This window comes from Ancylobacter sp., assembly GCF_965249975.1.
In the GTDB taxonomy this organism is placed as follows: Bacteria; Pseudomonadota; Alphaproteobacteria; order Rhizobiales; family Xanthobacteraceae; genus Ancylobacter.
The window spans coordinates 1-230686 of sequence record NZ_CBDFNE010000018.1 but is presented as its reverse complement, the minus strand read 5'-3'; the positions used below and the strand labels follow the sequence as shown (position 1 = coordinate 230686).

Below are 230686 nucleotides of genomic sequence, written 5' to 3'. Positions count from 1 at the left end.
GGGAACCCTTGGCGCCGTCGGCACTTGTCTCGGCGGGAAGGGCGTGCCGCCCTGGAACGCGCGAGGTCAGGCATGCATCGACGAAACCTGTTGCTGGGACTGGGGCTCCTGGCGATGGCGCCGGTGCCGTTCACCCGCCTTGGCATCAGCGAGGCGTTGTCGGATGAGGAGGATCAGGTCGCTCCGTTCGACGCGCAGACCGTCCGCCAACTGGCGCGCGAGATGGCGGCCAAGCCTTACCAGCCCGCCGACGGGCGCATGCCGCGAGCGCTCGATAATCTCGGCTATGATGACTACCGCAACATCCGCTTCAATGCTGAGCGGACGCTGTGGCGCACGGAGGGGACGGGATTTCAGGCCCAGCTCTTTCACCGGGGCTTCCTGTTCCGCGACCGTGTGGATGTGTACCAGGTGGCCGAGGGGAAGGCGCATCGCATCCCCTACGACCCGGGCATGTTCCGCTTCGAGCATGGCGTGCCGCAGCCGCCGGACCGGACGGATCTCGGCTTTTCCGGCTTCCGCCTGCATGGGCCGATCAACCGCCCGGATTATTTCGACGAGATCGCCGCCTTTCAAGGCGCGAGCTATTTCCGTGCCGTCGGCAAGGGGCAGGGCTACGGCTCCTCGGCGCGCGGGCTGGCGGTGAAGACCGGCGATGCCGGCGGCGAGGAATTTCCCGCGTTCCGCGCCTTCTGGCTGGAAAGGCCCCGCCCCGGCGTCGACTCGCTGGTGGTTCATGCCCTGCTCGACAGCCCAAGCGCGACCGCCGCGCACCGCTTCACCATCCGCCCCGGCGACGAAACGCTGATGTCCGTGGAGATGACGGTCTATCCGCGCGTCGACATCGATCAGGTCGGCATTGGCGCGCTCACCAGCATGTTCATGTTCGGCCCCAATGACCGGGCCGGCGTCGACGATTTCCGCCCCATGGTGTGCGACGCCAACGGCCTCTCCATTGTCACCGGCAGCGGCGAGCGGCTCTGGCGGCCGCTCTCCAATCCGCAGCGGCTGCAGATTTCCTCCTTCGCCGTATCCGATCTCCGGGGCTTCGGCCTTATGCAGCGCCAGCGCTCCTTCTTCGACTATCAGGACCTTGAAGCGCGCTATGAGCGCCGGCCGAGCGTCTGGGTCGAACCGATCGGCGACTGGGGCGACGGCTCGGTGATACTGATCGAAATTCCCACACCTGAAGAGGTGCACGACAACATCGTCGCCTTCTGGCGCCCGCGCGAGCCGCTGCGCAAGGGGCGGGAATACAGCACCACCTACCGCCTGCACTGGGGCTGGTCCGGCCCGGACCGTTCGGATGTCGGCCGGTTTGTTGCCACCCGCGTCGGCGGCAATGGCGACCGGCGGCTGTTTGTGCTCGACGTGGTCGGCGACAAGGTGAAGGACCTGCCGAAGGAGAATCTCGCCGCGCGTGTCACCGCCGGCAGCGGCGAGATCCGCGATGTGGTGTTGCAGCCCAATCCCGAGACCGGCGGCTGGCGCATCTCCTTCGTGCTGGAACCGCGCGGAGCCACATTGGCCGAACTGCGCGCTGATCTGCTGCGCGGCGAGGAACGTTTGGCCGAAACCTGGGTCTATCGGTGGACGGCGTGAGCCGGCCCGCCCCGCGCGCGATGACGTGTGCTGCCGGCGTTGATACAGCGCGGGCATTGCCCACCGAAACGCCGCTGGCCATGCCCGTGCAGCCGCTCGGCCGGGTGCCGCGCTCCCCGGCGCCCGGGCCGCGCACGCTGGGGCTGTTTCTCCGCCGCGCCTTTGTCATCGGCGGCACAGCGGCACTGACCGTGCTGGCGGCGCATGAGATGTATCTTGTGCTGGATGTCGGCGGCGTCACCCTGCTCGAGTATCTCGTGCTCTGCCTGTTCGTGCTGCTGTTCGCCTGGATCGGCTTTGCCTTCACCAATGCGGTGCTTGGCCTCGCCAGCCTCCTGCGTCGCGCGGACGGGTATCTTGGCATCGCCGCGGAGGGGCCGTTGCCAGCGCTGAGCGTGCGCCATGCGCTGCTGCTGCCGATCTATAATGAGGACCCCGGCCGCGTGTTGGCCGGGCTGGAAGCGACCTGTGAGTCGCTCGACACCACAGGCGCCGGAGCGCAATTCGATGTGTTCATCCTCAGCGACACCACCGATCCCGATGTCTGGGTCGCCGAGGAAGCGGGCTTTCTGGCGCTACGTACACGGTGGGGCCGCGCCGGCGGCCTGTTCTATCGCCGCCGCCCGCGCAACACCGGGCGCAAGGCGGGGAATATCGCGGAATGGGTGACCCGCTTCGGCGGCGCCTATGAGAGCTTCCTTATTCTCGACGCCGACAGCGTGATGACCGGCGCGTGCATTGTGCGCCTCGCCGCCGCGATAGAGACCAATCCGCGCGCGGGGCTGATCCAGACCCTGCCGGTCATCGTCGGCGGACGAACCCTGTTCGCCCGGCTGCAGCAATTCGCCGGGAGGCTGTACGGCCCGCTCATCGCCCATGGTCTCGCCAGCTGGAGCGGGCCGGAGAGCAATTACTGGGGCCATAACGCCATGATCCGCACCCGCGCCTTCGCCGAGGGTGCGGGGCTGCCGGAACTGTGGGGTCCCAAGCCTTTCGGCGGCCATATCCTCAGCCATGATTTCATCGAGGCGGCGCTGATGCGCCGGCGGGGCTGGGGCATGCACATGGTTCCCTGGCTGGAGGGCTCCTATGAAGAGGGACCGCCGACGCTGACCGATCTCGCGGTGCGCGACCGGCGCTGGTGCCAGGGCAATCTCCAGCACATAGCCGTTCTGCCGGCGCGGGGGCTGCATCCGGTGAGCCGGCTGCATCTTCTCACCGGCATCGGCTCCTATCTCACCGCGCCGCTTTGGCTAGTGATGCTCCTGGCGGGGCTGGCGACGGCCCTGCAGGCGCGCTTCGTCACGCCCGACTATTTCCCTTCCGGCTTTTCGCTGTTTCCGGCGTGGCCGGCGCAGGATCCGGTGCGGGCCGTTCAGGTGTTCATCGGTACCATGGCGGTGCTGCTGCTGCCGAAACTGTTCGCCTATGGCGCTCTCATCGTTTCCCGCACCGAGCGGCGCGGCTTCGGCGGCGGGGCGCTCACTTTGGCCAGCCTCCTGATGGAGACGCTGATCTCCGGCCTGCTCGCTCCCGTGACGATGTTCACCCAGTCCATGGCGGTGATGGGCATATTGGCCGGGCGCGATGGCGGCTGGCAGCCGCAGCGCCGCGACGATGACCGCATCGACACCGGCTCGGTGGTGCGGTTCTTCCTGCCTCACACCTTGGCGGGATGGCTGCTGGGCGCCGCCGCGCTCAGCATTTCGCTGCCGCTGTTTCTCTGGATGACCCCCGTCGTGGTCGGCCTCGCCCTCGCCATTCCGCTGGTACTGTGGACCGGCGGCGCGCGGGCCTCCCTGGCGGCCTTGTTCCGCACGCCCGAGGAGCGCGCGCCGCCGGCGGTGCTGCGGCGCGCGCAAGAATTGCGGCGAGCCGGCACGCTCGCCGCTCCCACGGAAGCCGTTGCCCGTCTCGCGGCCGCGCCGCAGCTTCTCGCCTTCCACCGCGCCCAGTTGACCGATGGCGAGAGGCGGCGCGGCGACTATGCGCCGGAACGGCTCATCGCCGTGGCAAAGATCGCGGATGCAGAGAGTCTCGAAGTCGCGCTGGCTGTGCTCACGCCGCGCGAGAAAGCCGCCGCGCTCGCCGATTTCCAGGCACTCGACGCCTTGCTCGCACGTTCGCGCGGCCCGGCCGGGCGCGAGATGGCCTCCTCCTAAAGCGGGCTCTTGCGGTCGACCTTCTCCTCGGGAAGCTCGATATCCTTCGCCTGCCGGCGCCGCTTGGACTGGTTCATTGCGTAGGCGAGGGCGCCGAGCAGCAGCAACACGCCGATTCCGAACATGATCTCCATTGCCAGACCTTTCCGTTGAGGTGAGGCGCGCCCGCACCCCGCCGTCGCGCCGCTCTGTCAGCCCTCAGCCGGCGCCGGCCGGCCCGTGTCCTCGACGCCGAGCATGCTGTCCCCCGCGCCCGGCACCGTGATGGTGACGTCGTAGCCGTCGCGAATGGCGTTCGAGGCGGCTACGACCGCCGCTTCGAAGGCGGCTTCCTTGCTGGCATAGGCCATTCCCGCCTCGCCGTCGGTCTCGACCCGCCACGCGCCTTCGCTGCCGCGCAAGACATAGGTGGCGGAGCCGGTGGAACCCTGCGTTTGCATCGCGCTGTTCTCCGTGAATGTGGGTCAGATCATCGGCGCGCCGCCGGTCACCGCGATGGTGGCGCCGGAGACGTAGCTGGACAGCGGATCGGCCAGCATCACATAGGCGGTGGCGAGTTCCGCCGGCTGGCCCGGGCGCTTCATCGGCACCTGCTTGCCAAACGCCGCCACCTTCTCCGCCGGCATGGTGGCGGGGATGAGCGGGGTCCAGATCGGACCCGGTGCCACCGCATTGGCGCGGATGCCCTTCTCCGCCAGCAACTGCGCGAGGCCGGCGGTGAAGTTCTGGATCGCCCCCTTGGTGGTGGCATAGGCGAGCAGGCTGGGGTTCGGCTTGTCGGAATTGATCGAGGCGGTGTTGATGATGGCGCTGCCGGGCTTCATATGCGGCACCGCCGCCTTGGTAAGATAGAACATCGCGTGGATGTTGACCTTGAAGGTCAGGTCCCATTCCTCATCGGGAATGTCAGCGATGTCGTCGAAGGTCGCCTGATGGGCGGCGTTGTTCACGAGGATGTCGATACGGCCGAACGCCTCAACCGCCTTGTCCACCAACGCGCGGCAATGCTGGGCATGCTGGATGTCGCCGGGCACCAGCACCGCCTGCCGGCCCGCCTCACGCACCAGCGCGGCGGTGGCCTCCGCGTCCTCGTGCTCATCGAGATAGGAGATCAGCACGTCGGCACCTTCGCGGGCATAGGCGAGGGCGACGGCGCGACCGATGCCGCTGTCGGCGCCGGTGATGAGCGCCTTCATCCCCTCCAGCCGGCCCGAGCCCTTATAGCTCTCCTCGCCATGGTCGGGGCGCGGCGACATCGCCTCGGTCCGGCTAGGCATAGGCTGCTGCTGTTCCTTGAACGGCGGGCGCGGGTGATCGAGCATGGATGGCTCCTGTCGCTGTTATCGGTGATGAGTGGTTTGAGGGCCAACGAAGGCGGCGCGGGTTGGTTCCGGGCCGAAGGGGGGAACCGGGGGCGTGGCCAGGGGCTTGGCAGGGGACGAAACAAACCTTTGCGAGCGTAGGCCCATGTCCGAGACACGCGCCCCCGGAGAGCCCAGCACCGGCCAGTCCCGCCGTCGCGCGGCGATCCGCATCGGCGTCTCCGGCTGGACCTATGCCCCCTGGCGCGGCCATTTCTACCCGAAGGGGCTGACCCAGGCGCGCGAGCTTTCCTATGCTGCCCGCCAGTTCCCGGCGCTGGAGATCAACGGCACCTTCTATGGCCTCCAGCGCCCGGAGGTTTTCAAGCGCTGGGCACAGGCGACGCCGGCTATGGCCTCCAGCGCCCGGAGGTTTTCAAGCGCTGGGCACAGGCGACGCCGGACGATTTCGTCTTCGCGGTGAAGGGCTCGCGCTTCATCACCCATACCAAGCGCCTACGTGATGTGCGCCTGCCGCTGGCGAACTTCCTCGCCTCGGGCCTGCTCAATCTCGGCGCGAAGATGGGACCGCTGCTCTGGCAATTGCCACCGACGCTACGCTTCGATCCCGCCCTGATCGCCGATTTCCTCTCCCTTCTGCCGAAGGACATGCAGGCGGCGGCCGCGCTGGCCCGCACCCATGACGCGCGAGTCGACGGCCGCGCCACCGTCGATATCGACACCAACCGGCCGCTGCGCCATGCGATGGAAATCCGCCATGGGAGCTTCCGTACGCCGGCCTTTGTCGAGCTGCTGCGCGAACATGGCGTCGCTCTCGTCTGCGCCGATACGGTGAAGTGGCCGCGGCTGATGGATCTCACCGCAGACTTCGCCTATTGCCGCCTGCACGGATCGACCGAGCTCTATCGCTCGCGTTATTCCGACGACCATCTCTCCCTGTGGGCGCGCCGCATCGCCGCCTGGGCCGAGGGCAGGGCGGCGCCGGACGGCGATTTCGCCGGCGCACCGGCCAAGGATCACCGCCGCCGCGAGGTGTTCGTGTTCTTCGACAACACCGACAAGAGGCACGCCCCCGAGGATGCAGGCCGCCTCATGGAAATGCTGGGCCTGCGCTGGCAGGCGGGTGAGGAGGCCGCGGGCTGAGCGGCCTCTGCGGCCGCCTTGGTGGGAACCTCGGCGGGAGGCGGACGTTCGCTCCCTGAAGGGCCTGGGGGCGACGATACTGCAAGGAGACATCCCATGGCGAAGATCGCCGAAGCACGCATCCTCATCATTTCCGCCAACGGTTTCGAACAGTCGGAACTGATGGTGCCGCGCGACGAACTGCGCGCCGCTGGTGCCCGCGTCGAAGTGGCGAGCCCGGACGGCAAGGCCATTCGCGGCTGGAAGGGCGAGGATTGGGGCGAGAGCGTCGAGGCCGAAACCGCCCTCAGTGCGGTGAAGCCGCAGGACTATGACGCGCTCGTCATTCCCGGCGGCCAGATCAACCCGGATCTGCTGCGCGTCAACAAGGAGGCGATGTCCATCGTTCGCGCCTTCCTCGACAGCGGCAAGGTGGTGGCCGCCATCTGCCACGGGCCGTGGCTGCTGGTGGAGGCGGACGCGGTGCGCGGGCGCACCGTGACCTCCTACGCCTCGATCCGCACCGATGTAAAGAATGCCGGCGGCAACTGGGTCGACCGTGAGGTGGCGGTGGACAAGGGCATCATCACCAGCCGTTCACCGGCCGATCTGACGGCGTTCGTGGCCAAGATCATTGAGGAGATCGGCGAGGGCCGGCACGAACGCAAGGTGGCGTGACCTTGCCCGAATGAGGGTCGACAGGCGGGCGCTGCGGCGCCCGCTTTGCTGTGTACGGGCCAAGGAACGCGCAGGCGCACGCGGCGTTAGTCGCCAGGTACCCGTACCCTATGGGCAGAGAGGCAGGCATGGCCGCGCGCGCGACATGGAAAGGTTATCTGCGGCTCGGCGAGCTGGTCTGCGGCGTCGGGCTGTACACAGCGGTCAGCGCCAGCGACCGGGTGAGCCTGCACATGGTGAACCGCAAAACCGGCAACCGCCTTTCCCGCCGCTTCGTCGATGCCGACACCGGCGACGTCGTCGAGCGTGACGAACAGGTGAAGGGCTACGAGGTCGATTCCGGCGATTTCGTCGTGCTGGAGCCGGACGAGATCGCCGAGGTGACGCCAAAGGGCAACAAGGCGCTGACCATTGAGAGCTTCCTGCCCTGCCACGAGGTCGACGACCTCTATTTTGACCGTCCCTATTATCTCCGCCCCGTTGACGACGCCTCCGAGGCGAGCTTTGCCGTGATACGCGAGGGGCTGCGCAAGAAGAAGGTGGCGGCGGTGGCCAGCGCCGTGCTGTTCCGCCGCCCGCGCAGCCTGCTGATCCGCGCCTATGACGAGGGCATCATCGCCACCACGCTGCATTATGATTACGAGGTGCGCGCGGCGGACGAGGCCTTCGAGGACATCGCCGAGATCAAGATGGAGCCTGAAATGCTCGATCTCGCCCGCCACATCATCGAGACCAAGTCCGGCCGCTTTCAGCCCGAGACCTTCGACGACCGTTATGACGACGCGCTGGCCGAACTGGTCAAGGCCAAGATGGAGGGCCGCAAGATCGCCCCGCCGAAGAGGCCGGCCGCCAAGGTGGTGAGCCTGCTCGACGCGCTGCGCGAGAGCGCCGGGCTTTCGGGTGACAAGGCGCCGGGGCGGAAGAGCCGCGGGGGTAAGCAGGCCGCCAAGACTGCCGGGACGAAGCCGGCCGCGCGCAAGACCACCCGCGCGCCCACCCGCAAGGCCGGGTGAGCGCCATGGCGCTGGAGGTCTACCGCCGCAAGCGCGACTTCACCCGCACGCAGGAGCCTGAGGGCAGCGAAAGCGCCATCGCCGGCCACGCCTATCTCGTCCAGAAACATGCCGCCCGGCGCCTGCATTACGACCTTCGGCTGGAAATGGACGGCGTGCTCAAGAGCTGGGCCGTGACCAAGGGGCCGAGCCTGGTGCCGGGCGAGAAACGCCTCGCCGTGCATGTCGAAGACCACCCGCTCGACTATGGCAGCTTCGAGGGCACCATTCCGAAGGGTGAATATGGCGGCGGCACCGTCATGCTGTGGGATGCCGGCAGCTGGGAGCCGATCGGCGATCCCGCGCGCGGCTACAAGAAGGGTCATCTCGAATTCGCACTGCACGGCGAGAAGCTCACCGGCCGCTGGCATCTGGTGCGGATGGGCCAGCGCCGGGGCGAGAAGGCGGATAATTGGCTGCTCATCAAGGCCGAAGACGCGGCCGCCCGGCCGGAAGGCGCCCCGGATATCCTTGAAGAACGACCGGAGTCGGTGAAGACCGGCCGCAGCTTGGACGCCATTGCCAAAGGCGAGACCGTCGCCGCCGCAGCTCCCGCGCCGACCAAGGTCAGGGCGGCGCGAAGCCGCACGCCTCCCGCGAAAACGGCGACCAGTTTGGAACCTCTGCCCGCCTTCATCGAGCCGCAGCTGGCGACACTGGTGGCCAAGGCGCCGGTGGGCAAGAGCTGGATTCACGAGATCAAGTTCGACGGCTACCGGCTGCAGGCGCGGCTCGACAAGAGCGCCAAAGGCAAGGGCCGGGTGAAGCTGCTCACGCGCTCCGGTCTCGACTGGACCCCGCGTTTCGGCCCCGCTCTGGTGGCGGCGCTGGAGGCGCTGCCCGCGCAGGACGCGCTGATCGACGGCGAACTGGTGGTCGAGAACAGCGCTGGCGTGTCGAACTTCAGCCTGCTGCAGAAGGACCTCGCGGAAGGGGCTTCGGACCGTTTCATCTATTACGCCTTCGATCTGCTGCATCTGGACGGACATGACCTCTCCGGCGAGCCGCTCCGGCGCCGCAAGGAGATGTTGGAACAATTGCTGGCCGGGGCCGGGGATGGCCTGCGCTACAGCGAGCATCTGGCAGAGGACGGCGATGCTATGCTGCGCCATGCTTGCCGGCTCAGCCTGGAGGGGCTGGTGTCGAAACGGGCGGACGCACCCTATCGGCCCGGCCGTGGCAAGGAGTGGGTGAAGTCGAAATGCGCCTTCCGCCAGGAATTCGTCATTGGCGGCTTCACACCGTCGACCGCGCAGAAAAACGCCATCGGCTCGCTGGTGCTCGGCGTCTACGAGGCGGGCAAACTTACGTCCGTCGGCCGGGTCGGCACCGGCTTCTCGCGGGAACTGGCGCGCGATCTCCATGCCCGGCTGGCGAAGATCACCCGCGACCGCAGCCCCTTTGGCCAGACACTGACGGCGGAGGAACGGCGCAGCGTCACCTTCGTGGCACCCGAACTCGTCGCCGAAGTGGAGTTTCGCGGCTGGACCGGCGACCAGCATCTGCGCCACGCCGCTTTTCGCGGCTTGCGCGAGGACAAGCCGGCGCGCGAGATCGTCCGCGAGACACCCGTGGAGGGCGAGGCCATGGCAGCGAAAAGCGACGCGCCGCGTTCGCGGGTGAAGCTGACCCATCCCGATCGCATTTACTGGCCGACTGAGGGCATCACCAAGCAAGGCCTCGCCGATTACTATGCCGAGATCTGGCGCTTCATCGCCCCCTTCGTCGTCGCCCGGCCGCTGGCGCTGCTGCGCTGTCCCGATGGCATCGAGGGACAGGCCTTCTTTCAGAAGCATTCCTGGCGCGGCATGAACAAGGCGATCAAGGTCACGAAGGACAAGGACGGCGAAGAGCTTCTGCATATTGACGACCTTGACGGGCTGATCGCCCTCGTTCAGTCCGGCGCGCTCGAAGTCCACCCTTGGGGCGCGCCGCTCATCGACATCGAGCGACCGGACCAGCTCATTTTCGATCTGGACCCCGGCGAGGCCGTGGGTTGGGACGGCGTGGTCGCCGGCGCACGCGAAATCCGCGCCCGGCTGGAGGCGCAGGGGCTGCCGGCCTTCGTCAAGACCTCCGGCGGCAAGGGCCTGCATGTGGTGGTGCCGCTGGAACCGAAGGCCAGCTGGGAAACCGCCAAGCCCTTCGCCAAGGCGCTGGCCGACTCCCTGGCCTCCGACAACCCCGACCGCTACATCGCGGTCGCCACCAAGGCCCGCCGCAAGGGGCGCATCTTCATCGACTATCTGCGCAACGGGCGCGGCGCGACGGCGGTGGCGGCCTATTGCCCGCGCGCGCGGCCTGGCGCCGGCGTTTCCATGCCGGTAGGGTGGGACGAACTCGACACGCTCACCGGCGGCGCGCATTTCACCCTCACCGAGGCGCCGGCCCGGCTCGCCAATCTCGACGCCGACCCCTGGGCAGATTTCAGCGCCGCTGCCGTACCTCTTCCCACGGCCCGCACCGGCAAGGGTCGGGGGAGGAAAGCCTGATGGAAAGGCTGCCGCAAGCGCTCTGGCTGACGCCGGAGGAGATCGAGAACCTGCTGCGGCTGATGGCAGCCGCCGCCTGCGGCATGATCGTCGGTATCAACCGCGACCTCCGCGGCAAGCCGACCGGGATGCGCACGCTCGGACTGGTGGGACTGGGGGCGGCGCTCATTTCGCTGTCCGCCCTACAGGTGGAAGGCATCGAAGGCCATCCCGACGCCACCAGCCGCGTCGTTCAGGGCATCGTTCAGGGCGTAATGACCGGCATCGGCTTTCTCGGCGCGGGCGTCGTGCTGCGCGACAGTCGCCGGCTGGAAGTGCACGGCCTCACCACCGCTGCCGCCGTGTGGGTGACGGCTGCGCTCGGCGTCGCCTGCGCCATCGCCTCCTGGCACCTGGTGTTTCTGGCGCTGGCGACCACGATCGGGCTTCTCGTCACCATGCTGCCGCTGGAGCGGCTGGTGGAATCGCGCAGCCCGTCGCCTCCGCGCCGCGCACGCCCGCTCGAGGAAGACGACGAGCCGCCGCGCTGACAGGCTCAGCGCCCGCGCTTGCTGCTGGAGCCCCGCTCGGCGGCAAGGCTCTTCTTCAGTGCATCCATGATGTTGACGACATTGGTCGGGGTGTCGTTCTCCTCCGAGGGCGCGGCGCGGCGGCGGGAGGGGCGCCTTTTCTTCTTCGACGCGATCAACTGCTTGAGATTGTCCTGCAGCGGATCATGTACCAGCGCGGCGTCCCAGCCTTGCGTGCGCTTGTCGATCAGCTTGCCCACCAACGTGACGAGATCGCCGTCGGCCTTTTCATCAATGTCGTCAAAATAGCCCTCCGGTCGGCGCAGCTCGTCGGAATAATGCAGCGTCCACAGCACGATGCCGCGCCCCCGGGGCTCCAGCATCACCGGCCGTTCGCGCCGGTGCAGCACCACGCGCGACAGGCCGACCTTGCCGGTGGCGACCATCGCCTCGCGGATGACGGCGAAAGCCTCCTCGCCGACGGGATCGTCCGGCATGAGGAAATGCGGCGTGTCGTACCAGATCCACTCCACCGTATCGGCGGGCACGAAGGTCGCGATGTCGATGGTGCGGTTGCTCTCCAGCGCCACCGAGTCGAGATCCTCATCGTCGAGAATGACATAGCGGCCCGGCTCGCGCTCATAGCCGCGTGCCTGGTCGTCGGCTTCAACCGTCTTGCCGGTCTCGGCATCGACATAGACGCCTTCCACCCGGTTGCCGGTCGCTCGGTTGAGGGTGTGGAAGCGGATGCGCTCGGCCGCGCTGGTGGCCGGGGCGAGCACCACGGGGCAGGTGACCAGCGAGAGCTTAAGATAGCCTTTCCACAGGCCGCGCGGCGCCACTGAACCCCCCCCGATTCGTGATCTCTCCGCCAACAATCGCCGGGCCGCTCCGATGTTCCGGCGGCCGAACCGATCCCGTCGCGACGCGTTGATCGTCAGACGCCGACCATTGTCCGGCGGCGAGGAGACGATCATGGCCGAAACCGAACGTCTGCGCGGCGATATCGACGCGGGCCGGACCCACGACAAGGTGCCTTTCTCCGATCCGGCGGCGGCGCCCCTCGGCACCGATGACGAGGCGGCCGGAGCGCCTGCCGGGCCTGAGCGCCGGGCCATGGCTGCGCGGCCGGTGGGTCCTTCCAGTGCCGGCGGCGGCACGGATGAACGCGGCCGTCCCATCGACGACAAGGGCACGACCGTGCCCGGCGTGTCCTTCGTCACCGCAGTCGTCGGTCTGCTGTTGGTGGTGGCGCTCGGTGCCGGCGTCGTCGCCGCCGTGATGATGGGCTGAGCCTTTTTCGCCGGCCAATCCCTCCCCGGCCTACCTCCGGCGGGGAACCGCAAGGGCTCTTCCCCGGTTAGCGCAGGTCGTTAGCCCCCGAGAATGCGAGCCGATGCCCGTCAGCCAGAAACTGCGACAAGACGTGCGCCGGGACCAAAGTCCCGAAGCGATTGAAAGTGCCATGGCCTCCCAGCCGGTGCCGGAGGGGCCGAACCCGCCGAGGCGGCAGGAGGCCGGCGCGGTGCTGGAGGTCGGGCGTAATGTCTGGCGCGTGGAGCAGGCCGCGCGCGCTCGGGTGCTGGTGGACGGCGCCGCTTACTTCGGGGCGCTTCGGGCGGCGATGCTCGAAGCGCGCGAAACCATCCACATTGCCGGCTGGGACCTCGACAGCCGGATGAAGCTGGTGGGCGAGAGCGGCACCGCCGAGGACGGGCTGCCGGAGACGCTGTCGGCGTTCCTCTCCGCCCTCGTCACGCGCAATCCGCGCTTGCGCATCCGGCTTCTCCTCTGGGATTATTCGGTGATGTTCGCGCTGGAGCGTGAACTGGCCCCCATCCTCTCCTTTCTCTGGGCCACGCCCAAACAAATCGAGCTGTGCCTCGACGACGAACTTCCGATCGGCGCCTCGCACCATCAGAAGATCGTGGTGATCGACGACTCGCTCGCCTTCTCCGGTGGGCTGGATATCACCGGCCATCGCTGGGACACGCCCGCCCATACGCCCGGCGACACGTTGCGGCGTGACCCGCAGGGCGCGCTTTACGAGCCGTTTCACGACGTGCAGATGGCGGTAGACGGCGAGGCAGCCGCCGCGCTTGGCGCGCTGTTCCGCGAGCGCTGGCAGCGCGCCGCCTCCGAGCGGCTCAACCCGGCGCGGGCGCGTGGCCATCGCTGGCCGGAGGGGCTATCGGTCGATTTCACCGATGTCGCCATCGGCATCGCCCGCACCCTGCCGGCCTATGACGGCGCGCCGGGCGCGCGCGAGGTGGAGACCCTGCTGTTCGATATGATCGATAGCGCCGAGCGCACGATCTATGTCGAGAACCAGTTCATCACCTGCGAGCGCTTCACCGAGCGGCTGGTGGCGCGGATGAAGGCGCGCCCCCAGCTGGAGGCGCTGATGGTGACGCCGAACATCTACCGCTCCTGGATCGAGCAGCAGGTGATGGGCGTGCCGCGTGAGCGGCTGCGGACGCGGCTGGAACAGGAAGGGCTGGCGGAACGCGCGCGGCTGGTGTTCCCGCAGGTGACCGCCGGAGACGCCACGGTCGAGGTCTTCATCCATGCAAAGGTGCTCATCGTCGACGACCGCCTGCTGCGCATCGGCTCGGCCAATGTCTGCAACCGTTCCATGGGCTTCGACAGCGAATGCGACCTGGTGATCGAGGCCCGTGACGCCCGCGAGCGGCAAGGGGTGGCGGCGATCCGCACCCGGCTGCTCGGTGAGCATATCGGCCACGCGCCGGAACAGGTTGAGGAAGTCCTCGCCCGGGAGGGGCTCATCGCCGCCTCGCACCAGAGCGCGTCGGGAAGGCGCCTTGTGGACCTGCCGCCCGTCGCCGCCGATCTCGCTCTGCCGCAGATCAGCGCGCTCGCCGACCCGCCGGAGCCGCTCTATGACGAGCGCGCGTCCGAAGGCGGCGCGCGGCGCAAATGGCCCATCGCCGCCGCCTTGGCCGGCCTCGCGGTGCTGGCGGCGCTGGTGATCGCCTGGGCCAATTCCCCCTTCTCGGAGCCCGACCGCATCATCTCTGCCCTCGACAATATGGCCGACCGGCCATGGGGCGCCGCCATGGTGGTCGGCATCTATGTGCTGGGTGGGCTGGTGGTTTTTCCCGTCTCGGTGCTGATCGTTGCCACCGTCGCCGTCTATGGCGGCTGGACCGGGGCGCTGCTCGCCGGCCTCGGGGCGCTGGCGAGCGCGCTGGTGACCTTCCTCATCGGTCGCCAACTCGGCGCCGGCGTCGTCCGCCGCTTTATCGGGCCCCGCATCAACCGCATCCGCCGCGGCCTTGCCAAGCAGGGCATCCTGACCGTGGCGACGATGCGGATGGTGCCGGCGGCGCCGTTTACCTTCATCAATCTCGTCGCCGGCGCGGCCGGGTTGCGGCTGGTGGATTTCGTGCTCGGCACGGCGCTGGGCCTGCTGCCCGGCCTGGTGGTGCTGAGCGCGCTGGGCCACCAGATCGTCGAGGTGATCTCCAACCCGACGCTCGGGCGGGTGGCGCTGCTGATCGGCTTTGTCGGGCTGTGGATCGCCTGTTCGCTCGGGTTGCAATTCCTCGTCGCCCGGCTGCGGAGGCCGGCGTGAACGCGGCGCCGCCCGCGCGCCTGCGGCTGATGACGTGGAACATCCATGGCGGCATCGGGCCCGACCGGCGCTTCGATCTCGACCGCATCGCAGCGCTGATCGCCCGCCACCAGCCGGATATTCTCGCCTTGCAGGAAGTCGATACGCGCGGGCACGGAATCGCCTGCCTCGCGCCATTGGAAGGGCTCGGCATCGGCCATCTCGCGGAAGCACGCACCATCGCCGTGCCGGACGGCCATTATGGCCATGTGCTCTATTCGCGTTGGCCGACGCACGACACCGTGTTGCATGACCTCTCCGTCCGTCGCCGCGAGCCGCGCATGGCGATCGAGACCCGTGTGGACACCCCGCAGGGGAGGCTCCGGGTGGTGGCGGTGCATCTCGGCCTCGCCCTCGGTGAGCGCTGGCGCCAGGCAGCGCGGCTCGCCCGGCTGGCCCGCGACGGCTGCGGCGCGCCCACGGTTATGATGGGCGATTTCAACGATTGGTTCGCCTTCCGGCCGGTGCGGCGTACGCTGGCGCGGGTCCTGCCTGAGAGCACGAACCTCCGTAGCTTTCCCGCCTGCTGGCCGCTGCTGCGGCTCGACCGGCTGTATTGCAGCCGGCCGGGCATGCTGGTGCGCAGCTTCACCGACCCGGAGGCGCGCCACGCCTCCGACCATTTGCCTGTTATCGCCGACATCCAGTTAAGCCCGCGTCTCGCCCCGCCACCCGCGTTCTCTCGCCCGGAACAGGCGTCGCGGCGGGGCGTTGAACTCGTGGAACAGGGAGAACGTCCATGAGCCTCAGCGACGACGACATCAGGGCCCGCGCCCACCGGCTCTGGGAAGCCGATGGGCGCCCAGACGGGCAATCCGACCATTACTGGTTCCTCGCCCGCGATATGCTGGTGGCCGAGGGTCGAGCTATGGGCGAGGGCGCGTCCGGCGCCTTCCGCCCGGTGGATGCGGCCGAGGCGCCGCCCGAGCCGGTAGGCGCGGCGGATGGCCGGCCGGCGCCGTCCGATGATGGCGGTATCGAAAGCGCGGAGCGGTCCCCGGTGCCGCTTCAGCCTGCCGCCGCCGAGCCAGGCACCGACCACAACGCGCCGGTCAGCGAGATCGACACCATTCGCCGCACGCTGGAAGTGCCGCAGAGCCGGCGCGGGGCCGCTGCCCCGGCCGACGACCGAGCGGGGGCGATGAGCGGCCTTGCCGGCAGCCGCAAGCGGCGCTGAGGGGCGCTATGCGGAATTGGCTCGTTCAATTTCTCGTCGATGTCGGGCTGGTACGCCCGCGCGACGAGGTGGAAGGCGCCTCCCGTGCGGAGGCGGGCGGGACCGCCCGGCCAGATATGCCTTCGTCCCCGCAGACACTAACAAACCCTCGGACAGGAGACTTCCATGATCATTGCTGACCAGCACAATAAAGGCCCGGCGAAGCCGGGTGACCGCCGGGTCGAGAAAAAGGAGCGCGCCCCCGACGAGGCCGGCCACGCCCGCAGCGCCAATCCGCAACAGGACGACAAGGCGGGCGAGCGCGAGCGCAAGCCCGAGGGCCGCGACGCCCATTACGCGCCTCCGGCGGCGCCGGACGAAGGCAAGCGATAAGACCAAATTTAGCCGTTGCCAGCCTTTTGCCCGTGCCGGATAAACCGGCGCGGGTAAAGGGATGCACCAATGGCGAAGACGGGCGGCGGGCTGCGGCGTGAACTCGGTCCCGTTGAGGCGGTGGGGCTGTCGCTCTCCGTCATAGCCCCGACCATGGGGATGGCGCTCAACGTCACTCTGGCCGTCGGTGCGGCCGGCGTCGCCGCGCCGCTCGGTTTCGCCGTTGGCACGCTGGTGGTCGGCCTTGTCGGCCTGTCCTTCGTGTTCTTCGCTAGCCGGGTGACCAGCGCCGGCTCGGGCTATGCCTATATCGGCCAGACCTTCGGCCCGCGCGCCGGCTTCATCGCCGGCTGGTGCATGGTGCTGCTTTACATCGCCGGCGGTTCGGGTAGCGCGGCGCTGGTGGGCAACTTTCTCAGCGCGGCACTGGACGATCACGGCGTGCATCTCGGCAATTGGTGGCTGCCGGTGGCGGTGGCTTCGCTGGTCGGGGGCACCTTGCTCGCCTGGCGCGATGTGCGCCTTGCCACGCGGGTGATGCTGACGCTGGAACTGTCCTCCATCGCGGTCATCATCTATCTCGGCCTGCGCATTCTGTCCGCCGTGCAGGCCGAAGGCGGGTTAAGCCTCGCACCGTTTCATCCCGACCCGACAGTCGGCTGGTGGGGCATCGGCTATGCCGTGGTGTTCGCCGTGCTGTCCTTCGCCGGCTTCGAGGCGGCGGCGACGCTGGCCGAGGAGGCAGGGCAACCGCGCCGCACTATTCCCATCGCTCTGGTCGGCTCGGTTGTGGCGGCGGGCCTGTTCTTCGTCTTCGCCTCCTATATCCAGGTCATCGGCTTCGGGCTCGACAACATGAAGGCGCTGGCCGCCAGCGAGGCGCCGCTGAACACGCTGGCGCTGAAATATGGCAACGTCCATATCGCCACCGCTCTCGACCTCGCCGCCTGCGTCTCGGCCGTGTCTTGCGTGCTCGGCACGCTGTCGGCCGGCGCCCGCATGCTGTTCGTGCTGGGACGGGGTGGGTTGTCGCCGACGCTTGCAAAGGTGCATCCCGTCTATGGCACGCCCTCGGTCGCGGTCGGCGTCGTCGCCTTCGCCATGCTGGTGGGGCTTCTCGCCTGGGCGCCGTTCATCGGCCCGGCAAGCTATTACGATAGCGTCGGTACCATCGGCGTGCTGGCGCTGATCGTCGCCTATCTCGGCGTGACGGCGGCGGCGGCGGTGCATGCGGTGCGCGCCGGTAGCCGTCTCTGGCTGGTGCTCGGCGCGCTCGGCACGCTGGCCATGCTCTGGCCGCTGTATAATTCGGTCTATCCGGTGCCGTCCTTCCCGGACAATCTCTGGCCGTACATCGTCGCGCTGTGGATCGCCCTTGGCGGGTCGCTGATCCTGCTCAAGCCGGCGATCGGGCGGCAGGACCCGGGCTGACGCCCGACCCGTCAGTTCGTCGCCTTGCCCAGTTCCGCTGCTGCGTGCTCGATCACAGCCGCGACCTCACGCGGATGCGATTCATAGACGGAATGGCTTGCGCCGGGGATGGTGGTGATCGGCGCCCCTGCGCGCTCGTAATAGAACCGCTCCAGCGCGGGACTGATGATCTGATCGGCGCCGGCGACGATGCCCCAGCTCGGCTTGGTCTGCCAGGCGGCAGCGGTCAGCGGGGTGCTGAACACGCTGGCAGCGGCCAGCACCTGTCCGCGCGCCTCGAATTCCGCCCGCGCCAGCGGCAGGTCGGGCGCGAACAGCTTGGGGAACAGCGCGGGGTCGAGATAGGTGAAGCCGTCCGGCGTCTTGGCGATGGCACCGGCGGTCATCGCCAGCACACTGGGCATGGACTTGCCGAGGGCGGCCTCGTCCTCGCCGATATCGGGCGCATGAGCGGCGACATAGACGAGGCCCGCGACCTTCGGGTGCACGCCCGCCTCGGTGATGATCGAGCCGCCATAGGAATGGCCGACCAGCAGCGTCGGCCCGTCCTGCAGATCGAGCACGCGCCGGGTGGCGGCGACATCGTCGGCGAAGGAGGTTTCCGGCTCTTGTACCATGCTGACGTGGAAGCCATCAGCGACGAGGTGGTCGTACACCGCCTTCCAGCCCGAGCCGTCGACCCAGGCACCACGCACGAGCACGATGTTGCGGACGAGCGGTTTCGCCGTTTCGGCCGCGGCGGGACCGAGGGCGAAAGCGAGGCTGAGAGCACTGGTAAGCGCCAGCGCGGCGCGATGGGAACGGCGGGGCATGGGCTTCACTCTCTAAATGGGTGGGGGCGCCGCGGGCGCCGAGGACGGTTCATGCTTCACCCTGACCCGGATCGCCGCACCGAGCTTTCCATAACGCCGCCTCGCGGGCGTCCGGGCGGCACCCTGCTTGCACGGGCTGGCCTTTCCCCGCCTCGTCGCGCTAAAGGCGGGGGCCGATGCGACCAGCCAAGGTGACCGAAGCCCGTGCCCGATCTCGACAGCGTCGTCCGTGACATCGCCAATGAAATGCGCGCCCGCCCCGACCGGGGCGAGGTGGCGAGCTACATTCCCGAACTGGCGCGCGCCGACCCGCAGGCCTTCGGCATCGCGGTGGTCGATCACGAGGGGCGGGTGGTGACGGGGGGCGACGCTGAGGTGCCGTTCTCCATCCAGAGCGTGTCCAAGGTCTTCACCCTCACGCTGGCGCTGGGCAAGGTGGGCGACCGGCTGTGGCGGCGCGTGGGGCGCGAGCCCTCAGGTAGCGCCTTCAATTCCATCGTCCAGTTGGAGGCCGAACACGGCATTCCCCGCAACCCGTTCATCAATGCCGGCGCCATCGCCGTCACCGATGTCATTCTCTCCGGCCACCAGCCGCGCGAGGCGTTGGGCGAAATCTTGCGCTTTCTCCAGTTTCTCGCCGAGGACCCGGCAATCGGGATCGACGAGGCGGTGGCGGCCTCCGAGCAGCGCACCGGTTTCCGCAACCGCGCGCTGGCCAACTACATGAAATCCTTCGGCGTGCTGGAGAACCCGGTCGACTTCACGCTGGGCGTCTATTTCCACCACTGCGCCATCACCATGAGCTGTCGGCAGCTGGCCATGGCGGGCCGCTTCCTCGCCCACAATGGGCGCAACCCGTCCACCGGCTTCAGCGTGGTGTCGCCGGAGCGCGCGCGGCGTATCAACGCCATCATGCTGACCTGCGGCCATTATGATGGCTCGGGCGAGTTCGCCTATCGCGTCGGCCTGCCGGGCAAGAGCGGGGTGGGGGGCGGTATTCTGGCGGTAGCGCCGGGCAAGGCCTCGATCGCCGTGTGGTCGCCGGGGCTGGACGCCAGCGGCAATTCGCATCTCGGCCGCATCGCGCTGGAGCGGCTGACGCAGCGCATGGGCTGGTCGATCTTCGGCTAGACGTGGGTCCGGACATGACAAGAGGGCCGGACGGTCAGTCGCGGCCCTCTTGGTAGGCACCTGGGTGATCAAACGCACGGGGCATGGTCAACGTCCGAAGCCAAAACACGGACGAGGCTCAGTTGCTGCGCCCGCCGTCTTCCTTGATCGCCTCTTCATGGTACCAGCTCCCGATGACGACACGGGGGGATACCTTCAGGGCTTCGGAAGACAGGGTGTCCGGACGACGGCCAGCGAGGCCGGCACGCCCGCCGACGGGGAAGGGCACGATCTGGGCGCTCTCGCGCTGAGTATGGGCATTCATGGCACGTTTCTCCTTTCCGGCTGCGCGTTCATGCGCCAGCCTTTCATTTACATATAACAGCTTTTGCTCGGCGTTTGCGCAAGATGCACATTTTACAATCACAATGAGCTTAGAATATGTGCATCGCCGCACGCACCTGCAAGCCCTGTCGCTGTAACGGCGCGGACCCCTGAAAGGTTGCAGCCGCGGTTGCACTGCGGCATCCCGGCGCCGCCCGATCCGCCGCCGCAAGTGCCGCAGGATCAACGCGAATCGCGCCGCTTCACGTCTTCAGCCGGCTTCGTTCCGCCCTCATCGCCTCCCTCGCTGGCCGGGCCAGAGCGCCCGCTGCGGGCCAGTTGGCACAGCATATGCTTGTGTGAGGCTAGCCGTTGGCGGTCGCACGGCCGGCACAACGACCAGGGCAGTTCGCCGCCCGGTCTAAAGTGATGAGAGACACGCGATGACGAAGTACAAGCTCGAGTATATCTGGCTCGACGGTTACAAGCCGACACCGAACCTGCGTGGCAAGACGCAGATCAAGGAATTCGACCACTTCCCCGCGCTCGAGGAACTGCCCCTGTGGGGCTTCGACGGTTCGTCCACGGAGCAGGCCGAAGGCCGGAGCTCCGATTGCGTGCTGAAGCCGGTCGCCCTCTATCCCGACCCGGCCCGCAAGAACGGCGTTCTGGTCATGTGCGAAGTGATGATGCCCGATGGCGTCACCCCGCACCCGTCCAACGCCCGTGCCACCATTCTGGACGACGAAGGCGCCTGGTTCGGCTTCGAGCAGGAATACTTCTTCTACAAGGACGGCCGCCCGCTCGGCTTCCCCGAGCATGGCTATCCCGCGCCGCAGGGCCCGTACTACACCGGCGTCGGCTTCAAGAATGTCGGCGACATCGCCCGCGAAATCGTGGAAGAGCATCTTGAGCTCTGCCTCGAAGCCGGCATCAACCATGAAGGCATCAACGCGGAAGTCGCGAAGGGCCAGTGGGAATTCCAGATCTTCGGCAAGGGCTCCAAGAAGGCCGCTGACGAAGTGTGGATGGCCCGCTACCTGCTGCTCCGTCTGACCGAGAAGTACGGCGTGGACATCGAGTTCCACTGCAAGCCGCTCGGCGATACCGACTGGAACGGCTCGGGCATGCACTGCAACTTCTCCACGCAGTATCTGCGCGAAGTGGGCGGCAAGGCCTATTTCGAGGCGCTGATGGCGGCGTTCGAGAAGAACCTGCACGATCACATCAACGTCTACGGTCCGGACAACCACCTGCGCCTGACCGGCAAGCACGAAACCGCGCCGTGGAACAAGTTCTCCTATGGCGTGGCCGATCGCGGCGCTTCCATCCGCGTGCCGCACTCCTTCGTCCGCAACGACTATAAGGGCTATCTGGAAGACCGCCGCCCGAACTCCCAGGGCGACCCCTACCAGATCGCTTCCCAGGTCCTCAAGACGATCTCGGAAGTCGACACCGCCGCCGTTGCCGCTGCGTGAGGACTGCGGCGGCGGGTCACCCCGCCGCCAGCCTCGGCTGAAACGCACATCCCGGGGCGGGCTGTCCGCCTCCTTCAAGCCAGTCCCGTCGCCGGGGCTGGCTTTTGTTTTGGCGCGCAGCGTTCCGCGCCCTCGCCGCGCGTGGGGGAACGTCGCAGAGCCGGGCCGCTCACAGATAGGGCGAGGCGAGCCAGATAGCGCGGTTGCGCAGCTTCTTCAGGAACGGTCGGGCGGCGAGGGTGTCTAGCGTCTCGCGGCTGCCGGCCGCCGTCATGGCGCCGATCCGCGCCTCGATCTCGGCGGCGATGGCGGGATCGTAGAGTTCCAGGTCGAGCTCGAAATTCAGCCTCAGGCTGCGCGGGTCGAGATTGGACGAGCCAACATAAGCCCAGCACCCGTCCACCGCCATCAGCTTGGAATGGTCGAACATGCCCCCCGCCCGCCACACCCGGCACTCGCCGGCCAGCACCTGGTCGAGTTGCGCCGTCATCGCATAGTCCACCAGCTTGAGATTATTGGCCGAGGGGATGACGACATCCACCTCCACTCCGCGCCGCCCGGCCACCGCAAAGGCGCCGATGAGCTGCTGGTCCGGCAGGAAATAGGGGGAGCACAGGCTCACCCGGCTCTGCGCCATGGTGAGGGCGCCCATGATCATGCTGTGGGCGCAGGCGAGGTTGCGGTCGGGGCCGGAGGGCACAATTCGTACCGCCACCGGGCCGCGCGGCTCGGAATGATCGCCTTCCGCCCAGGCCGGCCCGTCGAGATGCTCCTCGGCCGTGAAGGCCCAGTCCTGCGTGAACACGGTGAGCAGTTGTTCCACCGCCGGTCCCTCGAGGCGGAAATGCGTGTCGCGGGCGGGGTCGTCGCCGGCATGGGCGGTGGTGAACTGGGCGCGGATGTTCATGCCGCCGGTGAAGCCCAGCGTGCCGTCGACGATCAGCATCTTCCGGTGGCTGCGCAGATTGGCATAGGGCAGGCGCAGGCCGATGAGATTGCCCATGAACAGGTCGGTGACCACCCCGCCCGACTTCAGCCGCCCGACGATGGAGGGGCGGGAATAGCGCGCGCCGATGGCATCGATCAGCACCCGCACCGCGACGCCGCGCTTGTGCGCCGCGATCAGCGCGTCGGCGAATTCGACGCCGATGGGATCATTGTCGAAGATATAGGTGGAGAGCGCGACATGGCGCTGCGCACCACGTATGGCGGCGAGCATGGCGGGATAGGCTTCGTCGCCGCTGTCCAGCAGCGTCACCGCATTGCCCGTCGTCAGCGTGAAGCTGGAAACCCGGTCGCCGAGCCGCTTCATCGCCGAGAGGCTCGGCGAGAGGGCGATGGCGGCCGGCGGGCGCTCATGCCGGCGGTGCTGCCGCTCCTGGCTGGCGCGCCGGCGCCCGGCCGCGCTTTGGCGGATGCGGTTGATGCCGGCGACGAGATAGAGGAAGGCGCCGATCAGCGGCGACAGCAGGATGACGCCGACCCAGCCGATGGCGGCGCGCACATCGTCCTTGGTCATCGCCGCATGAATGGCCGCAATGACGCCCACCGTGCCGCTCGTGACCAGTACGACATGCGGCCAGTAGGTCGACCAGAAACTGTCCATGGCACCCATTGATCGGTTAAGGCAGGGCGTCTCTAGCCGGTTTACTCCGCAGCGTCATCTCCGTCCCGCAGAGGCAAGGGCCGCCCCGGTGTACCGGGACGGCCCACGTCGTATCGCTACCGCCTCAGCTTGCGGCCTTGAGGGCGGGCGCGTCGTCCACTGGTGCGGGCTCCAGCGCGGCGGCGATGGCCTCGTCGACCCGCTCCAGCCAGACGAACTCCAGCCGGTCGCGCGCGTCCTGAGGAATATCCTCATAGTCGCGCCGGTTGCGGGCGGGGAGCATCACGCGGGTCAACCCGGCCCGCGCTGCCGCCACCACCTTCTCCTTGATGCCGCCGACCGGCAGCACCAGCCCGCGCAAGGAGATTTCGCCGGTCATCGCCGTGTCCTTGCGCACCGTGCGGCCGGTGAGCAGCGAGACCAGGGCGGTGAACATGGCGACACCCGCGCTCGGCCCGTCCTTCGGCGTGGCTCCGGCCGGCACATGCACATGCACGTCGCTGGTGGCGAACACACCGGGGTCGATGCCGAGTTCGACGGCGCGGCTCTTTACCAAGCTCCATGCCGCCTGCGCGCTTTCCTTCATCACATCGCCGAGCTGGCCGGTGAGGATCAGCCCGCCGCGCCCGGGAATGCGCGTCGCCTCGATGAACAGGATGTCGCCGCCCACCGGAGTCCAGGCAAGGCCCGTGGCCACGCCTGGCACCGAGACGCGCAGCGCCACCTCATCCTCGAAGAGCGGCGGGCCGAGCAGATCGGGCAGTGTGCCGACGGTGATCTTCGCCGTGGCGGCTGTGCCTTCCGCAATGTCGACGGCGACATGACGGATAGCGCGCCCGATCTCGCGCTCCAGATTGCGCACGCCAGCCTCGCGGGTATAGGCGCGGATCATGGCCTTGAGGGCCTCGTCCTCCACCTCCACCTGCGCAGGCGTGACGCCATTGGCCTCCAGCTGCCGGCGCACGAGATAGCGCCGGGCGATCTGCAGCTTTTCCTGGTCGGTGTAGCCGGTGAGCTGGATGATCTCCATGCGGTCACGCAACGGGCCGGGGATGGTGTCGAGCATGTTCGCGGTGGCGATGAACACCACGCGCGACAGGTCGAACGGCACGCCGAGATAATTGTCGCGGAAAGTGCCGTTCTGCTCGGGGTCGAGCACTTCCAGCATCGCCGCCGACGGGTCGCCCTGGACGCCGGAGCCCATCTTGTCGATCTCGTCCAGCATCATCACGCAATCGCGGGTGCCCGCCTTGCGGATGCCTTGGATGATGTTGCCCGGCAACGCGCCGACATAGGTGCGGCGGTGGCCGCGGATCTCCGCCTCGTCATGCACGCCGCCGAGCGACACGCGGACGAATTTGCGGCCCATGGCGCGGGCGATGGACTGGCCGAGCGAGGTCTTGCCGACGCCCGGAGGGCCGGCAAAGCACAGGATCGGCGCCTTGCCGTTCGGCGCCAGCTTGCGCACGGCGAGATATTCGACGATGCGGCGCTTGATCTTGTCGAGGCCGAAATGGTCCTCGTCCAGCACCTTGCGCGCTTCGGCTATGTCGATCGGCGCCGCCTCCGGCAGCGTCCAGGGCAGGGCGATCAGCCAGTCGAGATAGGTACGGATCATGCCATATTCGGCGCTGGCGTCCTGCATGCGGCGCAGCCGGCCCAGCTCCTTGCGGGCCATCTGCTCCACATCCTCCGGCATGCCGGCATCCGAGATCGCCTTTTCCAGATCGGCGATTTCCTGGCTGTTGCCGCCATCCTCGCCCAACTGCTTCTGGATCGCTGCCATCTGTTCGCGCAGCAGCACCTCGCGCTGGCGTTCGTCCAGCGAGGCCTTGGTCTGCTTGCCGATTTCCTGCGACAGCCGCAGCACCTCGATGCGGTGGGCGAGCAGGCGCGAGATCTTGGTCATGCGCGCGGCGATGTCGACCGTCTCGAGAAGCTCCTGCTTCTCGTCCGGCGAGATGTCGGCATAGGCGGCGATGAGGTCGGCGAGACCGGTGGGCGAATTGGCGCCGCGCACGGCAGCCACCAGCTCGGCCGGGGCCTGCGGCAGCAGCTCCATCACTTCATTGGCCTGGCCCTGCAGATGCACGAAGCGCGCCTCGATCTCGGAGGAGCGCTCCTCGCTCTCCTCGATCCGCGTCACGCGGGCGGTGAGGAAGGGCTTTTCGCGTACGAACGTATCGACACGGAAGCGCTGCTCGCCCTGGCAGACGAGGTGATGCGTGCCGTCCGGCGCGGTGACGTAGCGTAGGATATTGGCGATGACGCCCATGCGGTGCAGGTCGGTCGGGCCGGGCTCGTCGACACTGGCGTCGCGCTGCATGAGGATGCCGACCGGCCGCCCCTCGCGCACCGCCTGCTGGGCGGCGGCGATGGAAGCCGGGCGCGCCACCGCCACCGGCATCACCACGCCGGGGAACAGCACGAGATTGCGCACCGGCAGCAGGATCAGCTGATCCTCCGGCACATTGGCGTTGGCAGTGTTGCCGCTGCCATTGCCGGTGTCGGCCATGCGGAGCGGGGAAAACCTGTTAAAATCGGGGTGTGTCATGGTGTGTCTCCCCCTCCTCAAACCTTGCGCAGCACAATGGCGAGGCAGCCATTGACGACGCGCGGGTGATTGACCTCATAGCGGCCGGGCGGCAGAGCGAGCTGGCGCTCGAACCGGCCTTGGGGCAGCTCCATGCGGTGAATGGTGGCGTTGTGCAGCTCCGGCGGCAGGATGCGCGCGCCGGCGATGGTGAGCACGCCGTTCTGGATCGAGACCGTCATGCGGTCGGGGTCGACGCCGGGAAGGGCGGCAAGCACCAAGAGCTCGTGATCGGTTTCCAGCATGTCGACCGGCGGCTCCCAGCACGGCGCGCGATGGCGCGCCGGCGCCTCGGCGCGGGCGACGGGCTGGAACATCTGCCGGTGCAGGCGGTCGGCGCGGTTGAGCATCTCGACCGCGTCTGACCACATCCACAGGCGGGGGTCAGTTTTCTTCATGGGGTTCTCCTGGGGCGGTCCCTTTTTCCCTTTCAGGTAGGGCCCGGCCAGGGCTCATATAGTGATGCCGTTCGGCAACACCAGTGAGCAGCGCTGGGCGGAGGCGGCGATCTGGAAAATCGCCCGAGTGACGCCGAGCGCGATTTCCGGCAATCCTGACCACGCTACCGCCGGAAGCGGCGGGCCGGGGAAGGTGCCGGGAATGTCGGAAATACTGCTGATCGTGCTGTGCCTTGCCATCGGCGTGCTGCTGCGCCTGTCCGGCCGGCTGCCGGAAAGCGCGACCAAGGTGCTCGGTGGCTGGGTGATCAATGTCGCCCTGCCGGCGGCGGCGCTCAACAGCGTGCAGGGTGTGACGCTGCACCCGGACTGGTGGCTGGCGGCGGCAACGCCCTGGCTTGGCGTGCTCGCCTCTCTCGCGATTCTGGTGCCGATCTGCCGCTGGCTCGGCTGGTCACGCCAGCGCACAGGCGCCATTCTGCTCGTGGCCGGCTGGGGTAACACCTCCTTTGTTGGCCTGCCGATGATCGCCGCCTTCGCCGGCAGCCAATGGCTGGGGCTCGGCATTGTCATCGATCTGTTCGGCACCTATCTCGCCGTGTCGACGCTGGGTCTCGCGGTCGCCACGGTGGCGATATCCGGTCGGCTCGACCTCGCGGTCGTGGCGCGCCGCATCGCCACCTTTCCGCCCTTCTATGCGGTGCTCATCGCCTTTGCGACCAACCATCTCGCCCGGCCGGAATGGCTGGCGCAGCTCATCGAGATCCTCGCCAACACCCTTACCCCCATCGCGCTGGCGGCGGTGGGCTTCGCGCTGCGGCTCGACCGGCTGGCCGGCCGCACTGGGCCGGTGGCGCTCGGCCTGTGCCACCGGCTCATCGTGGCGCCGGCGCTGCTCATCGGCTTCTATCTCGCCCTCGGCCAGGCGGGCGATCCTGTCGCGAAGGTGGCGATGCTGGAAATGGCGATGCCGCCCATGCTCGGCGCCAGCATCATCGCCATGGACCATGACCTGGAGCCCGACCTTGTGGCGCTGTTGATCGGCCTCGGCGTGCCGCTGTCGCTGCTCACCGCCTGGGGCTGGTGGACGCTCATCGCGCCTCTCACCTGAACCAGTCCGGCGCGCAGTTCAGCGCAGCGCCCGCAGCGCGTTGAGGATCACCGCCACGTCGATCGCCTCTTGCAGCAGCGCCCCCTCAACCGGCGCCAGCAGGCCGAAGGCGGCGGCGATCATGCCGAGCGTCGAGAGGCCGATGCCGACGACGACACTCTGCAGCGCGATGGCGCGGGAGCGGCGGGCGATGCGCATGGCATCGATCAGCCGGTCCAGCCGGTCCACCAGGATGACGATGCCGGCGGCCTCCGAGGAAGCGCCGCCCGCCGAGGCTCCGCCGCCCATGGCAACGCCGATATCGGCGGCGGCGAGCGCCGGGGCGTCGTTGACCCCGTCGCCGATCATCATGACGGGGCCATTGGCATGTTCGGCGGCGACGGCCGCGGCCTTGTCCTGCGGCGTCATGTTGCTCAGCACCGCATCGAAGCCGAGCCCCGCGGCGATGGCCTGGGCGCGCGCCGTCTCGTCGCCGGTGGCGAGGATGAGACGGGTGACGCCCAGTTCGCGCAGTGCGCCGAGCACGGCCTGCGCCTCTTCCCGCACCGCGTCCGCCAGCAGCAGCGCGCCGGCGAGCGCGCCATCCACTGCCACCGCGACCACGACCGTACCCGGCCGCGCCGTCCATTCCGCCCGCGCGGCGGCGATGTCAGGGGCGATGGCAGCCGACGCCAGCCGGGCCGTGACGAAATTCCAGCCGCCCACCGCGACCACGTGGCCGTCGACGGTCCCGGTGAGCCCGGCACCCGGTTCTTCGTTAACTGCCTGCGGCGAGGGGAGGGCGAGGCCGCGCTCGCCCGCCGCCTCCACCAGCGCTCCGGCCACCACATGGGCGGAGGCCTGGTCGAGCGCAGCGGCGAGCCGCAGTACCTCGTCCGGCGGCAGCCCGTCTCGTGCGGCGATGGCCACGAGCCGGGGGCGTCCCCCGGTAAGCGTGCCGGTCTTGTCGATCAGCACGGTGCGCAGCGTCGCCAGCCGTTCGAGCGCGCCGCCTTCCTTCACCAGCACGCCGCGCCCGGCGCAGCGCGAGATGCCCGAGATGATCGCCACCGGCACGGCGAGGATGAGTGGGCAGGGCGTGGCGATGACCAGCACCGCCAGCAGGCGCACCGGATCGCCGCTGAACGCCCAGGCGGCGCCGGCGATGGCCAGCGTCAGCGCCAGGAAGCCCAGCGCGTAGCGGTCGGCGAGCCGCACCATCGGCGCCCTCGAGCGCTGCGCCGTCTCCACCAGCCGGACGATGCCGGCATAGGTGCTGTCCGCTGCCGCCTGGCGGGCGATGAGGTCGAAGGCGTCCCCGGCATTGGTCGAACCGCTCATGATGGGCGCGCCGCGCCCATGGCGCACCGGCAGCGGCTCGCCGGTGAGCGCAGACTGGTCGAGAATCGCCTGCGCGCTTTCCACCGTGCCGTCGACCGGCACCACCTCGCCCCGCCGCACCAGCAGCCGGTCGCCGGTGCGCAGCGCCTCCAGCGGCACCTCGGTGAGCCGTCCGTCCTCATAGCGCGCGGCACTGCGCGGCAGACGGGAGAGCAGTGCACTCATTTCACGCGCGGCCCGGCGCTGGGCATAGGCTTCCAACGCCTCCCCGCCGGTGAACATGAGTGCGACGATGGCGCCGGCGAGAGTCTCCCCGAACAGCAGGGCGGTGCCCATGGAGAGGGCGGCGATGAGGTCGAGCCCGAACTCGCCCCGCCTCAGGCTAGAGAGAATGTGGAAGACGAGCAGCACCAGCACCAGCGCCGTCGCCCCTGCCCAAAGCCTCTGCGCCAGAACGTCCCATCCGCCGGCGAAGGCGAGCCCCCCGGCGGCGAGCGCCAGCAGGAGGCCCGGCAGCAGCAGGCGCCGCAGCGGGGTGAGGCGGGATGCAAGGCCGGCGACAGCAGAGGCGTGCACAAAGACACCACGGGTTCGGCGCCGGGATGATCCGCCGCCAATCCTGTCTTTAGTAGTTCTAAACAGGGAGGGAGGCCATCAGCAAAATCGCTCGTCAGCGGGCGGAAGACCGTCTTCCGCCCGCGGCTTCCCGCCACCGTCGTGCTTGCCGCGTCGGTGTCATGGCCGGGTTGTCGTCACGTCATTAATGAAATATTACCTAAACTTGGCTAGGAACGATTTGGCTTGGGGGCCACCGGCGAGCCAGGGCTTGGGCGCCGGTGCCGTGTGCAACCGAAGGCTGACGCCGGGCGTGGACGATCTGCGGGTCGTGCGCGAACGTTCGTCATCTGTATAGAGATGTCTATGCGGCTAGTTGGCTCGTTCCTTATCGGCTCGGCGGGGTTTGTTGGCGTGGCGGTTGCCGTCGCGTGGATTTCCAACACCGCGATTCCGACCCCGGCCGATGCCGCGCGGGTCGATCCTCCCCTCGTAAGCAGCCATGTTGCGCCGCAGGTCGACAGCGTGGTGGTGGACGAGCCGTCGCCGGCTCCGACCTACACGGTCAACGATATCCGCAATTTCCGCGCCGCCGGCGTGTTCGAGCCGCCGACACACTGGCTGTTCGATCCCGCGCCGATGGTCGCGCGCCCGGCCGCTGTTGCTGCCGCCCCAGACGAGGTGGTGCCGCCGATGGAGACGGTGAGCACCGTGCCGCTGCCCATGGCCAATCCGCTGTTTGCCGGCCGGGTCATGTCCGGCGACGAGCCCGAGGACACGCTGACCCTCGCTCCGCGCCCGCCGCGCAAGCCGGCGTTTGAGGCCGAGGTCGCCGCGCTGCCCCCGCCGATGGAGGAGGATGCCGCCCCCGAGCCGGAGGCGCCCGCCGCCACCGAAGCGCCAAAGGGCGAACTGCGCTACCCCACGCGCGAGGACAAGTTCGCGATTTACGATATCCGCGCCAAGAAGCTCTATCTGCCCAATGGCAAGAAGCTTGAGGCGCATTCCGGCTATGGCGACAAGTTCGACGACCCGCGCTACGTCCATGTGAAGATGGTCGGCCCCACGCCGCCGAACCGCTACAAGCTGCGTATGCGCGAGGCGCTGTTCCACGGCACCGAGGCGGTGCGGATGACGCCGGTAGGCGACGGCAAGATGTATGGCCGCAACGGCTTCCTTCTCCACCCCTATCTTCTCGGGCCGCGCGGCGACTCCAATGGCTGCATCTCGCTGGCCGATTACGATGCCTTCCTCGTGTCCTTCAAGAAGGGCGAGATCGAAGAAGTCGTGGTGGTCGAGGCAATGCCCAAATCGGCCGAGCCCGCCAATCCTCTGCTGTCCTGGCTGACTGGCGGCAAACGGGACTGAGCGCGGCCGTAGCCGCGCTTCTCTATCCCGGCAGGGGATACAACCTTCCGAACAGGCCTTTCCCGGCGTTGTCCTTCGCGGACTGGCGGTCGCATGAAAAAGCCCCCAGAACCGTTCCGGTCTTGGGGGCCTTCATCTGAAGTCAGGGTTCGAGACGCGCCCCTGTCCGAACCGGGGCTCGGGGGACGGGGGCGCGCTCGACCTGCCGCCGCTCAGCCCTGAAGGCGGAAGGCGGCGGCGCGGCGGTGACCTTCGAGCCCTTCGCTGGCGCTTTGGCGCACAGCCGGCGGGGCGACGGCGGCGACGCCGCGCGCGTCCAGCCACTGATGGGTGCAGATCTTGACGAAGGAGCCGACCCACAGCCCGCCCGTGTAGCGGCCGGCGCCCATGGTCGGCAGGGTGTGGTTGGTGCCGCAGCACTTGTCGGAATAAACCACGCTCGCCAGCGTGCCGATAAACAGCGAGCCGTAATTGCGCAGCTTGGCGGCGGTGGCGTGCGGGTCAGCCGTGTGGACCTGCAGATGCTCGGCGGCGATGTGGTCGGAATAGGCGATCATCGCCTCTTCGCTGTCGCAGACGACGATCTCGCCGAAATCCTCCCAGGCCTTGCCGGCGACCGGCGCGGTGGAGAGCGTCTTCAGCTGCTTCTCCACCTCCACCAGCGTCGCCTCGGCGAGCGCGCGGCTGGTGGTTATGAGGCCGACGCGGGTGCGCACGTCATGCTCGGCCTGGGCCAGCAGATCGGTGGCGATCATCTCGGCGTCGCCGGTCTCGTCGGCGACGATGAAGATCTCGCTGGGGCCGGCGAGCTGGTCGATGCCGACCGGGCCGAACACCTGCCGCTTGGCCTCGTTCACATAGGCATTGCCGGGGCCGACCACCTTGTCGACCGCGGGAATGGTCTCGGTGCCGAAGGCCATGGCGGCGATGGCCTGCGCGCCGCCGACGCGGAAGATGCGGTCGGCGCCGGAAAGGTGGCAGCCGGCGATCATGGCGGGGTGGGCGGTCGGCGGCAGGCAGGCGATCACCTCGTCGCAGCCCGCCACCTTGGCCGGCACCAGCGTCATGATCGGCGCGGAGAGCAGCGGGTAGCGTCCGCCGGGGACATAGGCGCCGACGCGCTCGATCGGGATGACCCGGTGGCCGAGATGCAGGCCCGGCAGCGCCTCGACTTCCAGCGGCAGGATGGTGGCGAGCTGCGCCTGGGCGAAGGCCCGCACCCGCTCGATGGCGAATTCGGTGTCGGCGCGGGTCTGCGGGTCGAGCGCGGCCAGCGCGGCCGCGCGCTCTTCCGCGCTCACCTCGATGGCGGTCACTTCGCTCTTGTCGAACAGCTTGGAATAGTGCCGCACCGCCTCGTCGCCACGGGTGCGCACCGCGTCCAGCACCTCCTTGACGGTGGCGGCGATCTCGTTGGTGTCGCGGCCATCATCCGGGCGCGGCGCCTTGAGCGGGTGAATCTGGTCGCGGAGAGTGGAGCTGAGCGCGGACATGGCGATTTCCTGTGAGGACGGGCGCGATGGTGAGGCCCGTCGGTGCCGCCGGCAATTGGCGACCGTAGGACTGTCTATTATATTCTCCACCTGCTGAAGGATTGCGCGCCGGAGGGGGCCCATGCCGCATATCGGACCTGGTATTCGCGAACTGCGCCGCCGCCGCAATCTCGGTATACGCCGCCTCGCTCTGCGCTCCGGCGTCTCGCATTCCTCGATCTCGCTGATCGAGCGCGACCGCATCAGCCCCTCCATCGACACGCTCGCCGCCATATTGGAGGCGCTGGGGACGACGCTGGTGGGCTTCTTCTCCGAACTGCAGCAGATGTCGTCCTACTCACCGTTCTATGAAGCCTCGGAATTGCCGGAAGTCGGCAGCGGTGAGGCGATTTCCTACCGGGTGATCGGCATCAACCACCCCAACCGGCAGATTCTGGTGCTACACGAGACCTATGCCGTTGGTGCCGATACGGGAGAGGCCTTCTCCCACACGGCGCAGGAAGCGGGCATGATCATCCGCGGCGCGGTGGAGGTGACGGTGGAAAACAACGCCAAGGTCCTGCGCGCCGGCGACGCCTATTACTTCGACAGCAAGCTGCCGCACCGCTTCCGCAATGTGGCGGACGAGCCGAGCGAGATTGTCAGCGCCATCAACCCGCCTACATACTAGGCGCCGCGCCGCCACCAAAAGAGGCAGGACCGGTTATTATATTAACCGGATTACCCCCAAGGGGCCCGGCCATTCTATTACCCATGCCGGCAGCGTGCTTTGCTGCGGCACCAGCGACAACAGGGGGAACTTCCATGAAGGCCACTTCCACTCTTCTGCGGATCGGCGGTGCCGGCCTCGCGCTCGGCCTGATGATGGCCGGCGGCACGGCCTCCGCGCGCGATCTCACCGTCGTGTCCTGGGGCGGCAACTACCAGGACGCCCAGAAGAAGATCTATTTCGAGCCCTTCTCGAAGAAGATCGGCAAGCCCGTGCTCGACGAGAGCTGGGACGGCGGCATCGGCGTCATCGCCGCCAAGGTGAAGGCCGGCGTGCCGAACTGGGACGTGGTGCAGGTCGAGACCGAAGAACTCGAACTCGGCTGCGCCGATGGCTTCTACGAGAAGATCGACTGGTCGAAGCTCGGCGGCAAGGACAAGTTCCTCCCCGCCGCGGTCAGCGATTGCGGCGTCGGCGCCATCGTGTGGTCGACCATGCTCAGCTACGACGCCAACCGGCTGAAGACCCCGCCGACCTCGTGGGCGGATTTCTGGGACGTGAAGAAATTCCCCGGCAAGCGCGGCTTCCGCCGCGGCCCGAAATACTCGCTCGAATTCGCCTTGATGGCTGACGGCGTGAAGCCGGAAGAGGTCTACAAGGTGCTCGGTACGCCGGAGGGCGTCGACCGCGCGTTCAAGAAGCTCGACGAGCTCAAGCCGCACATTGTGTGGTGGGAAGCCGGCGCCCAGCCGCTCTCCCTGCTCGCCTCGGGCGAGGTGGTGATGTCCACCGCCTATAATGGTCGCCTCGCCGGCATCAACAAGACCGAAGGCAAGAACTTCCAGGGCGTCTGGCCGGGCAGCATCTACGCCATCGACAGCTGGGTCATCCTCAAGGACAGCCCGAACGCCAAGGAAGCGATGGACTTCATCGCCTTCGCCAGCGAGCCGGCCAACCAGTCGAAGCTGCCGGACTACATCGCCTATGGCCTCCCCAACAAGGAAGCCGCCGCGATGGTGCCGGCCGCGCTGCAGAAGGACCTTCCGACCACGCAGGCCAACCTCACCGGCGCCATCGCGCTGGACGGCGCCTTCTGGGTCGACAATGTCGAAGAGCTAACCAAGCGCTTCAACGCCTGGCTGGCCAAGTAAGCGGCACAGCGCGTCATCGGGCTGCGCCGCGGCGCGGCTCGCTCACGGCTACTTCCGGGCCGCGCCCCTCATCCGGCGCGGCCCGGTCACTTCTCGCCCAGCTCTTGACCGACAATGGCGGGACGGTGCCCGCCCGGGCCGAAAGGCGGGGACGGGACGGGCCCGCGCTTGGAGCGGGCGGCGCGTCCGGGTAACGTCAGGGCCAAGGCCATCACTCGGAGATTGCGGTTGGCGCCCTTCATTCATTTCGATCAGGTCACCAAGTCCTTCGGCCCGCTGAAGGTGGTCGACAAGCTCGACCTCGAAGTCGCTAAGGGCGAGTTCGTCAGCCTGCTCGGGCCTTCCGGCTCCGGCAAGACCACTCTCTTGATGATGCTGGCCGGTTTTGAGCAGCCCACCCATGGCGCCATCTGGCTCGACGGCACCCGCATTGAGAGCCTGCCCTCGCACAAGCGCAATATGGGCGTCGTGTTTCAGAACTACGCGCTGTTTCCGCACATGACGGTCGCGGAGAATGTCGCCTTCCCGCTCGCCATGCGCGGCGTGGGCAGGGCGGAAGCGGCGGCGCGGGTGACGCGGGCGCTCGACATGGTGCGCCTCGGCCATCTCAAGGACCGACGCCCGTCCCAGCTTTCCGGCGGCCAGCAGCAGCGCGTCGCGCTGACCCGTGCGCTGGTGTTCGAGCCGACCGTGGTGCTGATGGACGAGCCGCTCGGCGCGCTCGACAAGCAATTGCGCGAGCACATGCAGCTCGAACTGCGCGACCTGCACCGCACGCTTGGCCTCACCGTGATTTTCGTCACCCATGACCAGTCCGAAGCGCTGACGATGTCGGACCGCATCGCGGTGTTCAACCATGGCTGCATCGAGCAGCTCGACACGCCGGAAGGCATTTATGACCGCCCGCGCACCCGCTTCGTCGCCGAATTCATCGGCGAGACCAACCTGTTCGAGGGCGTGGTGAAGTCGGTATCCGACGGCATCGCCGAGGTGACGATCGCCGAGGGTGTGACGGTGCGTGCCACCCAACTCGGCCCCGTCGAGGTCGGCGCGCCGATCCTCGCCTCGGTGCGGCCGGAGCGGCTGCATCTGCAGGACCAGCCGGGGACGAGCAACGTCATCCCGGTTACCGTCACTGACAATGTGTATCAGGGCGACCATCTGCGCACCCATCTCGCCGGTCCGGGGATCGAACTCGTCGGCAAGGTGCAGCGGCGAGTGCCGGTTGGGCCGGTGGGCAGCACGGCCTTCGCCTGTTTCGAGCCGTCCGAATGCACGCTGATCGCGCCGGACGTGGTGGCGGGGCGCGCCGCATGAGCGGGTCCTCCACACGCGGCCGCCTCTCCGCGCTGCTTCTCGTGGCGCCGCTTTTCCTGTTCCTGGCGGCGTTCTTCGTCTGGCCGCTGGTGATGATGATCTCCGTCTCCGTTACTGACGGCACGGTGCGGCAGGTGATGCCGGCCACCGCCGAGGTCATCGGCGAGTGGGACGGCACCGGCCTGCCGCCGCCGGAGGTGCAGCAGGCGCTTATCGCCGATCTGCGCGCGCCGAGCGAACAGATGGCCTTCGGCGACGCGGTGCGCCGGCTCAACAGCGAGGTGTCGGGCTTTCGCACCCTGCTGAGCCGCACCGCCAGCGCGGTGCGCGATGCGCCGCCCGGCCAGCCCGTAGACCTCGCGACGGTCGATCCACGCTGGGGCGAGGGGCGCTACTGGCAGGCGCTGCAGCGGGCGATGCCGAACTACACCGACCGCAATTTGCTCGCCGCCGTCGACCTCAAGCGCGACACCGAGGGCAACATAGCGGCGGAGGCGTCGGCCAATCGCGTTATCATGCTGCGCACCTTCACCATTGCCGCGCTGGTGACGGTGCTGTGCGCCCTCATCGGTCTGCCCTATGCGATGATCGCCGCCGCCGCCACGGGCTGGGTGCGCAATGTGATGCTGCTGGCCGTGCTGCTGCCGCTCTGGACCTCGCTGCTGGTGCGCACCGCCTCCTGGGTGATCCTTCTGCAGAACGAAGGGCTGATCAACAAGGCGCTGATCGCCATCGGCATTGTCGACCAGCCTTTGCAGCTCATCTTCAACCGCACCGGTGTGGTCATCGCCATGACCCATGTGCTGCTGCCCTTCATGGTGCTGCCGATCTATTCCGTGCTGCTCGGCATTCCGCGCAATCTCATGCCGGCGGCCTCCTCGCTGGGGGCGAACCGGCTGCGGGCGTTCTGGCACGTGCTGCTGCCCATGGCGCTGCCCGGCGTGGCCTCTGGGGCGCTGCTCGTGTTCATGGTGGCGCTCGGCTACTACATCACCCCGGCGCTGGTCGGCGGGGCGGAAGACCAGATGATCTCCTCCGTCATCGCCTTCTTCGCCACCGGCACCGCCAATTGGGGCATGGCCGGCGCGCTCGGCCTGATCCTTCTGGTGACGACGACGGCGCTCTATCTCGTCTATGGCCGGCTGTCGCGCTCGCCCAACATGGTGGGGGCCTGACCATGGCCGCACAGCCTCCCGCCCTGCGCGCCGGGCAGATCGTCTTCGGCGCCGCCGTGGTGTTCTTCCTGGTGGCGCCTATCATCGCCATCCTGCCGCTGGCGTTCAATTCCAGCGTGTTCCTGAACTACCCGATGGAAAGCGTCTCCTCGCGCTGGTTCGTGGAATTGCAAACCAGCGAGACCTGGCGGCGCGCCATTGTTAACAGCCTCATCATCGGCTGTGGCGCCACGGCGCTGTCGACGGTGATCGGCACGTTGGCCGCGCTCGGCCTGCGCAATGCGCGCCTGCCCTTCGCCAATCTGCTGCGGGTGATGTTCCTGCTGCCCATGGTGGTGCCGGCGGTGGTGTTGGGCGTGGGCATGCAGATTCTCTACACCCGCCTCGGCCTCGCCAGCACCTATCTCGGCGTCATCGTCGCCCATGCGGTGCTGTGCGTGCCCTTCGTCATCGTCAGCGTCTCCGCCTCGCTCGGCGGCATCGACGGCTCGATCGAGCGGGCGGCGAGCAGCCTCGGCGCCAATCCGGCGACGGTGTTCCGGCGCATCACCCTACCGCTCGCCCTGCCGGGCGTGGTGTCGGGGGCGGTGTTTGCCTTCGCCACCTCGCTGGACGAGGTGGTGATCACCCTGTTCGTCGCCGGCCCCAACCAGCGCACGCTGGCGCGGCAGATGTTCGCCAGCATCCGCGAGAATGTGAGCCCGACGATTGCGGCGGCGGCGTTCCTGCTCATCATCGGCACGCTGTGCCTCGCGGGCCTCGCCGGCTTGCTGCGCTGGCGCCAGAGCCGGCTCGCCAAGGCTGCGCCCGACGGCGCCTGAGTGCCGAGAGTGGGAAGGGCGGTTCAGCCCCCGTCCTGCGCCTCATCGTCGTGCGCTTCCTCCTCCACCTTCTTCCGCTCCGCCTCCAGCGCGGCGCGGGCTTCGGCGACGCCGGGCAGGTGCAGCGTGTCGGGCAGGAATTCCGGCCCGCGCCGGGCGAGGAATTCGGTGAGCGCTGCCGCCGGCGGGGTCAGGCGCTTGGCCGAGCGCTTGACCACGAACCATTGCCGCACCTCCGGCAGCCCCTCGACATCGAGCACGGCGAGCCGCCCGTCCGCGACCTCGGCGGCGATGGTGTGGGCGGAGATGAAGGCGAGGCCAAGCCCCGCCATCACCGCCTGCTTTATGGTTTCGTTGGAATCGATCTCCATGCCGATGCGCGGATCGAGCCCCCATTGCTGGAAGAACCGTTCCATCAGCCCGCGCGTGCCGGAACCGGGCTCGCGCGACATGAAGGTTGCGTTGGCGATGGCGGACGGGGCGATGCGGCGGCCGAGCAGAGGGTGATCGGCCGGGGCGATCAGCACATGCGGATGGTCACCGATCAGCGTCTTGTCGACTTCGATGTCGAGCGGCGGCCGCCCCATAATGGCGACATCGATCGCATCCGCCCGCAGGCCGGCGATGATCGCCTCGCGGTTGCCGACCGAGATCACCACGTCGATGCCGGGATGGGCGCGGGTGAAGGCGCCGAGCGCCGCCGGCACGAAATATTTCGCCGTCGAGACCAGCGCCACCGACACCCGCCCCGAGCGCAGCCCCTTCATCGAATCGAGCGCGGCGCCGCAATCGGCCAGCGCCTGTTCGATGCGGGCGGTGGCGAGCAGGATTTCCCGGCCGGCGGCGCTGGGCTGGAAGCGGTCACCCGCGCGGTCGAGCAGCGGCAGGCCCAGATGCTGTTCCAGCAACTGCACCTGCATCGTCACCGCCGGTGGAGTGACGTTCAGTTTCTTCGCCGCACCGGTGACGCTGCCGGTTTCGACGATGGCGGCGACGGCGCGCAGCTGCTTCAGCGTGGCATTACGCATAAACCATTACACTTCAGTTAAATTGAACCTGAAGGTCAATTTATTCGAATTTCCTTACGCTAGCAAATCAGGCAGTGTGATCTCAACAAAAGGCGTCCGCCGCTTCGGGTCCCCGCCCGAAGGCCTACGGAAACGACACGCCAAAGGGCTCAAGCCCACAAGAACATAACTGGGGAACGCCATGACACGCCCGACATTGCAGGGCCACCTCGAGGGGTGGTCGCAGGCCGACGCCATGCGTCGCGACATTGCCAGCGCCATTCTCGCGCTGGCCGAGGCCGGCCGCCAGATTTCCGAGCTTCTCGCCGCCGGGCCGCTGGCGGGGGCGCTCGCCACCGTGCGCGGCTATCACGCCGACGGCGACAGCCAGAAGGAACTGGACGTCATCACCGACGATCTGGTGCGCGAGGCGCTTTCGGAGGCGCCGGTCGCCCTGTTCGGCTCCGAGGAAGCCGATGCGGCGGTGCCGCTGAATCCCGCCGGCACGCTCGCGGTGGCGGTCGATCCGCTGGACGGCTCGTCCAATATCGACACCAATGCCACCGTCGGGACGATCTTCTCCATCCTGCCCTTCATCGGCAGCGATTCGCTCCTGCAGACGGGCCGGGCGCAACTCGCTGCCGGCTTCCTGCTCTACGGGCCGCAGACCGCGCTGGTGCTCACCGTCGGCGACGGGACGCAGATCTTCACCCTCGACCGCGCAAGCGGCGCCTTCGTGCTCAGCGAAGAGCGGGCGCTGGTGCTGCCGGAGACGGCGGAATACGCGGTCAACGGCTCCAATCTGCGCCATTGGGACATCGCCATCCGGTCCTATGTCGAGGATTGCCAGGCCGGCACCGACGGCCCGCGCGGCAAGGATTTCAACACGCGCTGGGTCGCTTCGATGGTGGCCGATGTCTACCGCATCCTGGTGCGGGGTGGGGTCTATCTCTATCCCGGCGACGCCCGCCGCGGTTACAGCCACGGCCGCCTGCGACTGGTCTACGAGGCCAATCCGGTCGCCTTCCTGATGGAACAGGCGCAGGGCTCCGCCACCGATGGGGTGCTGCCGATCCTCGACATCGTGCCCGAGCATCTGCACCAGCGCGTGCCGCTGGTGTTCGGCTCGCGCGCCGAGGTCGAGCGCATCGCCCGCTATCACCGCGACGCCGCCGCCATGCCGGAGCGCTCGCCCCTGTTCGGCCGCCGCGGCCTGCTGCGCGCCTGACGGAGAGGACCCATGTCGATCCATCACCCCATCATCTCCGTCACCGGCTCCTCCGGCGCGGGCACCACCTCGGTGCGGCGCATCTTCGAGCAGATCTTCCGCCGCGAGGACGTGACCGCCGCCTATATCGAGGGCGACGCTTATCACCGCTACGACCGCGCCGAGATGAAGCGCGTCATGGCTGAGGAGGCCTCGCGCGGCAACCATCACTATAGCCATTTCGGGCCGGATTCGAACCTGTTCGAGGAGCTGGAGGAGACCTTCCGCTCCTATGCCCATACCGGCACCGGCAAGTACCGGCATTATGTACATGACGACAAGGAAGCGGCCGAATATGGCGGTGCGCCGGGCACCTTCACCGCCTGGGAACCGATCCCGACCCCGACCGACCTTCTGTTCTATGAGGGGCTGCACGGGGCGGTGGCGAGCGGCAATATCGATGTCGCCCGCTATGCCGACCTGAAGATCGGCGTCGTGCCGGTCATCAATCTCGAGTGGATCCAGAAGATCCACCGCGACCGATCGCATCGCGGCTATTCCACCGAGGCCGTGACCGACACCATCCTGCGGCGCATGCCGGACTATGTGAACTACATCTGCCCGCAGTTCACCCACACCGACATCAACTTCCAGCGCGTGCCGACGGTCGATACCTCGAACCCGTTCATCGCCCGCTGGATCCCCACCGCCGACGAATCCATCGTCGTCATCCGCTTCAAGAGCCCGCGCGGGATCGATTTTCCCTACCTGCTCTCGATGATCCAGGGCTCCTGGATGAGCCGCGCCAATTCCATCGTGATCCCCGGCGGCAAGCTCGACATCGCGATGCAGCTCATCCTCACGCCGATGATCCTCAACCTCGTCGAGAAGAAGCGGCGCGCCGCGTGAACCGGGAGGACAGCATGTTGACCAGCCATTCTGAAGCCCTGCGTCCGCCGCAGGACCCGGCCGAGATCCCCCATGACGACATGGCCAATGCGCTGCGCGCGCTCGCCATGGACGCGGTGGAAAAGGCCAAGTCCGGCCATCCCGGCATGCCCATGGGCATGGCGGATGTGACCACCGCCCTGTTCTCCCGCTTCGTGACGCTGGACCCCAGCCGTCCCGACTGGCCGGACCGCGACCGCTTCATCCTCTCCGCCGGCCACGGCTCGATGCTGCTCTACGCGCTCAACCATCTGCTCGGCTATGCCGACATGGGCACCGAGCAGCTGAAGAGCTTCCGCCAGCTCGGCGCCGTCACCGCCGGCCATCCCGAGCACGGCCACACGCTCGGCGTCGAGACCACCACCGGCCCGCTGGGGCAGGGACTCACCACGGCGGTCGGCATGGCGCTGGCCGAGCGCATGCTCAATGCCCGCTTCGGCGACGATCTTGTCGATCACCGCACCTGGGTCATCGCCGGCGATGGCTGCCTGATGGAAGGCATCAGCCACGAGGCCATCGACCTCGCCGGCCATCTCAAGCTCGCCAAGCTCACCGTGCTGTGGGACGATAATGGCATCTCCATCGATGGCAGCACGGCGCTTTCCACCTCCACCGACCAGCTCGCTCGCTTCGCGGCCTCCGGCTGGAAGGTGCTGCGGGTCGACGGCCACGCCCATCACGCGCTGATCGACGCCATCGCCGAGGCACGGACGAGCGACCGGCCAGTGCTGATCGCCTGCCGCACCACCATCGGCTACGGCGCCCCGACCAAGGCCGGCACCGAGGCCGTGCATGGCGCCCCGCTCGGCGCTGCCGAGATCGATGGCGCGCGCGAGGCGCTCGGCTGGAACTACCCGCCCTTCGAGGTGCCGGAAAGCGTGCGCGCGTCCTTCGCCGCCATCGCCCGGCGCGGCCGCGAGGCGCGCGAGGCCTGGGAGAAGCGACTTTCCGCCTCCGGCCGCCGCGCCGATTTCGAGGCGGCGATGGAAGGCGACCTGCCGGCCGATTTCGACGAGAAGCTCGCCGCCTATAAGCGCGAACTCTCCCAGACCGCGCCGAAGGTGGCGACGCGCAAGGCCTCCGAGATGGCGCTCGGCGTCATCAACCGCGCCACCGATCTCACCATTGGCGGCTCGGCCGATCTCACCCATTCCAACCTCACGGTCACCAAGGGCATGGAGTCGGTGACGCCGGGCAATTATGCCGGCCGCTACATCCATTACGGCATTCGCGAACATGCGATGGCGGCGGTCATGAACGGCCTCGCCTTGCATCGGGGGTCGATCCCCTATGGCGGCACCTTCATGGTGTTCTCCGACTATGCGCGGGGAGGCATGCGGCTCTCGGCGCTGATGGGCCAGCGCGTCGTCTATGTGCTGACGCACGACTCCATCGGGCTCGGCGAGGACGGGCCGACGCACCAGCCCATAGAGCATCTCGCCATGCTGCGGGCGACGCCGAACCTCTATGTGTTCCGCCCTGCCGATGCGGTGGAAACGCTGGAGGCCTGGCAGCTGGCTCTGCACGCGGAGGGCACGCCCTCGGTGCTGGCGCTGTCCCGGCAGAACCTGCCGACCTTTCGCACCGAGCATTCGGAGGAGAACCTCGTCGGCTACGGCGCCTATGTCGCCCGCAAGCCCAAGCGCCGGCGCGACGTGACGCTGCTCGCCACCGGTTCGGAAGTCGAGATCGCCTTCAAGGGCGCGGACCTTCTGGCCGAACGCGGCGTCGACGCCGCCGTCGTCTCCATGCCGTGCTGGGAGCTGTTCGAGCGCCAGAGCCATGAATACCGCCGCGCCGTGCTCGGCACCGCCCCGCGCGTCGCCATCGAGGCGGCGGCCCGGCTCGGTTGGGATCGCTGGATCGGCGAGCGCGGACGCTTCATCGGCATGGAGGGCTTCGGCGCCTCCGGCCCGGCGGCCGATCTCTACCGCTACTTCAACATCACCCCGGAGGCGGTGGTCGACGCGACCTGCGACCTCCTGACCTGCGCCTGAGCCAGAGGAAGAGCCAATGGCCCGCATCACCCTTCGACAGCTTCTCGACCACGCCGCCGAGCACAGTTACGGCGTGCCGGCCTTCAACATCAACAATATGGAGCAGGGCATCGCCATCATGGAGGCGGCGCAGGCCGTCGACGCGCCGGTCATCATGCAGGCCAGCCGCGGCGCCCGCTCCTATGCCGGCGACATCATGCTCTCGCGTATGATCGACGCCTTGACCGAGATGTATCCCGCGATCCCGATCTGCATGCATCAGGACCACGGGAACAACGAGGCGACCTGCCTTTCCGCCATCCAGCACGGCTTCACCTCGGTGATGATGGACGGCTCGTTGAAAGAGGACGCCAAGACCCCGGCGGATTACGATTACAACGTCGCCATCACCCGCCGTGTGGTCGACGCCGCCCATTGGGTCGGCGCCTCGGTGGAGGGCGAACTCGGCGTGCTCGGCTCGCTGGAGCACGGCGCCGGCGAGCAGGAGGACGGCCACGGCGCGGAAGGGCAGCTCAGCCACGACCAGCTGTTGACCGACCCCGACCAGGCGGTGGACTTCGTCGCCCGTACCAAGGTCGACGCGCTCGCCATCGCCATGGGCACCTCGCACGGCGCCTACAAGTTCTCGCGCCAGCCGGACGGCGACATCCTCGCCATGAACATCATCGAGGAAATCCACCGTCGCCTGCCCAATGTGCACCTTGTCATGCACGGCTCCTCCTCGGTGCCGCAGCCGCTGCAGGACCTGTTCAATGCGTCGGGCGGCGAGATGCCCCAGACCTGGGGCGTGCCGGTGGAAGAGATCGTGCGCGGCATCCGGCACGGGGTGCGCAAGGTCAATATCGACACCGACTGCCGCCTCGCCATGACCGCGCAGTTCCGCAAGGTGGCGCAGGGCAACAAGGCCGAGTTCGACCCGCGCAAATTCCTGAAACCGGCCATGGACGCGATGCGCGACCTCTGCCGCGCGCGCTTCGAGGAATTCGGTACGGCGGGCCACGCCTCGCAGATCAAGGTGCTGCCGCTGGCCGCCATGGCCAAGCGCTACGCCTCCGGCAGCCTCGATCCGGTGATCGGCGGCGCCCGGGTGGCGGCAGAGTAACGCCCCTCCAAGGGGAGCCTTCCAACGAGATTTCAGGCGCGCGCCCGGAGCGCGGCGCCGACGGGAACGCACAGGGAGAAGATCGATGAACGCGATCGACAAGACCAAGCCCACCGAGGAGAAGCGCAGCCGCTACAGCGCGGGCGTGATGGAATACCGCAAGATGGGCTACTGGCAGCCCGACTACGAGCCGAAGGACACGGACGTCATCGCCGTGTTCCGCATCACCCCGCAGGACGGCGTCGACGAGATCGAGGCTTCGGCGGCGGTTGCCGGCGAAAGCTCCACCGCCACTTGGACCGTGGTGTGGACCGACCGCCTGACGGCCTGCGACAAGTACCGCGCCAAGTGCTACCGGGTCGACCCGGTGCCGAACGCGCCCGGCTCCTGGTTCGCCTATATCGCCTATGATCTCGACCTGTTCGAGCCGGGCTCGATCGCCAACCTGTCGGCCTCGATCATCGGCAACGTCTTCGGCTTCAAGCCGCTCAAGGCGCTGCGCCTTGAAGACATGCGCCTGCCGGTCGCCTATGTGAAGACCTTCGACGGCCCGGCCACCGGCATCGTGGTTGAGCGCGAGCGGCTCGACAAGTTCGGCCGGCCGCTGCTCGGCGCGACCGTGAAGCCCAAGCTCGGCCTCTCCGGCCGCAATTACGGCCGCGTGGTCTATGAGGCGCTGAAGGGCGGGCTCGACTTCACCAAGGACGACGAGAACATCAACTCGCAGCCCTTCATGCACTGGCGCGACCGCTTCCTCTACTGCATGGAGGCGGTGAACAAGGCGCAGGCCGGCACGGGTGAGATCAAGGGAACCTATCTCAACGTCACCGCCGCCACCATGGAAGACATGTATGAGCGCGCCGAGTTCGCCAAGCAGCTCGGTTCCTCGATCATCATGATCGACCTGATCATCGGCTACACCGCGATCCAGTCCATGGCGAAGTGGGCGCGGCGCAACGACATGATCCTGCACCTGCACCGCGCCGGCCACTCCACCTATACCCGGCAGAAGAGCCACGGCGTCTCCTTCCGCGTCATCACCAAGTGGATGCGCCTCGCCGGCGTCGACCACATCCATGCTGGCACGGTGGTGGGCAAGCTGGAGGGCGACCCCCACACGACCAAGGGCTATTACGATCTCTGCCGCGAGGATTTCGTGCCCCAGAACCTCGCTCACGGCATCTTCTTCGACCAGGACTGGGCCTCGACCCGCAAGCTGATGCCGGTCGCCTCGGGCGGCATCCATGCCGGCCAGATGCACCAGCTCATCGACCTGCTCGGCGAGGATGTGGTGCTGCAGTTCGGCGGCGGCACCATCGGCCATCCCATGGGCATCCAGGCCGGCGCGACCGCCAACCGCGTGGCGCTGGAGGCGATGATCCTCGCCCGCAACGAGGGGCGCGACCTGCTCGGCGAGGGCCCGGAAATCCTGAAGGAGGCGGCCCGCCACTGCATGCCGCTCAAGCAGGCGCTGGAGACGTGGAAGGACGTGACCTTCAACTACAGCTCCACCGACACGCCTGACTTCGTGCCGCAGGCCACCGCGGCGGAGTGAGCAGCCTGTCCCGGACGCCTGAAGCGCGCGCGGAAGGCGATCCAGGACCCAGCAAGAGAACGGACCGAAGGCACAACAGCTTTCTGCCCTCAGCCTTCGCCGCGAGCCTCTGCCGCTTCGCGAATTTTTTCCTGGGCCCGGGATCGGCACGGCGCTGCGCGCCGCTTGTCCAGGGCACGAAAACGAGGACACCACCATGCGCCTGACCCAGGGAGCCTTCTCCTTCCTGCCGGACCTCACGGACGAGCAGATCGCCAAGCAGGTCCAGTACTGCATCGACAAGGGCTGGGCGGTGAACATCGAGTTCACCGACGACCCCCACCCGCGCAACACCTATTGGGAATTGTGGGGCCACCCGATGTTCGACGTGCCGGACGCGGCCGGCGTGATGTTCGAGCTGAACGAGTGCCGTAAGGCTTACAAGGGCCGGCACTACATCCGCCTCAGCGCTTTCGACGCCACCCACACCTGGGAATCGCTGCGCCTCTCCTTCATCACCGACCGCCCCACCGAGGAGCCCGGCTTCGTGCTGGAGCGCCAGGAAATCGACGGAAGGTCGATCCGCTACACGACGCGCGCCTATGCGGCCAACCGCCCGGAGGGCGCGCGCTACTGATCCGTCGGCTCCCACTACTCCCCCGACGGAGAACCGCGGTCGTCCGGTTTCCTCCCCGGCCGCGAGGGACCGATGTCGGAATGCCGCGCCCGGCATCGGTCCCCTTTTTCTTCCGCAACATCCTTCGAGGCTCGGCTGCGCCGGGCACCTCAGGATGACGTCGTTTCGAATTCTCTCAGATCCACGTCATCCCCAGGGTGCGAGCGTCAGCGAGCCTCGAAGGATGGCGCCAGAAGACGCCGGCAGGAGCAACGCCCATGGACGCCGTGATCGACGACCCGACCCTCGCCGCCGAGGCCGCGCCAAAGGCCCCCGACTCCATCGATCTGCGCGCCGAATTCGCCTCCAGCGGGCTCGCCGATGTGTTCGACCAGCTCGACCGCGAACTGGTGGGGCTTGTACCGGTGAAGCGCCGGCTGCGCGAGATCGGCGCACTGCTGCTCGTCGACACCGCCCGTCGCCGCTTCGGACTGGAGGCGGTGAGCCCGACCCTGCATATGAGCTTCACCGGCAATCCCGGCACCGGCAAGACCACGGTGGCGTTGCGGATGGCGGAAATCCTCCACAAGCTCGGCTATGTCCGCAAGGGTCACCTCGTTACCGTGACGCGCGACGATCTCGTCGGCCAGTACATCGGCCACACCGCGCCGAAGACGAAGGAAATCCTCAAAAAGGCGATGGGCGGCGTGCTGTTCATCGATGAGGCCTATTACCTCTATCGCCCGGAGAACGAGCGCGATTATGGGCAGGAAGCGATCGAAATCCTGCTGCAGGTGATGGAGAACCAGCGCGACGACCTCGTCGTCATCCTCGCCGGCTATGCCGACCGGATGGAACGTTTCTTCACCGCCAATCCCGGCTTCCGCTCGCGCGTCGCCCATCATGTCGATTTCCCCGACTATTCCGCCGCCGAGCTGGACGCCATTGGCGGGCGCATTCTCGACACCATGAACTACCGGATGAGCCGCGAGGCGGAGGAGGCGTTCCGCCGCTATATCGAACTGCGCATGCAGCAGCCGCATTTCGCCAATGGCCGCTCGATCCGCAACGCGCTGGACCGTGCCCGCCTGCGCCAGGCCAACCGGCTGTTCAATGCCGACCGGCCGGTGACGGCGGACGACCTCGTCACCCTCGCCGCCGAGGACATCCTTGCCAGCCGGGTGTTTTCCGGCGGGATCGACAGCTACCCGCCGCTGCGCCCCGCCAGTTGAACGCTCCACCTGCGTGAGCCTTCCCTCTCCGCGTTGGGGAGAGGTGGCCCGCGCAGCGGGTCGGCGAGGGGCGATGCGATTGCCGGCTGTAAAATCCCCACACCTCACCCCTCTCCCCAATGGGAGAGGGAGCGAAACGCTTCAGCGCCGTGACGGCAGATACACGCCAGGAGACAACCCCATGGTTCTCATCGCCCCCTCCATGCTCGCCTCCGACTTCGCGCGCTTCGGCGAAGAGGTGCGCGATGTCGCCGGCGCCGGCGCCGACTGGATCCATCTCGACGTGATGGACGGGCATTTCGTGCCCAACATCACCTTCGGGCCGGATGTCATCAGGGCCATGCGTCCGCACACGGACAAGGTCTTCGACGTGCATCTGATGATCGAACCGGTAGAGCCCTATATCGAGGCCTTCGCCAAGGCGGGGGCGGACATCATCACCGTGCAGGCGGAGGCGACGCATCATCTCGACCGCTGCCTCCAGCTCATCCGCTCTCTCGGCAAGAAGGCCGGAGTGGCGCTGAACCCGGCGACGCATGAGAGCATGGTCGCCTATGTGCTGGACAAGGTGGACCTCATCCTGCCGATGACGGTCAATCCCGGCTTCGGCGGCCAAGCCTTCATCGCCGATGTCCTGCCGAAGATCTACCGGCTGCGAGCGATGATCGGCGAGCGGCCGATCCATCTCGAAGTCGATGGCGGGGTGACGCCGGAAACGGCCGCGCTCTGCGCCGCCGCCGGGGCGAATGTGCTGGTGGCCGGCTCGGCCGTGTTCAAGGGCGGGCGGGACGCTTATGCCGCCAACATCGCCGCCATCCGCGAGGCTGGCCGCACCGCCCGGCGCGGGCGCGCCGCCGCGTGAGCGGGACGCGGCCAGCGCGCCTTCAGTTGAAGGCGTCCTCGGTCAGGTTGAGGATCAGCACCTGCCGCGCGCTGTCCGGAATGGACGGAGAGGCGCGCAACTCCACCCCGAGCGCGGGGCGGCGCTTCTGGATGATCTCGGCCACGTCATTGGCCATGTCGGCGCTGCCGGCATGGAAGGAAAGCGTGTTGCTGGTGGTCTGCACCACCCCGGTATCGGACACCACCACATCGAAGCCGGCCGCCTTCAGCGGGGCGGTGAAGGCGTCGACCCGCGCCTTGGGCACGGTGTTGATCGGCGCGAAGATGCGCACCGTATAGCCCGCGCCCGGCAGTGCCGCCGTCGTCGGGGCGGGCGGGGTCGCAGCGGGCGCATTCTGGGCCGGAGTCGGCGTTGTGCCGGCCAGAGGCACCAGCGGATCGGTCGGCGCGGAGGTCGTGGGCCCAGGCGTCGCGGGTGAGGGAGCAGCCGATGCCGGCGCGGCGGGGGCCGTCGCGCTCGTGGCGGGCGGCGTAGCCGGCGCCACGGCCTGCGGGGCAGGGGGCACTTCCAGCGCTTCGAGACGTTCGGAGAGCGTGGCTTCGGCGGCGCGCAGCGTAGCCACCTCATCGCGCAGGCTCAGCACCTGCGCCGCGAGAAACGCGACACCGGCCAGCAGCAGCACCAGCACCAGCCCGAACAGAATCGGCAGTATCGGGGGCAGGGCGCGTGGGGCGGGGGCCTCGGCGCGCTTCGTCTCCAGTTCCAGCCGGCGCATCTGCAGCTTCAGCTGCTCGATGCCGAGCCAGCGCTGGAACGCCACCGGGTCCTGCGGCGGGCCCTTGGCGCGGTTGGGCGAGGCGGCAGCGGCCGGGTTCGCCGGAGCACGCGGGGCGGCGCCGGTCTCTTCGCCGGCACGGGCCCGCACGGGGCCGATGGAGGGCTCAAGCTTGTCGATCATTCCGCGTTCCCGTCCGCCCATGGCCAGGTTTTTCGCCCCGGAACCGCCGCGCGAACGGCGCGGTGCTCCGGAGGCTTGCTCCCGGCCATAGTAGCGCAAGGCGTGGAGCCGGCGGACGAATCCTTACGAAATGGTTAAGACGGCCCGCGCCCAAGGCCCGGCTTAGCCCGCCGGTACCCCGCTGGGCCGGCGCCTTGTGCGCGGCCGCTTGGCGATGCGCCCCTTGATCACCCGCAGCACCACTACGGTGGCAATCAGCATGACAAGGGTGATGCCCACCATCATGACGAGCCATTCGCCCTGGCTGTGGCCGCCCATTTCGCTGGCGCTCTTCCCGGCCAGCCAGCCCGGAGCGAGCATGACCGGCGCCCAGACGATGGCCGAGGACACATTGGCGAGCTGGAAGCGGCGCTGGTCCATCCGCATCATGCCGGCGACCAGCGGCATGGTGGCACGCACCGGCCCGAAGAAGCGGCCGACAAACACCGAGGCGAAGCCGAAGCGGCGGAAGAACAGCCGCGCCTGCGCCACCTGCTCGCGGTAGCGCAGCAGCGGCCGGCGGTGCACCACGCGCGGCCCGAGCCAGCGCCCAAGCCAATAGGAGACGACATCGCCGAGAATGGCGCCGGCAATGGCGGCGGCGATGACCGGAAGCGGGGAGACGATTCCCGTCCCCACCAGCCCGCCAATGGCGAGCATGAGGGCGGTGGCGGGGATGAGGATGCCAACGAGGACCAGCGATTCGCCGAAGGCGATGAGGCCGATGACCAGCGGGATCAGATAGTCGTGGCCGCTCAGAAACGCGACCACCTCGGCGGATAAAGCTTCCATAGCCTCTCACTGACGCAAGGTAATGAGCCCAATGTGCGGATGAAGGTGACGGGAGCAAGGCGGGGCGACATTGCGCCGCTGCGTCGGCTCCGCGATGCGGCGGCGGAACCTTTCGCCGTGCCGAGCGTTGAAGAACCCGCACCCGCCATTCCGGCTCCCTCACCTCGGCGTGCTCTGGGCTTCACCGCCGAAGAGCCGCGAACGACGGAAGGCCTCATGCCGCTGCGTGCTCTCAGCCGCCTGTTCCTCGCCCTTTCCCTTCTCCTCACTCCGCTCATCACCGGCCCGCTCGCGGCCCAGACCGCGGGTGCCCCCACCGCCGTCGAGGCTCCACCCGCCGCTTCCCCCGTGCCGGAGGGCCGCACCAGCGATCTCAGGGCGCTGCTCGATACGCTGAGCGACGAGGCGGCGCGCAGCCGCTTCCTCGCGCAATTGCGGGCGCTGGTGGACAGCGAGGCCGGAACGGTGTCGGCGATGCCGGCGGGCACCACTGAGGAGGCCGCGCCGGGCCGCGACGACTGGCTTTCCGGCGCTACCCAGTCGCTCGGTGCCTTCTCCGGCTCCGTGCTCTCGCTGGTTGGTGAGATCGAGCAATTGCCGGTGCAGGCGGAGAAGCTGTTCAGCGACCTCTCAGATCCGCTGGTGCTGGAGCGCGTCGGGTGGGCGGTGACGATGATCATCGCCGTGCTCGCCGCTGCCCTGCTGGCGGAATACACTGCTACGCGCCTGCTGGCCGGGCTGCGGCGGGCGATCGAGGCCAGGCCGGCGCACGGGCTGTTCATGCGCGCGCTGTTGCTGGCGCTGCGCACGCTGATCGACATCGTGCCCATCACCGCCTTCGCGGCGGCGGCCTTCGGCGTGCTGGCGCTGGTGGAGCTGAACTTCATCGTCCGCCTCGCCGTTGTCACCGTGATCAATGCCAATGTTCTGGCGCGGCTCATCCTGGTGGGCGCGCGGGCGGTGCTGACGCCGGACGCGCCGCAAATGCGGCTGTTTCCGCTCGATCATGAGAGCGCGGCCTATGGCTATCTCTGGGTCCGCCGCTTTACCTATACGCTGGTCTACGGCCATTTCCTGCTGCGTGCCGCCTGGGTGCTGGGCCTCGCTTTGCCCACCTACCGCTTCTTCGGCAATCTGCTCGGGCTGTTCGTCGCCGGCATGTGCGTGGTGTTCGTGCTGCAGATAAGGGGTGGGGTGGCGCGCCGGCTGCGGCGCCTCGGCGCACGCGAAGGACGTGTGGCGCGGCTGCGCAACGCCGTCGCCGATTTCTGGCACGTCCTTGCCATCGCCTATGTCATCGCCGGCTTCCTGGTGTGGACGCTCGATGTCGATGGCGGCTTCGCCTTCCTCGCGCGCGCCACGCTGCTCTCGCTGCTCACCCTCGCCCTCGCGTCGCTCATCATCGCGCTGATGCTGCGGGCCTTCGAGCGGGTGTTCAAGCTCAATGCCGAGATGCGCACGCGCTACCCCCTGCTGGAGGCGCGCGCCAACCGCTATCTGCCGGCGCTGCGCAGCGCGATGCAGGGGCTGGTGATGCTGGTCGCCGCGCTGGTGCTGCTCGAAATCTGGGGCGCCCGTCCGTTCGAGCGGCTGGCCTCCGAGGCCGGGCGGCTGGCGGTGGGGCGGCTCATCTCCATCGGCGTGGTCGTGCTGGTCGGCCTCGTGCTGTGGGAAATCGCCACCGCCTTCGCCGAGCGGCTGCGGGCGGCCAACCCCAATTCCACCCGGCTGAAGACGCTGCTGCCCTTTTTGCAGAACGCCTTCCGCGTGGTGCTGCTCACCCTTGGCAGCCTGATCCTGCTGTCGGAGATCGGCATCAACATCGCCCCGCTGCTGGCCGGTGCCGGTGTGCTCGGCCTCGCCATCGGCTTCGGGGCGCAAACGCTGGTGAAGGACGTGATCACCGGCGTGTTCATCCTGATGGAGGACACCATTTCTGTGGGCGACGTGGTCGAGGTCGGCGCCCATGCCGGGCTGGTGGAGAAAATAACCATCCGCACCGTCCACATGCGCGACTTCGACGGCAATGTGCACTCGATTCCGTTCGGCGAGGTACAGACGGTGAAGAACATGTCGAAGGACTTCGCCTATGCCGTGGTGGATGTGCGCATCGCCTATCGCGAGAGCATCGACGAGGCCCTGGCGGTGATGGCGGAAGTGGCGGCCGATATGGCAGCGAACGGGCCGCTGGCGGAAACCATCATCGAGCCGTTCGAGGTGGTGGGCGTCGAAGCGCTGGACCCCTCGCACATCCAGTTGCGCGGCCGCTTCAAGACCCGGCCCCTCGGCCAGTGGAATGTGCGGCGCGAATTCTACCGCCGCATCAAGGCCGCCTTTGACGTACGCGGCATCGAGATGCCGTATCCGCACCAGACGGTCTATCTCGGCACCGACAAGAAGGGCATGGCCCCGCCGCTGCGGGTGGTGAACCAGAGCGCGGAGGAGCTTGCCCCGCCCGTGCGTCCCCGCCGCGCCGCCGCGCGCGCTGCGGCGGCGACGCCCGGCCCGATGATCGAGGAACATCCCGGCGCGCGCGAGCGCAGCGAGGAAGATGAGGATCCGGTGCTGCCCGCCATCGAGGAGCGGCGGCATTAGTGCGGCTTAGGACACCTGTGCGCTCACGACCGACACGAGGCGGTCGACTTCGTCTTCGGTGTTGTAGTAGTGCGGAGACGCCCGCACGAGCGGAGGAAGCCCGCGGGCTTTCGCGTCCAGAAGCGTGCTGGAGGGCGAGGAGACGCTCACATTGATGCCCGCGAGGGCGAGCGTCTGCTGCACCCCTGCCGCGTCGCGGTTCTTGACCGAGAATGTCACGATGGCCGCCGGATCCCGTCCGAGGTCGTGCACCGTGACTCCGGATAAGCCCCGCAGGCCGTCGCGCAATCGCGCGGACAAAGCACGGCAGCGCGCCTCGATTCGATCGAGACCGATCTCCAGCGCATAGTCCACGGCACGGCCGAGCCCGAGGCGGGCCGCGTAATTGTTCTCCCAGGTCTCGAAGCGTCGCGCGTCAGAACGCAATTCGTAGCGGTCGGGAGCCACCCACGGCGCCGCGAAATGGTCCAGCATCAGCGGCTCCAGGCGGCGCATCAGGTCTCGCCGAATGTAGAGAAAGCCGGTGCCGCGCGGTCCGCGCAGGAACTTGCGGCCCGTCGCGGTCAGCACGTCGCATCCGAGTTGATCGACGCGCGTCGGCATCTGGCCGACCGCCTGGCACGCATCGAGCAGATAGGTCACGCCGTGCCGGCGCGCGATCTCACCCACTGCGGCCGCAGGATTGCGGAGGCCGCCATTCGTCGGCACCCAGGTGATCGCGATCAGCCTGACGCGACCGTCGATCATACGTTCGAGTGCCTCGGGGTCGAGCATGCCGTCCCCGTCGTCGGGAATGACCTCGATCACCGCCCCGGTTCGTTTGGCGACCTGAAGGAACGCGACGTAATTCGCGGCATATTCCGCCCGCGCCGTCAGGATCCGGTCACCGGGCTGGAAGGCGATGGCGTAGAAGGCAAGTTGCCACGCGACCGTCGCGTTTTCGGTCAGCGCGATCTCGTCCCGTTCCGCCCCGAGCAATCGCGCCACGCTGTCATAGACACCGTCGATCTGGTCAGCCGCCTCGCCGGCCGCCTCGTAGCCCCCGATTTCGGCCTCGCGGCGGAGGTGGCTGACGATGGAATCCAGCACGGGCTGCGGCATCAGCCCGGCGCCGGCATTGTTGAGGTGGACGCGATGAGCCACTCCCGGCGTCTCCGATCGGAACTTTGCGACATCGAAGGCCATGTCTCTCATCTCACCTCTCCGCTAAACCTGCCGCCAGCGCACGCGGCGCCGGTGCTACCATAGTGAGGGCGTGTCTGGATTGGCGAGCGGGGGCGGACCGAGGGTGCTTCGTTTGCGCAAACGCCGCCCGTCGGTAGCGGGAGAGGATTGAGCGCGCGCGACAAAGCCGCGATGATGCGCCGCGCCGGCTCCGGGCCGGAATCCGTGGAGCCGCGCCTTTCATGCTGAGCCGTCTTATCCGCCACCCCGTGTCGCTGATCATTGGGGTGATCCTCGGCTTGTTCGCGGCGTATGAGACCAGTGTGCGCTTCTTCGCCTATACCGGCGATGCCTATGTGATGAGCGACATCGTCGTGCTCTCCGCCCAGGTGGAGGGGCCGGTCTCGCGGCTGGCAGTGCAGAACAACCAGCCTGTCGCCGCCGATCAGCTGCTGTTCGAGATCGAGCGCACGCCTTATGCCCTGAAGCTGCGGGAAACGCAGGCGGCGCTGGCCACGGCGCGCGCCAATCTCGAACTGGCCCAGGACGAGGTGAACGCGGCCAAGGCCGCCGTCATCTCGGCGCAGGCGGTGCAGACCAACGCCGAAGACCAGCTGACGCGGATCAAGACTCTGGAGAAGGAAGGCTATTCGCCCGAAGCGACGCTCGATGTCGCCACCCGCGATGTCGCCACCGCCGGCGCGAATGTGACGGCCGCCGGGGCGCAGCTGGCGGTGGCGGCACGGCGCGTGTCGGTCGCGCAGGCGGCGATCGAATCCGCTGCCGCCGCGGTGGCGAAGGCGCAGTACGATCTCTCCAAGACTGTGATCAACGCTCCCGATGCCGGCCGCGTCGCGCCCTTCGTCACCCGTGTGGGCGATTATCTGCGTCCCGGCAGCGAGGTGATGGCCATCGTCACCGACAAGCGCCGTCGGGTGGTGGCGAATGTGAGCGAGCGCCATCTCGCCCGCATCCGGGTCGGCCAGCGGGCGCTCCTCACCCTCGGTTCCGACCCGTGGGCGCTGCATTGGGGCCGGGTCAGCGGCATTGCCGGCGGCGTCGCCCGCTCGCCCGACAACCCGCAGGTCATTCCCTATGTCGAGCCGACCACGGACTGGGTGCGGCTGCCCCGGCGTTTCCCCATCGAGGTGACGCTGGACGCCTGGCCCGAGGGGCTCGGCCTGTTCAACGGCGCCGATGCCCGCGTGCTGATCTGGTTCTGAGCTATGGCGGAGCCGGGCGGCATCAGCGATATCGACCGACAGGCCTTCGCCACCGCCACCGGCGTGCTGGCGGCGGTCTATATCGCCCTGCTGATGGGGCTGGATGAGCCCTATTGGGCGGCGCTCAGCGTGATGATCATCGCCAATGTCGACCGCGACGCGCTGTTCACCAAGGGCGTGCTGCGGGTGCTCGGCACCTTCATCGGCGTGATCGGCGGCTACTATATCGGCCAGTGGGCGGAGGGCTACAACCTCATGCAACTGGCGCTCGTGACCATCGCTGCGGCGGTGGGCACCTATGGCCGCCAGCGCAGCGCCTATGGCTATGCCTGGTTTTATGGCGGGCTCACCTTCGCGCTCGTCATGCTCTACACCATGACCCAGCCGGCGCAGCTTTACGGCTTCGCGCATTATCGCTGCTTCGAGATCGTCATCGGTGTGGTGTGCGGCACGCTGTCAAGCTGGGCGCTGGGGCCGGGGGCGGGCGAGCTGCATGCGCGGCTGAAGGCGCAGGCGGCGGCCACAACCGCGCTCAATGCCGAGCGCCAGTCGCTCATCGCCGGGCTCGGGGCGTTCACCATCATCATCGTCTGGTCGCTGTTCGATCTGCCACAATTGCCGCAAGTGCTGATTTCCAGCCTCATCGTGGTGGACAGCGACCCGCTGGCGACGCGCCATCGCGGCTTCCAGCGCATTCTGGGCTGCATGCTCGGCGGAACGGCGGCGCTGCTGGTGATCCTGATCGACGCCGCCGACCCGTGGTGGTGGGCGTCGATGCTGTTTCTCGGCGTGTTTTCCTTCGCCCGTGTGCATCTGGGCAAATCGACCCAGGCCTATATCGGCACCCAGTCCGCCATCGCCTATCTCGTCACGCTGGTCAGCGCTTCCCCGCCCGACAGCCTCGCCCCCCCGATCGACCGGCTGGTCGGCATCGTCATCGGGGTCAGCCTGATGACCGTGCTGGTGTGGGCGTTCAACCCGCCGGCCAAGGCGGATACGTCGGCGGAAACGCCCACCGACACACCGGCGAAGAAACCGGCCTGATCAGTCCTCGTCGCGCCTCGGGGCGATGTCGGCCAGCAGCGCGTCGAGATCGGTCCCGCGCGCAATGCTGAGCCAGCGCCCGGGCCGGCGGGCGGGAATGACGATGACGGCGTTCTTCGGGCAGATGTCGAGGCAGGGCACCTCGATAACCGCGACGCCTGCGCCCTTGCGGCGCGGCTTCTTCATCGGCGTGCCGCCTTCGCGCGCGGCGATGGCGGCGCGCATCGCCTTCGGCAGGGTCTGGTCAGAATCGGGGCCGAAGCTGTCGCCGAGCTTCTTCGCGCATTTGCGGCAGACGAGGACAACATCGGTCCAGTCGGCTTTGATCGGCTTCATGCGCTCTAGCATCCTGGCGGCGGGAGGCTCTATGTGCCATCGCCCGCCGCTCCTGTCGAACGAGACCGGCCGGGAGAACCGCGCTCCTTTGCGTCGAGGGGGCAACCGACGCGTGGGAAGCGGCCTCCCGGCCGGGTAGCAAGGCTCACTCGGCCGCGAGCGGCGCGATATGGGCCTCGCCGTGCTGCCGCAGCGGGCGGTTGCCCGCCAGGCGCCGCAGCAGCACGTAGAAGACGGGCGTGAGGAACAGCCCGAAGAAGGTGACGCCGATCATGCCGGCGAACACGGCGATGCCCATGGCATGGCGCATCTCGGCGCCGGCGCCGGTGGAGAGCACCAGCGGCAGCACGCCCATGATGAAGGCGAAGGAGGTCATCAGGATCGGCCGCAGGCGCAGGCGGCTGGCCTCGATCGCCGCTTCCACCGGATTGCGGCCCATGAACTCCAGCTCGCGGGCGAACTCGACGATCAGGATCGCGTTCTTCGCCGACAGGCCGACCAGCACGACGAGGCCGATCTGGGTGAAGATGTTGTTGTCACCCCCGCCCAGCCAGACGCCATACAGCGCCGCCCCCAGGCCCATCGGCACGATCAGGATGATCGCGATGGGGAGCGTCAGGCTCTCATACTGGGCGGCCAGCACCAGGAAGACGAGCAGCAGCGCCAGCGGGAAGACGAGGTACGAGGAATCGCCGGCCAGGATTTCCTGATAGGTGAGGTCGGTCCATTCATAGTCGAAGCCCGGCGGAAGCACCTCGGCGGCGATGCGCGCCGCCGCTTCCTGCGCCTGGCCCGAGGAATAGCCGGGCGCCGGCGAGGCGTTGAAGTCGGCGGTGAGGAAGCCGTTATAGCGCTGGGCGCGCTCCGGCCCCGCCGTGGTCTCCACCCGCAGCAGCGCCGAGAGCGGGATCATCTCGCCGCTATTGGAGCGTACCTTCAGCTTGCCGATGTCCTCCGGCCGGGCGCGGAACGGCGCGTCGGCCTGCGCCCGCACCGAGTAGGTGCGGCCGAACTTGTTGAAGTCGTTGACATAGAGCGAGCCGAGATAGACCTGCAGCGTCTCGAACACCGATTGGATCGGCACGCCGAGCTGGCGGGCCTTGGTGCGGTCCACATTGGTGAAGATCTGCGGCACGTTGATCTGGTAGGTGGTGAACTGGCCGGTGAGTTCCGGCGCCGCCATGGCCTTGGCCATGAAGGCGTTGGTGACCTCGTTGAGCGCGTCATAGCCGCGGCCGGCGCGGTCTTCGATCTGCATCTTGAAGCCGCCGACCACGCCGAGGCCCTGCACCGGCGGGGGCGGGAACATGGCGATGAAGGCGCCCTTGATCACCCCGTACTTCTGGTTCAGCGCCCCGGCGATGGCGCCGGCGGAGAGTTCCGGGCTCGTGCGCTCCTCGAACGGGTCGAGCACCGAGAACACGATGCCGGCGTTCGACGAGTTGGAGAAGCCGGCGATGGAGAGGCCGGGGAAGGCCACCGCGCTGGATACGCCGGGCTGGGCCAGCGTGATCTCCGTCATCTGGCGGATCACCTCTTCCGTACGGTCGAGCGTCGCGCCGTCGGGAAGCTGGGCGAAGCCGACGAGATACTGCTTGTCCTGCGCAGGCACGAAGCCCGGAGGCACCGCCTGGAACAGCCACCAGGTGGCGCCCAGCATCACGGCGTAGAACACCATGACCAGGCTTTTCACCTTCAGCGTGCCGCGCACGCCGCCGCCATAGCCGCGCGAACCGCGCGCGAACACCCAGTTGAAGCCGCGGAAGAACCAGCCGAACAGGAAGTTGATGACGCGCTGGAGCGCATCCGGCGGGGTGTCGTGGCCGCGCAGCAGCAGCGCCGCCAGCGCCGGCGAGAGGGTGAGCGAGTTGATCGCCGAGATCACCGTCGAAATGGCGATGGTGAGAGCGAACTGGCGGTAGAACTGGCCGGACAGGCCGGTGATGAAGGCGAGCGGCACGAACACCGCCACCAGCACCAGCGCGATGGCGATGATCGGGCCGGACACCTCGCTCATGGCCTGGTAGGCGGCGGCGCGCGGGGTCAGCCCGTTCTCGATGTTGCGCTCCACATTCTCCACCACCACGATCGCGTCGTCGACGACGATGCCGATGGCCAGCACCAGCCCGAACAGGCTCAGCGCGTTGATGGAGAAGCCGAACAGATACATCACCGCGAAGGTGCCGACGATGGAGACCGGCACCGCGAGCAGCGGGATGATCGAGGCGCGCCAGGTCTGCAGGAACACCACGACGACGATGACGACCAGCGCCACCGCCTCGAACAGCGTGTGCACCACGGCGTCGATGGAGGCGTCGACGAAGCGGGTGGTGTCGTAGACGATGTCGAAGTCGACGCCTTCCGGCATCGTCTTCTTCACTTCCGCCATGGTGGCGCGGACATTCTCGGCGATTTCCAGCGCGTTGGAGCCCGGCGCCTGGAACACGCCGAGGCCGACCGCCTGCTTGTTGTCGAGCAGCGAGCGCAGGGCGTAGTCGGCGGCGCCGAGTTCGAGCCGCGCCACGTCGCGCAGGCGCACCACCTGCCCGGTGGCGCCGGTCTTCACGACGATGTCGCCGAATTCTTCCTCGGTCTCAAGCCGGCCCTGGGCGTTGATGGTGAGCTGCAGGTCGACGCCTTCCAGCGCCGGCGAGGCGCCGACGATGCCGGCGGCGGCCTGCACGTTCTGGGCGCGGATCTCGTTGACCACGTCGCCGGCGGAGAGGCCGTGCTCGGCGATCTTCTGCGGGTCGAGCCAGACGCGCATCGAGTAGTCGCCGCCGCCGAAAATGTCGATCTGGCCGACGCCGCCGATGCGGGCCAGCCGGTCCTTCACGTTCAGCACCGCGTAATTACGGAGATAGGTGATGTCGTAGCGGTCATTCGGCGAGATGAGGTGCACGACCATGAGGAAGGTCGGTGAGCTCTTGGCGGTCGTGATGCCGAGCGCGCGCACCTCTTCCGGCAGGCGCGGCTCGGCCTGGCCGACGCGGTTCTGCACCAGCTGCGTCGCCTTGTCGGGGTCGGTGCCCAGCTTGAAGGTGACGGTGAGCGTCATCACGCCGTCCGTCGTCGCCTGCGAGGACATGTAGAGCATGTCCTCCACGCCGTTGATCGCTTCCTCGATCGGCGTCGCCACGGTGGCGGCGATGACCTTCGGGCTGGCGCCGGGATAGGTGGCGCGCACGATGACCTGCGGCGGCACGACTTCCGGATACTCCGAAATCGGCATCACCCGCAGGGCCAGCAGCCCCGCGAGGAAGATCAGAACGGAGAGGACGCCGGCGAAAATCGGCCGGTCGATGAAGAATTTGGACAGATTCATAGCGTCCTCCCCCAAGGAGGCAGAGCGTCGGGCTGCGATCAGCGTGCGGCGACGGCGGTGTTCGGGTCCGTCGCGGCGGCGGCGGAAGCGGATTCCATGGGCACGATCTCAGGCGCGACCACCGCGCCGGGACGCACGCGCTGCAGGCCGTTGACGACGATACGCTCGCCCTCCTTCAGCCCGTCGGTGATGACGCGCAGCCCGTCCGAAGGCGGGCCGAGCGTCACCTTGCGCCAGACGGCCTTGTTGTCGTCGCCGACCACGAAGACGAACTTCTTGTCCTGGTCGGTGCCGATGGCGCGTTCATTCACCGCCAGCGCCGGCTCGGTCTTGGCGCGGCCCATCTTCACCCGGGCGAACTGGCCGGGAACGAGGCGGCCGTCCTTGTTCTCGAACACGGCGCGCAGGCGGAACGTGCCGGTCGAGGCATCCACCTGGTTGTCGACCAGCTGGAGATGACCGCGCACCGGCTGGGCGGCCGTGGTGGCGGTGGTGATCTCGACCGGGATCTGGTCGATCTCGGTCAGCGCGATGTCATGCTCGCCGACCGAGGCCAGCGCCTCGGCGACGGTGTTCTCGTCGGCGTCGAAGCTGACATAGATCGGATCGACCGAAACGAGGCTGGTGAGCACCGGCGAGGAGGCGCCGGCGGCGACGAGGTTGCCGACCGTCACCTCGATGCGCCCGACACGGCCATCGACCGGCGCGCGCACCTCGGTATAGCCGAGATCGAGCTTGGCGCTCTGCACGGCGGCATCGGCCGCGCGCAGATTGGCTTCCGCCTCGCGATAGGCATTGGTGCGCTGGTCGAGGTCGCGCACCGAGACGGTGCGGTTGTCGACCAGCTGCTTGCCGCGTTCCAGCTCGCTGCGGGTGAGCTCCACACGCGCGGCGGCGGCCTCGCGCAGCGATTCCGAGCGCATCAGCGCGGCCTGGAACGGCGCGGGATCGATGGTCACCAGCAGGTCGCCCTGCTTGACCAGCGCGCCCTCGCGGAAATGGATCTTCTCCACCGCGCCGGCGACGCGCGGGCGCACCTCCACCACCTCGACGGCGCGCAGGCGGCCGGAGAACTCGTCCCACTTCATGGTGTCGCGCGTCTTCAGCACGGCGACTTCCACCGGCATGGCCGGCGGCGCGGCGGCTTCCGCCGGGGCGGGATCGGTCGCGAGCGCGGTCGAGCTCGGCCAGGCGACGAAGACGGCGCCGCCGGTGGCGATGAGCGCGAGGGTCAGCGCCAGCCCCGCCTCGCGCCAGCCTTTGGCGCGGCGCGGATGCGGAGCGGTCGCATCGTGGGCGATGGCGGCGTGTGCGATCGGTGTCGGGGCGGCATCGGTGCCGAAGCGGTTGTCACTCATGACCTGTCTCCCGGGCCTCAGGCCCGAATGGTGCGAAGCGGTGCGGCGGAATGCTCCGCCAGAAACGTGCTGAACAGGCCGCGCAGGACCGTTTCCCATGCCGGGGCGGCCTCGATGGCGGCGTCGATGCTCTGGTTCGAACAGTTGGTGCCTTCCAGCAGATGGCTTTCCACCGACACGCCGCCGGCGCGCAGCCGCTCGGCATAGGCAAGGCTCTCGTCGCGGATCGGGCAGTCGGCGGAAGTGACGATCAGGACCGGGGCGAGGCCACCGAGCCGGCGCGAACCCAAGGGGGGCGGCATAGGGATGGGCGGCACGGTCGGCGCTGCCGAGATAAAGGTGCCAGCCATCCGCCCATTTGCAGCCCGACGCGCCCGCCGAGGCGGCATGGATCGAGCCGGTGCACAGGCTGGGGTCGACCATGGGCGAAATCAGGATCTGCCCGGCCAGCGGCGGCGCCTGCTGGTCGCGCGCCATCAGGGTGAGGGCGGTGGCCAGATTTGCCCCGGCTTCCTCGCCGGCAACGAACAGCCGCGCGCCGCGGCCAGCCCACTTCGCCCGCTCGGCGTAAAGCCGGCCCAGCGCCTTGAAAGAGAGGTTCAGCGCGGCCGGAAACGGGTGTTCCGGCGCCAGAGGATAGTCGATGGACACCACCACCGCGCCGGCCTCAGCCATGATGCGGCACAGATGCGCGCTGCAGTCGAGGTCACCATCGACAAAGCAGCCCCCATGCAGATGCAGGACCAGCGGCGCGGGACGCAGCGGCACGGCGGGGCGGTAGACGCGCGCGGCCAGCGCCTCGCCGTCAATGTCCAGCCTTGCCTCGGTCCACGTTGCGGTCATGGCGCCCACTACCGGGAGGAAGCCTTCGCTCCCACCCGATTCCAACGGTTGTTGCTGTTGCAGTGCGGCGAAAACTAGACCTGCATCGGGCTCGAAAAAATAGCCGATTGGCGATAACATTATTCACATATGGAAATAATCGCACGGTAGCCATGGACCAGATCGCCGCGATGCGGGCCTTTGTCCGGGTGGTGGAGGCCGGGCACGTTCAGCCGTGCCGCCGACCTGCTCGACATGCCGAAACCGACCGTTACCAAACATATCCAGCAGCTTGAGGCGCATCTGCGCACCAAGTTGCTCAACCGCTCGACCCGCCGCGTCGCCGTGACCCCCGACGGCGCCGCCTATTATGAGCGTGCCGTAGCGCTGCTGTCCGATCTCGACGAGCTCGACGGCTCGATGACCCGCTCGCAGGCGAGCCCGGCCGGGCGGCTGCGGGTGGACGTGCCGTCCTCGCTCGCGCTCTACGCCCTCATCCCCGCGCTGCCGGACTTCTTCGCCCGCTATCCCGACATCCAGCTGGATCTCGGGGTCACCGACCGACCGGTGGACCTGCTGGCCGAGAATGTCGATTGCGCGATCCGCGGCGGCGAACGGCTCGACCCGACACTGATCGCCCGCCGCATCGGGGCGTTGACGCTGATGCACTACGCCTCGCCCGCCTATATCGCCCGCCACGGCCTGCCGGAGCATCCGCGCGACCTCGCGCAGGGCCACCCGCGTCATCGGCTATTTCAGCGCCCGCACCGGGCGGCCGATGGCGTTCGACATGGTGCGCGGCGATGAAACCTATGAGCTGCGCGTGCCGCATGTGCTGGCGACCAACGATTCCACCGCCTATCTCGCCGCCGGTCTTGCCGGGCTCGGCATTACGCAGACGATTGATGCGATGGTGGGGCCCTATCTCGACTCCTGGCGCGTTGGTGCGGGTGCTGCCCGAATGGCAGGCGGGTCCCATCGTGCTGCATGTCGTGTATGCGCCGAACCGGCATCTCAGCAGCCGGTTGCGGGTCTTCGTCGACTGGGTCGCGGAACTGTTCGGTTCCGGCGGCGCCTACCGCCCGGCCGGGCCGGCGCTGCAGCTGCCGGTGCGGACGCTGGGGTGAGGGCGGCCCTCTACTCCGCCGCGTCCTTGGCGTGGCCCAGGCGGGCGGCGATGGTGTCGACCAGTTCACCGGCGGCTTCCGCGATCACCGTGCCGGGTGGGTAGATCGCCTCGGCCCCGGCGGCGCGCACGGCGTCATAATCCTGCGGCGGCACCACGCCGCCCACCACCACCATGATGTCCGGCCGCCCCTGCGCGGCGAGGGCCGCCTTCACCTGCGGGACCAGAGTGAGGTGCCCGGCGGCGAGCGAGGAAATGCCGATCACGTGCACGTCGTTCTCCACCGCCTGCCGGGCGGCTTCCTCGGGCGTGGCGAAAAGCGGGCCGATATCGACGTCGAAGCCGAGATCGGCGAAGGCGGAGGCGATCACCTTCTGCCCGCGGTCATGCCCGTCCTGCCCGACCTTGGCAACGAGGAGGCGCGGGCGCCGGCCTTCCTCGCGCTCGAACGCCTCGACACGCGCCCGCACCTGCGCAACCCTGTCGCCCATCGCTCCCGCCTCCCGCCGGTAGATGCCGGAGACCGCGCGGATTTCCGCCCGGTGTCGGCCGAAGACGCGCTCCAGCGCATCGGAGATTTCGCCCACCGTCGCCTTGGCCCGGGCGGCATCGATGGCGAGGGCGAGCAAATTGGCACCGCCGCGCGCGCCGTGCTCCAGCGCGGCCAGCGTCTGCGCCACCGCCTGCGGATCGCGCTCGGCCTTCAGCCGCGCCAGCTTGTCGAGCTGCGCCGCGCGCACCGCGGAGTTGTCGACCTTGAGCACGTCGATCGGCATTTCCCGTACGGGGCGGTATTTGTTGACGCCGGCCACGGTCTGGGCGCCGGAATCGATTCGCGCCTGGGTGGTGGCGGCGGCTTCCTCGATGCGCAGCTTGGGAATGCCGGCCTCGATCGCCTTGGCCATGCCGCCCAGCGCTTCCACCTCGGCGATATGGGCGAGCGCCTTTTGCGCCAGATCGGCGGTGAGCCTTTCCACGAAGAACGAGCCGCCCCAGGGGTCGATGGCACGCGTCGTGCCGCTTTCCTGCTGCAGCACCAGCTGCGTGTTGCGGGCGATGCGGGCGGAGAAGTCGGTCGGCAACGCCAGCGCCTCGTCCAGTGCGTTGGTGTGCAGCGACTGGGTGTGCCCCTGCGTCGCCGCCATCGCCTCCACCATGGTGCGCATGACATTGTTGAACACGTCTTGCGCCGTCAGGCTCCAGCCCGAGGTCTGCGAATGGGTGCGCAGCGGCAGGGACTTGGGATTCTGGGCGCCGAGATTCTTCATTAGCTTCGCCCAGATCAGCCGGGCGGCGCGCAGCTTGGCGACCTCCATGAAGAAATTCATGCCGATCGCCCAGAAGAAGGACAGGCGCGGCGCGAAGCTGTCGATGGGCATCCCCGCCGCTACCCCGGCGCGCACATAATCGACGCCGTCGGCCAGCGTATAGGCGAGCTCCAGATCCTGCGTCGCCCCCGCCTCCTGCATGTGATAGCCGGAGATCGAGATCGAGTTGAAGCGCGGCATCTCCTTGGAGGTGAAGGCGAAAATGTCAGAGATGATCCGCATCGAGGGGGCCGGCGGGTAGATATAGGTGTTGCGGACCATGAACTCCTTGAGGATGTCGTTCTGGATGGTTCCGGAGAGCTGGGCTGGCGTCACCCCCTGCTCCTCCGCCGCCACGACATAGAGCGCGAGGATCGGCAGCACCGCCCCGTTCATGGTCATCGACACGCTCATCTGGTCCAGCGGGATGCCGGAGAACAGGGTGCGCATGTCGAGAATCGAGTCGATGGCCACTCCCGCCATGCCGACATCGCCGGCGACGCGCGGATGGTCGGAATCGTAGCCGCGATGGGTGGCGAGATCGAAGGCGACGGAAAGCCCCTTCTGCCCCGCCGCGAGGTTGCGGCGGTAGAAGGCGTTTGAATCCTCCGCCGTGGAGAAGCCGGCATATTGCCGGATCGTCCAGGGTTGGGTGGCGTACATGGTGGGGTAGGGCCCGCGCAGATAGGGCGCGATGCCGGGATAGCTGTCGACCGCCCCAAGCCCGGCAATGTCAGCAGGCCCATAGAGCGGCTTCACCGCGAGCCCCTCCGGCGTTGCCCAGTCGGCGGCGCCGGCGTCAGGCGCGGGGGGGGGCGGCGCCTGCCAGTCGCGGGCGGCGAAATCCGGGATGCGGCTCATCGAGCGCCCTCCCGGTAAGAGGGGCTGACGCCTAGGCCCGGCGCGCCACGAAGGAGCCGCTGCAGTTCTTCTCGGCCGATTGCCATTTGCCGGTGGCCACATCCCCGCGCACAACGCCGCGCGCGGAGAGCGTATCCTCGCCCCGCACCACGCGGATCTCGATCCGTCCGAGCGCGCTTACCGTGCCGGTGGCATCCACCGGCCACAGCCCTCCATAGCGGATCTGGCCGCCCTCGACGGCGAGCCGGAAATCCAGCCTTTTGTCGCAGGGCCCGGACACCGGCTCGGCCGACACGTCCCACAGCCCGTCGTGCAGGCTCAGTTCGGTCGCTTGCTGCGCCATTGCCGGCGGCATCAGCAGCGCCCCCCAAAGCGCCGCGCCGCAGGTGGCGCTCTTCCACCCGTGAGTCAGCGTTTTCATGGTCTGTCCCTAGGTTGATGGCAGCATGAGAGCAACCCCTGGGGCAACGGATGGCCGGGCTCATGGTTCCCTCCTGCGGCCAAGGCCGAGCCGGGCCTGGGCGTCGCCCAGAAAGGCGACGAGGTCGAGGCCCGCGGCGAGATAGGCGTCGATGCCGGCGGCGCGCTGGGTCGCCTCGTCCTCGCCCGGCTTGCCGGCGAGATAGACGGTAACGGCCCCGGCTTCCTTCAGTTGGCGGGCAGCCTCACTGGCGCGCTCGGCATAGTTCGCGTCGGAACCGCACAGGCAGGCGAGACGGGCGCCAGAGGTGCGGAACGCGGCGACCAGCGCCGGAAGATCGGTGAAGCCGTCATTGCCCGTCGCCGCGATGCCGCCCGCCTCGAAGGCGGCACGGGCGAAGCCGGCGCGGGCGGCGATATCGGCCGGCGTGCCGAGCCCGGCGAGAAACACCGATGGCCGCGCGGCGGCGCCCGTCGCGCGCAGCCGCTCGAACGGTTCGGAAAGGCGCTCGCCCACCAGCGGCTCGCACAGAAGCGCGCCCTCGGCCGGCGCGGCGGCGGGGCGGGGGCGGGCGGGCGCGAGCACGCTTGGCATGCTTTCACTGAGCAGCGGGAATTCCGACGTGCCGGTGATCGGCAGCCTGCGCGTCGCCACCTCCTGCGCCCGTGCCCGGCGGGCCGTCGCCACTCGCTGCTGCCACGCGCCGGAGGCGAGCGATTCCACCATACCGCCCTCGCGCTCGATGGCGCGAAAAAGCTCCCACGCGGCGGCTGCCAGCGTTTCGGTGCGTTCCTCGATGGCGCCCGCCCCGGCGCCGGGATCGGCGACGCGGTGAAGGTTGGATTCCTCCATCAGGATGATCTGGGTGTTGCGCGCCAGCCGCCGCGCATCCGCGTCCGGCAGGCCCAGCGCCTGGGTGAAGGGCAGCACGGTCACGCTGTCCGCCCCGCCCACCCCGGCAGCGAAGGCGGCGATGGTGCCGCGCAACAGGTTCACCTGCGCATCGTGCCGGGTCAGGCTTCGCCACGCGGTTTCCATGTGGATGGGAACCGGCGAGGGGGCGAGCCCGCACGCCTCCAGAACCGCCTGCCACAGCAGGCGGAAGGCGCGGGGCTTCGCCTGCGTGCCGAGCTGGTCGACATCGGCAACCAGCGTCACCTCGATCTGCCGCGCCGCCACGTCGAGCGGCAGGCCGGCCCCCTCCAGCGCGCGCAGATAGGCGGTGGCGGTGGCCAGCACGGCCGCGAGTTCCTGCGCGTCGGTGGCGCCGGCCGCTTGGTGAACGCGCCCATCCGCTCGCACCATCGGCGCGGTGAGGCCGCGCCCGTGCAGCGCGGTGACGGTCTGGCCGAGTCGGGCGGCCAAGGCGTCCCATTCGATTGGCGCGGCGCCCAGCGCGGCGAAATCGCCGATCGGATCGAGGCCGAAGCGCAGGTCGAGTGCCGCCGGGTCGGCCTTCTCGTAGAGCCGGGCCAGAGCGAGGGCGACATCGCGGCCCTGATAGGCGCCCGCCTCCACCCGCAGCGTCGCCATCTCGGGCAGCAGCCCGTCCAGCGCGGCCACCACTTCCTCATGCCGCAGCGGCAAACCGAAGCCGGCGGCGGAGGGGGCGGAGGCGAAGACCAGCGCGACGCCATCGGCGCCGCCGTCGAGATCGGCCAGCATCTGCGCATTCGCGCTGGCGGCGTCGTCATGGTCGATGCGGGCGATCACCTTCCACGGCGCCCCCGCCGGGCGCCCGGCGATAGGGGCGGCGTCCCGCCGCCGCTCGGGCAGCGCGTCGAGGCGGATGCCGTCGGCCGTGCGCGTCACCATACGCTTGTCATAGGCGCCGCCCTTCAGCACACCGTCGACCAGGGCGAGCCAGTCCGCGCGCGTGGCGGGCGGGAAGCTGTCGAGGTCGAGATCGAGCGGGCGCGGGTCCATCGGCCTCTCCTCAGGCGAAATCGAGGATGACGGCGTCGACCGCCAGGCTGTCGCCGGCCTTGGCGTGGACCTTAGCAACGGTGGCGTCGCGCTCGGCGCGCAGCACGTTCTCCATCTTCATCGCCTCCACCACCGCCAGCGTTTCGCCGGCCTTCACCTCCTGCCCCTCGCTGACCGCGACGGAGAGGACGAGGCCCGGCATCGGGCAGAGCAGGTGCTTGCCGCTGCCGGCCTGTTGCTTCACCGGCATCAGCGCGGCGAGTTCCGCCTCGCGCCTTGTATAGACGAGGGCCTCCACCGCGATGCCGCGATGGGCCAGCGCCACGCCATTGAGGCGCGGGCGCACCTGCACGGCGAACGCCTCCTCGTCGAACACGCCGTTCCACACCGGCTCACCGGGGTGCCAGCTCGAGCGCAGCTCATGGGTAGAGACCGGCCGGCCGGCCTCATCGAGGAAGCTGACGATAAAGCCGCCCGCCGCCCGGTCCACCTCGCAGGCGAGCGTCAAGCCGCCGAGCCGCACCACGCGCTGATGCTCGAAAACCACCGGCCGCCCGGCGAGCTGGCCGGAGATCTTCCGCTTTCGCGCATTGCCGACATTGTCGATCACCGCCGCCACCGCTGCCAGCGTGCGGGCGAGCTTTGCGCTCGGCGCGGTGGCGTGGAAGCCGTCAGGATATTCCTCGGCGATGAAGCCGGTGGAGAGCCGGCCCGCCCGCCAGCGCTCATGCGTCATCAGCGCCGAGAGGAAGGGGATGTTGTGCTGGATGCCGTCGATGGCGAAGGCGTCGAGCGCGTCCGCCTGGGCCTCGATCGCCGCCGCGCGCGTCGGGGCGTGGGTGATCAGCTTGGCGATCATCGGGTCGTAGAACAGCGAGATGTCCCCGCCCTCATAGACGCCAGTATCGTTGCGCACGGTGATGCCGTTCGTCACTCCCTCCGCCGGAGGGCGATAGCGGGTGAGACGGCCGATGGAGGGCAGGAAGCCGCGATAGGGGTCCTCGGCATAGACGCGGCTTTCCACCGCCCAGCCGGTGAGCGTCACCTCCTCTTGCCGGAGGGCGAGCGGTTCGCCCGCCGCGACGCGGATCATCTGCTCGACGAGATCGATGCCGGTGACGAGTTCCGTCACCGGGTGTTCCACCTGCAGGCGGGTGTTCATTTCAAGGAAATAGAACGACTTGTCCTGCCCGGCGACGAATTCGACCGTGCCGGCGCTGTCATAGTTTACCGCCTTGGCGAGGGCCACGGCCTGCTCGCCCATCTTCCGGCGCGTGGCCTCGTCCAACAGCGGCGAGGGGGCTTCCTCCACCACCTTCTGGTTGCGGCGCTGGATCGAGCATTCGCGCTCGCCGAGATAGATGACGTTGCCGTGCTTGTCGCCGAGCACCTGGATTTCGATATGGCGCGGCTGGACGATGAACTTCTCGACGAACACCCGGTCGTCGCCGAAGGAGGACTTCGCTTCCGAGCGGGCGCGGTCGAACCCCTCCTGCACCTCGTCGCGGGAATGGGCGATCCGCATGCCCTTGCCGCCGCCGCCGGCCGAGGCCTTGATCATGACGGGATAGCCGATCTCGTCGGCGATGCGGGCCGCGTGCGCCGCATCCTCGATAACGCCGAGATAGCCCGGCACGGTGGAAACCCCGGCCGTCGCCGCCGCCTTCTTCGATTCGATCTTGTCGCCCATCGCCTCAATCGCCCCCGGATTGGGGCCGATGAAGACGAGGCCGGCTTCTTTCAGCGCGGTGGCGAAGCTTGCCCGCTCGGAGAGAAAGCCATAGCCGGGATGGATCGCCTCCGCCCCGGTCTGCTTCGCGGCGGCGATGATCTTCTCCGCGTCGAGATAGGACTGCGCGGCTGGCGCCGGGCCGATGTGCACCGCCTCATCCGCCATCGCCACATGCAGCGCGTCGCGGTCGGCATCGGAATAGACCGCGACGGTCTTTATGCCCATGCGCCGGGCGGTCTTGATGACCCGGCAGGCGATCTCGCCACGGTTGGCGATGAGGATCTTGGAGAACATTGTTCTCGGGGCCTCTACTTCACCTCTCCCCGTCGGGGAGAGGTCGGCGCGGAGCGCCGGGTGAGGGGGAGGGCGGCTTCGGGATGTCGAGGCTGCGTTGCCCCTCACCCCAACCCTCTCCCCGACGGGGAGAGGGAGAAAGGTCGCTACAACGGCAGGTTATCGTGCTTCTTCAGCGGCGCTTCGATCTTCTTCGAGGCGAGCATGGCGAGCGCGCGGGCGATGCGCTTTCGCGTCGAACGCGGGGTGATCACCTCGTCAATATAGCCGCGCTCGGCCGCCACGAAGGGCGAGAGGAAGCGCTGCTCATATTCGCTCGTGCGCGCCGCGATCTTCTCGGGGTCGTCGATGTCGGCGCGGAAGATGATCTCAACCGCCCCCTTGGCGCCCATGACAGCGATCTGCGCGGTGGGCCAGGCGTAGTTTACATCGCCGCCGATATGCTTGGAGGCCATCACGTCATAGGCGCCGCCAAAGGCCTTGCGGGTGATCACCGTCACCAGCGGCACGGTGGCCTGCGAGTAAGCGAAGAGCAGCTTGGCGCCGTGCTTGATCAGCCCGCCATATTCCTGCGCCGTGCCGGGCAGGAAGCCGGGCACATCGACAAAGGTGACGATCGGGATCTCGAACGCATCGCAGAAGCGCACGAAACGCGCCGCCTTGCGCGAGGCGTCGGCGTCCAGCACCCCGGCCAGCACCATGGGCTGGTTGGCGACGAAGCCGACCGTGCGCCCCTCGATCCGGCCGAAGCCGGTGAGGATGTTCTTGGCGAAACCTTCCTGGATCTCGAAGAAGTCGCCCTCGTCGGCGACTTTTCCGATCAACTCCTTCATGTCGTAGGGCTTGTTCGGATTGTCCGGCACCAGCGTGTCGAGCGAAGGGTCCAGCCGCTCGCCATCGTCGAAGCTCGGCCACACCGGCACGCCGGAACGATTGCAAGCCGGCAGGAAGTCAATCAGCCGGCGCATCTGCAGCAGGCATTCGACATCGTTCTCGAAAGCGCCATCGGCCACCGAGGACTTTGTCGTGTGCACCTTGGCACCGCCGAGTTCTTCCGCCGTCACGCTCTCATTGGTGACGGTCTTCACCACCTCCGGCCCGGTGACGAACATGTAGGAGGTGTCGCGCACCATGAAGATGAAGTCGGTCATGGCGGGGGAATAGACATCGCCGCCGGCGCAGGGGCCCATGATGACCGAGATCTGCGGAATGACGCCGGACGCCAGCACGTTGCGGCGGAACACTTCGCCATAGCCGCCAAGCGCCGCCACCCCTTCCTGGATGCGCGCGCCGCCGGCGTCGAACAGGCCGATGATCGGCGCCCGCACCTTCAGCGCCATGTCCTGGATCTTGGTGATCTTGGCCGCGTGCGCTTCCGAGAGCGAGCCGCCGAATACGGTGAAATCCTTGGCGAAGACGAACACCTTGCGACCGTTCACCGTGCCCCAGCCGGTGACGACGCCGTCGCCGGGAATCTTCTCGGCCTTGTCCATGCCGAAATCGGTGCAGCGGTGCTGAACGAAGGTGTCGAATTCCTCGAAGGAGCCGGTGTCGAGCAGCAGCTCCAGCCGCTCGCGGGCGGTGAGCTTCCCGCGCGTGTGCTGGGCAGCGACGCGCTTCTCGCCGCCGCCGGCTCGCGCGCCGGCGCGGCGCTGTTCGAGTTCGTCGAGAATGGGCTTCATGGCGCTCCTCCGAAGGCGAGCTGTGCGCGCGGGCCTGTGCAGCCTTTCTAGGCGCTTGCGAGGGAGAACATAAGCTGTGAAAATGCGGATCATGAAGTTGTAAAAATTTCACAAAATCGACGGTCTATGCCGCCGCCTCGCGCGCTGTCAGCCTGAGGTGCGAGCGTAACGAGCCTCGAAGGATGTTCGTCCGGGCGCACGTGAGCGGCCATTCTTCGAGGCTTGCCTCCGGCCAGCACCTCACGGTGACGATGCTCTGTAAATGGTTCCGCAGGAGGCGATCATGTCCCGAAAAGTCTTCGCCGGCCACGCGGTCCGCCATGTGCGCGAGCGGCTCGGCCTGACCCAGATGGATTTCGCCCGGCGCCTGTCGCTCTCCCCGAGCTACATCAACCAGATCGAGAGCAACCAGCGCCCGGTCACCGCTGCCGTGCTGCTGGCCATCAGCCGGGTGTTCGATCTCGACATCACCCGCTTCGGCGCCGACGATCTCGACCGCGTGGTCGCCGATCTGCGCGAGGCGCTGGCCGATCCGGTGTTTCGCGGCATCGAGCCGAGCCTGCAGGACCTGAAGAACGCCACCACACACGCGCCCGCCTTCGCCCATGCCTTCCTGCGCCTGCACGGGGCGTTGCGCCGGCTGGAGGAACGCCGCGCCGCGCAGGAGGACGCGCGGGTCTCGGTGGCGCGCGAGGTGGACGGGGCGGCGCCGGACGAGGCGCGCAATCTCGCGCCCTATGAGGAAGTGCGCGACCATTTCCACTACATCGACAATTATGTCGACGGGCTCGACCGCGCCGGCGAGGAGCGGAACGCCGCGCTCGACCTGTTCGGCCGCGACGACGCGGTGGGCGTGCTGGCAGCACATCTGCGCCACCGCCACGACATTACGGTGGAGATGGCGCCCGCCGCGCGGCTCGACGCGCCGCTGCTGGCCTATGACCGCCACCGCCGGGTGGCGACATTGGCCCGCACGCTCGACCCGCCGAGCCGCGCCTTCCGCCTCGCCGCCTTTCTCGCCCGCTTCGAGCAGAGCGACCTCATCGACCAGCATGTGCAGGAGGCCGGCTTCCGCAGCCCCACCGCGCGCGACGTGTGCAGGCTGTCGCTGCAGAACTATTTTGCCGGCGCGCTCTTGCTGCCCTATCGCCGCTTCGCCCGGCTGGCGCGGGAGACGCGGCACGATCTCGACCGGCTGGCCGCGCTCACCGGGGCGAGCCTGGAGCAGGTGTGCCACCGTCTCTCGACGTTGCAGCGGCCGGGCGAGAAGGGGGTGCCGTTCTATTTCCTGAAAGTGGATCGCGCCGGCAATGTCATCAAGCGCCACAGCGCCACGCGCTTCCAGTTCGCCCGCTATGGCGGCGCTTGCCCGGTGTGGAACGTGCACGAGGCGTTCGAGCAGCCGGCCCGCACGCTGGTGCAGCTCGGTGAGATGCCGGACGGCGCGCGCTATCTCTGCCTCGCGCGCGGCACGTCAAAGCCGGCGCTGCGCCACGGTGCGCGCGAGCGCCGCTTCGCTCTCGGCATTGGCTGCGAGATTTCCTATGCCGGTGAACTCGTCCATGCCGACGGGCTGGACCTGAAGGCGGCCGCTCCCGCGCCGCTCGGCGTCAATTGCCGCATCTGCCCGCGCACCGCCTGCCCCGAGCGCGCTTTCCCCCCGCTCGACCGCGCCATCGTGCTCGATCCCGACCGGCGCGACGTGGTGCCGTTCTCGGTCAGGGAGTGAGGGCAGCAGGAGGGATCTGCCCGGTCCCGTCCGCGTGGGTCCTTCGCGGCCCGGCTTTGCCGGGCACCTCAGGATGACGGGCGTAGGCCACACAGGCCCGCCGGCGCAACTTCCGTCATGCTGAGGTGCCGCCCGGCGGGCGGCCTCGAAGCAGGCAGCCCCTCAGATATCCAGCGTGTTGTCGCGTTCCCACTGGGTGAGGTGGCGCGAATAGGCGTTCCATTCCTCGTGCTTGAGCTTGGCATAGCCGTCCACCAGCGGCGCGCCCAGCGCGCTGCGCAGCACGTTCGACTTTTCCAGCGCGCGGATGGCGTCGAGCAGGTTCAGCGGCAGTTTCTTGGCGCCCTTCACCTTGTGGCCGTCGGTGTACATGTTGATGTCGAGACGCTTGCCGGGGTCGCGCTGGTTCTGGATGCCGTCGAGCCCGGCGGCGAGCATGGCGGCGGGGGCGAGATAGGGGTTGGCGGCGCCGTCCGGCAGGCGCAGTTCCAGGCGGCCCGCATCGGGGATGCGGATCATGTGGGTGCGGTTATTGCCGGTATAGGTGACGGTGTTGGGGGCCCAGGTGGCGCCGGAAACGGTGCGCGGGGCGTTGATGCGCTTGTAGGAATTCACCGTCGGGTTGGTGAAGGCGCACAGCGCGTCAGCCGAATGGATCAGCCCGCCGATGAAGCCGTAGCCGAGGGCGGAGAGGCCGAGCTCGCCCGTCTCGTCCTCGAACAGATTGGCGCCCTCCGGGCTCCAGAGCGAGGTGTGCATGTGGCAGCCCGAGCCGGTGAGGTCGATGAAGGGCTTGGGCATGAAGGTGGCACGCAGCCCGTGCTTTTCGGCGATGGAGCGCGCCATGAACTTGAAGAACACATGCCGGTCGGCGGTGGTCAGCGCATCGGCGAAGTCCCAGTTCATCTCGAACTGGCCGTTGGCGTCCTCATGGTCGTTCTGGTAGGGGCGCCAGCCGAGCGTGAGCATGCTGTCGCAGATTTCCTTGATCACCTCGTAGCGGCGCATCAGGGCGGACTGGTCGTAGCAGGGCTTGGTGGCGTTGTCGGCGGCGTCGGAAATCTTCGTGCCGTCGGCATTGGTCAGGAAGAATTCGCACTCCACCCCGGTCTTCATAACATAGCCGAGGCTTTCGGCGCCGAGCATGGTGGATTTGAGCACGTTGCGCGGCGCCTGCGCCACCAGTTCGTCATTCATGACCAAGTCGGAGGCGAGCCAGCCGACTTCCGGCTTCCACGGCAGCTGGACCAGGCTGGAGGCGTCGGGAACGGCGAACAGATCGGCATCGGCCGGGCTCATGTCGAGCCAGGTGGCGAAACCGGCAAAGCCCGCCCCAGACTTCTGCATGCCGCTGATGGCGCTCGCGGGCACGAGTTTCGCCCGGAGCGCGCCGAACAGGTCGACATAGGAGATCAGGAAGTACTTGATGCCGAGCTCTTTGGCGGCATGCTTCAGATCGGCTTGGGCAAGATCAGTGGCCATGGTGCTATCCGGTTTCGCTGTTCCCCGGCCCGTTCGGGCTCGTTGGTCGTCATGACGTGCAAACCCCGCGCCGAGGCGCGGGGTTGATGATCAGAATCCGCCGTTGCGTCCCGGTATCCAGTCGGTGCCGGCGAGCGGCACATTGGCCATGGCGGCGGCCTCAATGGTCAGCGCGACGAGGTCTTCCGGCTCCAGATTGTGCACATGGCTCTTGCCGCAGGCGCGAGCGATGGTCTGGCACTCCAGCGTCAGCACGGCGAGATAATTGGCGAGGCGCCGCCCGGCGGCCACCGGGTCGAGCCGCTTCATCAGCTCCGGGTCCTGCGTGGTGATGCCGGCAGGGTCGCGGCCCTCATGCCAATCGTCATAGGCGCCGGGACGCGTGCCGAGCGCCTCATATTCGGCGGCGTAATGCGGGTCGTTGTCGCCCAGCGCCACCAGCGCGGCGGTGCCGATGGCCACCGCGTCGGCACCGAGCGCCAGCGCCTTGGCGACGTCCGCGCCGTTGCGAATGCCGCCGGAGACGACGAGCTGCACCTTGCGGTGCATGCCGAGGTCCTGCAGCGCCTTCACCGCCTGGCGCACGGCGGCCAGCGTCGGGATGCCGACATGCTCGATGAAGATTTCCTGCGTCGCTGCGGTGCCGCCCTGCATGCCGTCGACCACCACCACATCGGCGCCCGACTTCACGGCGAGCGCTGTGTCGTAATAGGGGCGGGCGGCGCCGACCTTCACATAGATCGGCTTTTCCCAATCGGTGATCTCGCGCAGTTCCTCGATCTTGATCTCAAGATCGTCCGGTCCGGTCCAGTCCGGGTGACGGCAGGCGGAGCGCTGATCGATGCCGACGGGCAGGGTGCGCATGGCGGCGACGCGCTCGGTGATCTTCTGGCCGAGCAGCATGCCGCCGCCGCCGGGCTTGGCGCCCTGGCCGACCACCACCTCGATGGCGTCGGCGCGCTTGAGGTCGTCCGGGTTCATGCCGTAGCGCGAGGGCAGATACTGGTAGACCAGCTGGGTCGAGTGCCCGCGCTCCTCATTGGTCATGCCGCCATCGCCCGTGGTGGTCGAGGTGCCCATGGCCGAGGCGCCGCGCCCGAGCGCTTCCTTGGCATTGGCCGAGAGCGAGCCGAAGCTCATGCCGGCAATGGTGATCGGGATCTTCAACTCGATCGGCTTCTTGGCGAAGCGGGTGCCGAGCACGACCTCGGTGGAGCACTTCTCGCGGTAGCCTTCCAGCGGGTAGCGCGACATGGAGGCGCCGAGGAACAGCAGGTCGTCGAAGTGGGGCACCCGGCGCTTGGCGCCGCCGCCGCGAATGTCATAGATGCCGGTCGCCGCCGCGCGGCGGATTTCCGAGAGCGTGTAGTCGTCAAAGGTGGCGGAAGAGCGCGGCGTGGTGCGCGGGGTGTGGCTGTGGTCGGTCATCGCGCCCTCAATAGCTCGACACGTTGTCGACGTGGAAATGGTAGAGCGTGCGGGCCGAGCCGTAGCGGCGGAATTCCGCGATATCGACCTCGCCCAGAAGGCCGGCCGATTTCAGCTTCTCGGCCAGCAGCGCCTTGTGCTCCTCGCGCATCTCTTTCTCGATGCAGTCGGCCCCGAGCGAGGCGACGGAGCCGCGCACGAACAGCTTGGCTTCATACAGGCTGTCGCCCAGCGCCTCGCCGGCATCGCCCAGCACGGTGAGGGTGCCGGCCTGCGCCATGAAGGCGCTCATATGGCCGACCGAGCCCTTCACCACGATGTCGATGCCCTTCATCGAGATGCCGCAGCGTGCCGAGGCGTTGCCGTCGATGATCAGCAGCCCGCCATGGGCGGTGGCGCCGGCGGCCTGGCTGGCGTCGCCCTTCACATGAATGAGTCCGCTCATCATGTTCTCGCCGACGCCGACGCCGGCATTGCCATGCACGATGACGCGCGCCTGCTTGTTCATGCCGGCGCAGTAATAGCCGACCGGCCCGTCGATCTCGATGGTCACCGGCACGTCGAGCCCGGCGGCGATGGCGTGACGGCCGGCGGGGTGGGCGATCTTCCACAGCGTCTGGTTGGTGTCGGGCGTCAGCTTGTGCAGGGCGCCGTTCAGCTCGCGCAGGGGAGTGGTGGCGAGGTCGACGAGGGTTTCGCCCTCGGCGGTGGCAGGCTTCAGCGAGAGGTTCATGCGGCGCGATCCCAGAAATAGACCTTAGCCGGTTCCGGCTCGAACACCCGCGCGGTCTCGATGCCCGGCAGGCCGGCCAGCGCCCGGTATTCGGAGGCGAAGGCGACGTAGTCGTCGGTTTCCGCCATGACGGCGGGCTTGCAGGCGATGGGGTCGCGCAGCACGCCGAAGCCGCTCTCGGTGCCGACGACGAAGGTATAGAAGCCGTCGAGATCGCCCAGCGAATGCTCCAGCGCCTCACCCAGCGTATCGCCGCCGCGCATGCGGTAGGTGAGGTAGGCGGCGGCGACCTCGCTGTCGTTCTCCGTCGTCACCGGAAGCCCCTCGCGGGCCAGCAGGCGGCGCACGCCGGCATGGTTGGAAAGCGAGCCGTTATGCACCAGGCACTGGTCCGGCCCGGTCGAGAAGGGGTGGGCGCCGTCCGTTGTCACCGCGCTTTCCGTCGCCATGCGGGTGTGGCCGATGGCGTGGGTGCCACTCATCTCTTCCAGCTTGAAGCGCTTGGCGACATCGGCAGGCAGGCCGACTTCCTTGTAGAGCTCCATGCGGGTGCCGGCCCCGACGACGCGCAGCTCCGGCGCGAGGCGGGCGAGCGCGGCGCGGACCGCCGTTTCCTCCGCCACCGGCACGCTCAGCACGCCGTGGGTGTCGCGGGGAAGGATGGGGTGGCCGATCGCCTCGCCGAGCGTGGCGAAATCGGTGCCGGCGGGGCCGCGCAGCGTCAGTTTCACGAAGCCGGGCGTGCCGCCGCCATAGACCGCGAAGCCGGCGGAATCCGGCCCCCGGTCGCACATGATGTCGAGCATCTGCGAAAGCAGGGCGCCGAGTTCCGGCTCCAGCTTCGGCTGCTTCAGGAACAGGCCGACAATGCCGCACATGGCTTGAGAACTCCTGCAGGCAAGGGAAGGGCAAGGGCCATGAGGCCGTGCCTCCTCTTGTAGGAGCGGCGCGGGCACGCGTCAATCAGCGTGAATATAATTTTCTTCTGAGGAAAATGTCGCGGTGTCCGGTTCCGGCCTCAGCGTTCGTTCTCGCGCGGGTACATGATGATGGAGAGGTAGCGCATCGGCCGTACCAGCAACTCCTCCGGCCCATGGGTGGCGGCGCTGTCGAACAGCAGCGAGTCGCCGGGCTTGAGGTGATAGGTGCGGTCGCCATGGCGGTAGATCACCTCGCCGGAGAGCATGTGGATGAACTCCACCCCTGCATGGCGGAAGCCGGTATACGGCACCGCTTCCTCGCTCAGCGTTATCAGATAGGGCTCCACCCCGACCTCGCCGCCGAGCGCATGGCCCAGCAGCTCATATTCATGCCCCACCTTGGTGCCGCGCCGCTCGATGCGCACCCCGCCTCCGGCCGGCACGAAGGAGCAGTCGCGCTTTTCCTCGAAGCTGGTGAACAGGGTGGAGATCGGCACGTTGAGCACGGTGGAAATCGACTGGAGCGTCGCCAGCGAGGGCGAGATCAGCCCGTTCTCGATTTTGGAGAGCATGCCGACCGAGATCCCGGCGGCGCTCGCGACATCAGAGACGGTGAGGTCGAGATCCCTGCGGATCGCCCGCACTTGATGGCCAAGCGCCTGTTCCAGCGTACGCTCGCGCGCCACCGGGGCGCCCGAACCGGTGGTCAGGTCCTCCGCCGGCACCTCAGCCACTGTTGCGCGCGCTTTGCGCCGTCCATCCGTCACGCCAGCTTCCCCCTTGTTCACCCAGCCGATGGGACGCGGTTTGCCGGCAAAAGCAAGCCCCCGGAAAGCCGCGCCGGGCAGGATCGCGCCGTCATGTGTCCGCCCGGCACTGTCATGGAGCCTTGGCATTCATCGTGCATCGAAGGGCGTGCCCCTACCTCGTTGCCACAGGACGGTTCGTCGCGCCATGTATGATTTCGACATGATTGTCATCGGCAGCGGCCCCTCCGGCCGCCGTGCCGCCGTCCAGTCGGCCAAGATCGGCAAGTCGGTGCTGGTCATTGAGAAGGGCCGCCGCGTGGGCGGCGTCTCGGTCCACACCGGCACCATCCCCTCCAAGACGCTGCGCGAGACCGTGCTCAACCTCTCCGGCTGGCGCGAGCGCGGCTTCTATGGGCGTTCCTACCGGGTGAAGCAGGATATCGGCGCCGCCGATCTTATGGCGCGACTGCACAAGACGCTCGACCACGAGGTCGAGGTTCTCGAACACCAGTTCGCCCGCAACGCGGTGAAGACCGCACGCGGCGAGGCGCGTTTTCTCGATCCGCACACCATCGAGATCACCGGAGAGGGCGGCGAGGTCGACACCGTCACCGGCGCGCATGTGCTGATCGCGGTCGGCACCCGCCCGTTTCGGCCGGATTATGTGCCGTTCAACGGCATGAGCGTGTTCGACAGCGACGAGATCGTCGATCTGCCGCGCCTGCCGCGCAGCCTCGCCGTCATCGGCGCCGGCGTCATCGGTGTGGAATATGCCTCGATCTTCAGCGCGCTCGACGTGTCGGTGACCCTGATCGAGCCGCGCTCGACCTTTCTCGACTTCATCGACAAGGAACTGATCGAGGAGTTCACCCACGAACTGCGCGACCGCAATGTCGGGCTGCGGCTCGGCGCCGCCGTCAGCGCCATCACGCTGGATGCGCGCGAGCGGCCGGTGTGCAAGCTGGCGGACGGGCGCACCGTCCAGGCCGACATGCTGCTCTTCGCCGCCGGCCGTGTCGGCGCCACCGACCGGCTGAATCTGGAAGCCGCCGGCCTCAGCGTCGATCATCGCGGCCGCATCACCGTCGAGCCGAAAACGCTGCAGACCGCCGTGCCGCACATCTATGCGGCGGGCGATGTCATCGGCTTCCCTAGCCTTGCCTCCACCTCGATGGAACAGGGCCGCGTCGCCGCCTGCCACGCCTTCGGGCTGGAGCCGCCGCCGCCGCCGGAGTTCTTCCCCTATGGCATCTACGCGGTTCCCGAAATCTCCACCGTCGGCATGAGCGAGGAGGAGGTGCGCAAGCGCGAGATTCCCTATGAATGCGGCATTGCCCGCTTCCGCGAAACCTCGCGCGGCCACATCATGGGGCTGAACAGTGGGATGATGAAGATGATCTTCTCGGTGAAGACGCGCCGCCTGCTCGGCGTCCACATCGTCGGCGAGGGCGCCACCGAGCTGATCCACATCGGCCAGGCCGTGCTCAACCTCAAGGGCACGATCGATTATTTCATCGAGAACACGTTCAACTATCCCACCCTTGCCGAAGCCTACAAGATTGCTGGCCTGGACGCCTGGAACCGCATGACCCGGGTGTGAGCGCCGCCGCCGGGCAGGGGGCTTGCGGCGATCACTGCAATCAGGAGTAGATTAACGCAACCCTGAGAGTTATCGTCGTCCCCTTCACAAGTCGCCATCAATATGGGACGCATGGGCAAAAGGTGCGCGGGCCGCTTTGCGAAAGGTCCTGTAGCCACGCCTCGGGGGAGCGACCAGATGAACGCAGCGCCACGGCTGAACCGCCGCAGTCTTCTCCTCGGCACGGCGGCCAGCGCCGCGCTGGCTGGCTTCGCACCACTGCGGGCGCAAGAGGCGCCGACCACCGCGCTGGTCCCTGCCTCCGCTCCGGCACCAAGTCCGCCGGTCGATCGCTGGCAGGCGCTGGCCCGGATCACCGATGGCGCGCTGCTGCGCCCCTCCGATGCCGGCTTCGCCGCCGAGGCGATGCCGAACAATCTGCGCTTCCGCCATGTGCGGCCGGAAGGCATCGTGCGCTGCCGCACGCCGCAGATGATCGGCGACGTGCTGAGCTGGTGCCAAGATTACGAAGTGCCCTTCGCCCTGCGCGGCGGCGGCCATTCCTATGCCGGCTTCTCCACCACCCATGGCCTGCTGATCGACATGGCGGCGATGAACACCATCGCCTATGACCCGGCTACTGGGCGGGCCAAGGTCGGCGCCGGCGCGATCAACCAGCCGATCTATGACGCGCTGCGCCAGGCCGGGCGGATGATGACGCATGGCCGCTGCCCCACGGTCGGCGTCGCCGGCTTCGTGCTCGGCGGCGGGATCGGCTTCAACATGCGCCGGCTCGGCCTCGCCTCCGATAATCTCGTCGCCTCCGAGATCGTCACCGCCGATGGCCGGGTGCGCACCCTCTCCGCCAGCGAGGAGCCGGATCTGTTCTGGGCCATCCGGGGTGGGGGCGGCGGCAATTTCGGGGTGAGCACCTCCTTCACCTTCGACACCGTGCCGGCCGATCCTCAGCTCACCGCCTTCCGCATCGTCTGGCGCCAGAACACGCGGAAAGTCGCCGGCGCCCTGTTCGCCGCGCTTGACGACGCGCCGGTGACGCTCGGCACTCGCGTCAGCCTCGCCGGCGTAACACCCAAACTTCACGTCGGCGGGCGGCAGGTGGCGATCACGCTGCTTGGCCAGTTCGCCGGCGACCGCCAGGGGCTGGAAAAGCTGCTGCAGCCGGTGATGGCCGTGGCCGCGCCTGAACTGGCCGACATCCGCGAACTGCCCTATTGGGACGCGCAAGCCTTCCTGATGGAGCCCGGCGCGCCCGCTTGGTACCGCGAGCGCTCGGCCTTTCTCGACACCGCGCCGTCCGACGCCTTCCTCGACAAGGCGTTCGACCATCTGGTGCGCTGGCCCGGCACCGGCGCGCATGGCGACCTGTTCTTTTTCCAGACCGGCGGGCGCATCAACGAGACCGCGCCGGCGGCGAGCGCCTTCGTGCATCGCGCCAGCCGCTGGCTGTCGGTGGTGGGTGTGAGCTGGAGCGAGGACGATACGGTGCGGCCGGAGATCGTGCGCGCCGCCAAGGATTGGCAGGACGCGCTCTACCATACGGTCGACCATGCCGGCGGGCACGGGGCTTTCGTCAATTTCCCCGACGCTTCGCTCGCCGAGTGGCGCGCGCGCTATTACGGCGCCAACCTGCCGCGCCTCGCCGCCATCAAGGCGGCGGTCGATCCCGGCAATCTGTTCAGCTTCCCGCAGGCGATCTGACGCGCCGGCAGCGCCGCCGCGTCACGCCTGCTGACGCCGCGCGGCGGTGAGCGTGTTGGCCAGCAGACAGGCGATGGTCATCGGCCCGACGCCGCCCGGCACCGGGGTGATGGCCCCGGCAATGCCCTGCGCCTCCGCGAACGCCACGTCGCCGACCAGCCGGCCCTTGCCGTCCGCACCGGTGATGCGGTTGATGCCGACATCGATCACCGTGGCGCCCGGCTTGATCCAGTCGCCGCGGATCATCTCCGGCCGCCCCACCGCGCCGATGAGGATATCGGCGCGCCGGCACACCGCCGGCAGGTCGCGCGTGCGCGAATGGGCGAGGGTGACCGTGCAGTCCTCGCGCAGCAGCAATTGCGCCAGCGGCTTGCCCACGATGTTGGAGCGCCCGACCACCACCGCTTCCAGCCCGGCGAGGCTGCCGAGCGTGTCTTTCAACAGCATCACGCAACCGAGCGGCGTGCAGGGCACCAGCGCGTCGAGCCCCACCGCCAGCCGGCCGGCATTCACCACATGGAAGCCGTCGACATCCTTGGCCGGGTCGATGGTGGCAAGCACCGCCTGCGCGTCGATATGCGGGGGCAAGGGCAACTGCACGAGAATGCCATGCACGCTGTCATCCGCGTTCAGCGCCCGCACCAGCGCCAGGACGTCGTCCTGTGTGGTGTCCGCCGCCAGCTTGTGCTCGATCGAGGCCATGCCGGCCTCCAGCGTCTGCTTGCCCTTGTTGCGGACATAGACCGCGCTGGCGGGGTCCTCGCCCACCAGCACCACGGCGAGGCCCGGCGTCACGCCGGTCTCCTTGATGAAGGCGGCGACCTCGCCCTTCAGCCGGGCGCGCATCGCCTCGGCAAAGGCCTTGCCGTCGATCAGCCGGGTTTCGACCATGAAAGCCTCCTCAGTCGCGGAACACCACCGTCTTGTGCCCGTTCACCAGCACACGGTCGTCGAGATGCCAGGCCAGCGCGCGGGCGAGGACGCGGCGCTCGATGTCGCGGCCCTTGCGCACGAGATCCTCGGCCGAGTCCTGATGGCTGATGCGCTCGACATCCTGCTCGATGATCGGGCCTTCGTCGAGGTCGGAGGTGACATAGTGCGCCGTGGCGCCGATCAGCTTCACCCCGCGCGCATGCGCCTGATGATAGGGCTTGGCGCCCTTGAAGCCGGGCAGGAAGGAATGGTGAATGTTGATGCAGCGGCCCGACAGCTTGGCCGACAGTCCATCCGACAGAACCTGCATGTAGCGGGCCAGTACCGCCACTTCCGCGCCGGAAGACTGGAACAGCTCCCACAGCTGCGCTTCCTGTTCCATCTTGGTCGATTTGGTGATGGGCAGGTAGTGGAAGGGAATGTCCGCGAAATCGAGATGGGCATAGGTCTCGCGCGGGTAATTGGCGGCGATGGCGACGATGTCCATGGGAATCTCGCCGATGCGCCAGCGATAGAGCAGATCCGCGAGGCAATGGTCGAATTTCGAGACCAGCAGCATCACCTTCGGCTTCCGGCCACGCGGCCGCATGCGCCAGTCGAGCGCGAACTTTCCCGCCACCGCTTCAAAATCGCTCTTCAGAGCCTCCAGCGAGCCGGCGCCGGCGGGGCGGTCGAACATCACCCGCATGAAGAAGCGGCCGCTTTCCGTGTCGTCGAACTGCTGGGCTTCGAGGATGTTGCCGCCCTGCTCGAACAGAAAGCCGGCGACGCCGGCGACGATGCCGGGGCGGTCGGGGCAGGAGAGGGTGAGCACATAGGTGTCGCGGGTATCGGTCATGTCAGGTCTCGTCGAAACGCCGGTCGCGGCGTCGGTGATGCGCGCGCCGACAGGCTTCTAGAGCAATTCCCGCAAAAGTGCCTAGCGGTTTCGCGATAGGAATTGCGTGCGATCAGAGCGTTAGAGGGGTTCCGGCGGCGTAGCATTCACCGGAATGGCTCTGGCGGAGAGAGGTGAAGGGGAAAGCGCGCGGCGCGCCACCGTCAACCTCGTCCCGCCGTTCCGTTCTCCAGAGCGAGGCCGAATTCCGCGCCGCTGGCGACAAGAAAGCGGGTGAAACTGGCTTCAAAGCTGCGTGCCACGAGGAGGCGCCAGGCGTTCTCGCTCACCCGCCACAGCGTCACCCCGATATGGGCGATCACCGTTGTCGCGGCATGGCCGGGCAGAAACACGCGGGGGTCGAGGTCGATCAGCGCGCCCTTGGCGAGGAGATCGGGCACCTTCTCGCCCGTGAGGTCGAAGGTGACAGAGGCGTCGTCCTGTTCGGTGATCGCCGCCTCCGCCCCCAGCAGCGCCCGCAGCGTGCCGGCGAGGTCCGGCTCGGTCTTCGACAGCACGAGGAAGCGTCCCGGCCCGGTGCCGACCACGGTGGAGGCCGCGCCCATCGCCGCGCCGGCCCGGTCGGCGATCTCCAGCCCGAAGGCCCGCCCCAGCCGGGCGGCGACGCTGGCGGCAAAGCCCTTACGGGCGACGACAAGGGCGATGAAGGGTGTGTCCGTGGTGGAGACGGTGACGCCGGGCTCGCCCGCCGCGCCGTAGCGGCCGGAGGGCGGCACGCGGTCGAAGGGAAGGCCCGCGAGGGGATCGGGAGACGAAAGGTCAGCCACGAAGACGCACTCCTTCCGGGTCGATGAAGCCGGGCGCGCAGATTTCCACTTCGATTTCCTCGCCGCGCACCGGGTCATAGGCGCGCACCCGCTCGCCGAGGCGCTCCGGCCCGCGCCGGATCAGGCCGAGGCCGAACCAGTGGCCAAGATGGGGGGAATAGGCCACCGAGGTCATGTAGCCCTGGTCGTTCGCCATGGTGGGCGCGGCGCCGAGGGGGAGGAAATGCGCCCCCGCCCGCAGCCGGCGCGAGGGGTCCACCGGCTTGAAGCCGACGAAGCACGGCCGCTCGGGGTCAGTGAGGCCCGGCCGGGCGGCCATCACGCGGCCGATATAGTCCTTCTTCGTCGAAGCCATGCGGCCGAAGCCGAGATCGCCGGCCGTGGTCTGTCCGGAAAGCTCGTTGCCGGAGACATGGCCCTTCTCGATCCGCATCACGCCGAGCGCCTCGATGCCATAGGGGGTGATGCCGAATTCCTCGCCCGCCGCCATCAGCGCCCGCGCCAGCGCCGCGCCCTGCCGGGCGGGCACGGCGATCTCATAGCCGAGCTCGCCGGAGAAGGAGAGGCGGAACAGCCGCGCCCTTACCCCGCCTATGACCGTGCCCTCGATGGCGCCCATGAAGGGCAGCGCCGCGTTGGACACATCGCCATCGGCCACTCGCGCCAGCACGTCGCGGGCACGCGGGCCGGCGATGGCGATCTGTGCCCATTGCTCGGAGACGGAAGACAGCGCCACGTCGAGTTCCGGCCACAGCACCTGCAGGCAGAATTCGAGATGCTGGAACACCTTGGCCGCATTGGCCGTGGTGGTGGTCATCACATAATGCTCGGGCGACAGGCGTGCGGTGGTGCCGTCGTCCATCACCATACCGTCCTCGCGCAGCATGACGCCATAGCGCGCCTTGCCGACGGCGAGCGCCGCGAAGCCGTTGATGTAGACACGGTCGAGGAAGGCGCCGACATCGCGGCCCTGCAGGTCGATCTTGCCAAAGGTCGACACGTCGATCAGCCCCACGGAGGCGCGCACTGCCGTCACCTCGCGGGATACCGTCTCCAGCCAGTCTTTTTCGCCCGTGCGGGGGAAATACTGCGCCCGCAGCCACGCCCCGGTCTCGATGAACACCGCACCCTGCTCGCGCGCCCATTCGTGAGTCGGTGTGAGGCGGACGGGGCGGAAGTCCTTGCCCCGATGGTGTCCCGCCAGCGCGCCGAGCGACACCGGCGTATAGGGCGGCCGGAAGATCGTCGTGCCGGTCTCGGGGATCGAGGCGCCGGTGAGGCTCGCCATGATGGCGAGGCCGGTGACGTTGGAGGTCCGCCCCTGGTCGGTCGCCATGCCCAGCGTCGTATAGCGCTTCAGAAGTTCGACCGAGCGGAAGCCTTCCCTGTGGGCGATGCCGACATCCTTGGCGGTGACATCGTTCTGCAGGTCGACAAAGGCCGCGCCTTTCGAGCCTTCGACATGCCAGAACGGGGTGAGGGCGAAGGGGGCATCCGCCACCTCGGGCACGTCGGGCGCCGGCACGGTGAAGCCAAGCGCCTGCGCCGCCTCGGCACCCATCGCCGCGCCGTCCTTCAAACACGCGCCAAGGCCGAAGACGCCCCGCGCCGCGCCCGCCACGGTGAGCCCCGGCGGGCAGGTGCCCGGCACGAAGGCGGCGATGGCCTCGTCCCATCTGGGCTTGCCGCCATGGTGGCAGGTGAGATGCACGGAAGGCGACCAGCCGCCGGAGACGGCGAGCGTGTCGGCGGCGATCCGCTCGGTACCCGAGCGGGTGGTGACGGTGAGCCCGCTGAGCGTCTTGCCCTTGGTGGCGATCACCTGCGCGCCGGTGAGCACGCGGAGGCCCTCGGCCCGCGCCGCCGCCATGAGGGCGGGGTCGATCTCCGCCCGCACGTCGATGATGGTCTCCACCGGCGCGCCAGCGGCATGGGCAGCCAGCATCTGCCGCCACGCGCCGTCATTATTGGCGAACAGCGCGATCCTTTGCCCCGGCAGCGCGGCGTGGCGCTGCACATAGGTGCCGACCGCTCCCGCCAGCATCACGCCCGGCCGGTCATTGCCGCCGAAGACGATGGGCCGCTCGGTGGCGCCCGCCGCCAGCACGGCGCGCCGGGCGATGAGCCGCCACAGCCGCTGGCGCGGCTGGAAGGGCAGGGGTTCGGCCCGATGGTCGCTGACGCGCTCCAGCGCGCCATAGGTGCCGCTGTCATAGACGCCGAACACGGTGGTGCGGCGCATCACCCGCACATTGGGCAGGCTCATCAGTTCCGCCACGACATGGGCGGCGAAGGCCGGGGCGGGCCGGCGGTCGATGTCGCCGGCCTCGGCATTCAGCCCGCCGCCGGGCAGAAAATCCTCATCAGCGAGGATCACCCTCGCGCCGGAACGCGCCGCCGTGAGCGCCGCCATCAGTCCGGCTGGGCCGGCGCCGATGACCAGCAGGTCGCAGAAGGCGGTAGCCTTCTCATAATGGTCGGGGTCCGCCTCCTCCGCCGCCCGCCCGAGCCCGGCGGCGCGGCGGATGATCGGCTCGTAGAGCTTCTCCCAGAAGGCGGCGGGCCACATGAAGGTCTTGTAGTAGAAGCCGGCGCCGAGAAAGGGTGACAGGAAGCGGTTGAGGCTCAGCGCGTCGACGGCGAGCGAGGGCCAGCGGTTCTGGCTGGCGGCTTCCAGGCCGTCATAGAGCTCGGCGACGGTGGCGCGGGTGTTGGGCTCGCGCCGCGCGCCGGCGCGCAGCTCCACCAGCGCGTTCGGCTCCTCCGCGCCGGCTGCGACGATGCCGCGCGGGCGGTGATATTTGAACGAGCGGCCGACCAGCCGCACGCCATTGGCCAGCAGCGCCGAGGCCAGCGTGTCGCCCTCATAGCCGCGATAGGCGGTGCCGTCGAAGCGGAAGCCGAGCGGCTTTGCCCGGTCGATCAGGCCGCCGCTGGTCAGCCGGTTGCGGTTGGGCGCGCTCATGCCGGCTCTCCCGTCGCCTGTTCGGTCGCACGCGCGGCGACCGCGCCTGAAATGGCATGGGTGCGGGTGTCGCGGGTGACGCGCAGCCACTGGCGGCAGCCATTGGCGTGGTACCACCATTCCTCATGCGCCCCGGCCGGGTTATCGCGCAGATAGACATAGTCGTGGAACGCCTGTTCAGCGTCCGGCGCGGCGGGGTCCGGGCGCGTCAGCGTCGCGTCGCCGAGATAGGCGAATTCATGGGCGTCGCGTTCGCCGCAATAGGGGCAGGGAATACGCATCAGGCGGCACCTTCGGGATGAAGCCCCTCACCCGGATCGCTGGGCGATCCGACCTCTCCCCCATGGGGAGAGGTGAAGGGCGGCCGGCTCCCTCTCCCCATGGGGGAGAGGGATGGGGTGAGGGGGAGGGCGCTAATGGCACTCATCAATGCAGGTTCGGCTGGGCGCCGACTCCCTTCTCATCGATGAGATGGCCGGTACGGAAGCGGTCCAGCCGGAAGGCGCCGGCGGTTTCGTGCGGCTCCCCTCTCGCCAGCAGATGGGCGAAGCACCAGCCGGAGGCCGGCGTCGCCTTGAAGCCGCCATAGCACCAGCCGGCATTGAGATAGAGCCCCGGCACCGGCGTGCGGTCGATGATCGGCGAGCCGTCCATCGACATGTCCATGATGCCGCCCCAGTGGCGCAGCAGCCGCAGCCTGCCGATGCGCGGCATCAGCGCCATGCCGCCCTCGCACACATCCTCGATCACGGGGAGGTTGCCGCGCTGGGCGTAGGAATTGTAGCCGTCAATATCGCCGCCGAAGACGAGGCCGCCCTTGTCGGACTGCGAGATGTAGAAATGCCCAGCGCCGAAGGTGATGACGCCGTCGACCAGCGGCTTCAGCCCTTCGGAGACGAAGGCCTGCAGCACATGGCTTTCGATCGGCAGCCGCAGCCCGGCCATGGCGGCGACGCGCGAGGACGAACCCGCCACCGCTACCCCGACCTTGCCCGCCCGCACCGGCCCGCGCGTGGTCTCCACGCCGACGATGGCGTCGCCCTCGCGGATGAAGCCGGTCACCTCGCAATTCTGCACGATGTCGACGCCCAGCCGGTCGGCGGCGCGGGCATAGCCCCACACCACGGCGTCGTGGCGGGCGGTGCCGGCGCGGGCCTGCCGCAGCCCGCCCTGGATGGGGAAGCGGGCATTGTCGAAATCGAGGAACGGGTACATGGCCCGCACCTGCGCCTTGTCCAGAAGCTGCGAGTCGACGCCGGCGAGGCGCATGGCGTTGCCGCGCCTGGCATAGGCGTCGCGCTGGGCGTCGGAGTGGAACAGGTTGAGAATGCCGCGCTGGCTCACCATCGCATTGTAGTTCAGCTCCTGTTCCAGCCCTTCCCACAGCTTCATCGACCATTCGTAGAACGGTTCATTGCCGGGCAGCAGATAGTTGGAGCGGATGATGGTGGTGTTGCGGCCGGCATTGCCGGAGCCGATGACGCCCTTTTCCAGCACCGCGACGTTGCGGATGCCATGCACCTTGGCGAGGTAATAGGCGGTCGCCAGCCCATGCCCGCCACCGCCCACGATGATCACGTCATAGGCCGGTTTTGGCACCGCCTCGCGCCAGGCCGGGGTCCAGCCCTTCTGGCCGTTCAGGGCATTGGCGAGCAGGGAAAACACAGAATAGCGCATGGGGCAGGGCTCGTTCGGGGCTCGCGTGGCGTTGGCTGCCGGACACCGTCAAAACCTATAGATCAACGCTGATCCGGTGATAATATAAGTTTTGGTTATAGATGGCCCCGAGAAGGCCGTCATCCTGAGGTACGAGCGAAGCGAGCCTCGAAGGATGGGTTTCCAGGCGCGCAGTGGCGAGAATCCTTCGAGGCCCGGCTCGCGCCGGGCACCTCAGGATGACGGCGAGACACGAAAGACCGCCCCATGCCCCCCGCCGACACGCTGCCCTTCGACCTGCGCGCGCTGGAAATCTTCCTCGCCGTCTGCGACGCCGGCACCATGGCGCAGGCGGCGCGGCGGCTCGGGCTGACCCAGCCCGCCATCTCGCAGGCGGTGGCCGATCTCGAACGGCGCATCGGCATTGCCCTGTTCGACCGCACCGCCCGCCCGCTCGGCCTCACCGCCGCCGGCGGGGCGCTGCGCCAGCGGGCCAGCGCACTGGTCTCCGAAGCCCGCCAGATCGCGCCGCTGCTGCGCGAGGCCGAGCATGCCCGCCTGCCGCTGCTGCGCGCCGGGCTGGTGGATTCGCTGGCGCGGGTGCTGATGGCGCCGCTCGCCCGCGCGCTGGGGGAGAAGGCGGAGCAGGTGTCGCTGCTCTCGGGCCTCACCGCCTCGCATGCAGGGGCGTTGCTGACCCGCCAGCTCGACCTGCTCGTCGGCGCCGACGCGCTGGACGAGATCGAGGGGCTGGAACGCTGGCCGCTGCTCACCGAGCCCTATGTGTTGCTGCTGCCGACGACGGCGCGGCCCCCGGCTTCGGTGGACGCGCTGGAGGAACTTGCCCGCGCCCTGCCGCTGGTGCGCTTCTCCGCCCGTTCCAAGACCGGCATGGAGGTGGAGCGGCATCTGCGTCGACTGCGGCTGGACCTACCGCGCCCGCTGGAATTCGACACGCCTTATGGCGTCACCAGCGCGGTGCTGGAAGGGGCAGGCTTCGCTGTGACCACGCCGCTCTGCCTGGTGGAAGCCGGGCTGAAGCTGGACGGTTTCGCCTGCCACAAGCTTCCCGGCCCGGGGCTGACGCGCCATCTCACCCTCATCGCCCGCCGGCAGGAATTGGGTCGCCTGCCGCGCGAGATCGCCGCCTTCTGCCGCGCCCGCCTTGGCGCCGTGCGCGCCGCCGTGGCGACGTTGGTGGGGGAGGGGCTGGCGGCGGAGTTCGAGGTGGAGGGGTGAGGCTGTGCGTGCTTCGAGGCCCGGGCGTTGCCCGGGCACCTCAGCATGACGATGGGAGGTCGGCATGCGCCGTCATCTTGAGGTACCGGACGTCAGCCGGGCCTCGAAGGCTGCCGCCTGCTCACCCGTACCGCTTCACCGCCAGCACCGCATTCAGCCCGCCAAAGGCGAAGCTCGACGAGATCGCGGCCTCGATGGCCGCCTCGCGCGCCGCGTTCGGCACGCAGTCAAGGTCGCACTCGGGGTCGAATTCGCGAAACCCCATGGTCGGTGGCAGGAAGCCCTCGCGCAAGGCGAGCACCGTGGTCACGAAGTCCAGCGCGCCGGAGGCGTTCATCGTGTGGCCGTATTGCGACTTGGACGACGACACCGGCAGCTTGGCGAGGTGATCGCCGAACACTAGCCGCAGCGCGGCGGCCTCAGTCTTGTCGTTCAGCGCTGTGGCGGTGCCATGGGCGCTGACATAGCCGACCGCCTCCGGCGCCAGCCCGGCATCCTCCAGCGCGAAGCGCATCGAGGTGGCGGCGCTCGCCATGTCCGGGGCGGTGATGTCCATGCCGTCCGCGCTCATGCCGAAGCCGACAAGCTCTGCGTGGATGGTGGCGCCCCGCGCCCGCGCCCAGTCCAGATTCTCCAGCACCACGGCGCCGGCGCCCTCGCCGATGACGAGGCCGGAACGGTCCTTGGAGAAGGGGCGGCAGGCCTCGGGCGAGAGCACGCGCAGCGCCTCCCAGCTCTTCAGCATGCCATAGGTGATCTGCGATTCGCCTCCGCCTGCCAGCGCGACATCCAGCATGCCGGACCGCACCATGTGGAAGGCGGTGCCGATGGAATGGGCGGCGGAGGAGCAGGCCGAGGCGATGGAAAAGGCCGGGCCGTGAATGCCGAGATCCATGGTCACATGGCTCACCTGCCCGCTCGGCATGGCGCGCGGCACGGTGAAGGGGTGCGGGCGCGGCGCGCCTTCGGCATAGAGCTTGCGGTAGCTGTCATCGACGGCATGGAAGCCGACCGAGGCGGCGAAGATCGCGCCGACGCGGTGGCGCGCCACGCCTTCCAAGGCAGGGCCGGCATCCGCCAGCGCCTGCCGGGCGGCGACGACGGCGAATTGCGAGGTACGGTCGACAAGGCCGAGCTGGCGCGGTTCGAAATGGTCTTCCGGCACGAAGCCGCGCACTTCGGCGGAAATCTTCGTCTTCATGGCGGAGACATCGAGGCCCTGCGTCTCGCCAATGCCCACCGTGCCGGCGCGCAGGCCGGCGAGATGGGCGGCGATATCATTGCCCAGCGCCGAGAGCGAGCCAAGGCCGGTGACGGCGACGCGAGCGGCCATCAGGCGGTCTTCGCCTTCTGCGCCGCGAGCAATTCGGCGACATGGTCGACCAGCGTGCCAACCGTGACCTCGCTGCCGCTCAGCGGGCCGTCATTGGGAATCTCGATGCCGAAACGGCTTTCCAGCTTGAAGATGGTCTCGATCAGGTCGAGCGAGGAGATGCCCAGCTCCGCCACCGGCGTGTCCGGCGTGAGCAGGCTCGCATCCACACCGACCTCGCCGGAGATGAAGGCGACGATTTCGGCGACGGCGGGATCGTCTGTCTGCATGCGTCTGTGCTCTGTCTCGTGCGTCGGCCCGTGAGCCGGCCATGCGGTTAGGTATCACATAGAAAGGGCCGTGGGGCACCCGCCGTCAAATGACCGACATATGTGTCGCGCGCATGTCGGTCTGTTAACAGGATACCTCAGGGCGCCGCAGCGCCGCTCTGCGTCTTCATCAGGCTGGACAGATAGCGCGCGGACTGCTTGAGCGTGCGCTGCTGGGTGGCGAAATCCACCCGCACCACGCCGAAGCGCCGGCGCTCGCCTTCCGCCCATTCGAAATTGTCGAGCAGCGACCAGACATAATAGCCCTTCAGCGCGCATCCCTGCGCGATCGCCTCGCCGGCGGCGACGAGATGCGCGCGCAGATATTCCGTCCGCTCCGGGTCCGCCACCACCCCGTCCACCGGCGCGGGGTCCTCATAGCAGGCGCCGTTTTCGGTGATGAACACCGGCGGGTTACCATAGGTGTCGCGCAGCCGGGCCAGCACCTCGACCATGCCCTGCGCGCTGATCGGCCACCCCAAAAGCGTCTGCGGCGTGTTCGGCGGCAGCGCGCCCCAGCTCGCCTGACCGAGAAAAGCGTTGGCGTCGTGGCGGATATAGGACGGCCCGTAATAGTTCACGCCGAGGAAATCGAGCGGGGCGCGGATTGTTTCCATATCGCCCGGCTGAACCAGCGGGGCGAAGGCCTCCGCAAACAGTTCAGGGTAGCGGCCATGGAACAGCGGATCGAGATTGATCGTGTTCCAGCAGGCGTCGAAGCGCGCGGCCGCCGCGATGTCGGCGTCGTCCTGCGAAGCAGGGAAGATCGGCTGCAGCGACAGCACCGTGCCGAGCTTGAGGTCGGGATGCAGCCCCTTCACGGCGGCGATGCCGGTGCCCTGGGCGAGGTTCTGGTGGTGTTGAGCCTTCACATAGCTGTCCCAGCCGGTGAGGCCGGGTGCGTGATTGCCAAAGCCATGGCCGAAAATGGCATGGACGGAGGGCTCGTTCAGCATCGCCCATGGCTTCACCCGGTCGCCGAGCCGCTGCACGGCGGCGCGCGCATAGTCAGCGAACCAGTTCGCCATATCGCGATTGTGCCAGCCGCCGCGTTCCTGCAGCGCCTGCGGCAGGTCCCAGTGGTAGAGGCAGGCCATGGGGGCGATGCCGCGCGCCAGCAGGCTATCGACCAGCCGGTCGTAGAAATCGAGCCCTGCCGCGTTCACCGCGCCGGTGCCGTCTGGCATCACCCGTGGCCAAGCGAGGGAGAAGCGATAGGCCTTGAAGCCGAGATCGCCCATCAGCGCCACGTCGTCGGCATAGCGGTGGTAGTGGTCGCAGGCGACATCGCCATTGGTGCCGTCGGCGATGCGGCCGGGCGTGTGGGAAAACACGTCCCAGATCGAGGGCCTGCGTCCGCCTTCCGCCACGGCGCCCTCGATCTGGTAGGCGGAGGTGGAGGCGCCCCAGACGAAATCCGTCGGCAGGCGCGGCGTGCCGGCCGGCGGCAGCGGCGCGGCGGCGGCTTGCGCGCGCGCGGTCAGCGGGAGGGCGGGCAGGCTGGCGGCGGCAAGGGCGGAGAGCAGCAGGTCACGGCGTCGCAGCATCGGCGCAGGTTCCTCGAACAGACAGTTCCTGAACGGGCGGTTCCTCAGGCGGTGGCCACCCGGACGGCGATGAGGCAGAGGAGGATCAGCCCGCCCTGCACCAGCGCCCCGCCGGAAAACCGCGCCAGAGCCGCCGGCGGGGTGAAGCGCCCGGCCCGCGTCACCAGCCAGAACAATCCGTCATTGATCTGCGGCACGGTCATGGCGCCGGCGCTCACCGCCAATGCGGCAAGAACGCGCCCCATCGGGTCGCCGAGGCCGAGCGGGGCGGCGAGTTCCATCATCATGCCGGCGCTCGTGATCGCGGCGACCAGCGACGAGCCTTGCAGGATCTTGATGGTGGCGGCGAGCGCGAAGGGCAGCACCAGCACCAGCGCGCCCGACGTGGGGGCGAGGGGAATGAGATATTCCGCCGTCATCTCCGCCATGCCGACATCCTGCGCCACCTTGGCGAGGCCGCCGGCGGCGCCGAGGATGAGGAGGAGAGGCGCCACCTTGGTCACCGCCCGCCCGGCCCAGCCGGCCTCGGAGAGCCCGGCTTTTTCCCAGCTCCAGCTCAGCAGCAGCAGCAGGCCGACGCCGGTGACCAGCAGCAGCGCCGGGCTGCCCAGCGCCAGGATGAAATGGCGGTCATTGCCGCCGCCGAAAGGTTCGGAGGCGATGTCGCCCAGCGCCTGCACGATCAGCATCGCCACCAGAACCAGGCTGACGACGAAGAGCGCCAGCGCCCCGCGCTGCGGCGCGTGCATCGTCGCGCCCGCGAGGCCGGCGGTGGTGTCGAGCGGGTTGGGCGCGCCGCTGGCGCAGCCCTTCGCCCACAGCGCACCGAAGGCCGCGGCGATCAGCGCCAGAGGCAGGCCGACGGCGGCCGCCAGCCCCCAATCGGCGCGCAGAATGGTGAGGCTCGCCAGCACGGTGGGGGCGGGGATCAGCAGGCCATGGCCGGCGGAAAGGGCGAGGCCCAGGGTGAGCGCCGAGCGCGGGCTGTCGCCGCCCATGCCGCGCCGCAGCGGGTTCAGCACCGCGAACGCCGCCGCCGGGGTGGAAGCCATGCCGCCGATCAGCCCGATGAGCGCCAGCGGGCCGGAGCGGGTGCGCCAGCCGCGCGCCATCTGCTGCAGCCGCGCCGTGGCGCCTGTCCCGTCGGCGATTTCCGCCAGCAGCGCGCCCGTCACCACGATGATGCCCAGCGCCGCCAGCGTCTGGCCGAAGCCGACGGAGAAGGATTTCACCACGAAGCTCAACGACCAGCCGACGCCCTGGTTGAAGGCGAAGGCGGCGAGCACCAGCGCGAGGAAGGGATGCACGCGCCCGCGCGCCGTCACCAGCGCGAACAGGGCCACGACGACAAGCAGGATGGCGGCGTAGAGGAGATAGGTCATGGAGGTCAGGGATCTGCCGGGGCGGGGAGGCGGGAGCCTCACGCTTAGCCTGCCGCGCGCGCGCTGTCACCGTGGCGGAAAGGGCGACGACGGCAAGGTGACCGCCGCGCCCCGCTACCGCCGGCCGCTCCGGTTTCGTCCACGGCGACTCCGCCACGGAACCCGAGCCTCTGAGAGGCCCGCTGACTTGCGCCGGCTTACTCTCGCTCGTTCGGCTTGCGGTTCGCCTTGTTCGCGGTGCCGGAAAAGGATACCCACACTGGGCGGAGAAATTGCCGTCCGCCGTGGGTGCGCCCCCGGAAGGAGGATGTGACGCCCTCCCTCCGCGTTCAAAACCGGTGTCGTGATGCCCAGATCGGCCGCGTGTCGCTCTCCCGGCCGCCGCCCGTCTGCCGGCGCCGGCCATGACCGGCCACCGACCTCAGAACCGCCAGCGATGCCCGCCGGGCGCCCGCCGCGCCATCCGGCTGCCGCTGCGCGGGATCGGCCTCATGCCTCCATGCGGGCCATTGCCGCCGCGCGCGGGCTTTACTAGGTTGCCGTCCATGATCCGCTGCGCTCTCCCCCTCGCCACCGCTCTCCTCTTTGCCGCCGCTCCCGCTCTGGCGCTGACCGACACGCCGGCGGCGCCGGCCGGTTCCGCCACCGCCGCCGCGCCGGCTGCGACCCCGCCCGCCAGCACCCCCGGCTTCATCCGGGCGGAAGGCACGCGCTTCGTCAATCCGGACGGGTCGACGTTCAATATCAAGGGCATGAGCTTCGGCAACTGGCTGCTGCCGGAAGGCTATATGTTCAAGTTCACGGTCCAGCGCTCGCCGCAGGATATCGAGGACGTGATCGAATATCTCGCCGGCCCGGAAGAGGCCGCGCGCTTCTGGAAGGATTTTCGCGAGGCCTATATCCAGGAAGAGGATGTCGCCTTCCTCGCCGCTTCCGGCTTCACCACAATCCGCGTGCCGCTGCACTGGAAGTTCTTCCTCGATCCGGCCAACCCCGACAAAGTGGACCCGAACGGCGAGGGCTGGGGCCGCATCGACCGGCTGGTCGGCTGGGCCAAGGCGCATGGCATCAAGCTCATCCTCGACATCCACGCCGCGCCCGGCGGGCAGACCGGCGTGAACCATGATGATGGCGTCGGCTACCCGCTCACCTTCTATGTCCCGGAATACAGGCGCCGTACGCTGACCATGTGGCGCGCCATCGCCGAGCGCTACAAGGACGAGACGGCGGTTCTGGGATACGATCTGCTCAACGAGCCGATCACCCCCTATCACGACACGGATTTCCTCAATTCACGGCTGGAGCCGTTCTATCGCGAACTGGTGGAGGCGATCCGCGCGGTCGACCCCAACCACCCGATCATGCTGGCGGGCGCGCAGTGGAGCACGAATTTCGACGTGTTCGGCAAGCCCTTCGCCGATAATCTCGGCTATACCTACCACATGTTCTGGGCCGGCCCGCAGCGCAGCTCGATCCAGAAATATGTCAACTTCGCCAATCGCTGGCAGGTGCCGATCTTCATCGGCGAGACCGGCGAGCTGAACGACGACTGGAACCAGAAATTCCGCACGCTCAATGAGCGCTTCGGCCTCGGCTGGAGCTTTTGGACCTACAAGAATCTCGACACGCCCTCCACCGTCGCCTCCATCAACCGCCCGCAGGGCTGGGACGCCATCGCCCTGTTCGGCAGCGTGCCGAAGAGCCAGTGGCCGACGATGGAAAAGCCCTCGCGCGAACAGGTGGCGGCGACGCTGCGCGACTACATCGCCAATGCGCGCTTCGCCAACACGACGATCCGCGCATCTTATGTCGCCTCGCTCGGGCTCAAGGCCACCTGTCCGCGCCTCGCGGGCGCGGCCCCCATCGCGCCTCAGACCGCCGCGCCGCCACCCGCCGCCACCCTCGCTACGGCGGGAGAGGCTTCGCTCGCCGCCGTGACCTCCTGCCCGTGATTGCCCGCTCATGACCAATCATCTGATCGACCGCCTGCGCGCCGGCGGCACCGACCCCTCCCGCGTCTTCGCCGAGACGGCGGACGGGGCCATCCTCACCTATGCCGAGCTCGACCGGCGCACGGCGCAATACGCGAATGCGCTGGTGGCCATGGGTCTCGCGCCCGGCGACCGGGTGGCGCTGCAGGCGGAAAAGAGCCTGGAGGCGGTGTTCGTCTATCTCGCCACGGTGCGGGCCGGCGGCGTATTCCTGCCGCTCAACACCGCGTACACGCCGCCCGAGGTCGACTATTTCCTCGGCGATGCCGAACCGGCGATCTTCATCTGCGATCCCACGGCGGAAGCGGTGCTGGCGCCCCTCGCCCGCGCCCGTGGCGTGGCGCAGGTGGTCACAATGGATGCGGGCGGGCAGGGCACGTTGCGCGCGGCGGCCGAGGCTTGCCGCACCACTTTCGAGAACGTGCCGCGCGGCCCGGATGACCTCGCCGCGCTGCTCTACACCTCGGGCACCACTGGTCGCTCCAAGGGGGCGATGCTGACCCATGAGAACCTCGCCTCCAATGCGCAGGCGCTGGCCGAGGCCTGGCACTTCACGCCCGACGACGTGCTGATCCACGCCTTGCCGATCTTCCACACCCACGGCCTGTTTGTCGCCATCAATGTGACGCTGGCGGCCGGCTCATCGATGATCTTCCTGCCGAAGTTCGACCCCGCGCGCATCCTCGCGCTCATGGGCCGAGCGAGCGTGCTGATGGGGGTGCCGACCTTCTATGTCCGGCTGCTGAAATCCCCCGAGCTCACGCCCGAGGCGGCAGCGGGCATGCGGCTGTTCATCTCCGGCTCGGCGCCGCTGCTGGCGGAGACGCACCGGGAATGGCGCGCCCGCACCGGCCACGCCATTCTCGAACGCTACGGCATGACCGAGACCGGCATGAACACCTCCAACCCCTATGAGGGCGAGCGCATCGCCGGCACGGTGGGTTTCCCGCTGCCCGGCGTGGAACTGCGCGTGGTGTCCCCCGAGAGCGGCGAGGTGCTCGGCACCGGCGAGATCGGCATGATCGAGCTGCGCGGTCCCAATATCTTCAAGGGCTATTGGCGCATGCCGGAGAAGACGGCGGCGGAGTTCCATGATGGCTGGTTCGTCACCGGCGATCTCGGCCTTGTCGGGCCTGATGGCTATGTGCAGATCGTCGGGCGCGGCAAGGACCTTGTCATTTCAGGCGGCTACAATGTCTACCCCAAGGAAGTAGAGACCGAGATCGACGCTCTGCCCGGCGTGATCGAGAGCGCGGTGATCGGCGTTCCCCATCCCGATTTCGGCGAGGGGGTGACGGCCGTGGTGATCGCCCGCCCCGATGCGGCGCTGGACGAGCAGGCGGTGGTGGAGGCGCTGGAGGGGCGGCTCGCGCGCTACAAGCTGCCCAAGCGCGTCATCTTCCCCGACGACCTGCCGCGCAACACCATGGGCAAGGTGCAGAAGAACCTGCTGCGCGAGCAGTACAAGGGGCTGTACGGGGGGTAAGGGGCACCCGTGTCCCGGACGCCTGAAGCGTCAGCGAAAGGCGAGCCGGGCGCCAGCGCAAAGCGTTTTAGCAAAAATCTCTCTGCGCCCGTGTTCAAGGCCGGGCAGCCCGCTCGCTCACCTGAGCTTACCGAGTACCTCGATCAGCTCGTCCACCTTGGTGCGCTGGGCGTCGGCGTCGCCGGACTGGATGGCGTGGGCGACGCAATGGGCGACATGGTCGCGCAGCACTTCCTCCTCCACCTTCTTTAGCGCCGCGCGGACTGCCGCCACCTGGGTGACGATGTCGATGCAGTAGCGGTCTTCCTCCAACATGCGCGAGAGGCCGCGCACCTGTCCCTCAATGCGGCTCAGGCGTTTCAGACAGGCGGTGCGGGTGTCGTTCTGCATCCTTGCCATATACCCTCATGGGGTATATATCGCAAGGGTCAAATACCTCATGGGGGTATAAGGAGGGCGCCATGGCAGCGAGCAATCACGGGCAGGCGGGCGACGGCGAGCCAGCGGGTCACGCGCCTGCCAAGGCCGGTGGCTGCTGCGGCGGACATGCCGCACGCGATCACAGCCATCATGACCACGCCCATCATGACCACGCTCACGCGCCCGCCCATCCGCATGATCACGGAGCGCAGGCCTCCCATCATGCCTCTCACATGGCCAAGGATCCCGTCTGCGGCATGGATGTCGACCCGCACACGGCGACGCTGAAGGCGGAGCACAACGGCATCACCTATTATTTCTGCGCGCAGGGCTGCCGCACCAAGTTCATCGCCAACCCGGAGAAGTATCTCGGCGACCGTGCGCCGGCCGAGCCGGTGCCGGAGGGCACGGAATATACCTGCCCGATGCATCCGGAGATCGTGCAGGTCGGCTCCGGCAGCTGCCCGATCTGCGGCATGGCGCTGGAGCCGATGCTGGTGAGCCTCGACGACGGGCCGAACCACGAACTCCTCGATATGACCCGCCGGTTCTGGATCGGCCTCGCCCTCACCGCGCCGGTCTTCGCGCTGGAAATGGGCGCGCATCTCATCCCGGCGCTGCACCACGCCGTGCCGCCGAATGTCTCGAATTGGGTGCAACTGGCGCTCGCCACCCCCGTGGTGCTGTGGGCGGGCTGGCCGTTCTTCGTGCGCGGCGCGCAGTCCGTGGTGACGCGCCATTTCAACATGTTCACCCTGATCGCGCTCGGCACCGGCGTCGCTTATCTCTACAGCCTCGTCGCGGTGCTGGCGCCCGGCCTGTTCCCGCCCGCCTTCCGCGGCGCGGACGGGGCGGTGGCGGTCTATTTCGAGTCGGCCGCCGTCATCACCGTGCTGGTGCTGCTCGGCCAGGTGCTGGAGCTGCGCGCCCGCGAGCAGACCTCCGGCGCCATCAAGGCGCTGCTCGATCTCGCGCCGAAGACTGCGCGCCGGCTCAATGACGATGGCAGCGAAGAGGAAGTGCCGCTCGCGGACATCGTGGTGGGCGACCGGCTGCGTGTGCGGCCGGGCGAGAAGGTGCCGGTCGACGGCACCGTGGTCGAGGGCCGCTCGGCGCTCGATGAATCGCTGGTCACGGGCGAATCCATGCCGGTCAGCAAGGGGGAGGGCGACGCTGTCATCGGCGGCACGCTCAACCGCTCGGGCGGGCTCGTCATGACCGCGGCCAAGGTCGGGCGCGACACGCTGCTCGCCCGCATCGTGCAGATGGTGGCGCAGGCGCAGCGCTCGCGTGCGCCGATCCAGCGCCTCGCCGATCAGGTCGCCGGCTGGTTCGTGCCGCTGGTGGTGGCCTGTGCCCTGCTCGCCTTCGCCGCCTGGGCGCTGTTCGGGCCGGAGCCGCGCTTTTCGCACGCGCTCATCGCGGCGGTGGCGGTGCTGATCATCGCCTGCCCCTGTGCGCTCGGCCTCGCCACACCGATGTCGATCATGGTCGGGGTCGGGCGCGGGGCGCAGATGGGCCTGCTGGTGAAGAACGCCGAGGCGCTGGAGCGGATGGAGAAGGTCGACACGCTGGTGGTCGACAAAACAGGCACGCTGACCGAGGGGCGCCCCGCGCTCACCGCCATCGTGACGCAGGAAGGTTTCGAGGAAGCGGAGGCGCTACGCCTCGCTGCCGCCGTCGAGCGCCCGTCCGAGCACCCGCTCGCCCATGCCATCGTGACGGCGGCGCAGGCGCGTGGCATCGATATCCCCAAGGTGCGCGGCTTCGATTCCCCCGTGGGCAAGGGCGCCTATGGGCTCATCGAGGGCAAGCGCATCGCCATTGGCAGCGCCGCTTTCCTGCGCGAGCTCGGGATCGACGCCGCTCCGCTGGAAGCCCGCGCGGATGAACTGCGCGGTGAGGGCGCGAGCGTCGTGCTGCTGGGCGTCAACGGCAAGCTCGCGGCGGCGCTCGCCATCGCTGATCCGGTGAAGGCGACGACGCCGGCCGCACTCTCCGCGCTGGCGAAAGAGGGCATCCGCGTCGTCATGCTCACCGGCGACAACCGGGTGACGGCGCAGGCGGTGGCCCGCCGGCTCGGCATCACCGAGGTCGAGGCCGAGGTGGCCCCCGAGGACAAGGCGGCAGTGGTGGAAAGGCTGAAGGCGCAGGGCCGCGTCGTCGCCATGGCTGGCGACGGGGTGAACGACGCGCCGGCGCTGGCGGCGGCCGATGTCGGCATCGCCATGGGCTCGGGCACCGACGTTGCCATCGAGAGCGCGGGGGTGACGCTGCTGCATGGTGACCTCACCGGCATCGTCACCGCTCGGCATCTGTCGCAGGCGACGATGCGCAACATCCGGCAGAACCTGTTCTTCGCCTTTCTCTATAATGGCGCCGGCGTGCCCATCGCGGCGGGCGTCCTCTACCCCGTCTTCGGCCTGCTGCTCTCGCCCATGGTGGCGGCGCTGGCCATGGCGCTGTCCTCGGTCAGCGTCATCAGCAACGCGCTCAGGCTCAGGGCTGTAAAGCTGTAGGGCGTCGCCAGCATCGCGCGCCCTCAGCCCCGGGCTCGACCCGGGGGTCCCGCTTATCCGTTCGGCCGCTGGGTGGCCGGGTCGAGCCCGGCCATGAGGGACGGGAATGCGAGATGCCGGTCCCGGTGTGCCTCGCGCTGACTTCCTCCGTTCGAGACATGCGGGCAGCGCCTCAACGCCCGCACATAAAAAACCGCCCCCGGCGTTCGTCCGGGGGCGGGGCGGGAGCCGGAAGGGTCGGCTCTCACAAGACCCGGAGCGGAAACGCGGACCGGGGCGGGGGTTCGGAAAACGGATGGTGCAGGCACCCCGCCGCGCGAGCGGCGAGCGCGGAAGCGTCACTCCGCGGCCATGCGCAGCATCGGGACTGGGGCTTCCACCGGCAGGGCATCGGCCACCTTGGCGGCGATGATCTCGGCGGTGGCGCAGGAGAGCGTCCAGCCCAGATGCCCATGGCCGGTGTTGTAGAACACGCCGGGCTTCTTGCCGGCGGCGACGCGCGGCATCATGTCCGGCATCATCGGCCGCAGCCCGGCCCACGGCACCACGCGGGCCGTGTTCACGCCGGGGAACAGCTTGCGGGTCCAGTCGACCAGCGGGCGGATGCGGTCGGCGCGGATGTCACGATTCTCGCCGTTGAACTCGGCGGTGCCGGCAACGCGGAAGCGGTCCTTGCCAAGGCGCGAGGTGACGATCTTGGTCTTGTCGTCGAGCAGGCTCACCCACGGCGCCGACGCCTGGCTTTCCTCGTCGTCGAGCATGACGGTGATGGAATAGCCCTTCACGGGATAGATGTTCACCCGGTCGCCGAGCCCGGCGGCGATGGCGCGCGAGCCGATGCCGGCGCAGACCACCGCGCCATCGAAGGCGAGCGTCTCGCGGCGCGGCAGCGCGTCCTCGGCGTCGGGGGCGATGGAGAAGGTCACCTCAACCCCGGTGCCGTCCTTGCCCGTGCCGGTGTGGGCGACGCGCTCGACACTCGCCTCGTTGATAAAGCGCACGCCCTGGCGCCGGCACACTTCCGCCAGCCCATAGGTGAATTTGTGGATGTCGCCGGTGGAATCGGACGGCGTGAAGAAGCCGCCATAGTACTTGCCGTGCAGCGTCGGCTCGATGACGCGGATTTCCTCCGGCGTCACCTCGCGCCGCTCCAGCCCGCCTCGGGCGTAGAGCGCGGAGACCTTGCGGGCGTTGTCCTGGGCTTCCTTGTCCCGGTAGATGTGCAGGATGCCGCGGGTCTCGTGGTTGAAGTCGATGCCCTCGCGCTTGGCGATGTCGAACATGTAGTTGCGGGCCTGAATGGCGAGACGGGTGGTCTCGACCGTGTTGGCCTCGTAGTTCGGGATGTTGGCGAGGAACTCGGCCATCCAGGAATATTTGTGCCAGGAGGGCTTGGGGTTCATCAGCAGCGGGGCGTCCGGCGTGAACATCCACTTGATGCCCTTGAGCACGGTGGCCCAGGAGTTCCACACCTCGGCATTGGAAGCGGAGAGCTGCCCGCCATTGGCGAAAGAGGTCTCCATCGCGCTGTAGCGTTGGCGGTCGATGACGGTGACGTCATAGCCCTTCTGGCTGAGGGCGTAGGCGGTGGTTACGCCGGTGATACCGGCGCCGATAACGGCAATATGGCGCATGGGTGGCTCCCGCGCTTGAGGACGACATGGCCCGAACGCGCGGTGCCCCGCTTGGCGTCCAGCCGGCTGTCCCCATCTGTCGCGGTACCTGAGAGCTCGCCCCGGGACCGACGGCGACGCCGTCACACCATCCCGGGCTTCCCCTTCGGTGGGCGTCCTACCCCGGGAAAACCCGGCGCGACGCCTCTCTCCAGATCGTCCTGATCATGCGGTCCTTGGTGCCTGAGAGTTTCCTGGGGGGTTGCTCCGTCGGCGCCGACGCTTATCCGGGAGGATGGTCGATCTCTCCCGCATGACCATTAGCAGACGCCTATATGCATCGCACAACGGCATGCCTTCTTCAAGTGCAGTCGCGCCCAATCGCGCCGAGTTGAGCCTGCGACCTTGGGAGGGGGAGGGTGGCGGGACGTGGTATTCCAGATGCCTGCAGCGTCAGCGCACGCGAGCCGGGACGGCACCTCACCTCTCCTCCCTCATGGGCGGGCCTGACCCGGCCACCCAGCATTCCCGGCGGCGCCGCGCGGAGAAGCTGGATCCCCGGATCAAGCCCGGGGATGAGGGCGCGAGGTGTTGAGGCCCTTCACACCCCCGCCGCATCCAGCCCAAGGTCGAGAATCGGCGCGGAATGGGTGATCCAGCCGACCGAAATCAGGTCCACTCCCGTCGCCGCGATCGGCCCCACCGTCTCGCGCGAGACGCGGCCGGAGGCTTCGGTGAGCGCACGGCCCGCCACCAGCGCCACCGCATCGGCGAGCATGGCCGGGGTCATGTTGTCGAGCAGCACCGCGTCGACCCCCTCCGCCATCGCCGCGTCGAGCTGCGACAGCGTGTCGACCTCCACCTCGATCTTCACCATGTGCCCGGCATGCGCCTTGGCCGCGCGGATGGCCGGCACCACGCCGCCGGCCACCGCGATGTGGTTGTCCTTGATCAGCACCGCGTCGTCGAGGCCGAAGCGGTGGTTGGAGCCGCCGCCCGCCCGCACCGCGTGCTTTTCCAGCGCGCGCAGGCCGGGCGTGGTCTTGCGGGTGCAGACGATGTGCGCCTTGCCATGCTGGCGGGCGATGGCCACCAGCCCCGCCGTCGCGGTGGCGATGCCGGACATGCGGCAGGCGATATTCAGCGCCGCCCGCTCGGCGGTGAGGATGGAGCGGGCGGAACCCTCCAGCCGCAGCACCACGTCGCCCGGCGCCACCTCGGCCCCGTCGCCGCGCTCGACCGTGACCTTCAGCGCCGGGTCAATCAGCTCGAAGGCGATCACCGCCGCGTCGATGCCGGCGATCACGCCGTGCTGGCGCGAGCCGATCACCGCCTCGAACCGCGCACCGGCGGGAATGCAGGCATCCGTCGTCACATCGCCGGCGCGACCGAGATCTTCCAGCAGCGCGGCGCGCATGATCGGCTCGATCATCAGGCGGGGGAGGGGAGGGAGGGCAGATAGCATCGCTCGGCTCGCTTCACATTCAAGGCCCCTCAGGACCGGGCTTGACCCGGCCACCCAGTCATCTGGATCCCCGGTCGGGACCGGGGATGAGGGTGGTTCGATGGCATCCCGTCGCGGGCGCCGGAGTGGAAGACCGGGACATGCCCGGGCCTGGCGTCGTCATCCGGGCTGGGCTCACGCCACCTGCCGCGCTTCGGCTGCGTCCGATGCCGGGTCGGCTAGCCGCGTCTCGGAATGCCGGGCCACCGCCGCCGGCGCGGGATGGTCGGCGCGGAAATGGCCGCCCCGGCTCTCGCACCGCTGCAGTGCGGCTTCAGTGATCGCCAGCGCCACCAGCGAGAGGTCGCAGCCGTCGCGGGCGGAAAGCGCGCCGAGCCGGGCGGCGGCGGAAGCCAGCCCTTCGGCGTCGCGCACCACGCCCACCTGCCGGTCCATCAGCGCGCGGATTTCCGCGCGGGCCGGCGAGCGCGGGCGAGGGGGAGAGGGCGCGCGCGGCGTGCCGGGCGCGGCGTCCTCGCCGGCAATATCGGCCGCGATCCAGTCGGCATAGGCCAGCGCCTCCAGCAGCGAATTGCTGGCGAGCCGGTTGGCGCCGTGCAGCCCGGTGGAGGCGACCTCGCCGCAGGCCCAAAGGCCCGGCACGCTGGCGCGCCCGGCGCCATCCACCTTTATGCCGCCCATGTGGTAATGCGCCGCCGGCCGTACCGGGATCGGCGCGCGCGCCGGGTCCAGCCCATGGGCGCGGCACAGCGCGACCACGCCGGGAAAGCGGGTGTCGATGTTCTTCATCCGGGCGTCCAGCACCACGCTCTCGCCGGCGGCGATCTCAGCGAAGATCGCGCGGGCCACCACGTCGCGCGGCGCCAGCTCCTGCCCCGGCACGTCAGCCATGAAGCGCTCGCCGCGGCTATTGTACAGCCGGGCGCCTTCCCCGCGCAGCGCCTCGGTGGCGAGCGGCATGGGCGCAGGGCCGCCAGAAGCGGCCCGTTCGGGGTCGGCGTCCACCGCCATGGCGGTGGGGTGGAACTGCACGAACTCAAGATCGCGCAGCACCGCCCCCGCCCGCGCCGCCAGAGCGAGGCCGGAGCCGACCGCGCCGAGCGGGTTTGTCGTCGCGCCATAGAGCCCGCCGAGCCCGCCCGTGGCGAGCACCACGGCGCGGGCGGCGAGGGCGAGCGTGCGCCCCTCGCGGTCGCGGGCGGCGATGCCGGCGATGCGGCCCTGGGCGTCGGTGAGCAGTTCGCCCGCCCGCCAGCCTTCCATAACCGTGATCGAGGGGCAGGCCCGCGCCGCACGGGCCAGCGTCTCCAGCACCACGCGGCCGGTGCCGTCGCCTTCGGCATGGACGATGCGCCGGCGGGCATGCGCCGCTTCCAGCCCGAGGGCGAGGCTGCCATTGGGGTTGCGGTCGAACGGGGTGCCGAGGCCGACCAGCCAGTCGATGGCGCCGGGGGCGGCGCCGGCCACGCGGCGTGCCACCAGCGGCTGCGACAGCCCGGCCCCGGCGGCCAGCGTGTCGATGGCGTGCAAATCCGGCCGGTCATCGGCGCCGAGCGCGGCGGCGATGCCGCCCTGCGCCCAGCCGGTGGCGGCCTCCGCCCCGAGCGGCGAGGCGACGACCAGTGTCACCGGGAGCGGCGCCAGCCGCAGCGCGGTGGCCAGGCCGGCCACCCCGCCGCCGATCACGACGATGTTCTCACGCGAATGGCTCACAAGCGGACCTTCCGAGATGCGTTCAGCGGGCGAAGAGCGTTCAGCGAATGGCGTTCAGCGAATGGCGGCGATCAGCTGATCGCCAGCATCCGCTCCACCGCGAGCCGGGCCCGGCCGGCGATGGCGGGGTCGATCTCGACCTGCGTCGTCATCGTCTCCAGCGCTCGGCGGATGTTCGGCAGGGTGATGCGGCGCATATGCGGGCAGAGATTGCACGGGCGCACGAACTCGATATCCGGGTGGTTCACCGCCACATTGTCGGCCATCGAGCATTCGGTGATCAGCACCACCCGCGCCGGCTTCTCGTCGCGCACATAATCGGCCATGCCGGCGGTGGAGCCGGCATAATCGGCCTCCGCCACCACCTCGGGCGGGCATTCGGGATGCGCCAGCACCACCACGCCGGGATGGTTCTCGCGCAGGTCGCGAATGTCCTGCGGGGTGAAGCGCTCATGCACCTCGCAATGGCCCTTCCAGGCGATCAGCTCCAGCTCGGGCACCAGCTTCTGCACATTCTGCGCGAGGAACTCGTCCGGCAGCATGAGGATGCGGGTGACGCCCCATTCCTTCGCCACCGCGCGCACCACCTTCACCGCATTGCCCGAGGTGCAGCAATAATCGCTCTCGGCCTTCACCTCGGCGGAGGTGTTGACATAGGTGACGACGGGCACGCCGGGATAACGTTCTTTCAGCAGGCGGATATCGGCGGCGGTGATGCTGTCGGCCAGCGAGCAGCCCGCGCCCATGTCGGGCATCAGCACGGTTTTGGACGGGTTCAGCAGCTTGGCGGTCTCGGCCATGAAATGCACGCCGGCCATGACGATCACGTCGGCATCCACCGTCACCGCCTCGCGAGCGAGCGCGAGGCTGTCGCCGACGATATCGGCCACCGTGTTGAAGATCTCGGGCGCCTGGTAGTTATGGCCGAGCACGACGGCGTTGCGCTCCCGCTTCAGCCGCTCGATCGCCTCGACCTCGCGGGCGATCAGCGGCCATTCCGCCGGGGTGATGTGCTTGGCCACCCGCGCATAGAGATGGGCCAGAGCCGGCGCGGCAGGGGCGGGGATCTCCTGCGCGGGCGCGAAGGATTCGGTGCGCTCCGCAGGGGCCGCGACATCGAATTCCAGCATCGTCCTCTCCCTTATGCTCGTTATGAGTATATCTAGGGCCAAAGAAGACCGGGCACCAAGGCCCGGCGGATCGTTCTTATGCTAGGACTGAGTATAAGTCGCTGTCAACACTTCGTCACAAATCGGCCGATATAGCTTTCCCATCGAGGAGCTGACGAATGACGTTGAAGATAGAGCCCGCCTGCGCTGCGGATGAGGGCGCGGTGGTCGCCCTCTGGCACACCTGCGGGCTCACGGTCCCCTACAATGACCCGGCGTCGGATTTCCGCTTCGCGCGCGGTAGCGCGAATTCGGAGGTGATGGTTGCGCACAATGAAGGGGGCCGCGTCTGCGCCTCCGCCATGGTCGGCCATGATGGGCACCGGGGCTGGATTTACTAAGTCGCCGTCGATCCGCTGCTTCAGCGCCAGGGCGTCGGCGCGGAGATTGTCAGTGCGGCGGAGGCTTGGCTGAAGGCGCGGGACGTACCGAAGGTGCAGCTTCTGGTGCGCGAGACCAACACCGCGGTCGTCGCCTTCTACGAGAAGCTCGGTTTCGAGGTCGCCCCGCGCGTGGTCCTGTCGAAACGGATCGACGGGCGGGACTAACTCTCACCGCCGCCCGAATCCGTCGGGCTCAGCTGCCACGCTTGAACCATCTCGCCACCGCGGCAAACGCGCGATCGAGAAGCGCAGGCGGGCGTTCCCCCTGGGCGGGCGCCGTTTCGAAGGCGGGCGCCATCTTTCCTTTCGCCGGCAGCCAGACCACGTCGGAGGTGGTGTCGAACACGCCAAGCCCGTGCTTCTCCGCGAGCTGGAGGGCAATGGCGAGGGCGTTATCGGTATTCTTCCAGCTGCCGCCGAGATAGATGATGTCGCGCCCGATCGAGTAGTCGGTGAGCCTGATGTCGGAATCGTCCAGCTCATCCGCCGCCAAGGGGCCATTAATCGGCGGGTGAGTGGCAACCATGTCGAGGAAGAAGGCGCGCAGCCGGGGCGTGGTCGAATCATAATCGTCGTAGTCGTCGGTGTCGTTCCAATCGGTCTGTTGTGCGTACCAGGCCAGAAACGGAGCAGCTTCCTTCGGTGCCGCCGCAGGTTCGAAAACCATCAGATTATAGCCCATGCCCGCTCTCCTGCGCCCGCCCTGTCTGCCGGTGCGTCAGTCTATCGGACTTCCCGTTTAGCGTGCAGCAACCAAAAGGTGGACCAGAAGGCGGTTGGCCCGACCGGGGGCCCTCACCGCCGCCCGAAGCCGCCGGGCAGGCGCACCCCCGGCGCCGGGCGCTCCAGCAGCACCTCGCGGCGGAAGCGCACCAGACGGGCGGGGCGCCCGCCGGTTTCCGCCGTGCTCTCGCCGGTCTCTTCTACCAGCCGCTGCTGCTCCACCAGCCGGCGGAAATTCTGCTTGTGCAGCCGTGCCCCGGACAGTGCCTCCACCGCCTGTTGCAGCTGGCCGAGCGAGAACGCGGGCGGCATCAGCTCGAATACCACCGGCCGGTATTTGATCTTGCCGCGCAACCTCGCAATGGCGAGCGCCAGCATGCGCCGATGGTCCTCGCGCATCTCCCGCCCGGACGGCGCGGCGGCGATGCGGTCGGAGCCGCGCTCGCGCAGCGCTTCGCCCACCAGCCCGGCCTCATAGAGCAGCTCGTAGCGCTCCAGCACCCGCTCCTCGTTCCAGCCGGCCTCGGTGCTGCCGCTCGGCCCGCCGAAACACAGGGCGATGCGCTCGGCGCGCCGCTCGCTCAGCCGTCCCTGGGCGGCGCCCGCTGCCCAGGCGCGCAGGCCGTGCTCCAGCATATCCAGCACGGAGGGCCGCCCGCCGCGCCAGTCCTCCCAAGGGAAATAGCGGTACCAGCTCTGCCACGCCGCATCGGTGTCGCCAGCCGGGCGCGCCTCTCGCACCAAGGCGAGATAGGCCAGCGAAAGCGCGCGCGTGCCATCCTCGCCACGGTCGCGGTCGCCAAAGGTATAGAGCTGCTCGACATAGCCGAGTTCCTGCAGCGTCTGCCGCTCCACCCAGCTGCGCAGGCCCATTTCCAGTGTGCGGTGGCCGCGCTCCAGCGGGCCGGAGGGCAGCGAATCGCGACCGTCCTCATGGCGCAGGGTCAGCACCTTCGGGTCGTCGCCGGTCACCGCCACGATCACCGCTGACAGGCCGATGGCCAGCGCCGGCTCCGGCGCGGGCGAGGCAGGGGCGGGCGCGCGGGGGTCGGGGGTCGGCGAGGGCGGCATCGGGTTCCGGGCGGTGAGGGTCGGCGGGGCGCGTGCCCGTGCACATTAGCACGACGGCGCCCGCGCGGCTTGCGCCGAGGGCGCGGGAGTGGCACTCCGGCAGAGGATGAAACGGAGGCGCAGATGAGCGGCAAGGTGGTTCTACCCGGCGGTCACAAGGTTCCGGCGCTCGGCATCGGCACCTGGATGATGGGCGAGCGCCCCGAAGTGCGGGCGGAGGAGACCGAATCGGTGCGCCTTGGCGTCGAACTCGGCCTGACGCTGGTCGACACGGCGGAAATGTATGGCGAGGGCGCCTGCGAGCGCTTTCTCGGCGAGGCGCTGGCCGGGCTGCGCGACAAGGTGTTTCTCGTCACCAAGGTCTACCCGCACAATGCCAGCCGCAACGGCGTGGTGTCCGCCTGCGAGCGCAGCCTGCGCCGGCTGAAGACCGATCATATCGACCTGTATCTGCTGCACTGGCGTGGCAGTGTGCCGCTGGCTGAGACCATCATCGGCTTCGAGCAGCTCAAGACCCAGGGCAAGATCCGCGACTGGGGCGTGTCGAATTTCGACACCGACGACATGAACGAACTGTACGAGACCCCGGGCGGCGAGGGCTGCGCCACCAATCAGGTGCTCTACAACCTCACCCGTCGCGGGCCGGAATGGGACCTGCTGCCCTGGCTGCAGGAACATGAAATCCCGCTCATGGCCTATAGCCCGATCGAGCGCGGCCGGCTGAAGAGCACCGGCGTGCTAGCCGATCTCGCCGCCAAGCATAATGCCCGGCCCTATCAGATCGCACTTGCCTGGGCGCTGCGCATGCCCGGCAACATCGTCATCCCCAAGGCGTCGCGCGCCGCGCATATGCGCGAGAATGCCGGCGCCCGTGACATCCGGCTGGATGCGGAAGACCTCGCCGCGCTCGACGCCGCCTTCCCGCCGCCCTCGCGCCGGCGGGCGCTGGAAATGCTGTAAGCGCTCATTCCGCGCCGGCCGCGATGCCTGCCAGCCAGCGGCGAATGATCCTCTCCTCGTCCGGCGACAGGCCGGCGAGGAGAGCGGGTTCGAGCCCATACACCCGCGCCTTGGCGGCACTCAGCCGGGCCTTGCCCTGCTCGGTGAGGGCGATCTGCTGGATGCGCCCATGCACCGCATGCGGGCGGCGGGCCACCAGCCCGGCCTTGAGCAAATTGGCGATAATGGTGCTCATGGTCTGCGGCGTCAGCAAGGCGAGGCGGGCAAGCTCCGCCCCCGACTGGGAAGGGTAGGCTTCCAGCATCACCAGCGCCGAGAACTGCGCCGAGGTGAGGTCGAGATCACCGAGCACCGCCTCCACGCGCTGGCGGTGCACATGCGCGGCCTGGCGAAGCAGATAGCCCAGATGGCCATCAATGCCGCGCCTGCCCTCGCTCGAGGCGGGGACGTCGCCTGCAGCAGGCAGCACGGCGTCGGATGAGTTGCGCATTATCAGTACTCTGATATTATGATCGTGCCCTGATATTATCTCCCTGCGCAGGTGCTTTCCATCATGACGACGCTTGAGAGCGCCCCGGCGGCGCCGTTTTCCTATGCCGGCTTCCAAAGTCTCGCTCCGGCGGCGACGCGGGCGCTGCTGGCGCTCGGCCAGTCGGTCGATGCCGGCCTCGACAAGGGGCTGGTCGAGTTGGTGAAGATCCGCGTGTCGCAGATCAATGGCTGCGCCTTCTGCACCGCCTATCACATCGCGCTCGCCCGCCGCCTCGGCGTCGATGCGGGAAAGATCGACCTTGTGACGGTGTGGCGCGACGCCGGCCTGTTCACGCCGCGCGAGAAGGCGGCGCTGGCCTGGGCGGAGCAACTGGCGGCCATGGCGGGCGGCCCGGTGCCGGAGGACGCGCTGGCGCGGCTCAGTGCGATTTTCACGCCGGACGAGGTGGTGCATCTCACCGTCGCCATCGCCGCCATCAATGCCTGGAACCGCATTGCCGGCGGATTGCGCTTTCCGCCGCCGGCCTGATCCGGCCTGGGTGGCAAGGGTAGGGCGGCGGCCGTGCTGTTCACGGCGCCGGGCAGGCCACCATCCGCCGCCGCGCATCGGCGAACAGATAGACGGCGACGGCGGCCACCACCAGTCCGCCACCCAGTAGCGCCGGCGCGCCCACCCGCTCGTCAAAGGCCAGCCACACCCAGAGCGGAGAGAGCGCCACGTCCAGCAGCAGCAGCAGGCCGGTCTCGCCGGAGCGAATGTGCCGCCCGCCCATCAGCGTCAGCACATTGGCAAGGCCGGAGGTGAGCGTGCCGAGCAGCGCGCAGGCCCAGAGCGAGGCGGCCGGCGGCAGGCCGGGCGTGGCCAGCGGCAGGGCGATCGCCGCCGCGATAAGAGCAGAGATGAGGCTGATCAAGGTGAGGTCGAGGCCCGGATGCTTCTTGGCCTGCACCAGCAGCCCACCCCAACTCAGCGTCATCAGCGCGGCGACGACCATGCCGGCGGCATCGCCCGCCGATAGCGCGGCCCCGGCGGTGATGGCGATGCCAGCCGCAGCCACCAGCGCCGCCGCGCCGAACCGCCGGCTCAGTTTCTCGCGCAGCAGCCACAGGCCGAGCAGCCCGGTGACGAAAGGCAGGGTGGCATAGATGGTCATCACCGTGGCCACCGACGTCAGCTGCAGAGCGGCGATGTAGCCGACATTGCCTGATACCGCGAGGCCGATAGCGAGGAGGCCGGCGGGGGCGATCATGTCGCGCAGCGCCCGCACCCGCTCGCGCGTCATCAGCAGCCAGAACGGCGTCAGCGCCAGCGCGGCGAACACCGAGCGCCACAGGATGACGGTCCACGCGTCGAGAGCGGCCATGCGCACGAACAGGCCCACGAGGCTCCACAGCAGGGTCGAGAACAGCACCACGCCGAGCCCGAGGGCGCGCCAGGAAACAAAGATGCCGGACGAAGCCGGCCCATGCGGCGCGGACGCTGTTGCGACGGGTGCGGGCACGCTAGGCTTCGGCACGATGGACATGGGCGCCTCTGTGTGTTCCGATCCGCCGCAGGATACGCAACAGTAGACCGGTCGTCTAGTATGATGGAAAAGCCATCCACGCGCGACAGGATCGTCGTCGCAGGTCGAAGGGCCATGTTGGAACAGGGCTATGAAGGCACCGGCATCGGCCCGCTTCTGGCGTCGGTGGCGGTGCCCAAGGGCTCCTTCTACCATTTCTTCGCCAGCAAGGAGGATTTTGCCGCGGCGGTGCTCACATCCTATGCCGACCAGTACCGCCAGCAGCGGCTGGAGCTCTTTGCCGATGCCAGCCTCAGCCCGCTGGCGCGGATCGAGCGCCATCTCGTGCAGGTGGAGCATGATTCGGCGGCGGAAACGTCGGTGCCCGGCTGCCTTTACGGCGCGCTCGCCCACGCCGCTCCCGGCCTCGGCGAGGAACTGCGCGCCCAGCTGGCGCAGGTGTTCACCGCCTGGGAACAGGACCTCGCCACGTTGATCGCCGAAGCCCAGCAGGCCGGCGAAGTGGAGGAGGGGCTCGACCCGGCCGAGACGGCGGCGCATCTCATCGACCTCTATGAGGGGGCGGTGATCCGCGCCCGCGCCGGCGACGGGCCGGCGGCCTTCGCCCGCTTCCGCAAATTCGCGCGCGCCACGCTGGCGCGCGGGGCCGGCGCCTCCCGCGATTAAGCACCGATGCCGCCTTCTTCACCGCCGGATGTCCCCGTGTCGCATGCCCCGCTGATCGAACTGGAAAACGTCACCCTCAGCCGTGGCGGGCGGGTGGTGCTCGATAACCTCTCGCTTGCCATCGCCGAGCGCCGCGTCGGGCTGATCGGCACCAATGGTTCCGGCAAAAGCTCGCTGGTGCGCCTGTTCAACGGCCTGCTCGCCGCCGATTCGGGCCGCGTCCGCGTGCACGGGCTCGACGCGGCGATGCAGGCGGGCGAATTGCCGCGCAAGGTCGGCTTCATCTTCCAGAACCCGGACCACCAGATCATCTTCCCCACCGTGGCCGAGGAAATCGCCTTCAGCCTCGAACAGGCGGGAATGCCGCGCCGGGAGGCGGCGAAAGAGGCGGTGCCCGCGCTCGCCCGCTTCGGGCGCGCCCATTGGGCCGAGCGGCCGGTGCATGCGCTGTCGGAAGGGGAAAAGCAGTTCCTCTGCATCATCGCGGTGCTGGTGATGCAGCCTGCGCTCATCATTCTCGACGAGCCGTTCGCCAGCCTCGACCTGCCCACCCGCCGGCGGCTGGAAGCGCTCATCGCCGGGCTGGACCAACAGGTGATCCTCGTCGCCCATGAGCTCGACGCCTTCGAAGGCTACGACCGGGTGATCTGGCTGCATGAGGGCCGGGTGCGCGGCGACGGCCCGCCCGAGGGGGTGCTCCCCGCCTACCGCGCCTTCGCCGAGGCGCTGGCATGATCTTGCTCTATCTGCCTGAGCGGACCTGGCTGCATGCGGTTCCCGCCGGGTGGAAGTTGCTGGCTCTGGCGCTGATCAGCCTTGTCGCCGCGCCGCTGGACAGCCTGCCCCTCATGGCCGGGCTGCTTCTCGCGGTGCTGGCGCTCTATGCTTCGCTCGGCAAGGCGGCGCTGGCGCAGATCGCCCTGCTGCGCCCGCTATGGCCGCTCTTCCTCATCCTGCTGGCTTTTCATTGGTGGAATGGTGACCTCCTCGCCGGCCTCGTCGTGCTGGCCCGCATCCTCGCCATGGTGCTGCTCGCCAATGCGGTGACCATGACCACCCGCATGGACGCGATGATGGACGCGGTCGAGCCGCTGCTCGCCCCGCTGCGCCTGTTCGGCGGGTCGCCACGGGCGGTGGCGCTGGCCGTGGCGCTGATGATCCGCTTTGTGCCGCTGCTCTTCGCCCTGTGGGAGGCGCTGAACGAATCCTGGCGCGCCCGCACCGGTAAGCGCGGCGGCTGGCGCCTGCTGGCGCCTTTCTGTATCCAGACACTCCGATTATCCCATCACACCGCCGAGGCGCTGGCCGCGCGCGGTGGCGCACCCCGCGGAGACCGCCGATGAAAGACCGCACGCTCGTTCAGGTCGCGCTCTACGCCGCCATCTTCGCGGTGCTCGGTCTGCTGCCGCGCTTCGACCTGCCGTTTGCCGCCGGCGTGCCGATCACCGCCCAGAGCATGGGGGCGATGCTGGCCGGCGTGATGCTGGGCGCCTGGCGCGGGGCGCTGGCCATGGTGCTGCTGCTGTTCGTCGTCGCACTGGGCGCGCCGCTGCTGGCCGGCGGGCGCGGGGGCTTGGGCGTGTTCTTCACCCCGTCGGTCGGCTTCATCTTCGGCTGGATCGCGGTGGCCTTCGTTTCCGGCTGGCTCATGCAGGCGCTGCGCCGCGCCCCGGTCTTTCCCGCCGCGCTCATCGCCGCCGTCACGGGCGGCATCGTGGTGATGTACGCCTTCGGCATTGCCGGCATGGCGCTGGTCGGTGGGCTGTCGGTGATGGACGCGGCCAAGGCCTGCCTCATCTTCATTCCCGGCGACGCCATCAAGGCGGTGCTGGTGGCGCTGATCGCGCAGACCGTGTCGCGCGGCCTGCCGGAGGCGCTTCTCTCGCGCCACGCCTGAGGCGATGACCCGCACTATCGGCGCCGGCCTGCCCGCCCTCGCGGCGGCCGATCCCTCCCGGCCGGCGCTGATCTGCGACGACACGGTGCTGACGCGGGACGCGCTCGCCGCCCGAATCGCCGCGCGGGCCGCGCATCTGGCGCCGCGCACAGTGCCGGGCGCCGCCATCGCCCTCGCCATGGGCAATGGACCGGAACTGGTGGACGCCTTCTTCGCCTGCGCCGTCAGCGGCCGGCAGGCGCTGGTTTATGACCCCGGCTGGCCCGCGCCCTACCGCGCCGCCATCGATGCCGCGCTCGCTCCCGCCCTGACACTGGAAGGCCCTATACTGGAGGCGGTCGCGGATGTGTCCCCCGCCCCGTTCCCGCAGCCGCCATCGCCGGACGCACCGTTCTATGTCGGCTTCACCTCCGGCTCCACCGGCCTGCCCAAGGGCTACCGGCGCAGCCACCGCTCCTGGATCGACAGTTTCAAGGTCAGCGAGGCGGCGTTCGGTCTGAGCGACGTCGATATCGTGCTGGCCCCGGGCGGGCTGGCGGCCTCGCTGCATCTCTATGGCGTCGTCCACGCGCTGCACACCGGCGCAACAGCGGTGATGATGCGCCAGTTCCACCCCCGCCGTGCGCTGCGCCTCATCGCCCGCCACGGTGTCACCGCGCTCTACGCCACGCCGACGCAGCTGCAGATGTTGATCGAGGCGGGGGCTGGCGAGAGCTTCCCGACGCTGCGCCTGCTCATGATTTCCGGCGCCAAATGGCGGGCGGAAACGCGGGCGGCCACGCTGGCGCTGTTCCCAAGGGCCGGCATCGCCGAATTCTACGGCGCTTCGGAAACCAGCTTCATCACCCTCGCCCTACCGGAGGAGGCGGTGCCCGCCGGCTCGGTCGGGCGCGCCGCGCCAGGTGTGACCCTGCGCATCCGTGACGCCGCGGGCCGCGACCTCAAGGCCGGGGAGGCGGGGGCGATCTGGGTCAAGAGCACGATGCTGTTCGATACCTATGCCTGCGGCGAAGCCCCGGAAACACGCCGCGAGGGTGGTTTCCTCACCATTGGCGACCATGGGCGGCTGGACGAGGCCGGCTTTCTCTATTTGCATGGGCGCGAGAAGCGCATGCTCGTCACCTCGGGGCTGAACGTCTATCCCGAGGAGGTGGAAACCGTGCTCGTGGGCCTGCCCGGCATTGAGGAAGCCGCCGTCTTCGGCCTGCCGGACCCTTTGCGCGGCGTCGAGCTGGTGGCGGTGCTGCGCGGCACGTTTGACGAACCCGCCATGCGCGCCGCCTGCCGGGCGCTGCTACCGGCAGCGAAGATCCCGCGCCGGTTCCTCAGCCTTGACGACTGGCCGCGCACCTCGGGCGGCAAGGCGGATCTCAGGGCGCTGGAATCAATCGCCCGCGAAAGGCTCGCGCGATGAACCCGGCCTTCCTCCTCGCCGCCCGGCGCACGGCGGTCGCCCCGCGCGGCGGCGCCTTCCGTCTGGTCGAGGCGCACGACCTCGCCGCCCCGGTGCTGCGCGCCTGCCTCAACGATGCGGGCGTGGCGCCGGACGCGGTCGGGCACGTCATCCTCGGCAATGCGCTGTCCGGCGGGGGCAATGTCGCCCGCCTCGCCGCGTTGGCGGCCGGCCTTGCCGAGTCCGTGCCGGCGCTGACCCTCGACACCCAATGCTGCTCCGGTCTCGACGCCATCCAGCTGGCGACGCGGATGGTGGAATCGGGCGCGGCCGAACTCGTGCTCGCCGGCGGGGTGGAGAGCTTCAGCCGGTCGCCCCTGCGCGCCGTGCGGCCGAAGGCAAAGGGCGAGGCGCCGCAGTTCTATGACCGCCCGCGCTTCACCCCCTGGCCGGCGCGCGACCCTGACATGATCGAGGTTCTGGCCCGCGCGGCGCGCGGCCTCAGCCGGGCCGAACAGGCGGAATTCGCCATTGCGAGCCACGCCAAGGCGCTGGCGGCGCGCACGCGGCTGGAAGCGGAGATCGTGCCGGTGGCGGGCCTCGCCTTCGACAGCTTTACCCGGGCGCTAGCCCCGGCGCTCTGCGCCCGCGCCCCGGTGCTCCACCGCGACGGTGAGAGCGAACTCGATGCCGCTGGCGTGGCAGTGGAGGCGGATGCGGCCGCCGTGGTGCTGGTGGCCTCGCGCGAATGGGCGGAGCGGCGTCTGAAGGCCGGTCGCCCGGTGTGCGAAGTGGTCCATGCCCGTTCCTTCGCCGCTGCGCCGGACGATCCGCCGGCGGCGATCGACCGTGCGCTCGCCCAGGCGCCGATCCCGCCGGGGCGCGCGATTCCGGTCATCGAACTGATGGAAGCCTCTGCCGGCCAGGCGCTAAGCAACTGCCGATCGAACGGCCTCGACCCTGCCGCGATTAATCGCGGCGGCGGGGCGCTGGCGCGCGGGCATCCCATCGGCGCGTCCGGCGCGATCCTCGCCGTGCGCCAGTTCCATGAACTCGCCCGGGAGGCGCCGGGCGCGCTCGGCCTTTCCGCCATCGCGGCGGCGGGCGGGCTCGCCAGCCTGCTCATGTTGCACCGCCTCTAAACAGGCGTTTGCGGCGCCGGGCCTCCTTGTGCAGGATGCGGTGCGAATCGTCCGCAGAAGACGGTCGTTCATTTCGGGAGAAAGGCCGTTGGCCGCATGAACGCGATCTCCTCACGCCAGCAGGACATTCTCGGCCTCGCGCGCGCCCAGGGGCGGGTGAGCGTGGAAGACCTCGCCGGCCGTTTCGATGTCTCGCCCCAGACCATCCGCAAGGACCTCAACGACCTGTGCGTCCGCCGGCTGATGTCGCGCGTGCATGGCGGCGCCGTGGTCGCCTCGGGGGTGGAGAACCTCGCCTATGAGGCCCGCCGCGCCATGGCGCAGGGCGCCAAGCGCGCCATCGCCGAGGCCGCCGCCAGCATGGTGCCCAACCGCGCCTCGCTGTTCATCAATATCGGCACCACGACGGAAGAGGTCGCCCGCGCCCTGTCCGACCATGAGGATTTGCTGGTCATCACCAACAACCTCAACGTCGCGACGCTGCTCTACCGCCATCCCCGCATCGAGCTGATCATGGCCGGCGGCCCGGTGCGCCAGGCCGATGGCGCGGTGATCGGCTCCGCGGCGGTGGATTTCGTCCGCCAGTTCCGCGTCGACTACGCCGTCATCGGCGCCTCCGCCATCGAGGAGGACGGCACGCTGCTCGATTTCGACTATCGCGAGGTGCAGGTCGCCCGCGCCATCATCGACAATGCCCGACAGATCATTCTGGTGGCCGACCGCTCCAAGCTGGAGCGCACCGCGCCGGTGCGCATCGGCTCGATGTCGGAGGTCGACACCTTCGTCACCGACACGGTATCGTCGCCCGAACTGCGCAATGTGTGCCAGCGCGAGCAGGTGGAACTGATCGAGGTCGGTTCGCTTGACGAGGACGGGTTCTAGAGCACGCGCCGATCAGCTTGCATCGCAAGCTGATCGGATAACGCGTTCTCTATCTTAGAGTTAGAGGGCGATTTACGGATCAGATTGGTTCAATCTGATCGGATCGCACTCTAGCGATCCCGCATTGCAACATCGGGGCGGCGCGCGCCGGGGGCCGGTGATCCCTGAGCCGTGCGCGGCGCCCCATCCCCCCAATTCGCCGGAGGAGAGACGAATGGAACTGCGCCGCCTCGGACGCTCGGATATTCTGGTGCCGCCGCTGTGCATCGGCGGTAATGTCTTCGGCTGGACCGCCGACGAGCCGACCTCCTTCCGCCTGCTCGACGCGCTGTTCGATGCCGGCCTGTGCTTCATCGACACCGCCGATGTCTATTCCCGCTGGGCCGAGGGCCATCAGGGCGGCGAATCCGAGACCATCATCGGCAAGTGGATGAAGGCGCGCGGCAATCGCGACCGCCTCGTCATCGCCACCAAGGTCGGCAGCGACATGGGGCGGGGCAAGGTCTGCCTGCAGGCGGACTATATCCGCAGCGCCGTCGACGCCTCGCTGGCGCGTCTGCAGACCGACTATATCGACCTCTACCAGTCGCATTGGGACGACCCGGACACGCCGTTCGAGGAGGTGCTCGGCGCCTATGACGAATTGATCCGCGCCGGCAAGGTGCGGCTCATCGGCGCCTCCAACCTCACCGCGCCGCGTCTGTTCGAGGCGCTGGCGGTGTCGACGCGCGAGAAGCTGCCGCGCTACGAGACGCTGCAGCCGGAATATAATCTGTGCGAGCGCGCCGGCTATGAGGCCGATGTCGAGGCGGTCTGCGCCGCCAACGGCCTTGGCGTCATTCCCTATTTCTCGCTCGCCGCCGGCTTCCTGACCGGCAAGTACCGCAGCGCCGCCGATGCGGGAAAGAGCGTGCGCGGGGGCGAGCTGGTGGCGAAATATCTCAACCCGCGCGGGGAGCGCATCCTCGCCGCGCTCGATGAGGTCGCCGCCGCCCATGGCGCCACGCCGACACAGGTGGCGCTCGCCTGGGTGATGGCGCGGCCCAGCATCACCGCCCCCATCGCCAGCGCCTCGCGGGTGGAACAGCTCGCCGACCTCATCGCCAGCGTCGACCTCGCCCTCACCGGCGCGGACATGGCACGGCTCGACACGGCCAGCGCCTGGAAGGAGTGACCGATGACCGCCCGCAGCCCGGCTGAGATCGCACGTTTCATCGAGGCCGGGCGCGGCACCGCGCCGGCCGATCTGGTGATCAAGGGCGCCCAGCTTCTGGACGTGATCACCGGCGCGCTCACCCGCACCGACATCGCCATGGTGGGGGACCGCATCGTCGGCACCTATGGCGAGTACAGCGGCGCGCAGGAAATCGACGGCACCGGGCTGTTCGCCGTCCCCGGCTTCATCGACACGCATCTCCATGTCGAATCCTCGCTGGTCACGCCGCTGGAATTCGACCGTTGCGTGCTGCCGCATGGCGTCACCACAGCGATCTGCGACCCGCACGAAATCGCCAATGTGCTGGGGGCGGAGGGCATCGCCTATTTCCAGCGCTGCGCCGAGGAGATGATCATGGACCTACGGGTCCAGCTCTCCTCCTGCGTGCCCGCCACCTCGTTCGAGACCGCCGGCGCCGAACTCGCCGCGCCCGATCTCGCGCTTCTGCGCGGCCATGGTTCCGGCATCGGGCTGGCCGAATTCATGAACTTTCCCGGCGTGCTGTTCGCCGATGAAGGGTGCCTCGCCAAGCTGTCGCTGTTCTCCGACGGGCACATCGACGGTCACGCGCCGCTGCTGCGTGGGCGCGACCTCAATGGCTACATCGCCGCCGGCATCCGCACCGAGCATGAGGCGACGGGGCTGGAGGAAGCGCGCGAGAAGCTTATGAAGGGCATGTCCGTCCTCATCCGCGAGGGTTCGGTCTCGAAAGACCTGCACGCGCTGATCCCGCTGATTTCGGCCGATACCTCCGCCTTCCTCGCCTTCTGCACCGACGACCGCAACCCGCTCGACATCGCGGAGGAAGGCCATCTCGACTACATGATCCGCGAGGCTATCCGCCACGGCGCGCCCCGGCACCATGTGTACCGGGTGGCGAGTTGGTCGGCGGCCAATGCCTTCGGCCTCACCGATCGCGGCCTCATCGCTCCGGGACGGCGCGCCGACATCGTGCTGGTGGACGATCTCGATGCCTGCGCGGTGCGTCAGGTCATTTCCGCCGGGCGGCTGGTGACGCCCGAACTCTTCGCCACGCGCCGCCCGGTCGCCCCGGTGGGGCTCGATTCGGTGAAAGCGCGCGAGGTGACAGCGGAGGATTTTCGCATTCCGGCGCGTGAGAGCGCCACCCGGGTCATCGGCGTGGTGCCCGGCCGCATCATCACCGAGGATGTGCGGCTGGAGCTTCCCGTCATCGACGGCGAGAAGCGCGCCGATCTCGCGCAGGACGCGGTGAAGGTCTGCGTGGTCGAGCGGCACGGGCGCAACGGCAATATCGGCCGCGGCTTCGTGCATGGCTTCGGCATGAAGCGCGGCGCTATCGCCTCCTCGGTCGGGCATGACAGCCACAACATCACTGTGGTCGGCGTCGATGAAGCGGATATGGCGCTGGCGGTGAACCGGCTGATCGCGCTGCGCGGCGGCTTCGCCGTGGCGGAAGGTGGCCGGGTGACGGCCGAGCTGGCGCTCCCCGTCGCCGGGCTGATGGCGGACACCCCTTTCGAGGAGGTGCACGACGCGCTGATCCCGCTACGCGCGGCGGCGAAGGCGCTGGGCGTGGTGCTGGCCGAGCCGTTCTTGCAGGTCGCATTCCTCCCGCTGCCGGTCATTCCGCATTTGAAAATCACCGATGTCGGCTTGTTTGATGTCAACGCCTTCGCCCTGCTGGAACCCGCCCCCGCTCCCGCAGGGAATGGGTGAACCCGGCACCACCCGGCGCGTCACATGCGGGCGTGCGGGGTGGAGCGGGTGCGGGTGGCGGCGATGGCGACGAAGCCGGCGGCGGCGGGGGAGAGCGGTGAGCCGCGCCGCCAGGCGGTCGCCACCTCCACCGCAGGCACGGTATCGATCAGCGTGCGCGCCTCGATCTTGTCGCCTTCCAGCGACCAGGGGCGGTAGGTGAGGTCCGGCAGCACCGCCACGCCGGCGCCGGTCGCCACCAGCGAGCGCACCGCCTCCACCGAGCGGGTGCGGAACGCCACGGGTGGGCGGATGCCGAGCCGGCGCCAGACGATTTCCGAGGCCTCGGCGATTTCGTCAATGGTAAGAAGCACATGCGGCTCCTCGCTGAAGGCCCGCAGGCTCACCCGCTCCTCCACCAGCGCGGGGTGGCCAAGCGGCATCCACACGCGACAGGGCGAGACTTCCACCGTCTCCGTCTGCAGCGCCGCCGAATGCCGGCCGGGCGGCAGCACCATGACCGCGACATCGAGTTCGCCGCCTACCAAAAGATGTTCGAGATAATCTCCAGCATCTTCAACGGCTTCCACGGCGACGCCGGGGAAGGCGCGGCGGAAGCGGGCGATGAGGTCGGAATAGATGTAGCCGGCGACCAGCGGTGTTACCCCCACCGCCAGCCGGCCGGTGAGCGCCGCGGTTTCCGGCCCGGCCAGCGCCCGCCGCGCATCGGCGACATCGCCAAGTATTTTGCGCGCATGGCGCAGGAAATGATGGCCCTTGAGGGTGAGATCAACGCCGCGCGCGTGGCGTTCCAGCAGCTTGAAGCCGAGGTCAAGTTCCAGTTCACGCAGTGATTCCGTCACCGTCGACTGCGAGATCGACAGCGTATGCGCGGCGGAGGAGACGGAACCATTCTCTGCCACCGCCACGAAATACTGGAGCTGGCGCAGCGAAAAGGCCATCGGAACTCCGGGGGAGGGGGCGACCAGCGGAGAGTAGACGCCCGATTTCGCCCCGCCAAGTACCGCTTTTTGGAGTGACCGATGAGGCCGATGAGGTGGACGATGAGGCCGACGCGGCCGGCCGCGCCTATTTCGCCAGCAGGGTCTTCAGCTCGAAGCCCTCGTCACCCGCCTGTTCCGGGGTGATCGCCGGGGTGCCGGCGAGCAGGCGGCGGCCGAGCATGTGATCGGCCGGGCGGTTCACGCTCTCAATGGCGGTGAGCACGCCGTCGCGGAAGCGGAACACCGAGAAGCGGCGCGAGGCGGGGTCGCCGCGCAGCACCGCGCTGTCGGTGGCGGAGGCGAGGCCGACGATCTGCAGCTTGAGATCGGCCTGGTCGCTCCAGAACCACGGCACCGCGTCGAAGGGCGTCCCCTTGCCGGTGAGTCGGTGGGCGAGGCTGCGGGCCTGATCGGCGGCGTTCTGCACCGATTCCAGCCGCACATTGTCGCCAGCGAAGCGGCTGGGATAGGCGACCGCGTCGCCGAGCGCGGAAATCGCGGGGTCCATGGTGGCGAGATGGGCGTCGACGACGATGCCGTTCGCCACCTCCAGCCCGGCCTCGGCGGCGAGTTCGACATTCGGCACCACGCCGATGCCGACCAGTACGAAATCGGCGGGGTAGACCGTGCCGTCACCGGTGGCGACGCCGGTGACGTGGCCGGCCTCGCCCTCCAGCCCGATCACCCCCGCGCCGAGCACGAGATCGGTGCCCATGGTGGCATGGGCGCTGGCGAAGAAGGCCGACATCTCGGGCGAGACGGCGCGGGCCAGCACGCGGCTGGCGCCCTCCAGCACGGTCACCTCATGGCCCAGCGCGCGGGCGACGGCGGCGAATTCCAGCCCGATGAAGCCGGCGCCGATCACCACCACGCGGCGGGCGGTGGCGAGCTTGTCCTTGAGCGCATCGGCATCCGCCCGCGTGCGCAGATAGAACACGCCGGCGAGGTCGTGCCCCGGCACGGGGAGCGGCCGGTTGCGGGCACCGGTGGCGAGGATGAGATGGACATAGGGCAGCGCCTCGCCGCCTTCCAGCACGAGGCGCTGGCCGTCGCGGTCGATGGCGGTGGCGCGGGCGTTCACCAGCTCGATACGGTGATCGGCATAGAAGGCGGCGGCGCGCAGTTCGATCTGCTCGATGCCGGCCTCGCCCTTCATATAGGCCTTGGACAGCGGCGGGCGCTGATAGGGCAGGCCCGGCTCGTCGCCGACCAGAACGAGCCGGCCCTCATAGCCGGCCTCCCGCAGCGAGGCCGCGGCCTGGAAGCCACCTTGCCCCGCCCCGACAATGACGATGCCCGCCGCGCTCATGAATGCCCTCGCTCCTGCGCCACCAGCCGGTCGCGCTCCTCATAGATCGCCTCGGTCAGCCGGGCCATGAACTCCTTGTCCGGCAGGCCGGGGGGGATGGACGGCAGGTAGGAGACGGTGATGGTGCCCGGCCGGATGCTGAAGCTGCGCGCCGGCCAGTACAGGCCGGCATTGTTGACGACAGGCACGACCGGCAGGTCCAGCGCCTTGTAGAGCAGCAGCACGCCGCGATGGAACTCCGCCCGCTCGTCCACCGCACGGCGGGTGCCTTCGGGGAAGATCAGCAGATTGCGCCCGTGCTCGCTGGCCTCGCGGCCTTCGCGGAACATCTTCTTCACCGAGGAGGCACCGCCCGCGCGGTCGATGGCGATCATCGGCGAACGCTTGAGGAACCAGCCGAACACCGGAATGCGGTACAGCTCCTCCTTCAGCACGATGGCGACATCGGGAATGAGCACGGCGGCGGCGATGGTCTCGAAGGCGGATTGATGATTGCCGACATAGAGCGCCGGTTCGGGCGGGCGGTTCTCTTCGCCGATGGTGCGGTAGGCGAGCCCGACGAGGCGCAGGATCACCATCACCCCGCCAGCCCAGAATCGGGAGAAGCGCCGGGTGAGGCGCGGTTCGTTGCGCAGCGCGTAATAGGGAATCGTCAGGGCGAGCAGCGCCGTCCACAGGACGAGCAGCACGAGGAAGACGGACGAGCGCAGGCGGGCCATCGGCGGGGGTCTCGGCAGGGAAGGCTCGGTTGAGAGGCTCGGTGGGGAGGCTCGGCGGGCAGGCTCGGCGGGGGTCTCGATCAGCGGCGGGCAGGTCTAGCAGATCGCACGGCCGGACGGGAGGGGTGCGGCGCTGGAGGGGCTTGCCGGCCGTCCGCGAGCGGGTGCTCCGCTGGAACCTACCTCATCCCCGGGTTTGACCCGGGGACCCAGCCCACCGCCCGCGCCCGGCGTGAAGGCTGGGTGGCCGGGTCAAGCCCGGCCATGAGGGCGTGGAGGTGTTGAGGGCGCTATGGAGATGGCCGAGGACTCGTGCGCCGCGCGTGCCCTCATCCCCGGGCGGGTGCTCCGCTGGAACGTCCCTCATCCCCGGGCTTGACCCGGGGACCCAGCCCACCGCCCGCGGCCGGTTTCAAGGCTGGGTGGCCGGGTCAAGCCCGGCCATGAGGGCGTGGAGGTGTTGAGGGCGCTATGGAGATGGCCGAGGACTCGTGCGCCAGACTCGCGCGCGGGGGCACGGCGCGGCGCTCCGGCTACACCTCCGTTGGTCGGGGACAGGGGGCGCCGACGTGCCGTCTCGCCGCGCGTGCCCTCATCCCGGGGCTTGACCCGGGGATCCAGCGCCACCGGCCGCGCCCGGTTTCAAGGCTGGGTGGCCGGGTCAAGCCCGGTCCTGAGGGCGCAGGGGGTTGAGAACGCGGTAGAGATGGCCGAGGACCCGTGCGCCGCGCGTGCCCTCATCCCCGGGCGGGTGCTCCGCTGGAACGTCCCTCATCCCCGGGCTTGACCCGGGGACCCAGCGCCACCGCCCGCGCCCGGCGTCAAGGCTGGGTGGCCGGGTCAAGCCCGGCCATGAGGGCGTGGAGGTGTTGAGGGCGCTATGGAGATGGCCGAGGACTCGTGCGCCAGACTCGCGCGCGGGGGCACGGCGCGGCGCTCCGGCTACACCTCCGTTGGTCGGGGACAGGGGGCGCCGACGTGCCGTCTCGCCGCGCGTGCCCTCATCCCGGGGCTTGACCCGGGGACCCAGCCCTACCGCCCCCGCCCGGTTTCAAGGCTGGGTGGCCGGGTCAAGCCCGGCCCTGAGGGGGCAGGGGGGTGAGAACGCGGTAGAGATGGCCGAAGACTAACGCGCCGCGCGCGCTCATCCCACGGGTCGAGCCCGATCCTGAGGACGTGATTGATGAGAGGGCGGGCAGGGAATGTCGGCGCTCGTCATTCCGCTCAACCCGCTAACCCCCTCTGCTGCCTCATCAAATTTCCCGGCCTCACGGCAGAACCGTGCTCGCCTCTTACTCATCGGTTTTTCCGATGTCACCGTTCTGATCTTTGGTGTGGCGCGGGGCGGGACGCAGCGTCACACTCAAGCCAAAGGGCCGCAAGCGCCCGCGCAACAGAGGGAAACAGACATGCCGACACTCTCGCATTATCTGCGTCTGCCGGCGCTCGCCGCCAGCGCCTCTCTCGCCTTGAACCCTGTTTTTGCTGCGGAAATGACCGCCGTCGGCAAGGGCGAAGGTCAGGTCGATATCGTCGCCTGGGCCGGCTATATCGAGCGGGGCGACACCGACAAGGCCTATGACTGGGTCACCGATTTCGAAAAGAAGACCGGCTGCAAGGTCAATGTGAAGACCGCCGGGACTTCCGATGAGATGGTCGCGCTGATGAATGAGGGCGGCTTCGACCTCGTCACCGCCTCCGGCGACGCCTCGCTGCGCCTCATCGCCGGCAAGAAGGTCGCCCCCATCAACACCAAGCTGATCCCGAGCTGGGGCACGGTGGATGAGCGGCTGCAGAACGCACCCTGGCACACCGTGAACGGCGTGCATTACGGCACGCCCTACCAGTGGGGCTCCAACGTGTTGATGTACAACACGGAAGCGTTCAAGGGCGAGGCGCCGAAGAGCTGGAAGGTGGTGTTCGAGGAACAGACGCTGCCCGACGGCAAGTCGAACAAGGGCCGCGTCCAGGCCTTTGACGGGCCGATCTACATCGCCGACGCCGCGCTCTATCTGATGGCCCACAAGCCCGAACTCGGCATCAAGGACCCCTATGAGCTGACCGAGGCGCAGTACAAGGCCGCGCTCGACCTGCTGCGCGAGCAGCGCAAGATCGTGCAGCGCTACTGGCACGACGCGATGATCCAGGTTGACGACTTCACCAATGAAGGCGTCGTCGCCTCTTCCTCCTGGCCGTTCCAGGTGAACCTGCTGCAGAGCCAGAAGAAGCCGATCGCCTCCACCATTCCCAGCGAAGGCGCGACCGGCTGGGCCGACACCACCATGATGCATGCCGACGCCGCCCATCCCAACTGCGCCTATATGTGGATGGAGCATTCGCTGAGCCCCAAGGTGCAGGGCGACCTCGCTTCCTGGTTCGGCTCGGTGCCCGCCGTTCCCGCCGCCTGCAAGGGCAATGAGCTTCTCGGAGCCGAGGGCTGCAAGACCAACGGCATGGAGGAGTTCGAGCGCATCCATTTCTGGCGCACGCCGGTGGCCAAATGCGCCACCCAGGCGGAAGGCTGCGTGCCGTATTACCGCTGGGTGTCGGACTACATCGCCGTGCTCGGCGGGCGGTAGGGCGCCGGCCGGTTGCGCGGTTCCTGCCCCCTCTCCCCGGCGGGGAGAGGGGTGGGGTGAGGGGCTTTTCGCTCCTCAACCTTGCCTCCCCCTACCGACCCGCCTTGCGCGGTCGCCAATACCCTCATCCCCGGGCTTGTCCCGGGGATCCAGCCCCGCCGCCGGTTGGTCCCCGTATCCTGGGTGGCCGGGCCAAGCCCGGTCCTGAGGGCGCGGGAGCGCGTGACCACCGGCGGAGCGCCCGCCGTGCCCTGTTTCCAGCCCTTCCCCGCCGTCCCGGATTTTCCTCATGCACGCCCACGCCGCCCCGCTCGCTTTGCCGGCCGTCCGTTTTGCCCGTGTCGTCAGGCATTTCGGCGCGGTGCGGGCGGTTGACGGGGTCGATCTTTCCATCGCGCCGGGCGAGTTCTTCGCCATGCTCGGCCCTTCCGGCTCCGGCAAGACCACCTGCCTGCGCCTCATCGCCGGCTTCGAGCAGCCGGATGACGGCCATATCGAGATCTTCGGCGAGACGGTGGAGGGCCTGCCGCCGTATCGGCGGGCGGTGAACACCGTGTTCCAGGACTACGCGCTGTTTCCGCATCTCTCGGTGGGCGAGAATGTCGCCTATGGGCTGCGGGTGCGCGGGGTCGGCCGGGCCGAGCGCGAGCGGCTGGCGCGCGAGGCGCTCTCCCTCGTCAAGCTCGCCGGCATGGAAACGCGCCGTCCCGCGCAGCTTTCCGGCGGCCAGCGCCAGCGCGTGGCGCTCGCGCGGGCGCTGGTGGTGCGGCCGAAAGTGCTGCTGCTCGACGAACCGCTGGGCGCGCTCGACCTCAAGCTGCGCGAGGAAATGCAGAGCGAACTGAAGGGCTTGCAGCGCGCGCTCGGCCTCACCTTCGTCTTCGTCACCCATGACCAGAGCGAGGCCCTGTCCATGGCCGACCGCGTCGCCGTGTTCAATGAGGGGCGGATCGTGCAGGTCGGGCCGCCGGAAGAGGTGTACGAACAGCCGGCGACGCGCTTCGTTGCCCGCTTCGTCGGCTCGGCCAATGTGCTGGAGCCCGCTGAGGCGCAGGCGCTGGGCGGGCCGGCGCGGCCCTGCAGCCTGCGGCCGGAGAAGATTTTGCTGCTCGCGCCCGGCGTCCCGGTGCCGGAGGGCGCGGCGGTGGTGGACGCGCGCGTCACCGACATTTCCTATCAGGGCCCGGTGCGCCGCATCAGCGCCCGCACGGCGCAGGGGCTCGCCCTCACCGCCGCCGTTCCCGCCACTGCGGCGGGGGTGATGGCGGGCGCCGATATCCGCTTCGCCGTGCCCGCCGGGGCTGTGCGGCCGATGGAGGGCGAGGAATGAGCCTCGCGACCCTCGATCTGCCCGCCCCGCGCGAGGGCCTGCTGCGCCGGCTCTCCGACGTGCTGGTGCGCCGCGGCCGGCTGCTGACGCTGCTGCTGCTGGTGCCGCCGCTGCTGTGGCTGGGCCTCGTCTATCTCGGCAGCCTGTTCGTCTTCCTCGCGCAGTCGATCTTCTCGATCGACGAGTTCTCCGGCACCATCGTCCGCGAGCCGACCACCGCGACGCTGCTCGAACTCTTCCGCCCCGCTAATTACGACATCGTGCTGCGCACCATCGGCATTGCCGCCGCGGTGACCGTGCTGTGCGCCATCATCGCCTTCCCCATCGCCTATTACGCCGCCCGCTATGCCGGGCCGAAGGTGAAGGCGGCGTTCTATCTCGCGGTCATGATGCCGCTGTGGTCGAGCTATCTGGTCAAGGTCTATGGCTGGAAGCTGCTGCTGGCCAAGGAGGGCGCCATCGGCTGGTTCTCGGCCAAGCTCGGCCTCACCGGCGCGCTGGAGGCGTGGCTGGCGCTGCCGCTGGTCGGCGGGCCCTCGCTCTCGGTCAGCTATACCGGCATGGTGCTGACCTTCACCTATCTCTGGCTGCCCTTCATGATCCTGCCGGTTCAGGCGGCGCTGGAGCGTGTGCCGCCGCATCTCATTGAAGCGGCCGGCGATCTCGGCGCCGCGCCGGGGCTGGTCTTCCGCACCATCATCCTGCCGCTGGCCATGCCGGGCGTGGTGGCGGGGGCGATCTTCACCTTCTCGCTGACGCTGGGCGACTACATCGTGCCGCAGATCATCGGCACCTCGGCGCTGGTGCTGGGGCAGGCGGTGTACACGCTGCAGGGCACGGCCGGAAATATCCCGCTCGCGGCGGCCTTCTCGCTGGTGCCGATCCTGGTCATGGCGGTGTTCCTCACCCTCGCCAAACGCACGGGAGCGTTCGATGCGCTGTGAGGGGTCGATTCCCGTTTCCCTGCGGAATGCCGTCATCCTGAGGTGCGAGCGGAGCGAGCCTCGAAGGATGGTGCCGCAGAAGTCCCTCGGCTTGAGCCTCCTTCGAGGCTCGGGCTGCGCCCGAGCACCTCAGGATGACGTCGGCGCCTGGAGTGTAGGGGGAAATTGCCCATGACCCGCGCCCCGCTCTCGCTCAAGATCGCCGCCCTTGCCGGGCTGGCCTTCCTGCACATCCCGCTGCTGTTCATCCTGCTCTACTGCTTCACCACGGAGGAGAAGAGCTACGCCTTTCCCCCGCCCGGCTTCACGCTGAAATGGTTCGGCGTGGTGTGGGGGCGGGCCGATATCTGGGCGGCGGTCGGGCTGTCGCTGAAGGTGGCGAGCATCGCCACGCTGCTGGCGCTGGTGCTCGGCACGCTGGCGGCCGGGGCGCTGGCGCGGGCGCGCTTCTTCGGTCGCGAGCCGATTTCGCTGCTGTTCGTGCTGCCCATCGCCCTGCCGGGCATCGTCACCGGCATCGCCCTGCGCCAGGCTTTCGGGCTGATGGAGATACCCTTCTCGGTCTGGACCATCGTGCTCGGCCACGCCACCTTCTGCATTGTCGTGGTCTACAACAACGCGGTGGCGCGGCTGCGGCGGCTCTCGCCCTCGCTGATCGAGGCGTCGATGGATCTCGGCGCCGATGCGTTCCAGACCTTCCGGCTCGTCATCCTGCCCAATATCGGCACGGCACTGCTGGCGGGCGGCATGCTCGCCTTCGCGCTGAGCTTCGATGAGGTCATCGTCACAACCTTCACCGCCGGCCAGCAATCGACTTTGCCGATATGGATGCTGTCCGAACTCATCCGCCCACGGCAGCGGCCCGTCACCAATGTCGTCGCCGTGCTCGTGATCCTCGTGACCTTCCTGCCCATCCTCGCCGCCTATTACCTCACCCGCCATGGCGAGGCGGTGGCTGGCTCGGGAAAATAGGAGACGCCCATGACTGCCCTTTCCGACACCCAGATGCTCATCGGCTCCGCCTTTGTCGCCGGCACGGAAACGCCGGAAACGGTGCTGAACCCGAAGACCGAGGAAACGCTGCTCGACCTGCCGGAAGCCTCGGTCGACCAGATCGACGCGGCGGTGAACGCGGCGGACAAAGCCTTCCGCACCTGGTCGCGCACCACGCCGGCCGAACGCGCCACGCTGCTGCTCAAGCTTGCCGATCGCATTGAAGCGGAAGCGGAATCCTTCGCCACGCTGGAGGCGCTGAACTGCGGCAAGCCGCGTCATGCGGTGCTCAATGACGAGCTTCCCGGCGTCGTCGATTGCTTCCGCTTCTTCGCCGGCGCGGCGCGCACCCAGCACGGCATGGTGGCGGGCGAATATCTCGCCGGCCACACCTCGATGATCCGCCGCGACCCGATCGGCGTCGTCGCCTCCATCGCCCCGTGGAACTACCCGCTGATGATGGCGGCGTGGAAGCTGGCGCCGGCGCTGGCCGGCGGCAATACGGTGGTGATCAAGCCTTCCGAGCAGACCCCGCTGACGCTGCTGAAGCTGGCGAAGATCATCGCCGATCTGTTCCCCGAAGGCGTGGTGAATGTTGTCGTCGGGCGCGGCGAGAGCGTCGGCAATGCGCTGATCCACCATCCCAAAGTGGCGATGGTCTCGCTCACCGGCGACATCGCCACCGGCAAGAAGGTGCTCACCGCCGCCGCCAAGACGGTGAAGCGCACCCATCTGGAACTCGGCGGCAAGGCGCCGGTGATCGTGTTCGACGATGCCGACATCGACGCCGTGGTCGAGGGCGTGAAGACGTTCGGCTATTACAATGCCGGCCAGGACTGCACCGCCGCCTGCCGCATCTATGCGGGCTCCAAGGTGTACGAGAAGCTGGTGGCGGACCTCGCCTCCGCCGTCTCGGGCCTCAAATTCGGCCAGGCCGATGACAGCGCCAACGATATCGGCCCGCTGATCTCGGCCCGCCAGCGTGCCCGCGTCGCCTCCTTCGTCGAGCGCGCTTCCGAACTCAACCACATCGAAATCGCCACCGGCGGCAAGCTGGCGGGCGGGGAAGGCACCGGCAAGGGCTTTTTCTACCAGCCGACCGTGGTTGCCGGTGCGCTGCAGTCGGACGAGATCGTCCGCCGCGAAGTGTTCGGCCCGGTCGTGTCGGTGACGCGCTTCACCGATGTCGACGAGGCGGTGGGCTGGGCCAATGACAGCGATTACGGCCTCGCCTCCTCGGTGTGGACGCGCGATGTCGGCCGCGGCATGGCCACCGCTTCGCGCCTGCAATATGGCTGCACCTGGGTGAACTGCCATTTCATGCTGGTGAACGAGATGCCGCATGGCGGCCTCAAGCAGTCCGGCTATGGCAAGGATCTCAGTGCCTATGCGCTGGAAGACTACACGGTGGTCCGCCACGTCATGGTCAAGAACGCCTGACGGTCAGTGTCTCTGCGCGGTTGCGCGCGGCGAAGGCGCACCGGCTTCACAGGCCGATGCATGGGAGTATGATGTTCCGGCAGCCGCGCGAATGTGATCGCGCGGTTTGGAATATGACACATAATTAAGTTGGAACTCTTCCCCATATCTGTTGTGTCGCAGCATGGATTTCCATGCTCCGCCGCAGCTTCAGGGGGCCTGATGCGACGCCGATCCGCCTTGCTGATGACCATTGCCGTTCTGGCGGGAGCCGGGTGGCTTGCGCATGACCGGGGATGGGTCGACGCGACCAGCCTGTTCGGCGCCCGCAGCCAGGCGAAGGCGGCCGCCCAGCCGGCGGCGGCGCGAAAAGTGCCGGTCGAAGTGGCGCCGGCGCGCGCCGCTTCGGTAACGACGGACATCTCCTCCATCGGCTCGCTCCAATCCGACGAATCCGTCAAGGTGGCCTCCGAAGTGGCCGGCCGCATTCAGGAAATCGGCTTTCGCGAGGGGCAGCACGTGAAGGCGGGCGACGTGCTGGTGCAGCTCGACGCCGCGCTGGTGAAAGCCTCGCTGGACGAGACCGAGGCGCGGCTGGACCTTGCGCAGGCGAATTTCGGCCGTGCCCAGCAATTGCAGAAATCCGGCTCCGGCACGACCCGCGCGCTGGACGAGGCCCAGGCTGAACTCAACACCGCCCGCGCCCTGCTCAATTCCCAGCGCGTACAGATCGCCAAGCACACCATCACCGCGCCGTTCGACGGCGTCGTCGGCCTGCGCACCGTGTCCAATGGCGCCTATATCGCCGTCGGCACGGAGCTGGTGAATCTTGAGAAGATCGACACGCTGAAGCTGGATTTCAAAGTGCCGGAGACGCAGCTCTCCAGCATCGCCGAAAACCAGACCGTGACCATCACGCTCGACGCGCTGCCGGGCCGTACCTTCACCGGCACCATCTACGCCATCGACCCGATGGTCGATGTCAATGGCCGCTCGCTAAGTGTCCGCGCCCGTCTCGACAATAAGGACATGATCCTGCGCCCGGGCCTGTTCGCCCGTGTGGTGGTGAAGGGAAGCGAGGCGCGCGACGCGGTGTTCGTGCCGGAGAGCGCGATCGTCCCGCGCGGGCAGGAGCGCCTCGTCTGGCAGATTGTCGACGGCAAGGCGCAACAGCTGAAAGTCGAGCTTGGCCAGCGCGCCAAGGGTGAGGTCGAGGTGAAGGGCGTGGCGCCCGGCGCCAGCATCGTCGTGGCGGGGCAGGGGCGCCTGCAGCCCGGCGCTGTGGTGGAGGTGGTGCCGCCGCCGCCGGCGCCGCAGGGCTGAGCCGCGCCATGGGCATTTCCGAGTTCTGCGTCCGCCGCCCCGTCTTCGCGACGGTGCTGAGCCTGCTGCTGATCCTCATCGGCATCGTCTCCTACAGCCGCCTGTCGGTGCGCGAATATCCCAACATCGACGAGCCCGTGGTGTCGGTGGTGACCACCTATCCCGGCGCCTCGGCCAGCATCGTCGAGAGCCAGGTCACGCAGGTTCTGGAAGGCTCGATCGCCGGCATCGCCGGCATCGACGTGCTGGAATCCACCAGCCGTTCGGAATCCAGCCGCATCACCGTGCGCTTCCGGCTGGAGGTCGACCCCGATGTCGCCGCCAGCGACGTGCGCGACCGGGTGAGCCGCGTGCGCCAGCGCCTGCCCGACGAGATCGACGAGCCGGTCATTTCCAAGGTCGAGGCCGACGCCCAGCCGGTGCTGTTCGTGGTCTTCCGCTCCGACCGCATGTCGGCGCTGGAACTGTCCGACTATATCGACCGCTACATTGTCGACCGCTTCAAGAACATCAACGGCGTCGCCGATGTGCAGATCTATGGCGAGCGGCGCTATGCCATGCGCATCTGGGTCGACCGCGAGCGGCTCGCCGCCTATGAACTGACCGTGCAGGATGTCGAGGACGCGCTGCGGGCGCAGAATGTCGAGATCCCCTCCGGCCGCATCGAGAGCGTCGACCGCGAATTCACCGTGCTCTCGCGCACCGGCCTGACCTCGGTCGACCAGTTCGACCAGATCGTCGTCAAGCGCGCGAACGGCGCGCAGGTGCATATGCGCGATGTCGCCCGCGTGGAACTCGGCGCCGCCGACGAGCGCCGGGCCAGCCGCTTCGATGGCGGGGCGGCGATCTTCATCGGCGTGATCAAGCAGGCCGTGGCCAACCCGCTGGATGTTTCCGCCGGCGCCCGCGCCATCCTCCCGGCGGTGAATGAGAGCCTGCCGGAAGGCATGAGCGCCACCATCGGCAACGACAATGCGGTGTTCATCGAGCGCTCCATCGAGGCGGTGTTTCACACCATCTTCGAGGCGGTCGTCCTGGTGGTGCTTGTCATCGTGGTGTTCCTGCGCTCGTTCCGGGCGTCGATCATTCCGATCGTGACCATCCCGATCTCGCTCATCACCACCTTCGCCATCATGTACGCGCTGGGTTTCAGCGTGAACACGCTGACGCTGCTGGCGTTTGTGCTCGCGATCGGCCTCGTGGTGGACGATGCCATCGTCGTGCTGGAGAACATCTTCCGCCACATCGAGCATGGCATGAAGCCGATCCCCGCCGCCATCAAGGGCGCGCGCGAAATCGGCTTCGCCGTCATCGCCATGACGCTGACGCTCGCCGCCGTCTACGCGCCCGTCGCCTTCGCCCCCGGCCGCACGGGACGGCTCTTCCTCGAATTCGCGCTGACACTCGCCGGCGCCGTCATCATCTCCGGCTTTGTCGCGCTGACGCTGACGCCGATGATGTGCTCGCGCCTGCTCAAGCATGAGGAGAAGCCGGGCCGGGTGTCCGCCTTCATCGAGGGGCGGCTGCGGGCGATGGAGAACGGCTATCGCCGGCTGCTGGGTTCGACCTTGAAGCTCCGCCCGCTGATCCTTCTGCTCGCGCTCGGCGTGGCGGGCGCCAGTGCCTTCTTCCTGACCGTGCTGCCCTCGGAACTCTCACCGGTCGAGGATCGCGGCGTCGTTCGCGTCACCGGCAGCGCGCCGGAGGGCTCCACCCTTGCCTATACCTCGCGCTACACCAACCAGATCGACACCATCGTCTCCAAAGAGCCGGAGGTCGACAGCGTCCTCATCATCAACGGCTTCCCCGAAGTTCACCGCTTTCTCGTCATCGGCCGGCTGAAGGACTGGGGCGAGCGCGATGTGCGCCAGCAGGAACTGGTGGCCAAGCTGACGCCGGAACTGCGGCGCATCGCCGGCATCAATGCCTATGCCAACAACCCGCCCTCGCTCGGCGCCTCCAACAGTTCACGGCCGATCGAGTTCGTGCTGCAGACCTCCGGCACCTATGAACAGCTTAACGAGTACACCGACCGCTTTCTCGAGCGCATCCGCGATTATCCCGGCCTCGTCAGCATCGACAGCGACCTCAAGCTGAACAAGCCGGAGATTTCCGTCTCGGTGGACCGGGCCAAGGCGGCCGATCTCGGCATCGACATCGCCGTCCTCGGCCGCACATTGGAGAGCCTGCTCGGCGGGCGGCAGGTCACGCGCTTCGAGGTGGGCGGCGAGCAATATGATGTCTATGTCCAGCTCGACGCTCGCGACCGCTCGACCCCGGCGACGCTCGACACCATCTATCTGCGCTCGGCGAGCGGGGAGATGGTGCAATTGTCCAACCTCGTCACCGTGCGCGAAAGCGTGGCGCCGCAGGAACTGAAGCGCTTCAACCAGCTGCGCTCCGCCACCATTTCCGCCAATCTGGCGCCCGGCTTCTCGCAGGGCGAGGCGCTGGCCTTTCTCGACCAGACCGCGCGCGAGGTGCTGCCGCAGACCGTGCAGACCGATGTCGCCGGCCAGAGCCGTGAGTTCCGCGCCGCCGGCCAGAGCCTGGTGGTGATCTTCCTGCTGGCGCTCGGCTTCATCTATCTCGTGCTCGCGGCGCAGTTCGAGAGCTTCCGCGATCCCGTCATCATCATGCTGACCGTGCCGCTTTCCATGACCGGGGCGCTGGCTGCGCTGTATTTCACCGGCGGATCGCTCAATGTCTATTCGCAGATCGGCCTGGTGACGCTGGTCGGCCTCATCACCAAGCACGGCATTCTGATCGTCGAATTCGCCAATCAGCAGCAGGAGGCGGGTCTCGACCGCCGCGCGTCCGTCATCGAGGCGGCGGTTCTGCGACTGCGGCCCATTCTGATGACCACGGGCGCCATGGTGCTGGGCGCCGTGCCGCTGGCGCTGGCGAGTGGCGCCGGAGCGGAGAGCCGGTCGCAGATCGGCTGGGTCATTGTCGGCGGCATGACGCTGGGCACGCTGCTCACCCTGTTCGTCGTGCCGGTGGTCTATTCGCTGATCGGGCGTGTCCATCACACGCCCCATGCCGAGATCGCCCCCGGCATCGTCCATACGCCGGCTGAGTAGACCGGGGCGCGTCGACGTGGCGCGTCCCGCAGCGGGCTATGGAACAAGGCGGGGCAATATTACTTTATCGCCCAGAGTGCCAAGCATTCCTCGCAGAGCTCTTCGCTTTCGCAGTAAGGGCATTCGCGGTCATAGGCATCTGTGAGCCAGTGCCAAATATATATGAGACATTTCAGCATGGAGGCTGCTCACCGCGCTAACGAATTGTTGACTGTACATTCGCGCGCCAATCCGGTGAGAGTGTGGTGGTAATATTTCCAGCCTATACAATAATGTTTCCCAAAATTACTGCCTAAACTCGGTCAAAGCTGTGGCTTTATCAGGGCGGCCGGCCGCGGGTGGCGGGAATGCGTGTCGCCCTCTCCGCACGCGGGCAGACCGTGCGGCGGCAGACATATCGGCGAGAGGCGCCGCGCCGGCTTGTAGCGCTTGCGCGATTTCCGCTGCTCCGCGAACTGGTTAACGCGACGTTAACCATGTTGCCGCGATGTTACCGGCACGGCGCTGCGGGTGCGTCGCACGAGTTTCGAGACCTTTTTATGCGACGGCGCCTTGTGAGGATTGGTGGATCGGCCGGCTTGGCCCTGTTGGCGGGCTTGGCACCGCTGGCGGCGGCCGCCGAGGAGATCAGTTGCGACCTCACCGTTACCGCCCTGCAGTGCGGCGGCGTGGCGAGCGGAGCGGATTCGACCGCGATCGGCGATGATGCGCAGGCGACGCAGGCCGGCACGACGGCCGTGGGGCAGGGGTCGCGCGCCTTTTCCGACAAGGCCAGCGCTTTCGGCCAGCTCGCCGTGGCCAATGGCGTATCCTCCACCGCCATCGGCTGGAGCGCGACGGCCAATGGCGAGCAGTCGACCGCGACCGGACAGGGAGCCGCCGCCAATGCCGGCTTCTCCTCGGCCTTCGGCAGCGGAGCGAGCGCCAACGGCACCGCCTCCTCCGCGCTCGGCCAGGACGCGCTCGCCAACGGCGCCAACGCAACCGCGGTCGGCCAGGGCGCGCGCGCCAATGCCGCCGCGTCGACCGCCATCGGGCAGGGCGCCGTTGCCAATGCCAGCAACGCGACCGCGCTGGGCACGGCTGCGACCGCCAATGGCGCCGGGTCGACCGCGTTGGGGCAGGGCGCCGTCGCCAATGCCGCCAACGCCACCGCCGTCGGTTTCGGCGCCACCGCCAATGGCGCCGGCGCCACGGCGATGGGGCAGAACGCCGTCGCCGCCGGGGCCGGTGCCGTTGCGCTGGGGCAGAACGCCAACGCCTCGGCCACCAACTCCGCCGCCCTTGGCACCGGCGCCATCGCTTCCTTTGAAGGTTCAACCGCCCTTGGCGCCGGCGCGACCACCAGCCGGGCGAACCAGATGGCGCTGGGCACCGCCGGCTCGACCTATACGATGGCCGGGCTGACCTCGGGCGCCAGCCGCGCCGCCCAGAGCGGGGCGGTACAGATCGTCACCACCGATGCCGCCGGCAATCTCGCCAGCGCCAGCACGGCGGAACTCTTCGACCTGCGGCCCGTCTGGGCCGAGATCGACCGTGTCAGCGAAGGCGTCGCCATGGCGATGGCGATGGATACGCCGACCCTGCCGAACGGCAAGAATTTGGCCGTGAGCGCCCAGTGGGGCACCTTCGGGGGCCAGAATGCGCTCGCGCTCTCCAGTATTGCGCGGATCGCCGACGATTCCTTCTTCGTCACCGGCAGCATCGGCGTGGGCCTCAATGAGGGCACGGTCGGCGGCAAGGCCGGCCTGCTGTTCGCGTGGTGACGCGCATGCGCCGCCCCGCCCGCCTTGCCGTTCTCGCGCTTGTGCTGGCCCTGCTCGCGCCGGCTTTCGCCCACGCGCAGAAGAATCCGGCCGATGCGATGCCGCCGCCGGCGGTGCTTCTGGCCCTGCTGCGCGGCACGATGATCGCGCTCAACCAGGCCAACCTGACCGGCAATTATTCCGTGCTGCGCGATCTGGCGGCGCCCTCCTTCCGGGACGCCAATTCCAGTGCCGCGCTCGCCGACCGCTTCCGCCAGTGGCGCGAGGGTCGGCTGGATTTCGCCGCCGTCGCCCTTCTCGACGCCAAGCTCTCGGCCGCGCCCTCCATCGGACCAGACGGAGCACTGCGCCTGCGCGGCTACTTCCCGACCGCCCCGCTGAGGATCGGCTTCGATATGGCCTTCCTGCCCGTGGACGGGCATTGGCGTCTCGGGGCCATTGCGGCCGAGCCGCTGGCGGCAGAGGTGACAGGGGCCGTGGCGCGCGCCCCGGAAACGCCGGCCGAGAGCCCCAAGATGGCGGAGGCCGAGCCGGCCAAGGCTGGGGCGACGACGTTCCGCCTGCCGGAGCTTCCGCCCGCCGCCAGCCTCGGCATCGCGCTTCCCCCGGGCGATCGCCCGCGCGGCTAGAGCACGTTCCGATCCGATGCTGGCGGGCCTCGATCAGGGCTGAGGCGCGGGGACGGTCGGATAGCCTTCGAGCGGCGCGCTCGGCACGCTTGGTTCGGTGTCGACGGGCGCCGGCACGGAACGGGGCGCGGAGGGGGCCGTGGTGCGCGCCGACGCCGCCGGTGGCGCGGTGGCCGCGCCCGTGCCGAACACGGTCGAGGGATAGACGACCGGTCCGCCGACCCGGCCAAGCTCCGGCGCGACCGGGAGAGGGCGACCATAGGGTTGCCAGCTGCGCGGCAGGAAATAGCCATTGATGGTGTAGCGGTACATGATCCGCAGCAGCGAGGCTTCGCTGGCGCCGCTCTGGCAGAAGCGCAGACGCACCGACAAGACGCCACGATCCACCGCCATAACGTTCATCCGTTGCTGGCCCTGAATGCGCTGCCAGGCGTAGAGGCAGAGGTCGCGTCCCTGTCCCGGCCCCACGGCGTAGCCGAAGGGTCCGTAGCGGTTCTGGACGAAATAGGTCGAGGCGCGCAGGTCGATGCCGGGCAGTGCCTGCTCCATCTCCTCCGCCAGAGCGTATTCGTTGAGGAAGCTGTCGTCCTTGATGTTCTCAGGGCCGGTTCGTCCCTCCACCGGCCCGAAAAACACGACGCTGAAGGCATTCTGGCCCGGCGTCGCCGCCTCGGTCGCCAGCATCACCTCCTGCTGCAAGGCGTTGGCATAGCGCGTTTCGATCACGCCGATGATGCGCGGGCCGCCGGGCTCAGGCAGCACCAGTGCCTCAACGGCGGGAACCTCGGCTGAAAGGGTGGCGACGATCGGCGGCCGGCCCGGGGTGCAGCCCCCCGCCAGCAGCAGGCAGCCCATGGCGAAGGCACCCCGACGCAAGCTTTTGGCGCTGGAATGTCCAAAGTGGGCAGCCGCGCGGCATGCACTGTCGCCTGTCGTTTCCTGGGGCGGGCGGGACATGGCGGGCCTGTCAGTTTCGCAAAACGAATCACGCATCAAAGCAATCTAGCGCCCCAGCGCCGCGGCAGAAACGGTCAAAGATCGAACAAGATGTTAGCAGATGTGACTGCGCGCTCATGACTTGTGTTCCTCGGCGACTTGCGATCACAGCACGTACGACGTAAGAGCCGCCGTAAGGGCGACTGCGGAGACCGGCCGGAAATTATGAATAGAAAATGGATTGCGGGTATTTGGGTAGTATTAATCGCCCTAGTCGCATTTATAGTGACCTTACCGGTTAACTTGCAGGCGCAGCTGGTTACCGGCTGTATAGTGATTCTACTAATTGTATTTTTGAGAATGTTTGCGCCGGAAGGTGTGCCTCGCATGGTTGCACTGGCGCTCGGTGTCGCAATGGTATCAAGGTACGTGTATTGGCGGACAACGTCAACACTACCTCCGGTAGAGGAATTGTCGAATTTTATTCCCGCCGTGCTGCTTTACATCGCTGAAATGTACAGCGTCGCGCTCATGGCGCTCAGTCTTTTTGTCGTGTCGGCGCCCCAGCCGTCGCGCGTCGCGCCGGCGATCGCGCCGGGCAGCGAGCCGACCGTCGATATTTTCGTCCCGAGCTATAATGAGGATGCGGGATTGCTGGCGACGACGCTGGCGGCCGCGATGTCGATCGACTACCCCCGCGATCGGTTCACCGTGTGGCTGCTCGACGATGGCGGGACCGATCAAAAATGCGAACAGCACGATCTGGCGGCCGCGCGCGAGGCGCAGGAGCGGCGGGCGACGCTGACCCAGCTCTGCGAGGAGCTCGGCGTGAACTATCTCACCCGTCCGCGCAACGAGTTCGCCAAGGCCGGCAATCTTAATCACGGCCTCGCCCATTCGGACGGGGAACTCGTCGTCGTCTTCGATGCGGATCATGCGCCGGCGCGCTCGTTCCTGCGCGAGACGGTGGGCTATTTCCACCAGGACCCGCGCCTGTTCCTTGTCCAGACGCCGCATTTCTTCATCAATCCCGATCCCGTGGAGCGCAGCCTCGGCACATGGCGCCGCATGCCGTCGGAAAACGAGATGTTCTATGGCGTCATCCAGCGCGGTCTCGACCGCTGGGGTGGCGCGTTCTTCTGCGGGTCGGCGGCGGTGCTGCGGCGCGAAGCTCTAATGGAGACCGACGGTTTCGCTCACTCCTCGATCACCGAGGATTGCGAGACGGCGCTGTCGCTGCATGCGCGCGGCTGGCACAGCGTGTATGTCGACACGCCGCTCATTGCCGGGCTGCAGCCGGAAACATTCGCCAGTTTCATCGGCCAGCGTTCCCGCTGGGCGCAGGGAATGTACCAGATTCTTCGCTTCCACTTCCCGCTATTCCGCTCGGGTCTGACGGTTGCGCAGCGCATCTGCTACATGTCCAGTATCCTGTTCTGGTTCTTCCCGATCTCGCGCGCGATCTTCCTGATCTCGCCCTTCTGCTACCTGTTCTTCTCGCTGGAAATATTCAATGGTTCCGGCGCTGAATTTGTAGCCTACACAGCCGTTTATCTCTTAACCAATCTCTTTATTCAGAGCTATCTCTTCGGGAAATACCGCTGGCCGTGGTTTTCCGAGCTTTATGAATATATTCAGACGGTCTATCTTCTTCCGGCGCTTCTTTCCGTCATGATCGACCCGAAGAAGCCGACCTTCCGGGTGACCTCTAAGGGCGAAACCATTGACGAGAACCGCATCTCGGAAATCGGGATTCCGTTCTTCATCATCTTCGTCGTCCAGATCGTCGCCGTGTTCGTGACGTTCTGGCGGATCGCCACCGAGCCTTACTCCGCCGACATCACCCTCGTCGTCGGCATGTGGAACCTGCTGAATCTCATCATCTCCGGCTGCGCCCTCGGCGTGGTGTCGGAGAAGGCGGCCAAGCGGCACAGCCAGCGCATGGCGATCAGCCGGCGATGCAGCCTTCTGATCGACGGTGTCGAGGTGCCGGCCGTCATCGACGACGTGTCCATGGGCGGCCTGCGTGTGCGCACGGAGCTTCCCGCCGACGCGCATGCGCGGCTCGGCATGCACGCCGTGGTGCGGCTGACGCCCCCGGACGAGTGCATCAGCGATACGCTTCCCGTGCTGGTGCGCAACATCGCCCATGATGATGGTGTGATCGTGCTCGGGGCCCAGTTCAACGCCAAGTCCGCCGCTCACTATCAGCTCATCGCCGATCTGATCTTCGCCAATGCCGATGAATGGAAGAAATTCCAGGAGAGCAGGCGGCGAAATCCGGGCGTTCTCCGAGGAACCGTGATGTTCGTCCTGATCGCGGGCTACCAGACCTTGCGCGGGCTCGCCTATGTCACGCTGCTGGAAAGACTGACGCGCCGCCTCATGCCCGGCATGTTCGCGGGAGCGACGGGACGATGAGAGCATTTCGGATCGGCGTGACCGGCGGTGTCCTCCTCACCGCCCTCTTCCTCGCGGCTGCCGGCGCGGCGGCAAAGCCACCGTCCGACACACCGGCGAACGCGGCTGCTCCCAGCCGCGTTCCGTCTGCACCCGCCTATGACATGCCGGCCTTCGACCTACAGGACGGGGACGACACGGAGGCTCAGCCGCTCGTGCTTCCCACCCTTATGGGGCCGACCGGCGCCCCATTCGGCATGACGCCGCCCGCGCCCGACGCGGCGCCGCAAGCCGCGCCCCAAACGCCTGGGGTTGGTTCCCCGGGCTATGTGGCCCCGTTCCAGATGGTGCCGGGTCAGCCTGTGGCCGCAGCCCCGGCGAAGATCGAAGCGCCGGGTCCGAAGACTCCCGATCGCTTCATCGTCCCGGTGCCCCGGTTGAGGCTTGAAGGGGAGTCGGTCTCGCGCGGCTGGGTGACCTGGTTCACGCAGCAGGAGGTGGAGCGCCCGGCCACGCTCCTCATCGGCTATCTCAACGCCATCTATGTGATGCCGGAACGCTCGCGGATGAGGGTCACCATCAACGGCCAGCTTGTGGCGGAGATTGCGATCGCCTCGCCGCAGGGGGCGACCCAGGTGACGGCCGCCATTCCCGCGGGTGTGCTCCGTGCGGGCGGCAATCTCATCCGTATCGACATGCTGGCGGTGCACCGCACCGATTGCTCCGTCGAGTCCACCTACGACCTCTGGGTGGAACTCGACAATGCGCTGACCGGCGTGGCGTTCGCAGGCGGTCCCGTGCCGCCGCCCGTCATGGTCGACGATCTTCCCGCGGTCGGGGTCGATGTGAGGGGATCGACCCATATTCGGTTCATCCACAATGGGCCGATCGAGCCCCACCATAGCGCGCATTTCCTGGCGGCCGCCCAGGCCCTGACCCAGCGCGGCCGCTACTCCCACCCGATCGTGTCGATCGTGGGACCGGATGTCGGCCCTGCGGGGCCGGGGACCTTGAACGTGATCGTGGGTATGCCCGAAGACCTGCGCGCCGCGATGGCCAATCCGCCGGCCCTTGTCGGCGGCCAGCCGATGGTCCGCTTTTTCAACGAAAGCCGTGCGGGCGGCACCGTTCTCGTGCTGGCCGGAGAGACCCCGCGGAGCATAGATGCCGCGATTGACCGCCTCGCGGCCAGCAGCGGCCAGTCCGAACCGAATAAACTGGCGATCTCCAGCCGCTTCGCGCCGGACGCGCCCTATTTCACCGGCGCGGGCAGCGTCCGTTTCTCCGAATTGGGCGTGATGACGCAGGAGTTTTCCGGTCGCCGGCTGCAACTGCGCTTTCCCATCGGCCTTCCCGCCGATTTCTACGGTTCCGCAAATGGCCAGGCACGCATTCTGCTGGACGCGGCCTATGCGCCGAGCGTGCGGCCGGGAAGCGTGCTCTCGGTCTATGTCAACGGTTCGCTCGCGTCCTCCTACATGCTCACCGATCGGCATGGCGGCTTGATGGAGCGGAAGGTCATCAAGGTTCCGCTGACGCATTTCCGCGCCGGGCTCAACCGGGTCTGGATCGAGGTGATGCTGGATGTCGATAGCGACCAGATCTGCGGCCCCGGCGCGACGCTGGCGCATGACAAGCGCTTTGTCGTGTTCGATTCCAGCGAGTTCGTGATGGACAATTTCGCCAGGATCGGCACGAGCCCCAATCTGGCGGCGTTTTTCGGCGGCGGCTTCCCGTATTTCAACTCCGCCCAGCCTGTCGCGGTGGTGATGCGCCAGGATAAGCCGACGGTTGCGGCCGCCGCGACGGTTCTGGCGCGGCTGTCCTTTGCTCAGGATCGCATCGCCTCCGTCGACACGGCGCCAACGCCGGCATCGCTTGCCAGTCGGCCGGTCCTGTTCATTGGGGAGATCAATCAGATCGCACCCGAAGTGCTGCGGCAGGTGGGTGTGGTGGAGGCCAGCAAGATCCGCTGGCGCACCGATCGGCAAGGCGAAAAGGGCGTGCCAAGCCCGGCGCCCGTCTTCTGGGGTGCGGGCGATACAGCCCCCCCGGAGCCGATGGCGATGCTGGAGCAGGGCGTCCGCGTCCGCTCCGGTTCGGGCAACGACGCCATCTTTGACCGCTGGCGGGATCAGGTCGCGGCAGGAAGCAACATCAGCGCCGAGCTGCTCCACTTTCAGAAATGGGTCACCGGCACGTTCGGCTTTTCCTTGGGCTTGCCCGATGGCGGCGATGTCGACCCGTTCAATCCCCCGCACAACACTTCGGTCCTGGTGGCGCAGGGGTTTGCCCCCAACAGCGATGCGGTCTGGACGCTCATTGCCGGGCATACGGCGGAGAGCCTCGATGCCGCCATCAATGAGTTCACCCTGCCGGAGTACTGGGCGAAGACGTATGGTCAGGCGGTGGCGTTCGACGCCGCCAACGGACGGATGGACATTCGCATGCCGAGCAGCGTGCGGTTCATCGTGACCCAGCCGCTGGGCCCGTCCAACCTCCGGCTCATCGCGGCCAATTGGCTGTCGCTCAATATTGTCACTTACGCCCTGGTTCTCGTTCTATGCTGTATCGCCTTCGCCTTCGTCACCAGCCTGCTGCTGCGCCGCTCGGGGCGGCGCGCCTGATGGTGCGCCCGATGGTGCGTCTGGGCCGCGGTGCCGGCGTCGTCGCCGCCATGCTGATGGCGGCGGCGTTTCTCGTCGCGCCGGGCGCCTTCGCAAAGGAGCCGGCCGGCATGATCTCGCGCGACGATTGGGCCGCCTATTCCGCACGCTTCGTCGACCCCAGCGGCCGGGTCATCGATGACGCGAACGGCCGGATCAGCCATTCCGAAGGGCAGGGCTATGGCATGCTGCTCGCCTATCTCGCCGGCGACAAGGCGGGGTTCGAGCGGATATGGACCTTTACCCGTACCGAACTGCTGATCCGCGACGATGGCCTCGCGGCCTGGCGCTGGGACCCGGATGCGGATCCGCACGTCACCGACATCAATGCCGCCAGCGACGGCGACATCCTCATCGCTTATGCGCTCGCCCTTGCGGGGGAGGCATGGAGCGTCCCGGACTATGTGAGCAGCGCGACCCGCATCGCGCGGGCGCTCGGCCAGCAGGTGGTGCGGCGTGAGGGCGGGCGGCTGGTGCTGCTGCCGGGCGTCACCGGCTTCTCGGTCGGCGAGCGGCCGGACGGGCCGGTGCTGAACCTGTCCTACTGGATCTTCGAGGCCTTTCCGGTCTTTGCCCGGCTCGCGCCTGAAGTCGACTGGGCGGGTCTTGCCGCCTCCGGCCGGGAACTGCTTTCCCTCGCCCGTCTCGGCCCGGCCAAGCTGCCGCCAGACTGGATTTCCGCGCCGGCCGATCGCCCGCTGGCGCCGGCGGAGGGCTTCGAACCGGTCTTTGGTTACAATTCGTTAAGGATAGTTCTTTACCTTCTGCGCGCCGGTATCCCCGACTCCGACGTTCAAAAAGCCATTCTCAACAATTGGATGGTTCAGAATGGGGGAATGCCGGCGATCGTGAATATCCCGACCGGCAAGGCCCTGGCCCGGCTGTCGGAGCCCGGCTACCGGATGCTGGCGGCAACGCTGGCCTGTGCGATCGACGGCACGGCGATTCCGGCAGATCTCAGGCGCCTGCAACCGAGCCAGTACTACCCGTCGACCCTTTATCTCCTAAGCCTGTCGCTGGTGAGTGAGAAATATCCGAAATGTCTTCGCTGAGGGTGCTTTTGCTGATCCTGGTCGGGGCGGCCGCCGTCCCGGCCATCGGCCAGCAACTCGCCTCGCCCTCTGACAATGGCGCCGCCCCCGCCGGGGCCGCCGCGACGCCCAAGGTCGATGAATCGGCGCTGCGCTTTTTCGCGGCGCAAGGCGACAAGCAGCGGCTGGATGCCGAAATCGCACGGCTGCGCGCGCTTTATCCGAACTGGCAGCCGCCCAAGGACCTGTTTTCCCCGACGCCGGACCAGGACCCCGACATTCCGCGTTTGTGGGCGCTGTTCGCCGAAGGGAAGTTCTCCGACATCAGGGCCGCCATCGCCCAGCGTCAGGCGTCGGAGCCCGGCTGGCAGCCGCCGGCCGATCTGATGGCGCGGCTCGGCGAGGGCGAGGCTGCCCGCCGGCTGGTCAATGCCTCGGAGGCCAAGCAATGGGCTTCCGTCCTGCGCATCGCCACCGACACGCCCGGCATGCTCGTCTGCGCCAATATGGACGTGCTCTGGCGCGTGGCGGAAGCCTTCGTGCGGACCGGGGCGCCCCAGCGCGCCAAGGATCTGTTCATCTATATCCTTACCTCCTGCCCCAATCCGCAGGAGCGCGTCGCCACGGCGCAGAAGGCGCTGCAACTGCTCGACGGTCCCGATCTCGACGCGGTGCTTGCCCGCGCCAATCCGGACAACACGCCCGAATTCGCCGGCCTGCGCGAAGACCTGCTGCGCATGCGTGTCGGCCGCGCCGCGCAGGATACGTCGCTTTCGGTATCGCCCGACGACATCGCGGCGCTGGAGCAACTGGCCCGCAGCGGATCGGTCGCCGACGATGCGCTGGTGCTCGGCTGGTACGCCTTCCGCCGCGGTGATGCGGCGCGGGCGGTCGACTGGTTCAAGCTGGCGCTGGACCGGCAGGGTGGGGCTTCGGCAGCCGAGGGCTATGTGCTGGCGCTGGCCGCGACCGGCCGCGCCCAGGAGGCGGAACCGATCGCCTATCAGTGGCGCGATGCCGGGGCGAGCAACCGCAAGGCCTATATCGACCTCATGGCCGGCCTGCTGGCCACGTCACCGCCGCCGCGCCTCGAACAGTCGGTCGTCGCCCGGTTCGCCCCGGTCGTGCAGGAGGCGAAATCCGCCACCGGGGCGCAGGCACTCGGCTGGTACGCCTATAATACTGGCCAGATTCGCACCGCCGCCTCCTGGTTCCGTACCGCCATGCAATGGGCGCCGGCGGATGAGGTGTCCGCCTATGGGCTGGCGCTTGTCAGCCAGCGCCTGAAGGACACCGCGACCCTTGACGCCATCGCCGCCACCTGGGCGGGGAAGTCCGAGCGCATCCTGGCCCTGGTGTCGCCGGCCGCCCGCCGCCGGCTGGCGAACCGAGCACCGACGGCGACCACCCAGCCGACAGCTACCGCGCAGTCGGCCGCGCCCCTTCCTGTCACCCGGCCCACGGCAGCGGTCGCCGCGCCCATGCCGCTCAATGGGGCCTTGCCGGACAGGCTGGCCGGAAACGACGACGGCCCGGCGCCCGGTGCATCCTCCCCCCGCAGCGCTCCATGTTCAAGCGCCGGCGATGCGGTGTTCCGTGCCGGCCGCGTGTCACCCGAAGAAGGCCTTGCGCGCGGCTGGTGCCTGATGGAACTCAACCGTCCGCTCGAGGCCATCAACGCCTTCGACATCGCCGTCCGTGACGGCGCCGGCCGGACGGCGGAAGATGCGGCCTATGGCAAGTCTCTGGCCTATCTGCGGCTCGGCCTGACCAACGAGGCCCAGGTCGCCGCCCTCGAGACGCCCCAGCCCCCGGCCCGGGCGGTGACGCTGAGCGCGGACCTGCTGGCCCAGCGGGCGATCGCCGCCTATCGCGATGCCCGCTATGTCGAGGCGATCCTGGCGCTCGACGAGCGCAGCCACCTCGCCCCGGAGCAGCAGGACCTGATGTCGATCCGTGCCTGGTCCTACTATCATCTGCGCGACTACGTTTCCGCCCGGCGCATTTTCACCGCGCTGCGCGACGCCGGCTATCCCGAAGCCGGGGCCGGCATCGATGCCATCCTGGCGGTGACCCGCCAGATCCGCAGCTGACCCGCGCCGTCACAGCGCGGGATAGCGGGGGATGTAGGCCAGTTCGTTGATGTGCGCCTCGATATCGGCGGGGCGCGGCACGCGGGCGAGGCCCTTGTCGAAGATGAGTTCGGCAATGCGCGCCGCCACATGCAGCGAGGCTTTGCGGATGTCGCGCTGCGGCGGATAGATCAGGCCGAGCGCGAGGTCTTCCAGCGTCACCTGCTCCGCCACCGCCTTGGCAGCGACGATGAACATGTCCTCGGTCACGCGGCTGGCCTGGGTGGCGAGCACCGCCATGCCCATGGCGGGGAAAATGTAGACATTGTTGCCCTGGCCGGGCACGAACCGCTTGCCGCCGAACTCCAGCGGCGGAAACGGGCTTCCGCTGGCGAAGATGGCCTGGCCGTTGGACCATTTATAGGCTTCCTCCGCCGTGCATTCCGAGCGTGAGGTGGGGTTCGAGTAGGGGAAGATGATCGGCCGGGCATTGATCCGCGCCATCGCCTCGATCACCGCCTGGTTGAACAGTTTCGGCACGGTGCTGACGCCGATGATGCCCGTCGGCCGGATCGCCTCGATGGCCTCGACGAAATTCGAGATCGGTGCGTGGTCATGGGCGAAGGGCTTCTGGAAGCCGGCGATGTCGCTGCGCGAGTTCACCATCAGCCCGTTCACGTCGAACAGCCAGTTGCGGGCGCGCGCCTCTTCGATGGTTGCGCCTTCCAGCACCATGGCTTCGCTGATCAGCTCGGCGATGCCGGTCGCCGCCGAGCCGCCGCCGAGGAACAGGAAGGTCTGGTCGGTGAGCTTCTGGCCCGAGAGCTTCAGCGCGCCGTAAATGCCTGCCACGGCGACCGCCGCCGTGCCCTGGATGTCGTCATTATAGGTGCAGATCGCGTCACGGTAGCGCTCGAGGATCGGCACGGCGTTGATGTTGGCGAAGTCTTCCCATTGCAGGCAGCACAGCGGGAACAGCTCCGTCACCGCCTCCACGAACTCGGCGATGAAGGCGTCGTACTCCGCGCCCCGCACGCGGTTCTGGCGCAGGCCGAGATAGAGCGGATCGTCGAGCAGCGTGCCGTTATTTGTGCCGACATCGAGGGTGATCGGCAGCGTCATTTCCGGTGGCACGCCGGCGCAGACAGAATAGAGAGCGAGCTTGCCGACCGGAATGCCCATGCCGTTCACGCCGAGATCGCCGAGCCCGAGAATCCGCTCGCCATCGGTGACGACGATGAAGCGCACATCCTTCTGCGGCCAGTGCGACAGCACCTCCTTCAGCCGGCCCTTGAGCGTGATCGGCAGATACATGCCGCGCGTGGCGCGCAGCACATGGTCGTATTTCTGGCAGGCTTCGCCCACGGTCGGCGTGTAGACCAGCGGCATGAACACCGCCGGATCGGACATCAGCACCGCGTAGAACAGCGTCTCGTTGCGGGCCTGAAGGTCGCTCAGCAGCAGGTATTTCTGCAGATCATTGTCGAGCACCGAGAGCTGCAGGTGAATGCGCGCCACCTGCGTCTCCAGCGTATCGGCCACCGGAGGCAGGAAGCCCTCAAGCCCGAGCCGCGCCCGATCCTCGGTCGAGAAAGCGCTGCCGCGGTTGAAAACAGGATCATGCAGCAGCGAAGGGCCGAAGGGGCTCGGCTGGGTGGCGGACGGTGACATGGCGCTTGCTCCCGGTGAATGCGTCTTTGCCCCGATGTTAGCACCGGCCATGGGCTTGGCGAGCCTCCGATCGGGGCCGGACATCATCCATAGGGATAGGTAGACCGGTGAGGTGAAACGCCGATGTCGAACGGTTTGAGCGAGGTTGCGCTTTCGGATTCGATGGCGGCAGCCAGGCGCCGCAAGGCGTCGCGCGCATCGGGGGGCGCGATGGTTTCCAGCCCCCTTGCGCTGGCAAGAAGCTGGCGCACCACGTCGGCATCGTTCATCCCATAGCGGGCGATGGCCGCAAGCGCCGGGCAGGCGAATTGCTCGAACGTGCTGAGCGGGACGAGCACCCTCGGCCGCCCCGCTTCGTCCGCCCGCACCGCAGACGGCATGTCGCGCTCGGCCAGCACGCATAAGGCCTGTTCGAGCCTGTCGATGCAGTACAGCGCCGTGGTCGGGTCGTTGATGCCGGGGGAGAGGGCACGCTGGGCGATCTCCACAAATCGATGAAGAGCGAACTGCAGGTCCTGCATGGGCGTGCGATCCGCGCCGAGGACGAAAGCCTGGCGCAGGCGATCCTTCACTTCCTCCGATACACGCGCCCGAGGCGCGGCACGCAGCAGGGGAATCCGCTCGGTGACGAACCGGCCGGGAGGCGCGTCCACGCCGATGACCAGCTCATGTTCAGTGGCGATCCGCATCAAGGCCGCCTCGTCGAGGCGCTGCACATAGCCGCTGCCGTCAACGAACACCGCGCGCGAATCCGCCTCCAGCATGTGGAGCAGGCTGGCAGAGGTGTGTCCGTCGCGCGTTTCCGGCTCCTGTCCCATCTGCGCCGGAAAGAGACGGTCGATGGTGCTTCGTGTCTCGCGCGAGAGCTCGGCGAGCACCGTTTCGATCCGGATCGCGTTGGCGACGTGATGAATGAAGTAGATCAGGACGGCGAGGCTCGCTGCGGCCAGAACGACGCCGAAGGTGACGGAAAGATGCGGAACGAAGTTCGCGTCCTCCGTGCCGCGCACGGTGCGCAGCACCAGAAGGCAATAGAGGAATGTGCTCGTGAAGGTTCCCAGCACCAGCTGGTTGCCGCGATCGCTCATGAAGCTGCGCAGCAATCGCGGGCCGAATTGCTGCGAGGCCAGTTGCAGCGTCAGCATGGTCATTGAAAAGGTGAGACCGGCCACGGTGATCATCGAGCCGGCGACCGCGGACAGCACCGCCCGCGCGCCTTCGGGACCGAAGCCGTAGAGCCAGCCCAGTCGCTCAATCGACTCCTCGCCCAGCCACGTGTCGAGCCAGACGAGGGCAAAGGAAAGGGCGGTAGCACCGGCGGCCATCGCCGAGGGCAAGAACCAGAAACTTGACCGCAGGCGGTCCCAGACGCCCAGCAGCCACGTCGGCAATGACACGTGCTCCATCCCCACCTCCGGCGATTAAGCGGTGGGACGACGGCTTGGTTCCATCGGCTGGCATGACCGTGGGCGGCGCCCGGCGTGGGCGGGGACTCACGTCGGCTCTGGCGACGAAGCGCCCGAAAAATGTTGGGCCTCAGCCCCATGCGGCAGTTTCCGCCGGTGTCGCCGCCCGCTAGAACGGCGTTTCTGCGGATGGAACATGCGATGCCCGATACGCCGACGATCCTCCTTCTCGGACATGAGACCACCCTTCACCACTCCTATTCGCCGGTCCGGCTGCGCGCCGTCGTTGGCGAGGCGGCCTATCGCGGCGTTCGGGTGCTTCTTGCCCGCAGTGCCGACTGCGACATGGAAGCCGAGCGGATAAGGGCGCATGAGTTCATCGACGGTGACTGGAGGCCGGTCGATGTCCCGGTGCCGCGCCTCGTCGTGGCGGCCGCGCCCCCGACCCGGCCCGCGCATCGCGTCGTCGATGCCTGGCTGCGTGCGCGCACCAAGGTTCTCGCCTTTGACGGCTATGACAAGCACCAGATGGCCGCGATGCTGGCCGCCTATCCGCATCTGAAGCCGCACATCATTCCTGAAGAGGTGCTCGTCGCCGAACGCCTCGAAGCGCAGCTCGCGGAATGGCTGGCCGGCGGCCCCATCGTGGTCAAGCGCGCCGATGGCGCGCTGGGGACCGGAATCTTCTTCCTCCTTCCGCAGGGCGACGAGGTTGCCGTTCACAAGGACGAGCACTCCTGGCGTTGCACGCGCGCGGAGGCGATTGCCCGCGTCATTGGCGCGATCCGCGTGCGCATGGGCTACCGCACCTATCTGGTGCAGCGCTTCATCGACACCCACGACCTGGCCGGCCAGCCGGCGACGGTGCGCGCCGACATGGTGCGCCGGCCGGACGATGGCTGGGATTTCTTCCGCCTGACCGGCCGCGTCTCACTTGGTTCCAAGCTGATATCGAACCGCGCCAAGGGCAGCGCGCTGATCGACGCGGAATCCTATTTCATCGCGCGTGGGGCGGCCGATCCCGAGGGCAAGGTCCGCGAGGCCAAGGCGCTGTCACGGGAAATCGCCAGCACGCTGTGCAAGCAGCCGGGCCTCGGCGACTGTTATGAGTTCGGCATCGACCTTGCCGTCGACCAGGATTTGCATTTCTGGTTTCTCGAAGCCAACAAGCGGCCCCTCGCCAATGGCGCCGAGATCGAACGGATGATGCCCGCGATGACCTATTGGCTGTCGCAGCTCGACGACTGATCGCCGCCCCTCCAGCCGCCGGGGCCGGAGGAGCGGACGAAGCTGTCGAGCAGCGGTCCGAACGTATTATTGGAGACGGTGACCTGGATCGTCCCATGGTCGCTGACGCCCGGCAGGGGATGCTCGACGACCATGGGCAGATCCGCGAGATAGCGCGCCGAGGCCACGTCCGCCTTATTGTCGGTGCCGTAGACGATCTCGATATGCGGCGCCCTCGGGGCAGCGGCAATCTGCTCGCGCAGCTGCGTGTCGGCGTCAGTGAGCGGGCGTCCTATCCGTTTGCTGATGCGCTCGCGCACCTTGCCCCGCGTCACCGGCAGGAGGATGGGGCTGAAGGTCATGACGCCATCGGCCCCGAGCTTCACGCCGTAATGGAGAGCGCCATAGCCGCCGGCGGACTGGCCGAGGCAGAGCACCCGGCGTGACTTCAGTTCCGCGCAGAGGTCACGCAGGCGCTCGACCGTCGCGTCGACGCTGCCGCCCAGCCCCGACACGCCGCCGAAATAGAAGCTGTTCGACCAGTCGAAGAGATAGATCAGGTTGACATTCAGCCGACCCAGCAGGCTGTGCATGAAATAGATCGACAGGCCCAGCAGCTGCGCCTTCCCGGCGAAGGCGATCAGCGTCGTGTCCGAATTGGCCGGCACCACCCAGTAACCGCGGTCTTTCGACCCCGCAGCGGCGTTTCCCGCCACCGGAAGAAACACGTGCTCCTCGCTGCGCGCCCGGCGCAGCGCGCGCAGCTCCCCCATGATCTCCGTCACGCTGCCCCGCAGATCGCGCACATCCATGAGCGTGGCGAGCATGGAGACGGTCTCGCCGATCATGCCGCAGCGGACGAACTGCCGGCACACCTCAAGGCGCAGCTGCGGGTCGGAATTCCCGTGCGCGATGGACTTGGCATAGGCCAGATAGGACGCGTCGAGGCGCGAGGCCGCGTGAATCCGCTGCGACGGTCGCAGCGCCTCGGGATCAATCGGCGTGCGCGGCGGCATTGGCGATGATCAGGTCGGCAAGCCCCCGCACCGTCGCGTTCGCGGCGAGGAAGAACTCCGCTCCGATCTGACGATCGAACGTCGTCTCGAACTGGAGCGCCATTTCGACGGCGTCCACGGAATCGAGGTCGAAATGCGAAAGCGGCATATCCGCGTCGATGGTGTCGCTGTCCTCACCGGAAATGACAGCGAGATAAACGACGATCCAGCGGAGAACGCGCTCGCTGTCAAATGATGCCTGCATGGGGACGCCACTCGATAACCTTTGGTTTCAAGGCGATACCATGTGTGCCAAAGCGAATCCAGACTTGCCGGGAGGCTGGAAAAAAGGCGGCGTGTCGACGTGCCCCAGTGTTTCAGGCATGTTTCCCGCTGCCGGTAAAATGCGCCACAATTGTTGCCCAACGTTGCGCATGGCAGCCTGGCAACGCTGGTTCGCAAAATTCTCCGGCGGAGGTTGCATCGGGCGCGTATAGCGGCGGCATGAACGACATGCGCGGTTCGGAAGCGGGCAGCGGCCCGCACATACTTGTGGTCGACGACGACCAGCAGATTCGCAAGCTGCTCGGGCGCTACCTCGCCGAGCAGAATTTCCGCGTGTCGCTGGCGGCCGATGGCAAGGAGGCCGAGCGCCGCCTCGCCGAGGGGCGGATCGATCTCATCGTGCTCGATCTCATGCTGCCGGATGTGTCCGGGCTCGACCTGTGCCGGACGATCCGAACGCGTTCCTCCGTTCCCATCATCCTCCTCACCGCACTGAAGGAGGATGTGGATCGCATCATCGGATTGGAGATCGGCGCCGACGATTATCTCGGCAAACCGTTCAATCCGCGGGAGCTGGTGGCGCGCATCCGCGCCGTGCTCCGCCGCCTCTCGCCGCGCGACACCGCGCCCGCACCGGCCCTGCGCCTGCGTTTCGGCGGCTTCCTCGCCGATTCCACCAGCCGCCGGCTGTGGGATTCGCAGGGGCGGGAAATCGTGCTCACCGGCGCCGAGTTCGACCTGCTCCTCGCCTTTCTCGAACGGCCGGGGCGCATGCTGTCGCGCGAGCAACTGCTCGACCTCACGCATGGGCGGGTCCCTTCCGGCTTCGACCGCTCCATCGATGTCCTCATCAGCCGGCTGCGTCGAAAGATGGGGGATGCCGGAAGTTTCCAGATCATCAAGACATTGCGCAATGGGGGGTATCAGCTCGCTGCGCGCGTGGAGCCTGCGGTCGATGAGGGCGAGGCTTCGCGATGAAGTCCATGCGCGCCAAGCTCACGGCGCTTCTGGTCGGGTCCGTTCTTGGCGTGCTTCTGCTGGCGACGGGCCTCTCGATGCTGCTCCTGAAACAGCCTGATTTCGCTCGGGTTGACCAGGCGGCGGCGACCCAGATCAGCATGCTTGTCGATCTGGCCGCACGCAGCCAAGGTCCGCTGGAAGAGGGGCTTTATGGTCGCATTGCCGATGCGCCCGCTGGCGGGCCCCAGATCCAGCCGGCGACCGATGCCATCAATGGTGTTCTGATGCGCCGCGGACATACGCTGCGCGTGACTGTCTCCGAACCTGTCGATTTCGACTGGCCCGTTGTTTCAGCTCCGCTGGCTGACGGGCGCTGGGTGATCATGCCGTTGGGGATTCCGATGCCGGGTCCTCAAAGAGGCTGGGGTCTGGTGGGCTGGATCCTGCTGGTGGCCTTGGGCGTGACGCTGGTCATGGTGTTCGCGGTCCGCCGCTTCACCGAACCGCTGGCGCTGCTGCAGCGCACGGCGGATGCCATCACGCCCTGCAGCGGTCTCGATCCGGTCGCGGAGAAGGGCCCCGCCGAAGTAAGGGCGGCGGCGCGCGCCATCAACCAGCTTGCGACGCGGCTGCATCAGGTGATGGAAAGTCGCATGCGGCTGGTGGCCGCCGCCGGTCACGATCTGCGCACCCCGATGACGCGCATGCGCCTGCGGGCCGAGTTCCTGGGGGAGGAGGAGCGCGCGGCCTTTATTGACGACCTCGACGAACTCGACGGGATCGCCGATAGCGCCATTCGGCTGGTGCGCGAGGAGGTGGAGGATGGTCGCGGCGAGACACTGTCACTCGACGCCATGGTGGCCGATACGGTCGCGGAATTGCGGGCCATCGGATATGCCGTGTCTCTGGAGCGCGCCTCCCCGGTAACCATCCAGGCCCGGCCGGAGGCGCTGCGCCGCGCGCTCCGCAACCTGTTCATAAATGCCGCCACCCACGGACGGCAGGCGCGTGTGCGGGTGGAGGCGGCCGAAGGCCTCGGCCGTGTGGTGATCGAGGATGTCGGGCCGGGCATTCCCGAGGAATTGCTGCCCCACGTCTTCGAGCCGTTCTTCCGCGTCGATCCGGCGCGCGGTGCGCCGGGGGCGGGGCTGGGCCTGGCCATCGCCGAGCAGATTGTCACCCGCAGCGGGGGAAGCCTGATCCTTGAGAATATGGCCGTCGGGCTGCGCCAGCGCGTCGACTTTCCCGCGATTGGCAGCAGCGCCGACCTCACCGAGGCAGGATAAGCCGAAGAAGCTATTGCGCTGGCGCGACTTTCCGGGCTGAGATGGCGCATCCCCCTCTGCCGGAGCCAGTCATGGCCAACTACGTGAAGATCAGCGGCTTTCTGGGCGCCTGCATCACCGGCGTCGTCCATTTCCTCACGGATCTGCGCAAGGCGCCCGCCCTTGCCGAGGAAGCCGGCTATGGCGACCTGCCCAAGCTGCCCAAGCCCAAGCCGACCCTCATCCCCATCATGAAGATCGCCCCGGCCGTCGGCTGGGGGCCCGGCCAGAAGCCCAAGCCCGCCCCGGGTTTCAAGGTAAGCTTCTTCGCCGAGGGCCTGGACCATCCGCGCTGGGTCTATGAGCTGCCCAATGGCGACATTCTCGTCGCCGAGACCGCCGGCCCGCCCTGGCCGGCCGGCATCTTCAGCCTGCGCTGGTGGGCGATGGGCTTCGTGATGGTGCGCGCGGGCGCTGGCGTGAAGAGCGCCAACCGCATCACCCTGCTGCGCGACGCCGATGGCGACGGGGTGGCCGAGATCAAGCTGCCCTTCATCGAGAACCTCTATTCGCCCTTCGGCATGGCCCTGGTGGGTGACCAGCTCTATGTGGCGAACGCGGATTCGCTGGTGCGCTTCCCCTATGTGCCCGGCGCCACCCGCATCGACGCGCCCCCGGTGAAGATCTGCGACCTGCCTTCCGGCCGCAACCACCACTGGACCAAGAGCCTCGTCGCCAACAAGGAGGGGACCAAGCTCTATGTCGGCGTCGGCTCCAACTCCAACGTCGCCGAGTTCGGCATGGAGGAGGAGGTGGACCGCGCCGCCATTCTGGAAGTGGACATCGCGACGGGAAAATACCGCGTGTTCGCCGGCGGCCTGCGCAACCCGGTGGGCATGGACTGGAACCCGGTGACCGGCGAATTGTGGACCAGCGTGAACGAGCGCGATGAGATCGGCGACGATCTGGTGCCGGACTACATGACCTCGGTGAAGGACGGCGCCTTCTATGGCTGGCCCTATTGCTACTATGACAAGATCGTCGACGAGCGGGTGAAGCCGCAGCGGCCGGATCTGGTCGCGGCCTCGCTCAAGCCGGACTATGCGCTGGGCTCTCACACCGCCTCGCTCGGCCTCACCTTCGTCGATGACGACCGTTTCGGCGCGCGTTTCCGCAACGGCGTCTTCATCGGCCAGCACGGCTCCTGGAACCGCAACCCGCCTTCCGGCTACCGGGTGATCTTCGTGCCCTTCGAGGACGGCAAGCCGGCCGGCCCGCCGGAGGAGATCCTCGGCGGCTTCCGCGTCGACGGCAAGGCGCTGGGGCGCCCGGTGGGGGTGATCGTCGACAAGCGCGGCGGGCTTCTGTGCGTCGACGATGTCGGCGACTGCATCTGGCGCGTCTCGCCGGTCTGATCGCTGCACCGCAGCAGGACGGAGGCGCCGGCCCTTCCTCCGGAGCCGGGAATGGCTTAAACGCGCGGGAGCTTCTCTCTAGGACCTCCCGCGCGCATGATCCGGCTCGATTCCATCGGCAAGCAGAACGGCAAGCAACTCGTCTTCATCGAGGCGTCGGCGACGCTGCTGAAGGGCGAGAAGGTGGGGCTCGTCGGCCCCAACGGCGCCGGCAAGACCACGCTGTTCCGCCTCATCACCGGCGAAGAGGCCCCGGATGAGGGGCAGGTCTCGGTCGATCGCGGCATCACCATCGGCTATTTCAGCCAGGATGTCGGCGACATGGCCGGCAAGTCGGTGCTGGCGGAGGTGATGGACGGCGCCGGCCCGGTGAGCAGCATTGCCGCCGAACTGCGCGAGCTCGAAGCGGCCATGGTCGACCCCGACCGTGCCGACGAGATGGACGCCGTCATCGAGCGCTATGGCGAGGTGCAGGCGCGCTTCGAGGAACTGGACGGCTATTCGCTGGAGGGCCGGGCGAGCGAGGTGCTGGCCGGCCTCGGCTTCTCGCAGGAAATGATGGAGGGCGATGTCGGCCGTCTCTCCGGCGGCTGGAAGATGCGCGTCGCGCTCGGCCGCATCCTGCTCATGCGTCCCGACGTGATGCTGCTCGACGAGCCGTCCAACCATCTCGACATTGAGAGCCTGATCTGGCTGGAGGCGTTCCTGAAGAATTTCGACGGCGCGCTGATGATGACCTCGCACGACCGCGCCTTCATGAACCGCATCGTCAACAAGATCGTCGAGATCGACGCCGGCGCGCTCACCTCCTATTCCGGCGATTATGAGTTCTACGCCCAGCAGCGGGCGCTGGCCGAAAAGCAGCAGCAGGCGCAGTTCGAGCGCCAGCAGGCGATGCTGGCCAAGGAAATCGCCTTCATCGAGCGCTTCAAGGCCCGTGCGTCTCACGCCGCGCAGGTGCAGAGCCGGGTGAAGAAGCTCGACAAGATCGAGCGTGTCGAGCCGCCGCGCCGGCGCCAGACGGTGGCGTTCGAGTTCCAGCCGCCGCCGCGCTCCGGCGAGGACGTGGTCAGCCTGAAGAATGTCCATAAGAGCTACGGCGCCCGGCGCATCTATGAGGGGCTGGATTTCCATGTGCGCCGGCGCGAGCGCTGGTGCGTGATGGGCGTCAACGGGGCCGGCAAGTCGACACTGCTCAAGCTGGTGTCGGGTGAGACCGCGCCGGACGATGGCAGCGTCGCGGTGGGCGGCAGCGTGAAGATGGCCTATTTCGCCCAGCACGCCATGGAGGTGCTGGAAGGCGAGCGCACCGTGTTCGAGACGCTGGAAGACGCCTTTCCGCAGGCGGGCCAGGGCTCTCTGCGCTCGCTGCTCGGCTGCTTCGGCTTCTCCGGCGACGATGTGGAGAAGAAGTGCCGAGTGCTCTCAGGCGGCGAGAAGGCGCGCCTCGCCATGGCCCGCATGCTCTATGATCCGCCGAACTTCCTGGTGCTGGACGAGCCGACCAACCATCTCGACATCGCCACCAAGGAAATGCTCATCGCCGCGCTGGCGGACTATGAGGGCACGATGCTGTTCGTCAGCCATGACCGGCACTTCCTCGCCGCGCTGTCGAACCGCGTGCTGGAACTGACGCCGGACGGCATCCACCAATATGGCGGCGGCTATGTCGAATATGTCGCGCGCACCGGGCAGGAAGCGCCGGGGCTGCGGAACTGACGGGCGTCTTCAGACCGGCGCGGTGATCGCGCGCAAGCCCTCTTCTTCGAGGGTGAGCGTGTCGTCATGCGCTTCCGGCACGAAGCCGAGCCGCGCATAGAAGGCCTGTGCGCCGGCATTGGCCTTGTCGACATGCAGCTTGATGAAGCTGCAGCCCTTCGGCGCCTCGCGGGCGATGACGGCGGCCAGCAAAGCGCGCCCGAGGCCGCTGCCGCGCTCCGTCTCCGCGACATAGAGGTCCTCGACGAACACCCCGGGCCGGCCGCGCCAGCCTGAAAAGGCGTAGGTGTAGAGGCACAGCCCCACCGCCGTGCTGTCCCGCCGGGCGATGACCGCCTCGAACAGACCCAGCCCGGTCGGGCCGTAGCGCTCCAAGCTCGCCGCATCGGCGCCCGGTCGAAAGCCGGGCCGGACATGATGCGCCAGCCGCGCGATCATGTCGGCAGCGGGGGCGAGGTCGGCCCGCTCCATCGGCCGGATCGTCGGCGCCGGCCGCGTGCCTGCCGCCGTCACCGGCCGGCCTCCGGCACCACGCGATGGCTGGCACGGAAACCGTCGAGGAAGGCGATCAGATTGTCGCCCAGCGCCTCGCAGACATAGCCGCCTTCCTGCACCACCACGGTGGGCAGCCCAAGCTCACCGATCTTCGCGCCGATGCGGCCGAAGCCGGGGGTGGAGACGCTGAGGCCGGCGAAGGGGTCGCCCTCATAGGCGTCGAGCCCGAGCGCGATGACCAGCGCCCCCGGGCAGAAGGTGGCGATGCGCGCCAAGGCATGATCCAGCGCGGCGAGGAAGCCCTCGTCGCCGGTCTTGCGCGGCAGCGGCAGGTTGAGATTGTAGCCGAGGCCCGCGCCGTCGCCGCGCTCCGCCGCATGGCCCCAGAAGAAGGGGTAGAACCGTGCCGGGTCGGCGTGGAGGGAGACGGTGAGCACATCCGCCCGGTCGTAGAACACCCCCTGCGTGCCATTGCCGTGGTGCACGTCGATGTCGAGAATGGCGACGCGGGCGGTGCTTGCGCGCAGCCTCTGCGCGGCGATGGCGGAATTGTTGAGGTAGCAGAAGCCGCCGGCCATATCCGTGAAGGCGTGATGGCCGGGCGGGCGGCAGAGCGCATAGGCCGCTGCCGCCCCCTCCGCGACCTGCTGCGCCGCATGGGCGGCGGCGTGGGCGCTGCGCAGGGCCGCTTCATAGGTGTCCGCCCCGATCGGGCAGGAGGTATCGGCCATGTGGTAGCCGGCCTGGCCGACGGCGGAGAGCGGGTAAGAGCCCCCGCGCCCATTGGGATGGATATTGGGGATCACCTCGTCCGACGCCCCTTCGATACGCTGCCAGCGCGCGAAGATGCCTTTGAGGAAGGCGAGATATTCCGGCGTGTGGATGGCGGCGGCCGGTGCGAGGCCGAGATCGGGCGGCTCCTCCGGCGTGAGGCCGGCGGCGCAGGCGGCGGCGAACAGAATATCGGCGCGGGCGGGCACTTCCGGGTTCGGGGCGCGCGCCCCGCTGGTCAGAAAGAAGCCGGGATAGTGCTTCTTCTGCGCGGCATCGAAGATCACCTTCATGGAAATTCGCTCCCGCTCGCGTTGGAAGGGGCGCCCTTGAGCCCGAGCCGGGCGCGCACCTCGTCCGGGGTGGCGAGGCGATGGCCGAGTTCCTCGATAATTCGCCGCATCTTGCGCACCTGCGCGGCGTTCGAAGTGGCGAGCTCGCCGCGGGCGATGGCGAGATTGTCCTCCAGCCCGACCCGTACATTGCCGCCGAGAATGACGCCCATGGTGCCGAGCGGCATTTGCTGGCGGCCGGCGGCGAGCACCGAGAACTGATAGTCGCTGCCGAGCAGCCGGTCGGCGGTGGCCTTCATGTGCATCAGCTGTTCGGGCGCTGCGTCGATGCCGCCCAGCACGCCGAGCACGAATTGCAGGAACACCGGCGGCTTCAGCAGCCCCTGCTTGATGTAGAAGGCGACGGTCTGGAGATGGCCGACATCGTAGCATTCCAGCTCGAAGCGCGCGCCGCGCCTTGCGCCGAGATCGGTGAGAATGGTCTCGATATCCTCGAAACTGTTGCGGAAGATGACCGAGCGGGTGGCTTCCAGAAAGCCGCGCTCCCACTCGTGCTGCCAGTCATAGCGATCGGCGAGAGGGAACAGGCCGAAATTCATCGAGCCCATGTTGAGCGAGCACATTTCCGGTTCGATGAGGCGCGCCGCTGCCAGCCGGTCGTCCAGCGTCATGCGCGAGGAGCCGCCGGTGGAGAGGTTCAGCACGGCGTCGCAGCGCGCGCGGATGCGCTCGACGATGTCCTGGAACAGCGCGGGATCGGCCGAGGGCGCGCCGCTGGCGGGATCGCGGGCGTGCAGATGCAGGATCGCCGCCCCCGCTTGAGCCGCCTCGATCGCCTGTTCGGCGATCTGTTCGGGCGTGATGGGGAGATAGGGGCTCATCGACGGCGTGTGGATGGAGCCGGTGACGGCGCAGGTGAGAATGACGGGTGAGCTCATCACGCGCCCCCCACCGGCAGCCGGGCCTCGGCGGCGAAGGCGGCCAGCGCGCCGCTCAGCTTATCCATGATCTCGTCGATCTGCTCATCAGTGACGATCAGTGGCGGGCACACCATGAAATGGTCGCCGATGCGCCCGCCGCGGGTGCGGCGGGAATAGATGATCAGCCCGGTCTCGTAAGCGATATCGACGAGGCGCAGATGCGCGTTCAGCTCCACCGGCAAAGGCGCCATGGTGGCGCGATCGGCCACCAGCTCGAAGGCCAGCAGCAGCCCCTTGCCGCGTACGTCGCCAATGAAGGGGAAGTTCGTCATCAACCCTTCCAGCCGCGCCTTCAGCACCGCGCCCTGTCGCGCCGCGGCGGCGATCAGGTCGAGCCGGTCGATTTCGTCAACCACGGCGAGGCCGGCGGCGCAGGCGAGCGGATTGCCGGCATAGGTGTGGCCATGGACGAAGCCGCCATGATCGATCACCGTCTCGGCGATGACGTTGTCCGCCACCATGGCCCCGAGCGGGGCGTAGCCAGCGCCGAAGCCTTTCGAGAGCGCCACGATGTCCGGCCGCAGGTTCCAATGCTCGCTGGCGAGATAGCGCCCGGTGCGTCCCGCCCCGCTCATCACCTCGTCGCAGATCAGCAGTAGGCCGAACTCGTCGCAAATGGCACGAATGGCGGCGTAATAGCCATCGGGCGCCACCAGCGCGCCGGTGGAGGCGCCACCGACCGGCTCCATGATGAAGGCAAGGCAGGTCTCCGGCCCCTGCCGCAGGATTTCGTCCCGCAGCATATGGGCGTAACGCAGGCCGCGCTCTTCCCATGTCAGTCCGTCGCGGTCGAGATAGCAGGTGGGGGCGGGGATTTTCGGCATTTCCCGCAGCATCGGCGCAAAGGGCGCACTCATGAGCGACATGCCGGTGACCGCCAGCGCCCCCAGCGTCGAGCCGTGATAGGAGGGAAAACGCGAAATCACCTTCCAGCGCTCGGCCTGGCCGCGCGCCACCGCATATTGGCGGGCGAGCTTCAGCGCGCTCTCCACCGCCTCCGAACCGCCGGAGACGAAGAACACCCGGTCCAGCCCTTCCGGCATGCGTTCCGCAATCCGGGTGGCGAGCCGTTCGGCGGGCTCATTCTCGAAATGCAGCCGGTAGCCGAAGGTGGAAAGCTCCATCTGCCGGCGCATGGAATCGAGCACGGCGGGGTTGGAATGACCGATATTGGAGACCATCGCGCCGCTTGAGCCGTCGAGATAGCGCTTGCCCGCGCTGTCCCAGAGATAGACGCCCTCGCCACGCGCGAGCGTCGGCCGGCGCAGGCGGGTCTGGTAGAAGAGGTGGGAGGCGGGGCGATCGGCGGTCATCAGGGGCTCTCAGGCGACGGAGGATAAGGACGCGATCACGCGACCCGCCGGCGATGGCAGCGTGGGGACAGGCCGCCTCGCCTCGCGGCTCCGTTCGAATCGGACGCTGAAGGTGAGTGCGGCACAGACTATCATCGGGCTGGCCTGGGCATCACGCTACCGTAGGAACGCCTAGCCGAGGCACGCATCCTCGCGGGCGGTGTAGCCCGCCGGCCGCGGCGCGCTGTTCGCGGGCTGGCCCCGCCCGAGGGCACCGTCCGACCGGGCGCGGAGATAGATGAAAATGGCGTCGATGAAGCACATCACATTCGGATTGGTGCCGAAGGCCGGCATCACCAGATCCTGGCTCGTGCTCACATTCTGCTTGCCGTTGGTGACGGTGTCGATGAACTGGCTGTAGTTCAGCGACTGCAGCGCGTCGGTCAGCGAGGGGGCGAAGCTGGAGCCAAGCCCGTCCGGGCCATGGCATTGCAGGCAGTTGGCGGTGTAACGGAGGTAGCCGATCGACGTGTACCAGTCGACCGTTCCGTCCTTGCTGATCTGGTAGGTGGGGTTGCCCTGCGCGTCGCTGTACAGGCCATCGGTGGAACTGGCAGCGGACGGATCACCCGAGGGGTCGGCCAAGGCCGCGCTGGTCAGAAGAACAAGGCCGGCGGCAATGGCCGCGCCCATGCGAGCAGGCATGCGATCCTCCCGCTCCGCCGTCTTGTTATGTCGTGGCGCGGTCGGAGCATGTCATGCTCCTTCGGACTTGGCGGCCGGTCAAGCCGAGCCGGCTGGGGCGGGATGCGGCGCTTGGCGATCCGTCGGGGCCGAGGTGTTTTTCACCTCGGGGATCGAGGCGCCATCCCAATGAGGGCGCCGTGACGCAGATTTGCGTGGGAAGGGGTGGGTGCACCGAGGTGCACCCAAGCCGCCGAGGTCAGCGTTTAGGCTCAGGGGCTGACGGGAATGACGATGACGCTGCTGCCGCCGTTGTCGATGCTGGAGAGTGCCGCAGCAATGCCGCCGGTGGCCGCCAGCATGCCGCCAATGGCGAGGCCGGGGTTCCCGCCCGAATTGGTCACGCCGAAGCCGCAACCCGGAGCGCGCAGCGTCTCGGTGGTGGAGCTGGGAATAGTGACCGTCCGATTGTCGCCAAAATCAACCACGGCATTGCCCTGGCCGCGCACGGAGACCTTGTCGCCCGTCTTCAGCGACGTACCGATCACGCCCGGCGTGAAGCCGCTGCCCTTGTCGATCATGACCGAGCCGACAGCGGAAGCCAACCGGCCAGCGGTCTGGCACGCATCCTGGGCGGCAGCGGAACCGGCCGCGCCGAACGAAAGAGCAGCCAAAGCCGCCATCGACAACACAATTCGCATCAGAGCCCCTTGAGTTTCGAGGACACAAAGTGCCACCGGCAAACCCTAGCACCTCATAACACAGATAGCTCTGTATGAAACTACCGCAGGGACATGGGCGCGGATCAAGAGAGGGTTTTTCCCCCTGTCACAGGTTGCAGATTGCGCAATTTCGCGCAGGGCGATATAATTCGTCTTTTCTTACAATGTCTTACATGTCGATGCGCGCGCTGTGTCCATAGGGCAACAGTGCTTCTGTTTTGACCCCTGCCGGTTTGGCATCCGGCTGTCGCGACGAATCGCGTCGCTCACTTCAGGCGTCCGGCCGCGCGCAGCGGCCCGGAATCGGTCTCGGATCGCTCCCCGCCTCGAAAAGAAGACGAGCCCTGAGCTCGCTCGAAATGAAGGGCTGGATTTCGCCCGGCGCCCCAGCCTATAGCCAAGGAGAACAGGCTTGGAGGGGGGGGGCGCGAGATGGCGGGCGAGGAGTTGCGGACGATTCTGTGTCGGCTGGAGACGGGAATGGTTCTCACCGTGCCGGACAGTTGGATCGACAAGACGATCCCCGGCTCGCATGTCACCCGCGCCCGCCTCGTCGCCGAAATCGCCCGGCAGTATTTTTGCACGCATTATCAGGATTTCGGCTCGCAGCGCTTCGAGAAGCAGGAAGTCGCGTTCACGGGCTGAGACGCGGCGCGGCATCTTTGCGACCAACGCCATCATGGCTGACGCGGAGCCTGCATTCGCCGTGATAGCCGCCTGGGCCGGGGCTCGGCGCATTTCTCCCGCGCGCCCGATGAGCCGCGGGCCTGCGACTATTTTTGATTGTAACGGGGTTGGGCCGGCCTTCGCCCGTGGGGAGCGCTGGAACTGCGCCGCGAAGTCTGGTCGTATGGGCAGGCTTCGACCTTGCGGCATCCGTGCGCGCTGTGGCCGGCGCGGAGTCATCCGGAACCCGTGGGTCTCGGTATGCTTGCCGGAGGGCAAGAGGGCATCGAAACGGCCCTGAGGCCGAGGACATGATGACGTTGCCTTTCCGCCTGCCCACCAATGTCGTCGTCCTGATTCTCACCCTCCTCCTGTTTTCACTCGCTGCCTTCTTCGTCGTCTCCCGGCCCGGCGGGTATCAGGGCTATGCGGAGGCCGATTTCATCTTTGTCGGGCCCGACGAGGTGGGCCGCATCGTCGAGCTGAACGTGGATGAAGGCGACGTGGTGACCACGGGAACGCCTCTTTTCGCCGTTGATGCGGATATTCAACAGGCGAATGTGAAGGCGGCGGAAGCGAGCCTGGGGCAGACCCTTTCCCAGCTTGCCAACATCAAGGCGTCGACCCAGCGGCCCGAAGAAGTGGCCGTGCTGGAGGCCGGGGAGAGGCGGGCCGCCGCCGCGCTGGAGCTTTCCCGCCTTGAACTGGAGCGCCAGAAGGATCTGCAGTCCAAGCAGGTTTCCTCCAAGGCGGCGTTGGACACGGCGCAGCAGACCTTCAACCAGAACGAGGCGTCGCTGGACGAAGTGCGCCGCCGGATCGAGGCGGCGAAGCTCGCCGGCCGCGACGCGGAAATCGCGGCCGCCGAGAAAGCGGTGGATGCGGCCCGCGCCGCCCTGGCGGTGGCGCAGGTGCGGCTGGACCGGCGACGCATGTCCGCACCCGTGAGCGGCACGTTGGAGACGGTGTATTTTCGCGTGGGCGAGCTGGTGCCGGCCGGGCGTCCCGTCGTGTCGATCCTGCCGCCCGATCTGATCAAGGTTCGGTTCTTCGTGCCGGAACCGGCGCTTCCGCAGCTCCGCATGGGCCGCGCGGTCACGGTGAGTTGCGATGGTTGCGCGGAGCCGATCGACGCCACGGTCAGCTACATCGCCAGCAGCGCCGAATACACGCCGCCGGTGATTTACAGCCTCGATGAGCGCTCCAAGCTGGTGTTCATGCTGGAAGCCAAGCCGCGGGACCCTTCCAAGCTGCGCCCCGGGCAGCCGGTCACGGTCGAGATCGCGCCATGAGCGCGCGGGCGGAGGGGGGGCAGCCGGCCGTGCCCCTGGCCGCGGAGGGCGAGAACGCCTACGCCATCGACGTGCAGGGCCTCAGCAAGAGTTTTGGTGGCCACCGCGTCGTCCGCGATCTCTCGATGCGCGTCAGGCGCGGCCAGATCTATGGCTTTCTCGGGCCCAACGGTTCCGGCAAGACCACCACGATCCGCATGCTCTGCGGGCTGCTGACGCCGGATGAGGGGCAGGGCACCTGCCTCGGCATGGACATCCTCACCGAAGGCCGCCGAATCCGTCGCCATGTCGGCTACATGACGCAGAGATTCAGTCTCTATGCGGACCTCTCCGTGCGGGAGAACCTTGAATTCGTTGCCCGAATCTATGGCGTGCCCGATGCGCAGACGGCGGCGGAAGAGGCCATCGCCTCGCTCGGACTGAGAGGGCGCGAGCGGCAACTGGCCGGGAACCTGTCCGGCGGCTGGAAGCAGCGTCTCGCCCTAGGGGCGTGCATCCTGCCCCGGCCCCAACTGCTCTTGCTGGACGAGCCGACCGCCGGCGTTGATCCCAAGGCCCGGCGCGAGTTCTGGGCGCAGATTCACGATCTGGCCGCGGAAGGTGTCACGGTGCTCGTCTCCACCCATTACATGGACGAGGCCGAGCGCTGCCACGAGATCGCTTACATCGCCTATGGCGAGTTGCTGGCGCAGGGCCGTGTGGAGGAGGTGATCGCGGACTCCGCCCTCCACATGTGGCGCGTCACCGGTCCTGATCCTGCGGCGCTGGCGCGCGAACTGATGGCGGTGCCGGCTTTCGAGCTGGTCGCTCCCTTCGGCACGAGCGTGCATGTGGGCGGGCGCGACCGGGAGGCGCTGGAGCGCGCCATCGACGGCCTCCGTGGCCGGGACGATCTCGTCTGGCGTGCCGACAGCCCAAGCCTTGAGGACGTGTTCATCGACCTGATCAACCGCTCGAAGGACAAGGTCCGGTGAGAGGCGCGGCGGGGTCCCTGCGCCGCATGGGCGCGATGATGCGCAAGGAATTCATCCAGCTGCTGCGCGATCGCGTCTCCTTCGCCGCGATGGTGTCGATCCCTCTCCTGCAGCTGATTTTGTTCGGCTACGCCATCAATACCACCCCGCGCCATTTGCCGACCGCCGTGCTCGCCTATGACCAGTCGGCACTGACCCGCGCCATCCTCGCCGCGATCGAGAACACCCAGTATTTCGCCATTACCCAGCATCCCTTGAACGAGGCGGAGGCCGAGCATTTGCTGCGCTCGGGGCAGGTGCTGTTCGTGGTGGAGATTCCCGCCGGCTTCGAGCGCGCGGTGCGGCGTGGAGAGAGCCCGGCGCTGCTTGTGTCGGCCGACGCGACCGATCCTGTCGCCTCGACAAGCGCGCTCGCGGCCCTGGGCCGTCTCGTGGAAACGTCGGTCCGCCGCGAGCGCTTCAAGCTTGACGACGCCCCCGAGGGCAGCGGGCTGGAGACCGCCCCGCCACCCTTCGAGTTCCGCACCCATCCCCGCTACAATCCGGCCGCCGTCACCCAGCTGAACATCGTTCCGGGCCTGCTCGGCACGATCCTCACCATGACCATGCTCATTTTCACCGCGCTTTCCGTGACGCGGGAGGTGGAGCGCGGCACCATGGAGACGCTGCTCGCGATGCCCATCCGGCCGGTGGAGATCATGGTGGGAAAGATCACGCCCTATGTCTTGGTCGGGGCGCTGCAGGCGGCGATGATCCTTGGCGCGGCGGTGGTGCTGTTCCAGGTGCCGGTCATGGGCAATCTCGTCCTCCTCACCGTCCTGACCGGCCTGTTCATCCTCACCAACCTGGCGATTGGTTACACCTTCTCGACCCTGGCGCAGAACCAGCTGCAAGCGGTGCAGATGACCTTCATGTATTTCCTGCCCAACATCCTGCTGTCCGGCTTCATGTTTCCCTTCGCCGGCATGCCGACATGGGCGCAGTGGATCGCCGAAGCGCTGCCGCTGACCCACTATCTGCGCATCGTGCGGGGCATTCTGCTGAAGGGGGCGACCTCGGCCGATCTGGCGCACAGCATTCTGGGGCTGAGCGTGATCATGATCGTGGCGATGGTCATTGCCGTCACGCGCTTCCGGCAGACGCTGGACTGAGCGGTGGCCTGGCAATCAGCGCGCGCGACCGTCGCCGAACATGTCGCCGGCCCGCTCAGCTGGGGGAAAGGTGGCGACAAGGGTGAACTGGTCGGCATTCTCGGTGCCGATCACGTCGAGGGCGCCCGCGCGCACCCATAAATGCGCCGAAAGCCGGCCTTCCCTGTCTTTCGCGACGCCATAATGAAGTGTCGTCGCCACGCCGCGCCGCCGCAGCAGCACCCGCGCCGTCAGGCCCTGCTCAAGGCACATGGCCCGGAAGGGCACACGCCGCGCCACGGCGCGGACGGCCCAGCGGGTGCGGCCGATGATCTGGGCCTCTGGATCGTCGGCACGCGTTTTCGCCGGTCGTGTGGCCGCCAGGCGAACCACATGGCGGAAGGGCAGGGTGACAAGCGCCAGCCGGGCGAGGCTGATCACCAGCAGCGCTTCCGCCAGCAGCGCGCGGTCACGCCAACGCAGTCGTCGCCAGCGGGCGGCAAGCGTCGCTGGCCGGGGTGCGCGGCTCACGGGACGATGTTCCGCCAGCAGAAGGGTGCGGCAGTCCGTCTCGCACTTGCGCCGTTCCACACGATCAGGTGCCTTGATGCCCTTGGCCGTCGGCCCGGCGCCGACAGCACATCCAACGTCGAAGTCGGAACTTTCTCAAGCCCGCGGCAGCGGTTCGGCTCTCACTGCCGGTCGAGAAGCTTGCGCTCGACGGTCTGCAGATGCGCGCGCATGCAGGCGGCGGCGGCGGCGATGTCGCGCTGCTCGATGGCGTCGACGATCGCCTCATGCTCGGCGAAGCTGTGATGGTCGGGCAGGGGCTTCACCGGCTCGGTGCGCAGCCGGCCCCACGTTACCGCGCGGCGCACCGCGTTCAGCGTGTCGAACAGGCCGAGAAGCAAGGTGTTCTGCGACGCTTCAGCAATGGTGCGGTGCAGGCGGGTGTCCCAGGCCTCATATTGGCGCCAGGTCTCCGCCTGACGCGAGCGCGTCAGGCACATGCGCATTTCCGCGATGTCTTCCGGGGTCGCGGTGAAGGCGGCGGCGCGGCAGATCTCCGGTTCCATCACGATGCGCGCCCGCATCACCTCGGCCGGATTGCTGCGCCGCGCCAGGGCCGCGATGTCGGCGAAAGTGTCCAGCGGCCGGCTCCCCATGAAGGTGCCCTTGCCGACATGGCGCCAGAGCTGGCCTTCCGCCTCCAGCACGTCGAGCGCCTTGCGCAGCTCGGTCCGCGAGACACCCAGCGCGGTCGACAACTCACGCTCGGGCGGCAGGCGGCCATCGTCCGGCAGCTCGATCTGGGCGAGATAGGCGCGCAGTTGCGTGACGATACCTTTTTCGAGGTGGGTGTCAGCAGCAGGGTTAAGCATGGGAGTCCGGATCAACCAAATTGCGAATTGGTTCATTCTATGGCGCCATCAAGTCGTGTGGTCAAGCCGATCCGGCCTTGACCGGTCACATGAGCCAATATAAACCAAAATGAAATTGGTATCCGACCTCGCGGGTCGGGCAAGTGGCGGATTGAACCGCTCGGCTCTCATGGGAGACTGAAAATGCTCAAGGAAATCACCAGAAAACTGCGCGATCTCTCCGGCGTGGCGGTCGCGGTCGGTATAGGCCTTGCCCTGTCCGCGCCCTCGCAGGCTGAGGCGAAGGTCCGCGTCGCCTATGGCGACATTGCCTCGGTCGAGAACCTGCACCTGCTCGCCGCCTTCGAGCTCGCCAAGGCGCGCGGCGTCGATATCGAGATGACCTATCTGAAGTCCGAGGACATCGCCGCCCAGGCGGTGGTGAGCGGGCAGGCGGATATCGGCGTCGGCGGTCCCTATGCGCTGATGCAGAAGGTGAAGGTGCCGGTGCGCATCTTCCTGCAGCTCTCCACCCTGCGCTTCTATCCGGCGGTCAACGCCGAGTTCTACAAGACCTGGAAGGACCTCAACGGCCAGGAAGTCGCCGTGCATTCGCGCGGTTCCGGCACCGAGGCCATCATGAAGCTGATGGAGGAGAAGCAGGGCATCAAGTTCTCCAAGATCAGCTACATCCCCGGCTCGGAAGTGCGCACCGGCGCGCTGCTGCAGGGCAACGTCAAGGCGACGATCGTGGATTCGGCCGGCCGCCGGCTACTGCAGGAGAAGGCCCCGGGCAAGTTCATCATCCTGCCGCTGGACGGCATCAACGCGACCGACGAGGCGCTGTTCGCGCGCCAGGACTTCCTCGACAAGAACCCCAAGGACGTGGACATCATCGTCGAGTCGGTGCTGACCACCTGGCGCGAAGTGACCAAGAACCCCGCGGTCGTCGCCGAGTGGCGCGCCAAGTACAAGCTGCTGCCGGATCTCCCGGCCGATCAGGTGGCGGAGATCACCCCTTACTTCACCGAACTTGCCCAGGGTAAGGCGTTCCCGCTCAATGGCGGCGGCGAGGCGGCGGCCAAGGACGATTTTGCCTTCTACACGCTCTCGGGCCAGCTCCAGGGCGACCCCAAGACCCTGAAGGTCGAGGATTTCTGGGCGCTCGAGCCGCTGAATCGCGCGCTCGCCAAGGTCGGCACGAACTGAGGCCGGCGGGATGACCTATCCGGTCCAGGCGAACGGCTCCTCGCGAGCCGTTCCCCCCTCCGAAGCTTCCTTCTTCTGGAGGAAGCTCTCGGAGCACCGCACCGCTCTCTGGCGCCTGGCGTCGGTCGGGCTGTTCTTCCTCATCTGGGAAATCGCCGGGCGTATCCCGATCAGCTTCGCCTTCCCGACCTTTCTTGAGACGCTGAGTGCCTTCGTGACGATGACGCTCGACGGCTCCTTCGTCGCGGCCTATGCCGAGACGTTGCAGCCGCTGGTGATCGGCATCGCCGTCTCCGCCGTCATCGGCATCGCTCTCGGCATCGTCATGGGCCTGTCGCGCTTCGCGGAATGGCTGGTGGCGCCGGTGTTCATCGTGCTTCAGGCCGCGCCGATGGCGGCGCTGATCCCGCTGATCACCTTCGTCTACGGCATCGGCCTGGTGTCGAAGACGCTGGCGGTGATCATGCTCGCCTTGCCGGTGATCGTGCTCAATGGTTACAAGGCGGTGCGCAACGCCAATCCCTCGCTGGTCGCCATGTGCTACTCGTTCCAGGGCAATCTGTGGCAGCGCATCACCAAGATCATCATCCCCGATGCCAGCCCGGTGATCTTCGCCGGCCTGCGCCTCGGCCTCGCCGCCGGCTTTATCGGCGTGATCCTGGCGGAGCTTCTCATCACCCCGACGGGGATCGGCGACCTCATCACTTATCACCGCTCGGTGGCCAATTATGCCGAGATGTATGCGGCGGTGGTCTCCATCATCCTTGTGTCCACCCTGACGCTCGCCGCGCTTGAGGCTTTCGAGCTTCGCGTGCTGCGTCCCGAGAAGAAGAGGTCCTGACCATGCGCAACATCACCGCCCAGGCGGCGAGCGCTGCCTCCCGTCCCGCCGGTTCGGATGTCGCGGTCGAGGTGCGCGGCGTCTGCAAGATGTACAATGAGGTGGAGGCCCTGCGCGGCATCGATCTCGACTTTCCCTCGGGCAAGCTGACCACGCTGCTCGGGCCGTCGGGCTGCGGCAAGACCACGCTGCTCAAGATCATCGCCGGCCTGATCCCCGCCACCTCGGGCGAAATCCGCGTGAACGGCAAGACCGTCACCGGCCCGGGTCCGGAACGTGCCTTCGTGTTCCAGGACTTCGCGCTGATGCCGTGGGCCACGGTGATGCGCAACGTCGCCTTCGGCCTTGAACTCAAGGGCATGGGCAAGGACGAGCGTCAGGCGATTGCCGCCAAGTACATCGCCGAAGTGGGTCTGGCGGGGTTCGAGAACAAATATCCGCACGAACTCTCCGGCGGCATGCGCCAGCGCGTCGGCCTTGCCCGCGCCTTCGCGGTGAATGCCGATGTTCTCCTCCTCGACGAACCGTTCTCGGCGGTGGACGAACAGAACCGGCGCAAGTTCCAGGAGGATTTGCTGGAACTGGTCGAGAAGGAGAAGAAGACCTTCATCTTCGTCACCCACTCGATTGAAGAGGCGGTCTATTGCTCGGACCGCATCGTCATTCTGTCGCGGCGCCCCGGCCGGATCGCGCAGATCATCGAGCCGGAGATCGACCGTTCCGCAACGCCGGACGCCATCCGCCGTGACCAGGGCTACCTCGATACGGTCGAGGAAATCTGGCAGGGCCTGAAGCGCTACGTCGATTAGGGAGGGCGCGATGACCTTGTTTGGATTTCGCGTGCCCATGATGGCGTCGCTGCTCGTGTGGTGCGTCATCTGGGAGATCGTCGGGCGTTCCGGCGCGATGTTCCTCATTCCCCCGCTTTCCGACGTGCTGGTGGCCGCCGTGGCGCTGGTGCAGACGGGAACCTGGCAGGCGGCGGCGCTCACCACGCTGAACAGCTTCCTGATCGGCATGTTCTTCGCCATCGTCGTCGGCATTGCCATCGGCGTGCTGATGGGGCGTTCGGCCACGGCCGACAACCTTCTGGGAATCTGGGTCAATATCTTCGTCTCCGCCCCGCTCTCCGCGCTGGTGCCGGTGCTGATGATCCTGTTCGGCATGGGCGAGACCACTGTCGTTGTGACGGTGTTCCTCTTCGCGGTGTGGATCATCGTGCTCGACACGCGTGCCGGCATTCAGAGCGTGCCCAATTCGCTGCTGGAAATGGGCCGCAGCTACGGCGCCTCCCGCTTCGCGCTCTACAGCAAGATCATCTTGCTGGCGGCGCTGCCGGAAATCCTCGCCGGCATCCGTCTCGGCGTGGTGCGCGGCGTCAAGGGTGTGGTCATCGGCCAGCTGCTGGTGGCGATCATCGGCTATGGCGAATTGTTCGAGCTCTACTCGCGCAATTTCGACATGGAGAATTTCTGGGCCCTCACCATCATCCTCTTCGCGGCGGCGATGGGATTGTCGGCCCTGATCGAAAGCATTGAAAAACGCGTCGACTATTACGCAGGAGTACGCTGATGAACGCGCCTATCGACACCTCCACCTATGTGATTACCCCTCCTGGCATTCCGACGCTGCCCGTCGAAGGCTCGGACAAGCTGTTCCCGATCCACCGCATCTACTGCGTCGGTCGCAACTACGCCGAGCACGCGATCGAGATGGGGCATGATCCCAACAAGGAGCCGCCCTTCTTCTTCCAGAAGAACCCCGACAACGTCATCACCGATGGCACCTTCCCCTATCCCGACAAGTCCAGCGATGTGCATTACGAGCTGGAAATGCTGGTCGCCATCGGCAAGGGCGGGGTGAACATTCCGGTCGAGTCCGCGCTCGATCACGTCTGGGGCTATGGCGTCGGCCTCGACATGACCCGCCGCGACCTTCAGGGCGAAGCCAAGAAGCTCGGCCGTCCGTGGGAAGTGGGCAAGGCCTTTGAGGCCTCCGCCCCGTGCTCGGCGCTGGTGCCGGCCTCCGCCATCGGCCATCCCGCCGCCGGCAAGGTGTGGCTCAACGTCAACGGCACCCAGCGCCAGGTCGGCGACCTCAACCAGATGATCTGGAAGGTGCCGGAGATGATCTCCTACCTCTCCGGCCTGTTCGAACTGCGGCCCGGCGATGTCATCATGTCCGGTACCCCGGCGGGTGTCGGCGCCATTGTGCGCGGCGATGTGATGGAAGGTGGCGTCGACGGCGTCGGCACGCTCACCGTCAAGGTCGTCTGATCCGCTTCAGCCCGGCACCCGATGCCGAACATCGGGTGCCGGCGACGCGTGGATGAACAGGACGCAGCGCGATCGCTGCGTCCTGTTTTTCGTTTGCCTTTTTCAGCTGTTAGACAGAACCCGAGGCTCGCTGCCGGTCAGGGCCGGCGCGGCGGCTTGCTCTTGCCGGGCTTGGTATAGGGCTTCTTGCCCTCCGTGCCCTTGTCGAAGCGCGGCTTGCCTTCGGGCTTCTTGCCTTCCGGCTTCTTGCCCTCAAAGCGGCCCGGCTTTTTGCCTTCAAAGGTTTTCGGGCGCTCGGGGCGCGCCGAACGCTCCCTGTCAGCGTCCGCCAGCGGGTTCCATTCGCGCTTGTCCGCCCCGCCCTTGCGATGAGCGGTTTTGGCGCGCTCGGGCCTGTCGCCCGTCATCGCCTCACGCCGCGTCCGGCCATCGACTGCTGCTTCGTGCGACCGCTCATGGCGTGCCGCCGGCGCGCGCGGAGGCTTGGCCTCGACAGGCGCCTCATAAGCAGGCTTGTCCTGAGCAGGCTTGTCCCGCTCCGGTCGCGCGCGCTCGGGACGTTCACGTTCGGGGCGGTCCGTCCGCTCGCGTATCGGCCGCTCGCGGGGCGCGCGGACGAAGCGACCTTCCGGCGGGCCACCGGGCAGAGGCTCGATCACCACGTCGCCGCCCTCGATCCGGCGCGCCGCCTTGGCGAAGCGGTCGGCGGCGGCAAGGCTCACCTCGAAAGCGGTTTCCTCGTCGAGAATGCGGATGACGCCGATGTCCTTGCGGGTCACATTGCCGCGCCGGCAGATCAGCGGCAGCAGCCATTTGGGATCGGCATTGCTGCGGCGCCCGACATTGAGCCGGAACCAGGCGCTGCCTCCGCCCGAAGGGCCACCGAACTCGCGGTCGGCCGCGCGGTCGCGCACCGCCCGCGGCTCGCCGGGGTCGGCCACTTCCTCGGGGGCCGGCAGGCCGGCGCGATAGAGCCGCACCAGTGCGGCGGCCAGGTGCTCGGGCGCATGGGCGGCGAGCAAAGTGCGCCCGGCGGCGAGGTCTTCCTCGTTCGGCTCTTCCGTGAGCAGCGCATCGCCCAGCATGCGCTCATGGTCGAGCGCACGGATTTCTTCCGCCGTCGGCGGCGCGGACCAGACCGGCGCGATACCGAGTCCGCGCATCAGTTCCTCGGTCCGCCGGCGCCGGAAGGGCGGCACGAGCAGCACGCTCACGCCCTTGCGCCCCGCGCGCCCGGTGCGCCCGCTGCGATGCTGCAGGCTTTCCGCATCATTGGGCAGTTCGGCATGGACGACGAGACCGAGATTGGGCAGGTCGATGCCGCGCGCGGCCACATCTGTGGCGACGCAGACCCGCGCCCGCCCGTCACGCAGCGCCTGAAGCGCATGGTTGCGCTCGTTCTGGCTCAATTCGCCGGAGAGCGCGACTGCGGAGAACTGCCGCTCCTGCAGCATGGCGTGCAGCCGCCGCACCGCCTCGCGCGTGTTGCAGAACACGATGGCGGAAGGCGTGTCGTAGAAGCGCAGCACATTGACCACGACGTGGTCGATCTCGGTCGGCGCCACACGGATGGTGCGATATTCGATATCGGCGTGCCCACCTTCGGCGCTCGCCACCTCGATGCGTAGCGCGTCATTCTGGTAGCGCTTGGCCAGCGTGGTGATGCCGCGCGGCATGGTGGCGGAAAAAAGCAGGCTGCGCCGTTCCGGCGGGGTGGCGTCGAGGATGAATTCGAGGTCCTCGCGGAAGCCGAGATCGAGCATCTCATCGGCTTCGTCGAGCACCGCGACCTTCAGCGCGGAGAGGTCAAGCCGGCCGCGTTCAAGATGGTCGCGCAGCCGCCCCGGCGTGCCGACGACGATGTGGGCGCCCTGATTCAGCAGGCGCTGTTCCTGCCTTGGGTCCATGCCACCGACACAGGAGACGATGCGGGCGCCCGTCGCGGCATAGAGCCAGCCGAACTCCCGCTGCACCTGAAGCGCCAGTTCACGCGTCGGCGCCACCACCAGAGCCAGCGGAGCCGCGGCGGGGGCAAAACGCTCCTCGGCGGCGAGCAGCGTCTCGGCCATGGCGAGCCCATAGGCGACGGTCTTGCCCGATCCGGTCTGCGCCGACACCAGCAGGTCGCGGGTCGCCGCCTCCGGCGCAAGCACGGCGCGCTGAACGGGCGTTGCGCTGGTGTATTCCCGCTCGGCGAGCGCACGGGCGAGCGCCGGGTTGGTCGTCATGAATGTCACGGCAGGTCCGCCTATATCGCAGGTCGTCGGGCGCACAGGCGCCATCCGAGAAGATCTCTAGGCTTCTCCTTAATCGTGCCGGCGTCACCGCGCTACTGTCACCAGCGCATTCCGGGGTCCAGCCGGGCGCGGAGCCCACGTCGCGAAGCGCCGAGCGTCTCTCGCTCCGGCATCCCGGCCTGAACTCCCCACGTCAGACAGGCCGTCCCTGCGGCAGCGCCGAGGCGCCGCATCGCGCCGACCAGCGGCCGTTCACCAAGGATTGCGATAATATAATACCGATTTTCGTCGGTCTCGTTCGGTTGTAGCGTTGGCCTGCTTGAACAAGGGGTGGCGCATGCAACGGCGAGGGTGCCGAGGGCCGCGCTTCTCCCGGCATGTCCGTTTGGCGGCTCAGGTGCGAGGGGAACGGACATGACGGGGACGCCCGACGGAACATCCGACCTCGCGGGGGTCTTGGGCGGCTCGGCTTTTTCACCGGCCCCTGTCGGACCCGTCGCCATGATGGGTCACAGTGGCTATCACCCCGCCAAGATGCGCCCCGTGCGCCTGCGGGCCTTGCTGGCCGAGGCGGCGCTCCAGAGCGTGGATCTCTGCTTCCTGAACAGCTCCGGTTGCGAGCCCGTTACCGGAATGGTGCGCGCCTGGAGATGGAGTGTCGACGGCTGGTGCCAATCTTCTCATCCCCTGCCTCCCGTGGTCGTTATCCTCAATGAACCCGCGACGCGGCAAGAGGCCGAGGTGGAACAATGGGTGCTCGGCTCCTCGACGGCCCTCGGTACCCTGAAACGAGATAAGCTTGGCAATGCTGACCTTCTGGTCGGCACGCAGTGGGAGAGGCATGTCATCCCATCCGAATTGCTTGATCCCGGCCGCGCCCAATTGCAATTGGGCGCGTGGCTGGCGGGCGTTGGGATCGTGGTCAAGCCGAATGACGGCATGCGCGGCATAGGCGTGCATTTCCTCATTCCCGCCGGGAATGGTCGATGGGAGATGATACAGGGCGACCGTCGCCACGTGGTGACCACCGATGAGGCCATTGCACGGGTATGCGCGGCGATAGGCGCGCGGATGGGTTATCGCAGCTATGTCGTTCAACGCTACATCGACACGCGCGACGGCAGCGGTCGGCCCGGAACGCTACGCTCGGAAGTGATGCGTATGCCGGGCGGTGCGTGGGACGTGGTGCGCATCACAGGCCGCATTTCGGCGCCGGGAAAAGTGGTGTCAACCATTGCGCAAGGGGGCGCGTTGATGCCCGTCGACAGTTATCTCCGCGCACGCGGCGAGGCCGACATCGGCGGGCGGATACGCCAGATCGAGGCCCTCTCGCTCGCACTTGCCGAACGGCTGACGGAAAGTGACGCGGCACACCAATTTGAATGGGTCTTCGACCTCGCTCTGGATCAAGAGGGCGACCTCTGGTTTCTCGAGGCAAATCCTCGTCCGCTTAACTTCGGCGCGGAGCTTGAGCGCGCCACGTGCCTCATTGCCTATCTCAAATCCCTCGTTCCGGTCAGTTCGGCTTCGGCATCGGTGACGGCGGCGTCATGATTCACGGCCGGATCGTGCGCGGGGCCGTCTCTTCTGTGCGCTTAGGTGTGTGGGGGCTTGAAGAGGCCGCGTGGCGCCCTTAATGTGCCGCCGGCCTGAGCGGGCGTAGTTCAATGGTAGAACGGCAGCTTCCCAAGCTGCATACGAGGGTTCGATTCCCTTCGCCCGCTCCACATTTCCATCCGGCTGCGGCAGCTGTTGATGGGAGACTTTAGCCTTTTCAGCGATTTCGAAGGTGCTCACCGCTGGTCGGTGACAGCACTTGTCTGCCCGCAATGAGGGGCCGGCGCCGGAGGCCCGGGATTTCTTCTGAGGAACGGGACACGCGTGGCGCCTGTCCTTCCCGGCACGCCTCTTGGCGGTTTGCGGGACGTGGCGCGATCCACGCGCCTATTGGCGCGCTGTGGAGGCCGTGGGCGGGGCGCCAATTCGGGCGGCGATGGCAGCTACCGTCTATGTCCGCGTGGCTCCGAGCCGATAGGATGGAGCGGCCGGCGAGTCGGGCGGCTTTGAAAGCGGAGAATGCGCGTGAGCGGGGATGCCCTGGTCTTCTACAGCGCGGTGGATGATGGAGAGGCGTGGCGGGCGGCGCTCAACGCTGAACTCCCCGAGCTTGATGTGCGGATCGACCCGGATGTCGGCGACCCCGCCGACATTCGCTACGCCCTGGTGTGGACGCCTCCCGCCGGCTTCTTTGCGCGCTTTCCCAATCTGCAGCTCGTGGTCAATCTGGGAGCCGGTGTCGACTCGCTGATGCGGCGGGACGATCTGCTGCCGGTGAAATTCGCCCGTCTCAATGATCCCGGCATGGAGGCGATGATGGCGAGCTACGTCATCTTCGCGGTGACGCGCTATGCCCGCGACATCCCGGTTTTCGAACGCGCCAAGCGGCGCGGCGAATGGGACTATGTGCATCCCCGTCCGCTCTACGAGATCAAGGTCGGTGTGCTGGGGCTCGGCGAACTCGGCGCGGCTTCGGCCAAGGCGCTGGCGGGCATGGGCTACACGGTCTCAGGCTGGTCGCGTAGCCCGAAGGATATTGCCGGCGTCACCGCCTTCACCGGCCGTGAAGGGCTGGAACGTGTGCTTGGTGAAAGCGAGATCGTGGTCTGCCTGGTGCCGCTGACGCCGGAGACGCATCACCTGCTCGGCGCTGCCGAACTCGCCCTCATGCCGCGTGGCGCGAAGCTGGTGAATGTGTCGCGCGGGCCGCTGGTGGATGAGGTGGCGCTTGTCGAGGCGCTGCGCTCGGGTCATCTAGCGGAGGCGACGCTTGATGTGTTCGAGACCGAGCCGCTGCCGAACGGCCACCCCCTGTGGAACCTCGACAATGTGCTGATCACGCCCCATGTGGCGAGCATCACCGTGCCGGCCTTGGCGGCACGTGATGTGGCCGAGAGTGTCCGCCGGGTGCGCCAGGGATTGCCGCCGTTGCACGAGGTAGACCCGCGCCGCGGCTATTGAGGGACTGAATCGCGGGCGCGCGGGTCGCGCTCGTGCTAGGCTGTGTCGGAGGTATGAGCACGATGGCGACACCAATGGCACACATCGCGGCTTCGCGGAGCAAGGCCTTGACCTGGGGTGCGGGGATTGCCGGGGTGCTCGCCGTCGGTGCGGCGATCGGCCTGTGGGCGCGCCACGGTGCGGTCGTTTTCTTCGAGATGCTGACGGCTGGTCTCGCTTATTGCTTCTGAGCCTTGAAGACTGATCCCTGGCGCGCGCCGGTCGGGCGGCGCCGAGCCTTGCTGTGGTGCCATGTCGAACCGTCGTGTTGTCCTGCTCCTCGCCGCCTTCGTCGTCGGTGCCGTGGCCATCGTCGCGAGCGCCCTTGCTCTGCTCCCCTCCGGCCGGGGAACCGTATCGAACGAGGTGGCAATCGGCGGTCCGTTTCAGCTCGTCGACCAGAACGGGAATGCGGTGACACAGGACAGCTATCTCGGCAGGCCCACATTGGTGTTCTTCGGCTTCACCCACTGCCCGGACATCTGTCCGACGGCGCTGTTCGAGATGTCGCAGCTGTTCGAAGCTCTGGGGCCGGATGCGCGCAAGGCCACGGGGGTGTTCATCACCGTCGATCCCGAACGGGATACGCCTGAGGTGATGAAGTCCTATCTCGGCAGCTTCCACCCGAGCCTTCAGGGATTGAGCGGCACGCCGGAGCAGATTGCCGCTGTCACCCGCGCCTACCGCGCCTACGCCAAGAAGGTGCCGACCCAGGGAGGTGATTACACGATGGACCATACGGCCATCGTCTATCTCATGGACAAGAACGGCCGGTTCGTGGCCCCCTTCAACCTGAAGCGCCCGCCCGAAGACGCTGCTGCTGAGCTGCGCCGCTATTTCTGAGGCGCAACGTCGGCCGCAATCCCTGCCTCCGGCGTGATGTGCGCGCCAGCCCGTGTTCGGTCTTCTCCCAGTGCGACGGGGCGATGACGAGCGCGATAAGGGCGCGCCAGGCTGCCGCCGACATCATGAGCCAGTACACCGGCATGCTCAGCGCCACGCCGACCATGCCGGGAATCCGGCGCCGCTGCATGCCGAGCATGGTCGAAAGCACGGTACCGAGAAGTCCGGCCACCAGCACGCAGAACCAAACCCCGTCGAGCAGTGTCGACGTAAACGACAGCTCATGGATGGGCTCCAGAAACAGCCCCAGGAGCACGGAAGCGAACAGCACGGGATGAAGCAGCGCGGCCGCCGTGCCGCTGCCGAGAAGGAACAGGAGGGTCAGCGTTTCCGCCCATCCAGCCTCGCGTCCCATGCGCAGGGGCTGGCGTATGTGCACCAGCAGCGTCTGCATCCATCCCTTGTACCAGCGCGTGCGCTGGCGCATCCACGCACCGAGCCGGTGGGGCGCTTCCTCATCCGTGGCGGAGGCAATGACGTCCGTCCCCCAGCCGGCCCGCGCCAGGCGCACGCCCAGATCGGCATCTTCCGTGACATTGAAGGGGTCCCAACCGTTCACGTCGTCAAGCGCGGCGCGGCGGAAGTGATTGGACGTGCCCCCGAGCGGCAGCGGCAACCGGTAGTGGCCGAGCATCGGCAGAACGACATCGAAATAGCCGGCATATTCGGCGGCGAACTGCCGGGAAATCCAGCCATCGGCGAGATTGTCGATGACAAGGCGCGCCTGAACGCAGCCAATGCGTTGATTCCCGCGTGCATTGAGCCTCCCGCAAACGTGCCGAAGCTGCAATGGATCGGGCACATCCTCGGCGTCGTAGACGCCGATCACGGTGCCGCGCGCGAAGGGCAGGGCGGCGTTGAGCGCCTTCGGCTTGGTACGGGGGCCGACCGGGGAGGCGACGATGACCTCGAAGCCGGGACGGCGGGCGTGGAGCGCGAGTGCTGTTGCCGTTGCCTCATCGTTTGGTTCGATGACCATCAGAATCTGGAGTTTTTCGCGGGGGTAGTCGATCCCGTCCAAGGCGTCGACCAATTGGGGCACGACCCGCGCCTCGCGGTAGAGCGGAACGATCAGGCTGTAATTGGGCAAGGACTTGTCGTCGCGTGCCGGGCGGGGAGGCTTCTGAGGCGGTATCGTGCAGGCCGCCAGCTTCAGCGTCGCGCTGCCTATGAGCATGAGAGCGACGAGGCCAGGCAGTATCCAGGCGCCGATGAAGGAGGTGGCAGTCGTGGTGAGGAAGACAGCGGCGAGGAGGCACGCGATTAGTCCGAACACATAGCGGGACGCATGGAGCGTTCCTGCCGACTGATGGGGCTGCCGGTTCCGCAGCCGATAGGCGGCGAGGTTGCCGAGTTGCCGCCCGAAGCGCGCATGAACGAAGCGCGACAGCCGCTCCGGTGTCGTGAGGCTCACCCGTCCACAAAGCTGTGGGCGCTCCGCCAGCGCCGCCGCAAGCCGTCGCAGCTGCGCACCACGAGCCGCGGCGACGAGCCGTCCATCCGTCGTTCGCATGACGCCGCTGCGCGGCATGGAGCAGACATCGGTAGCGGCGAGCCTTGGCGCGGCCTTGAACACCGCCGGGTCGAGCGGCTCGAAGTCGATCCCGAGATCCCGCGCCGCCGCCTGAGCCAGCGTGTCCGGCGAGGCATGACCCGTGGCGAGCAACGTCTCGTCGAGCCCGGTTCCCAGCCGCTCAGCCCGGCGCCGGGCGTAATGCAGCACAGCCGGGTCAAGCCCTTGAGCGATACCGCGCATCTCGATGGGGATGCCGGGTGCTTCCACCGGTTCCAGCGGGCCCCATGAGCGCCAGTGCGCCAACTGCGTCATCGCGCGGCCTCTCGCCTAGTGCAAACCAAGACGGTAGAACATCGCGGAGGCGCGGCATCCGCCTGATCCAGCGCGAGGAAAGTGTGCGGTATTTTTATCCGGCAGTTAAGTCCTGTTTGATGACGGTGCTTACCGGGGCGGCTGTCCTTGCGCTGGGATTGCAGGGCGGTGTGGCGCGGGCGCAACAGGTGGCGACCCCAGCCACGGCTGCCAGCGCTCCGGCGGCGGTGATGGTTCCGGGCTTCTGGGACCCGAAGCGGCGGCCGGAGCGGCCGGATGTCACCCGCCTGCCGGTCCAGATACGTTTTGTCACCACCGAGGACTATCCGCCCTTCAGCTTCCGCGGCGAGGACGGGCGCCCGACCGGCTTCAATGTCGACATCGCCCGCGCGATCTGCACCGAGCTTGCCATTCGTTGTACGCTTGAAATCCTACCCTTCGAGCAACTCGTCGAGGCGCTGGACAGCGGCAAGGCGGATGCCGCCATCGCGGGTATCGCCATTTCCGCCGCCAGCCGCGAGCGCACGGATTTCTCCGATCGCTATTTCCGCTCGCCCGCCCGCTTCGTCGCCCGTCACGGCGATCCGGCGCAGAAGGTGACGCCGGACGCGCTCGCCTCCAAATCGGTCGGCGTGGTCGCCGACACCGCGCACGAGGCCTATCTGCGCGACTTCTTCAACGAGATCGCCATCCGCCGCTTTCCCGATGCGGACGCGGCGCGAGCCGCCTTGCAGAAGGGCGACATCGACCTGCTTTTTGGCGATGGCGTGCAGCTCGCCCTGTGGCTCAACGGCACGGCCTCCGCCGGCTGCTGTGTCTTTGTCGGCGGCCCCTTCACCGAGAGCCTTTATTTCGGCGAGGGGATGGGGATTGCGGTTAAGCGGGGCAACGACCCCCTGCGCCAGTCGCTGAACTACGCGCTGGCCCAGCTGTGGGAGGAGGGGGTGTATACCGACCTCTACCTGCGCTGGTTCCCGATCAGCGTTTATTGACGCGGACCGCCGCACTACCTAGAGCATGGGCCGAGGCGGCGCAGCCGCCTTTGACGTTTCAGTGAAGCCAAGCCCAGGAGGGCCTATCATGACGGCGACCGCTCCGGTCGAAGATTTTGCAGTCGAACTGCGCACGCTGGCGGAGACCGCCGGTGCCTGGCCGTTCGAGGAAGCCCGCAAGATCGTCGAGCGTCTGAAGCGGAAACCCAAAGACGAGGTTCTGTTCGAAACCGGCTACGGCCCGTCCGGCCTGCCGCATATCGGCACTTTTGGCGAAGTGGCACGTACCACCATGGTGCGTCACGCCTTCCACGTGCTGACCGAGGGCAAGATTCCCACGCGCCTGCTCTGCTTCTCCGACGACATGGATGGCATGCGCAAGATTCCGGAAAACGTTCCGGACCCGGCGGCGCTGAAGCCCTATCTGCAAATGCCGCTGACCAAGGTACCGAACCCGTTCGGCGGCGGCTATGAGAGCTTCGGCCACCACAATAACGCGATGCTCCGCCGGTTCCTCGACACGTTCGGCTTCGACTACGAATTCGCCAGCGCCACGGACTACTACTTCTCCGGCAAGCTCGATGCCGTACTGCTGAAGGCGGCGGAGAAGTACGAGGCCATCATGGAAGTGATGCTGCCGACGCTGGGCGAGGAGCGGCAGGCGACCTATTCGCCCTTCCTGCCGATTTCGCCGGTTTCCGGCCGCGTGCTCTATGTGCCGCTAAAGGCCGTTGACGCGAAGGCCGGCACCATCACCTTCACGGACGAGGACGGGGTGGACAAGACCCTTCCTGTCACCGGCGGCCATGTGAAGCTGCAATGGAAGCCGGATTTCGGTGCCCGCTGGGCGGCGCTCGATGTCGATTTCGAGATGTTCGGCAAGGACCACCAGACCAACGCACCGATCTATGACCGGATCAGCGAAATCCTCGGCGGCATCGCGCCCGAGCATTTCGTCTATGAGCTGTTCCTCGACGAGAACGGCCAGAAGATCTCGAAGTCGAAGGGCAACGGCCTGACCATCGACGAATGGCTGACCTATGCCAGCCCGGAGAGCCTGGCGCTGTATATGTTCCAGTCGCCGCGTTCAGCCAAGAAGCTGCATTTCGACGTGATCCCCAAGGCGGTGGATGAGTATTTCAGCTTCCTCGCCCGCTATCCGACGCAGGACTGGAAGAACCGGCTCGGCAATCCTGTGTGGCACATCCATTCCGGCAACCCGCCGGTGGAGGAATTGCCGCTGAGCTTCGGCCTGATGCTCAAGCTCGCCTCGGCTTCCAATGCCGAGGACAAGGGCGTGCTCTGGCGCTTCATTGAGCGCTATGCGCCCGGCACCTCGCCGGAAACCCACCCGACCGTCGACCAGCTGGCCGGCTATGCCGTGCGCTATTTCATCGACCGGGTGAAGCCGCACCGGAGCTATCGCCTGCCCGACGAGGTCGAGGCGCAGGCTCTGGCGCGGCTCGACGCGGCGCTGGCGGAAGTGGATGGCGAGGATCGCGATGCGATCCAGAACGCCGTGCTCGATGTCGGCCGTGCCGAACCGCGCTATCAGGACCACAAGCGCAAAAGCCCTTCCGGCGGGCCGGGCGTGACCTTTGCGTGGTTCAGCGCGCTCTATGAATTGCTGCTCGGCGAGAAGGAAGGCCCGCGTTTCGGTGGCTTCGTCGCCGCCTATGGCATTCCCGAAACCCGCGCCCTGATCGCGCGGGCGCTTTCCGGTGAACTCGCCAAGGCGTAGCGAAAGCCAGTGTGGCGGCGAAGAGGGGCGCACGCGCGTGCGGCGCCCCTCACATGAGAGCCTTTGCGGTGAATTCGCATTCACCGCAAAGGCTCTAACTCTCTGATTATACGCACTTCCTATCGCAAAACCGCTCTGCACTTTTGCCGGAATTGCTCTTGGGGGACGACATGCCGAGACGGCGCAAGGGGCAGATCGACCTGCGGGTGGATGACCCGCAGCAATTGCTCGACATGCTCGACCCCTTTCCCTTCCGCGAGCGGGGTCTCGACCGGGAAGTCGACGACTATGTGCGCGAGCACGCCCTTGACGTGCCGCCCGATACCTCTTTGGCCATCATCGTCCACCTTCCGTCCGCGCAGGTCGAAGGGCCGCTGGCCCAGGGCCTGCCGGCTGTTTTCCGGCAGCATTTCCAGAACCGCGCGGAACGGGGCAGCCGCGAATTGACCCGCTTATTTGCCGAGGGCCGCAAGGCTCTGGCCATCGGTGTTCTCGTGCTCGGCCTCTGTCTGCTGGTCGGCCAGTCGCTGGTCAACCTCTTCCCCTACTCACGCCTCGCCAGCGTTGTCATGGAAGGCTTGGTCATCCTCGGCTGGGTGGCGAACTGGCGGCCAATGGAGATTTTCCTGTTCGACTGGTGGCCGCTGGTGCAGGAGCGGCGGCTCTGCCGCCGTCTGGCGCAGGCGCCCGTCACCGTGATCGCGCAGACGCGGCCGCCGTCCGACTAGAGCACGTTCCGATCTGATTGCATCGCAATCAGATCGGTAAAACGTTCTCTATCAATACTTTAGAGACTGATTCACCGATCAGGTTGTTTCAACCTGATCGGAGCAGGCTCTAGGCGTTCGACCGCCCCGCCAACGCCTTTTCCCGCAGCGCCGTGAGCGACGTGGTCGGTGTGATCGCTTCCGGGTCGAGCTTCACGTGCACGATCGCCGGCACGCCCGACGCAAAGGCCGCGTCGAGCGCGGGCACGAACGCCTCGTTGGACTCCACCGTCACGCCGAAGCCGCCAAAGGCGCGGGCATAGGCGGCGAAGTCCGGATTCTTCAACGTGGTGCCGAAGACGCGTGTCGGATATTCGCGCTCCTGATGCATGCGGATGGTGCCGTACATGCCATTGTCCACCACGATGGCGACGATGGGCGCGCCATACTGCACCGCGGTGGCGAATTCCTGCCCGGTCATCAGGAAATCCCCGTCGCCGCACACGGCCACCACAGGTGTTTCCGGCTGGGAGATTTTCGCCGCGACCGCAGCCGGCAGCCCATAGCCCATCGACCCCGACGTTGGCGCGAGCTGCGTGCCATAGGCGCGGAAGCGATGGAAGCGGTGCACCCAGATGGCGAAATTGCCCGCGCCGTTGCAGATGATCGTGTCCTTGGGCAGCGCGCGCAGATAGTGCACGAGGCTCGCCATCTGCACCGCGCCGGGATTGGCGGGGGGCGTCTCGGTCCATTCGAGATAGTCCGTCCGCGCCTGCGCCCGCCAGTCGCCCCAGGTGATGGTGTTTGGCGGCTGCACCCCTTCCAGCGCGGAGGCGAAGGCGCCGGAGGAAGCGTTGATGGCGAGCGCGGGCTGATAGACCCGGCCCAGCTCTTCGGCATCGGCATGGACATGCACGAGCGGCACGCCGGGATCGGGAATGCCGAGCAGGCTGTAGCCCTGCGAGGGCACCTCGCCGAACCGCCCACCGGCGAGAATGATGAGGTCGGCGTCCTTCAGCCGGGCCGTGAGCTTCGGATTGACGGAGAAACCGATGTCGCCGGCGAAACAGGCGTGATCCGCCGGAAACAGCATCTGCCGCCGGAAGCTGACCGCCACGGGAAGTTCGAAGCGCTCGGCGAAGCGGGCGACGGAGGCGACCGCCCGTTCATTCCAGCGCGCCCCGCCAAGGATCATCAGCGGCCGCTTCGCCGCCCAGAGCAGGCGCTGCAGCCGCATCATGTCGGCAAGGCCCGGCCAGGTCTCGGCCGGCTCCACGGCGGGCGCGTCCGGCACCTCGGCGAGCGCGCTCAGCACATCTTCCGGCAGGGCAACGACCACCGGCCCCGGCCGGCCCTGCATGGCGACGCGGAAGGCGCGGGAGACGATTTCCGGGATGCGCGCCGCATCGTCGATCTCCACCGCCCATTTGGCGAGCGGGCCGAAGACGGCGCGGTAATCGAGCTCCTGAAACGCTTCACGCCCGCGCATGGCCCGCGATATCTGGCCGACGAACAGGATCATCGGTGTCGAATCCTGCTGGGCGATATGGATCCCGGCACTCGCATTGGTGGCGCCGGGCCCGCGCGTGACGAAGCAGATTCCCGGCCGCCCGGTCAGCTTGCCGCAGGCTTCCGCCATCATCGCCGCACCGCTCTCCTGCCGGCAGATCACGAAGTCGATGGCGCTATCGGACAGCGCATCCAGCACGTCGAGATAGCTTTCGCCGGGCACGCCGAAGGTGCGCGTCACGCCGTTGGCGAGGAGGGCATCGACGAGGAGGCGGGCGCCGGTGCGGGGGGCAGGGGAGGGCAGGGAGGTCATGGGCAAGAACTCGACGCAAAGGACGGGGCACTCTAGAGCCAGCGGACGGCGAAGGCGAGTGAACTTGCGGCCAAGCCCGCCTCAGGCGAAGCCGATCCACCGTCCCGCCACGAGAAGGGCGAGCCAGAGCACAAGCGACGCGGCGGCACAGGCGCGCACAGCGGGCGTGACAGGCGCGCCCGTCATCGCCAGCGGCAAGCGTGCATTCGCGTGCTGAAGCCCGATATTCGCGAGCGCCGCGGCAAGGAGGGCCAGCTTGATCTGGAAGGCGGGGTTGGCGGCGTAGTCGGTGGGTCGTATCGAGAACAGCCACGCCCCCGTGAGCACAGCGAGGCCAAGGCCAAAAGCCGCCACCCGCAACTGAAGCGGCCCCATCACGGCAAGCGGCACAGAGCCGAACGCACCAAGCAGCCGCAGGTCGAGCACGAGAATGGCGCCGAGCAGCAGCGCGACGCCGAGAATGTGGGCCGCATTGACGAGGAGGTAGGCGATCCACGACGCCCGCAAGGCGCGGGCGCCGGGCCAGTCACCAAGCGCGGCGAGAAGGCTTCCCGGATCCTCCACCTGCAACCTCAGTTGCGGCCGATCCGCTCGGGGTACATGTCGTAATTCGTACCCGCCAGCGTGATGCGCACCGCTTTCATATGGGCCTTGGCGCTGTCGCGATTGCGGTTGCCAAGCACGGTGATGGCGTCGCCGGGCTTGGCCGTATCCCCGGTGAAGCCGGACGCGGCAGTCTGGCGGGGATTGCCGAGATCAACCTGCCAGAGCGTGCCGTCGCTGGCCGTTACCTCAAGCGAGGGGTGCGGCGGCGCCATCGAGATGGTCTTGATGGTGCCTTCCAGCGTCATCTGCTCGCTCTCCGCCCAGCTCCAGCCGTGATGGGCGAGAGCGGGGGCCGAGAGGGCAAGGAGGCCGGCAAGGCCGATGCCGAGCATCGTGCGTGGCGGGCGAAGGGGTGAGGGCATGGTGCGGCTCCTGTCGTAAGGGAAGTCGCACAACACTATGGGGCGGGCAGGCTCCGCGACGAGCCGTCCGCCCCTCACATCTGCGCCAGCACAGCGCTTCGCGGAGTTTGGCTTCAGACGTCGACGCTGGCGCGCAGCGCATTGTCCTGGATGAACTCGCGGCGCGGTTCCACCACATCGCCCATCAGGCGGTTGAACAGGTCGTCGGCGTCCGCGACTTCCTTCACCTTCACCTGCAGCAGCGAACGGGCATCGACATCAAGGGTCGTCTCCCACAGCTGCTCGGCGTTCATCTCGCCAAGGCCCTTGTAGCGCTGCAGTGCGACGCCCTTGCGGCCGGCGTCGGTCACGGCGTCGAACAGGTCCATCGGGCCGAAGACGAGGGTTTCGGATCCCTTGCGGCGCAGTGTGGCGGGGTCGGCATGCACCTCCTGCAGGTCGGCCGCCAGGCTGTCGAGCCGGCGCGCCTCGGCGGAGCCGATGAAGGTGGCGTCGAGCACGGCCACTTCCTTCACCCCGCGCACCGTACGTGTGAAGCGGAAGCCAGCGCCGTCGGCCTCGCCGACCCAGCCGCGTTCCGTGTCCTCGGCGATCCGGTCAAGCCGGCCCGCGACGACATTGGCGATCTCAGTGGCGCGCTCTTCCTCAACCAGCAGGCCGGGCATCAGCGCGCCGGCGATCGCCGCCTGCTCCACCACCGCGCGGTTGTAACGTGGATGCAGGCCATTCATCACATGGCGGAAGGAGCGGGCGCTTTCCAGCACATGATGAAGATCGGCCCCGCCGCGCACTTCGCCGGTGGCAAGGTGCAAGGACGCCTCGTCCAGGCCCTGGGTGATGAGGTAGTCTTCCAGCGAGCGCTCGTCCTTGAGATATTGCTCGGACTTGCCGCGCGTCACCTTATAGAGCGGCGGCTGGGCAATGTAGATGTGCCCGCGGTCAAGCAAATCCGGCATCTGGCGGAAGAAGAAGGTCAGAAGCAGGGTGCGGATGTGGGAACCGTCCACGTCCGCGTCCGTCATGATGATGATCTTGTGGTAGCGCAGCTTGTCGACATTGAAGTCGTCGCGGCCGATTCCCGTGCCGAGCGCCGTGATCAGCGTGCCGATCTGATCGGAAGAGAGCATCTTGTCGAAGCGGGCGCGCTCGACATTCAGAATCTTGCCGCGCAGCGGCAGGATCGCCTGGAAGGCCCGGTTGCGGCCCATCTTGGCGGAGCCGCCGGCCGAGTCACCCTCGACGATGAAAAGTTCGGATTTGGCCGGATCGCGTTCCTGACAGTCGGCGAGCTTGCCGGGCAGCGAAGCGACATCGAGCGGGTTCTTGCGGCGGGTGAGTTCGCGCGCCCGCCGCGCGGCTTCGCGCGCGGCAGCGGCTTCGACCACCTTGGTCACCAGCGCCTTGCTCTCGCCGGGGTGCTCTTCCAGCCATGTGCCGAGCGCGTCGTTCACCAGCGCCTCGACCACCGGCCGCACCTCGGACGAGACCAGCTTGTCCTTGGTCTGCGACGAGAATTTCGGGTCCGGCACCTTCACCGAGAGCACGGCGGTGAGGCCCTCGCGGCAATCCTCGCCTGTCGGGTCGACCTTTTCCTTCTTGGCGATGCCGGAGCGCTCTGAATAGCCGATGATCTGGCGTGTCAGGGCCGCCGCGAAGCCGGTGAAATGGGTGCCGCGGTCGCGCTGAGGAATGTTGTTGGTGAAGCACAGCACGTTCTCATGGTAGCTGTCGTTCCATGAGAGGGCGCATTCGACCATGATGCCGTCGCGCTCGGCGCGGATCACGATCGGCTTGGGCAACAAGGCCTGCTTGGAGCGGTCGAGATACTGGACGAAGGCTTCGACGCCGCCTTCATACATCATTTCCTCGCGCTTCACCTCCGCATGGCGGGCGTCGGTCAGGACGATCCGCACGCCCGAATTGAGGAAGGCGAGCTCGCGCAGCCGGTGTTCCAGCGTCGAATAGCTGAACTCGATATGCGTGAAGGTCTGCGGGCTTGGAACGAAGGTCACCATCGTGCCGCGGCGGCCTTCGGGCGCGGGCCCCTTCACCGCCAGCGGTGCTTCGGCATCGCCATGGCGGAAGCGCATGTGATGTTCGAGCCCATTCCGCCAGATGGTGAGATCAAGGGTCGTCGACAGGGCGTTGACCACGGAGACGCCGACGCCGTGCAGGCCGCCGGAGACCTTGTACGAATTCTGGTTGAACTTACCGCCCGCGTGCAGCTGGGTCATGATGACCTCGGCCGCCGAGACGCCTTCCTCGTCATGGATGTCGGTCGGGATGCCGCGGCCATTATCGGTCACGGTCACCGAGCCGTCGGCATTCAGCGTCACCGTCACTTCGTCGGCATAGCCGGCCAGGGCTTCATCGATGGCGTTGTCCACCACCTCATACACCATATGGTGGAGGCCGGAGCCGTCATCCGTATCGCCGATATACATTCCCGGGCGCTTGCGCACCGCGTCGAGGCCGCGAAGCACCTGAATCGACTGCGCGCCATAGTCTTCCCCGTTCGCGGTGTTCGCGGCGGGGGACGGAGCGTTGTCAGGGTCGGCCATGGAATGAAGCTCTACGAATCGAGGACGTGATTAGGATTTATACCGCACTCGCACGGTGAATTCGTGGCGGGGCGCGCGCACTTTGACAGGCTGGGGCCCAGGTGAAAGGCCACTACGACGGAGCCCGCCGACAAGCCCATTGGCATAGGCAGTTATTTAGGGCGTTTTCCCTTTTATTTCAAGGCTTCAGGCGTGCCTCTCGACATGGCCGGGCGTCACAGCGAAGGTTTCCGCCCGTCCAGCCAGCGCCGCGAAGGCCGAGGGGTCGGCGCCGGTCATCCACACCTGCGCGCCGAGCGCGTCGAGCGCGGCAAAAAGGGCAATGCGCCGTTCGGGGTCGAGATAGGCGACGACATCGTCGAGGAGCATGACGGGCGTCCCGCCCGTCATCTCCGTCACCAGACGGGCATGCGCAAGGCCGAGCCCGATCAGCAGCGCCTTCTGCTCGCCGGTGGAGCCCTGTCCAGCGGGAATGGCTTTCGGGCCATGGCCGACGAGCAGGTCGGTCAGATGGGGCCCCTCCAGGGTCCGGCCTGCCGCGCGGTCACGCGGGCGGGCGGCACGCAAGGCCATCCGGTACTGATCCTCGACGACCGTTGCCGGTTCGGTCGTCAGCGCACGCTCCACCTCGCCGTCGAGCGCAACCGTTGCCCAGGGGAAAAGGGACGTACCGTCGTCACGCGCCTCGCGCCCCTGCGCGATGCCGGCGGCAAGCCGTTGCACCGTCTCCATCCGCGCCGCGGCCACCGCGATCGCCAGCGCCGCCAGTTCCTGTTCCACGGCGTCGAGATAGCGGGGATCGGTCGTGAGCTCCTCAAGCAGGCGATTGCGCGACCGCAGCGCCCGCTCCAGCGCGTTGACCCGCGCCCCGTGCTCGGCGTCGACCGCCAGCACCAGCCGGTCGAGAAAACGCCGACGTTCCGAGGGCGGGCCGAGAAACAGCCCGTCCATGTCGGGTGTCAGCCAGACAATGCGGACATGGGCGGCAAAGGCAGCGGCCGAGCCCACGGCCTCACCGTCGATACGGCAGCGGCGGGTTCGTGCCTCGCTGTCGGCTTCGACGCCGGTGCCGAGCACGACCTCGCCATACGCCCCTTCGACCACGGCGGACACCGCCCACCCCTGGGCGCCAGGCCGACGCGCCGCGAACTGGTCGAGCGTGGCGCGCCGCAGGCCACGACCCGGCGCTAGCAGCGAGATGGCTTCCAGAAGATTGGTCTTCCCGGCCCCGTTCTGGCCCAGCAACACGATGGGCCCTGTGCCAACGCGAATATCCGCAGACGGGTAGCTGCGGAAATCGGTCAGCCGCAGGCGCGCGAGGCGGGCCGTAACCGTCGTGGTCGCGCTCACACGCGCATCGGCATCAGCACATAAAGCGCGCCGCGCTTGTCCGGGTCCTGCACGAGAGTGGGCGAACCGGGATCGGCAAGCTTCAGCTCGGCCGTGCTGCCTTCGATCTGCGAGGTGATGTCGAGGAGGTAGCGGCTGTTGAAACCGATATCGATCGGCTCAGCCGCGTATTCGACCTCGATTTCCTCGGTGGCGCTGCCCGAATCCGGGTTGGTGACGGAGAGGGTGAGCTTGCCATCCGCGATGGAGAGCTTCACCGCCCGGCCCCGTTCACTGGCCACGGTTGACACGCGATCGACGGCGGAAGCGAAATCGGCCTTGTCGACCACGAGAGTCTTGTCGTTGCCGACCGGAATGACGCGCCCATAATCCGGAAAGGTGCCGTCGATGAGCTTGGAGGTCAGCACCACGCGATCGAGCGACACGCGAATCTTGGCAGCGGAAAGCTCCACCGTCACCTCGGCATCCGCATTCTCGGCAAGCCGCTGGATCTCGGCCACGGCCTTGCGCGGCACGATGACGCCGGGCATGCCGCTGGCTCCGGCAGGCGCAGCCGTCTGAGCTTGCGCCAGGCGATGGCCATCGGTGGCGACAGCGCGCAGCACGGGTCCGCCAGCGTCCGCTACGTGGAGATAGATGCCGTTGAGATAATAGCGGGTCTCTTCGGTCGAGATCGCGAACTGGGTCTTGTCCACGAGGCGCTTCAGCTCGCCGGCCGGCAGGGTGAAGCTATGGGTCATCTCGCCGGCGGCCAGATCGGGGAACTCGTTCTCCGGCAGGGTCTGCAGGGCGAAGCGCGAACGGCCGGCACGCACGGTGAGCGTGCTGCGGTCACCCGATGTCTCGATCTGCACCTGCGCGCCTTCCGGCAGCTTGCGGACAATGTCGTAGATCGTATGCGCAGGGACGGTTGTCGCGCCTTCTTCCTGAACCTCGGCCGCGATCGTCTCGACAATCTCGATGTCGAGGTCGGTGGCCCGCAGCGCGAGCCCGCGCGGATCGCTGCGCATCAGCACGTTGGCGAGGATCGGAATGGTGTTGCGCCGCTCGACGACACGATGGACGTGGGCCAGAGACTTGAGCAACTCGGCCCGCTCGACAGTGACCTTCATGGCCGCGACACCCGTGGCTTTACGAAAAAGGAAAGGTGCACGAGGCACGGGCGGCCGAACGACCCCGGCCACGCGCCCCGGGCAGCGGCGCGACCGCGCCGCCGGGGGCGCCGACATTGCCGCCCCCCGCGTATCAAGGCAAGCGGCGCACCCAAGAGATGCGCCGAAATGATGGGGAAATCTGCGGGTATATCGGGCAAAACGCCGTCTGCGGCGCCCGGAGCTACTCGTCGTTGACCAGCCGCTTCAGCGTCTCGACCTCATCGGCGAGCACGCGGTCGGTACCGACGAGGCCGTCGATCTTGCGAACGGCATGCAGCACCGTGGTGTGATCGCGACCGCCAAAGCGCCGGCCGATTTCCGGCAGCGAGCGCAGGGTCAGCATCTTGGCGAGATACATCGCGATCTGGCGCGGTTTCACCACATTGGCGGTGCGGCGCTGGGAGAGGATGTCGGCGCGGCTGACATTGTAGTGCTTGGCGACGACGCGCAGAATATCGTCCACCCGTACGCGCTTGGGCTCGCTCGACCGCACCAGGTCGCGCACGGCGGTCTCGGCCATTTCGAGCGTGATGGCGCGAGAGGTGAGCTGGTTATGCGCCAGTAAGCGATTCAGCGCGCCGTCGAGGTCACGGCCGTTCTGGCCGCAATGGCGGGCGATGAAATTGAGCACGTCTTGCGGAACGCTGAAGCCCGGATGCTGCTGCGCCAGCGTCGCGATGCGGGCGTTCAGGATTTCGAGCTTCAGTTCGTCGTCGAGCGGCGCGATTTCGACCACAAGCCCGCCGGCGAGGCGCGAGCGTACCCGCTCCTCCAGCGCGTCGAGCTCGGCGGGCGGACGGTCGGCGGCGATCACCACCTGACGGCCGGAATCCATCAAGGCATTGAGCGTGTGGCAGAATTCCTGCTGCACGCTCTTGCCTTGCAGGAACTGCAGGTCGTCAATGACGAGCGTGTCGATGCCGCGAAGCTGCTCCTTGAAGGCGAGCGAGGACTGGCTCTTCAGCGCGGCGACGAAGCCGTACATGAAGCGCTCGGCGGTGAGGTAGACGACGCGGCGACCATGGCCGGCGCCATCGGCGGCGATGGCCTGAAGCAGGTGTGTCTTGCCCAGTCCCACGGCCGCATGGAGATAGAGCGGGTTGAACACCGGGCCGCTGCCGGCGGGCGCATGTGCCACCTTCAGCGCCGCCGCATGGGCGAGGCGGTTGGAGTCGCCAAGATGATAGGTCGAGAACGTAAGGCGCGGGTCCAGTGGAGAGCCATTTGCCACCTCGGCCGGATTGGCCAGCGAGGCCGGAGTCGACGGCGTGGGCTCAGCTTCCACGGGCGGCGCGACACGCGTGATGGCCGCGCGCACCGGCATCGGAGCGGCGCCCGGCGTGCGCATCACGGCGGTGCGGACGATCAGCTCGACGCGGTCCGCCGAGGCTTCTTCCTGCCACAGAGCGACGAGGCGCTCGATATAATGCTGCTGGATCCAGGTCTTGAGGAATCGGGTGGGCACGGACAGGCGCACGAAGCCGTCATTAATCCCATCGAGCTCGATGCGCGGGAACCAACTCGAATAGACTTCCTCACCGACCTCGGCCCGCAGCCGACGGCGAACCCGATCCCAAGCATCGCGCGCGTCGCTGTCCAACCCACCCCTCGCGGTGGCGCTTGCCGCCACGCCGGGAAACTGGGTTTTGCCTGAGGATTCGATGCCATCTTTGAACATATCGGCTCCGCGCTTCTTATGCGGTTGTTGGGACACACGAGAGCCGTGCCGCTCCGCCGGATCGCAGACGCGTTCCAGCAGGCGGCAGGCTCATCAGTGCGAATGAAGTGGTCGACGCTGCCTCTCGGCCGTCGGCGGGGGATGTCTTTAGACGACCCGCATCAGCGCCTCAACAGGCCAAAAGGCCAAGGCATGAGGCTCATGCAGAACGCACCTTATCCGAGGGGTGGATATATCGTCGTCGCAGACGCCTTCCGCTGCAGAAGCAGCGGAGCGAACGGAACACGCACCCTCTTGTGCGTTCTTGCGCGTAGTCATAGCAGCCCCTTCACGGCAAGATCATTGCCGTCGTCAAATGTTAAATTGTTATGATTTAACTAAAATCGCCAACACTACGCATTACGCGGACAAGATCTTCCCTCTTGGAAGACCTGTCGATCAACGCCCGGCGACAACATCGTTGTGGAGGCAGGGTCATGAATACAGCACACGCCACCCTCCCCACGTCGCTAAGGACCGCTCCAAAACTCAACATTTCGCTGAGGTGCCCGGCCCAACCGGATGAAGACAACATACACAGGCCCCCCCTGCGGTGCAACGCCGTCAGTGCCGCAGGGTCTGTATCCCGGTGCCGCAGGGCGGTGATTCGAGCGCCCAAAAAAGAGCCATCAGTCGGCAAATCTCTGAGTCACTTGCAAGATTCAATGAGGGTCATTGGCGGGTCTTTCCGCAGCTAAATTTGTGCCGCGGGGGGTGTGGAGGGGGCGTGAAGTGCCGATTCGGGCGGTGGTGGTCGACATGGGTCATAAGTAATTGAAATTAAGCAGGAAATTCTGCGCGATGGCGTCTGTTTTTCCTGTCGGTTCGGCAGGTTTTCCCGCTGCTTGGGCGTGACGGCAGAGTCAAGAAACAACTGGTTCTTCCAAGCGCGATTTCCGTTGGCGCGCCGCTCCGTGACACTTTTGCAACGCGGTCCGGATGTCCTCGCAGAACACAGGCGGGACACGGCGTAGCCTTGGCGGTGCCGGGCTCGCAAACGCAAAAAACCCGGCGCGAGGCCGGGCTTTTACGTCGTCTTGTCTGTGGCCGTCTGGCCGATATGGCCGCCTGTTCAGGCGCCCAGCTTGGCCAGACGCTGCGCCAGACGCGAAACCTTACGCGAGGCGGTGTTCTTGGGCAGGACGCCCTTCTGGGCGGCGCGCATGATCTCCGGCTCGGCGAACTTGAAGGCGGCGCCAGCCGCGTCCTTGTCGCCCGAGGCCAGCGCCTCTTCGACCTTGCGCACGAAAGTGCGCATGCGGGAACGGCGGTTCCGGTTGACCTCGGTCCGGCGCTCAATCTTGCGAGCCGCCTTTTTGGCGGAGGGCGTATTGGCCATCGGCCATCCTCTTCATCGTCGCAAGGACGCCGCGTACCGCGCCTTGCCGAAATGTCGGTTGCAAATGTTGAAGCGGAGACAAACCCGAAGGAGCTCCGCGCGAGTGGCGGGCTTATAGTCGGCGGGCGCCGCCGCGTCAACATGCATGGCGCGGGCACCCGCCCGCACAATGGTTAATTGTTGGTGAATGAGGCGCCGCGCTTGGCCGCGAAGGCGGCCATGCCCTCCTTCTGATCGGCCGTCGCGAACAGCGCCTGGAAGAGGCGACGTTCGAATCGGATGCCTTCGGCCAGTGAAGATTCGAAGGCGCGGTTCACGCTCTCCTTGGTCATCATCACGGAGGCCAGTGACAGGTCGGCGATGGTGTCGGCGACCTTCATCGCCTCCTCCTTCAGCGACGCCAGCGGCACCACCCGCGACACCAGCCCGTAGCGGTCCGCCTCCTCGGCCGTGAGGGTGCGGCCGGTGAGGCACATCTCCATCGCCTTCGCCTTGCCGACCGCGCGGGTGAGCCGCTGCGAGCCGCCGGCGCCCGGCATGATGCCGAGCTGGATCTCCGGCTGGCCGAAGCGCGCATTGTCGGCGGCGAGGATGATGTCGCACATCATGGCGATCTCGCAGCCGCCGCCGAGCGCGTAGCCGGCCACTGCCGCGACCACCGGCTTGCGGCAGCGCGAGAGCCGTTCCCAGGAGGTGATGAAGTCGTCGACATAGGTGGCGGGGAAGTTAAGTGCCTGCATTTCCTTGATATCCGCCCCTGCCGCGAAGGCGCGCTCGGAGCCGGTGAGGACGATGCAGCCGATGCCGGGATCGCTCTCGAACCCGTCCAGCGCCCGCCCCATCTCGCCGATCAGCGCGGCGTTGAGGGCGTTTAGGGCTTTGGGGCGGTTCAGGGTGATGACGCCGACGCGTCCATTGGTTTCGACGAGGATGGTGTCGTAGGACAAGCGCGTCTCCTATGTCTGGCAGGCGGCACAGTAGAAGGTGGAGCGCCCGCTCTGCACAAGCCGGGCGATGGTACCGCGGCAACCAAGTGTCTGGCAGGGCTCGCCTTCGCGGTCATAGGCGCGGAAGGTGTGCTGGAAATAACCCAGCGTGCCGTCGACCTGGGCATGGTCGCGCAGGGTCGAGCCGCCCGCCGCGATGGCCTCCTGCAGCACCTCGCGGATGGTCTCGACCAGGCGGACCGTGAGTTCGATGGGACCGCCAGTGAGACCGGCGAGGGTGAAAGCGCCGCGTTCCGGCGACAGGCCGGCGCGGTGCAGCGCCTCGCACACATAGATGTTGCCGAGCCCGGCGACGACCTTCTGGTCGAGCAGCGCCGCCTTCAGCGGGGTGCGCCGCCCGGCCAGCGCGCGGGCCAGCGACTCGGGGGTGAAATCCTCCCCCAGCGGCTCCGGCCCGATGGCATTAAACAGCGGGTGCGTTGCCAGCTCCGCGCGCGGCAGCAGCAGCATGAAGCCGAAGCGGCGCGGGTCGTTATAGACCACCTCCGCCGCGCCCGCCGTCCCGTCGCCTTCCATCCGCAGCACGACATGATCGTGCGCGGCGAGGCGCGAGCGCGGCAGGTGGAAATCGCCGGGCATTTCCGGCGGGCCGGCGTCGGGCTCGATGCGGAAGGAACCGGACATGCCGAGATGCATCACCAGTACCTCGTCGCTGCCGTCGGCGTCGGGTCCGACATCGGCCATGAGATATTTCGCCCGCCGCTCCAGCCGGCGCAGCGTGCGCCCGGTCAGCCGCTCGGCGAAGCGCTCGGGCAGCGGCCAGCGCAGATCCGGCCGGCGGGCGACGGCGGCGAGGATGCGCCGGCCCTCCATGACCGGCGCGAGGCCGCGCCTTACGGTTTCGACTTCAGGCAGTTCGGGCATGGGCGCTCATTCCGAGGGGCGGCGGCCGCCGCCGGCCCACCAAGGCAGAATCGTCTTTCGCGCGGCGGCGAGCTCCCGGTCGAGGGACTGGGCCCAGGCGGTGCGGCTCGCCGCCATGTCCGCGAAGAAAAACCAGGCGAGCCCCGACCGGGCCAGCAGGCTCGGCAACGAATCGACCGCGTCGCCGCCGGAGAGAAAGGCGAGGTTCTCCGGCAGCGGATGATAGATGCGGTGCTCAAACGCCATGGGACGCGGCGCCTTCTCGATAATGAACGCCCAGCTGCGGCCGGGCAGGGGCGAGGCCGTGAGCCCGTAGGGCGCGGCAAGCCGCGCCATCGCCTCGACGGTCCAGATGGTGATGTGGCCGCGCCCCAGCGGGTCCAGATAGGCCGGGTCCTCGTTTTCCACGAAGGGCGTGAGGCCGGTGTTGAACAGGAAGCAGCTGCCCTCGCTCGCCACCGCGGCAAGTGCCCGCAGCAGATTCGCGACCATGCGCGGCGTCAGGTGCTCGATCACTTCCATGCACAGGCCGGCCTCGAAGGTCATCGGGGCGAGGGAGTCGAGCGTGCCGATATGGTAATTGGGCGAGGTCGTCCGCCAGCGCTCCGGCGGCGGGAAAAGCTCGACCCCGTGAAGCGCGGGGCCGGCATGGGGCATCAGCCGCGCCATGTGATCGAGCAGGACGCCCGGGCCGGTGCCGATGTCCAGCACGGCACGCACCGGGGTGGAGGCGAGAAAGATCGCCTCGCACAGCCGCGCCATGCCGGGACCGGCCGCCCTTTGCCCGGCGGCGTGCATTTCCGTGTCCCAATACTCCACCTCATAGGTGCGGAGCGGTTTGCCGGCGTCGATGTCGCGCAGAATGTCCGGCGGCAAATGCAGGATGCCGCAGCCCGCGCACTTGAAATAGGCGAAACCCTCGACGACCCGGAAGGGAGCGGACGCGGCCTCGCAGACGGGACATAGCATCAGAGGGTCTCCCCCAGCCCGGCCTCCGCCAGAAACGCCGCGAGATCGCCCGCGCGGGTGAAGCAATGGGCGCGCAGGCCGGCCTCTCGGGCGCCGGCGACATTGACCGGCTTGTCGTCGATCATCACCGCCTCCTGCGGGGCGACGCCATAGCGGGCCGCCACACCTTTATATACGGAGGGCGTCGGCTTCTTGGCGCCGAACTCGCAGGCGACATGCATGGCCGGGCCGAACAAGGCCCGCAATTCCGGCACCAGCGCGTCGAAATGCTCGCGCATGATGTGGCCATTATTGGTGAGCAGGGCAATGGGCACGCGGGCGCTGACCCGCGGCACCAGCGCCAGCATGTCCGGGTCCAGCGTCATGGCGAGCGCGCGGGTGCGCAGCCATTCCTCGCGGCCGAAGGGCACGCCCAGCGCTTCGGCCACGGCGGCGAGATAGGCGTCCGGGGTCAGATGGCCGAGATCGGAGGCGTCTTCGATGCCGCTGTGCCAGACGCGGCGCTCGACCTCGGCGGCGGAAAGGCCGGCGGGGGCGCCCATGGCAGCCCGGCGGGCCTCGACATCATAGCGCAGCAGCACGTCATCCATATCGAAGATGACGAGACGGGGAGGGGGCATGTCAGACGGGGAGGGGGTCACGGTCCGCGCCCTCAGGGAAGCGCGTCGTAGCCCTGGCCGAACCCGTTGAGATTGAGCGGGATGCCGATGCCCTCATCCGGCTCGGGCGTCTCGCGGATGACGAAGATGGCCTTCTTGCCGTTGCGCAGCTTGTCCATCAGCGTCGCGTCCATCTCCACCTCGGCGACGCAGCCATTGGGCACGCAGCGCACGAAGCCGACGCTGCCAATCGGCTGGTCGTCGATGATGAGGCCGAGGCCGGAGGGCAGCAGCACGCCGAGCGGGGCCAGCACGCGCAGCAGGGTCTTGCCGTTGTCGCGCATCTTCAGCACGATGGCGGTGAGGCCGACATTGGGCCGGTCATCGGCCTGCACGCTCTGCAGCAGCACGCATTGCTCGGATTGCGCGCCGGGCGGGGTGTCGCACCGGATCTGCCATTCGCCATGGACCGAGCGCACGACGCCCTGCGCCGATGCCCCGCTGAGGGAGGCGAGCAGCGCCGCGCCGGCAAGCGCCGCGACTATGGCTGAACGGAGGGCCGCGAAGCCGGGCATGGCTGTCTCCCGAAAAGTGTCGTTCGCTATGTCTTCTAAAGAATCGGCGGCAGGGGACAAGGCGAATCGTGCGGCGTCCCCTTTTCGGCCGCTCCCCAGTGCAGGATGCGGTAAAAGCCCGAGGGTGATGTCAAGAATGCGGCAATCCATCGCTGCATGGAGATAGAACGGTTCCAGGCACCCGACGTCATGTCGCAGGAGTCGAACGCCCCAGGCGCGTTGCCCGCGTGTCCTTTTTGTGTTTGATGAAGATCAAATGCCGCTGTCCCGGAGAGCGATCATTATCGCTTGGGCTGGGCCGTGGGGAAGCTGATGGGAGTGACGTTCGCGATGAAATCGTGGATCCGCAATGCTGCGCGCACGGTCGCGGGCCTGGCCGGCGGGATGTTCGGCATGCTGGCGCTGGCTGGGGCTGCGCTGGCGGGGACCGGGCAGCCCTCGCCCTGGCAGATCAATCTTCAGGGGGCGGCTTCTCCGGTCATGGAGAGCATGCACTCCTTCCATTTCTTCCTGCTGGTGATCATCGTCGCCGTGGTGCTGCTGGTGCTGGCGCTGCTGGTCGTGGTGATGGTGAAGTTCAACGAGAAGGCCAATCCGGTCCCCTCGCGCACCACCCACCACACGATGATCGAGGTGGTGTGGACCGTGGTTCCGGTCCTTATCCTCGTGGCGATCGCCATTCCCTCCTTCCGTCTGCTGTTCCACCAGCTGGATCTGCCGCAGGCCGACCTCACCGTGAAGGTGACGGGGCACCAGTGGTACTGGTCCTATGAATATCCGGACAATGGCGCGTTCAGCTTCGACAGCCTGATGGTGCCGGAAGCGGACCTCAAGCCCGGCCAGCCCCGCCTGCTGGCGGTGGACAACGACGTGGTCGTGCCGGTGAACAAGATCGTCCGCATCCAGGTGACGGCGGCGGACGTGATCCATTCCTTCGCTCTTCCGTCCTTCGGCGTGAAGATCGACGCCCTGCCGGGCCGCCTGAACGAGAGCTGGTTCCAGGCGACCAAGGAAGGCATCTATTACGGCCAGTGCTCCGAGCTGTGCGGCAAGGACCACGCCTTCATGCCGATCGCCATCCGGGTGGTGAGCGAGCAGGAATTCGCGGCGTGGGTCGAGAAGGCCAAGCAGGAATTCGCGGCGGCCCCGGCGCCGGCGCGTGTCGCTCAGGGCGAGGTGGCGGGCGTCGCCGCCCGCTGAGAGTGCCGGTTCGGCGCATTGAAGTTTCTAAGTGCCCCTAAAGGGCGCGCATGAGGGACGGTTCCATGGCATACGCAGCCGGTCACGCGGGCGATCCGACGGGTTGGAAGCGCTGGGTCTATTCGACCAATAACAAGGACATCGGGCTGATGTACCTGATCTTCGCGATCGTCGCGGGGATCGTGGGCGGCGCCCTCTCCATCGGCATCCGCATGGAGCTGCAGGAGCCGGGGATGCAGATCTTCTCCGATCCGCAGACCTTCAACGTGTTCACCACCGGCCACGGCCTCATCATGATCTTCTTCATGGTGATGCCGGCGATGATCGGCGGCTATGGCAACTATTTCGTGCCGCTGATGATCGGCGCGCCCGATACCGCCTTCCCGCGCATCAACAACGTCGCCTTCTGGCTGCTGCCGCCCGCCTTCGCGCTGGCGCTGCTGTCGCTGTTCGTGGAAGGCGCGCCGGGCACCAACGGCTTCGGCGGCGGCTGGACGATCTATCCTCCGCTCTCCTCCAAGCTCGGCCATCCCGGCCCGGCGATGGACCTCTTGATCCTCTCGCTGCACATTGCGGGCGCTTCGTCGATCCTCGGCGCGATCAACCTGATCACGACGATCCTCAACATGCGCGCCCCGGGCATGACGCTGCACAAGATGCCGCTCTTCGCCTGGTCGCAGCTGGTGACCGCGTTCCTGCTGCTGCTGTCGCTGCCGGTGCTCGCCGGCGCCATCACCATGCTGCTGACGGACCGCAATTTCGGCACGACCTTCTTCGATCCCTCGGGCGGCGGTGACCCGATCCTGTTCCAGCACCTGTTCTGGTTCTTCGGCCACCCGGAAGTGTACATCCTGATCCTGCCGGGCTTCGGCATCATCTCGCACATCGTCTCCACCTTCTCGCGCAAGCCCGTGTTTGGCTATCTCGGCATGGCCTATGCGATGGTGGCGATCGGCGTGGTCGGCTTCGTGGTGTGGGCGCACCACATGTACACGGTCGGCCTGTCCTCCTCGACCCAGGCCTATTTCGTCGCCGCGACCATGATCATCGCGGTGCCGACGGGCGTGAAGATCTTCTCCTGGATCGCCACCATGTGGGGCGGTTCGATCTCCATGCGCGTGCCGATGCTGTGGGCGATCGGGTTCATCTTCCTGTTCACCGTCGGCGGCGTCACCGGCGTCGTGCTCTCCAATGCCGGCATCGACCGCGCGCTGCACGACACCTATTACGTGGTGGCCCACTTCCACTACGTGCTGTCGCTGGGCGCCGTGTTCGCCATCTTCGCCGGCTGGTACTACTGGTCCCCGAAGATGTTCGGCTACATGTACAGCGAGGGCATCGCCAAGGTGCACTTCTGGCTGACCTTCATCGGCGTCAACCTGGTGTTCTTCCCGCAGCACTTCCTCGGCCTCGCCGGCATGCCGCGCCGCTACGCGGACTATCCGGACGCCTTCGCCGGCTGGAACTTCGTCTCGTCGATCGGTTCCTACATCTCCGGCTTCGCGGTGCTGGTGTTCCTGTTCGGCATCTGGCGCATGTTCGCCGCCAAGGTGCCGGCCGGTGCCAACCCCTGGGGCGAAGGCGCGACCACGCTGGAATGGACGCTGAGCTCGCCGCCGCCCTACCACCACTTCGACGTTCTGCCGAAGATCAAGTGAGCGGCCCGGCCGTTTGAGAGACGACCCGGCGCGGTTCTCCGCGCCGGTTCCACAAGAGGGGCGGCGCCGCGTGCGGCCGCCCCGAAGAAAAGCGCCGCCCTAGGGCGCGCCGGAGTGAAGTGATGAGCGACGTCGCCTCGCGCGAATACGACCTGACCCCGAGCGAGCCCCGCGCGCTCGACATGCCGTCGCCCGCCTCGGTGGCCGACTATGTCGCGCTGCTGAAGCCCCGTGTCATGTCGCTGGTGATCTTCACCGCGCTGGTCGGCCTCGTGCGCGCGCCGGGCGAGGTCCACCCGGTGATCGCCTTCACCGCGCTGCTGTGCATCGCCATCGGCGCCGGCGCCTCCGGTGCGCTCAACATGTGGTGGGACGCCGACATCGACGCGGTGATGACCCGTACGCTGCGCCGTCCCATTCCCGCCGGCCGCGTCACGCCCGGCGAGGCGCTCGCCTTCGGCATGACGCTCTCCGTCGGCTCGGTGATCGTGCTCGGCCTCCTGGTGAACATGGTCGCGGCGGCGCTGCTGGCCTTCACCATCTTCTTCTATGTCGTCATCTACACGATGTGGCTGAAGCGCTGGACGCCGCAGAACATCGTCATCGGCGGCGCCGCGGGCGCCTTCCCGCCCATGGTCGGCTGGGCGGCGGCTTCCGGCGGCATCGGGCTGGAAAGCCTGCTGCTGTTCCTCATCATCTTCTTCTGGACCCCGCCGCATTTCTGGGCGCTGGCGCTCTACAAGTCGGGTGACTATGCCCGCGCCGGCGTGCCGATGCTGCCCGTGGTCGCCGGCCCGTCCGAGACGCGCCGCCAGATCCTGCTCTACACGCTTCTGCTGGTGCCGCTCGCCATGTCGCCCTTCTTCCTGGGCATGGCCGGCCTCGCCTATGGCGTCGTCTCCGGCGTCACCGGGGCGCTGATGCTGCTGCTGGCGGTGCAGGTCTATCGCCGGCGCGAGGGCGCCCCGGCGGAGATCGCGGCGCGGCGGCTGTTCGGCTTCTCGATCCTGTATCTTTTCCTGCTCTTCGCGGTCCTCCTCATCGAGGCGGTCGCGCCGGCCGGTTTCGGGCTGTGAGCGCATGGCGGCGAGGACTGGAATGAGCAACGACACGAAGCGGCCCGGCGGCGAGCCCGAAGGCGTGGTGCTGACCGAGGAGCAGAAGCGGCGCCGGCGCGCCCGTTCCATCGCCATCGCGGCGGTGCTCGCGGCGCTCTGCCTGCTGTTCTACGTGGTGACCATCGTCAAGCTCGGCCCGGCCGTGCTGATCCGTCCGCTGTGAGGGTGCCATGGCATCAGACCGCGAAGACCCGACCGACACCGAAGCTGCCCCGGCCGCCCCGCGCCGGCCGGTGAGCCATCGCGGCGTGGTGATAAGCTGCGTCGCTTTCGTCGTCGCCATGACCGGCGCCGCCTATGCCGCCGTGCCGCTGTACCAGATGTTCTGCCAGGTCACCGGCTTCGGCGGCGCTACGCGCGTCGCCGCCTCGGCGCCGGGCGCGGCCCTGGAGCGGGTGGTGGAAGTGCGTTTCGACGCCAACACCGCGCCGGGCCTCGACTGGGAATTCGCCCCCGAGCAGCGCTCGGTTGAGGTGCGGGTGGGCGAGACCAAGCTTGCCTATTACCGGGTGAAGAACCGCAGCGACAAGCCGGTGACCGCCGCCGCGACCTATAATGTGACGCCGGCCCAGTCCGGCTACCACTTCGCCAAGATGCAGTGCTTCTGCTTCACCGACCAGACGCTGCAGCCGGGCGAGAGCCTCGACATGCCCGTCGTCTTCTTCGTCGATCCCGCCTTTGCCGAGGATCCGGAGATGCGCGGGGTGAAGACCATCACCCTTTCCTACACCTTCTTCCCCAAGGCGACGCCGCTGGCCGCCGGGGCGGCGAAGGATGGAAAGGCGCCGCTCTAACCGGGCGGCAGGGAGAGTTGCGGCCGCGCTCGCGGCCTGCCCGAGCCTTTTCCGCGAAGGTCGGACGACCTTGGCGTCGAGAGGAACGGGCGCAGAGAATACGGTGCCGTTTCCCGTCGCTTCGGTGGTTCCACCGGCGCGGAAAGGGCTCTAGAGAAGCAGACGGAACGGAGAGCGCGACCCATGGCCGAGGCCCACGCCAAACATCACGACTACCACCTCGTTGACCCGAGCCCGTGGCCGTTCGTCATTTCCATCTTCGCCTTCATCATGGCCGTGGGCGCGGTGTTCTGGATGCACGGCCAGCTGACCTCGCTGGTGTTCATCGCCGGCCTGCTCGGCGTGATCTACACCATGGTGGTGTGGTGGCGGGACGTGATCCGCGAAGGCGAGCACGAGCACGCCCACACGCCGGTGGTGCAGCTTCACCTGCGCTACGGCATGATCCTGTTCATCGCCTCCGAGGTGATGTTCTTCGTCGCCTGGTTCTGGGCCTTCTTCGACGCGTCGCTCTTCGTCGGCGAGGAAATCAACTATGCCCGCGCCACCGCGACCGGCGGCGTCTGGCCGCCGACGGGCATCGAGACCTTCGATCCCTGGCACCTGCCGCTGCTCAACACGCTGATCCTGCTGACCTCGGGCACCACGCTGACCTGGGCGCACCATGCCCTGGTGCATGGCGACCGCCAGAGCGCCAAATGGGGCCTGTGGCTCACCGTCGGCCTCGGCTTCATCTTCTCGCTGCTGCAGGGCTTCGAGTACAGCCACGCCGAATTCGCCTTCTCCGGCAACATCTACGGCGCCACCTTCTTCATGGCGACCGGCTTCCACGGCTTCCACGTCATCGTCGGCACCATCTTCCTCGCCGTGTGCCTCGGGCGTATCTATGCCGGCCATTTCACCCCGACCCATCATTTCGGGTTCGAGGCGGCGGCCTGGTACTGGCACTTCGTCGACGTGGTGTGGCTGTTCCTCTTCACCTTCATCTATGTCTGGGGCAGCGCGGGCGCTCCGCACTGAACCGGCGACAGCTTTCGGCAAGGGGCGGCTTCGGGCCGCCCCTTTTTCGTTTATGTGGCGAAATGCCCGTGCCGCCCCGGCCCGGAATGGGAGTAGAAACCGGCCATGGACCTGCAACCTTATGATAGCGGGGTCTCGCCCTATACGGCCGGCCTCACCTGCCGCTGCCCGCGCTGCGGCCGGGGCAAGCTGTTCAACGGCTTCCTCACCGTGGCGCCGTCCTGCACCGCCTGCGGGCTGGATTACAGCTTCGACGATTCCGGCGACGGCCCGGTCGTGTTCATCATCCTCGCCGCCGGCGCGCTGGTGGTGGGGCTGGCGCTGTGGGTGGAACTCACCTGGCAGCCGCCCTTCTGGGTGCATGCGCTGCTCTGGACTCCGCTGGTGCTGATCGCCACGCTCGGCCTGCTGCGGCCGCTCAAAGCGACGCTGATCGCGCTGCAATATGCCAAGCGCGCGCAGGAAGGCCGTCTCGACAAGGGGGGCACGTGAGCACGCAGGCCCCTGCGCGGCACCGGCTGCTGCCCGTCGCGGCCGCGGCGCTGCTCGCCTTCGCCGTGCTGGTGGGGCTCGGCCTGTGGCAGCTGCAGCGGCTGGCCTGGAAGGAAACGCTGATCGCCCAGGTGGACGCGCGCATTCACGAGGCGCCGGCGCCGCTGCCGCCGGAGGCGGACTGGGGCAAGATCGACTTCGCCAATGACGAGTATCGTCGCGTCACCGCGCAGGGGCGGTTCCTCAATGCTCTGGAAGTGCAGGTCTATGCGCTGGTGGATCAGGCGGCGGATGGCTCCGGCGGGCCGGGCTATTGGGTGGTGACGCCGCTCAGCCTGCCCGATGGCGCCGTCGTTCTGGTCAATCGCGGCTTCGTGCCGCTGGCGCGGAAGGCGCCGGCGACGCGGGCCGAGGGACAGGTGGAAGGGCCGGTCACCGTCACCGGCCTGCTGCGCCTGCCGGAAGAGGCCGGGCCGTTCACCCCCGCCAACGACGCGGCCAAGGACAGCTGGTATGTGCGCGACCCCGAGGCGATCGCCAGTGCCAAGGGGCTGGTGCGGGTGGCGCCCTTCCTGATCGACGCGGATGCGACGGCGAACCCCGGCGGCCTGCCGCGCGGCGGGCTGACGCGGATCGTGTTCCCGAACCGGCATCTCGAATATGCGCTGACCTGGTTCGGCCTCGCGGCCTCGCTGCTCGGCGTGTTCGTCGCCTATGTCTGGAGCCGCCGGCGGCGGGTGTGAGCGCGGGAGGCGAGCGTTTGCTTGCCTCATCGGCTCCCCGCCACTAGGTTGCGGCCACTTTCTCCAGCGGAGGCGCGCGTGCGCTACATCTCGACCCGTGGCGAGGCTCCCGTGCTCGCCTTCTCCGACGCCCTGCTTGCCGGCCTCGCGCGCGACGGCGGGCTCTATGTGCCCGAGGTCTTCCCGGCGCTGGCCCCTACGGCGATTTCCACCCTTGCCGGCCATTCCTATGCCGAGGTCGCCGGGCGGGTGATCGCGCCCTTCGTCGATTCCGCCTTCACGCCCGCCGTGCTGACGCCGATGCTGGAGGCGGCCTATGCCAGCTTCCGCCATCCCGCCACCACGCCGCTGGTGCAGATCGCCCCCAACCGCTTCGTGCTGGAGCTGTTCCACGGCCCGACGCTCGCCTTCAAGGATGTGGCGATGCAGCTTCTGGGCCGGATGATGGACCATGTGCTGAGCGCGCGCGATCAGCACGCCACCATTGTCGGCGCCACCTCGGGCGATACGGGCAGCGCGGCGATCGAGGCGTTTCGCGGCTCCAAGCGCACCGATGTGTTCATCCTCTACCCCGCCGGCCGCGTCTCCGAGGTGCAGCGCCGGCAGATGACCACGGTGCCGGACGCCAATGTCCACGCCATCGCCATCGAGGGGACGTTCGACGACTGCCAGGCGCATGTGAAGGCGATGTTCAACCATCACGCCTTCCGCGACCGCCAGCGCCTCGCCGGGGTGAACTCGATCAACTGGGCGCGGATCGTCGCGCAGGTGGTCTACTATTTCGTCGCCGGCGTCGCTCTGGGGGCGCCGCAGCGCAAGACCTCCTTCGTGGTGCCGACGGGCAATTTCGGCGACGTGCTCGCCGGCTATGTCGCCAAGCGCATGGGCCTGCCGATCGAGCGGCTGGTGGTGGCGACCAATGTCAACGACATCCTCGCCCGCACGCTGGCGACCGGGCGCTATGAGGTGACCGGCGTGCGCCCGTCCTCCTCGCCGTCGATGGACATCGAGGTGTCGTCGAATTTCGAGCGCGTGCTGTTCGAGGCGATGGACCGCGACGCCGGCGCGCTGCGCGGGTTGATGGCCTCGCTGGCGCAGTCCGGGGCCTTCGCGCCGTCCAGCGCCGCCATGGCCGCGCTGCACGCTGATTTCGACGCCGGCCGTGCGGACGAGGCGCAGACGCTGGACACCATCGCCCGGGTGCGGGCGGAGACGGGCTATCTGCTCGACCCGCATACGGCGGTCGCCGTCTCGGTGGCCGAGCGCGTCGCGCATGATCCGCATGTCCCGCAGGTGGTGCTCGCCACCGCGCACCCCGCCAAATTCCCCGACGCGGTGGAGCGGGCCTGCGGCGAGCGCCCGGCGCTGCCGCCGCACCTCGCCGACCTCCTTGAGCGTCCCGAGCGCACACCGACCCTGCCCAATGATGTGGCGGCGATCGAAGCCTATATCACCCGCCATGCGCGGGCCTCGGAGACCGCCGCGTGAGCAAGGACACCACACAAGGCCCCCGCATCACCACGCTCGCCAACGGTGTCACCGTCGTTTCCGAATCCATGCCTCATCTGGCCACGACCTCGCTCGGCATCTGGGTCGGGGCCGGGGCGCGCGACGAGGAGGCGGACGAGCACGGCATCTCGCATCTGCTCGAACATATGGCGTTCAAGGGCACGCGCCGCCGCTCCGCGCGCGGCATCGCCGAGGAGATCGAGGCGGTCGGGGGCGACATCAACGCCGCCACCAGCGTCGAGCACACCTCCTATAATGCGCGGGTGCTGGCCGAGGACATGCCGCTGGCGCTCGACGTGCTGTCCGACATTCTCGCCGAGCCGGCCTTCGACCCGGAGGAACTGGCGCGCGAGCACAATGTGATCGAGCAGGAGATCGGCGCCGCCCTGGATACGCCGGACGATCTGGTGTTCGACCTGTTCCAGGAGCGGGCCTTTCCCGGCCAGCCCATCGGCCGCTCCATCCTCGGCACGCCGGACAGCGTGCGCTCCTTCGGGCCGGAAAAGCTGCGCGCCTATCTCGGGCGCACCTACCGCGCGCCGAAGATGATCGTCTCCGCCGCCGGCGCGGTGTCGCATGAGGCGCTGGTGGCGGAAGCGGAAAAGCGCGTGGCGGGCTTTGCCGGCGCCGACAAGCCGGCGGTCGTTCCTGCCCGCTATGAGGGCGGGGTGGAGATCGGCGGCGGGCGCGAGCTGGAGCAGGCGCATCTGCTGATCGGCCTGCCCGGCCTTTCCTATCGCGACCCCGGCATCCACGCGCTGCAGGTGTTCACCAATGTGCTCGGCGGGGGCATGTCCTCGCGCCTGTTCCAGGAAGTGCGCGAGGCGCGCGGCCTGTGCTACGCGGTGTATTCCTTCCACTGGGGCTATGCCGATACCGGGCTGTTCGGCGTCTATGCCGGCACGGATGGCGGCGATGTCGGCGAACTCGTTGATGTGGCCGTCGACCAGATCCTCGCCACCATCGACAGCATGACCGAGGCGGAACTGGCGCGTTCCAAGGCGCAGGCCAAGGTGGGGCTGCTGGCGGCGCTGGAGAGTTCCGGCGCACGGGCGGACCAGCTGGCGCGGCAGATGCTGGCCTTCGGCCGGCCGATCCCGCTGGAGGAGATCGTCGCCAAGGTGGAAGCGGTGACGCTGGACGATGCCCGCGCCGCCGGCAAGGCGCTGATCGGGCGCGGCCGGCCGACCTTCACCGCGCTGGGGCCGGGAAAATCGCTTGAATCGGCGGCGCGCATCGCGGAACGTCTTAGCGCAGCATAACGCCCGCCGGCAGCGCACATGGCCCTGTTTCGCACCGTGTCCTGGTCTGAGCCCCCGATGCTCGTCGAGGGGGCGAGCGTGCTGCTGCGCCTGCCGAACATGTCGGACTTCGCCGCCTGGGCGGCCCTGCGCGAGCAGAGCCGGGAGTTCCTTTCCCCGTGGGAGCCGACCTGGCCGGCCTATGACCTGACGCGCGGCTCGTTCCGGCGCCGCATGCGCCGCTATGCCCGCGATGTGCGCGAGGACGCAGCCTATCCCTTTCTGGTGATCCGCCGCGCCGACCGTGTGCTGCTGGGCGGCCTCTCGCTGTCCAATGTGCGGCGGGGTGTGACCCAGACCGCCAGCCTCGGCTACTGGATGGGCGCCCCTTTCGCCGGGCAGGGCTATATGAGCGCGGCGGTGCGCACCCTGCTGCCCTTCGCCCATGGCACGCTGGGCCTGCGCCGGATCGAAGCCGCCTGCCTGCCGAGCAACACCCCCTCCATGCGGCTGCTGGAGGGTGCCGGCTTCCGGCGCGAGGGCTATGGACGCGAATATCTCTGCATCGACGGCCGCTGGCAGGACCATGTGCTCTATGCCCGGCTGGCCGGCGACCCGATCGCGCGCGTGCCGGGGTTCGAGGGCGTCAGTTTGGTGCCATTCAAAAGTGCAGATGAGATGAGTTCGGGCGCTTAATCTGGAATCTCTCAAATCTAAGCCCACGAAGACTAGTCGATCGCCTCACATGATCGGCAGATTGGCATTTGCCGATTGACGCTTGGCCGGAATAGCGCGAAAAGAGAAGAGAAAGGCGATATTTAGAATAATTCTAAACGCCTGAAAACTTCGGTTTCGCGTCGCGATGATCGTGTGTTCCTGCAATGTGCTTTCCGATCGTCAGATCCGCAGCGCGGTGTCGGAGACGACGGCGCCCGTGCGAACGGTGGGGCAGGTGTATCGCTGCCTCGGCTGTAGCGCGCAGTGCGGCCGCTGCGCCCGCACCATCCGCAAGCTGCTCGACGATGTGAACGCCAGCGCCTGTTCGGTTTGCCCGCGCGAATGCCCGGCCGCCTTGCAGGGGGAGGGGGCGCCCGCCCCGCACACGCACTCCGCGGCGCCGCACTACCACGCGCCCCATGGCCATGCCGCCCACACGCATGCGCCGCATGCCCATGATCACAGCCATTCCCACGGCCATTCTCACGGCCACACGCATCACGAGCCTGCGCTGGCTCTGCCGGCCATCGCGGCAGAGTGAAGCGCCGCGCCGTCACGCCCGCACGAACTGTGGATGGGTGGTTGCCTTCTCCTTAGAAGTTTTCTAAAAAGATGCCGCTACTCGCAACAGGAGAGGCGGCGCCATGAAGGGCGATTCAAAGGTCATCGAATATCTCAACCGCGGCGTCCGCTCGGAGCTCACCGCGATCAACCAATACTGGCTGCATTACCGCATGCTGGACAATTGGGGGTTCAAGAAGCTCGCCGCCAAGTGGCGCGCCGAGTCGATCGAGGAGATGCAGCACGCGGATCGCTTCATCGACCGCATCCTGTTCCTCGAAGGTCTGCCGAACCTGCAGGTGCTGGACCCGCTGCGCATCGGCCAGGACATCAAGGAAGTGATCGAGTGCGATCTCGCCGCCGAGATCGAGGCGCGCGCGCTCTACCAGGAAGCCGCGACCTATTGCGAGAGCGTGCAGGACTACCCCAGCCGCGATCTGTTCAAGGCGCTGATGACGGACGAGGAAGGCCATATCGACTTCCTCGAAACCCAGCTCGACCTGATCAAGACCCTGGGCCTGCAGCTCTACGCCCAGCACCACATTGGCGAGCTGGAGTGAGCGTTTCGCCGCTCGTGCCAGAGGTTTAGCGGGGGGCCGGTCGCAAGACCGGCCCTTTTCGTTTCGGGCTGCGGCACGGGCGGGCGGTCTCCGCCGGGCCACGGCGGCGCTGGAAATCCGGCGCCAGGCAGGTCGGGCACCTCTCCTTAGACTTATTCTAACATATTGACTTCACTTTGCTTTTCGTTGACCGGCGGGGCCACGTCGGCTACCGCCTCGGACAGACGTACCGTCCACCATGCAACCGCCCCTTGACGGTGGTGCGCACACAGGAGACGCCCATGCCTGCCCGCAGCTCCCTTTCCCGCTACGCGCTGTCCGGCTTCATCGCCGCGACGCTCGCCCTCGCGCCCTTTGCCGCTTCGGCGGAAGAGGTGGTGAACATCTACACCACCCGCGAGCCGGGTCTCGCCAAGCCGCTGTTCGACGCCTTCAGCGAGAAGACCGGGATCAAGGTCAACAGCGTGTTCGTCAAGGAAGGCCTCGCCGAGCGCGTGAAGGCCGAGGGCGATGCCTCCCCGGCCGACGTGCTGATGACGGTGGATGTCGGCGCGCTGCTCGACCTGGTGGATCAGGGCGTGACCCAGAAGGTCAGCTCCGCCACGCTGGAAAAGGCCATTCCCGCCAATCTGCGCGGCAAGGAAGGCGAGTGGTTCGCTCTCTCCGCCCGCGCCCGCGTCGCCTACACCGCCAAGGACCGGGTGAAGGACACGGCGATCACCTATGAGAGCTTCGCCGACCCGAAGTGGAAGGGCGAGGTCTGCATCCGTTCAGGCAAGCACCCCTACAACACCGCGCTGATCGCCGCCTATATCGTCCATCACGGCGAGGCGAAGGCCGAGGAGTGGCTGAAGGGCGTGAAGGCGAACCTGGCCCGCAAGGCCGCCGGCGGCGACCGTGAAGTGGCGCGCGACATTCTCGGCGACATCTGCGACATCGGCCTCGCCAATTCCTACTATGTGGGCCTGATGCGCTCCGGCAAGGGCGGCCCCGAGCAGGAGGAATGGGGCAAGGCGATCAATGTCGTGCTGCCCACCTTCGAGAATGGCGGCACGCATGTGAACATCTCCGGCGCCAGCGTCGCCAAGAACGCCCCGAACAAGGGCAATGCAGTCAAGCTGCTGGAATACCTCGTCTCGCCGGAGGCGCAGGAAATCTACGCCAAGGCGAATTTCGAATATCCCGTGGTGCCCGGCGTGCCGGCTGACCCGATCATCGCCGCCTTCGGCCCGCTGAAGGTCGACAATATCGACCTCGTCCAGGTCGCCAAGGCGCGCAAGGCGGCGACCGATCTCGCCGACAAGGTCGGCTTCGACAACTGAACCGACCCGGCGGCGCCGCCCGCGCCGCCTTCTCCCCTGACATGAACGGGTCCCGGGGTGGTTTGCCGCTCCGGGACATTTGCCGAGATGAGCCTGGTCCTCTCCCCCAGCCCGCACCGCGCCCCTTTGACCGGCTCCCGCCTCGTGCGGGCGGCGGCGGGGGCGGTCGTGCTTCTGGTGCTGCTGCCGCTGCTGGCGCTGGCCTGGACCGCGCTGCAGGGTGCGCCCGATCTGTGGCCGCACCTCATCGCCAATGTGATTCCGCACGCGCTGTATGAGACCACGGTGCTGGTGCTCGGCGTCGGCCTGTTCGTCGCCATCATCGGCACCGGCACCGCCTGGCTGGTGGCGGTGTGCCGCTTTCCCGGACGCGGCGTGTTCGAATGGGCGCTGCTGCTGCCGCTCGCCATCCCGACCTATATCCAGGCCTTCGTCTATGTCGACGCGGTGCACCCTCTGGGGCCGATCCCGACGCTGATCCGCACCAGCTTCGGCCTGCGCCCGCGCGACCTCTGGCTGCCCGAGGTGCGCACCCTGCCGGGCTGCATCATCCTGCTCGGACTGGTGCTCTACCCCTATGTCTATCTCTCCGCCCGCGCCGCCTTCCTGGTGCAGACCGCTTCCGTGCTCGATGCGGCGCGCACGCTGGGGGCGGGGGCGGGGGAGGCGTTCTTCCGCATCGCCCTGCCGCTCGCCCGTCCGGCGATCGCGGTGGGGGTGACGCTGGCGCTGATGGAGACGGTGAACGACATCGGCGCCTCGGAATTCCTCGGCGTGCAGACGCTGACCCTGTCGATCTATTCCACCTGGCTCAACCGCTCCAGCCTGCCGGGCGCGGCGCAGATCGCGCTGTGCATGCTGGCGCTGATGTTCGCGCTGGTGCTGCTGGAGCGCTGGGCCCGGCGCCACCAGCGGACCGGCAGCATCGGCGATCGCGCCCGCCCGCCGGCGCGGCGCACGCTCTCCGCCGGGGCGTCGGTGCTCGCCTTCCTCGCCTGCCTCATTCCCATCCTGCTGGGCTTCGTGCTGCCCGCCGGGCATCTGGCGCTGGCGGCGTGGAAGCGCGTGGCCTTCCACGGCGTGTCGGAGACCATCCTGCACGAGGCGGCCAATACCGCGCTGTTCGCCGCGCTCGGTACCGCGCTCGCTCTTCTGCTCGGCTTCGCCGTGGTGGTGGCGCTGCGCACCGGGGCGCTGCGCTCCGGGCTGGCGCTGCGGCTCGCCAGCCTCGGCTATGCCGTGCCGGGCACGGTGCTGGCGGTGGGGCTGCTGGTGCCGCTGGCGGGCTTCGACAATCTGGTCTCGCACCTCTCCGAGCGCCTGACCGGCATTTCCACCGGGCTGCTGCTGTCGGGCTCCGGCGCGGCGCTGATCATCGCCTATGTCATCCGCTTCCTCGCCATTCCCATCGGCGGGGTGGAGGCGGGCTATGGCAAGGTGGGGGTGACGCTCGACATGGCGGCACGCAGCCTCGGCGAGAAGCCCGGCGGCGTGGTGCGGCTGATCCATCTGCCGATGCTGCGGCCGGCGCTGGCCACCGCCGCGCTGCTGGTGTTCGTCGACTGCATGAAGGAACTGCCGGCGACGCTGATGCTGCGGCCGCTGAATTTCGAGACGCTGGCGAGCCATGTCTATTCCGAAGCGGCGCGCGGCACCTATGAGGACGGCGCGCTGGCGGCGCTGCTCATCGTGCTGGTCGGGCTGGTGCCGGTGATCCTGCTGGCGCGGCTCTCCCGCCCCCGGCAGGGCTGAGGGCGAACTCTCTCTTACTCATCCCAAAACGGAATGCGGGGGCGGGCCTTTCGTCCTTCGAGGCCCGGCTTTGCCGGGCACCTCAGGATGACCGGCTTTGCCGGTCACCTCGCGATGACGATGCGTTGCCCCAGCAAAAAGGGCGCGGCTTGCGCCGCGCCCTTGATGTCTTCTGCCGCCACCTGAACCGGGCTTGCCCGGTTGTTCAGGCACTCAACCAACCGCAGGGGCGGATGGACTTCCTCAGAAGTCCATGCCGCCCATGCCGCCGCCGCCCGGCATGGCGGGGGCGCCGCCATCGCGCTTGGGCGCGTCGGCGATCATGGCTTCGGTGGTGATGAGCAGGCCGGCGACCGAGCCGGCGTCCTGCAGCGCGGTGCGCACGACCTTGGCGGGGTCGACGATGCCAGAGGCGATCATGTCGACGAACTGCTCGGTCTGGGCGTTGAAGCCGAAGTTCTGGTCCTTCGTCTCCAGCACCTTGCCGACCACGATCGAGCCTTCCACGCCGGCATTCTCGGCGATCTGGCGGATCGGGGCTTCAAGCGCGCGCAGCACGATCTTGATGCCGGCCTGGATGTCCGGGTTGTCGGAGGAGAGCTTCTCGACCGCCTTCTTGGCGCGCAGCAGGGCGATGCCGCCGCCGGGGACGATGCCTTCCTGCACCGCGGCGCGGGTGGCGTTCAGCGCGTCGTCGATGCGGTCCTTCTTTTCCTTCACTTCGACTTCGGTCGCGCCGCCGACGCGGATCACCGCGACGCCGCCCGCGAGCTTGGCGAGGCGCTCCTGCAGCTTCTCGCGGTCGTAGTCCGAGGTGGTTTCCTCGATCTGCGCCTTGATCTGCGCGACCCGGCCCTCAATGTCCTTCTTCTTGCCGACGCCGTCGACAATCGTGGTCTTTTCCTTCTCGATCACCACCTTCTTGGCGCGGCCGAGCATGGAGAGGTTGACGCTCTCAAGCTTGATGCCGAGCTCTTCGGAGATGACCTGGCCACCGGTGAGGACGGCGATGTCTTCCAGCATGGCCTTGCGGCGGTCGCCGAAGCCGGGGGCCTTCACCGCCGCGACCTTCAGGCCGCCGCGCAGCTTGTTGACCACCAGCGTGGCCAGCGCCTCGCCTTCCACGTCCTCGGCGATGATGAGCAGCGGCTTGCCCGACTGCACCACGGCTTCGAGCACGGGCAGGATCGCCTGCAGGCCGGAGAGCTTCTTGTCGAAGATGAGCATGTAGGGATCTTCGAGATCCACCGTCATCTTCTCGGCATTGGTGATGAAATAGGGGGAGAGGTAGCCACGGTCGAACTGCATGCCTTCGACCACGTCGAGCTCGGTCTCGGCGGTCTTGGCTTCCTCGACGGTGATGACGCCCTCATTGCCCACGCGCTGCATGGCGCCGGCGATCATCTGGCCGATGGAGGCATCGCCATTGGCGGAGATGGTGCCGACCTGAGCGACTTCGTCGCTGTTCTTCACCTTCTTGGCGCGCTTTTCGATGTCCTTGATCGCCTCGGCGACAGCAATGTCGACGCCGCGCTTGAGGTCCATCGGGTTCATGCCGGCGGCGACGAACTTGGCGCCTTCGCGGACGATGGCCTGGGCGAGAACGGTGGCGGTGGTGGTGCCGTCGCCGGCGAGGTCGTTGGTCTTGGAAGCGACCTCACGCACCAGCTGGGCGCCGAGATTCTCGAACTTGTCCTCGAGCTCGATCTCCTTGGCGACGGTGACGCCGTCCTTGGTGATGCGCGGAGCGCCGAAGCTCTTCTCGATGACGACATTGCGGCCCTTGGGGCCCAGCGTGACCTTCACCGCATTGGCGAGGATGTCGACGCCGCGCAGCATCCGCTCGCGGGCATCGCCGGCAAATTTAACGTCCTTGGCAGCCATCTGGCCTACTCCTGAAAATCGTTATGTCCGGAGAGCGAAGGTCGGCTCAGCCGACGATGCCCATCACGTCGGATTCCTTCATGATCAGGAGGTCCTGACCGTCGATCTTGACCTCGGTGCCCGACCACTTGCCGAACAGCACCTTGTCGCCGGCCTTCACGTCGAGCGGCACGAGCTTGCCGGCTTCGTCGCGGGCGCCCGGGCCCACGGAGAGAACTTCGCCCTGCGAGGGCTTTTCCTTGGCGCTGTCGGGGATGATGATGCCGCCCGCCGTCTTCTCTTCGGCGTCGAGGCGCTTCACCACGATGCGGTCATGCAGGGGGCGGAACTTCAGCTGGGCCATCGGTAGATCCTCGGTCTTCCTGTCGCGCGCCGGTGCGGCGCTGGTGAGAAGCGTATTAGCACTCTTCATAAGTGAGTGCCAAACCGTCGCCGAGATAGGAATGGTACCGGATTGAGTCAAGCGCGCGGCAAGGGGCGGCGCTGTCATAAATCGTCATGCGCGGCTGGCGGGGATGTGATGGCGCGCCAGACATGAAAAAACCCGGCCCGCGCGGGGCGCGGACCGGGTTCGATCTCAACGGCGAAGCGGCGATCAGGAAGCCTTCTTGATCGTCTTCTCGACCGAAGCCTTGATCGGCTCGGCGGTGTCGGCGGCGACCTTCTGCGCCAGGGTGGAGAGTTCCTTGGCCTGGCTGGAGAGCACGTCGAACTGCTTGCGCAGATGGCCGGTGGAGAGTTCCACCGCTTCCGACACGCTCTTGGCACCGAACAGCGCGCCCATATAGTCGAAGGCGGCGTTCACATTGGTGCGCAGGGATTCCAGTGCCGCCGTGTTGTACTCGGCGAGGCCGCGCGACGCGGTGGAATAGGTGTCTTCCAGGAGGTCGGTGGTCTCTTCGGCGTTGGCCTTGAACTTCTCATAGGTCTCGCGCGCGTTCTGCACGCTCTTCTCGGCCATCTCGCGCACCACGGCGGGCACTTCGACGGCGGAAGCGACATCGAACTTGGGGACTTCGAACTTCGGCATTTCAAACTTCGGCATGGAAGACTCGAAAGCGGCGGTGGCGGCCTTGGCGGTCTTCTTCGGGGTGGGGGTGACGGGGGCAGCGTCGACCATGGGGGTTATCCTCGCAGTCGCGGTGGATTGGGAACTGGCGACAACCGCTCCGCGCCTGCGGTCGCGCCCTGACCGGCAAAGGCCTGTCCGAGTGAAACCCGACCCTCTGCCTTGTCTTGTCCCCTAATATTGTGCAATGCAGCATCATATTGCAATGCACAATTTGCCCTGACGAGCGAATTTTTTCGCTTTTTTTAACTCCGCGGGCCGCGTGCCGCCCGGCAGAGCGGCGCGGAGGCCTATTTGTCGCCCTTGCCGAAGGGCGAGGCGGCGCTGGCGTGCTGGCCGAGCGCCTTGGCCTGCTCGGCGAGGCGGGCGGCCTGTTCCTTCACATACTCGGCGTGAAGGCGGGCCCATTCGTCCACCGTGGTCGCGCCAGCGAGGCGGGAGGCGAAGTCGAAGCCGGCGGCGATGTTGGCCTCGACGAAATCCAGCGTGGTGCGGCCGAACTCGCGGGCATTGCCCTGCGCCGTATCGACATGGCGGCTGGCGTCGTCGAGCGCCTTGTGCGCGGCGCCGAGCAGGCCATCAATGGCCGCGCGTGCCTGCCCCACGCCCTGCTCGGCAATGGCGCGCAGCTCGGGGGGAACGTCGAGTTTCGGATTGTCGGCCATGGCGAAAACTCCTCCGGATGACGATGTGGGAGTGTAGACGCAACGGAAGGCACTTCTATCCGGCCGGATGCCTACATCAAAAGTAGTAGAGCGCAGCCAAAACGCAACCGAATTCGCGTCGCTGCGGGTCAGCCGGTTGCACTTGGTTAACCGGGATCGGTGGCAACCAATTAACCGGAAAAGGTGAAGCTGGCGCGACAGGGCAGGCGGCGCATGGCAAGCGGCGCCGGCCCGCATTATTGTTGGAATGCGGCGGCGGGTCCTTGCGGGGCTTGTGTCGCCGGCATCCGGTTCTCACCGGCGGGATCATTCGGGCGCACATGACCACCGACGACATCGGCACATTGGCGACGCAGAACCTGCGTGCTCAGGCGGCGACCGCGCTCGCCGGGGCGGCGCCGGCGGTGCTCGCCCTCGCCGATGGCCGCGTGCTGGACGCCAACGACGCCGGCCGTGCCCTGCTCGACCCCGCGACTCTCGCCACGCTGGCGCCGCGCCTTGCCGCCACGTTGCGCCCGTCGCGTCCGGCGCGGCTGGAACGGCTGCGCGTGCCGGGCACGCTCACCCCCGTTACCTTCGCCTGCTCGCTGCTCGCCGCCGGTGGCGCCCGCGCGCTGCTCCTCGTCGGGGTCGACGCCAAGCCCGCCCGTGCCCCGTCCGCGCCGGCGGAGAGCGCTTCGTCGCCGGAAGCCCCGGCAGCGGCGCCCGCCCGCTTCACCTGGAGCACCGGCCCGGATGCGCGGCTAACCCGTATCGACCCGCGCCTCGCCGCCGCGCTGGAGCGCATGCCGGACGACCTCGCCGGCCGCGACTGGCGCGCGCTCGGCGCGCCGGACGCCCACCGCGCGGTGCTGGAGGGGCGCAGCTTCACCCATTTGTCGCTGCTTCTGCCGACCGCGCGCGGCGAGGGGCTCGCCGTCGAACTCGGCGGTGCGCCGATCCGTGGCGACGGCATGCGCGGCTTCGGCGTGACAAAGGGCCGGCGGCCGCTGGAGGCGCGGACCGAGACGCCCGCCCGCCCGGACCTTTCCCCGCCGGTGAGCCCGCCGGCGCCGCGTGTCCCCGAGGCCGCGTCCCCGGCGCCCGAGCCCGCCGCGCCGGTGCGGGTGACGCTGAGCCTGGTGCCGTCGCCCGCCAATGTGGTGCCGCTGCGCGCCGGCGGTGAACCGGGCCGCGACGCCGCCCGCTCCTCCTGGGAGGGGCTGTCGACCGGTGAGCGCAACGCGTTCCGCGACATCGCCCGCGCCCTCGGCGCGCGGCTGGAAGGTGTCGACGACCTCGACGATACGCCCGCCGAGCCCGTCATCGAAACACCGGCGCCGACGCCAGAGCCGCCCCGCGCGACGCCGCCCGAAGCCCCGCGCACTGTCGAGCCCGCCGCCCGCGAGACCGCCGCCCCTGAAAGCACCGGCCTGCGCCGCGTGCTCGCCGAGGGCGAGCGCCCGGTGCTGGACCGGCTGCCGCTCGGCCTGCTCGCCTTTCGTGGTGACCGGCTGCTCTATGCCAATCGCGCGCTGCTCGACTGGACCGGGCATGAAGACCTCGCCGCGCTGGAAGCGGCGGGCGGCCTTTCCGGCCTGTTCGATACCGCTCCGGCGGCGGGGGGCGGCGACGTGCCGCTGACCATCGTCGGCGCCGAGGGCGCGCCGATCCGCGTCGAGGCGCGGCTGATGTCCTCCCCCTGGGAGGGCGGGCCGGCGATGCTCTATGTGCTGCACCGGTCGACGGCGCCGGCGGCGGCGCCCGACGACATCTCCGCTGAAGCGGCGGCGGCCGAGGCGCTGGCCGATGAACGGCTGCGCCAGGCCGAACTCGCTTTGCGCGAGGCGGAGCGTTCCAGCCGCGAATTGCGCGCCATTCTCGACACCGCCACCGATGGCGTAGTGCTGATCGACGCCGCCGGCACCATCCTGTCGATGAACCACCCGGCGGAGGCGCTGTTCGGCTTCCCCGCCGGCGAGGTGAAGGGCGAATCCTTCACCCTGCTGCTGGCGCCGGAGAGCCACCGCGCGGCGGTCGACTATCTCGACGGCCTCGCCGCCAATGGCGTCGCCAGCGTCCTCAATGACGGGCGCGAGGTGATCGGCCGCGTGCGCGAGGGCGGGCTGATCCCGCTGTTCATGACGGTCGGCCGGGTCGGCGACGATCCCACCAAATTCTGCGCCGTGCTGCGCGACATCACCCAGTGGAAGCGCGCCGAGGAGGAACTGATCGAGGCCAAGCGGCTCGCCGAGCGCGCCAACCTCGCCAAATCCGACTTCCTCGCCAAGATCAGCCACGAGATCCGCACCCCGCTCAACGCCATTATCGGCTTCTCCGAAGTCATGATGGAGGAGCGTTTCGGCCAGGTGGAGAACCAGCGCTACCGCGACTATCTGCGCGACATCCACGCCTCGGGCGAGCACCTCGTCTCGCTGATCAACGATCTGCTCGACCTCTCCAAGATCGAGGCCGGCAAGCTCGACCTCGCCTTCACCAGCGTGTCGCTGAACGAGGTGGTGCAGCAGTGCATGGGCATCATGCAGCCGCAGGCGAACCGCGAGCGCATCATCATCCGCTCCTCGCTCGCCACCGACCTGCCGCCCGTGGTGGCCGACACGCGCTCGATCCGCCAGATCGTGCTCAACCTCGTGTCCAACTCGATCAAGTTCACCCAGCCCGGCGGGCAGGTGATCCTGTCGACCACGCTGACGGAGGAGGGCGAGGTGGTGCTGCGGGTGCGCGACACCGGGGTCGGCATGTCGGAATCCGACGTGATGGTGGCGATGGAACCGTTCCGCCAGATCACCACCTCGGCCCGCGCCGGTTCCGGCGGCACCGGCCTCGGCCTGCCGCTGACCAAGGCGCTGGCGGAAGCCAACCGCGCCGCCTTCAATATCCGCAGCGCGGTGGATGTCGGCACCATCGTCGAGATCATCTTCCCCTCGACGCGGGTGCTGGCGGAGTAGCCCTGCGCGTCACGCCACATGGCGAGATAAGAAAGGGGCCGTCCGGACGCAATCAGTGTGAGCCCGTGCACTGGACGCACACAAGAAATCTGAACGCGTGCTGGCGGCTTCACCTGGGCACGGAAGCGGACGTGTCCGGATGGGCAAGGTCTATTGGACGCAAATAACTCAAGAGCGAGTGAGAAGCTCTACTATTTCGGCACGCAAATCAGCACGAGAAAGTCCGGCCGCGTGAGCGCGCACCTGCCCAAACTCCTCCTCAGATAAATGTTCACCTAGCTCGTCGAGGTTTCCTCGCACAATTGATAAGCTCTCAGGGGCAACGTTAGCGATCAAAAGTATCGCTTTAAGGGCGGCAATACATTGTGCTTTGATATTCTGATCGCCTCTCAGCCCCTCAATCAACAATGCATCTGCAAGCCCAACGTACCTTATTTCATGTTCAGTAAGAAAAATTTCCTTGTCTAGGGCAAATGTGCCGCTAAGCCCTGCGATTAAGCTCACCAGCTCCGACCGGTCGCTACCTATGGCTAGAGACATGAGGCCCCTCACCCTAGTTCGCATCCTCACTGCAATCACCATAGACGTAATTGCAACGGACAGTGCAGACAGCGCGGCTCCGAGGAGAGGAAGCCATGGCCGTTCGTCTGCGGCCACTTGTGGCACTAGCCCACCCAACACCTCTAAACTTCTGACTGAAACATCGAGACCTGACTCCACATTGGGCGCCACCGTCATGGCCGAGATGGTTAGGCGCTCGCTTGGCAACATCCGAGGGATGCGGACCAAACCTCCGTCCGGCCCTGTCTCGAACTGAGGCATCAGGATGTTCTCGCCAACGGCAATGCTCTCTATTTTGCCGCCGGGGTCACGCATGCGGACCGTCACGTCGGTCAGCCCCGTTTTGCCTTCGTTCGCAACGACCACTGCAAAAATGCGTTGAAAATCATTGCCTTTGGGGAGTCCGGGTCCTGAAATCACACTGTAATTTAAGATGGAGGTAGGTCTGGTGATTTCGTCATAGAGCTTTGGTGCGAGCGAGAAAAAGCCGGCCACGAAGGCGGGCACGATTACAAAGAGGAGAAAGCGCTTCCAGCCCAAATGAGGTTTATTGGAGCCCGCGTCATTAGCATCGCTTACATCAGTCACATCGTCCCCCTGCCAACGAACTACCGCAGAACTGTACCGCTAGCTTTCACTCCCGGTATAGGTGCGCGCGGAATTTCCACCGCTTCGAGTCGTATCGCCCGCTACCAGATTCCAAGCTTTGGGCGCATGGCTGACGTTTGAATGAAGGGGGCAGGGGGAATTTGGCTCAATTGCTCGAAAAGAGATACGCGCTCACACCGCTGGCCGAAAATCATCTTGCGTCGCTTGACCTCACTCCAAGTTTTCAGTCCAGATGCAACGCATCGACGGCCGAAAATATCCAGCCTGATCAAATACCTACGGCGCTGCTCAGGAAGCATCTTCCCCTCGACACGGGTGCTGGCGGAGTAGCCTCAGGGCGCGGGGGCGGAGACCTCGAGTTTATCCGAGGGGGCGAGGAGCGCACGGCCGGCGCCGGAGCGGCGGATCAGCGCCTGCGGGTCGGGCAGAAGGATCGGCCGCAGCCAGTCGCCGCGCACGATGAAGGGCAGTTCGAACGCCACCGTGACCGCCGGTGCGGCGGCGCTGGCCGCCAGCGCCGACGTGTCGGCGGCGAGGCTCGCCGCCACGCCCGCCACGGACGGGGCGGCGCTTTCCGCATTTGCCGCGGTCGCGGCGGGAATGGCACTGGACGCTGGCGCGGCATTCGGCACCGGATTTGGCGCGGGCGCTGCGGCCTTGGCCAGCTTACCGGGCGGGGTGGCGCGCACCAGCTGGGCGACGCCGGCAAGATCGAGGCCGCGCGAGGCCACGGGGCTCTCGCCGGTCAGCGCCACATGCAGCGTGCTGCTCGACAGATCGAGCCGGTCCAGCTTGACGATGCCGTCGGCGATGCGGGCATCGACCACGATATCGGTGAAGGGCGTGCGCCCGCCCCGCAGATCGCCGCCGGACAGCGGCCGTTTTTCCAGCCGGGTCAGAATGCGGCCGACATCAAGACCCACCAGCGCGCCCCCGCTGCCGCTGAGGGTGAAGGCGCCGCCAAGCCCCTCGGCGATCTCCATGATGCTGGCGCCGCCGCCAATGGCCGAGAGCCGGAAAGAGCCGGTGCCCTCCAGACGCTGGACGCGGAACAGGTCGCTCAGCGCCGGGCCCAGAGCCACATCGTCGGCGGAAAGATCGAGGCGCACATTCATCCCCGGACCGGCCGGGCGGGGGGAGAGCTGGACGGCGGCGCGGAACAGGCCGCCCCAGGCCTCGGCCTCGCCGATGGTGAGCGACAGCCGCCCGCCCTTGGCGGTGGCCGCGGCCGCCATGCGCTGGAAGCTGGCGCCGCCAAGACGCACCTGGCCGGCGGAAAGCCGCAATTCCACATCCAGCCCCCGGGCGGGGCCGAGATCGAGCGCCTCGCGGCTCCAGCTGCCCTCATGCGGGTTGGACAGGCTGAGTTCGCCATAGGGCGAGAGGTCCATGGTCTCGCAGGCCAGCGAGCCCTGCAGCATCGGCCGGGGGCCGTCGATGCGCAGATTGAAAGCGCCGATGCCGGTATTGCCGTCGAGATCGAGCTTGGCCTGGCTGAGCTGGGCGCCTTGCGCCGAGAGCAACGCCATGCCGCGCAGCGCGAATGGGCCGAAGCCGCGCTCGGTCGGCGCGTCCATGCCGAGCCACGCCAGCGTCTCGCGCAGCTGTCCGGCGCCGATCTTGAGATCGCCCGAAACCACCGGCCCGCCCGCCAGCCGAGCGCCGCCGGTGAAGCTGGCCGTGGCCAGCGGCGCCGCGAGGGACAGGGAGAGCCCGCCGACCTCGCCTGCCGCCAGCGCGCGCAGATTGCTGAGCTTGCCGTCGATCGCCACCCGCTCGCCGCGCCAGACGGCGGTGCCGGCCACGGTGACATTCGCTCCGCCGCGCCAGCCAATGGCGAGGTCCGCGTCGGGAACCAGCATGTCCGTGCCGTCGCCATGGGCGAGGGTGACGCTGCCATTGGTGACGACGAGATCGCCGCGCGAATCGGCGCTGCCGAGCGAGGCGATGAAGCCGCCAAGCGCCGTCAGCCCGTCGCCGGGATCGGCGAGAATCAGCCGGGCCTCGGAGAGTTCGATGGAATCGGCCCGCACATGGCCGGCAAGCAGCGGCAGCACATCCAGCACCACCCGCACGGAGGGGGCTTCGAGCCGGGCGCGGGGGTCGTCAAGGCTCACCCCCTCAAGGGTGAAAGCGGGGCGGGGCAGGACGGTGAAGGACACCGGGCCATCGATCCGCGGCACCACGCCGGTGGCGGCGGCGATCATCGCTTCCGCCTGCGCCCGCAGCGTTTCCTCGGAAGCGAGCTTGGGCGCGAACACGCCCGCCACCATCGCCAGTGCCACCGGCACGAGGAGGAATGGAATGTATTTCTTCATTGCGTCGTCAGGCTCCACGCCCTCGCTACCCCATCGCAGCCAGGCCGCGCAAGCAAGGGCGGCGCTCGGAGAGGTACGGGTCGCGCGCAGGTGGCGTACCGAAAGTTGCCGCACCATGTCGGCGCTCTGTGTCTGTTTGATGGCCTGACAGGCGGCGTTGCCGGCGCTATGAGTGTTGCAGTGCAAAACGCCGAGCAAACGGCGCCTGAAACGGGAGGAAGGCCATGGGGGCAGACGGCAACGCAGGCATGGTGCAGGACAGCGCGGGGAGCGCGCCCTTGTGGACGCCGAGCCCGGAACGGGTGGCGCGCACGCAGATCGCCGCCTTCCTGGCGCGGGTGAATGCCCGCCACGGCACCGCGCTTACCGATTATCGCGGGCTGCACGCCTGGTCGATCGCCCATCCCGCCGCCTTCTGGGAAGAGATCTGGGACCTCGGCGGGGTGATCGGCAGCCGCAGCGGGCCGTCGCTGGTCGATGGCGACCGCATGCCGGGCGCCCGCTTCTTCCCCGAGGCGCGGCTGAACTATGCCGAGAACCTTCTGCGCCCGCGCGACCGCGACAGCGTGGCGCTGGTGTTTCGCGGCGAGGACAAAGTGGAGCGCCAGCTGAGCTTCGGCGACTTGTCCGATCTCGTCTCGCGCCTGCAGCAGGCGCTGCGCGCCGCCGGTGTCGGCATCGGCGATCGGGTGGCGGCGACCATGCCGAACCTGCCGGAGACGATCGCGGTGATGCTGGCGGCGTCCTCGCTCGGCGCGGTGTTTTCCTCCTGCTCGCCGGATTTCGGCGAGCGCGGCATTCTCGACCGCTTCGGCCAGATCGAGCCCAAGGTGTACGTCGCCTGCGACGGCTATTGGTACAATGGCAAGCCGGTCTCCATCGCCGAGAAACTGAAAGCCGCGGTGCCGCAACTGCCGAGCGTGGTGGCGACGGTGATCGTGCCCTATCTCGGCCAGGCCGAGGAGGTGGCGGCTGCGCTGCCGAATGGGGTGACGCTGAACGCCTTCATCGCCCCCTTCGCGCCGGCGCCGCTGAGCTTCGAGCGGCTGCCCTTCAACCACCCGCTGTTCATCCTGTTCTCCTCCGGCACGACCGGCGCGCCGAAATGTATCGTCCACGGCGCCGGCGGCACGCTGCTCCAGCACATCAAGGAGCACCGGCTGCAGTGCGATCTCGCGCCGGGCGACCGGCTGTTCTACTTCACCACCTGCGGCTGGATGATGTGGAACTGGCTGGTGAGCGGCCTCGCCAGCGACCTAACCCTGTGCCTGTATGACGGCTCGCCCTTCGCGCCCAATGCTGCGGTGCTGTGGGACTATGCCGAGACGGAGCGCTTTGCGCTGTTCGGCACCTCGGCGAAATATATCGACCAGCTGCGCAAGGAAGGCGTGCGGCCGGCCGAGACCCATGACCTCTCCGCGCTGAAGGCGGTGACCTCCACCGGTTCGCCGCTGGCACCGGAGAGCTTCGCCTTCGTCTATGAGGCGATCAAGCCGGACCTGCACCTCGCTTCGATCTCCGGCGGCACCGACATCGTCTCCTGCTTCGTGCTCGGCGATCCCACCGCGCCGGTCTACCGGGGCGAGATCCAGGCGGCCGGCCTCGGCATGGCGATCGAGGTGTGGTCGGACGACGGGCGGCCAGTCACCGGCCAGCGCGGCGAACTGGTCTGTGTGAAGCCGTTCCCCTGCATGCCGGTCATGTTCTGGAACGACCCGGAGGGCGCGAAGTACCACGCCGCCTATTTCGAGCGCTTCCCCAATGTGTGGTGCCATGGCGACTTCGCGGAATGGACCGCGCATGGCGGGCTGATCATCCATGGCCGCTCCGACGCCACGCTGAACCCGCAGGGCGTGCGCATCGGCACGGCGGAAATCTACGCGCAGGCCGAGCAGATCCCGGAAATCGTCGAGGCCATCGCCATCGGCCAGGAATGGGACAATGACGTGCGCGTGGTGCTGTTCGTGCGGCTGCGCGAGGGGGCGGTGCTCGACGCCGAACTCGACAAGCGCATCCGCACCCAGATCCGCACCGGGGCCAGCCCGCGCCATGTGCCGGCCCGCATCCTCGCGGTGGCCGACATTCCGCGCACCCGTTCCGGCAAGATCACCGAGCTTGCGGTGCGCGACGTAGTGCATGGCCGGCCGGTGAAGAACACCGAGGCGCTGGCCAACCCGGAATCGCTGGAGCTGTTCCGCGACCGGCCCGAACTGGCGCAATAGGCCAATTTCCGTGCGTTCGGCTCCCGGGGCGCGGCCCCGGGGGCGCACCGGTCGTCAGATCGGCGGCAGGTTCAGCCACTTCGCCGCCGCGCTGAGGATGAGGTCCACCGCCATCGCGGCCAGGATCATGCCCATCACCCGGCTGATGATGGAGGCGCCGCCACGGCCGATGATGTTCACCAGCCGCCCCGCCGCCAGCATGATGGCGAGCGTCACCAGCAGCACCAGGCTGAAGGTGACGATGGTCATCATCCGGTCGGGGAAATCGTGCCGCGCATTATCGGAGAGCACCACGGCGGCCAGCATCGCCCCGGGGCTGGCGATGGAGGGGATCGCCAGGGGATAGACCGCGATCTCCATCGGGTTCATCTCGGCCGGCGTGTGCGGGTCGGCGTGGCTCTTGCCCTGGATCATGGTGAGGGCGAACAGGAACAGCACGATGCCGCCGGCGATCTGGAAGGAGTCGATCGACACATCCATCGCCCGCAGCAGCCAGCTTCCGGCCAAGGCGAAGAACACCAGCACGCCGAAGGAGATGATCACCGAGAGCACCGCCGCCTTCTTGCGCTCGGCTACGCTGAAGCCGGTAGTAGCGGCAAGGAAGACGGGCAGCGTGCCCAGCGGATCGATCACCACCCAGAGGGTGACGAACTCCTGAATGCGTTCCGCCAAATTCATGATCCGCCCACCCGTTCGCCTCTGCCTTATAGCGGTATCTGAGGTGGCGCCAAGTTGCATCGCGGACGGGCCGTGGGCATGGTGCCGGCCGGCGCGCCGGCGCCGGCGAATCGTATGAGAGACCCTGCATCATGGCGGAGCCGCGACAGAAACCGGACTTTTCGCGGGAGCTGGACGCCCACCGCGCGGGCGAGGTGCCGGTGGCCGGTGTGGATGAGGTCGGGCGCGGCCCCTGGGCCGGGCCAGTGGTCGCCTGCGCCGTGGTGCTGAACCCGGCGCGGGTGCCGGCGGGACTGGACGATTCCAAGCGGCTGTCGGCGGGCCAGCGCGAAAAGCTGTTCGAGGAAATCTGCGCCACTGCCGATGTGTCGCTGGCTTTCGCGCCGCCGACGCGGATCGACGGCCACAATATCCGCCAGGCGACGCTGTGGGCGCTGGCCCGCGCGGTGGCCGGCCTCGCCTGCACCCCCCGCCTCGTGCTGGTGGACGGCAACGACCTGCCGCCCGTGCCCTGCGCCGCGCGCACGATCATTGGCGGCGACGGGCTGGTGGCGTCCATCGCCGCGGCCTCCATTGTCGCCAAGGTGACGCGGGACCGGCTGATGGGCGCGCTCGGCGCCGCCCATCCCGGCTATGGCTTCGAGCGGCATATGGGCTATGGCACGCCGGAGCATCAGCAGGCGCTGGCGGCGCTCGGCGTGTGCCGCCACCACCGCACCTCCTTCGCGCCTGTCCGCGCAAGGCTGGCCGCGGCGGAGTAGACCCGCGCGCCTTAGCGCGTCCGGTTCAGGGGCGCCCGCCACCGCGCGGGCCCGTGCCGTTCCTTCTGGTGCCCGCTTACTCCTCAAAAGTGTAATTTGAGAAGCTCTGCAATCGTCACGCTCTAGCTTCGACTAACAATTCTAATAGTCTATAGACTATTAGCAAATTGGAGGTTTGCATGAGCGAGAATGAAAATGGCGGGCGTGAAGGCCGGCGCGGTTTCCTGAAAGCGGCCGCAGCCTCGGCGGCGGCCGTGGCGGTTGGCGCGGAACTGCTGCGGCCTGAGCCGGCGGCGGCGCAGTCCGTGGCCTGGAAACAGGCCGGCAATAACAACCATGTGCTGGAGTTGCAGAAGGCCGTGCCGGAGACGGCCGGCAAGGTGCAGATCGACTATTTCGGCCACACGGCCTTTCGCATCACCACGCCGGCCGGACTGACGCTGGTGTTCGATCCCTGGCGCAACGACCCCTCGGGTGCCTGGGGCCTGTGGTTTCCGAAGGAGTTTCCCAAGCTCAAGGTCGATGTCGGGCTTTCCACTCACGCGCATTTCGACCACGACGCGCTCGACCGGCTGGAGGCGACCGCGCTGCTCGACCGCGTGCCGGGAACCTGGAGCTTCGCCGACGTGACCATCACTGGCGTGGCCGACAAGCACGCGACCGATGCGCCAGGCTGGTACAAGTGGATCGATGCGGTGAAGGAGTTCGGGGCCGATCCCTATCCCCCGAACAATCCCGGGCATCTCGACAACGTCACCTATCTCGTCGAGACCGGCGGCGTGCGCATCCTCATCTGGGGCGACAACCGCCACAATCCGCCGGATGACGTGTGGAAGAAATGGGGCCGGGTCGACGTGCTCACCCTGCCGGTCGACGGCTCGCAGCACATCCTCAGCTATGAGCAGGCGAACGGCGTGGTGGACCGGCTCAAGCCGAAAGTGGTGATACCGACGCATTATCTCGCGGCCGGCACCTCCTCCACGCTCAGCACACTGCAGACGGCGGATGCGTGGGTGGATGCCCAGAAGGCCTCGAAGCGGCTCGACGGCCCGAACCTCGCGCTCGATCCAGCGTCCATCGCCGGCTACGACCGGCAGTTCCTTTATTTCGGCCCGAACGTGCTGCGCGGCTGAGGCGCTGGCTGGGAGGCAGGGCGCGCGGCGCGCCCTGCGGCCTCAGTGGTAGCCCTCGCCCTCGCGCACCTTGCCGCGGAACAGCCAGTAGACGAAGGCGATGTAGCCGAGGATCACCGGCAGCATGAAGATGGTGCCGATGAGCATGAACACCTGGCTCGCCGGGGCGGCGGCGGTTTCCCACACGGTCAGCGAGGGCGGCACCAGATAGGGGAAGATCGACACGCCGATGCCGAGATAGCCGAGCAGGAACAGGCCGATGACGCCGAAGAACGGCAGGTTGTCATGGCCCTTCTCCAGCCAGCGCCACACCGCATAGGCCAGCACCAGCGTGAGCAGCGGCACCGGCGCGAGGTAGAACAGGTTCGGCGTGGTGAACCAGCGCTCGGCGATGCGCGGGAAGGCGATGGGCGTCCACAGGCTGACAATGCCCATGAAGACGAGCACCGCCGGCAGCAGCAGCTTGGCCCGGGCGCGTGCGCGGGCGGCGGCGGCGCCGTCGGTCTTCATGACAAGCCACACGCAGCCGATCAGCGCATAGCCGGCCACCACGCCGACGCCGCAGAGCAGGGCGAAGGGAGTGAGCCAGTCCAGCGGCCCGCCGGCGAAGGCGTTGTTCTCCACCTTGATGCCCTGCACGAAGCCGCCGAGCAGCACGCCCTGGAAGAAGGCGGCGAGCGTCGAGCCGCCAGCGAAGGCGATGTTCCACAGGAACCGGCTGGTGTCCGCGACATGGCGGAACTCGAAGGCGACACCGCGAAAAACCAGCGCCAGCAGCATGAAGATGACCGGCAGATACAGCGCCGGCATGACGATGGAGTAGGCGAGGGGGAAGGCGACCAAGAGGCCGCCGCCGCCGAGGATGAGCCAGGTCTCGTTGCCGTCCCAGAACGGGGCGACGGAACTCATCATCTGGTCCTTCTCGGTCTCGCTGGCCGCGAAGGGGAAGAGAATGCCCATGCCGAGGTCGAAGCCGTCCAGCACCACATACATGGCGATGGCGACGGCCAGCAGCAGTGACCAGATGACGGGCAGATACCATTCCATACCAACGCCGGTCATGTTCATTCCCCCGGATGGTTGATGGCGGCGCGCGTCGCCTTGTGCGCCGAGGTGAGCGGACGGCTCGGCACGCCCTCGGGCGTCTCGACGGCGGAACCCTGCGGGCCGCGGGCGATCAGGCGGTTGATGTAGTAGATGCCGCCGGAGAACACGATGCCGTAGACGAAGACGAACAGCGCCAGCGTGGTGGCCACCGCCCAGCCCTCGACCGGCGAGATCGCGTCCGCCGTGCGCAAGATGCCATAGGCGACCCAGGGCTGGCGGCCGACCTCGGTGACGAACCAGCCGGACAGGATGGTGACGAAGCCGATGGGCCAGATGTGCTGCAGCGGGGCGAGATACCAGTCGGTTTCGAACAGCCGGTGCCGCCAGAGCAGGAGCACGCCGAGCCAGCCGACGAGGATCATGACGATGCCGAGCCCGACCATGACGCGGAAGGCGAAGAACGGCACGGCGACCGGCGGCCGCTCGTCGCGCGGGTATTCCTTCAGCCCCTTGAAGGTGTCGTCCCAGCTATGGGTGAGGATCAGGCTGCCCAGATGCGGGATGGCGATCTGGTAGTCGTTGCGCTCTTCCGCTTCATTGGGCCAGGCGAACAGCACCAGCGGCACGCCGCTGGCGCCGGGCTCGTTCTGCCAGTGCGCCTCGATGGCGGCGATCTTGGCCGGCTGGTGCTTGAGCGTGTTCAGCCCGTGCGCGTCGCCGATGAAGGCCTGCAGCGGCGCGAGAATGGCGATGAGGCCGAGCGCCATGCGCATCATGGTGCGCCCGTCTTCCGGGTAGCGGCCGGAATAGACGTAGCGCGCGCCCACGGCCAGCACCACGAAGGCGGTGGTGAGGTAGCAGGCTGTGACCATATGAGCGAGGCGGTAGGGGAAGCTCGGGTTGAAGATGACCGCCAGCCAGTCCACGGGATGGGCAACGCCGTCGATGATCTCGTGTCCGGCGGGCGTCTGCATCCAGCTATTGGCGGAGAGAATCCAGAAGGCGGAGAGCGTGGTGCCGACCGCCACCATCACGCAGGAGAACACGTGCAGGCCGCGCGGCACACGGTTCCAGCCGAACAGCATGATGCCGAGGAAGGTCGCTTCCAGGAAGAAGGCGGTCAGCACCTCATAGCCGATGAGCGGGCCGATGACATTGCCGACCACGCGGGAGAAATGGCTCCAATTGGTGCCGAACTGGTAGGACAGCACGATGCCGGATACCACGCCCATGGCGAAGGAGACGGCGAATATCTTGGTGAAGAAGCGGGCGATGCGGTGATAGCGCTCATGCCCGGTGCCGATCCACAGCAGCTCCAGCGTCGCGATATAGGCGGCGAGGCCGATGGTGAAGCTGGGAAAGATGATGTGGAAGGAGACAGTGAAGGCGAACTGAATGCGCGCCAACATTGTGGGATCTAGTTCC

The 230686-nt window shown here is 67.8% G+C and carries 191 protein-coding genes, 1 tRNA gene, 4 pseudogenes and 2 riboswitches; of the genes and pseudogenes, 107 read left to right on the top strand and 89 right to left on the bottom strand.

The window, feature by feature from the left end; translation table 11 throughout:
- Positions 1-72: 72 nt before the first annotated feature.
- Both ACP2AH_RS14010 and mdoH read left to right on the top strand, forming a co-directional pair.
- On the top strand, positions 73-1602 hold the full coding sequence (locus tag ACP2AH_RS14010) for a glucan biosynthesis protein (RefSeq protein WP_425106363.1): 1530 nt from the start codon (positions 73-75) through the stop codon (positions 1600-1602).
- 56 nt (positions 1603-1658) lie between these two features.
- Entirely contained in the window at positions 1659-3764 is a 2106-nt protein-coding gene (mdoH, locus tag ACP2AH_RS14005; RefSeq protein WP_425106362.1) for a glucans biosynthesis glucosyltransferase MdoH, read from the top strand.
- Here mdoH and ACP2AH_RS14000 read toward each other — a convergent pair.
- The 3 genes from ACP2AH_RS14000 to ACP2AH_RS13990 are packed head-to-tail and all read right to left on the bottom strand — an operon-like array spanning position 3761 to position 5086.
- Positions 3761-3898, bottom strand: a complete 138-nt coding sequence (locus ACP2AH_RS14000; RefSeq protein ID WP_307019365.1) for a hypothetical protein — start codon at positions 3896-3898, stop codon at positions 3761-3763. The two genes, mdoH and ACP2AH_RS14000, sit on opposite strands and share 4 nt — an antisense overlap.
- 57 nt (positions 3899-3955) lie before the next feature.
- Positions 3956-4204: a hypothetical protein gene (locus ACP2AH_RS13995; RefSeq protein ID WP_425106361.1), complete on the bottom strand. Its 249-nt coding sequence runs from the start codon at positions 4202-4204 to the stop codon at positions 3956-3958.
- A gap of 24 nt (positions 4205-4228) precedes the next feature.
- Positions 4229-5086 carry a glucose 1-dehydrogenase gene (locus ACP2AH_RS13990; RefSeq protein ID WP_425106360.1) on the bottom strand — a complete coding sequence of 286 codons (858 nt, stop codon included), beginning with the start codon at positions 5084-5086 and terminating at the stop codon, positions 4229-4231.
- Between the two features lie 145 nt (positions 5087-5231).
- On the opposite strand from ACP2AH_RS13990, the pseudogene ACP2AH_RS13985 reads away from it, so the two are divergent.
- The 5 genes and pseudogenes from ACP2AH_RS13985 (at position 5232) to ACP2AH_RS13965 (ending at position 10960) form a co-directional block, all read left to right on the top strand.
- Positions 5232-6229: pseudogene (locus tag ACP2AH_RS13985) on the top strand (DUF72 domain-containing protein).
- A gap of 96 nt (positions 6230-6325) precedes the next feature.
- Positions 6326-6886: a type 1 glutamine amidotransferase domain-containing protein gene (locus tag ACP2AH_RS13980; protein WP_425106359.1), complete on the top strand. Its 561-nt coding sequence runs from the start codon at positions 6326-6328 to the stop codon at positions 6884-6886.
- Between the two features lie 128 nt (positions 6887-7014).
- Entirely contained in the window at positions 7015-7899 is an 885-nt protein-coding gene (locus ACP2AH_RS13975) for a Ku protein (protein WP_425106358.1), read from the top strand.
- A gap of 5 nt (positions 7900-7904) precedes the next feature.
- On the top strand, positions 7905-10430 hold the full coding sequence (ligD, locus tag ACP2AH_RS13970; protein ID WP_425106357.1) for a DNA ligase D: 2526 nt from the start codon (positions 7905-7907) through the stop codon (positions 10428-10430).
- Positions 10430-10960, top strand: coding sequence for an MgtC/SapB family protein (locus tag ACP2AH_RS13965; RefSeq protein ID WP_425106356.1), 531 nt, complete (start codon positions 10430-10432; stop codon positions 10958-10960). Before ligD ends, ACP2AH_RS13965 begins: the two co-directional genes overlap by 1 nt.
- Before the next feature lie 5 nt (positions 10961-10965).
- On the opposite strand, the gene ACP2AH_RS13960 is transcribed toward ACP2AH_RS13965, so the two are convergent.
- Positions 10966-11781 carry a Ku protein gene (locus tag ACP2AH_RS13960; protein WP_425106355.1) on the bottom strand — a complete coding sequence of 272 codons (816 nt, stop codon included), beginning with the start codon at positions 11779-11781 and terminating at the stop codon, positions 10966-10968.
- Between the two features lie 133 nt (positions 11782-11914).
- Here ACP2AH_RS13960 and ACP2AH_RS13955 point away from each other — a divergent pair, with 133 nt between their 5' ends.
- The 6 genes from ACP2AH_RS13955 to ACP2AH_RS13930 all read left to right on the top strand — a co-directional run bounded on the left by ACP2AH_RS13955 (position 11915) and on the right by ACP2AH_RS13930 (position 17553).
- Positions 11915-12232, top strand: coding sequence for a hypothetical protein (locus tag ACP2AH_RS13955; protein ID WP_425106354.1), 318 nt, complete (start codon positions 11915-11917; stop codon positions 12230-12232).
- Positions 12233-12404: 172 nt separating this feature from the next.
- A complete protein-coding gene (locus ACP2AH_RS13950) occupies positions 12405-14534 on the top strand; it encodes a VTT domain-containing protein (RefSeq protein ID WP_425106353.1) in 2130 nt (709 codons plus the stop codon).
- Positions 14531-15316 carry an endonuclease/exonuclease/phosphatase family protein gene (locus ACP2AH_RS13945; RefSeq protein ID WP_425106352.1) on the top strand — a complete coding sequence of 262 codons (786 nt, stop codon included), beginning with the start codon at positions 14531-14533 and terminating at the stop codon, positions 15314-15316. The genes ACP2AH_RS13950 and ACP2AH_RS13945 overlap by 4 nt, the downstream gene beginning before the upstream one ends.
- Complete coding sequence (locus tag ACP2AH_RS13940) at positions 15313-15750, top strand: DUF2934 domain-containing protein (RefSeq protein WP_425106351.1); 438 nt, start codon at positions 15313-15315, stop codon at positions 15748-15750. The genes ACP2AH_RS13945 and ACP2AH_RS13940 overlap by 4 nt, the downstream gene beginning before the upstream one ends.
- A gap of 165 nt (positions 15751-15915) precedes the next feature.
- Entirely contained in the window at positions 15916-16122 is a 207-nt protein-coding gene (locus ACP2AH_RS13935) for a hypothetical protein (protein WP_425106350.1), read from the top strand.
- 69 nt (positions 16123-16191) lie between these two features.
- The gene (locus ACP2AH_RS13930; RefSeq protein ID WP_425106349.1) at positions 16192-17553 is read left to right on the top strand and encodes an APC family permease; all 1362 of its coding nucleotides are present in this window, start codon (positions 16192-16194) and stop codon (positions 17551-17553) included.
- Positions 17554-17564: 11 nt separating this feature from the next.
- Here the strand turns inward: ACP2AH_RS13930 and ACP2AH_RS13925 are convergent, their stop codons facing one another.
- Entirely contained in the window at positions 17565-18365 is an 801-nt protein-coding gene (locus tag ACP2AH_RS13925) for an alpha/beta fold hydrolase (RefSeq protein WP_425106348.1), read from the bottom strand.
- Positions 18366-18569: 204 nt separating this feature from the next.
- Here ACP2AH_RS13925 and ACP2AH_RS13920 point away from each other — a divergent pair, with 204 nt between their 5' ends.
- Positions 18570-19496, top strand: coding sequence for a glutaminase (locus tag ACP2AH_RS13920; RefSeq protein ID WP_425106347.1), 927 nt, complete (start codon positions 18570-18572; stop codon positions 19494-19496).
- A gap of 118 nt (positions 19497-19614) precedes the next feature.
- On the opposite strand, the gene ACP2AH_RS13915 is transcribed toward ACP2AH_RS13920, so the two are convergent.
- The gene (locus tag ACP2AH_RS13915; RefSeq protein WP_307019383.1) at positions 19615-19800 is read right to left on the bottom strand and encodes a DUF2735 domain-containing protein; all 186 of its coding nucleotides are present in this window, start codon (positions 19798-19800) and stop codon (positions 19615-19617) included.
- Positions 19801-20242: 442 nt separating this feature from the next.
- On the opposite strand from ACP2AH_RS13915, the gene ACP2AH_RS13910 reads away from it, so the two are divergent.
- Positions 20243-21277, top strand: coding sequence for a glutamine synthetase beta-grasp domain-containing protein (locus tag ACP2AH_RS13910; protein WP_425106346.1), 1035 nt, complete (start codon positions 20243-20245; stop codon positions 21275-21277).
- A 169-nt stretch (positions 21278-21446) separates the two neighbouring features.
- On the opposite strand, the gene ACP2AH_RS13905 is transcribed toward ACP2AH_RS13910, so the two are convergent.
- The 3 genes from ACP2AH_RS13905 to ACP2AH_RS13895 all read right to left on the bottom strand — a co-directional run bounded on the left by ACP2AH_RS13905 (position 21447) and on the right by ACP2AH_RS13895 (position 25874).
- Entirely contained in the window at positions 21447-22883 is a 1437-nt protein-coding gene (locus ACP2AH_RS13905; protein WP_425106345.1) for a phospholipase D-like domain-containing protein, read from the bottom strand.
- A 124-nt stretch (positions 22884-23007) separates the two neighbouring features.
- The gene (gene lon, locus ACP2AH_RS13900; RefSeq protein ID WP_425106344.1) at positions 23008-25437 is read right to left on the bottom strand and encodes an endopeptidase La; all 2430 of its coding nucleotides are present in this window, start codon (positions 25435-25437) and stop codon (positions 23008-23010) included.
- A gap of 17 nt (positions 25438-25454) precedes the next feature.
- Complete coding sequence (locus tag ACP2AH_RS13895; protein ID WP_244378286.1) at positions 25455-25874, bottom strand: Hsp20/alpha crystallin family protein; 420 nt, start codon at positions 25872-25874, stop codon at positions 25455-25457.
- Between the two features lie 64 nt (positions 25875-25938).
- Here ACP2AH_RS13895 and ACP2AH_RS13890 point away from each other — a divergent pair, with 64 nt between their 5' ends.
- Positions 25939-26985, top strand: a complete 1047-nt coding sequence (locus ACP2AH_RS13890; protein WP_425106343.1) for an AEC family transporter — start codon at positions 25939-25941, stop codon at positions 26983-26985.
- An 18-nt stretch (positions 26986-27003) separates the two neighbouring features.
- On the opposite strand, the gene ACP2AH_RS13885 is transcribed toward ACP2AH_RS13890, so the two are convergent.
- The gene (locus ACP2AH_RS13885; RefSeq protein WP_425107042.1) at positions 27004-28821 is read right to left on the bottom strand and encodes a heavy metal translocating P-type ATPase; all 1818 of its coding nucleotides are present in this window, start codon (positions 28819-28821) and stop codon (positions 27004-27006) included.
- Positions 28822-29274: 453 nt separating this feature from the next.
- Here ACP2AH_RS13885 and ACP2AH_RS13880 point away from each other — a divergent pair, with 453 nt between their 5' ends.
- The gene (locus ACP2AH_RS13880) at positions 29275-30228 is read left to right on the top strand and encodes a DUF2778 domain-containing protein (protein ID WP_425106342.1); all 954 of its coding nucleotides are present in this window, start codon (positions 29275-29277) and stop codon (positions 30226-30228) included.
- A 212-nt stretch (positions 30229-30440) separates the two neighbouring features.
- Here the strand turns inward: ACP2AH_RS13880 and hisD are convergent, their stop codons facing one another.
- On the bottom strand, positions 30441-31721 hold the full coding sequence (gene hisD, locus ACP2AH_RS13875; RefSeq protein ID WP_425106341.1) for a histidinol dehydrogenase: 1281 nt from the start codon (positions 31719-31721) through the stop codon (positions 30441-30443).
- Between the two features lie 121 nt (positions 31722-31842).
- Here hisD and ACP2AH_RS13870 point away from each other — a divergent pair, with 121 nt between their 5' ends.
- From ACP2AH_RS13870 to ACP2AH_RS13850, 5 genes are all read left to right on the top strand, one after another.
- A complete protein-coding gene (locus ACP2AH_RS13870; RefSeq protein ID WP_425106340.1) occupies positions 31843-32391 on the top strand; it encodes a cupin domain-containing protein in 549 nt (182 codons plus the stop codon).
- A gap of 191 nt (positions 32392-32582) precedes the next feature.
- Positions 32583-33581, top strand: coding sequence for an ABC transporter substrate-binding protein (locus ACP2AH_RS13865; RefSeq protein WP_307019635.1), 999 nt, complete (start codon positions 32583-32585; stop codon positions 33579-33581).
- Positions 33582-33809: 228 nt separating this feature from the next.
- Positions 33810-34898, top strand: coding sequence for an ABC transporter ATP-binding protein (locus ACP2AH_RS13860; RefSeq protein ID WP_425106339.1), 1089 nt, complete (start codon positions 33810-33812; stop codon positions 34896-34898).
- Positions 34895-36073, top strand: coding sequence for an ABC transporter permease subunit (locus ACP2AH_RS13855; protein ID WP_425106338.1), 1179 nt, complete (start codon positions 34895-34897; stop codon positions 36071-36073). The genes ACP2AH_RS13860 and ACP2AH_RS13855 overlap by 4 nt, the downstream gene beginning before the upstream one ends.
- Before the next feature lie 2 nt (positions 36074-36075).
- Positions 36076-36894, top strand: a complete 819-nt coding sequence (locus tag ACP2AH_RS13850; RefSeq protein WP_421698042.1) for an ABC transporter permease — start codon at positions 36076-36078, stop codon at positions 36892-36894.
- Between the two features lie 23 nt (positions 36895-36917).
- Here ACP2AH_RS13850 and ACP2AH_RS13845 read toward each other — a convergent pair whose 3' ends face one another.
- Positions 36918-37922, bottom strand: a complete 1005-nt coding sequence (locus tag ACP2AH_RS13845) for a LysR family transcriptional regulator (protein WP_425106337.1) — start codon at positions 37920-37922, stop codon at positions 36918-36920.
- 181 nt (positions 37923-38103) lie between these two features.
- On the opposite strand from ACP2AH_RS13845, the gene ACP2AH_RS13840 reads away from it, so the two are divergent.
- The 8 genes from ACP2AH_RS13840 to rpe all read left to right on the top strand — a co-directional run bounded on the left by ACP2AH_RS13840 (position 38104) and on the right by rpe (position 47399).
- On the top strand, positions 38104-39129 hold the full coding sequence (locus tag ACP2AH_RS13840) for a class 1 fructose-bisphosphatase (RefSeq protein WP_425106336.1): 1026 nt from the start codon (positions 38104-38106) through the stop codon (positions 39127-39129).
- A 12-nt stretch (positions 39130-39141) separates the two neighbouring features.
- Complete coding sequence (locus ACP2AH_RS13835; RefSeq protein ID WP_425106335.1) at positions 39142-40017, top strand: phosphoribulokinase; 876 nt, start codon at positions 39142-39144, stop codon at positions 40015-40017.
- Positions 40018-40031: 14 nt separating this feature from the next.
- Positions 40032-42053, top strand: a complete 2022-nt coding sequence (gene tkt, locus ACP2AH_RS13830) for a transketolase (protein WP_425106334.1) — start codon at positions 40032-40034, stop codon at positions 42051-42053.
- A gap of 16 nt (positions 42054-42069) precedes the next feature.
- Positions 42070-43155 carry a class II fructose-bisphosphate aldolase gene (gene fba / locus ACP2AH_RS13825; protein ID WP_425106333.1) on the top strand — a complete coding sequence of 362 codons (1086 nt, stop codon included), beginning with the start codon at positions 42070-42072 and terminating at the stop codon, positions 43153-43155.
- An 85-nt stretch (positions 43156-43240) separates the two neighbouring features.
- On the top strand, positions 43241-44710 hold the full coding sequence (locus ACP2AH_RS13820) for a form I ribulose bisphosphate carboxylase large subunit (RefSeq protein ID WP_425106332.1): 1470 nt from the start codon (positions 43241-43243) through the stop codon (positions 44708-44710).
- Positions 44711-44906: 196 nt separating this feature from the next.
- Positions 44907-45326, top strand: a complete 420-nt coding sequence (locus tag ACP2AH_RS13815) for a ribulose bisphosphate carboxylase small subunit (protein WP_425106331.1) — start codon at positions 44907-44909, stop codon at positions 45324-45326.
- Between the two features lie 257 nt (positions 45327-45583).
- The gene (gene cbbX / locus ACP2AH_RS13810) at positions 45584-46537 is read left to right on the top strand and encodes a CbbX protein (protein WP_425106330.1); all 954 of its coding nucleotides are present in this window, start codon (positions 45584-45586) and stop codon (positions 46535-46537) included.
- A 181-nt stretch (positions 46538-46718) separates the two neighbouring features.
- The gene (rpe, locus tag ACP2AH_RS13805; RefSeq protein ID WP_425106329.1) at positions 46719-47399 is read left to right on the top strand and encodes a ribulose-phosphate 3-epimerase; all 681 of its coding nucleotides are present in this window, start codon (positions 46719-46721) and stop codon (positions 47397-47399) included.
- 22 nt (positions 47400-47421) lie between these two features.
- Here rpe and ACP2AH_RS13800 read toward each other — a convergent pair whose 3' ends face one another.
- Both ACP2AH_RS13800 and ACP2AH_RS13795 read right to left on the bottom strand, forming a co-directional pair.
- Positions 47422-48339 carry a hypothetical protein gene (locus ACP2AH_RS13800; RefSeq protein ID WP_425106328.1) on the bottom strand — a complete coding sequence of 306 codons (918 nt, stop codon included), beginning with the start codon at positions 48337-48339 and terminating at the stop codon, positions 47422-47424.
- A 162-nt stretch (positions 48340-48501) separates the two neighbouring features.
- Entirely contained in the window at positions 48502-49170 is a 669-nt protein-coding gene (locus ACP2AH_RS13795) for a DedA family protein (protein ID WP_425106327.1), read from the bottom strand.
- A 216-nt stretch (positions 49171-49386) separates the two neighbouring features.
- Between ACP2AH_RS13795 and ACP2AH_RS13790 the strand changes: the two genes are divergently transcribed.
- Positions 49387-51765 (top strand): mechanosensitive ion channel domain-containing protein, encoded by a 2379-nt coding sequence (locus ACP2AH_RS13790; RefSeq protein ID WP_425106326.1) that lies wholly within the window; start codon positions 49387-49389, stop codon positions 51763-51765.
- A 6-nt stretch (positions 51766-51771) separates the two neighbouring features.
- Here the strand turns inward: ACP2AH_RS13790 and ACP2AH_RS13785 are convergent, their stop codons facing one another.
- Entirely contained in the window at positions 51772-52950 is a 1179-nt protein-coding gene (locus ACP2AH_RS13785) for an aminotransferase class V-fold PLP-dependent enzyme (protein WP_425106325.1), read from the bottom strand.
- Between the two features lie 221 nt (positions 52951-53171).
- Here ACP2AH_RS13785 and ACP2AH_RS13780 point away from each other — a divergent pair, with 221 nt between their 5' ends.
- Both ACP2AH_RS13780 and ACP2AH_RS13775 read left to right on the top strand, forming a co-directional pair.
- Positions 53172-54152 carry an HlyD family secretion protein gene (locus tag ACP2AH_RS13780; RefSeq protein ID WP_425106324.1) on the top strand — a complete coding sequence of 327 codons (981 nt, stop codon included), beginning with the start codon at positions 53172-53174 and terminating at the stop codon, positions 54150-54152.
- Positions 54153-54155: 3 nt separating this feature from the next.
- Positions 54156-55196: an FUSC family protein gene (locus tag ACP2AH_RS13775; RefSeq protein WP_425106323.1), complete on the top strand. Its 1041-nt coding sequence runs from the start codon at positions 54156-54158 to the stop codon at positions 55194-55196.
- On the opposite strand, the gene ACP2AH_RS13770 is transcribed toward ACP2AH_RS13775, so the two are convergent.
- The 4 genes and pseudogenes from ACP2AH_RS13770 to ACP2AH_RS13755 form a co-directional block, all read right to left on the bottom strand.
- Positions 55197-55532 carry a (2Fe-2S) ferredoxin domain-containing protein gene (locus tag ACP2AH_RS13770; protein WP_425106322.1) on the bottom strand — a complete coding sequence of 112 codons (336 nt, stop codon included), beginning with the start codon at positions 55530-55532 and terminating at the stop codon, positions 55197-55199.
- Positions 55533-55677: 145 nt separating this feature from the next.
- The gene (locus ACP2AH_RS13765; protein ID WP_425106321.1) at positions 55678-58857 is read right to left on the bottom strand and encodes an efflux RND transporter permease subunit; all 3180 of its coding nucleotides are present in this window, start codon (positions 58855-58857) and stop codon (positions 55678-55680) included.
- 38 nt (positions 58858-58895) lie between these two features.
- A complete protein-coding gene (locus tag ACP2AH_RS13760; RefSeq protein WP_425106320.1) occupies positions 58896-60215 on the bottom strand; it encodes an efflux RND transporter periplasmic adaptor subunit in 1320 nt (439 codons plus the stop codon).
- Positions 60216-60232: 17 nt separating this feature from the next.
- A pseudogene (locus tag ACP2AH_RS13755) lies at positions 60233-61058 on the bottom strand (alpha/beta hydrolase).
- A 152-nt stretch (positions 61059-61210) separates the two neighbouring features.
- On the opposite strand from ACP2AH_RS13755, the pseudogene ACP2AH_RS13750 reads away from it, so the two are divergent.
- Positions 61211-62164 (top strand): annotated as a pseudogene (locus ACP2AH_RS13750) (LysR substrate-binding domain-containing protein).
- A 10-nt stretch (positions 62165-62174) separates the two neighbouring features.
- Here the strand turns inward: ACP2AH_RS13750 and scpA are convergent.
- The 5 genes from scpA to ACP2AH_RS13725 all read right to left on the bottom strand — a co-directional run bounded on the left by scpA (position 62175) and on the right by ACP2AH_RS13725 (position 70386).
- Positions 62175-64331 carry a methylmalonyl-CoA mutase gene (gene scpA / locus ACP2AH_RS13745; protein WP_425106319.1) on the bottom strand — a complete coding sequence of 719 codons (2157 nt, stop codon included), beginning with the start codon at positions 64329-64331 and terminating at the stop codon, positions 62175-62177.
- 31 nt (positions 64332-64362) lie between these two features.
- Entirely contained in the window at positions 64363-64752 is a 390-nt protein-coding gene (locus tag ACP2AH_RS13740; protein WP_425106318.1) for a hypothetical protein, read from the bottom strand.
- Positions 64753-64812: 60 nt separating this feature from the next.
- Positions 64813-66678 (bottom strand): methylmalonyl-CoA mutase family protein, encoded by a 1866-nt coding sequence (locus tag ACP2AH_RS13735; protein WP_425106317.1) that lies wholly within the window; start codon positions 66676-66678, stop codon positions 64813-64815.
- Between the two features lie 10 nt (positions 66679-66688).
- Positions 66689-68704, bottom strand: coding sequence for an acetyl-CoA carboxylase biotin carboxylase subunit (locus tag ACP2AH_RS13730; protein ID WP_425106316.1), 2016 nt, complete (start codon positions 68702-68704; stop codon positions 66689-66691).
- A gap of 146 nt (positions 68705-68850) precedes the next feature.
- Positions 68851-70386, bottom strand: a complete 1536-nt coding sequence (locus tag ACP2AH_RS13725; protein WP_425106315.1) for an acyl-CoA carboxylase subunit beta — start codon at positions 70384-70386, stop codon at positions 68851-68853.
- Between the two features lie 283 nt (positions 70387-70669).
- Here ACP2AH_RS13725 and ACP2AH_RS13720 point away from each other — a divergent pair, with 283 nt between their 5' ends.
- Positions 70670-72115 carry a helix-turn-helix domain-containing protein gene (locus ACP2AH_RS13720; protein ID WP_425106314.1) on the top strand — a complete coding sequence of 482 codons (1446 nt, stop codon included), beginning with the start codon at positions 70670-70672 and terminating at the stop codon, positions 72113-72115.
- A 162-nt stretch (positions 72116-72277) separates the two neighbouring features.
- On the opposite strand, the gene glnT is transcribed toward ACP2AH_RS13720, so the two are convergent.
- From glnT to ACP2AH_RS13695, 5 genes are all read right to left on the bottom strand, one after another.
- A complete protein-coding gene (glnT, locus tag ACP2AH_RS13715) occupies positions 72278-73597 on the bottom strand; it encodes a type III glutamate--ammonia ligase (RefSeq protein WP_425106313.1) in 1320 nt (439 codons plus the stop codon).
- A 90-nt stretch (positions 73598-73687) separates the two neighbouring features.
- Positions 73688-75025: an FMN-binding glutamate synthase family protein gene (locus ACP2AH_RS13710; protein ID WP_425106312.1), complete on the bottom strand. Its 1338-nt coding sequence runs from the start codon at positions 75023-75025 to the stop codon at positions 73688-73690.
- A 7-nt stretch (positions 75026-75032) separates the two neighbouring features.
- Positions 75033-75758: a protein glxC gene (locus ACP2AH_RS13705; RefSeq protein WP_425106311.1), complete on the bottom strand. Its 726-nt coding sequence runs from the start codon at positions 75756-75758 to the stop codon at positions 75033-75035.
- Positions 75755-76636, bottom strand: coding sequence for a class II glutamine amidotransferase (locus ACP2AH_RS13700; RefSeq protein WP_425106310.1), 882 nt, complete (start codon positions 76634-76636; stop codon positions 75755-75757). Before ACP2AH_RS13700 ends, ACP2AH_RS13705 begins: the two co-directional genes overlap by 4 nt.
- Before the next feature lie 140 nt (positions 76637-76776).
- Entirely contained in the window at positions 76777-77412 is a 636-nt protein-coding gene (locus ACP2AH_RS13695; RefSeq protein ID WP_425106309.1) for a helix-turn-helix domain-containing protein, read from the bottom strand.
- Between the two features lie 220 nt (positions 77413-77632).
- Here ACP2AH_RS13695 and sthA point away from each other — a divergent pair, with 220 nt between their 5' ends.
- Positions 77633-79027 carry a Si-specific NAD(P)(+) transhydrogenase gene (gene sthA / locus ACP2AH_RS13690; protein WP_425106308.1) on the top strand — a complete coding sequence of 465 codons (1395 nt, stop codon included), beginning with the start codon at positions 77633-77635 and terminating at the stop codon, positions 79025-79027.
- A gap of 177 nt (positions 79028-79204) precedes the next feature.
- Complete coding sequence (locus ACP2AH_RS13685; protein ID WP_425106307.1) at positions 79205-80725, top strand: FAD-binding oxidoreductase; 1521 nt, start codon at positions 79205-79207, stop codon at positions 80723-80725.
- 21 nt (positions 80726-80746) lie between these two features.
- On the opposite strand, the gene folD is transcribed toward ACP2AH_RS13685, so the two are convergent.
- The 6 genes from folD to ACP2AH_RS13655 form a co-directional block, all read right to left on the bottom strand.
- Positions 80747-81616 carry a bifunctional methylenetetrahydrofolate dehydrogenase/methenyltetrahydrofolate cyclohydrolase FolD gene (folD, locus tag ACP2AH_RS13680; RefSeq protein ID WP_425106306.1) on the bottom strand — a complete coding sequence of 290 codons (870 nt, stop codon included), beginning with the start codon at positions 81614-81616 and terminating at the stop codon, positions 80747-80749.
- A 10-nt stretch (positions 81617-81626) separates the two neighbouring features.
- Complete coding sequence (gene purU / locus ACP2AH_RS13675) at positions 81627-82496, bottom strand: formyltetrahydrofolate deformylase (RefSeq protein WP_425106305.1); 870 nt, start codon at positions 82494-82496, stop codon at positions 81627-81629.
- A 203-nt stretch (positions 82497-82699) separates the two neighbouring features.
- Positions 82700-83323 (bottom strand): sarcosine oxidase subunit gamma, encoded by a 624-nt coding sequence (locus ACP2AH_RS13670; RefSeq protein WP_425106304.1) that lies wholly within the window; start codon positions 83321-83323, stop codon positions 82700-82702.
- On the bottom strand, positions 83316-86288 hold the full coding sequence (locus ACP2AH_RS13665; RefSeq protein ID WP_425106303.1) for a sarcosine oxidase subunit alpha family protein: 2973 nt from the start codon (positions 86286-86288) through the stop codon (positions 83316-83318). Before ACP2AH_RS13665 ends, ACP2AH_RS13670 begins: the two co-directional genes overlap by 8 nt.
- Positions 86285-86569, bottom strand: coding sequence for a sarcosine oxidase subunit delta (locus ACP2AH_RS13660; RefSeq protein ID WP_425106302.1), 285 nt, complete (start codon positions 86567-86569; stop codon positions 86285-86287). The genes ACP2AH_RS13665 and ACP2AH_RS13660 overlap by 4 nt, the downstream gene beginning before the upstream one ends.
- A gap of 145 nt (positions 86570-86714) precedes the next feature.
- On the bottom strand, positions 86715-87965 hold the full coding sequence (locus ACP2AH_RS13655) for a sarcosine oxidase subunit beta family protein (protein WP_425106301.1): 1251 nt from the start codon (positions 87963-87965) through the stop codon (positions 86715-86717).
- Between the two features lie 246 nt (positions 87966-88211).
- Between ACP2AH_RS13655 and ACP2AH_RS13650 the strand changes: the two genes are divergently transcribed.
- The gene (locus ACP2AH_RS13650) at positions 88212-89183 is read left to right on the top strand and encodes a LysR family transcriptional regulator (protein ID WP_425106300.1); all 972 of its coding nucleotides are present in this window, start codon (positions 88212-88214) and stop codon (positions 89181-89183) included.
- Positions 89184-89304: 121 nt separating this feature from the next.
- Here ACP2AH_RS13650 and ACP2AH_RS13645 read toward each other — a convergent pair whose 3' ends face one another.
- The 4 genes from ACP2AH_RS13645 to ACP2AH_RS13630 all read right to left on the bottom strand — a co-directional run bounded on the left by ACP2AH_RS13645 (position 89305) and on the right by ACP2AH_RS13630 (position 93753).
- On the bottom strand, positions 89305-90516 hold the full coding sequence (locus ACP2AH_RS13645) for a beta-ketoacyl-[acyl-carrier-protein] synthase family protein (RefSeq protein ID WP_425106299.1): 1212 nt from the start codon (positions 90514-90516) through the stop codon (positions 89305-89307).
- A complete protein-coding gene (locus ACP2AH_RS13640) occupies positions 90516-90785 on the bottom strand; it encodes an acyl carrier protein (protein ID WP_244378203.1) in 270 nt (89 codons plus the stop codon). The genes ACP2AH_RS13645 and ACP2AH_RS13640 overlap by 1 nt, the downstream gene beginning before the upstream one ends.
- Before the next feature lie 137 nt (positions 90786-90922).
- Positions 90923-92371, bottom strand: coding sequence for a GH1 family beta-glucosidase (locus tag ACP2AH_RS13635; RefSeq protein ID WP_425106298.1), 1449 nt, complete (start codon positions 92369-92371; stop codon positions 90923-90925).
- Positions 92372-92415: 44 nt separating this feature from the next.
- Positions 92416-93753, bottom strand: a complete 1338-nt coding sequence (locus tag ACP2AH_RS13630) for a GntP family permease (RefSeq protein ID WP_425106297.1) — start codon at positions 93751-93753, stop codon at positions 92416-92418.
- Between the two features lie 545 nt (positions 93754-94298).
- Between ACP2AH_RS13630 and ACP2AH_RS13625 the strand changes: the two genes are divergently transcribed.
- A complete protein-coding gene (locus tag ACP2AH_RS13625; RefSeq protein ID WP_425106296.1) occupies positions 94299-95705 on the top strand; it encodes a glycoside hydrolase family 5 protein in 1407 nt (468 codons plus the stop codon).
- Positions 95706-95715: 10 nt separating this feature from the next.
- Positions 95716-97230 carry a malonate--CoA ligase gene (locus ACP2AH_RS13620; protein WP_425106295.1) on the top strand — a complete coding sequence of 505 codons (1515 nt, stop codon included), beginning with the start codon at positions 95716-95718 and terminating at the stop codon, positions 97228-97230.
- A 117-nt stretch (positions 97231-97347) separates the two neighbouring features.
- Here ACP2AH_RS13620 and ACP2AH_RS13615 read toward each other — a convergent pair whose 3' ends face one another.
- Entirely contained in the window at positions 97348-97620 is a 273-nt protein-coding gene (locus ACP2AH_RS13615) for a metal-sensitive transcriptional regulator (RefSeq protein WP_425107041.1), read from the bottom strand.
- Positions 97621-97667: 47 nt separating this feature from the next.
- Positions 97668-97874 (bottom strand): hypothetical protein, encoded by a 207-nt coding sequence (locus tag ACP2AH_RS13610; RefSeq protein WP_425106294.1) that lies wholly within the window; start codon positions 97872-97874, stop codon positions 97668-97670.
- A 9-nt stretch (positions 97875-97883) separates the two neighbouring features.
- Between ACP2AH_RS13610 and ACP2AH_RS13605 the strand changes: the two genes are divergently transcribed.
- A complete protein-coding gene (locus ACP2AH_RS13605; RefSeq protein WP_425106293.1) occupies positions 97884-100169 on the top strand; it encodes a heavy metal translocating P-type ATPase in 2286 nt (761 codons plus the stop codon).
- Positions 100170-100507: 338 nt separating this feature from the next.
- Here ACP2AH_RS13605 and ACP2AH_RS13600 read toward each other — a convergent pair whose 3' ends face one another.
- From ACP2AH_RS13600 to nadA, 4 genes are all read right to left on the bottom strand, one after another.
- The gene (locus tag ACP2AH_RS13600) at positions 100508-101803 is read right to left on the bottom strand and encodes a D-amino acid dehydrogenase (RefSeq protein WP_425106292.1); all 1296 of its coding nucleotides are present in this window, start codon (positions 101801-101803) and stop codon (positions 100508-100510) included.
- A 74-nt stretch (positions 101804-101877) separates the two neighbouring features.
- Positions 101878-101999, bottom strand: a riboswitch (glycine riboswitch).
- A gap of 3 nt (positions 102000-102002) precedes the next feature.
- Positions 102003-102104, bottom strand: a riboswitch (glycine riboswitch).
- Positions 102105-102383: 279 nt separating this feature from the next.
- Entirely contained in the window at positions 102384-103247 is an 864-nt protein-coding gene (nadC, locus tag ACP2AH_RS13595; RefSeq protein ID WP_425106291.1) for a carboxylating nicotinate-nucleotide diphosphorylase, read from the bottom strand.
- Positions 103248-103421: 174 nt separating this feature from the next.
- Complete coding sequence (locus ACP2AH_RS13590; RefSeq protein ID WP_425106290.1) at positions 103422-104960, bottom strand: L-aspartate oxidase; 1539 nt, start codon at positions 104958-104960, stop codon at positions 103422-103424.
- A gap of 71 nt (positions 104961-105031) precedes the next feature.
- A complete protein-coding gene (gene nadA, locus ACP2AH_RS13585) occupies positions 105032-106090 on the bottom strand; it encodes a quinolinate synthase NadA (RefSeq protein ID WP_425106289.1) in 1059 nt (352 codons plus the stop codon).
- 158 nt (positions 106091-106248) lie between these two features.
- Between nadA and ACP2AH_RS13580 the strand changes: the two are divergent.
- Positions 106249-106677 (top strand): annotated as a pseudogene (locus ACP2AH_RS13580) (GNAT family acetyltransferase).
- A 28-nt stretch (positions 106678-106705) separates the two neighbouring features.
- On the opposite strand, the gene ACP2AH_RS13575 reads toward ACP2AH_RS13580, so the two are convergent.
- Together ACP2AH_RS13575 and ACP2AH_RS13570 are read right to left on the bottom strand one after the other, a co-directional pair.
- Positions 106706-107194, bottom strand: a complete 489-nt coding sequence (locus tag ACP2AH_RS13575; protein ID WP_425106288.1) for a hypothetical protein — start codon at positions 107192-107194, stop codon at positions 106706-106708.
- Between the two features lie 113 nt (positions 107195-107307).
- On the bottom strand, positions 107308-108306 hold the full coding sequence (locus ACP2AH_RS13570; protein ID WP_425106287.1) for an NUDIX hydrolase: 999 nt from the start codon (positions 108304-108306) through the stop codon (positions 107308-107310).
- 123 nt (positions 108307-108429) lie between these two features.
- On the opposite strand from ACP2AH_RS13570, the gene ACP2AH_RS13565 reads away from it, so the two are divergent.
- Positions 108430-109266 (top strand): aldo/keto reductase, encoded by an 837-nt coding sequence (locus tag ACP2AH_RS13565; protein ID WP_425106286.1) that lies wholly within the window; start codon positions 108430-108432, stop codon positions 109264-109266.
- Between the two features lie 4 nt (positions 109267-109270).
- Here the strand turns inward: ACP2AH_RS13565 and ACP2AH_RS13560 are convergent, their stop codons facing one another.
- Positions 109271-109756 carry a MarR family winged helix-turn-helix transcriptional regulator gene (locus ACP2AH_RS13560; RefSeq protein ID WP_425106285.1) on the bottom strand — a complete coding sequence of 162 codons (486 nt, stop codon included), beginning with the start codon at positions 109754-109756 and terminating at the stop codon, positions 109271-109273.
- A 63-nt stretch (positions 109757-109819) separates the two neighbouring features.
- Here ACP2AH_RS13560 and ACP2AH_RS13555 point away from each other — a divergent pair, with 63 nt between their 5' ends.
- Entirely contained in the window at positions 109820-110287 is a 468-nt protein-coding gene (locus tag ACP2AH_RS13555) for a carboxymuconolactone decarboxylase family protein (RefSeq protein WP_425106284.1), read from the top strand.
- Between the two features lie 40 nt (positions 110288-110327).
- On the opposite strand, the gene ACP2AH_RS13550 is transcribed toward ACP2AH_RS13555, so the two are convergent.
- Positions 110328-111284 carry a DMT family transporter gene (locus tag ACP2AH_RS13550; protein WP_425106283.1) on the bottom strand — a complete coding sequence of 319 codons (957 nt, stop codon included), beginning with the start codon at positions 111282-111284 and terminating at the stop codon, positions 110328-110330.
- A gap of 60 nt (positions 111285-111344) precedes the next feature.
- Between ACP2AH_RS13550 and ACP2AH_RS13545 the strand changes: the two genes are divergently transcribed.
- The 9 genes from ACP2AH_RS13545 to ade all read left to right on the top strand — a co-directional run bounded on the left by ACP2AH_RS13545 (position 111345) and on the right by ade (position 120178).
- Positions 111345-111950 carry a TetR family transcriptional regulator C-terminal domain-containing protein gene (locus ACP2AH_RS13545; RefSeq protein ID WP_425106282.1) on the top strand — a complete coding sequence of 202 codons (606 nt, stop codon included), beginning with the start codon at positions 111345-111347 and terminating at the stop codon, positions 111948-111950.
- A gap of 36 nt (positions 111951-111986) precedes the next feature.
- The gene (locus ACP2AH_RS13540) at positions 111987-112685 is read left to right on the top strand and encodes an energy-coupling factor ABC transporter ATP-binding protein (RefSeq protein ID WP_425106281.1); all 699 of its coding nucleotides are present in this window, start codon (positions 111987-111989) and stop codon (positions 112683-112685) included.
- Positions 112682-113293, top strand: coding sequence for an energy-coupling factor transporter transmembrane component T family protein (locus tag ACP2AH_RS13535; protein WP_425106280.1), 612 nt, complete (start codon positions 112682-112684; stop codon positions 113291-113293). Before ACP2AH_RS13540 ends, ACP2AH_RS13535 begins: the two co-directional genes overlap by 4 nt.
- A complete protein-coding gene (locus ACP2AH_RS13530; RefSeq protein WP_425106279.1) occupies positions 113290-113847 on the top strand; it encodes a biotin transporter BioY in 558 nt (185 codons plus the stop codon). The genes ACP2AH_RS13535 and ACP2AH_RS13530 overlap by 4 nt, the downstream gene beginning before the upstream one ends.
- Positions 113848-113851: 4 nt before the next feature.
- Complete coding sequence (locus ACP2AH_RS13525; protein WP_425106278.1) at positions 113852-115261, top strand: AMP-binding protein; 1410 nt, start codon at positions 113852-113854, stop codon at positions 115259-115261.
- Positions 115258-116382: a beta-ketoacyl synthase N-terminal-like domain-containing protein gene (locus tag ACP2AH_RS13520; protein WP_425106277.1), complete on the top strand. Its 1125-nt coding sequence runs from the start codon at positions 115258-115260 to the stop codon at positions 116380-116382. Before ACP2AH_RS13525 ends, ACP2AH_RS13520 begins: the two co-directional genes overlap by 4 nt.
- A 96-nt stretch (positions 116383-116478) precedes the next feature.
- Positions 116479-117264: a DeoR/GlpR family DNA-binding transcription regulator gene (locus tag ACP2AH_RS13515; RefSeq protein ID WP_244378167.1), complete on the top strand. Its 786-nt coding sequence runs from the start codon at positions 116479-116481 to the stop codon at positions 117262-117264.
- Between the two features lie 214 nt (positions 117265-117478).
- Positions 117479-118438 carry an aldo/keto reductase gene (locus tag ACP2AH_RS13510; RefSeq protein ID WP_425106276.1) on the top strand — a complete coding sequence of 320 codons (960 nt, stop codon included), beginning with the start codon at positions 117479-117481 and terminating at the stop codon, positions 118436-118438.
- A gap of 3 nt (positions 118439-118441) precedes the next feature.
- Entirely contained in the window at positions 118442-120178 is a 1737-nt protein-coding gene (gene ade, locus ACP2AH_RS13505; RefSeq protein ID WP_425106275.1) for an adenine deaminase, read from the top strand.
- 20 nt (positions 120179-120198) lie between these two features.
- On the opposite strand, the gene ACP2AH_RS13500 is transcribed toward ade, so the two are convergent.
- The 3 genes from ACP2AH_RS13500 to ACP2AH_RS13490 form a co-directional block, all read right to left on the bottom strand.
- Complete coding sequence (locus ACP2AH_RS13500; RefSeq protein WP_425106274.1) at positions 120199-121119, bottom strand: LysR substrate-binding domain-containing protein; 921 nt, start codon at positions 121117-121119, stop codon at positions 120199-120201.
- A 127-nt stretch (positions 121120-121246) separates the two neighbouring features.
- Positions 121247-122470, bottom strand: a complete 1224-nt coding sequence (locus tag ACP2AH_RS13495; RefSeq protein WP_425106273.1) for an NAD(P)/FAD-dependent oxidoreductase — start codon at positions 122468-122470, stop codon at positions 121247-121249.
- Positions 122467-123189, bottom strand: coding sequence for a lysophospholipid acyltransferase family protein (locus ACP2AH_RS13490; protein ID WP_425106272.1), 723 nt, complete (start codon positions 123187-123189; stop codon positions 122467-122469). Before ACP2AH_RS13490 ends, ACP2AH_RS13495 begins: the two co-directional genes overlap by 4 nt.
- A gap of 1409 nt (positions 123190-124598) precedes the next feature.
- Between ACP2AH_RS13490 and ACP2AH_RS13485 the strand changes: the two genes are divergently transcribed.
- The 9 genes from ACP2AH_RS13485 (at position 124599) to ACP2AH_RS13445 (ending at position 137255) form a co-directional block, all read left to right on the top strand.
- Positions 124599-125768 carry an ABC transporter substrate-binding protein gene (locus tag ACP2AH_RS13485; RefSeq protein WP_425106271.1) on the top strand — a complete coding sequence of 390 codons (1170 nt, stop codon included), beginning with the start codon at positions 124599-124601 and terminating at the stop codon, positions 125766-125768.
- Positions 125769-126057: 289 nt separating this feature from the next.
- Positions 126058-127098 carry an ABC transporter ATP-binding protein gene (locus tag ACP2AH_RS13480; protein WP_425106270.1) on the top strand — a complete coding sequence of 347 codons (1041 nt, stop codon included), beginning with the start codon at positions 126058-126060 and terminating at the stop codon, positions 127096-127098.
- The gene (locus ACP2AH_RS13475; RefSeq protein WP_425106269.1) at positions 127095-128042 is read left to right on the top strand and encodes an ABC transporter permease; all 948 of its coding nucleotides are present in this window, start codon (positions 127095-127097) and stop codon (positions 128040-128042) included. Before ACP2AH_RS13480 ends, ACP2AH_RS13475 begins: the two co-directional genes overlap by 4 nt.
- A 171-nt stretch (positions 128043-128213) precedes the next feature.
- Complete coding sequence (locus ACP2AH_RS13470; RefSeq protein ID WP_425106268.1) at positions 128214-129014, top strand: ABC transporter permease; 801 nt, start codon at positions 128214-128216, stop codon at positions 129012-129014.
- A 9-nt stretch (positions 129015-129023) separates the two neighbouring features.
- Complete coding sequence (locus ACP2AH_RS13465; protein WP_425106267.1) at positions 129024-130475, top strand: gamma-aminobutyraldehyde dehydrogenase; 1452 nt, start codon at positions 129024-129026, stop codon at positions 130473-130475.
- Positions 130476-130676: 201 nt separating this feature from the next.
- On the top strand, positions 130677-131777 hold the full coding sequence (locus ACP2AH_RS13460; protein WP_425106266.1) for an efflux RND transporter periplasmic adaptor subunit: 1101 nt from the start codon (positions 130677-130679) through the stop codon (positions 131775-131777).
- Between the two features lie 8 nt (positions 131778-131785).
- Positions 131786-134860 carry an efflux RND transporter permease subunit gene (locus tag ACP2AH_RS13455; RefSeq protein ID WP_425106265.1) on the top strand — a complete coding sequence of 1025 codons (3075 nt, stop codon included), beginning with the start codon at positions 131786-131788 and terminating at the stop codon, positions 134858-134860.
- A 578-nt stretch (positions 134861-135438) separates the two neighbouring features.
- A complete protein-coding gene (locus ACP2AH_RS13450; RefSeq protein WP_425106264.1) occupies positions 135439-136626 on the top strand; it encodes a YadA-like family protein in 1188 nt (395 codons plus the stop codon).
- A gap of 5 nt (positions 136627-136631) precedes the next feature.
- A complete protein-coding gene (locus ACP2AH_RS13445; RefSeq protein WP_425106263.1) occupies positions 136632-137255 on the top strand; it encodes a hypothetical protein in 624 nt (207 codons plus the stop codon).
- Between the two features lie 33 nt (positions 137256-137288).
- Here the strand turns inward: ACP2AH_RS13445 and bcsN are convergent, their stop codons facing one another.
- On the bottom strand, positions 137289-138131 hold the full coding sequence (gene bcsN, locus ACP2AH_RS13440) for a cellulose biosynthesis protein BcsN (protein ID WP_425106262.1): 843 nt from the start codon (positions 138129-138131) through the stop codon (positions 137289-137291).
- 285 nt (positions 138132-138416) lie between these two features.
- Here bcsN and bcsA point away from each other — a divergent pair, with 285 nt between their 5' ends.
- The 4 genes from bcsA to ACP2AH_RS13420 are packed head-to-tail and all read left to right on the top strand — an operon-like array spanning position 138417 to position 146381.
- Complete coding sequence (bcsA, locus tag ACP2AH_RS13435) at positions 138417-140612, top strand: UDP-forming cellulose synthase catalytic subunit (protein WP_425106261.1); 2196 nt, start codon at positions 138417-138419, stop codon at positions 140610-140612.
- Positions 140613-140629: 17 nt separating this feature from the next.
- The gene (locus tag ACP2AH_RS13430) at positions 140630-143218 is read left to right on the top strand and encodes a cellulose biosynthesis cyclic di-GMP-binding regulatory protein BcsB (protein WP_425106260.1); all 2589 of its coding nucleotides are present in this window, start codon (positions 140630-140632) and stop codon (positions 143216-143218) included.
- A gap of 11 nt (positions 143219-143229) precedes the next feature.
- Positions 143230-144309: a glycosyl hydrolase family 8 gene (locus ACP2AH_RS13425; RefSeq protein WP_425106259.1), complete on the top strand. Its 1080-nt coding sequence runs from the start codon at positions 143230-143232 to the stop codon at positions 144307-144309.
- Entirely contained in the window at positions 144297-146381 is a 2085-nt protein-coding gene (locus ACP2AH_RS13420) for a hypothetical protein (protein ID WP_425106258.1), read from the top strand. Before ACP2AH_RS13425 ends, ACP2AH_RS13420 begins: the two co-directional genes overlap by 13 nt.
- A 9-nt stretch (positions 146382-146390) precedes the next feature.
- On the opposite strand, the gene ACP2AH_RS13415 is transcribed toward ACP2AH_RS13420, so the two are convergent.
- Positions 146391-148031: an NAD-dependent malic enzyme gene (locus ACP2AH_RS13415; protein WP_425106257.1), complete on the bottom strand. Its 1641-nt coding sequence runs from the start codon at positions 148029-148031 to the stop codon at positions 146391-146393.
- 83 nt (positions 148032-148114) lie between these two features.
- The gene (locus ACP2AH_RS13410; RefSeq protein ID WP_425106256.1) at positions 148115-149437 is read right to left on the bottom strand and encodes a DUF2254 domain-containing protein; all 1323 of its coding nucleotides are present in this window, start codon (positions 149435-149437) and stop codon (positions 148115-148117) included.
- 201 nt (positions 149438-149638) lie between these two features.
- Between ACP2AH_RS13410 and ACP2AH_RS13405 the strand changes: the two genes are divergently transcribed.
- On the top strand, positions 149639-150685 hold the full coding sequence (locus ACP2AH_RS13405) for a YheC/YheD family protein (protein WP_425106255.1): 1047 nt from the start codon (positions 149639-149641) through the stop codon (positions 150683-150685).
- Here the strand turns inward: ACP2AH_RS13405 and ACP2AH_RS13400 are convergent.
- Positions 150658-151680 (bottom strand): hypothetical protein, encoded by a 1023-nt coding sequence (locus tag ACP2AH_RS13400; RefSeq protein ID WP_425106254.1) that lies wholly within the window; start codon positions 151678-151680, stop codon positions 150658-150660. The two genes, ACP2AH_RS13405 and ACP2AH_RS13400, sit on opposite strands and share 28 nt — an antisense overlap.
- Positions 151658-151924, bottom strand: coding sequence for an acyl carrier protein (locus tag ACP2AH_RS13395; RefSeq protein WP_425106253.1), 267 nt, complete (start codon positions 151922-151924; stop codon positions 151658-151660). Before ACP2AH_RS13395 ends, ACP2AH_RS13400 begins: the two co-directional genes overlap by 23 nt.
- Positions 151925-152163: 239 nt before the next feature.
- Here ACP2AH_RS13395 and ACP2AH_RS13390 point away from each other — a divergent pair, with 239 nt between their 5' ends.
- The 4 genes from ACP2AH_RS13390 (at position 152164) to ACP2AH_RS13375 (ending at position 157303) form a co-directional block, all read left to right on the top strand.
- Positions 152164-152922 carry a response regulator gene (locus tag ACP2AH_RS13390; RefSeq protein ID WP_425106252.1) on the top strand — a complete coding sequence of 253 codons (759 nt, stop codon included), beginning with the start codon at positions 152164-152166 and terminating at the stop codon, positions 152920-152922.
- Entirely contained in the window at positions 152919-154190 is a 1272-nt protein-coding gene (locus ACP2AH_RS13385; RefSeq protein WP_425106251.1) for an ATP-binding protein, read from the top strand. Before ACP2AH_RS13390 ends, ACP2AH_RS13385 begins: the two co-directional genes overlap by 4 nt.
- A gap of 71 nt (positions 154191-154261) precedes the next feature.
- Positions 154262-155584, top strand: coding sequence for a PQQ-dependent sugar dehydrogenase (locus tag ACP2AH_RS13380; protein ID WP_421697951.1), 1323 nt, complete (start codon positions 154262-154264; stop codon positions 155582-155584).
- Between the two features lie 96 nt (positions 155585-155680).
- Positions 155681-157303 carry an ABC-F family ATP-binding cassette domain-containing protein gene (locus ACP2AH_RS13375; RefSeq protein ID WP_425106250.1) on the top strand — a complete coding sequence of 541 codons (1623 nt, stop codon included), beginning with the start codon at positions 155681-155683 and terminating at the stop codon, positions 157301-157303.
- A 9-nt stretch (positions 157304-157312) separates the two neighbouring features.
- Here ACP2AH_RS13375 and ACP2AH_RS13370 read toward each other — a convergent pair whose 3' ends face one another.
- The 6 genes from ACP2AH_RS13370 to ACP2AH_RS13345 form a co-directional block, all read right to left on the bottom strand.
- Positions 157313-157816, bottom strand: a complete 504-nt coding sequence (locus tag ACP2AH_RS13370; RefSeq protein WP_425106249.1) for an N-acetyltransferase family protein — start codon at positions 157814-157816, stop codon at positions 157313-157315.
- On the bottom strand, positions 157813-158862 hold the full coding sequence (locus ACP2AH_RS13365; protein ID WP_425106248.1) for a histone deacetylase family protein: 1050 nt from the start codon (positions 158860-158862) through the stop codon (positions 157813-157815). Before ACP2AH_RS13365 ends, ACP2AH_RS13370 begins: the two co-directional genes overlap by 4 nt.
- Positions 158859-159800, bottom strand: coding sequence for a 3-keto-5-aminohexanoate cleavage protein (locus tag ACP2AH_RS13360; RefSeq protein ID WP_425106247.1), 942 nt, complete (start codon positions 159798-159800; stop codon positions 158859-158861). The genes ACP2AH_RS13365 and ACP2AH_RS13360 overlap by 4 nt, the downstream gene beginning before the upstream one ends.
- Positions 159800-161155, bottom strand: a complete 1356-nt coding sequence (locus ACP2AH_RS13355) for an aspartate aminotransferase family protein (protein WP_425106246.1) — start codon at positions 161153-161155, stop codon at positions 159800-159802. The genes ACP2AH_RS13360 and ACP2AH_RS13355 overlap by 1 nt, the downstream gene beginning before the upstream one ends.
- Before the next feature lie 171 nt (positions 161156-161326).
- Positions 161327-161839, bottom strand: a complete 513-nt coding sequence (locus ACP2AH_RS13350; RefSeq protein ID WP_425106245.1) for a c-type cytochrome, methanol metabolism-related — start codon at positions 161837-161839, stop codon at positions 161327-161329.
- A 251-nt stretch (positions 161840-162090) separates the two neighbouring features.
- Positions 162091-162555, bottom strand: coding sequence for a hypothetical protein (locus tag ACP2AH_RS13345; protein ID WP_425107040.1), 465 nt, complete (start codon positions 162553-162555; stop codon positions 162091-162093).
- Positions 162556-163020: 465 nt separating this feature from the next.
- On the opposite strand from ACP2AH_RS13345, the gene ACP2AH_RS13340 reads away from it, so the two are divergent.
- From ACP2AH_RS13340 to ACP2AH_RS13325, 4 genes are all read left to right on the top strand, one after another.
- Positions 163021-163185: a hypothetical protein gene (locus tag ACP2AH_RS13340; RefSeq protein ID WP_307019496.1), complete on the top strand. Its 165-nt coding sequence runs from the start codon at positions 163021-163023 to the stop codon at positions 163183-163185.
- Positions 163186-163418: 233 nt separating this feature from the next.
- The gene (locus ACP2AH_RS13335) at positions 163419-164498 is read left to right on the top strand and encodes an HlyD family secretion protein (protein ID WP_425106244.1); all 1080 of its coding nucleotides are present in this window, start codon (positions 163419-163421) and stop codon (positions 164496-164498) included.
- Positions 164495-165472, top strand: coding sequence for an ABC transporter ATP-binding protein (locus ACP2AH_RS13330; RefSeq protein ID WP_425106243.1), 978 nt, complete (start codon positions 164495-164497; stop codon positions 165470-165472). Before ACP2AH_RS13335 ends, ACP2AH_RS13330 begins: the two co-directional genes overlap by 4 nt.
- 26 nt (positions 165473-165498) lie before the next feature.
- Positions 165499-166623 (top strand): ABC transporter permease, encoded by a 1125-nt coding sequence (locus ACP2AH_RS13325; RefSeq protein ID WP_425106242.1) that lies wholly within the window; start codon positions 165499-165501, stop codon positions 166621-166623.
- Positions 166624-166638: 15 nt separating this feature from the next.
- On the opposite strand, the gene ACP2AH_RS13320 is transcribed toward ACP2AH_RS13325, so the two are convergent.
- On the bottom strand, positions 166639-167133 hold the full coding sequence (locus ACP2AH_RS13320) for a lasso peptide biosynthesis B2 protein (protein WP_425106241.1): 495 nt from the start codon (positions 167131-167133) through the stop codon (positions 166639-166641).
- 161 nt (positions 167134-167294) lie between these two features.
- Entirely contained in the window at positions 167295-167984 is a 690-nt protein-coding gene (locus ACP2AH_RS13315) for a FadR/GntR family transcriptional regulator (protein ID WP_421697939.1), read from the bottom strand.
- Positions 167985-168167: 183 nt separating this feature from the next.
- Between ACP2AH_RS13315 and ACP2AH_RS13310 the strand changes: the two genes are divergently transcribed.
- Genes ACP2AH_RS13310 through ACP2AH_RS13290 form a run of 5 tightly spaced genes read left to right on the top strand, consistent with a single transcriptional unit; the run spans position 168168 to position 172289 of the window.
- Entirely contained in the window at positions 168168-169172 is a 1005-nt protein-coding gene (locus ACP2AH_RS13310) for an ABC transporter substrate-binding protein (protein ID WP_425106240.1), read from the top strand.
- 10 nt (positions 169173-169182) lie between these two features.
- On the top strand, positions 169183-170013 hold the full coding sequence (locus tag ACP2AH_RS13305) for an ABC transporter permease (RefSeq protein ID WP_425106239.1): 831 nt from the start codon (positions 169183-169185) through the stop codon (positions 170011-170013).
- Positions 170014-170015: 2 nt separating this feature from the next.
- Entirely contained in the window at positions 170016-170822 is an 807-nt protein-coding gene (locus ACP2AH_RS13300) for an ABC transporter ATP-binding protein (protein WP_307019643.1), read from the top strand.
- Between the two features lie 10 nt (positions 170823-170832).
- The gene (locus ACP2AH_RS13295) at positions 170833-171585 is read left to right on the top strand and encodes an ABC transporter permease (protein WP_425106238.1); all 753 of its coding nucleotides are present in this window, start codon (positions 170833-170835) and stop codon (positions 171583-171585) included.
- Complete coding sequence (locus ACP2AH_RS13290) at positions 171585-172289, top strand: fumarylacetoacetate hydrolase family protein (protein ID WP_307019504.1); 705 nt, start codon at positions 171585-171587, stop codon at positions 172287-172289. The genes ACP2AH_RS13295 and ACP2AH_RS13290 overlap by 1 nt, the downstream gene beginning before the upstream one ends.
- A 137-nt stretch (positions 172290-172426) precedes the next feature.
- On the opposite strand, the gene ACP2AH_RS13285 is transcribed toward ACP2AH_RS13290, so the two are convergent.
- Positions 172427-174526: a DEAD/DEAH box helicase gene (locus ACP2AH_RS13285; protein ID WP_425106237.1), complete on the bottom strand. Its 2100-nt coding sequence runs from the start codon at positions 174524-174526 to the stop codon at positions 172427-172429.
- 414 nt (positions 174527-174940) lie between these two features.
- On the opposite strand from ACP2AH_RS13285, the gene ACP2AH_RS13280 reads away from it, so the two are divergent.
- The 5 genes from ACP2AH_RS13280 to ACP2AH_RS13260 all read left to right on the top strand — a co-directional run bounded on the left by ACP2AH_RS13280 (position 174941) and on the right by ACP2AH_RS13260 (position 178426).
- Positions 174941-176080, top strand: a complete 1140-nt coding sequence (locus ACP2AH_RS13280; RefSeq protein ID WP_425106236.1) for a YheC/YheD family protein — start codon at positions 174941-174943, stop codon at positions 176078-176080.
- 99 nt (positions 176081-176179) lie between these two features.
- Positions 176180-176253, top strand: a tRNA-Gly gene (locus ACP2AH_RS13275).
- Between the two features lie 355 nt (positions 176254-176608).
- Positions 176609-177544, top strand: a complete 936-nt coding sequence (locus ACP2AH_RS13270) for a 2-hydroxyacid dehydrogenase (protein ID WP_425106235.1) — start codon at positions 176609-176611, stop codon at positions 177542-177544.
- 74 nt (positions 177545-177618) lie between these two features.
- Positions 177619-177774: a hypothetical protein gene (locus tag ACP2AH_RS13265; RefSeq protein ID WP_425106234.1), complete on the top strand. Its 156-nt coding sequence runs from the start codon at positions 177619-177621 to the stop codon at positions 177772-177774.
- Between the two features lie 61 nt (positions 177775-177835).
- Positions 177836-178426 (top strand): SCO family protein, encoded by a 591-nt coding sequence (locus ACP2AH_RS13260; RefSeq protein WP_425106233.1) that lies wholly within the window; start codon positions 177836-177838, stop codon positions 178424-178426.
- Here ACP2AH_RS13260 and ACP2AH_RS13255 read toward each other — a convergent pair.
- Positions 178371-180314 (bottom strand): glycosyltransferase, encoded by a 1944-nt coding sequence (locus ACP2AH_RS13255; protein ID WP_425106232.1) that lies wholly within the window; start codon positions 180312-180314, stop codon positions 178371-178373. The genes ACP2AH_RS13260 and ACP2AH_RS13255 overlap by 56 nt on opposite strands.
- Before the next feature lie 230 nt (positions 180315-180544).
- On the opposite strand from ACP2AH_RS13255, the gene ACP2AH_RS13250 reads away from it, so the two are divergent.
- The 3 genes from ACP2AH_RS13250 to ACP2AH_RS13240 all read left to right on the top strand — a co-directional run bounded on the left by ACP2AH_RS13250 (position 180545) and on the right by ACP2AH_RS13240 (position 183775).
- Positions 180545-181306, top strand: a complete 762-nt coding sequence (locus ACP2AH_RS13250; protein WP_425107039.1) for a transporter substrate-binding domain-containing protein — start codon at positions 180545-180547, stop codon at positions 181304-181306.
- Between the two features lie 88 nt (positions 181307-181394).
- Entirely contained in the window at positions 181395-183047 is a 1653-nt protein-coding gene (locus ACP2AH_RS13245) for a lysine--tRNA ligase (protein WP_425106231.1), read from the top strand.
- Between the two features lie 170 nt (positions 183048-183217).
- The gene (locus ACP2AH_RS13240; RefSeq protein ID WP_425106230.1) at positions 183218-183775 is read left to right on the top strand and encodes a hypothetical protein; all 558 of its coding nucleotides are present in this window, start codon (positions 183218-183220) and stop codon (positions 183773-183775) included.
- A 109-nt stretch (positions 183776-183884) separates the two neighbouring features.
- Here the strand turns inward: ACP2AH_RS13240 and ACP2AH_RS13235 are convergent, their stop codons facing one another.
- The 13 genes from ACP2AH_RS13235 to ACP2AH_RS13175 form a co-directional block, all read right to left on the bottom strand.
- On the bottom strand, positions 183885-185576 hold the full coding sequence (locus ACP2AH_RS13235; protein WP_425106229.1) for a thiamine pyrophosphate-binding protein: 1692 nt from the start codon (positions 185574-185576) through the stop codon (positions 183885-183887).
- Positions 185577-185657: 81 nt separating this feature from the next.
- Positions 185658-186140 (bottom strand): DUF2214 domain-containing protein, encoded by a 483-nt coding sequence (locus tag ACP2AH_RS13230; RefSeq protein ID WP_425107038.1) that lies wholly within the window; start codon positions 186138-186140, stop codon positions 185658-185660.
- A gap of 8 nt (positions 186141-186148) precedes the next feature.
- Positions 186149-186544, bottom strand: coding sequence for a DUF6152 family protein (locus ACP2AH_RS13225; RefSeq protein WP_425106228.1), 396 nt, complete (start codon positions 186542-186544; stop codon positions 186149-186151).
- Between the two features lie 113 nt (positions 186545-186657).
- On the bottom strand, positions 186658-189105 hold the full coding sequence (gene gyrB / locus ACP2AH_RS13220; protein ID WP_425106227.1) for a DNA topoisomerase (ATP-hydrolyzing) subunit B: 2448 nt from the start codon (positions 189103-189105) through the stop codon (positions 186658-186660).
- Between the two features lie 186 nt (positions 189106-189291).
- Positions 189292-190455, bottom strand: coding sequence for a DNA replication/repair protein RecF (gene recF, locus ACP2AH_RS13215; RefSeq protein WP_425106226.1), 1164 nt, complete (start codon positions 190453-190455; stop codon positions 189292-189294).
- Positions 190452-191567, bottom strand: a complete 1116-nt coding sequence (dnaN, locus tag ACP2AH_RS13210) for a DNA polymerase III subunit beta (RefSeq protein ID WP_425106225.1) — start codon at positions 191565-191567, stop codon at positions 190452-190454. The genes recF and dnaN overlap by 4 nt, the downstream gene beginning before the upstream one ends.
- Positions 191568-191790: 223 nt before the next feature.
- On the bottom strand, positions 191791-193209 hold the full coding sequence (gene dnaA / locus ACP2AH_RS13205) for a chromosomal replication initiator protein DnaA (protein WP_425107037.1): 1419 nt from the start codon (positions 193207-193209) through the stop codon (positions 191791-191793).
- A 1189-nt stretch (positions 193210-194398) separates the two neighbouring features.
- Entirely contained in the window at positions 194399-194665 is a 267-nt protein-coding gene (gene rpsT / locus ACP2AH_RS13200; RefSeq protein WP_425106224.1) for a 30S ribosomal protein S20, read from the bottom strand.
- Positions 194666-194838: 173 nt separating this feature from the next.
- On the bottom strand, positions 194839-195612 hold the full coding sequence (locus ACP2AH_RS13195; RefSeq protein ID WP_425106222.1) for an enoyl-CoA hydratase: 774 nt from the start codon (positions 195610-195612) through the stop codon (positions 194839-194841).
- A gap of 9 nt (positions 195613-195621) precedes the next feature.
- Positions 195622-196536, bottom strand: a complete 915-nt coding sequence (gene mutM / locus ACP2AH_RS13190; protein ID WP_425106221.1) for a bifunctional DNA-formamidopyrimidine glycosylase/DNA-(apurinic or apyrimidinic site) lyase — start codon at positions 196534-196536, stop codon at positions 195622-195624.
- Positions 196537-196542: 6 nt separating this feature from the next.
- The gene (locus tag ACP2AH_RS13185) at positions 196543-197505 is read right to left on the bottom strand and encodes a class I SAM-dependent methyltransferase (RefSeq protein WP_425106220.1); all 963 of its coding nucleotides are present in this window, start codon (positions 197503-197505) and stop codon (positions 196543-196545) included.
- The gene (locus ACP2AH_RS13180; RefSeq protein ID WP_425106219.1) at positions 197505-198146 is read right to left on the bottom strand and encodes an HAD family hydrolase; all 642 of its coding nucleotides are present in this window, start codon (positions 198144-198146) and stop codon (positions 197505-197507) included. Before ACP2AH_RS13180 ends, ACP2AH_RS13185 begins: the two co-directional genes overlap by 1 nt.
- A gap of 11 nt (positions 198147-198157) precedes the next feature.
- The gene (locus tag ACP2AH_RS13175) at positions 198158-198679 is read right to left on the bottom strand and encodes an invasion associated locus B family protein (protein WP_425106218.1); all 522 of its coding nucleotides are present in this window, start codon (positions 198677-198679) and stop codon (positions 198158-198160) included.
- A 330-nt stretch (positions 198680-199009) separates the two neighbouring features.
- On the opposite strand from ACP2AH_RS13175, the gene coxB reads away from it, so the two are divergent.
- From coxB to ACP2AH_RS13100, 15 genes are all read left to right on the top strand, one after another.
- Complete coding sequence (gene coxB / locus ACP2AH_RS13170; RefSeq protein ID WP_421697917.1) at positions 199010-199879, top strand: cytochrome c oxidase subunit II; 870 nt, start codon at positions 199010-199012, stop codon at positions 199877-199879.
- A gap of 65 nt (positions 199880-199944) precedes the next feature.
- On the top strand, positions 199945-201537 hold the full coding sequence (gene ctaD, locus ACP2AH_RS13165; protein WP_425106217.1) for a cytochrome c oxidase subunit I: 1593 nt from the start codon (positions 199945-199947) through the stop codon (positions 201535-201537).
- Positions 201538-201659: 122 nt separating this feature from the next.
- Positions 201660-202613, top strand: coding sequence for a heme o synthase (locus ACP2AH_RS13160; protein WP_425106216.1), 954 nt, complete (start codon positions 201660-201662; stop codon positions 202611-202613).
- Positions 202614-202635: 22 nt separating this feature from the next.
- On the top strand, positions 202636-202818 hold the full coding sequence (locus tag ACP2AH_RS13155; protein ID WP_425106215.1) for a hypothetical protein: 183 nt from the start codon (positions 202636-202638) through the stop codon (positions 202816-202818).
- Between the two features lie 7 nt (positions 202819-202825).
- Positions 202826-203449 carry a cytochrome c oxidase assembly protein gene (locus tag ACP2AH_RS13150; protein ID WP_425106214.1) on the top strand — a complete coding sequence of 208 codons (624 nt, stop codon included), beginning with the start codon at positions 202826-202828 and terminating at the stop codon, positions 203447-203449.
- Positions 203450-203632: 183 nt separating this feature from the next.
- The gene (locus tag ACP2AH_RS13145) at positions 203633-204469 is read left to right on the top strand and encodes a cytochrome c oxidase subunit 3 (RefSeq protein WP_244378023.1); all 837 of its coding nucleotides are present in this window, start codon (positions 203633-203635) and stop codon (positions 204467-204469) included.
- Between the two features lie 105 nt (positions 204470-204574).
- A complete protein-coding gene (locus ACP2AH_RS13140) occupies positions 204575-204961 on the top strand; it encodes a DUF983 domain-containing protein (protein ID WP_425106213.1) in 387 nt (128 codons plus the stop codon).
- Positions 204958-205704, top strand: coding sequence for an SURF1 family protein (locus ACP2AH_RS13135; protein ID WP_425106212.1), 747 nt, complete (start codon positions 204958-204960; stop codon positions 205702-205704). The genes ACP2AH_RS13140 and ACP2AH_RS13135 overlap by 4 nt, the downstream gene beginning before the upstream one ends.
- 78 nt (positions 205705-205782) lie before the next feature.
- The gene (gene thrC, locus ACP2AH_RS13130) at positions 205783-207192 is read left to right on the top strand and encodes a threonine synthase (RefSeq protein ID WP_425106210.1); all 1410 of its coding nucleotides are present in this window, start codon (positions 205783-205785) and stop codon (positions 207190-207192) included.
- Positions 207189-208475 (top strand): M16 family metallopeptidase, encoded by a 1287-nt coding sequence (locus ACP2AH_RS13125; protein ID WP_425106209.1) that lies wholly within the window; start codon positions 207189-207191, stop codon positions 208473-208475. The genes thrC and ACP2AH_RS13125 overlap by 4 nt, the downstream gene beginning before the upstream one ends.
- Before the next feature lie 18 nt (positions 208476-208493).
- Positions 208494-209150, top strand: a complete 657-nt coding sequence (locus ACP2AH_RS13120) for a GNAT family N-acetyltransferase (protein ID WP_425106208.1) — start codon at positions 208494-208496, stop codon at positions 209148-209150.
- A 166-nt stretch (positions 209151-209316) separates the two neighbouring features.
- A complete protein-coding gene (locus ACP2AH_RS13115; RefSeq protein WP_425106207.1) occupies positions 209317-209712 on the top strand; it encodes a (2Fe-2S)-binding protein in 396 nt (131 codons plus the stop codon).
- A 103-nt stretch (positions 209713-209815) separates the two neighbouring features.
- Positions 209816-210292: a bacterioferritin gene (gene bfr / locus ACP2AH_RS13110; protein ID WP_244378011.1), complete on the top strand. Its 477-nt coding sequence runs from the start codon at positions 209816-209818 to the stop codon at positions 210290-210292.
- A 281-nt stretch (positions 210293-210573) separates the two neighbouring features.
- On the top strand, positions 210574-211614 hold the full coding sequence (locus ACP2AH_RS13105; RefSeq protein ID WP_425106206.1) for a Fe(3+) ABC transporter substrate-binding protein: 1041 nt from the start codon (positions 210574-210576) through the stop codon (positions 211612-211614).
- 87 nt (positions 211615-211701) lie between these two features.
- The gene (locus ACP2AH_RS13100; protein WP_425106205.1) at positions 211702-213366 is read left to right on the top strand and encodes an ABC transporter permease; all 1665 of its coding nucleotides are present in this window, start codon (positions 211702-211704) and stop codon (positions 213364-213366) included.
- 243 nt (positions 213367-213609) lie between these two features.
- On the opposite strand, the gene groL is transcribed toward ACP2AH_RS13100, so the two are convergent.
- The 4 genes from groL to ACP2AH_RS13080 form a co-directional block, all read right to left on the bottom strand.
- Positions 213610-215250, bottom strand: coding sequence for a chaperonin GroEL (gene groL, locus ACP2AH_RS13095; protein ID WP_425106204.1), 1641 nt, complete (start codon positions 215248-215250; stop codon positions 213610-213612).
- Between the two features lie 46 nt (positions 215251-215296).
- Positions 215297-215584, bottom strand: a complete 288-nt coding sequence (locus ACP2AH_RS13090) for a co-chaperone GroES (RefSeq protein WP_026221330.1) — start codon at positions 215582-215584, stop codon at positions 215297-215299.
- 261 nt (positions 215585-215845) lie between these two features.
- Positions 215846-216370: a phasin gene (locus ACP2AH_RS13085; protein ID WP_425106203.1), complete on the bottom strand. Its 525-nt coding sequence runs from the start codon at positions 216368-216370 to the stop codon at positions 215846-215848.
- A gap of 239 nt (positions 216371-216609) precedes the next feature.
- Complete coding sequence (locus ACP2AH_RS13080; protein ID WP_421697904.1) at positions 216610-216984, bottom strand: phasin family protein; 375 nt, start codon at positions 216982-216984, stop codon at positions 216610-216612.
- A 320-nt stretch (positions 216985-217304) separates the two neighbouring features.
- Between ACP2AH_RS13080 and ACP2AH_RS13075 the strand changes: the two genes are divergently transcribed.
- On the top strand, positions 217305-219932 hold the full coding sequence (locus ACP2AH_RS13075; RefSeq protein ID WP_425106202.1) for a histidine kinase dimerization/phospho-acceptor domain-containing protein: 2628 nt from the start codon (positions 217305-217307) through the stop codon (positions 219930-219932).
- 168 nt (positions 219933-220100) lie between these two features.
- Here ACP2AH_RS13075 and ACP2AH_RS13070 read toward each other — a convergent pair whose 3' ends face one another.
- The gene (locus tag ACP2AH_RS13070) at positions 220101-221081 is read right to left on the bottom strand and encodes a hypothetical protein (RefSeq protein WP_425106201.1); all 981 of its coding nucleotides are present in this window, start codon (positions 221079-221081) and stop codon (positions 220101-220103) included.
- 353 nt (positions 221082-221434) lie between these two features.
- Positions 221435-223420: an AsmA family protein gene (locus tag ACP2AH_RS13065; protein WP_425106200.1), complete on the bottom strand. Its 1986-nt coding sequence runs from the start codon at positions 223418-223420 to the stop codon at positions 221435-221437.
- A gap of 224 nt (positions 223421-223644) precedes the next feature.
- Between ACP2AH_RS13065 and ACP2AH_RS13060 the strand changes: the two genes are divergently transcribed.
- Positions 223645-225642 carry an acetoacetate--CoA ligase gene (locus ACP2AH_RS13060; protein ID WP_425106199.1) on the top strand — a complete coding sequence of 666 codons (1998 nt, stop codon included), beginning with the start codon at positions 223645-223647 and terminating at the stop codon, positions 225640-225642.
- 54 nt (positions 225643-225696) lie between these two features.
- Here ACP2AH_RS13060 and ACP2AH_RS13055 read toward each other — a convergent pair whose 3' ends face one another.
- Positions 225697-226320: a MarC family protein gene (locus ACP2AH_RS13055; RefSeq protein ID WP_425106198.1), complete on the bottom strand. Its 624-nt coding sequence runs from the start codon at positions 226318-226320 to the stop codon at positions 225697-225699.
- A 131-nt stretch (positions 226321-226451) separates the two neighbouring features.
- Here ACP2AH_RS13055 and ACP2AH_RS13050 point away from each other — a divergent pair, with 131 nt between their 5' ends.
- Both ACP2AH_RS13050 and ACP2AH_RS13045 read left to right on the top strand, forming a co-directional pair.
- Entirely contained in the window at positions 226452-227081 is a 630-nt protein-coding gene (locus ACP2AH_RS13050) for a ribonuclease HII (protein WP_425106197.1), read from the top strand.
- A gap of 179 nt (positions 227082-227260) precedes the next feature.
- Positions 227261-228214: an MBL fold metallo-hydrolase gene (locus tag ACP2AH_RS13045; RefSeq protein WP_425106196.1), complete on the top strand. Its 954-nt coding sequence runs from the start codon at positions 227261-227263 to the stop codon at positions 228212-228214.
- 42 nt (positions 228215-228256) lie between these two features.
- On the opposite strand, the gene cydB is transcribed toward ACP2AH_RS13045, so the two are convergent.
- A complete protein-coding gene (gene cydB, locus ACP2AH_RS13040) occupies positions 228257-229282 on the bottom strand; it encodes a cytochrome d ubiquinol oxidase subunit II (RefSeq protein WP_425106194.1) in 1026 nt (341 codons plus the stop codon).
- Positions 229279-230686, bottom strand: a 1408-nt coding sequence (locus ACP2AH_RS13035; protein ID WP_425106193.1) for a cytochrome ubiquinol oxidase subunit I, incomplete at its 5' end; no start/stop codon positions are given. The genes cydB and ACP2AH_RS13035, both read right to left, overlap by 4 nt.

Excerpts from the sequence above, each read along its gene's own strand:
- ACP2AH_RS13640 (WP_244378203.1), bottom strand. The coding sequence starts at position 90,785 with ATGCAGACAGACGATCCCGCCGTCGCCGAAATCGTCGCCTTCATCTCC.
- ACP2AH_RS13665 (WP_425106303.1), bottom strand. The coding sequence starts at position 86,288 with ATGAGCGCGCCCAACCGCAACCGGCTGACCAGCGGCGGCCTGATCGAC.
- ACP2AH_RS13240 (WP_425106230.1), top strand. The coding sequence starts at position 183,218 with ATGCCGAGACGGCGCAAGGGGCAGATCGACCTGCGGGTGGATGACCCG.
- ACP2AH_RS13395 (WP_425106253.1), bottom strand. The coding sequence starts at position 151,924 with ATGCAGGCATCATTTGACAGCGAGCGCGTTCTCCGCTGGATCGTCGTT.
- ACP2AH_RS13705 (WP_425106311.1), bottom strand. The coding sequence starts at position 75,758 with ATGAACCTCTCGCTGAAGCCTGCCACCGCCGAGGGCGAAACCCTCGTC.
- coxB (WP_421697917.1), top strand. The coding sequence starts at position 199,010 with ATGAAATCGTGGATCCGCAATGCTGCGCGCACGGTCGCGGGCCTGGCC.
- ACP2AH_RS13725 (WP_425106315.1), bottom strand. The coding sequence starts at position 70,386 with ATGAAGCCCATTCTCGACGAACTCGAACAGCGCCGCGCCGGCGCGCGA.
- ACP2AH_RS13140 (WP_425106213.1), top strand. The coding sequence starts at position 204,575 with ATGGACCTGCAACCTTATGATAGCGGGGTCTCGCCCTATACGGCCGGC.
- ACP2AH_RS13535 (WP_425106280.1), top strand. The coding sequence starts at position 112,682 with ATGATCTTGCTCTATCTGCCTGAGCGGACCTGGCTGCATGCGGTTCCC.
- ACP2AH_RS13710 (WP_425106312.1), bottom strand. The coding sequence starts at position 75,025 with ATGACCGACCACAGCCACACCCCGCGCACCACGCCGCGCTCTTCCGCC.
- bcsA (WP_425106261.1), top strand. The coding sequence starts at position 138,417 with ATGAATAGAAAATGGATTGCGGGTATTTGGGTAGTATTAATCGCCCTA.
- ACP2AH_RS13760 (WP_425106320.1), bottom strand. The coding sequence starts at position 60,215 with ATGAGTGACAACCGCTTCGGCACCGATGCCGCCCCGACACCGATCGCA.
- ACP2AH_RS13490 (WP_425106272.1), bottom strand. The coding sequence starts at position 123,189 with ATGGCCCGCCTGCGCTCGTCCGTCTTCCTCGTGCTGCTCGTCCTGTGG.
- nadA (WP_425106289.1), bottom strand. The coding sequence starts at position 106,090 with ATGCTGGAATTCGATGTCGCGGCCCCTGCGGAGCGCACCGAATCCTTC.
- mutM (WP_425106221.1), bottom strand. The coding sequence starts at position 196,536 with ATGCCCGAACTGCCTGAAGTCGAAACCGTAAGGCGCGGCCTCGCGCCG.
- ACP2AH_RS13955 (WP_425106354.1), top strand. The coding sequence starts at position 11,915 with ATGGCCGAAACCGAACGTCTGCGCGGCGATATCGACGCGGGCCGGACC.
- ACP2AH_RS13850 (WP_421698042.1), top strand. The coding sequence starts at position 36,076 with ATGGCCGCACAGCCTCCCGCCCTGCGCGCCGGGCAGATCGTCTTCGGC.
- ACP2AH_RS13225 (WP_425106228.1), bottom strand. The coding sequence starts at position 186,544 with ATGCCCTCACCCCTTCGCCCGCCACGCACGATGCTCGGCATCGGCCTT.
- fba (WP_425106333.1), top strand. The coding sequence starts at position 42,070 with ATGGCCCGCATCACCCTTCGACAGCTTCTCGACCACGCCGCCGAGCAC.
- cydB (WP_425106194.1), bottom strand. The coding sequence starts at position 229,282 with ATGAACATGACCGGCGTTGGTATGGAATGGTATCTGCCCGTCATCTGG.
- gyrB (WP_425106227.1), bottom strand. The coding sequence starts at position 189,105 with ATGGCCGACCCTGACAACGCTCCGTCCCCCGCCGCGAACACCGCGAAC.
- ACP2AH_RS13315 (WP_421697939.1), bottom strand. The coding sequence starts at position 167,984 with ATGCTTAACCCTGCTGCTGACACCCACCTCGAAAAAGGTATCGTCACG.
- dnaN (WP_425106225.1), bottom strand. The coding sequence starts at position 191,567 with ATGAAGGTCACTGTCGAGCGGGCCGAGTTGCTCAAGTCTCTGGCCCAC.
- ACP2AH_RS13950 (WP_425106353.1), top strand. The coding sequence starts at position 12,405 with ATGGCCTCCCAGCCGGTGCCGGAGGGGCCGAACCCGCCGAGGCGGCAG.
- ACP2AH_RS13420 (WP_425106258.1), top strand. The coding sequence starts at position 144,297 with ATGTCTTCGCTGAGGGTGCTTTTGCTGATCCTGGTCGGGGCGGCCGCC.
- ACP2AH_RS13660 (WP_425106302.1), bottom strand. The coding sequence starts at position 86,569 with ATGCGTATTCCCTGCCCCTATTGCGGCGAACGCGACGCCCATGAATTC.
- ACP2AH_RS13115 (WP_425106207.1), top strand. The coding sequence starts at position 209,317 with ATGATCGTGTGTTCCTGCAATGTGCTTTCCGATCGTCAGATCCGCAGC.
- ACP2AH_RS13555 (WP_425106284.1), top strand. The coding sequence starts at position 109,820 with ATGACGACGCTTGAGAGCGCCCCGGCGGCGCCGTTTTCCTATGCCGGC.
- ACP2AH_RS13380 (WP_421697951.1), top strand. The coding sequence starts at position 154,262 with ATGGCCAACTACGTGAAGATCAGCGGCTTTCTGGGCGCCTGCATCACC.
- ACP2AH_RS13565 (WP_425106286.1), top strand. The coding sequence starts at position 108,430 with ATGAGCGGCAAGGTGGTTCTACCCGGCGGTCACAAGGTTCCGGCGCTC.
- ACP2AH_RS13080 (WP_421697904.1), bottom strand. The coding sequence starts at position 216,984 with ATGGCCGACAATCCGAAACTCGACGTTCCCCCCGAGCTGCGCGCCATT.
- bfr (WP_244378011.1), top strand. The coding sequence starts at position 209,816 with ATGAAGGGCGATTCAAAGGTCATCGAATATCTCAACCGCGGCGTCCGC.
- ACP2AH_RS13460 (WP_425106266.1), top strand. The coding sequence starts at position 130,677 with ATGCGACGCCGATCCGCCTTGCTGATGACCATTGCCGTTCTGGCGGGA.
- ACP2AH_RS13480 (WP_425106270.1), top strand. The coding sequence starts at position 126,058 with ATGCACGCCCACGCCGCCCCGCTCGCTTTGCCGGCCGTCCGTTTTGCC.
- sthA (WP_425106308.1), top strand. The coding sequence starts at position 77,633 with ATGTATGATTTCGACATGATTGTCATCGGCAGCGGCCCCTCCGGCCGC.
- ACP2AH_RS13615 (WP_425107041.1), bottom strand. The coding sequence starts at position 97,620 with ATGCAGAACGACACCCGCACCGCCTGTCTGAAACGCCTGAGCCGCATT.
- ACP2AH_RS13265 (WP_425106234.1), top strand. The coding sequence starts at position 177,619 with ATGGCACACATCGCGGCTTCGCGGAGCAAGGCCTTGACCTGGGGTGCG.
- ACP2AH_RS13175 (WP_425106218.1), bottom strand. The coding sequence starts at position 198,679 with ATGCCCGGCTTCGCGGCCCTCCGTTCAGCCATAGTCGCGGCGCTTGCC.
- ACP2AH_RS13905 (WP_425106345.1), bottom strand. The coding sequence starts at position 22,883 with ATGGACAGTTTCTGGTCGACCTACTGGCCGCATGTCGTACTGGTCACG.
- ACP2AH_RS13655 (WP_425106301.1), bottom strand. The coding sequence starts at position 87,965 with ATGCGCTATTCTGTGTTTTCCCTGCTCGCCAATGCCCTGAACGGCCAG.
- ACP2AH_RS13350 (WP_425106245.1), bottom strand. The coding sequence starts at position 161,839 with ATGCCTGCTCGCATGGGCGCGGCCATTGCCGCCGGCCTTGTTCTTCTG.
- ACP2AH_RS13625 (WP_425106296.1), top strand. The coding sequence starts at position 94,299 with ATGATCCGCTGCGCTCTCCCCCTCGCCACCGCTCTCCTCTTTGCCGCC.
- ACP2AH_RS13770 (WP_425106322.1), bottom strand. The coding sequence starts at position 55,532 with ATGAAGCCGATCAAAGCCGACTGGACCGATGTTGTCCTCGTCTGCCGC.
- ACP2AH_RS13910 (WP_425106346.1), top strand. The coding sequence starts at position 20,243 with ATGACGAAGTACAAGCTCGAGTATATCTGGCTCGACGGTTACAAGCCG.
- ACP2AH_RS13730 (WP_425106316.1), bottom strand. The coding sequence starts at position 68,704 with ATGTTCTCCAAGATCCTCATCGCCAACCGTGGCGAGATCGCCTGCCGG.
- ACP2AH_RS13845 (WP_425106337.1), bottom strand. The coding sequence starts at position 37,922 with ATGCGTAATGCCACGCTGAAGCAGCTGCGCGCCGTCGCCGCCATCGTC.
- ACP2AH_RS13290 (WP_307019504.1), top strand. The coding sequence starts at position 171,585 with ATGAACGCGCCTATCGACACCTCCACCTATGTGATTACCCCTCCTGGC.
- ACP2AH_RS13935 (WP_425106350.1), top strand. The coding sequence starts at position 15,916 with ATGATCATTGCTGACCAGCACAATAAAGGCCCGGCGAAGCCGGGTGAC.
- groL (WP_425106204.1), bottom strand. The coding sequence starts at position 215,250 with ATGGCTGCCAAGGACGTTAAATTTGCCGGCGATGCCCGCGAGCGGATG.
- ACP2AH_RS13740 (WP_425106318.1), bottom strand. The coding sequence starts at position 64,752 with ATGAAAACGCTGACTCACGGGTGGAAGAGCGCCACCTGCGGCGCGGCG.
- ACP2AH_RS13890 (WP_425106343.1), top strand. The coding sequence starts at position 25,939 with ATGCCGTTCGGCAACACCAGTGAGCAGCGCTGGGCGGAGGCGGCGATC.
- ACP2AH_RS13055 (WP_425106198.1), bottom strand. The coding sequence starts at position 226,320 with ATGAATTTGGCGGAACGCATTCAGGAGTTCGTCACCCTCTGGGTGGTG.
- ACP2AH_RS13600 (WP_425106292.1), bottom strand. The coding sequence starts at position 101,803 with ATGCGCCATATTGCCGTTATCGGCGCCGGTATCACCGGCGTAACCACC.
- ACP2AH_RS13260 (WP_425106233.1), top strand. The coding sequence starts at position 177,836 with ATGTCGAACCGTCGTGTTGTCCTGCTCCTCGCCGCCTTCGTCGTCGGT.
- ACP2AH_RS13575 (WP_425106288.1), bottom strand. The coding sequence starts at position 107,194 with ATGGGCTATAATCTGATGGTTTTCGAACCTGCGGCGGCACCGAAGGAA.
- ACP2AH_RS13995 (WP_425106361.1), bottom strand. The coding sequence starts at position 4,204 with ATGCAAACGCAGGGTTCCACCGGCTCCGCCACCTATGTCTTGCGCGGC.
- ACP2AH_RS13255 (WP_425106232.1), bottom strand. The coding sequence starts at position 180,314 with ATGACGCAGTTGGCGCACTGGCGCTCATGGGGCCCGCTGGAACCGGTG.
- ACP2AH_RS13475 (WP_425106269.1), top strand. The coding sequence starts at position 127,095 with ATGAGCCTCGCGACCCTCGATCTGCCCGCCCCGCGCGAGGGCCTGCTG.
- ACP2AH_RS13360 (WP_425106247.1), bottom strand. The coding sequence starts at position 159,800 with ATGAGCTCACCCGTCATTCTCACCTGCGCCGTCACCGGCTCCATCCAC.
- ACP2AH_RS13915 (WP_307019383.1), bottom strand. The coding sequence starts at position 19,800 with ATGAATGCCCATACTCAGCGCGAGAGCGCCCAGATCGTGCCCTTCCCC.
- ACP2AH_RS13895 (WP_244378286.1), bottom strand. The coding sequence starts at position 25,874 with ATGAAGAAAACTGACCCCCGCCTGTGGATGTGGTCAGACGCGGTCGAG.
- ACP2AH_RS13975 (WP_425106358.1), top strand. The coding sequence starts at position 7,015 with ATGGCCGCGCGCGCGACATGGAAAGGTTATCTGCGGCTCGGCGAGCTG.
- purU (WP_425106305.1), bottom strand. The coding sequence starts at position 82,496 with ATGACCGATACCCGCGACACCTATGTGCTCACCCTCTCCTGCCCCGAC.
- ACP2AH_RS13780 (WP_425106324.1), top strand. The coding sequence starts at position 53,172 with ATGCTGAGCCGTCTTATCCGCCACCCCGTGTCGCTGATCATTGGGGTG.
- ACP2AH_RS13415 (WP_425106257.1), bottom strand. The coding sequence starts at position 148,031 with ATGTCACCGTCCGCCACCCAGCCGAGCCCCTTCGGCCCTTCGCTGCTG.
- ACP2AH_RS13385 (WP_425106251.1), top strand. The coding sequence starts at position 152,919 with ATGAAGTCCATGCGCGCCAAGCTCACGGCGCTTCTGGTCGGGTCCGTT.
- ACP2AH_RS13500 (WP_425106274.1), bottom strand. The coding sequence starts at position 121,119 with ATGGCCTTTTCGCTGCGCCAGCTCCAGTATTTCGTGGCGGTGGCAGAG.
- ACP2AH_RS13485 (WP_425106271.1), top strand. The coding sequence starts at position 124,599 with ATGCCGACACTCTCGCATTATCTGCGTCTGCCGGCGCTCGCCGCCAGC.
- scpA (WP_425106319.1), bottom strand. The coding sequence starts at position 64,331 with ATGAGCCGCATCCCGGATTTCGCCGCCCGCGACTGGCAGGCGCCGCCC.
- ACP2AH_RS13410 (WP_425106256.1), bottom strand. The coding sequence starts at position 149,437 with ATGGAGCACGTGTCATTGCCGACGTGGCTGCTGGGCGTCTGGGACCGC.
- ACP2AH_RS13340 (WP_307019496.1), top strand. The coding sequence starts at position 163,021 with ATGGTTCTCACCGTGCCGGACAGTTGGATCGACAAGACGATCCCCGGC.
- ACP2AH_RS14010 (WP_425106363.1), top strand. The coding sequence starts at position 73 with ATGCATCGACGAAACCTGTTGCTGGGACTGGGGCTCCTGGCGATGGCG.
- ACP2AH_RS13235 (WP_425106229.1), bottom strand. The coding sequence starts at position 185,576 with ATGACCTCCCTGCCCTCCCCTGCCCCCCGCACCGGCGCCCGCCTCCTC.
- ACP2AH_RS13835 (WP_425106335.1), top strand. The coding sequence starts at position 39,142 with ATGTCGATCCATCACCCCATCATCTCCGTCACCGGCTCCTCCGGCGCG.
- glnT (WP_425106313.1), bottom strand. The coding sequence starts at position 73,597 with ATGGCCACTGATCTTGCCCAAGCCGATCTGAAGCATGCCGCCAAAGAG.
- ACP2AH_RS13390 (WP_425106252.1), top strand. The coding sequence starts at position 152,164 with ATGAACGACATGCGCGGTTCGGAAGCGGGCAGCGGCCCGCACATACTT.
- ACP2AH_RS13245 (WP_425106231.1), top strand. The coding sequence starts at position 181,395 with ATGACGGCGACCGCTCCGGTCGAAGATTTTGCAGTCGAACTGCGCACG.
- ligD (WP_425106357.1), top strand. The coding sequence starts at position 7,905 with ATGGCGCTGGAGGTCTACCGCCGCAAGCGCGACTTCACCCGCACGCAG.
- ACP2AH_RS13820 (WP_425106332.1), top strand. The coding sequence starts at position 43,241 with ATGAACGCGATCGACAAGACCAAGCCCACCGAGGAGAAGCGCAGCCGC.
- ACP2AH_RS13650 (WP_425106300.1), top strand. The coding sequence starts at position 88,212 with ATGCCCCCCGCCGACACGCTGCCCTTCGACCTGCGCGCGCTGGAAATC.
- ACP2AH_RS13815 (WP_425106331.1), top strand. The coding sequence starts at position 44,907 with ATGCGCCTGACCCAGGGAGCCTTCTCCTTCCTGCCGGACCTCACGGAC.
- ACP2AH_RS13980 (WP_425106359.1), top strand. The coding sequence starts at position 6,326 with ATGGCGAAGATCGCCGAAGCACGCATCCTCATCATTTCCGCCAACGGT.
- ACP2AH_RS13045 (WP_425106196.1), top strand. The coding sequence starts at position 227,261 with ATGAGCGAGAATGAAAATGGCGGGCGTGAAGGCCGGCGCGGTTTCCTG.
- ACP2AH_RS13800 (WP_425106328.1), bottom strand. The coding sequence starts at position 48,339 with ATGATCGACAAGCTTGAGCCCTCCATCGGCCCCGTGCGGGCCCGTGCC.
- ACP2AH_RS13990 (WP_425106360.1), bottom strand. The coding sequence starts at position 5,086 with ATGCTCGATCACCCGCGCCCGCCGTTCAAGGAACAGCAGCAGCCTATG.
- ACP2AH_RS13685 (WP_425106307.1), top strand. The coding sequence starts at position 79,205 with ATGAACGCAGCGCCACGGCTGAACCGCCGCAGTCTTCTCCTCGGCACG.
- ACP2AH_RS13940 (WP_425106351.1), top strand. The coding sequence starts at position 15,313 with ATGAGCCTCAGCGACGACGACATCAGGGCCCGCGCCCACCGGCTCTGG.
- ACP2AH_RS13355 (WP_425106246.1), bottom strand. The coding sequence starts at position 161,155 with ATGACCGCCGATCGCCCCGCCTCCCACCTCTTCTACCAGACCCGCCTG.
- ACP2AH_RS13630 (WP_425106297.1), bottom strand. The coding sequence starts at position 93,753 with ATGACCTATCTCCTCTACGCCGCCATCCTGCTTGTCGTCGTGGCCCTG.
- ACP2AH_RS13620 (WP_425106295.1), top strand. The coding sequence starts at position 95,716 with ATGACCAATCATCTGATCGACCGCCTGCGCGCCGGCGGCACCGACCCC.
- ACP2AH_RS13375 (WP_425106250.1), top strand. The coding sequence starts at position 155,681 with ATGATCCGGCTCGATTCCATCGGCAAGCAGAACGGCAAGCAACTCGTC.
- ACP2AH_RS13775 (WP_425106323.1), top strand. The coding sequence starts at position 54,156 with ATGGCGGAGCCGGGCGGCATCAGCGATATCGACCGACAGGCCTTCGCC.
- ACP2AH_RS13280 (WP_425106236.1), top strand. The coding sequence starts at position 174,941 with ATGACGGGGACGCCCGACGGAACATCCGACCTCGCGGGGGTCTTGGGC.
- ACP2AH_RS13790 (WP_425106326.1), top strand. The coding sequence starts at position 49,387 with ATGCCGCTGCGTGCTCTCAGCCGCCTGTTCCTCGCCCTTTCCCTTCTC.
- ACP2AH_RS13765 (WP_425106321.1), bottom strand. The coding sequence starts at position 58,857 with ATGAATCTGTCCAAATTCTTCATCGACCGGCCGATTTTCGCCGGCGTC.
- cbbX (WP_425106330.1), top strand. The coding sequence starts at position 45,584 with ATGGACGCCGTGATCGACGACCCGACCCTCGCCGCCGAGGCCGCGCCA.
- ACP2AH_RS13930 (WP_425106349.1), top strand. The coding sequence starts at position 16,192 with ATGGCGAAGACGGGCGGCGGGCTGCGGCGTGAACTCGGTCCCGTTGAG.
- ACP2AH_RS13310 (WP_425106240.1), top strand. The coding sequence starts at position 168,168 with ATGCTCAAGGAAATCACCAGAAAACTGCGCGATCTCTCCGGCGTGGCG.
- tkt (WP_425106334.1), top strand. The coding sequence starts at position 40,032 with ATGTTGACCAGCCATTCTGAAGCCCTGCGTCCGCCGCAGGACCCGGCC.
- ACP2AH_RS13735 (WP_425106317.1), bottom strand. The coding sequence starts at position 66,678 with ATGGACCCGCGCCCGCTCGATCTCGACCTCGACAGCTTCCCGCCCGCC.
- ACP2AH_RS13330 (WP_425106243.1), top strand. The coding sequence starts at position 164,495 with ATGAGCGCGCGGGCGGAGGGGGGGCAGCCGGCCGTGCCCCTGGCCGCG.
- hisD (WP_425106341.1), bottom strand. The coding sequence starts at position 31,721 with ATGTCCGCGCTCAGCTCCACTCTCCGCGACCAGATTCACCCGCTCAAG.
- ACP2AH_RS13520 (WP_425106277.1), top strand. The coding sequence starts at position 115,258 with ATGAACCCGGCCTTCCTCCTCGCCGCCCGGCGCACGGCGGTCGCCCCG.
- ACP2AH_RS13160 (WP_425106216.1), top strand. The coding sequence starts at position 201,660 with ATGAGCGACGTCGCCTCGCGCGAATACGACCTGACCCCGAGCGAGCCC.
- ACP2AH_RS13840 (WP_425106336.1), top strand. The coding sequence starts at position 38,104 with ATGACACGCCCGACATTGCAGGGCCACCTCGAGGGGTGGTCGCAGGCC.
- ACP2AH_RS13550 (WP_425106283.1), bottom strand. The coding sequence starts at position 111,284 with ATGTCCATCGTGCCGAAGCCTAGCGTGCCCGCACCCGTCGCAACAGCG.
- ACP2AH_RS13865 (WP_307019635.1), top strand. The coding sequence starts at position 32,583 with ATGATGGCCGGCGGCACGGCCTCCGCGCGCGATCTCACCGTCGTGTCC.
- ACP2AH_RS13100 (WP_425106205.1), top strand. The coding sequence starts at position 211,702 with ATGAGCCTGGTCCTCTCCCCCAGCCCGCACCGCGCCCCTTTGACCGGC.
- ACP2AH_RS13560 (WP_425106285.1), bottom strand. The coding sequence starts at position 109,756 with ATGCGCAACTCATCCGACGCCGTGCTGCCTGCTGCAGGCGACGTCCCC.
- ACP2AH_RS13150 (WP_425106214.1), top strand. The coding sequence starts at position 202,826 with ATGGCATCAGACCGCGAAGACCCGACCGACACCGAAGCTGCCCCGGCC.
- lon (WP_425106344.1), bottom strand. The coding sequence starts at position 25,437 with ATGACACACCCCGATTTTAACAGGTTTTCCCCGCTCCGCATGGCCGAC.
- ACP2AH_RS13400 (WP_425106254.1), bottom strand. The coding sequence starts at position 151,680 with ATGCCGCCGCGCACGCCGATTGATCCCGAGGCGCTGCGACCGTCGCAG.
- ACP2AH_RS13570 (WP_425106287.1), bottom strand. The coding sequence starts at position 108,306 with ATGCCGCCCTCGCCGACCCCCGACCCCCGCGCGCCCGCCCCTGCCTCG.
- ACP2AH_RS13965 (WP_425106356.1), top strand. The coding sequence starts at position 10,430 with ATGGAAAGGCTGCCGCAAGCGCTCTGGCTGACGCCGGAGGAGATCGAG.
- rpe (WP_425106329.1), top strand. The coding sequence starts at position 46,719 with ATGGTTCTCATCGCCCCCTCCATGCTCGCCTCCGACTTCGCGCGCTTC.
- ACP2AH_RS13250 (WP_425107039.1), top strand. The coding sequence starts at position 180,545 with ATGGTTCCGGGCTTCTGGGACCCGAAGCGGCGGCCGGAGCGGCCGGAT.
- ade (WP_425106275.1), top strand. The coding sequence starts at position 118,442 with ATGACCGCCCGCAGCCCGGCTGAGATCGCACGTTTCATCGAGGCCGGG.
- ACP2AH_RS13120 (WP_425106208.1), top strand. The coding sequence starts at position 208,494 with ATGGCCCTGTTTCGCACCGTGTCCTGGTCTGAGCCCCCGATGCTCGTC.
- ACP2AH_RS13605 (WP_425106293.1), top strand. The coding sequence starts at position 97,884 with ATGGCCAAGGATCCCGTCTGCGGCATGGATGTCGACCCGCACACGGCG.
- ACP2AH_RS13855 (WP_425106338.1), top strand. The coding sequence starts at position 34,895 with ATGAGCGGGTCCTCCACACGCGGCCGCCTCTCCGCGCTGCTTCTCGTG.
- ctaD (WP_425106217.1), top strand. The coding sequence starts at position 199,945 with ATGGCATACGCAGCCGGTCACGCGGGCGATCCGACGGGTTGGAAGCGC.
- ACP2AH_RS13635 (WP_425106298.1), bottom strand. The coding sequence starts at position 92,371 with ATGCTGCGACGCCGTGACCTGCTGCTCTCCGCCCTTGCCGCCGCCAGC.
- ACP2AH_RS13365 (WP_425106248.1), bottom strand. The coding sequence starts at position 158,862 with ATGAAGGTGATCTTCGATGCCGCGCAGAAGAAGCACTATCCCGGCTTC.
- ACP2AH_RS13795 (WP_425106327.1), bottom strand. The coding sequence starts at position 49,170 with ATGGAAGCTTTATCCGCCGAGGTGGTCGCGTTTCTGAGCGGCCACGAC.
- ACP2AH_RS13325 (WP_425106242.1), top strand. The coding sequence starts at position 165,499 with ATGGGCGCGATGATGCGCAAGGAATTCATCCAGCTGCTGCGCGATCGC.
- ACP2AH_RS13085 (WP_425106203.1), bottom strand. The coding sequence starts at position 216,370 with ATGGTCGACGCTGCCCCCGTCACCCCCACCCCGAAGAAGACCGCCAAG.
- ACP2AH_RS13925 (WP_425106348.1), bottom strand. The coding sequence starts at position 18,365 with ATGCCCCGCCGTTCCCATCGCGCCGCGCTGGCGCTTACCAGTGCTCTC.
- nadC (WP_425106291.1), bottom strand. The coding sequence starts at position 103,247 with ATGCTATCTGCCCTCCCTCCCCTCCCCCGCCTGATGATCGAGCCGATC.
- ACP2AH_RS13060 (WP_425106199.1), top strand. The coding sequence starts at position 223,645 with ATGGGGGCAGACGGCAACGCAGGCATGGTGCAGGACAGCGCGGGGAGC.
- ACP2AH_RS13445 (WP_425106263.1), top strand. The coding sequence starts at position 136,632 with ATGCGCCGCCCCGCCCGCCTTGCCGTTCTCGCGCTTGTGCTGGCCCTG.
- ACP2AH_RS13455 (WP_425106265.1), top strand. The coding sequence starts at position 131,786 with ATGGGCATTTCCGAGTTCTGCGTCCGCCGCCCCGTCTTCGCGACGGTG.
- ACP2AH_RS13495 (WP_425106273.1), bottom strand. The coding sequence starts at position 122,470 with ATGAGCGCGGCGGGCATCGTCATTGTCGGGGCGGGGCAAGGTGGCTTC.
- ACP2AH_RS13405 (WP_425106255.1), top strand. The coding sequence starts at position 149,639 with ATGCCCGATACGCCGACGATCCTCCTTCTCGGACATGAGACCACCCTT.
- ACP2AH_RS13065 (WP_425106200.1), bottom strand. The coding sequence starts at position 223,420 with ATGAAGAAATACATTCCATTCCTCCTCGTGCCGGTGGCACTGGCGATG.
- ACP2AH_RS13470 (WP_425106268.1), top strand. The coding sequence starts at position 128,214 with ATGACCCGCGCCCCGCTCTCGCTCAAGATCGCCGCCCTTGCCGGGCTG.
- rpsT (WP_425106224.1), bottom strand. The coding sequence starts at position 194,665 with ATGGCCAATACGCCCTCCGCCAAAAAGGCGGCTCGCAAGATTGAGCGC.
- ACP2AH_RS13510 (WP_425106276.1), top strand. The coding sequence starts at position 117,479 with ATGGAACTGCGCCGCCTCGGACGCTCGGATATTCTGGTGCCGCCGCTG.
- folD (WP_425106306.1), bottom strand. The coding sequence starts at position 81,616 with ATGGTCGAAACCCGGCTGATCGACGGCAAGGCCTTTGCCGAGGCGATG.
- ACP2AH_RS13075 (WP_425106202.1), top strand. The coding sequence starts at position 217,305 with ATGACCACCGACGACATCGGCACATTGGCGACGCAGAACCTGCGTGCT.
- ACP2AH_RS13145 (WP_244378023.1), top strand. The coding sequence starts at position 203,633 with ATGGCCGAGGCCCACGCCAAACATCACGACTACCACCTCGTTGACCCG.
- ACP2AH_RS13700 (WP_425106310.1), bottom strand. The coding sequence starts at position 76,636 with ATGTGCGGCATTGTCGGCCTGTTCCTGAAGCAGCCGAAGCTGGAGCCG.
- ACP2AH_RS13545 (WP_425106282.1), top strand. The coding sequence starts at position 111,345 with ATGATGGAAAAGCCATCCACGCGCGACAGGATCGTCGTCGCAGGTCGA.
- ACP2AH_RS13185 (WP_425106220.1), bottom strand. The coding sequence starts at position 197,505 with ATGCTATGTCCCGTCTGCGAGGCCGCGTCCGCTCCCTTCCGGGTCGTC.
- ACP2AH_RS13305 (WP_425106239.1), top strand. The coding sequence starts at position 169,183 with ATGACCTATCCGGTCCAGGCGAACGGCTCCTCGCGAGCCGTTCCCCCC.
- ACP2AH_RS13050 (WP_425106197.1), top strand. The coding sequence starts at position 226,452 with ATGGCGGAGCCGCGACAGAAACCGGACTTTTCGCGGGAGCTGGACGCC.
- ACP2AH_RS13300 (WP_307019643.1), top strand. The coding sequence starts at position 170,016 with ATGCGCAACATCACCGCCCAGGCGGCGAGCGCTGCCTCCCGTCCCGCC.
- ACP2AH_RS13610 (WP_425106294.1), bottom strand. The coding sequence starts at position 97,874 with ATGATGGGAGGCCTGCGCTCCGTGATCATGCGGATGGGCGGGCGCGTG.
- ACP2AH_RS14000 (WP_307019365.1), bottom strand. The coding sequence starts at position 3,898 with ATGGAGATCATGTTCGGAATCGGCGTGTTGCTGCTGCTCGGCGCCCTC.
- ACP2AH_RS13870 (WP_425106340.1), top strand. The coding sequence starts at position 31,843 with ATGCCGCATATCGGACCTGGTATTCGCGAACTGCGCCGCCGCCGCAAT.
- ACP2AH_RS13785 (WP_425106325.1), bottom strand. The coding sequence starts at position 52,950 with ATGGCCTTCGATGTCGCAAAGTTCCGATCGGAGACGCCGGGAGTGGCT.
- ACP2AH_RS13515 (WP_244378167.1), top strand. The coding sequence starts at position 116,479 with ATGAACGCGATCTCCTCACGCCAGCAGGACATTCTCGGCCTCGCGCGC.
- ACP2AH_RS13645 (WP_425106299.1), bottom strand. The coding sequence starts at position 90,516 with ATGGCCGCTCGCGTCGCCGTCACCGGCCTTGGCTCGCTCTCGGCGCTG.
- ACP2AH_RS13530 (WP_425106279.1), top strand. The coding sequence starts at position 113,290 with ATGAAAGACCGCACGCTCGTTCAGGTCGCGCTCTACGCCGCCATCTTC.
- ACP2AH_RS13525 (WP_425106278.1), top strand. The coding sequence starts at position 113,852 with ATGACCCGCACTATCGGCGCCGGCCTGCCCGCCCTCGCGGCGGCCGAT.
- ACP2AH_RS13720 (WP_425106314.1), top strand. The coding sequence starts at position 70,670 with ATGTCCCGAAAAGTCTTCGCCGGCCACGCGGTCCGCCATGTGCGCGAG.
- ACP2AH_RS13425 (WP_425106259.1), top strand. The coding sequence starts at position 143,230 with ATGGTGCGTCTGGGCCGCGGTGCCGGCGTCGTCGCCGCCATGCTGATG.
- ACP2AH_RS13105 (WP_425106206.1), top strand. The coding sequence starts at position 210,574 with ATGCCTGCCCGCAGCTCCCTTTCCCGCTACGCGCTGTCCGGCTTCATC.
- ACP2AH_RS13155 (WP_425106215.1), top strand. The coding sequence starts at position 202,636 with ATGAGCAACGACACGAAGCGGCCCGGCGGCGAGCCCGAAGGCGTGGTG.
- ACP2AH_RS13465 (WP_425106267.1), top strand. The coding sequence starts at position 129,024 with ATGACTGCCCTTTCCGACACCCAGATGCTCATCGGCTCCGCCTTTGTC.
- ACP2AH_RS13295 (WP_425106238.1), top strand. The coding sequence starts at position 170,833 with ATGACCTTGTTTGGATTTCGCGTGCCCATGATGGCGTCGCTGCTCGTG.